This is a genomic window from Psychrobacter sp. DM8 (assembly GCF_051307025.1).
GTDB lineage: Bacteria > Pseudomonadota > Gammaproteobacteria > Pseudomonadales > Moraxellaceae > Psychrobacter.
In genome coordinates this window covers 634,385-865,070 of the sequence record NZ_CP195538.1, presented here as the reverse complement: position 1 = coordinate 865,070, position 230,686 = coordinate 634,385, and the positions used below count along the sequence as shown (strand labels likewise).

The following is a 230,686-nucleotide window of genomic DNA, read 5'->3' as shown; positions in this document are numbered from 1 at the left end:
CGTAATACGCGCTTGCCAATTAGCCTCATTAATCTCACCAATGATGTGCTGACGGATCACCCCTTCGCCATCGACGATAAAGGTTTCGGGTGCACCGGTTAACCCTAAATCTAATGCAAATTGACCTGATAGATCTTGGATAGACATCGAGAATGGATCGCCGCGCTGGTTTAGGTAGCTTAGCGCATTACCGATCTCATCTTTATAGTTGATGCCCACAATATTGACGCCGCGTTCTTCTAACTCCATCAAAAATGGATGCTCAACGATACAAGTAGGGCACCAAGAGCCCCAAACATTGATTAAAAAGGGCTGCTCGGGCAAATTATCATTGGTCATGACCCGCGTCGTATCTGATAATAGCGGTAGCTCAAACGTCGGTACAGGGCGCTCAAGCGCAGTATTAGGCACGATATCTGTCGGCTGACCTAAACGCATATAAAGCATGACGATAAAGCCTGCAAAGACGATAAGCGGAATCAAAAACCATATCTTCATCTGCTTTTTATTCATCGTCTTAGTTTTGGACGCAGGTGCTGTGTTTTTGTCAGGCATATTAAGCCTCCTTATTGATTACAGGAGCGTCGATACGTACAGAAGTATCTGTATTTGCCATCACTTGCGCAGATCTTTTGGTCTTTTTAAGACGATAGCGCTTATCCAGCATACTAATCAGTCCGCCCAATGCCATAATAATCGCACCCAGCCAAATCCATCGGATCAGCGGTTTAACATAGATACGTACTGCCCATTGGTTACTCTCCTCCGAGATAGGCTCGCCCAATGCTACATACAGATCGCGCATAAGATTGGCATCAATAGCAGCCTCAGTCATCGGCATCATACTGATGATGTAAGTACGCTTCTCAGGATACAGGGTAGTGATGTCGCGGCCATCTTTGGTCACTTCAACCTCAGCTTGCATGCCATCAAAGTTGCTACCTTTCACTTCACGGAAGTCTTTTACCGTAAAGTCGTAGCCTTGAACATTGACGCTGTCGTTGGGTCCAAGTGCCACGTCACGCTCGATACTCAAAGTACTAGTGAAAGCGACGCCAATAACAGCGATGATGACACCAATATGAGCCGTTTGTTGCCCCCAATAGCTAAGGCGCAATTGGCGTAGGCCTTTAACAAGGCTCGGTGCGTTCTTGGTTTTATCTTTAAAATCAACCACCATCCACAAGAGCACCCAAAAGCTCACCGCTAGTGTAACGCCGATGTTGAGCATAGCCGACGGACTGGTAAAGTAAGTGACAATCGCCGCCAATACTAGACTGCTAGCGGCTATGACCATACCTACGCCGAGTAGCGGACGCTTGTCCTGCTTCCAGCGGATATTGGAGCCCATACCCATAGCGATTAGCAACAGCCACGTTAACGGCACAAATAGCGCATTAAAGTAAGGAGGGCCCACCGATACCTGACCCAAATTAAAGGCATCAGCGATAATTGGATAGAGCGTACCTAGTAGTACTACCAAAGTCGCAATCAAGATAATGACGTTATTAATAACTAAAAACGACTCGCGTGAGATCAGCTGATACTGACTCTCGACGGTCAAGCGCCAACCACGCACGGCAAACATCAGCAGACCACTGCCGACGATAATGCCCAAGATAATCAAGATGACAAGGCCACGCGTTGGATCAGCGGCAAATGAATGCACAGAGGTAATGACCCCTGAGCGCACAAGGAACGTGCCTAGCAGACTAAGCGCAAAGGCAAAAATCGCTAGCATGATCGTCCACGCTTTGAATACGCCGCGCTTTTCAGTCACTGCAAGCGAGTGAATAAGCGCTAAACCCGCCAGCCACGGTAGTAATGAGGCGTTTTCAACCGGATCCCAAAACCACCAGCCGCCCCAGCCAAGCTCATAATACGCCCACCATGAACCAAGCCCAATACCGATAGTCAAAAAACCCCAAGCGGCAAGCGCCCATGGACGCGACCAACGCGTCCATACCGCGTCCAAACGCCCTTCCCAAAGCGCTGCCATACAAAAGGCAAAGGGTACTACCATACCAACATAGCCCATATACAGCATAGGCGGATGGATAATCAGACCAAAATCCTGCAGCACTGGGTTTAGATCCGCGCCATCGACAGGTATGTTGGGCAGCGTGCGATCAAAGGGTGATGAGGTAAAAATAAGCATTGCCAGCATCATCATCTGCACGCCTGCCAGAATGATGAGCACCCGCGCACGCATGGATAGCGGTAGACCGCGGCTAAAGTAGGAGACCAGCGCACACCACGTCGCCATAATAGTCATCCACAGCAGTAGCGAGCCTTCATGTCCGCCCCACGTCGCTGATAACTTATAATACCAAGGCAGTAACGTATTGGAGTGCTGCGTCACATAGACGAGACTAAAATCATTGTAATAAAAGCCTGCCATCAAAGCGACAAATGAGGTTATCATCGCTCCAAACTGTGCCCACGCTAAGCTCGGTGCTAATCGCTGCCAAGCGACAATATTACGCATGACACCAATAGTTGGTAGTACCACTTGCAAGATAGCCAGCATAAAAGCGACTAGCAAAGCAAAATAACCCAATTCTGTGATTAACATACGTCTCTAACCTTTTTACCCTAAGGGCAATTTACATAATCTAAGAGTGCTAGCAAGTAACGCTCAAAAGGCTTGTTGATAACAACGGTTTGATAGCGATAATCTGATGACAGCACTCTAATGACAACGGCTACTATACTTATCTACATTGAGGGAAAGAACACCAAAACCAAGTGTAGCCAACCCGCTAAGAACCCTGTTAAACCACCCAAGATAATCAGCGTGGTTTCATCCTCCTGAAAGGCAGGACGCAAAAGGTTTTGAAATTCTCGAGGCGATAGCTCGCGAATACGGTCGCGAAACAGACCAAATATTTTACTTGCGCGGCTCTCATTGAGCTCAGGATCACGCAGCGGCACCATAGTAGCGGTAATGGATTTGTCGATAATCGTGTTCTTTAACTGTCCATAGTCGCGGCGACCAAGGCTTACGCGCAGTGTCGTACTGACCACAGGCGATTCCAAAATCTGATATAGGTGCGATTTCATCAGCTCACGCGTTTGCGCCGCGCGCGCGCCGTACATCATCTCGTTCATGATGTTCTCAAGGGTCACCAAATCGTTGACAACAATCTCAGCAAACACCTCTGATACTTCCTCTTGGCGCTTCATAAAGCCGCCTTGCAGACGCAATTGAGCGATATGCGGCAGACACGGTTTGATAAAAGGGAAGCCGCTTGTGCGCTCAAATACCTTGATATAAGAAATAAAACGCGGCTCAACGGGATTAAACACCATCCAAATAGCAATCCAGTTGGTCAAAAAGCCCCATATCGCGGCAAAAAAAGGTACCGTCCAGTGCTGCGGCACCACCAAAAAGATAAACATCTGGATCACGCCAAAAATAAGCCCAATCAAAGCGCTGATATGCCAAATAAAATCGATCTCTTTTTGACCGACTTTGAGAAACATATTCACCATCAAGCGCCGATCGCTCTCCATCTTATTGACGATCATTTGACGCATATCGACCAAGTCTTCGACATGATAAGTCAAATCTGTCACAAGTGACTGCATAATCTCAGGCAGCTCTTTATGCGCTTGTACATAAATACGGCGCTTGAGCGCATAAGGCAAATTACCCCACAGCGCGGGCGAATGCTCAAGCATAATCTCATCAATAAGCGCCTCTAAATGCTTATCGACAGTATCTGTGATAAACACCGCCATTTGCTCAGGCTCCATCGCCCGAAAAAACTCATCAAGCGAACCTAGCTTTGAGAGTGTCTGATCAACGATGACACCAGATATCTTGCCCGCTTTACGCGGTACAATACCTTGCCAGCCAATACCAGGCAGTCCAAAAAATGGAAAGTTAGGAATCCTGATACCCCGAAACTTAATGGGGTAAAATAGCATTTTAAGCGCCATCCACACATGCACCCAAGTGACAAATGCGGTCACAGGCGGAATGGTCAGCATGGCAAAAAACTGAGGATGCTGGACGATCGTCTGCCATAATGAAGTTGCGACCATAACTCTTTATGTCCCTAGCGTAACCATTATTAAAGTAAAATGTTGCTCGCTTTATATCATTAAATGCAAAGCGGCTTATTAGTAGCTTATCAGTAAAAAAGTAAGACAAATAAATCGCCTGATTTTAGCATACTTGCCATTTATTAGCACTGCTAACGCTAGGCTTAGTTGTGACTAGAGGTGACACAATTTGCAGGCCTGGTATGATTGAAATTGACCTACTATGCCCCATAATTCATAAGCAAAAGGCGACTAGGCGCAGCGCTTTGCACCATAAGAGCAGTTGCTCTTTTACTCCTGTCTTCTGCTATAATCCTTTTCGGCTACCTGCTTATCAGCTGATGTGCTAGTGTCACGCTATATTCTTGAATTTGTTACAAATAACGTCGTAAGTTATACCTTTATCTGATTGCTACATACTGATGGTCTATGAATAAAATGATTTCGCCTGATACCGATTACGTCAACCGTATCTTTATGCGGCGTATACTCATACTTGGGTTATTAATATTCTTAGGCTTAAGTGGCTTGCTCTTGCGTTATGGCTACTTGCAAGTCTACGCCCATGATCAGTACACCACGCAGGCTGATAACAATCGCATCAAACTCATATCAGCGCCGCCAAGTCGGGGTTATATTTATGATCGTAACGGTATTTTGCTCGCTGATAACAAACCTGTCTTTACCGCTATGCTAAGCCCTGATGAAGTCGAAAATCCAGAGCGTACGTTGACTTTGCTCGCCCCTATCTTTGGTCTGACTGACACTGACATTACTGATATTTTGGCGCGACTAAGCAAAAACAAAAACGATCCTGTGACGATTAAAATTGATCTCACTGAAGCGCAATTGGCGCAGTTTAGTGAGCGCAAACCCTTCTTTCGCGGTGTGACTATTCAGAGTAAATTGACCCGTACTTATCCTTATGATGAGCTGTTTGCTCATGTGATTGGTTATGTCGGTCGCATCAACGACAAAGAAAGCAAGCGCATCGATAAAGAGCGCTATGCTGGCACGGATTTAATCGGCAAGATAGGCATAGAGGATTATTACGAGGATATTTTACTTGGTCAACCTGGCTATCAGTCGGTTGAGACCGACGCTCATGGCGATATCATACGCCAGCTTGAATCCAAGCCGCCCGTTGCAGGTAACGATATCACTTTGAGCTTAGATTATGGCCTACAAACCATTGCCCAGCAGCAGCTCGATGGCAGGCGCGGCGCTATCGTTGCTATAGACCCAAGTAACGGTGATGTACTCGCTTTTGTGAGTAACCCAAGTTATGACCCTAATCCCTTTATCTCAGGTATCTCGTTTAAAGATTACGGCGCGCTGCGCGAGGATCTCGATCAGCCGCTATATAACCGCGCTCTACAAGGAATGTACCCACCTGCGTCGACGATTAAGCCCTTTGAGGGTTTAGGCGGTATTCATTACGGTCTGCGTGATTGGAATACCACTATCTATGATCCTGGTTATTTTAGCTTACCTGGAGACTCACACCGATTTCGAGATTGGAAGCGCGGCGGTCATGGCACCGTCAATCTCAAAAAATCTATCATGATGTCGGTTGATACTTATTATTATAAGCTGGCCTATGAGATGGGTATTCAGCGCTTACATGATTGGATGGGCCGTTTTGGTTTTGGCAAAGAGACAGGTATCGATTTGCCTCATGAAAAATCTGGCATCATGCCCTCCCCTAAATGGAAGCAAGAGACTTATGGCAAAAACTGGCTGCCTGGTGAAACCATTTCAGTCAGTATTGGTCAAGGGTATTTTTTGGCGACACCGCTACAAGTTGCAAACGCAACTGCTATGACTGCCAGCAAGGGCTATCATATTACTCCACACTTACTAAAGCGTAGTGACGGCGCCGCACCTGTAAAAGTCATCGAAAAGCCAGATGGCAAAATTGACTATAACGGCAAACCCTCTGACTGGCTGCTGATGCACAATGCTATGGAGGAGACGGTTCAAAAAGGTACTGCTCGCGGCATCTATACCGATAAATACCGTATCGCAGGCAAGACAGGTACCGCGCAGGTCAAGTCGATCGCTCAGGGCAAAAGCTACGACAAATCAACGCTCGATAAGCGCCACTGGGATCATGCTTGGTTCACAGGGTTTGCACCTGTTGAGGAGCCCTCTATCGCTTTAGCCGTACTGGTCGAAAACGGCGGCGGCGGTAGTGCCGTAGCTGCGCCTGTTGGCCGTGCACTGTTTGACTATTGGATTATGCAGCGCAAAAAAAATCCTATCTTGCCGCCAAGTCCTGATGAGTTAAAACAGATCAAACAGCAAAAGGCAATAGAAAAAGCGGCACGTGATCTGCTGCGTGAGCAAGAGGCTGAGCTAACCGCACAACTAGAAGCGGCGGCGAGTACAGACTGACGAATAAAATAATTTAAATACCTATGGGTCAAAGGATTATGGCAAAGGCTGCAAAACATAAAAACCGTAAGCAAAAAGTATCGACTCATACCGTATCAGCCAATACTAGGCGCGCCGATCACCAAGCTGTCAGCAACGTGCGTATTATCGGTGGACAATACAAGCGCCGAGGCATTGGCTTTATTGATAGTGAAGGGTTGCGTCCAACGCCAGATCGACTGCGTGAGACACTCTTTAATTGGTTGCTGGCTGATATTCATGACGCCCGCGTGTTAGATAGCTGTGCAGGTAGCGGCGTGCTAGGGTTTGAATCGCTATCTCGCGGCGCAGCGTACTGCACCTTTATCGAAACCAGCCGCGCCCAAAGCCAGATGCTCATCCAAAGCGCAAAGCAGCTTAATATTACTCCTGATAACTATCACGTTATCAATGGTGCAGCTGAACAAGTACTGATGAATATGCCAGACTCGCCGTTTGACGTTGTGTTTATCGATCCGCCTTATGCCGATGATTTGTGGCAGCCCATACTATCTGCCTTACTCACTCAGTCTCTAATCACTAGAGAGACGCTTATTTATCTAGAAGCCGATAAAGACTTGCGCCCTCAGCTTGAGGCATTAGCGATAAATTTGCGTGAAAATTCAGCTCACGTAGATATAAAAGGTTTTGATTGTATAAAACATACTCAAGTTGGACAAGTTGTCGCTGGACTTTATCAGCTGTCGTTGTCATAATCCTCTAATCAAAATTTTAATGCTCAAATCTTTTTTAATAGCTGACATTCAAGCCAAATGTTAGCTTTTGACTGATATGCGCAAAAATAAACCCCAATGCGGCTTGCAAGCTTAAGCGCTACTGCTTATAATGTGCAGTCTGTTTTTTGAGAGCCCCGTTCCCAGCTAAACTCTCAACGAATTCTAAATTTAAGGTTTTATCATGAAAACACTTAGTGCAAAACCAGCTGAAGTGACCCATGACTGGTTTGTTGTCGATGCTGACGGCAAAACCCTTGGTCGCCTAGCTACGCAAATCGCAACTCGTTTACGCGGTAAGCATAAGCCTTCTTTTACCCCGCATGTTGATACTGGTGACTTCATTGTCGTTATCAACGCTGATAAAATCACAGTAACGGGTAAAAAAGCGCAAGATAAGAAATACTATCGTCACAGTGGTTACCCAGGCGGTATCAAAGAAACCAACTTCAATAAGCTGCTTGCACATAAGCCTGAAGATGTTCTACATAAAGCAGTTAAGGGTATGCTTCCTAAGGGTCCTCTTGGCTATGCGATGATCAAAAAGCTAAAGCTATATGCAGGCTCTGAACATCCACATGAAGCCCAGCAACCTAAAGAACTAGACATCTAAGGATAATTTTATGGAACGCAATTACGGAACTGGTCGCCGCAAGACCTCTACCGCTCGTGTCTTTTTAGCTAAAGGTACTGGTAGCATTGTCGTTAACGGCAAGCCACTTGATGAATATTTTAGCCGTGAAACCTCACGCATGGTCGTTCGTCAACCGCTAGAATTACTTGACTCACCTGTCGCTTATGACTTGTTTATTACCGTCAAAGGCGGTGGTATCAGTGGTCAAGCAGGCGCGATTCGTCACGGTATTACTCGTGCCCTAATCGAGCTTGACGAGACTAACAAGCCTGCCCTAAAAGCGGCTGGGTTTGTCACTCGTGACTCACGTCAAGTTGAACGTAAGAAAGTTGGCCTACGTAAAGCACGTAAGCGTCCACAATTCTCGAAGCGTTAATCAAAGCTACGGCCTATTACCTATTGCAATTTAAGACTCGCGATAAATAAGCCTAGATTTGCAAAGCCTTATAAGTGCCAATGTGCTTATAAGGCTTTTTTGTGCTTGTGATGTTATTAAACTTAGATATACAGCTCAAGTATGATTGCATATTTGCTTGCAAAGTCATCCGCCCTACCTCATCATACCTATACCTTTTATAACTGATCTAATTCTATGAAAGCGCCTGAACAATACGATCCAAGTAAGCATAATAAATCAGACCCTAAAGTAGCAAGTGCGCAAACGACAAAGTCGCCAGCACTACCTGAGGGTACACCAAGCATCACTGACACTCAAAAAAAAACGGCACATGCTGACAAAAAGCCTTTTTTATGGCAGTTTTTACACCCGAAATATTGGGCGATTTGGCTACTCATGGCTATGATTTTGCCAATGATATATCTGCCACTACGCTGGCAGTTTTGGCTTGGGCGCAAGCTTGGTATTGGAATTTATAAAGTAGCAGGCTCACGGCGGCGCGATACTATGATCAACCTAAGCTTGGCGTTTCCAGAGAAGCCTGAAGCTGAACGTGAGCTGATGGCCAAGCAAGTCTTTGTTAATCAAGGCATCGGTGTGTTTGAGACTTTGTGCGCTTGGTTTCGTCCTAATGTCTTTACTCGCACTGTGTCCATCTCAGGCTTACAGCACCTAATAAATGCGCAAAACGAGGGTCGTGCCGTTATCTTACTTGGTGCTCATTACACTATGTTGGATCTAGGTGGCAGATTATGTACGCAGTTCTTTGCCGCAGACTGTATGTATCGTCCACAAAACAATCCACTGTTAGATTGGTTCATCTATAACGGTCGTACCAATATCTTTGGCAAGCAGATATCTAGCCGTGATATGCGTAGTCTGGTTAAATCTATCAATCAAGGTCACGTCATCTGGTACTCACCCGATCAAGACTATGGTCTCAAGCAAGGGGTTATGGCGCCATTCTTTGGCGTACCTGCTGCTACGATCACAATGCCGCGACGGCTGGCAAAGCTGGGTAGTAAACAATATCCGCCTGCAGTGATGGCATTACATACTTATCGCCAAACACCAGACAATCTACCACGTGGTAAACGCCCCCATTATCACCTGACCATCACCCCAGAGTTAGAAAACTATCCAAGTCGTGACGAGGTCGCTGATGCCACTCGGGTCAATGAAGTTTTAGAAGGACTGATACGTATCGACCCTACTCAGTGGATGTGGTTTCATCGGCGCTTTAAACACGGGCCTAAAGGCCGTAGTAATATCTACAAGTAAGCCTGATGCTCTATACATAAACAAAGCCATCAAGAATTTTGCTATACTTTGCGCCATTAAATTGAGTCATTTTCAGTGACTCAGCACCTTTTTATAATAACGATTAACGGATTTTTTATGAGTAATCAAACTGACGCGCCTAAACGCATCTTAACAGGCATCAAACCTACAGGTATTCCGCATCTAGGCAATTATGTCGGTGCGATTCGCCCTGCTATCGAGTCTATTCAAAATAGCGATGACGAGGCGTTTTTCTTCTTAGCCGATTATCACGGTATTATCGGCTGTTATGATCCTGCTATCATTCACGAGTCTACCAGAGCTATCGCCGCCACTTGGATCGCCTGCGGTCTTGACCCTGAGCGTGTCACTTTTTATCGTCAGTCGGACGTGCCAGAGATACCTGAGCTGACTTGGATTTTGAATTGCTCCTGCGCTAAGGGTCTGATGAACCGCGCTCATGCGTACAAAGCAGCAGTCGATGTCAATACAGAAAAAGCGGACGTCGACCCTGACCAAGGCGTGACGATGGGACTGTTCGGCTATCCCGTCCTTATGGCAGCAGATATCTTGATGTTTAATGCCACTCACGTACCCGTCGGCCGTGACCAAGTACAGCACATTGAGATGGCGCGTGATATTGCAGGTACCTTTAATCATAAATACAAGCCGCTATTTACCCTACCCTCAGCTGTTGTTGACGAGAATATGCCGCTACTAACAGGACTTGATGGGCGCAAAATGAGCAAAAGCTACAACAATACTATTCCGTTATTTGGCGATGGCAACCCACAAGTGAGCTCAGAGAAGCAAATGCACAAAGCCATTATGAAAATCGTCACCAACTCGCAATTGCCAGAGGAGCCAAAAGACCCTGACGACTCGGCGCTTTTTGAGATTTACAAAGCCTTTGCTACCCCTAGCGAGATCGCTGATATGCGCGCGCAATACGCTTCGGGAATTGGTTGGGGCGACGCTAAACAAGTATTGTTTGACAAAATAAACAGTGAAATTGCGCCTTTTCGTGCGCGTTATGAAGAATTAATGGCTAATCCAAAAGAGTTAGAGGAAATCTTGCAAATGGGCGCGCAAAAGGCCCGTTGTCATAGCCGCAAGCAACTGGACAAAACGCGCCGCGCTATCGGTATCCGTCCGCTAGCTAAGTTAAAGTAACGGGTCAAGCTTAGGTTAATAATTTTTATAGTTAAGCACGGGGTCTGTCATTAAAAACACTGATACTGAGGATAGGACACGCGATGATAGCGAACTACGTATTTATCAGACGCCTATCACACATCTGCCAGATGATCTATATGTGCCGCCACAAGCTTTTGCAATTTGGCTAGAGCAGTTTGCAGGGCCGTTAGACTTTTTGTTGTACTTAGTTAAGAAAAACAATGTCGATTTAACGCAACTGCCCATCTTGCCGATCGCCAAGCAGTATCTGGCTTATATCAGCGAGCTTGATACCAAGCACTTTGAGCTGGCAGGTGACTATCTGCTGATGGCCTCGACCTTGATTGCGATAAAGACGCAGCTGCTACTGCCAAAAGCGCAGACCCCGACCGATGAGCGCGACCCCAAAGCTGAGCTGATTGAGCGCTTAGAGGCCTACGCGCAGATTAAGGAGGCAAGCCGGCGCTTAGATGCGCTCGTTCGCCTTGAACGTGACGTGTTCAACGCCATGGTTAGCCTACCTAATGTTGATGTCATGCGTGCTGAGCTGCCAAGCTACTCGCCCAATCTTTTGATTGAAAGCCTATTTAAAATGCAACTTAAGCCCGATTATCAAATGCATACTATCAAAGTTGATAGTGTCCCTCTCTCTGATCGGATCGCTAGTATCAGCAGACAGCTCAGTACAGGCAAGGCGCAATATTTTTATCAGCTCCTAGATAAAGCGCAAGGCAAAATTGGCGTGGTCGTCAGCTTCGTCGCCGTGCTTGAGTTGATGAAACACCAGTTGGTTGGGGTGATTGCAAGTGATAAGTATGACGATGGTGAGTATTTGCACTTAGAATGGTTGGCGTAGGCTGTGGTTAGTTTTATTAAATTCTCGTAGCAGATATAGCACTATCAAATTATTTTTAATGAAAAGAGCAATCCTTAATGGCAAATAACAATCCTAACCCTGCCGAAAGTAATAGCGAATTTCATAGCCTACAGATAGAAGTATTACTCCACGCTTCAGAAGCCCCACTTAGCGCTCAGGCGATCAAAAAGCACTTGTCTTTATCTGATAAAGTATTGAAGTCAGCTTTAGCACAACTAGAACAGCGATTGGCTACTGGTGCATTAAGACTCAATAAAACCGCGAGCGGCTACCGACTACAAATAGCGGATGAGTATAGCGCGCTTATTCAGCAGGTATTTCCACAGCGTCAAGAGCGCTTGAGTCAGGCGCTACTAGAGACTTTGAGCGTTATCGCCTATAAGCAACCTGTAACCCGTAGCGATATCGAATACGTACGCGGCGTCACCTTATCGAGCAATATACTGCGCCAACTGTTCGATAAAGGCTGGATCAAAGAGGATGGGTTTAAGGAGACTCTAGGGCGTCCGGCGCTATTGCATACTACTTCGCTGTTCTTGGATGCTTTTGGGTTGACATCTTTGGACGAGCTGCCACCAATACCTGATTTGACCAATCTTGGTACAAGCTTGTAACAGTATCTATTAATAATAGGTAGCATTTTTTACTTACAGCTTAGCTAAGCTCTGTCTATTTTGGTAAATACATCATCGATAGCAAGAATGGTCTTTTCAATCTCTTGTGAGGTCAAGGTTGGATGTACCAAAAACATCAAGCTAGTCTCCCCAAGCGCTTTTGCAACAGGCAATCTAATTTCAGGACGCAAATTGTTGTTATCAAAGGCTTTTTCTAGATAAACTTCGGACGCTGAACCAGAAAAGCAAGGGACGCCCCTCTCATTTATTTCCGTGATAATGCGATCTCTTGACCAGCCCAAAGGTATACTCGGTTGTACATAGACGTATAATTTGTAATACGCATTCTGGGACTGCTCAAAACCTAGTGTCTGCTCCAACCTAGGTACAGATAAATAGCCTTTATCCGCCCATTTATCACAAGCGGCTAGTATAGCTTGCGCGTTCTTAGTACGGGCAGCTGTCCAATCATTCATACACTCAAGCTGAATGCGACCGATCACCCCTTGCATCTCAGTCATACGCCAATTGGTACCGAAGCTCTCGTGTAGCCAGCGATAGCCTGGCGCATGCTCAGTCTCATAAACAGCAGCAAAGCTCTTACCATGATCTTTGTAAGCCCACATCTTACGCCATAGCTGCTCATCGTTGGTAGTGACCATACCGCCCTCACCGCCTGTGGTCATAATCTTGTCCTGACAAAAGCTCCATGCCCCTATATGACCGATACTCCCAACGCTACGATTCTTGTAGCGTGCGCCGTGAGCTTGTGCACAGTCTTCTATGACATATAGGTTATGCTGCTCGGCCAGTGCCATGATGCCATCCATATCACAGGGCCAGCCTGCTAGATGCACGCAGACGATGCCCTTAGTTTTATCAGTGATAACTGCGGCGATGCTCTTAGGCGTTATATTGCCAGATGCTTCGTCGACATCAGCAAAGATAGGCGTTGCGCCAGCATTGACTACAGATGAGATACTAGCGATAAAGGTGCGCGGCGTAACGATGACCTCGTCACCTATGCCAATACCTAAAGCTTGTAGTGCCAAATCTAGAGCTAAAGTACCATTGCCCAATGCTATTGCATAATTGCTACCTGTCCAGTCAGCGAACTCTCGCTCAAAATGACGACATTCATTCCCAGTCCAGTAGTTTACTTTGTTAGATAAAAGCACTTGGCTAACGGCATTGGCTTCTTCTTCCGTGAAACTCGGCCATGGTGAAAACTTAGTATTTAGCATATGCACCTCTACAATATATTTAATCGATTAGTATCATCTTATTACCTGTGAACTTGCTCATCGTTGCTTCGCCATCAGCATTGATACCGTCCTTTACGATAACTTTTTTGACAGTTTTGAATAAGATTTCTATATCTAACCAAAAGGACTGATTGTCAACGTACCATATATCAAGTGCAAATTTTTCGTCCCAACTGATAGCATTACGTCCATTAATTTGCGCATATCCCGTGATGCCAGGACGCACGTGATGACGGCGCAATTGCTCATCATTGTATAGGGGCATATACTCCATCAACAGCGGACGTGGCCCTACTAGACTCATATCGCCTTTAATCACATTCCATAGCTCTGGCAATTCATCTAGACTCATATTACGCAGCATGTGACCAAATGACGTTAGGCGCGCCTCATCTGGCAATAGATTGCCTTTAGCATCTATCGCCTCTTTCATAGTACGAAACTTAATCATCTTAAAGGGCTTACCATATAGACCGGGCCGCGTTTGGCGAAAGAGTACTGGCGAACCCAATTGCTGCCTGACTTTATACGCGGTAATTATATATACCGGTGATAAAACAACTAAGGCTGCACTACTAGCGGTGATATCAAAAAGTCGTTTTAACATCTGCATTTACCTCAATTTTATTTTAGCTCAAAGGCTCGTAGAGTTAGACTCCACATGATTGACAACCAACTACTAGCAAACCGCTTTTCTAGCTTGATTGCGTTTCTGTGTCTAGAAACTTTGCATAAATCTTTGTCATGGCATCTAGTGCGTTAGCAATATCAAATACTGCCGCCCTCTTTATCGCAGAGGTTGCTATTTTAGAACGTAGCTCATCATCGCTATATATCTCAAATATAGCATCAGCTAACGCTTGTGAATCATCCTGTGCAAACAAGACACCATTTACGCCATGCTCGATAATCGTACCATGTCCCCTATCGATAGTCGCAATAGGCGGCAATCCACACATCATAGCTTCAACAAGATTAATGCCTAGACCTTCTTGTTTACTCGTAGATACGACAACATCAGAGACTTGATAGTACTTTTCGATATCAGTAACAAACCCGGCAAAGCGTATATGATCGTAAACCCCATGGCTTTTGGCATACCACTCAATCTCACTTAGCAATGCGCCTTTGCCTGCGAGTAATACCGTAAAGCTATCCATTTGCGTGCTTAGACGTTTAATCGCATCTATGAGCAGTCGATGGTTTTTTCTCTCGATAAATTCAGCGGCATATATGATGACAAAATTGTCTTTGTCGATAGTTAACTTATCTCTCAAAGACCTCTTTTGCTCAGACAATAGCGGCTTAAATCGCTCAGAATTTACGCCGATACCAGGTAACACAAAGTATTCGGTATCTGGTGATCCCCTTTTACTGATCAGATCAAAATCCTCTGTATTAATACAGATAATGGCATCCGTAATATAAGATAAAGCCACTTCAACAGGATAGTAGGTCAGCCAAGACCAAGTACTGGCTCCCTTAAAAAAATGAAAGCCATGTGCGGTATACAAAAGCTGTGTGCCCTTTTTTCTAGCGACGATAGCGGACAGTCTTGAGAGCGCACTGGCCATGGGGGTATGACAAGATATCAAGGCATAGTCGTTATCATCGACAATAGCTTTTAGTTGAATCAAGCTTTTGATATGTGACAATGATAAGGGAGATCGCTCAAAACCAATGTGCCATACCTTTGACACGTTACTATCTATAAATTCGCCACGACAAGCCACATGAACCTCAAACCCATTATCATAAAACCACTTTAGATAAGGTCTATGAAAGGCATGAAAATGCTCTGCAACTGATGCAACAAAGAGTATTTTACGCTTAGACATGGTCAATACCTGGTATTTTCGTTGAATAAATACTATCCAATGCCTGATTAAATATCTCCAGCATTGGGTCTGGCACTTTTGTTTGTTTGCTTTTTTTGTTTCTACGTTTGAGAAGATAGTCCAAGGTTCCTGTTGATGCCATAACCTGCACAACTCCTGTTTTTAGCACCGATTTAGCAATATATTTAAGTCTCTTAGATCTTTTATCGATCAAAGGCGCGTGATGCTCTCTTTCTGCTTGATAAGCTCTAATTATTTTTTGGAGTGTTACATTTCCCTCCTCTCGATACAGATACAAAGGTTCTTTGAGGGAAATGGCGCGAAAATCACCCGCTCTAGCAGCCCGTAACCATAGCTCACTATCTTGCCCAACTGGTAGCGACTCATCGTAGCGGTTGCGCTGATACCAGCTTTTACGTGCTATTAGACCTGCATGCAAAAACCCTTGCGACTTATTTAATAGCTTGTTAAAGGTATAGTTGTGTTCATCAGCCCCTCTGTAACCATTAAAAGAGCCATCTTGCCTAATAGAATAAGTACCGCATGATGCAAGATCGTACTTTTCGTTCGTCAACAAGATATCTAATAGCTTTTGCACTCTATCAGGCGTCATCATATCGTCCGCATCCATACGTGCGATAAAGTCATACTGGGCTATCTCAACCAACTCATTGAGACGCGCCGCCAGACGGCGATTTTGACCGTCTGAATACACCTTTACTCTAGGATCACTAATCGATTGAGCTATCGCTAAGGAGCCATCTGTGGAGCCGTCATCGATCAATATGAGCTCCCAGGTTTTGTGAGTTTGAGCAAATACAGAACGTACTGCCTCCAACAAAGTAGACTCAGCATTATAAAAGGGAATACAAATAGTGACGGGCGTAGAATGATTCATCAGAAAATCTCAAAAAAGGGATTAATAATATATGGCGTTAAGTTACTAAATCGAGATGTTGTTAGGATAAAGTAGATAAGAAAAAGCCCTGCGCCGATACCGGTGATATAGATATTATTTATTTTTTTAAAGAGGACAGGCAGTATCAATACTAGGGTCCACGTAAAATAGCTCAATAATCGTTGTGGCCCTGATGGATTTGCGCCAAGCATGGCAATAGGTGTCATAAAAGCCACGCCAATCGCATAAAAAGAGAACAGCGTAATAAACGACTCATCCTTTATTTTGTAGAGCCGTATGATAAATAAAGTGAACAATGATAGCGCTAGATAAAACCCTAAAATGAACAACCCTCCAGCACTGTCAGAGGTCTCGACATACCCTTCATATCTGGCATTAGTCGATGCTATATAAGCAATCAATATGCCGCTGATCGTAAAAGACCCTACAAAGGTTAAGATGATTTTGTATAAAGGCGCTATGTTGAGGTGAACTAAGAAGTAAAAGGGAATCATAAATAGAGCGGTCGTATGGAACAATGCGGCTAACAAACATATCAATAGATAAGGAATAAATCGCTTATCTAACAAAAAGGGCAAGGCAAAAGCGAATATGGCCATCGCCAAACCTTGGCGTAATCCGTTAAAAAAGAAAGGATAAATACCTAATGTGATGAATAAATACACAGAAAACCAGTAATCTACGCTGTATTTTCTAATAATAGTTAGGTAGCAAAATACAACGATAAATGCGGTACTTATAAATAGCCAAAAATAACTGTGAGTCACGCTTAGTAACGCATACTCTAATACTTGATAACCTGGCTCAACAAGTTCTTCAAATTTAAAGTTATAGACGTCAAGCTGCTCTCTAAAGTCTCGAGTATAATTCCAAGAATCTGTACCTACGCGAAAACTACGTATACCTGCAAACAAAGTAAGAGCGATCAGAGGCACCCAAAAAGACTTACGGTTAAGCGCTTTTTGTTCTAGTACGATCCAAAAAGTAACAAAGCTAAGAACCAGTAAGTATGGAATCATATAACCCTCTTTTTTATGGGCTCTAGTCAGAGACTTTTATAAACTTGCGCTAGTTTTTTTGCATTCTCAGACACATCAAAACCATTTGACTTGAGTATTTTTATTTTTTTATCTTTAGAGCACTCTAGCTCTTTGTTATCTAACAGCGCACCTACCCAAGTCCTTGGATCATCAATGGGTAAAAATTCAACCAAACCCAGTCCTAAATCTACCTCAGTCGATACTTGAGTGGATACTAAAGCTTTTAGCCCTACTGTCTGACTCTCAACCAGCACAACTGGAAAGCCTTCATGAAAGGATGGCATGAGCATGTAGTCGGCACTTGCCATAAGTTCAGTGATATCAGTACGTACCCCCAAAAATATAACTTGCTCGGTTAGAGCGCTTCGTTGTACTTGATGTCTTAGCTCATCCTCCAAGTCCCCTTGTCCCACGATGTATAAGGTAAAGTATATATTGCGATCTTTTAGTAGCTCAGCGATTTTTAATGAGAACTCATGGTTTTTGACATCGCTTAAGCGGCCCACTTGAATAAGTTTCAGACCTTTATTATTAAACGTCTCGTCTATATAATTTCGCATGCCATCAGCGATAGCCATCATCTTATTTATATCTACCGCGTTGGGTAGTAACCAGACCTCTTTTGTCGTACCAAATAAGTATTTGGCCGCAAGCTCGCCGCAAGCAATTTTATAAGTAGCTACCTTTCTATTGGTTATCAGCGACCAGCGCTCGTATAGCTTTCCTGTCAACTTAGATCTACCACTGCTAGTATTATGAGAGTGAGAGATAAGATGCGGCACGCCAGCACCTTTTGCCGCCAATAAATGAAAAGCATTACTTAATAGCATGTGAGAGTGTACGATACGGTACTCAGGGTGCTGACGTAAAAACCGCATCAGTACCCGCATACGCGAAGCTGGATTGCTCGCTATTATCGGAATAATCCTGCCGCCCATTGCTAGGATCTCATCATCATAATCGCCGGCGTCAGGAGTAAAGTTTGTAAAATCAAACTGAAACTGACTACGATCTATATGCCGATATAAATTCATCAGCATCGTCTCAGCACCAGCACGATCCATCTTACTTACGATATGTAGCACTCTTTGCATACTCATCACCCCTTTTATCACTAAATATCGAACCCAACCTCTATAAGCTTTATAAGACTTACTTTTGTAGTACTCTGAGTCTCTGTGTGCGACGTAACGCGTGACGCAGCGCTTTTACACTATACAAGTTCATAGGATATGGCATACCCACTATAGTTGAGAGCATCATATGCTTGATATTAGTCGCACTGTTATAGTCATCAGATTGCATCGTCTTCTCTGATTGTTTAACAGCTTCAAGCGCAGTCGCCAAATGCATCAAATCAATACGGGTCAAAACTCTCCAATGACTCTGTCTACACTTATGAGCAAAAACCTTTCTTACCTTATGCGCTTTGTGCTCATCTAACAAATTTTTTACTATCGCGTGAATAGCGAATAGATCCAGCAGCTCTTTGCCCCTTGATTCTGTGATAGAGGTGCCGCGCTGTCTGTATAAGTAAAAATTAACGGGCAAGTGAAATCTCTTAGTCGTAGATAGTCCAAGATGCCAATGAAAGGGCCAGTCCTCGTAATACAAACCTTCTGGAAAACGTAATGACGTAGAACGTATCACACTAGAGCGTATGAACTTGAGCCATGCAAAATGTGGCAGATTATAATATTCGTTATCTTGTTCAACGGCGTTGCAGTCTAGGCGACCACGCGGATATAGCAGCGCTATCTCTGCGACGCCATCATCAAAGGGCATGAAATCATAAGTCACGACTTCCGCTTGTGACCTAAGGGCGCAATCAACACAAGCGGCTACTAAGCGTATATCTACGATGTCATCAGAATCAATGAACATCATGTATTCACCTGTCGCAGACTCGATGCCAGTATTACGAGCCGCAGAGAGCCCTTTGTTTTTGCTATGCTGAACGACTTTTATGCGCTTATCACTGAGATGATGATCGAGCAGTTGTCTAGAGTTATCAGTAGAACCGTCTTCGACTATGATAATTTCTAGGTTTTGATAGGTTTGCTGCCTGATAGAGTTCAGGCAAGCGTCAAGGTAGTTTTCCACGTTATATACAGGAACGATCACACTGACTAGAGGGTTTGGTGCAGTACTCATAGACACCCCAACGCTTTTTTTAAATCATTGTACTTACTAAGATCGACCGGGGACGCATCTAGTGAGCCATGAGGCAAGGACAATAAGCTATCAATAGACTTTGAGATTTGATCTATCTCATTAAGCTCTAAAAAAATAATTCTGGGATGACCTTGTAGCCAGTCAGCCTGCGTTTGTCTTATTTTATGGTTAGAGTTTGGTAGTACTAGACAAGGCGTACCAGAGAGTAGACTTAAAATCATGCCATGCAAACGATCCGTGACAACCAGATTTGCCGCTCGAAATTGATTGAGCTTATCAGTCAACAGCTGAGTACAATGCGCTGCGCTTAATTGTAAGCCACCAGCGTGAGTATCTGTTTTTTCTATATCATGTCCAGTTTTTACTAACGCCTTATCAACGATGCTACATTGCTTAGTTGTTAAAGCCGCTTCTTTATCATCTCGCAGACAACGAAGAATACCCGATGTGTCATAGCACTCAGTTGCGCCAAGCACCTTTGCAGTCGCACTCATCACAATGTCTGGCACTAGGCTAATCTTAACGGTATCTTTGCTACTAAACATCTGATTTAACTTAGCAAAGCTAATAGACTCTCTAGCAAAAAGATGAATATCAGGATGACTGGAATATACTTTTATAATTTTTTTTAATGCTCGTTTTGATTGAGCCGATTTATTCCAATCAAGGGTTTGTGGAAAACATATAATGCGGTTAGTCCTAAAAGTTTTAATCACTAGTTGCCGTAGGGCTTCGATATCAGGGTAAGTACCACCCATGTTGCCGCCACCAATAATAGTGACGATATCATTAGCTTTTATTTGCTTATTAATAGAATCGATTAAAAATCTGGTTTGGCTAATGGGTATGCTAATAACGTCATAATCAGGCAGGACACTTTTTAGATAGTGGCTTTGAGCACAAGAGATAGCGATGTCACCGATGTTGCCATAATCTGCTGCTAAGAAAATAAAACAGCGGCGACCAGATGGCAATGACATTTCTCTTTTGTTTCTATGAACAGCTACACGCTGTTTTAATCTAAGCGGAATAAGCTTTTTTACCGTATTAAAACTCATCTTGAGATGCTCCTATTACTTTTGCTTAGCAGCTTTTTAACCCATTCTCGACGCTTTGAGCCAAAAGGTAATAGCCTCTCTAATCTAGGTAGTGGCTTGCGTTTAAGCACTTGCTCAACGTGCGGCAACCACTGCTGACCTTTACCTGTTTCTATTATCTTATTACGAATGAGTGACCAATCTATATACATAGCTTCACTATGCAATACCATACCGCTAAAAACAGAGGGCTCAATAGGGGTGCTAAAGCATTTAGGATTTTGAGCGCCTACTAGTAATAGGTTCATACGAGTTCTAACACACTTCTCACAGCGGCCGCAGTTGCTATCATGCTTGCCACCTGCCCAGCAAACGCGCAGGTTCTCAAGCCCTATTTGCCACTTTGTAAGTACCTCCAACTTTTGTAAACGATTGAACCCTGCCCCATCATGAATAATTCTAAATGAGCCTGAGCTTAATAATGGATCAGTCATTGGATGCGAGCCCCATGGACTGAGCAGCACATCATAGGAGTCGCCACTGCCAATGAGACCAGTACCTGCATACTTTTTCAGTCCACACAGTACCGAAGCAATGGCAGCAGCATGATAGTCCTCCCAATTGATATCCCATAGCTCTCTAATATTAGTCTTAACCAGCAACAAGGCGATGTTCAAGTCTTTGAGGACAGTACTCGCTATTTTGGCTGCGCTATCGAACCCTTGCTTATCATTAAGAGGTATATCAAACCCCTGTATAAACACACCGGCAAGTAGCTTACGTGTACTGTAGCCTGCCAAACCTTTAGCGTGACGATAGGCCGTAAACTGGGCATCAACGCCACCTGAAAAAGCGCAAACAGCACCTTCAATTACTGCTTCGTTTTCTCGAATTGAATCCGCTTTTATATCAATTAAATGATACTGCTTGGGTAGCCATTTATTCCAAATATGCTTAAGTTCGGTGATATTAGATAACAACTCTAAAGACAGGCTACCATGGACGACAATATCAGCTTGCACTTGCATCGCTGGCAGTAAAGTAGCAAGCAGGTAAGCGTCGCAGTCGTCATCTTTTGGTAGCGGTATACCAACTGGATACAGAAACCATAACTCCTTGTCGATACACTCTTGATTAGCAGACTTCTGCTTTATCAGACAGCAACGCTGAGATCCATTATCTTTGGTCTGAGTAGGCTGAGGGAAAAGCTCAAAACAATATTTCATATAAAACCCCTATAAAGAGATAGCCTTCTAATTCACTTGCGCTTAACGGTTACCAAGTAATTATCATCGAATTCTCAAGTACCCAGTGCTACGTTCTACAGACAGTTTAATATAAATCGTCTTTGGTAAATTAGGACTGATAATTGGTACGTTTTAATATATGCTTGGCTTTAAGCAATTTTATTATTATATTTATATTGATATTAGCAATCTTTGAAAACCTGGTGTAGAAAATATCTTTATTAACTGAATACAATTCTCTAAATCTACGTTGAATATCATCTTTATGCTTATCAAAACCATCAAAGTAAGCAGACAAAACAAAGATATACCTAGATATAGAATTTATTTCTTTTTTAAAATCATCGACTAAATCATATTTTCGAACATATCTACATAACTCAGATAAAAACAACAAGTTATCTTCTAGAACCTTTATTTCTATAGGTTTTCTACTAACTGAGTTTGGCGCTAAAACAAAATTATGTAGCACCTCATCCAATACTACAATTTTTTGTGCATGACAATATAAACTATACACGAATAAAGCGTCTTCGTTATGCTTTAGATTTTTATTAAAAACAACTTTGTTTTCTAAAACAATTTCTCGTCTAAAAAAATTCAACCATGCTGATACTGGGCTTAGATTAGTTTCGTCAAGGAATGACTTAAGATCAGTATATTCTTTATAGATTATAGGCTTTCTATCTAAAGCAACATCAGTTGGTCTAAAACGACGACAATCAAAAAAAACAATATCAGCGTTGGTAGATTTTGCAGCTTTGATTAGAATCTCAAAAGCATCCACATCCAAAAAATCATCGCTATCTAAAAAGTATAACCATTCACCATTAGATAAATAAATACCTAAATTTCTGGTTACACTCACCCCTTGATTATCCTTGTCTATAAATCTAATTCGACTATCTATATCAGCATACTCTTTGCATATCATAGGGGATCTATCTGTACTACCGTCGTTTATTAGAATAATCTCTAGCGCTGCGTAGGTTTGATTGACCACTGAGTCGAGACACTTTTCTAGGTAATCTTCTTTGTTGTAGACTGGTATGACTACACTTATTAAAGGCGTACTCATTACTATATCTCCACTAACGGTTGATATGATGATTTAACTTAAATAATATGTTTTAACTAGATACCCTATGATTTTTATCATTTTTCAACGTACCTATAAATCTTTAAAGTTATCGTCCTAAGCTGCCATTTCGTTAACCATAAACGCCATTTAATATATCTCTTAACTCGTAAACCAAAAACACTGTTCTCAGACGTACTATCTGAGATTTTTTTTGATGCTACCTCTCTTTCTTTTTGTATGCTGCTACTAGCAAAATCTGAAGGATGGTCAACAAAATCAGATAAGAATATTTTGTCAATAATATTCAAATTCACTAAGAACTCCCAATCATCAGCGACTATAAAATTATTTTTTGACAATTCAATAATACTTTTAGCTAAATCTAGGCTGATAAGGTAGCAACAACTACCGTGGATAAAAGGATTGCTCTTAATGGTTTTATAAAATTTTTGACCCCCTATAGTAGTAACATACTTAAAACTTTTAACGATCATCTTCTTGTTAAAATCAGTCTGACCACCAAGTAAGTAAAGTATGTTTGGATTTAACTCAATACCTGAAAAGGTAGTAATAAAGTCCTTGAACCTTTTGTCCAAAATAACATCATCTTCTAAAACGCATGTCCATCTGATATTGCTATCCAGCATATCTTGATAAACTAAAAGATGACTTAAACTACAACCAATTTCACCAGCAGTCGCTGGAAACCCTCTTTCAACAATAGCTGCTGTACTTTTTTCTCTATATAAATCTAATATACTATCTGATAGCTCTTTCCCATATATAGCATTAACAAACCTAAACTTGATATCATATTTATTTAGGGCGTTAGATATAGTTCTTCTTTTTTCCATATCCTTTTTTAATGAAACTATATATATTTTTAACATCTTTTTGTCCAAAGTAGTTATTTATTGCTTATGGTTTTATTCTCAATATCCGTTAGTTTTAAATTAAATAATATAATACTTTTATCGGTATAATTAGTTCTAAGCATGTTCAGCCATTTTCTTAAATTGAGAATTATTCTCTACCAACTCTTGGTAAGTGCCTTGATCTACTACTTTTCCTTTATCAATCAAATAAATAATGTCGCATTTTTGCACGGTTTTTAGACGATGGGCGATCATAATAATGGTCTTTTTACCGCTTAAGTCGTGAATAGCGTCCATGATTACTTTTTCGGTAATACCATCTAAAGCACTGGTTGCTTCGTCAAATACCAGAGTATCTACCTCATAATATAGTGCACGAGCAATACCAATACGTTGACGTTGACCGCCTGAGAGTTGTACGCCGCGCTCGCCTACTGTGGTATGTACACCGTCAGGAAGCTGGGCTACTAGTTCAGTTAAGCTTGCAAGCTTCAACGCTTTATTGACTTTTTTGGGATCGATATCTTCAGCAGGTAAGCCAAAGGCAATGTTTTCGGCGATAGAGCCTTCACTCAAAAAAATACTTTGCGGCACAAAGCCCAAGGTATTCTGCCAAGCACGTTTGTTTTCAGGAATGATGCGAGTGTCATCCATATACAGATGACCGTTTTGCGGCGTTAGTAGCCCAAGCAATAGATCGATTAGAGTGGACTTTCCAGAACCAGAGGATCCTACAATACCGACCACACTATTTGCCGGTATCGTCATAGTAATGCCGTTTATAGCAGGCTGTGTTTTACCAGGATAGTTGAACTTGATGTCGCTCAAGGTGATTTTTTCTTTTAGCTCATTATGTACAGCTATGGGTTTTATTGTCTCAACTTCGCGGTTATGAGACGAGCTTTCTAAATCGTCTTTTACCGCTTCAAATGCTGATATGTTGGCTTTGATGCTCGCGACACTGGCATAGATTTGCTGCAATGCTGGAAGCAACTTAAATGCGGCTAACGCGTAAACGGCTAATATTGGTAATACCGCTCCCAAATTACCTTCGTGTAATTTAATCAGTAGTAGCACTAGGCCTATCATGCTGCCAAAAGCGATAAGCTCCATAAAATAGCGCGGTACTTGACTGATACCCGTGTTAGTTCCTAATGCGCGGGCAAAAATCTCTCCACTATCCTTAAAACGCTTGATAAAGTCGTGGCTACGATTGAGCAGCAGGACATCTTTGATACCGCCAAAGCCTTCATTCATCAATCTAAAACGTTCAGTAGAAACTTCAGATATCTTTGTGCCATTGGACACTAGCTTTTTGCGCACGAGCTTATAGAGTATGAAGTAGGCAAGAGCGAATAGGATCAAACCTAATATTGCTATCACAGGATTGTAGATGACGATACTAATAGAGATAAGGACCGCCAAAACTACTTTGGCATTCATTTGCATCAGCGGTTGTATTATTCCACCCGTTATACGCATGGCTTCTGTAGATATCTGCTTGGTCAGCTGTGCACTGCTACCGCTGGCATGAAACTGCCAATCTTCTTGCATATAGTGCGTATACAGACGATCTGCAATCTCAACCCCTACGCTGGCTCCATAAAGTGCGAGCTTCCAAGTGGTATACATAGATACTAAGGTAGATAAAGTTAAAGCTATCAGTACAAATAAACCGGTATAAAATACAAAATCCATAGGATCAGTTAAGCCAGATAGCTGATATAACTCAGCAAAGATACGGTTTGTTTCGAGTATAGAGATGTCACCGACCAAGGCCATAAAAGGCGCTATGGACGCAATGCCTAATAGTTCAGTAAAAGCCATGATAACCACAAGCACTTGTAGTATATAAAACTGTCTGACTTGTTGAACTGAGAGCAGTCCAAACAGCTGCTTTATCATGCTAAACATAATCATCTCACTATAAAGTTATTCTAAAAATTACCTATGCTAGATTTTCGCCCTGCGTTAGCTACTTGTATGATTCTATCTTCGCTACGTATCAAAATCTGTCAGTAATACAGACTATACGGTAGCTGTGCTTTCTTGATAGCCTTCTACAAAGTGGGTGCATTCTTCTTTAAGCCATGCTATATCATTGATCTGCGCTCTATAAATAAGCTGAGATAGCATGGTTTCGATGTCTTCTAACACAAAGCTATGCTCCATAGCTTGGCGAATGAGAGGATGATGCGTTGTCTCGACATTATCTTCGCCAATGATGAGTTCTTCGTATAACTTCTCACCAGGTCTAAGACCGGTCACCACGATTTCCATATCGCCATTAGGATTGTCTTTGTCTTTGAGCTTACAACCCGTTAGATAGATCATACGTTTGGCAAGATCCATAATCTTGACAGGCGCGCCCATATCTAATACAAAGACCTCACCGCCCGTTGCCATCGCACCTGCTTGAATCACCAAACTCGCGGCTTCTGGGATCGTCATAAAATAGCGAGTGACCTCATTATGAGTCACGGTAATAGGCCCTCCTTTCTCAATTTGCTTAGTGAATAGAGGGATCACAGAGCCTGATGATCCCAGTACATTGCCAAAGCGCACCATACTAAAACAGGTTGCGCTCTCTTTTTGGCTTAGAGCCTGACAAACCAGCTCGGCCAAGCGTTTAGAGGCGCCCATAATATTGGTGGGTCTGACGGCTTTGTCCGTTGAGATCAGCACAAAGGTCTCGACACAAGCTTGCATAGCGGCATAAGCGCAGTGGTAAGTTCCTTTGGCGTTGTTGATAACTCCCTCAAACGGATTGTGCTCAACGATGGGTACATGCTTATAGGCGGCGGCGTGGTATACCGTCTGTATGTGGTAGTTGTTGAATACTTTTAGGAGCTTGTCTTCGTTGGTTGCATTGCCCAGCATAGCGACAATCTCAATGCTTTGATAAGCAGGATTTTCGTTTTGAATACTTTTGAGCTGCTGATGAATGTCATATAGCGCAAACTCAGACAACTCATAGAGCACCAAACATTTTGGCTGATTTTGAATGATCTGCCGGCACAGCTCACTACCGATAGAGCCACCAGCGCCAGTGACCAATACGTTTTTGCCAGTGATATTCTTACCCAGTAGCAGCGTATCAGGCTCTACGGTCTGACGATCCAATACATCCAAAATATCGACAGGACGCATATCACTCACGGTTGCAATACCATCTGCAATCTCATGCAAGCTAGGTAGTTGTTTTATTTTGACTGCGGTCTCTGATATCTCATCGATAACTTGTCGACGCCGTACTCGGCTAACCGATGGCAATGCGACGAAGACTTGTGCGACCTCAAGTCTCTCGATTAAAGCAATCAAATCATTTGCTGCGTATATCTTTTTGCCCAATAGATAAGCGCCTACCAGATGCGGGTCATCATCAATATAGGCGACTACGTGATACTTACAAGAGCGTTTTAAGGCATCGCCAAGCTCTTTGCCCGCTGAACCTGCGCCATATATAATGATGTTCTCGCAGGAGTAATTATCAGAACGCGTTTTTTGCTGTCCGTTTTGAGTATGATTAAGCAAGGTTTGTATACCTAAACGACTACCCCACAACCAGATGAACAATAAGAATAAAAATAAGAAAGGCGTTGAACGCGGAACAATAAACATCCATTCAACATAGTTAATCGCCTGATAAAATATAATAAGCGCTATAAATAGCTTTAGCACCTGATGCATAGCCGCATCACAAAATACTCTGGTAACGCTTCTATAAAATCCAATGGCATATAAGCCGATCACAGCAGGTAGAGCGTAGAGAAAAAGCTCAAAGGGACTAATGTGGTTCGCGATATACCCGTAACGTAAAGACAAAGCAAAAAATACGCAGGCGACTGATATGACTAAGTCAATACTTATCAAGATGAGGCGTTTTATGCTACGCGGTAAAGACAACAGCCACTGCGTCAATCGATAGCGCTCATGGCTTTTTATCTGGTAACTATCACTATATTCTAGTTTCTCAATCATAATATTTACCTGCCCAAATCAGTACTACAAGTTTAATGCTATGAATTCATTGCTATGAGTTACTGCCGTACTCATAGTTATAGTAATAGCTGCGCTTGTCTTTTTTGCTTTGCTGCATATCATTGATGACAATACCATCGACTGTGGTATTTGCCTTCTCCATCTGCTTGATGGCATAAGCCAACTGCTCCTCTAGCGGATCATTGTATTTAGTTACCATCAGCACGGTATCTGCATATTGCGAAATAATAACAGCGTCTGAGGCGGCCAGTACTGGCGGTGAGTCTATGATGATGTAGTCATAATGTCCTATCAGTTGCGCCATTAATTCACTAAACCTATCACTTGCCAGCCAAGATGAAGGATCATGCGCGTTATGTCCTCGCGGGATAAAGTCGATGTTATCTATCGCAGTCACGTGGGTGATACTAGATGCCGAGTCTGCCTCAAAGTTGAAGTACTCACTTAGACCAAAGTTGTGCTCTATAGCAAATACACTATGCAAATTACCCATACGCATATCTGCATCTATCACGAGAATCTTTTTGTTAAGATGAGAGAAGACCTCTGCTAGATTGGCTGTAATAAAGGATTTACCACCGTTGGGACTCTCTCCTGTGATAAGGATAACTCGGCTACGAGTAGTATCTGCACCAACCGCTCGGGCCTTAGTTGTTGCAGGTTGACCGAGCATCAAATAAGTGCGCAGGCTTTTGATAGCTTCATAGCTTAAGCTGCTCTTATCAATATAAGTCAGCAGTCGCCCTGTTGAATGTCTACTATCGATTAGATTTTTGAGCGGTTGTGAGCGCGGTATCATTGCTAGTACGGGCACGCCCATTCTATCTTCTAGTCCATTAGGATCCTTGACGTCACTTCTTATGAGGTGTCTTAGCAGTACGGACATAATACCCAGCAAAGCGCCAAATAAGAGTCCTGCCAGCAAGATAAGCGTCTTGTTAGGAGCAATAGGAATATATGTATCTACAGGCAAATCTACGATACGGGCATATCCTGTTTGTCCCGCTTCGACGATCTTGAGCTGCTCATAATTTTTGAGCATGGTGAGATAAATTTCTCGGTTGATAGCAACGTCTTCTGATAACTTTAAAAACTCTCGTTGAATCTCAGGTAGGCCTGCAACCGTATTGTTAATAACTTGTTTTCTATCATTTAACACTCTGAGCTGATCATTGATTTGAATGACTAGCGGATGCTCATTGGTATAGTAAGTAGTCAGCTCGGCTTTATTTAACTTAAGCTCATTGAGCTGAGTATCAATTTGCGCATTCTCTGTCAATAATAGCTCAGCTTCTCGGCCGACATCGATAGTGCCATATCTTTCACGGAATTTATTAAATACTCCTTCTGAATCTTCAAGCTTTTGTTTGAGCACAGGGATTTGGGTTTCCATAAACCCAACTGTCTTGGTAGTTTCCTCAGTGCTGCGTGCTTCACTGAGCTCGACATACGATATGACGATCTCTCTTAGAATGGAGCTAACCTGTTGTTGATTGGTTCCTGTCATAGACAGCTGGATAATACCGCTCAAATCTCCCTTTTCTACTACCTTTAAACTATTACTTATACTATTGGTCGTAAACTGTATAGATTGCTTAGTAATTGCTATAGGTTGTTGAGTATTAGGGAGATCAAGTACTGTAATCTGGATATCGCCATTTGTGCCCTTAAACTGCTCTGCTACATTGAGCTGACCTGTGAATTCATCAACCGCGTTACTCAATGTGAACCCACTACCTGATCTCATTAAGGTAAAAGGCTGATCCAAATACTCTTCGGCGACCTCAAATTGACCAATTTTAGCGCTTCCATTATTAGTTTGAAGCGAGACATCATTGGTTGTATTTAATTGGGTGTTTATATTGTCGGATAGGATTTTATCGACTGTACTAATAGTAGGATTGCTTAAACGAATTTGTAGATGTAGTAAGCTGACTACGGGATCTAATACCATACGTGACTTTATGAGTTCTGTTTCTGCTTGAGATTTGCTCTCTTCAGTGTCAATCAGATCAGATATATTTTCGCCAAGACCTGAAACCCCCTGCGAATTGTCATCAACTTGTATGAGTGCATCTGCCTGATATATAGGCGTTACATAGCGACTGTATAAAATAGCGGATACTAGTCCTAGTAATACAAAGAACAGTATAATTTTCCACTCGCGCCGTAATATGTCAAACAAACTTAGCAAATCAAGCTCACTGCTATTTTGCTTACCTACAGATCCTAAATTCTTGTTCGAGTCTATTTTCATAAGCCTACCCACCATTTGGACTATGTTTTTTGTTATATCATCAATACTGTGCAATCAATTATCTGCAATACTATTTTTTCTCGAACAAACCATGTACGCGTGAATATATAAATTCACAAAAAAGAATATAATATTACTGAATATACACCTGTATTAGTAACAACGCAACATACCTATATACTCAAGATAGAAAAATACCCCTAATACTATCAATGAATTCATATTAATATTAAATATATCAACGCTTTATGCACTAATACACGTCTATCTATGTTAATGAAATATTTATAATTATATTTGATGAGCTAAATAATTATCGCTAAATTCAGACAAAAAAAAGACCTACTAGATATCTAGTAGGTCTTCTTTAATTTGAGCGTAGATCTAGTAAGTTTTGAGCTCAATCCCTATACCAGCGCCGATATCACTAGACTGAGTATCAGAGTCTACTGCCCATAGTCTTGTAGTAATCTTGGTTAAAGGTTGCAATTGATGCTCCCAAGCGACATCAATACTAGTGAGCTTATCAGTTGTTGGAAAAGCTTGGTTGTCAGCTTCATCTGCTTGATTTACTTTGGCATGTTGCACTTTAGCATTGATAAAATTACGGTTATCAAGCCATAATCTACCGCCTACGGCAACGCTCTCAGCATCGCCGCCAAGGGAATGACCAAGTGGATAGCCCTGCTGATAGTAGCCATCGGTGTAGAGAAAATGATCATACGATACGCCTTTGACCTCGCCACTACTTCGCGTGTCTGCATACTCAGCATAGACCTGATAAGGCAGACCTTGGTAGCTAGACGCATAGTCTGCGCCAGCTAAATACATATTTTTGGCAGGTAAGCCGCCCGCTTCATCTTCACCAACGTATTGTGCGTAGACGCTAGCTGGGACGTTGACTAATGAGGATAGCTGTACCCTGGCATCAAAGCCGCCGAGCTGATTAGCAGGATCATCGTCTGTATTGCCCGCAGTAGCTTCATTATCTCTAGTGCCTAATATAGCATCACCAAAGGAGCTTAAGCTCTCAGGTCGACCCTCGCCTCCCCACATAAAGGTACGAGAAGCACCTAGCTCAAGCCATTTCCAAGGACTAGCTGTTAGGCGGGCACCAAAGAGTTTGGCATCAGGTACCGCATCATAGTCATCGAGCTGACCTGCGAACAGTTGATACTGCCAAGGTCCTACCCAGTCCAAATATCGAGACGTCGGCGCAGTTTGGGTATCACGTTGCATGGTAAAGCCAGTCACCGGAATACTAGCATCACCGCGGATGAGGCTACCATCATGACCTGGACCCCACCAAGCCGGTATCTTACCCGCGATTAGCCACTGATTGGCGTAGTTACCAGCCAAGTATGAGCCCTCAAAGCTGACATCTGAATCATCATCGATGAGCTCATCATTCTTCACAGTAGCTTGAAGGCTGGCTTCCCAGTCTCTTTCAGTCAGCGCCACTCCAACCATCACTTGTTGCCCAGCGAGCTTGTCATCTGCAAAGGTTTGCGGCAGTTGCTGACGATCCATTTGTAGACTGAGCTCTCCAAAGGCTTGAACCACAGACTCACGGTTATTACTCAATCTAGTCTGTATTGACTGGAGTACTTGCTGCTGCGCCTGACTCTGGGCATTGGCTGTACTAATACCGCGGCTGATCTCATTCGCTGTCAGAGGCCACGTACTGGTACTTATTTGAGTGACGCCCTGCGCGTTTAGCCAGTCAATTTCTGCTTTTAATCGCAGATCATTCATATGCAGGTTTTGGGCGTTAGCAAGCGTACTCATCAAGCCTACGCTTAACCCTATACTGACAATACCCAAAGTATTCAGACGACGGCGAAGCAAATGTATGGTCATAATGGTTTACTCTTGGTTTGTAGTGTTGGACGCAGAGTCTTGCTGTAACGTCTTGATTTCATTAATGTTAGCGTGACCCAAATCCAGTAAGGGTAGTATGAATAGTTCTAAAGAAAATCAGCAAATCTAAGGTAAAGGAAATATGCTTAATGTAATAAAAATCGTATTCAATCTTTAATTGAGTCTCTTCAGCACCAGTTGCATAACCTTGATTGACCTGTGCCCAGCCCGATATCCCTGGCTTGACGATATGACGATAATTAAAAAACGGTACTTGCTGTTCAAGCTTGACCGCAAAATCAATAAACTCTGCTCTAGGACCAATCAGGCTCAGCTCGCCTTTGATGACGTTAAGAAACTGAGGCAACTCATCGACTCTCGTTTTGCGAATGAACTTGCCTACTTTGGTGATTCTATCATCATTATCAACTGTCAAAACTTCTTTCGCCTGCTCGCGCATGCTACGAAATTTATAAACCTTTATAGTCTTGCCGCGATAGCCTACTCTTGATTGTACATAAAACACCTTACCGCCATCTTCACGCTTGATAGCTAGTGCTGTCAATACACAAATAATAAGAGTCATCGGTAATAATAGCAAAATTATCAACACATCAAGGCAGTATTTGACCATCATATAATTGCCAGAAGGCAAAAGAGAACCCAGTTCATTCTCGTACAGGTGATTGATCTTGACTCTACCTGTCAAAGACTCACGTATGTTGCGATGATGATATACCGGAATGCCTTCTAGAGTTTTGTTAGCGATGAACTCTTCCCACTCGTCGGTCAAGTCATAGCTATGCAGATCAGTGACAATACCATTGACCTCTTGGTCGAGGTTAGTGCTATCAAGTTTTAGCCATTGTGCTGTTGGTACCTGCTCTGGCATATCTATAGCGCGACCTACAGGGATATAGGCTAGTGTCTGAATCGTATTATGACGATTGATAATATTAACTATAAATAAAAAGCTAAGTAAGCAAAGACTACTTATACAGTAATAAGCAATAGAAAAAGGTAGATAGGTCAGACCAGATACCACTACGATGACAATAAACCAAAAAAAGAACACCGGTAGTATGTATAAGCTAGAATTAATACCTGGAAAACGGCGTATCAGGTTTAGGGTAAATATGGTCGATACAGTGAGCGAAGCACTGATAAAGACACTAAAAGTAGTCTGTTTAGCAATACCAAATATGGAATACTGCCAATCAAAAAACAAATAAGGAATCCAAGTACAGACGACTAAGCCAATAAGGAGCTGGACAGGCAAAAATCGCAAATACGTTAGTATCTTCTTATTGAACATAGTGACAGTCTTAAATATAGAGTAAGGAAAATCGGGCAATTATAGCTTAAAAGACCATACAATTGATAAGTATTTTAAATAAGCTAAATACTACAAAAATAAAAGGCTTATAAATAGTCAATTAGAATCAAGGGTTTGCATAAGTATATACGCTCTTAACGGCTCAGTCCCATCTCATTTGTCATGACCTGATTGACCTTATGAACCTCAAACTTGTCTTCTGTGAGTTTACGAGAGGCCTGTCCCATAGTAGTAATCAGATCAGGGTTAACGATTAGCTTCTCCATAGCTTCAGCCAACTCACCAACTGATTTTACGGGTACTAGATAACCGTTGCTGCCTTCTACTACGGTCTCGCGGCAACCGGGCGCATCAGTAGTGATAATAGGGCGACCCATAGCCATGGCTTCTAAGACCGAGCGCGACGTGCCTTCCCTATAAGAAGGTAATACGTAAATAGAGCTGGCAGCGATAGCAGGTCGTACATCGTCAAGCTTACCCCAATAATTAACAATACCAGTCTCTACCCACTCGTCCAGCTGCGCTTGATCAATGGCTGCTGGGTTCTCATCTATCCAGCCTACCAGATGAAACTCAGCTGCGGGATATTGCTGCTTAATTATTTTGGCAGCCTCGACGTACTCGACGACTCCTTTGTCTTTAAGGAGTCTAGCTATCAATAAGAAGGAAGGTTTAATCTGTCCTGCGTCATCTTGAGGAAACGGCAGTACGCTAAAATCTGCTACGTCTACCCCTGAGCCATTGACAATGACAGCCGGTGTATTTTCACCAAGTAAATTGAGGGTCTTAAATAAATTGAGATCATCAGGGTTTTGAAAAAATACCTTGGTCGATTTGGACAAGGCCTGACGATATAGACCATGAACGAGCTTTTGAAAGCCACTGCGTCTTCCAGACTCTTCAACCTCTTGAAAGGTATACCCAAGACCTGAGAGTAGAATAAAACGCTTAGGCACCTTTGCCATCCACGCCGCTAGGGTGCCATAGATAATCGGCTTGATGGTATAAGACAACATATAATCAGGCTGTATATTGCGTAGTAGTCGATATATCGCTACTAGGGTTTTGGTATCTGATATGGGATTAGTCCCTGTACGCTGCATAGGGACTTGGTGTAGGACATATCCTAAATCTGATAAGGTATCATAATCTTTGGTATGTGACTTTAAATCGGGCGCTATGATATGTACCTCATAACCTAATTTGACTATGGCCTCTAGCAGCTTACCTCGAAAGTTTAGAACGTGAGGTAGGTAGTTTGCACATATCAGAAATTTCATAAGTAGCACACAGTATATTGAGAGATAGATGAGGGGAGTTTATTAAGCAAACAGTCTGATTTAGTCTAAGGTTTTACTCATCGGCTGGGTATAATTTTTTGTTCTTTTATCACTTCTTAATCTTGTGATACTACAATCTGCACAGACAAACAAAACATAAATAACAACGAATGGATAGCGATAGCGTACCGCAGTGCCGTAGTTGGCTACTACTAGACCGTATACTGACATAGCCAAAGCCATAAATAATAACCAAAAGGTAAGCTTATCAGGGAACTTCCGCCATGCTTGGCGAGTAATTAAGAATAATATACCTAATACTGCTAAGTTCTCAACGGACTGTATCAGCTGTAGCGCGCCACTAGCTTCCCATGGTAACGGCTTAGACAAGAAATATAACGCTGAGGTTAGACCTTGGAATACAAAGTCGCTTGCGCCCGTAATTAAAGTAATATCCTCTGCCTTGCCACCATCTTCAACGAACATTGCTACTCTAAAAAAGTTCACTAATGGAATTGCAACAGGTGCAGATAGTAACAGCCCAGCTAAGCCAATAGCGGCAATTACTAATGCTTTAGCCACTCCCATACCTTTTTTGGCAACATTGAATATAAAATATAATAAGACTATCGGACCTAATATAAAAAAGTTTTGAAACTTGATAATGTATAAAGGTGCAATACAGATAATACTTTTAAAAACTTTAGACTCGCGAGCATAGACTATCGTCAAGATCATAAAAAAGAATATTAGTGTTTCTCTTAAGCTCAAGGCCGTGTATAAAGCAGCACTAGGAAACAATAAATAAAACCATATCGATATAGTCGTAAATATTTTTTTTACTTGTAGAATAAAAAACAAAATAATATAAAGAAAAGTGTTGTAAAACCCTAGACTAATAATTGAAACAGGCGTTGGAAATGGAATTAAGGCCAACAGAGCGCTGGCTGTTAAAACGGTATCACTACTTTTAAAAGCTTCAATGACGCCTAATTCTCCACTTCTCAGATCATTCACACCGCGCCAATAACGAAATTGATCTGGCATATAAGTAGCATTGAACAATACGTCATTTAATACAAAAGGCAAGAAACAATGCAAGGCTAATATAACCTGATATTTGTGTAATATTCTAAATTTATACCCCAGTATTAGCACTGTAAGCAGGCATATAAAAAAACTAGGTAAATCAAACAGCCTAGTCCCTAAAAAACCATAGGTATAAATCCAATTCAAGTCTGACATTCACTATCTCTATGGTTTAGATGTTGTTTATTGCGTTTCAAGCCAAGACTGAAACATCAATATACTCCAAAGATTATCCTGATGGTTCCGAGTACCCTTCAAGTGCTCTTCCCACATTTTACGAACAGGTGCTGGGTAAAAGTAACCTTGTTGGCTTAAAATATGTTCATCAAGCAACGATTCGGCCCAATCACGTAACGGACCCCTTAGCCAATCATATAAGGGAATACCAAAGCCCATTTTAGGTCGTTCTATAAGTGCTTGTGGTACATGCCGGAACAGTACTTGTTTGAGCAGCCATTTGCCTTCGCCATTACGAATTTTGTAATCTAAAGGCATACGCCATGCAAGCTCAATGACCTGGCGGTCTAACATAGGGACTCGAGTCTCCAAACTATTGGCCATAGCGGCTCGATCTACTTTGACCAGTATATCGTCAGTCATATAAGTCTGCGCATCCATGGCCATCATATCGTGCTGAAAACTATCTGTCTGTGGCCAAGCATTCTTATCAGTAATAAGGGTCAAAGGCTCTGTTGCACCGATGACAACACTAGCAGGATCTTGCCAATGGCTGGTCAATCTATGATAACACTCATGTTCGTTATCAATATTCAACACGCCAGCCAATTTATGCGCTTTATCCCCTGGAGTGCGTAATTGTAATTTACTAGGTATAACTGGAGCAAGTGTATCAAACAATGCATCCCAACGATTAGGAGATAAGGTGAGTAATCCTTGCGCCATTAATTTACGAATAGGTTTTGGTAATTTACGGTTATTGCTCAAAACTCGCTGTGCCATAAGGTAGCGGTTATAACCTCCGAAGAGCTCGTCTCCACCATCACCACTCAGCGCAACCGTGACTTTTTGCCGTGCTAGTTGACTCACCAAAAAGGTAGGAATTTGCGAGCTATCAGCAAAAGGTTCGCAATATATCGATGACAACTGAGGAATGACTGACTGCGCGTCTTCGGGACGGACATACAATTCAGTATGATCTGTACCTAAATGCTGTGCAACGGCTTTGGCATGCTTAGCCTCATTGTAACCAACATCATCGAAACCTATGGTAAAAGTCTGTACAGGACGTGAGCTCTGTGCCTGCATAAGTGCTACCACAGCACTACTATCTATGCCGCCACTCAAAAAAGCACCAAGAGGGACATCAGATAACATTTGACTATTAATACTTCGCACCAGTGTAGATTCTAATGCATCTACAGCTTGCTCTGGACTACCGGTAAAGGTATTAGATAATCCTGATTCTACTACATCGTTTAAACGCCAATAAGCTTGTGATTTAATATGCTCTGCCTTATCTAAATCTGATAATGGTAGTTGTATCCAATGTCCTGCTTGTAATTTCTCAATACCTTGATAGATACTATAGGGCGCTGGTATACAATTATGCCTTAGTAACAAAGCAATAGAATCACGATCGATATCAGCTTGAAACTTAGGATGGGATTTTAATCCCTTTAGCTCAGAGCTAAAATACAGGCTATCATTCTGCCAGCCCCAATACAGAGGCTTCTCGCCCATTCGATCTCTGGCTAGCGTTAGAACCTGATCTAGACGATCCCATAAGGCTATTGCAAACATACCGATCATAGAATTTAGGGTCTTCTCTATACCCCAATTAGCAAAACAAGCCAATATAGTCTCAGTATCTGAGTGACCGTGCCAATCCACAATTATCCCTTTCTCTCCAAGTTGTTGTCTTAATTCTAAATGATTATATATCTCGCCATTAAATACCAGTACATACTGGCCGCATACAGAATGCATAGGCTGTGCACCAGCCGGTGACAAATCTTGAATAGCCAGACGCCTGTGACCCAGTACTAGACCTAGTCTATCATCTTGCCAACTACCCTCAGCATCTGGACCACGATGATGAAGTGCGGCATTCATCTCCTTTATAGCAGCAGTATCGTAGCTATTAGCTTGTGCACTAAAAAAACCGTTTAATCCGCACATACCTACCTCTGAGTACTACTGAAAAAAGAAGTGTCTAGATCATTAATAGGTGCTGAATATAAGTGCAACCACTTTTGCGTAGCAGCAGCTAAAGAGTAGTGCTCTAACACTCTGTTTCGCGCCTCTTTACCCAACCGAAGACGCTCCTCACTATCAAGTTCTAGCGCTTCTTCTAGAGCATTAGCAAGTTTTAAAGAGTCTCTGGGCGGCACTAAAAACCCTGCGTCCCCTACTACTTCTCTTACACCACCACAGTCAGTTGCAACGACAACTCTCTCGCAAGCCATAGCTTCAGCTACTACTAATCCAAAACCTTCCCAAGCTGAAGGTAGTACAAAAACATCAGCAGCTGACATTAAAGAGGGTATATCCTTCCTGATGCCAAGAAATCGAACTTTATTATTTAGACCCAATTTAATTGTCTGCCTTTGCAAAGCTTGCAAGTGAGGTCCATCTCCCGCTATAGCAAGGGTTATATTTTGATGCTTTTTAGACAGAACTTTTATTGCAGATAATAAATTAGGATAGTCTTTCGGCTCGTTAAGCCTACCAACTGCTACAATTAACTGATCGGTATTAACGACGTCTAATTCATCACGTACTTTAGTTCTGTTCTTATCAGAATAATTAAACTCGATAGTAGAGATACCATTATGTACAGTCAGCATTCTTCCTGGTTGAACTGCGTTTTGTTCTACAAAAGCCTCTACTGCTTCCTCACTGACATTGGTAGAGATGTCAGTAAACTTATCTGTTAGACGATAAGCTGACATTCTAAAACGTCCTTCTTCGTTAGTATTATGCGCACTACTTATCAGTTTAGGTATCGTAGTAGTAGGACGCAGCATGCGACAAAGTATATTAGCATGCACCAAGTGGCTATGTACTACGTCAGGTTTAAAGTCTTTGATGAGCTTACGTAGCTTTATACTACCATTAATCAAACCACGAGCTGAGTCGATGTTTAGGTTTATTAATTTAATAGAGTCTTGCTTAGGAGTAATCAAAGCTTCTCCAGTTAAGTAGGCAATAATGACTTCATGTCCTAGACCAACTAGTTGATCCGCTAAACTAGTGACTACCTTTTCTGCTCCACCAATGCCTAGGCTAGTTATTACCATCAAAATTTTCAATTATTTCGCCTTAATTCTTTTTACAAAACATGGGTAATGATGCGAGTGAAGCCATAATTATGACGATGGCTATATCACTGTCTACCTTCAATGGTAGAAACAAACCTACTCCATGAATATCTACTCTCCAGTAGTTTTTGATTATGAGAAAAAATGGATTGTAGGCCTAGATTGTTTTCAAGGGACTTCTCGATAACTTTTGCTAAAGCAGCACTAGACTGTTCTTCAACAAAATAAACACCTTTACAATTTTTAAGCATAGATTCAATATTTGTATTTACACCAGATTTACGGTTAAATGATATAATTTGTAAACCTGAGACACATGCTTCTAGTATAGTCTGACCAAACGATTCATAGCGTGAAGTCATTAGAAAAGCATCGGCTAGTTTGTAAAATTCCTCAGGACTGCTTGTTGCATCAAATATTTTAACTTTATGTTGAAGATTATTACTAGTAATTATACTCTGATAGTGTTTTAGTTCAGGCCCTGATCCTACTAAGACTAAAAAATATTCGTCAGATAAGATCGCCATAGATTTTATAGCAATATCAAACTGCTTTATCTCGCTAAACCGTCCTAATGCTAATATTGCTTTCTTATCTTTTGGGATGTTATAAATCTCTTTTAACTTTTCCTTTTCTGTTAGTGTCGCCATAGAAAATCTTTCTAAATTAATACCTGGATTAACGATAGACGGCAATACTTTCCCTAAGCTAAAGCCCTTCACCTGATTAAACATACTTTGTGAAAAAACAAAAACATTTTTTGAAGTCATCAAAGCAAACCACTGTAAGAAAAGTTTCGCGTTAACAGCAATAAATTGTTTTGGTGAAACTACAGATTTTGTACCTTTATTAGAATAGTAACTAACTTCAGGAGGTATATAGTTGATGTCTTTTAGACCAGCCAACACACTTGAAATTACTAAAAAGTAACTTCTAGAGATTATCAGTGAATACTCTTCACTTTCCTTTAGATTTTTTATTAAATTTTTGGACTCTAAAATATTTTTAATAAAAGAGAATTTGTCAAAGTGATTATTATAACGATAAACATTAGCACCATTGATTATAGTTGAGTGCTCTAAATGCTTTTTATTTTCGTTGTTCCTATTACTACATAGAATATCAACTTTGTAACCATTATTCATCAGCTCTTTTGCTATTTCAGAGATTGAATTTTCAACCCCACCTATATTAGGTTTATACAAGACATTCATAAGTAGTGCTTTCTTCATTAAAACCTCTCTTTTAAGCATCTATTTTAGTATTCTTTTAGAGATATGCTTGATAGTATATTTAACAAAATCAGCGTAGGTTACAGTTGGGTATTTTTTCTTTAATTTGAAAAAGTTTTTAAAATCTTTCGAGCGGCTATACTGATACAACCTATTAGTTATCATATTTTCAAAATATTTTCTCTTATCAGAATTTTTTACACTTTCTAAATTCAAATGATATACATACGTACTGTCCAAGTTCTTACTTAATCTAGTTCTATTCTCAGCCTCTACTCTGTACGTCGCAGTTATCACGGAGCTTTTAATTATGTCGAAGTTACTAGATAATCTTATCCACAGATCTGTATCTTCGCCTCGATTTAAGGCTGTACTAAAGCAGCCGACTTCCTCAAAACAGCTCTTATGAATAGCAACTATAATCGTACATATTAGCTCTTCTTTTAAAGCTTCATTAAAGTAATTTTTAACTTTAAAAATAGGCTTTGAACGTGGATGTATAAACATTTTTCTATTATCAGAATATTCAAAAGATGTAACATATACTCTTTCATTGGGGAAAGTTTCCATCATTCTTACGATTTCTTCAAGATGGTTTTTTTTCCATAAGTCATCTCCATCAAGAAAAGCGATCCAGTCATTATTTGCCTCTGTAATTCCGCGATTACGAGCAGCAGAAACGCCTTGATTGCTTTGATTGATCAGACGGATTCTAGTATCATTGATCCTGCTAACAGCATCGACACTACTATCCGTTGAACCATCGTTTATTATCAGTACTTCAAAATCTTGGTACGTTTGGTTGAGTACAGAATTTATAGTATCAGTAATACTAAGTCCTTTATTATATAAAGGAATAACTATTGAAAACATGTTAAATTGCAACACCTGTAAAATTAAGTTCGGATTGATCTATCATTTGTTCAATTTTTTTTGGATAATTATAATTATTGAGATTATTCAATATGCTTATAATTTTTTCAGCTTTTTCTACAGGTTCATATTGATTATCAAATAATCTCAAACTTTCATCGTACTCGATATTGTCTAAAAAATCTCCACATTTACGATGGTACTCATTTAAAATAAAGGGAACACTTGAAAAACATGCGAATATGGCAGCATGTAAGCGAGTCGATACTATGAAATCACAAGAAGCCACCTCATTCCAAATTACTCGTGTCTGTCTGTTGTAACTTACAATTTCATAACTTTTGGGAGAAGCTCTATTTATTATTTCATAAGTCAATTGAGTATCTCCAACAATTGAGTGCCCATTGATAATAAAAAACTTAAAGTGTATGTTTTCTTTATCGTCTAAGGATTTCAATAATTCAACAGTCTTATTATTTCTATCGTACTCATTCTGAATCTTGCTACTATTGACTATGCTTTCAAAAGGGCAAAGACTTACACCTATGACTTTTTTGTCATTTGATAATGGTTTTATTTTTTTAACACCATAAATTTTAGGAAGTAGAGCTGCTAAGTCAAAAGCGTTTACTGGATCATAGGGTAGATTTAGACTTGACACATAATCATAAGAGGATTGATCTCTAACAGCTAAAAAATCTATATTTTTTAAATACTCTACTGTAGATTTTTCGTCTTTTGTTGTATTAAACGGACCAATTGAAACTCCGATGCCTCCGATCTTTATATTAGAACCGTTTTTTTTTCGTTTAACGGCAATACTCTTAATACTATTAGAATGTAGCTCTTTACTCATAGTTGAGCCACCAGCTGAAATCAGATAATCAGTCGTAGCGAGAAGCAATCTATCTTGTAAATGATAAGTTTTGGGGAAAGTCACTGGATAACCTTTTATACCTTTACATAATACTGGAAGACCTTTCTTTCTAGATAAGAATATATTTCTAGTCTTATTCCAGTATTTTTCCGCTCCCCAAGATGATACTTCAAGAAAAGCGTCATCACCTGTATTTAATTGACCGTAATAACCTGTAAATAAAATATCAGATTTAAGTAAAAACGTATGCATTTCAGTGAGGCCTTGTTTGTATATAATTTGTATAAATCTTACTAATCTTTTAGATTGCTATTTGAGCTAACACTTTCTAAAATATACAGTATTATTTCATTGACTAGTTTCTAAGTACTCTACAGGTATTTTTCACTTTATATTTTATTTTTACTACATACAATTAAAATATAAACTCCAAATTCTACCTTAATATTTTTCATAGTGGAGAAAATTTAAAAAACCTCTGTCATACTTTATCGAGAATGATTTTTTTCAAAATCGATATCTTTCTTCTTGAGCTAATACTTGAAAGAGGTGCTATTTTTCTAAAAAAGTAGTTTATCTTTGATTTAGATAAAGTAAGACCATTGAGAATCTTTCTCCTGTCTCTATTCACCTCTATCCATTTACTCAGTTTTTTCTGCCTATTTTTTGAAATTAAATCTCTGTCTCTGGCTATATTACAGTCAATAATATACTGTTGCGATATACAGTCAATGTCCATTTTAGCTAATGAAGAAGCTCTAGATAAATTATTATCATGCTTCCTATAGTAGATTTCCACGTCAGAAGATATTGCTGTTTGTCCTAATATAAGTCCTCGTATAATATATGGAGTATCCTCCGTAATACTACTAGGATTTAAATCGCCAAATGTATCATATACTTCTCTTCTAAATGCTCTTGAGGCACCACTAAAAGGTATCTTTTTTCCTGAAATAAAATCATCTAAATCAAACTTTCTTACACCATCATAGTCTACTCTGCTACCAGAACTTACTAATTTACCTTCAGCGTCAATTATATTGTCATTAAACGATAAAAACATGACATCTGGATTTTTAGAAAATATATTAACTGTATTTGAAACTCTACTTTTTAAAGATATATCATCACCAGCTGCTAGAACTATTATATCTCCATTAGACATATTTATTAGTTTATTGAAATGCCTAACTAAACCCAAGTTTTCTTCGTTTCTATTTAATATTATATTTTTTCTTGGTAAATACTTTTTAGTAATCGCGCATATTTTTTCATAGGTATCATCAGGTGAACAATCATCAGATATAATAAACTCAATATTATCGTAGTCTTGTTCTAGCAGCCCATTGATAGCACTCTCTATAAACTTCTCTTGATTGTAAGCTAGTAAGATAAACGTTACTAAGGGATTCATAATTGACTCTTTCTTATTACTATGTAAACTAAATTAGTTTGTATTAAACTACTAGGAACACATAAGTTACTTTTATCAAATAAAATGTATTAGCTGTTTAGTATTTATACATTGAAATCAAAATTATTGACTATACGAATAATTTTCTTTACATCGCTCATAGAGAGTGTTGGTCCAATTGGCAGACTCAAAACTTCTGCGTGAATTTTTTCTGATATAGGATAACTCTGATCATTCCACTCATGGTAGGCTTGCTGTTTATGTGGAGGAATAGGATAATGTATTAAAGTTTGTACTCCATTATTAGCTAAATAATTTTGTAGACTATCCCGCTGCTTGCAACGAACTACAAACACATGCCAGACGTGAGAGCTTTCATTTTCTACAGTTGGTAAAATAATAGCTGAATTATTTATCCCATCAAGATATGCCTCAGCTACCTTACGACGACAGATAACCTCTTCATCCAAGTGTGGCAACTTTATGTTGAGCATAGCTGCTTGAATCTCATCCAAGCGACTATTCACTCCTGAAAATAGATTTTTGTATTTTTCATGCGAGCCATAATTACGCAAAGCACGTAAAGTTTTGGCTAGCTCGTCATCATTAGTAGTAATTGCTCCAGCATCGCCTAAAGCGCCTAAATTTTTACCAGGATAGAAGCTAAAGGCAGATGCATCACCCCAATTACCTGCCATTTTACTATCATAACTTGCGCCATGCGCTTGTGCTGAGTCTTCTAGTACCAGTAGATTATTATCTTTAGCAATTTGCATTATAGCGGGCATATCAGCTAATTGACCATATAGGTGCACAGGCAAGATTGCTCTAGTCTTATCAGTAATAGCGTCTTTAATATTGTTAGGATCTATATTAAAACTATTAATGTTCGGCTCAACCAGTATAGGTTCTAAATTGTTAGCTGTGATGGCTAATATGCTCGCAATATAAGTATTGGAAGGAACGATAACTTCGTCACCTTCCTTTAGCTTGCCCAACTCTTTCCAAGCTCTTAAAGTAAGGATAAGCGCATCAAGACCATTGGCAACGCCTATAGCATACTTTGTACCGCAGTATTTGGCAAAGTTGGTTTCAAACTGGTCGAGTTCAGACCCACAAATGTACCATCCTGAATCTATTACACGAGTGCAAGCTTCTACTAGTTCACTACGATACTGTGCGTTGATAGCTTTAAGATCTAGAAAAGGAATCATATTGTTACCTTACAATGTATGTACTTTTATCTAAATTGTTAGTAGTCAAATCATAAATTTGGAATATTCAATTCGATTTTTGTCATGATTTTGCTTTGGGAAGATATAATAATAGTTAAGATCATCTTCCCCTACTTTTTGAGCTCCCATTCTCTCGTGAAATGCATATACTTTGATATTACCCTTTCTTACATCGTAATGACTTTGCTCAAAACCTAGCTTATAGAATGCTGTTTCATACATCATAAGCGAACTCTCTACAGCAGCGTACTTAGTTTTATCATCGTTTAATATCCAACTTCCCCAACAATATGATTTGGGATTTTCTCTAAAGTCATATAGCCGTGTAGTACCAATTCTCAAGTCATCAGATTTGCGATGGATTATAAAGTAATATTCTTCATTTCTAGCTTCTCGTTGTTTATAATCTAATATCCATTGGCGCTGATCTTCAACGAAAGGGCTAGATTTAGATAAATGAGCGTTAAATTTTTCATTGTCTCTAAGACTACAAATAAACTCAGCATCCTCTACAGTGACTAAACGCATGTAGATAGTTGGACCCTCTAGATCAAACTCCATTTTAAGCTCCTACTATTTTAATAAATTCATCGTAATTACGGATATAATCTTCCTCGTCATAATGCTCGCTAGCTAACACTAAAAGAACGCAGTCTTTACTAAAGTCATGCATTTCGCGCCACACCAAATCATTTATTAAGAGGCCTTTAGTTGGTGAGTCTAACCATACCTCTTCTCTGACCTTACCATCATCAATGATCATACGGCATTTACCAGTGATACAAATTGCCACTTGCTTAAGATTCTTATGAGCATGATAGCCGCGTGCTACATCCTGTTGAGTGGCAAAAATATAATATACACGCTTAATTTCGAAAGGAACTGTTTGATTAGCCTCTAGTGCAACCAATGAACCGCGCTCATCACCTAGCGAAGGAAAGTTTACCCATTCAGCTAAACTCATTATTTTTCTTCCACTAAAGAAATAAGATACTGACCATAAGCATTTTTACTCATGTTTTGACCAGCAACTAATACTTGCTCTCTAGTTAACCAACCATTATTAAAAGCAATCTCTTCTAGACAAGCCACTTTATAACCTTGACGCTTCTCTATAGTCTCTACGAACTGAGCGGCTTCTAGCAAGCTTTCATGAGTACCTGTATCGAGCCATGCAAATCCACGTCCTAATAGCTCAACGCTTAGATCACCACGCTCCATATATATCTGATTTACGGTGGTTATCTCAACCTCACCACGTTCAGAGGGATTAACTTGCTTCGAAATTTGGATAACGTCATTATCATAGAAGTATAAACCTGTCACTGCATAGTGCGATTTGGGGTTAGTAGGTTTTTCTTCTATCGAGATAGCGCGCTTATTGTCATCGAACTCAACTACCCCAAAGCGTTCAGGGTCTTTGACTTGATAACCAAATACAGTAGCACCAGTTTGACGATTTACCGCTTGCTGTAGCAGAGGCGTAAATCCTTGACCATAGAAGATATTATCACCGAGCACCAAACAGACATTACTATCACCGATAAAGTCTTCACCAATGATAAAGGCTTGCGCTAGACCATCAGGGCTGGGTTGAACGGCGTAACTAATATTGATACCTAGCTCACTACCATCACCCAATAGACGTTTGAATCCATCGATATCATCAGGGGTACTGATGATTAGTACTTCGCGGATACCAGCGAGCATCAGTACTGATAATGGATAGTAGATCATAGGCTTATCATAGATAGGCAGCAGCTGTTTTGAGACGCCCTTAGTGATGGGGTATAGACGTGTGCCTGAACCACCCGCTAAGATAATACCTTTAGTATTCATCATAGTCGTTTGCATTATATAGCTGCTCCTAATCTCTCACGTTGATAGCTACCGTCTTGTACACGGCGACACCATTCTAAATTCTCTAAATACCATTCAACCGTTTTGCGAACACCAGTCTCAAAAGTCTCTAATGGTGTCCAGTCTAAATCTCTGGCAATCTTACTAGCATCGATAGCATAACGCAAATCATGACCCGGTCTATCTTTAACAAAAGTAATTAAATTCTCGTAAGGTTGCGCATTGGCTTGAGGTTGCAACTTATCCAATATCTGGCAAATAGTTTTAACCACTTCAATATTTTGCTTTTCGTTATGACCACCGATATTGTAAGTCTCGCCAACTTTGCCCTCTGTCACTACCTTGTATAACGCTCGAGCATGATCCTCGACATAGAGCCAGTCTCGAATTTGATCCCCTTTACCGTAGATAGGTAATGGCTTACCGTCTAACGCGTTAAGAATAACTAGTGGTATGAGTTTTTCAGGGAAGTGATAAGGCCCGTAATTGTTTGAACAATTGGTAATTATAGTTGGAAAGCCGTAAGTACGCTGCCAAGCACGAACGAGATGGTCTGAGCTGGCTTTAGATGCCGAATAAGGAGAGCTTGGCGCATAAGGAGTCGACTCAGTGAACAGATCAGTCGTCTCTTCTAGATCACCATACACTTCGTCAGTTGAGATATGGTGGAACCTAAATTTAGGTTTACTGACCTCATCAAGAGTTTGCCAGTACTGGCGTGCAGCTTCTAGTAGCGTATAGGTGCCTACGATATTAGTAGTAATAAACTCTGCTGGTCCATCAATTGAACGATCAACGTGCGATTCGGCGGCTAAATGCATGACTAAGTTTGGTTGAAAATCTTCAAAAGCTTGCTTTACCGCGTCAGCGTCACAGATGTCGATCTTTCGAAAATCGTACCGTGGACTCTGGTCAATCTCTTTTAGAGACTCTAAGTTGCCTGCATAAGTCAGTTTATCAATATTTAATACTTCGTTATCGGTGTTGCTTATGATATGGCGTATTACGGCAGAGCCAATAAAGCCTGCCCCGCCTGTGATTAGTATTTTCATGATATGCCTTGTAACATATAAACTAAAGCTCAAACAATATACTAAGAATGTTCAGCCATTTTTTTGAACTCAGGATTGTTAATCACTAACTCTTCATAAGTACCAGAATCGATAATATTGCCTTGTTTCATTAAATAGATAATGTCGCATTTTTGGACTGTCTTGAGGCGATGCGCAATCATAATGATAGTCTTTTTACCACTGAACTCATGTATAGCGTCCATGACTATTTTTTCAGTTATACCGTCTAACGCGCTAGTTGCTTCATCAAATACTAGCACTTCGGCTTCATGATAAAGTGCTCGTGCAATTCCAATACGTTGACGTTGACCACCTGACAATTGGATTCCGCGCTCTCCTACTCTAGTCTCCAAACCATCAGGTAACTCGCTTATCAATTCATTCAAATTTGAGAGCTCTATAGCTTTAGTCACTTGTGCAAAGTTAATATTTGTCGCTGGCAAACCAAAAGCAACGTTCTCTGCAATTGTTCCTTCACTTAAGAATATACTTTGCGGCACAAACCCTAGTTTATTTTGCCAATTACGTCTATTTTCAGATGTGACTTTAACACCATCAACATATATTTCTCCATTTTGTGGTGTAAGCAATCCTAATAAAATGTCTATCAGTGTGGATTTTCCAGAGCCAGAGGTGCCTACTAAGCCAATAACACTATTTGCTGGAATAGTCACATTTATTCCATCTACTGCTGCTGTTTCTTTTTGAGGATAGTTAAATCTGATGTTTTCAAGTACAAGCTGTTCTTGAAAATTTATTGGAGCAATTAAATTTCTCGTATCACTCTTTTTAACGCTTTTAGAAGAACGTTTCAGATCATCTTTGATCGCGTCAAAAGCAGCTATACTACCTTTAATTTGAGCTAAGCTTGCATAAATTTGCTGCAAAGCTGGCAGTAATTTAAATGCCGCTAAAGCATAAACTGCTAGAATCGGTAGTACTACACCTAAATTACCTTGATGCATTTTTATTAGAAGTAATACTAATCCAATCATAGAACCAAAAGCTATGAGCTCCATAAAGTAGCGCGGTACACTACTAAGTGCTATGTTTACACCACTAGCTCGAGAAAAAATTTTTCCACTTTCTTGAAAACGATTAGTAAAGTCATAGCTACGATCAAGCAATATTACATCTTTGATACCACCAAAACCTTCATTCATCAACCTAAAGCGCTCTGTCGACACTTGTGAAAGTCTTTGACCATTAATAACCAACGTTTTACGAACAATTTTGTATAGTGATAGGTAAGCTAGAAGAAAGATGACCAGTCCAACAATAGCTACAATAGGATTATAAATTATGATACTTACAGATATTATAAATGATAGGACTACTTTTGCATTCATGCGCATAAGTGGTTGAACTATACCGTTAGTAATTCGCATTGCTTCTGTAGATACTTGCTTGGTCAATTGAGCACTACTACCATTAGCATGAAACTGCCAGTCCTCTTGCATGTAGTAAGTATAAAGGCGATCAGCAATTTCGGTACCTATAGTGGCACCATATAAAGATAGTTTCCAAGTGGTATACATAGAAACTACGGTAGATATAGTTAGAGACACAAGAACCAGTATGCCTGCATAGAATAAAAAATCCATTGGATCTGTTAAACCACTCATTTGATATAATCTAGCAAAAAAGCCAGTGCCTTCTAGTAAGCTAATATCACCAACTAAAGCCATAAATGGCGCTATAGAAGCAATACCTAATAACTCAGTAAAAGCCATGACAACGACTAATACTTGCAGTGTATAAAACTGTTTAACTTGTTTAGGTGAGAGTAGCGAGAAAAGCTGCCTAATGACTTTGAACATATATAATCTACTTGAAAATTAACGTAAAAACTGCACATACCAAGGCATCGCTTTTTCAATACCCTGAATAATATCGAACTGCGGCGCATAGCCTAATGCATTCTGTATTTTACTAATATCAGCCTGACTATGGCGCACATCGCCCTCTCTGAAGTCTCTGTATACAGCCTCTTGGGTATACTCTACGCCATTATTAGCTAAGTTCTCTTTTAGCGCAGCATATAGAGTATTAAGTGTGGTACGACCACCGACTGCGACATTATAGACCTCATTCTTAGCTTTATCATTGGCTGTCGCAGCTAATATATTCGCTTGTACTGCGTTTTCGATAAAGTTGAAGTCGCGGCTGGTATCGCCGTCACCATTAATATAGACCTCATCACCTTGAATAATAGCAGCCGTCCACTTGGGAATAACGGCTGCATAGGCCCCATCTGGCGTTTGACGCTTACCAAAAATATTAAAATAACGCAGACCAATAGTATTAAAGCCATAAGTACGAGCGAACACGTCGGCATATAGCTCATTGACGTATTTAGTCACCGCATAGGGTGATAACGGGTTGCCAATAGCATCCTCCACCTTAGGTAGCGCAGGATGATCACCATAGGTTGAGCTACTAGCAGCATAAGTGAAGCTAGCAACTTCGGCATCACGGGCAGCAACCAGCATATTCAAGAAACCAGAGATATTGGTATCATTCGTCGCGATAGGGTCAGCGATAGAGCGTGGCACCGAGCCCAGTGCAGCTTGATGCAACACATAATCGACATCTTTACAAGCTGCTTGGCAGTCCTCTAAATGGCGGATATCGCCTTCTATAAAGTTAAATTGTGCCCACTGATCGCTACTAACGACAGACTGTACTTCGTCCAAATTGTGCTGAAATCCCGTGGCGAAGTTGTCTAAACCGACGACCCTTTGATTTAACAGTAATAGCGTCTCAAGCAAATTTGAGCCGATAAATCCTGCTACACCAGTGATAAGCCAAGTCTTGGGTTCACTTACTAGTCGTTCTTTAACTGTCTCATACGTAGTCGTTGTCATAGTATTTTCCGTATTGCTTTAAGTATTTATAGACGTATATCAGTTTTATCTTTATTGAAGACGTACTTTAGATCATAGAGGACATGACTGTCTTTGCCAAAGTTTCTGATTTCATCAATACCCATATCGACGAACTCACTATGAGCGACTGCGAGGATGATACCGTCATAATGGTTGGCTGAAGGCGTCTTGACTGGGGTAATATTATATTCGCGCTCAGCCTCGCTGCTGTCTATCCACGGATCATAGACATCCACTTCGATATTGTACTCTTCTAGCTCATGGACGATATCGATCACTTTGGTGTTACGTACATCAGGACAGTTCTCTTTAAAACTTAGTCCTAGTATGAGTACTCTTGCGCCTTCGACCTGAATGCGCTTTTTGATCATAGTCTTGACCAGTTGCGTGACGACGTACTCGCCCATACTATCGTTCAGACGACGACCTGCTAGTATAATCTCAGGATTATAGCCGATAGCTTGCGCCTTATGAGTGAGGTAATAAGGGTCAACACCGATACAGTGACCACCTACTAGACCTGGGCGAAAGGGTAAAAAGTTCCATTTCGTACCTGCGGCAGTCAGTACCGCCTCGGTATCGATATTCATCTTATTAAAGATAACCGCTAGCTCATTGATTAATGCAATATTGACATCTCTTTGGGTGTTTTCAATCACCTTGGCAGCTTCTGCTACTTTGATACTGGGTGCTTTATGTGTACCTGCGGTAATAATTAAGTTATATACCTCATCGACGAAGTCAGCAACTTGTGGCGTCGAGCCTGCGGTTACCTTGAGGATATTGGTCACTCGATGTTCTTTATCACCTGGGTTGATACGCTCTGGACTATAGCCTGCATAAAAGTCCTGATTGAATGTCAGTCCTGATACTTTTTCTAGTACAGGTATACAGACCTCTTCGGTTGCGCCAGGATAGACCGTTGACTCATAGATTACGATATCGTCAGACTTAAGCAAACCACCTATAGCCTCTGATGCTTTGATCAAAGGTGTGAGATCTGGTTGTTTATGGTCATCGATAGGAGTCGGTACCGTCACGATAAAGAAATTGCAATCTCTGAGTTCTTGAATGTCCGAGCTATAGCTTAGATGTGTTGCTTGAGAGAGTTCTTCTTCATTAACCTCTAATGTATGATCTGTCCCTGCCTGTAATGATGCAATACGACTTGCATTGATGTCGAAGCCAATCACCGAATGCTGCTTACCAAATTCAACAGCTAATGGCAAACCAACATAACCAAGACCGATCACTGCTATTTTAATATTATTGGTATCGAACATAACTTTCCTTGAGCTAATTTTATAGAGTATAAATAATAAGACATCAACGCATACTCAGCTAATATGAGTATAGATTGAATTTTGATTTATTTCATGGCGAATGCTTGTTTGCTAAGCGTTAGTTATTATTGCCGTAAGCATAGTTGTAATGATAACTATATTTGCTGGTCAGACCTTGTTTGACATCATTGAGGACGATACCATCGACTTGAACATTGGCTTTATTCATTTGTTTGACGGCGTAGACCAACTGCCCCTCTATAGACTTATCGTATCTAGTGACCATCAGCACTTTATCCGCGTATTGCGATATGATCATGGCGTCTGACGCTGCTAGTACTGGCGGCGAGTCTATAACAATATAGTCATAGTGTGCATTAAGCTCCGTCATTAGTGCGCTGAATTTATCACTAGATAGTAGCGAAGCAGGATTATGGGGCTGCTTACCTCTGGGTATAAAGTCTACATTGTCCAATGTTGTAGGATGGACGATATCCACTAGTGCATGACCGTCTTGCTGGAAGTAATCAGCGAGGCCATTGTCTTGACTCATATTGAATGCTTTGTGCAGCTCGCCCAAGCGCATGTCTGCATCGATGATCAATACCTTTTTATTCAGTTGTGCGAACACCTCAGACAAGTTAGATGAAATAAAGGACTTACCCACCCCAGGACTCTCACCCGTGATCAAGATTACCTTTGCACGCTGACCTGCTCTACCCTCTTTTGGCATACCAAACATTAGGCTCGTTCTTAGACTCTTAATAGCTTCGTAGCTCAAGCTATTGCTATCTGTATGTACTAACAGACGGCTAGGCGACTTACTGCCTTTGTTTAATCGAGTCAGTAACGGTGAGCGCGGAACAGTTGCAACGACTGGTACGCCCGTTCTTGATTCAAGGCGCTCGGGATCTTTGACAACGTTTCGTAGCATATTTTTCAGTATTACAGCCATAATGCCAAGCAATAATCCTGTTAACGCCGCTATAAATATGATTAAAGATTGCTTAGGGGCAATAGCACGATAGGTGTTAATAGGTAGATCAATAATACGTGCAAACCCAACTTGGCCTGCTCTAACTATCTTAAGCTGCTGATAGTTTTTGAGTAGGTTTAAGTAAATCTCCCGATTAATACTGACGTCTTCTGAAAGTTGCAAAAACTCTCTTTGAATCTCAGGCAAGTCCTCTATTCTAGTATTGACGCTCTGCACTCTACTTTGCAGCTCTGCTATTTGATCATCAATCTGAATGACTAGTGGATGCTCTTCAGTGTAGTAAGTAGATAAATCTGCTTTTTTGAGTCTTAACTCGCTCAGTTGACTATCAATTCGAGCATTTTCTGCGAGCAGTATGCTTGCTTCTTGTCCAATATCAATGGTGCTATTCTCTGTACGAAAGGTATTAAATGTCGCTTCAGAATCCTCAAGTTTTTGTTTGAGATCTGGAATTTGAGTTTCCATAAACTTTATGGTTCTAGTGGTTTCTTCTGAACCGCGAGAGCTGTTTTGATCCATATAAGATAGAATAATTTGTCTTAGCACCCGGCTGATCTGATCTTGATTAGGACCTATCATAGACAACTGAAGGATACCTGTGTTAGCTCCAACTTCAGATACTGTTAGAGCGCCGTTTATCCCATCCGTAGTGTTTTGAAGGGACTGCTTGCTAATGTTAATAGGATGATCGCCAACAGGCAAATCACTGACATTTATCTCTATGAAGCCGCGAGTACCGTTGAAACGATGAGAGGTATTTAACTGACCCTTAAAGGTATCGAGCTCATTGGTTAAAGTAAATCCAGTGCCTGATCTAACTAGGGTAAAAGACTTATCAAGATAATCCTCTGAGACATCAAACTGACTGATTTGTGCGGTACCATCACTAGTGGCTAATAGCACACTTTCAGGTAAGTTTTCCTGAGTATAACTTCGATTGGTTCGGATTTTGTCGATTGCACTTACCGTGGGATCACTCAAACGTATAGATAAATTAAGAAAATCAACAACAGGCTTTAACACCATGCGCGATTTTATCAGTTGCGCTTCTGTTTCAGCAGGACTTGCTTCAGGTGGTACCAACTCTGAAATGCTTGAACCAAGCGCTGAGACGCCTCCAGATGTGGCTTCAATCTGTATTAAAGCATCAGACTTAAAGGTTGTCGTCTCATAGCGACTGTACAGAACGCCTATCAGCAAACCTAATAATGCAAAAAACAATATGGTCTTCCAGCCGCGTAGTATAGAAAATACGAGCGCTAGCAGATCTACGTCATTATTAGATTCTGAAGTAGATTTTGATAGGTTTTTTGAGTCTGAAGTCATAACTGTATGTTCATCATTTAAGTTTAATAGTTGTATGCTGATTATCTATCGGCATCACTTAGCTAATTTTATCGGTCCAAGTCTCAAGACCGCTTACGATATCTTGTCTTGCAGTCTCAAATAACGAGATATCATGACGATAAGGGTCAGCAATGTCTTTGTCGTTCCAATGACCTATCTTAAAGGTCTTACCGCGGCAATGCGGCCAGCGCTCCTCTATCCACTTCGTCTGACTGTCTGACATGGTAAAGATAAGATCTGCTTTCATCACTAGATGCTCGTCTATCTGCTTAGCAATATGGTCTGACATATCTATATTGTATGGCGTCATGACTTGCTGCGATTTTGGATCTACAGGATTACCAACGAGCGCTCCAAGACCTGCAGAATCAATATGCTTTTGTGGGAACTGATCTTTTAATAGTGCCTCTGCTATAGGACTACGGCAAATATTGCCCACACAAACCACTAAGATATTATCGAACGCCATATCACTAGACACCTATACTTTTGAAACTTACAAGCTTGAAAAACTTCTAATCGCTGAAGTGGAAGGTAATATTGAGCTAAGCACACGATTCCAACGAGTCAGTCCAGTTGGATCGACATATAAAATATCGTTCGGTTGCATCTCAAAGCGGTTTGCAAGGGCGAAATTAGTTAAATTTCGCATATCTATATAATAAATGTTAGTACGCCCGTATCCTGGGTTGTCCCGAACGACATATATTTTGGCAGCATTGGCCGTAAAGGAATTAAGACCTTGTGATTCTCCCAAAACTTGAGCTAAGCTTAATCCTTGTTCTAATATGGGTACAGGCTCAACTTGACCAAACTCACCTAACACATAGACTTGATTACGGCTTTGGCTATTCACATGGACAGAGTCTCCATCTTGCAAATATATCTGATTACCTGATGCGCCTATTTGACGCAAATCTTGCAAGCCAATGTTGTAGTTGCGACCATTGCGGTTAAGTACAATACTGTTAGAGTCTCCTGTTGGGGTAGCTCCACCCGCCATTGAGATAGCACTATATAGAGATACTGGTGCATCATCAATAGCAAACTCACCAGGCTGTCTGACTTCACCATCGATAAAAAACTTATTGCCGCGGTAATTTACAATTTTAACCTGCGGATCTGGAAACTTAAGGTAACGCTGTAGCTGACCACGTAGATTTTCTGTGAACTGTGGTACGCTTAAACCTGATGCCTTTATACGTCCTATAAGTGGAAACTGTACAAAGCCTTGTTGATCTACAGGATATCCTGAGGCAGCAGGACTAGAACCTGTTGAGGCTATGTCTGGATAACCAGCTACATTGATACTTAAAATATCGCCTGTTGCTATACGATACTGTTTCTTAGTAGAACTGGCTATAAGCTGGTAAATGTCATTATTCGGCTGCGCTACTCTTGGTGCTGGCAGGGTCGCTAAATTAAGGGACTGAATATTAAACTGCAATCCATTGTCAGCAGTAAAACTCCCAACGGGTGGCAAGCTACCTGACTGCAATCCTGAATTAATCGTTGTGCTTGCGCAACCAGATAGCAAACTGATAAATAGCAGACTTGATGCGCCCAGTAGCCTAGAGGATTGAAGCATAGTAAGACCCTTAAAAAACTAAATAAGTGAACAATGGAAAAATCTGTGTTTGTTTATTATGGTTAATCGTCAAAACAAATTGTCGCTGTCAGAAACAAAGCCATAATAACATAAGTGCTTACATATTAAACGAATAACGTTCAATCTTATGTATAATTACACTTGAAAATTACAATTATATTCGTTTTTTATTATATTGTTTTAAATAGATTAATGCTACATTTAAATATTTCATTCCATACCTGTTTTTTAACATGATATTCATTTGATAGTGACTATTTATCAAATTAGTTGCCGATAATACTGCTGCACTATTAGTGTATTTAGCGTAGAATAGCCGCTGATAATTTATCTCTACTACATTGAGAAATGTAGCTCCAACCGACTCAAGGAATTACTATGAAAGATGAAAAATTACAAAAAGCGCTAGCCCGTATGGGACTTGGCTCACGCCGTCAGATGGAAGAAATTATCAAGTCTGGGCGCGTCACAGTCAATAACGGCCCTGCGACCATTGGCGATCGCGTCAGCCCAGGCGATGAGATCCGCGTTGATGGTCGGCAAATCAAATACACCAGCGAGAACGAAAAGCGTCGCCGCGTTATCGCTTACTATAAGCCTGAGGGCGAGATTTGCTCAGCGAACGATCCAGAGGGTCGCCCGACCGTATTTGAGCGTTTGCCTAAACTAACTCATGACCGCTGGGTCATGGTAGGTCGCTTAGATATTAACTCTTCAGGTCTGCTACTATTCACTAATGATGGCGAGATGGCGCATCGCTTGATGCACCCCTCAAGTGAGATCACGCGTGAATATGCGGTGCGGATACTCGGTGTAGTCACCCCAGAAATCGCTCGCAATCTGACCTCGGGCGTGATGTTAGAGGACGGTATGGCGCAGTTTGATGACATCAAAGCGGGCGGCGGGGAAGGCGTCAATAAGTGGTATCATGTGCAACTCAAAGAAGGCCGTAACCGTGAAGTTCGCCGTCTTTTTGAGTCGCAAGGTCTTAAAGTTAGCCGTCTACTGCGGACGCGCTACGGTAGTATCGATCTACCCAAAGAGCTGCGTACAGGTCGTCATATCGAATTGGACAAAAAAGATATCAACACTTTAACTGACTTGGTCAGCTTGCGTCCACGTTACGGCACAGGCCTCCATGGTGCGGCAAAAGACAAGCAAGAGCGTATCAAAAACAAGCCGCTAAAAGCGCGTCGTAGCGATAGTCGTAAAAATAGTGATAATCGTAGTAGTACTAGCCGCAATAGCGAGAAGTCTAAAAGTAGCGCTAGTCCTGCAAGCCATGGAGCGCGCAATACTCGTGATCGCAATGACAAGCGTTAGTGTTTAAGCTAAGTATTTATATCTTATAAGTTCTTGTCTTCTAAAAACCAAAAGCTGCCAGTGATCATTATCATTGGCAGCTTTTTATTTTTTCTTTTAACTACAAACCTTTAAATGTTCTGACTATCGATATAACCCTTCATCACTTTTAAATCTTGCAGATGCTGTCGCTCTACGCTCTCTAATAAGTTATCTAAGCGCGTCTCTATATTATCTAGCACTTGCTGTAATAGATCGTTAGCTTCACTCTGTCTCTCATAACGGTTTGTGTTAGCATGACCGTCTATCGTCATAAGCTGATAGTAACTCGCCAACATTTCAGGCAGTCTTGTTTGTAATAGCTTGTTGACAATAAATTGTGATTCGCTAATCGCAGGTGTTACATTTTGCTTTTGCATCTGCTTTTGATAGTTATCATAGCTGACTACTTTATTATCAATACGTTGTAGCTGGCGCAATTGACTGTTCGGTAGGCAGCTTAAATGCTCTTTGTTCAAATTAAGCTGCTGCCATCTTGTGTCATTGAGCAGTCTTGGCGTTTGCGAGTCATGATAAGTAAGCACACCTGGAGTAATACCCACAGCTTTGTGCAATGCGTGCCAGCCCTTTCTAGCGATATAAACGGTAGCTACTGTACCTGCGACACCTATACCTATTAAAATACTCATATTAGTTTACCTCTTACTCATAACCAACTAGATAGTGGTGTCCTGAGTACTTTTATCGTGCTCCTTGTCTAAACGCGTGGTTTGTAGCACTTGTACATCATTGTCTTGCGTAGGATTATCAAAACGCTGTTGCAAATAGCGATTGGTCACCAGTAGCTTTTGACCGTCTTGGTGATAAGACGCATTGAGTAAATCATCGAATTGGCTATTGATCGTTTCTAGTACCTCAAGTAAGGCCTCTTTACCAGTGACATTGGAGTTTTTTATTTTTGTGGTATCGGCACGCGCACCGTCTAAGTCATGCAAACGGCGATAATCAGCGACCGCTTGCGGAATGTGTCTGTCCATCAAGTTTTGGATCATGATATAGGTTTCATTCACCGTGTCTTTGTCATCTATTTTGCCATCATTATTGGTATCGCCGTAAATCAAAGACAGTTTTTCACCCTTGGTATTAATCTGAGTCAAAGCTATTTTGACATCGTCTGGCAGGCTCTTTTCTGGAATATAACCCAATTGCGGCATAGCCTCGTATTCAAGCATTTTGGGCGCGCTAAGCTTTTTGATACCGCGATAACCCAGATAAATACCCGCTGCTGGTAGTACCCCGTATAGGATAAACATTACAAACATAGCGGTCACTTGGGTCATGGCTTTTTCCTTTTATCGCTTTAATGGTCATTAATTTTGCGTACGACTTTTGACATAACGGTGCGTTGACGCTAGGCGATTGAGCACGGTTTGATGGAGCTCATCTAATAGCTCATCAAGCTCATAATCGATCTCTAAGAATAAATCAGTGAGCATATCCCCTGCCGTCATACTGCCCTGCGCTATGTTGTTCTTGGTGCGGTGCGGACTAAAACGCTGCAATTGCTCATAGTGATATAAGGCCTCTGGAATACTCTCAGTGACCAGCTTATCAATGACAAACTGACGCTCATTGTGCTGCTGCTGTTGCTGCTCGTTTAGCTCTTGGCTCCACTCGCGGTAGCGTTTGAGCTTGCCATTGATACGGTCAAGAATAGCAACTGCCTCAATCGGCATCGCATTTAGAGTGGCTTCGTCGACCACTTCAACCAGTTCAGTCATAATCGGGCAGCGTCCATGTTTGAGATACCATAAGGTATCAGGATCAAAGGGAGGTCGATTAGGCGAGCGCCATTTGGCACGACTTGCCAGATATCTATCAGTGAGCGGCGTTGGTGTGCCGACGTTGCTTACTTGCGCTAGCGCATCACAGATACGCTCAACGCGTTCAGGTTCACGCAGTGGCGACACCAGCGTTTGCGCATCTAGGCTTTGCGAGTGCTCTTGAACTGGCGTCTTACTATCTATGCTAGCGGCCTGCTGGACATTTTTGGCAGCCGTAGTCGGCAAGTCATCTTGCTCTTGTCCAAATGACTGTAGCATTCTTGCCAAACTCAATACCATGACTGGCCCTACTCCTCGCCTGTTATTTTAATACTAACGTTTAACCAAGCTTGCGGCAGTTTTGCTTATTGATTTATAGCTTGCAAGCCGTGACTTGATATCGTATCTTAACAGCTTTTTGCCCTGCTGCCAGTAAGCAAACGTCACCATTTCTCTCTGATTACTTGAGCAAATTACTATGAACGCCCCTGATTATCTCTCTGGTTTTTTGCTTGGCTTATCGCTCATCATTGCCATTGGCTCGCAAAACGCTTTTGTCCTCAAACAAGGGCTCAAACGCGAGCATATCTTTTATATCTGCCTATTCTGCGCGGTGAGTGACGCGCTACTTATCTCAGCTGGCGTGGCGGGTTTTAGCACAGTGACCGCCCGCTTTCCGCAGGTGGTAAGTATTGCCAAGATCGCAGGCGTGCTGTTCTTATTAGGGTACGGTTTGCAGAGTCTATACGCAAGCTTGCGCGTCTCTCATGCTTTGACTGTCGAGGGGCAGGTGGTGACTAGCCTAAAAAAATCCCTGCTACTGTGCTTTGGATTTACTTGGCTCAATCCGCACGTCTACCTAGATACCTTGGTGCTCGTTGGCATGGTTTCAACAGGCGCAAGTAGTAAGCTTACCTTCGCACTCGGCGCCGTCAGTGCCTCTTTTATATTCTTTTTTGCGCTCGGATATGGAGCGAGGCTACTACAACCTTTATTTATCAAACCAAAAGCGTGGAATATACTGGACGCGTTCGTTGGTTTACTTATGTTTTATTTGGCGTGGCATTTATACCAGAGCTAACTAAAATAACGTGCAAAATTAAGACAATAAAAAAACCAAACATACTAAGTATATTTGGTTTCTCAGTCTTTTTAACAAGCTGGTTTTAAGACGCTTTTTTAATCTTTTTAGATTTTACAAATGATAAATTCAAAAAATGCTCTAGTGAATCATCAGTAATATCTAACCATGGCTCTGGTAGCTCTGGCGCTAGCGTACCCGTTAGCGTTGAGCGATACGCTTTTTCTCTAAAGCCCATGATATTAGCAACTTTATCCTTTTGCCACTGCTTTAGGATATCGCCCTGCTTTTCAACCGCAAATTCTGGATAGTCGGTCGAGTTGGTCAAATCACGAATGTAATTGGCTTGAAACTCAATAGAATCATTAACGGTGACGGCTTTGTCATAAGTTGCTAACCACTTTTGCTCGTCGGCTTGTCGCGTCTCAAGATCTGGCAGCTCAATATCACCCACCATTACATCACGGGCGTACCACGCTTGCGCGTCAAACATATTAAAGGTGAAGTACTGATCTTGCATCCCTAAATAGATAAGCTTAGGGTTAGGCTGCCAAAAGATACCCTTGTAAAGGTTGGCAGGATACAAGCAGTTATGCGTTTGCAGACGCAGCTCATCAGGCAAGAATGGGAAGTGGAACAAGTAGCCTGTGCACATGATAATAGCGTCAAAACGCTTACTGGTACCGTCCGCGAAATGCGCGACATCATCTTCAAAATGAGTGACCAGCGGTCGCTCGCTAATACCGTCAGGCCAATCATAACCTAGCGCTTGTGTGCGGTAGCTGATAGTAACTGATTTGGTGCCGTACTTATAGCACTGCGTACCGATGTCTTCGGCAGAGTAGCTACTACCGATAAGTAGAATGTCTTCGTCTTTAAATTCTAATGCATCGCGGAAGTCATGAGCATGCAATACGCGGCCTGGGAATACCTCTAGCCCTTCAAAATAAGGCATGTTCGGCGTTGAGAAATGACCTGTCGCTACCACGACGTAATCGAACTCTCCGACTTCTTGCTCACCTGACTTGTGATTCATCACGGTCACGGTGAACTTTTGCGTGTCATCATCAAAAGTTACCCAACGTACGGGGCACTCAAAACGGATGTATTTATTAATGTCTTGCTTGTCGATACGGCCCATGATGTAGTCTTTGAGGACTTCACGCGGCGGATAAGACGGGATAGGTTCACCAAAGTGCTCTTCAAAGGAATAATCGGCAAACTCTAAGCACTCTTTTGGACCATTTGACCATAGATAGCGATACATACTGCCGTGAACGGGTTCACCGTTTCTATCTAGACCGGTACGCCAGTTGTAGTTCCACATGCCGCCAATGGCATTTTGTTTTTCATAACATACTATCTCAGGTAAGTCTTTGACGCCTGCCAATCGAGCCGCTTCAAACGCGCGCAATTGAGCCAAACCACTAGGACCTGCCCCTAAAATAGCAATTTTTGTCTTACTCAAAACTAACTCCTAATATTAATATTGGAGCGCTATCATAACATATTTCTATCTCTGCCGTTTGAGTCAGACACTTTTGGTAATGAATGTTAAGGCTGTATTGAGACAAGCTTAACTTTATGATTAAAAGTTTATTGATGATATTTATGAAAAATTATTAGCTTAGAGTTTTAGATTAAGTCTGGAAATAGAGTACGTAGACCGCTGACGATAATCTCGATAGAGACAGCTGCTAGTAGCATGCCCATGATTCGGCTCATAATATTCAAACCCGTATCGCCAAGCAAGCGGCTGATACGACCTGCTGCCATAAGCGCAAGATAACAGAACAAGCTGATTAGTAAACCTGCAATCAATACTGCAGACACCTTTAGAATACCAGATACTTGCGAGGAGTAGATGATGACGGTTGAAATACCGCCAGGCCCTATCATCATTGGAATAGCGAGCGGTACAACGGCAGCGGCAGTACTTGGTGCAGCGTGTTTATCGTATTCGATGTCAAAATTCTCTTGATCGGGCTTAACCGGATTGCCGTCGCCATTCATCATATTAAGGGCAATCAAAAACACCAATATCCCGCCTGCCAGCTGAAACGAGCCGATAGAGATGCCAAGAGCTTTGAGTAACAACTCCCCTGCGACGGTAAAAAAGCTAATGGTAATAAAAATAGTCAAGCAAGCGATACGCGCCACTTTACGTCGATTGATCATCGAGTAGCCGCGAGTTAGATCCAAAAATAGGGTCAAAGCACTAAAGGGGTTGATCAAGACCACAAAAGCCAAGATGATTTTGATAATTTCAGTATCCACTGAGCGCTCACTTATCTATCATAAAACTTCAGCAAAAAAATAAGGCCACCGTGCGTATGCAGCGGTGACCCAGTAGGTATTTAGTAGCGCTATTATATCATAAGTACAAGCCGTGATTAAATCATTAACTTAGGCTAGCGCTCATTCATTTAATAAGCTGTAAGTTTTCGATAATTGATAGTTGATATAGTTGAATCCAAATAAATCAGATACCCAAATAAATCAGATACATAGCTATCAAGTCGATCAATGAAAGTTTGTTTTTCTTGCGTGCTGTGCCTACGCCGCTCGGTGCTGCGCAAAACAAAATTTCATCTCGTTGTATCGTTTTTATAGTGAATTACTATAGTAATAGCTAAGCGCTAAAATCAAGTCCGATATCAAGCGCGGTGGTGCTGTGAGTCAAATAGCCCATCGCAATAAAATCAACTCCCGTCTTAGCAACTGCTTGTACACTCTCGGGCGTGATACCGCCTGAGGCTTCTGTCTTGGCGCGGCCTTGACACATACTAACCGCTTGCGTGAGTATCTCAGGTGACATATTGTCAAGTAGCACCAGCTGCGCGCCGGCGTCCAAAGCCTGCTCTAGCTGCTCTATCGTATCAACCTCGACCTCGATAGGTAGCAGGTGACCTGCAAAATCTTGCGCCTGCTTGATAGCGGTTGCGATATCTCCTGCAATAGCGATGTGATTATCTTTGATCAAAATAGCATCATCAAGCCCTAAGCGGTGATTACGCCCGCCGCCGCAGCGTACCGCGTACTTTTGCACGATACGTAATCCTGGAATGGTTTTACGAGTGCAAGTAATCTGGGCGGGATATGCTGCCACGCTATCGACAATGTGGCGAGTAGCGGTGGCAATACCACTCAGATGAGTCATAAAATTCAAAGCAGTGCGCTCAGCGGTCAATAGGTGGCGAGCATTACCGCGTACCGTTGCCAGTACTGTACCTGCTGCTACGCGCGCGCCATCTGTTATCTGCGCTATAAACTCAATATCAGCATCAATCATCGCAAAGGATAACCGCGCCAGATCCATACCGCATATCACCCCAGCTTGCCGCGCTTTAATCTGCAGTTGTGCTTGCTTGTTCGCTGGGATGGTCGCTTGGGAGGTGACATCGCCGCGACGTCCCAAATCTTCACTAAGGGCTGCCTCAACCAAAGGAATAAGTAATACGTCATCTAGTGCAGGCTCTGCTGATATACTCATCTATTTTGCCTTTTAAAAATTTATCGTAAAAGTCTATTTAAAATCAAAATGAGCATAAATATAGCGTAAAGACGCCAGACTGGCAAGATTGATTGCTTAGTTATTTAAAAAAATTGCTAGATGAATGGTTAGTATTCCCTATTTACGCTTAGGTAATTTGCTATCCATAAGCAAGCTTTGCAGTTCGATATCGTGACGAAAACGGTAGAGCTTGGCGGGGCGACCACGGCTAGCACTACTGCTCTCGCCCGTTGGCATCACAAGGTTTTGAGTATCTAGTAAGCGGCGAAAGTTTTGCTTATGTAGCGCCGTGCCAGAGAGCGCTTCGACACTTTTTTGGAGCTCAGATAAGGTAAACACATCAGGTGTGAGACCAAAGATAAGCGGCTGGTACTCTATCTTAGCGCGCAGCCTAGAAATGGCGGTTGCGATCACGCGGCGATGATCGTAATACATTGGCACGCCCATGACTTTTGACCACTCGTTTGGCAGTTTACTATCCAGATAGCTGGCAGGATAAGTCGGCGCTTCAGGAATAAGACCTGCTTCATAAAGCATCTCATAGCGTAGCAGAGCATGCTCTGCGACCCAGTCACTATCGGCATAGTCTTTATTCACGCTCTGCTTATCAATGCTTTTATTATCAACGAGACTAACGCCCACACCCCAACACAACCCTATACGCTGCCGACGACGGGATACGGCAGCAGCATCGCTCGCGGTATCTGCCCAAGCGAGTAGCTCAGGTACGATCAAACGCTCGATAATATCAGGAACACCAGTTAGGTGATTTTCCCATGGAAAGTACTCGTACCAATCTCGCCACTGCGCTTGACTTTGCAGCTGAGCCTGCGTCTCTTGCACCAGTCCAAGGTAGCTGACATAAACCAGTGCGTGCCCGTCAGCGTTACGCCTATTGGTATCTACAAAGGTATATAGCTGTTCGATGTAGCCAAGTGGCTGCTGGGTTTGTTCCTCAACCCACTCACGTACGCCTGCCTGCAGGGAGCGATGTAGCGGCATTAAAGGGCCGTTGGGCAACAGTTTACCTCGATCAACCGTCAAAACACGCGCAATATGATCGGTAATGGCAATCAGTACCGCCACGACTTCGGTAGTACCACTGCCTTCTTGATGCGCATGGGAATAAGACAACGTCATAATATTAAGTGTCACCTATTTTAGTGAAAGATGATAATGCAGAGTTCAATGGACAATAGCGTCTAGTATAGCGAGATTGTCTTAATATCATAGTCAATATGGCAATTTAAAGATAATGGTCAGGATAAATTCTGCTAATTGACAAAAACAACTTGTATTTATGCTCAAAATGAGCATAATTAGAATACATCAACAAATAGCTCTTATTAAAAATCAATATTAGCCAGTAACTCTTATTATTGTCATAACAGAGACCATAACCTATGAAAATCTATCCCTATGACGCGCCTATCTTAAGTTCTGATAATAGCAGTACTATTCAGACTAAGATTGAATATGCCAAAGCAAAACTTCCAGCAGAACTGCCACGTACTGAGCGCTTAGCTGTAGAAAACAATATCAGACAGCTTTTAAAAGAGCACAACGCGGTACTGGTCGCGCATTATTATGTTGATCCTTTTATTCAAGACTTAGCACTAGCGACAGGCGGCTGCGTCGGTGACTCGCTTGAGATGGCACGCTTCGGTCAGGCGCATAGTGCGCAGACGTTAGTCGTTGCAGGGGTACGCTTCATGGGCGAGTCTGCCAAGATTCTCAGCATGGAAAAGACGGTGCTGATGGCGGATCTAGAGGCAGAGTGCTCACTTGATTTGGGCTGCCCTGCTGATGAATTCTCAGCGTTTTGTGATGCTCATCCTGATCGCACCGTCGTCGTCTACGCCAACACCAGTGCAGCGGTCAAGGCGCGAGCGGATTGGGTGGTGACCTCCTCTGTCGGTATCGATATCATCCGCCATCTTCATGATAAAGGTGAAAAGATAATCTGGGGTCCTGATCGCCATCTGGGTAAATACATCGCGCAAGAGACAGGCGCAGACATGCTACTTTGGCAAGGCTCTTGCCTGGTGCATAACGAGTTTAAAGCCACTGAGCTGATGCAATTAAGGGCTGAGCATCCTGAGGCAAAAGTGCTGGTACATCCTGAATCACCTGATAGCGTGGTGGCTCTGGCTGATGTGGTTGGCTCAACTAGTAAATTACTCAAATCCACCTACGAGATGGACGCCGATACCTTTATTGTCGCCACTGACTTAGGTATCTTGCATGAGATGCAAAAACGCTCACCGAATAAGCGCTTTTTGGCTGCACCAACGGCAGGGGAAAGCGCCAGCTGTAAGAGCTGCGCATTTTGCCCATGGATGGCGATGAATGGCTTGCAAGGCATCGAGCGCTGTTTGACGGATCAAAGCGGTGAAGTACTGATGTCACAACAGCTAGCAGTCGCTGCCAAAAAGCCATTACAGCGTATGTTAGATTTCGCTGAATCGCAAAAGCAGCGCGTCACTGCCAGCGGTGATATTGTCAAAGACCGCGCCCTCTTCGCTAACGTGGGAGCCGCTTAATATGAGTGATCTACCAAGCGCTGATAGAAGTATGGCTAATGTTAGACAAACTGATGTCCTCATCATCGGGGCAGGTTTGGCTGGCCTCAGCACGGCTTTGGCTTTGCCAAAATCGCTAAGTGTCACGGTACTGAGTAAAGCGGCGCTTGAAGTCTGCTCGAGTCATTATGCACAGGGCGGCATAGCGGCAAGCTTGGATAAAGAGGATTCTATCACTGATCATGTCAGTGATACTCTTATTGCAGGTGCTGGACTCTGTACAACCGATAACACAACGGATATCTTGGGCGCTGGACAATCGGCTGTGCAATGGTTATGCGAGCAAGGTGTCCCTTTTACTCAAACTTCCAAGCAACATATTCAGTCAAAAAACAAACTTCAAACGACAGATCTACATTTAACCCAAGAAGGCGGTCATGGTCGCCGCCGCGTGGCTCACGCTGATGACGCCACTGGTCGGCATATTATGAAGACCTTGACGCTTAAGGCGCAAAGCGCGACCAATATCACTATCTTACCCTTTCATGAAGCACTAAGCCTGTTAACTCAAGACACTGGGCTTAAATCCTGCTACGGAGCGCAAGTGTTTGACCACATCAGCGCGCGCAAGATTACCTTTTATAGTCGCGCTGTGGTACTCGCTAGTGGCGGCTTGGGGCAACTGTTCAAACGCGCCAGCGCGCCCAATGTCTGCGTCGGTGATGGGGTGATGATGGCATGGCAAGCAGGATGCCGCTTGGCTAACTTGGAATTCATCCAGTTTCATCCGACAGGTCTTGCACTGAGCGATAGTAGCTTTTTGATCTCAGAGGCGCTGCGCGGTGAAGGCGCTCATCTGTATTGTCCGCAGACGGGCAAACGCTTTATGTTAGAGATTGACGCGCGCGCTGAGCTTGCGCCGCGTGATATCGTAGCGCGAGCGATAGCGGAACAAATTAGCAATAATGGTTTGGGCTACGTGCACCTTGATATCAGTCATTTACCAAGTAAATTTATCAAAGGTCACTTTCCGCAGATCTATCAAACTCTGCTGGATCTCGGTATCGATATGACCACTGACCCTATACCCGTCGCACCGACTGCGCACTATAGCTGCGGCGGCGTGGTCACTGATGCGCGCGGCATGACGGATGTACCTGGACTCTACGCCGCAGGCGAAGTCGCTTATACAGGCTTGCATGGCGCTAATCGTCTGGCCAGCAACTCACTATTAGAATGCGTGGTCGTCGGTCGTAATATCGCCACTGACTTACCGCGTTATCTAAACCAAATATCCGCATCTTCTAACAGTTTTGAGCGTACGCTCTGGACGCCGCCTGTCTTGACCGACACGCAAGTCATCACCCTAAAGGTTGCAAACACTGGTATTGACAGCATCGTTGTTCATAGAAATACTAGCGCTAAAGATACTGATATTAATATGATAACCAATGAGCTAAAGACCCTAATGAGTACGCATATGGGCATTACTCGCAGCGCGTCAAAACTGGAACAAGCACTGGTACAAATCGCCAAGTGGCAGCAAATATTAAAGTCTTTGCCAGTAAATCAAAGTGAGGTCAATACAGATAGCGCAATGACAACGTCTGAGCTGGCGCATTTTCAACTCAGCAGACAATTGCAATTAGCCACTTTGATTATAGAGTCCGCTTATCAGCGCTATGAGAGTCGCGGTGGTCATTATCGCAGTGACTATCCGCACCTAGCCCTAAAGGCAAAGACCAGCGTCATTGCAGCGCTTACAAAGACCACTAAATCCCAAAGTAGTGAGTCGACAGCACTATATGACTCAGACAAACAAACATTTGTCTTAGCTGCTAGCTAAGTTCATACAAACCTTGTTATGCTATAAGTCTACAAAAAGATTGCACGCTTAACTTACCCTTGGAATGCGCAGCGTATGGCAACGGATACTTGGTTCGTCATCGGGCTTATGACAGTCGTCAGTTTGGCTTGGGGGTCGCTTGCTGTGCCCAAGCTGCGTACTCGCTTGCCAACTATCTACTTGATTGCACGCTCTTGGTGGTGGATGCTAGCCGCTCTATGCTTATGTTATGTGGTCGCCAAAATCAACACAAATGATCAAGTCTTTAACGCCGAACACCCTTATCAATGGCTATTGGTCGCCTTTTTTATCGCCATTGGTTTACGCGGTAGTTATGAGATTAGCCGTTTGTGGCGCTCTGAAAGTAAAGCGCGGCTTATCACCAAATTGCAAGCGCGCGGATTGCAACCCAATACTTTAGCACTGCCCTTTGCGCAAAAGCATATGCTAACGACAAATAACGCTAATACAGCAAGCCCCGTTAAGCCTTATCTGTATCTTAATGTACTAGATAGCTTTTTTAGTTTTGCCTTTATTACCTTAATTATTAGTCTCATATTTTTACAACAGCTGACTTGGCACCGCGAGCAGTACGGCGTCTTATTATTTGTTTTATTTGCTAGTCAATTCAACGATATTGCTCAGTTTCTATGTAGTAAGCTATTTAAAGACAGGTTCTTTAAACGTGGTCTTGCACCTAGAATTAGCCCAAATAAAAGTATCGAAGGCGCGTTTTTTGGTAGTCTGCTAGCAGCGCTTTTGGCATCACTATTAGGCGTTTGGCTAACGCCTTTTAGCTGGTGGCTGTGTTTGCTTGCCGCTTACGGACTGGCGGTAAGCGGTATCGCAGGAGATCTGCTAGAGTCGGCGTTTAAGCGTCAGCATGGGGTCAAAGATACAGGCACTATGCTGGCAGGCCACGGCGGCGTGCTCGATAGGATAGATAGTTTGCTCATTGGCGTGCCGATATTTACCTTGTTTTATTGGTGGTTTGGCTAACGCGAATGATCAATAGACAACTTCAATGTAAAATCAAGAAGGTTTATCCAGCTGACTTCGTAATAGCCAATTTAGCATAGGTTTAGGCAGCTTATTTAACAGCTTTACAATATAACGCATAGGCCATGGAAATATCGCGAGCGCTACATCATCGTTAATCGCTTGCATGGTATGACTCACCGCCTGATCTAGGCTCATAATAAAGGGCTTATGACTGGCATCACCACCATTTAGATCGCGCAAGGTTTGGGTGTCGATATACCCTGACGCGATGCAATTGACCTGAATATTAAAAGGCATAAGCGCAATGCGATAAGCGCTCGCCGTCGCTATCATCGCCCGCTTGCTCTTGGCGTAGAGACTGGCATAAGGATAATCGAGCGTCCCTGCGATAGAAGCAATACAAATTAGACTTGGCTTGACGCCTTTAGCCTTGTCCAACTGCTGTAGGTTTTGGCATTTGAGTACCTCACTTGCCCTCATAAAAACATGCTCAAACGCTTGCAAATTAATCGCGAGCATCTGCGTGCTCTCTGTTTGGTTTAGAGTATGAACGCGCTCATTGGTATAACTGCCCGCGCTATAAATCAGCCGATCAAAACGATTTTTTAGTAGCTTATCAAGCAGGTGTTGGCGCTCATTAAAATCTGTCAAATCACAAAGATAAGTAGTGATCTGAGGATAAACGCTGTTGATATGAGCAATTTTAGCAAGACTATGTCCAACGACGTTGACCTGCCAGCCAAGCTGTAGATGATGCAAGGCTAGTGCTAAGCCTAAACCGCTGGTGCCGCCTATTACTATAAGATGCTTAGGCGTATTAGAAGGTATGTTTTGCATTTATGCGTATATAATCCACGGTGCGCTGATAGCCATACTGCCACTGGGCGTCCATCTGCTGTATAAAGCCATCATAATCGCTATGAATCAGCTCGACGGTCATTTGCCTAAGGCTAAAGCGTTTTTGTACATTTTGCCCCGCCAGTTGCTGATCATTGTCAGCAAAAGGCAGCCAATGTATCTGCGCCTGATGGTGAGGCTTAGGCATAGATGACGTCTTATAATTGTGCACCTGAGCCAGTCGCTGATTGGGATCAAAGCCAAACACGCGCTTGATTGCAGGCGCGGCAAGATAAGGATCATAGCTGGCTTTGGTTTCTGCAAATACCGTACTGCCTAATTGACAAGCCAGCTCAATAGGCGTCAGATTAATCACCCCGCCCAAACACCAGCCTAGATCGTCTATATGCGTTGGCGGTAGATAGTACATATCTGCCATCGAAGCGCGTACCGCAGAAGTCATATCCCACTCAGTCAGCATCTGCACCGATTGTTGTATACGTCCATTGGCAAAAGAATACGTAGGCGCGTTAAAGTTATGTCTAACGAGATCTTCTTGGTCTAGTAAATGACTATTAAAGCTGGAACGATTTAAACGCTTTGGCGCGAATAACAATTCTTGAAGCTGAAAGTCTGCGGCTAGCATACTAGCAGCATTATCACCAAAATCTGCTGCCGACGTCTGGCGCAAACGACTGGCGATAATGGCAATCTCTGGTGACTTATTTATGCTACTCGTATTGCACTCATAATTAGAGCCAAAAGCAGATAATTCATCTAGCCACTGCCCTTCACTATCAATACGAAACATGGCTAAATATTGTAGCTCGTCTAGTAAGTACTGATAACTGTCTTGGCTTTGAGCGTGCTTATGGCGCGTACTACTAACAGACAAGCGCCAACGCTTGATAGCACTGCTGATATAGCGTAGTTTTTGACGTGTGCTTGCCTCATAAGGGGCAACATGTCTGATCGCACGGATGACCTTGTATAGCTCACGGCTACGCATCAGTTGCTGCAAATCGCTAGGATCAGGAGCAAGCTGCACCAGATAAGCCGACAAGCTGCCGCCGCAAGTACCAATGATGAGATCGGGCCGCAAATCGTGTGCAACGAGCGCGGCATAACTCCCCAAATAATAGCCAAACCGCGACCCGCCTCCTGAAAATAGCTGGACGCGCTCGTAAGGCGAGGCGGTTGTATTATTCATCGCTGTTTAGCATAGGCTTAATAGCGAGTGACACGGTAAAGATGCCAAAGCGGTCAATACGCATAGCGACTTTTTTAAAGCCTGCATCAACAACCAGTTGATCCATCTCGGCCTGCGAGCGGCAGCGCATGACCCAACTACTCCCTCGGTGATTGTTCAAGGTTTTACTAATGAGTTCTTGTTCAGGGTGCCATGGCTGATTGGTATATATCAGGTAGCCGCCAGACTTTAGACTCTCAAAGATACCTGCAAGCGCTGTCGCTGGCAGCGCATTATCAGAGAACAGCTCAAACACTCCTGAAGCAATAGCGATATCGAATATGGCATCATTAGCTTTTAAATGTAAATAACTAGCAGGATCAAAGGCGTCTTTTTGTACCGTGTTGACACGATCAGCCAGCTCTAAGCGCAGCGCTTTGTTTTGTAGCGCTTGAATATTATGCCTCTCATAATCACGCAGTTCGGCTTGTAAATCATCAAACTCAGTCAACAAATCAAAAGCATAAAAACCATGACCACTTGCAATGTCTAATAGTCTGGGCTGATATCCGCTTTTTTGCTCATTAGCCTTTTTGATTTCTGCTAGCGCCTGACGTGCCAGCTCTAAAATATGCATGCGGCGTATACGAATGCCTTGCCAGCCGATGTTATTGAGATAAAACTTATCAATTGCCTGACCGAACTTATTGCGACCACTAGGCTGATTGTAATAGACATGATCGAGCGAATGCCCTGAGTCAAACCCATGCTCAAGCCCTGTGGCGATAGCGTCGCTGACATGACCGAATTTTTGCATCGCAAAACGGGTGATAGCAAAGCTTGGGTTAAACGGCTTAATCGCTAGGCGATCGACTTTATCTTTACTAGCGCTATCTAAGTGCGCCATACGCAAATCAGGTGCTGGCATGGGCGTATCAAAGATGCGCCCTGCAAACTCGATACAGTCGGCAAAGACATCGGCTTTATTGGTCTCATGAAAGATCGCGTGATAACTGTCTGGATATAACTGCCAGTGCTTAATAGGCGTGTTGATAGCCTCATAAAATTGGCGTTCTGCTTGCTTATCAACCACATAATCCTTACCGGCGCAGAGCACAAAGGTCGGAACCGTAATTGCGCCTGCATCATCGAGCAGCCGCTGACCTGTCGCGTGGGTGTCGATCAGTAAGTCAGTTGAGATACTATTTGAGATCAGCGGATCAGCATTATAGGCCTCTTGCGCGTCTTTATCATGAGTGAGTACCTGAGCTTTAACATAACTACTCACGCGTGACATGAGCCCAAGCGTGCGCGCTACCTTGAGCGACGGTATGGCAAAGGGAATATACAAGCGAATCTTTAGCGCAGGCGTGCCTAGTATCATACCGCGAATGTTGGGCGCATAATCATGTACCCAAGCGGCCGCTAATACTGCACCGATACTACTAGCGACTATCAAAGTATCCTCGATGGCGATACCTGTCTGCCGGGTAACGAGTTGCACAAAATCATTCAAATCCCGCTCAAGCTCTGTGACGCTGTCGGCATGGTCTTTGATACCGCCTGAGCGCCCATTACCGCGCGCATCCCAAGCGAATACCTGATAGCCTGCATCCACAAAGCGCACGCCCAGCTCTTTTAGTCGTCCAGAGTGCTCATGACCTCTATGCAACAAAATCACTTGCCGCTTCGGCTGGTCGCTATCTTTTAACTGCTCGATATCCGTAGTGAGCCAATAGCGATAATAAATCGCCGTACCGTCATAAGCGTTGTAGCAGCTCTCACCTTCTATTCTACTTTCGTTTTCTATAGTATTTGGCTGATCTAAATCAGTATTGACTGTGGTCGGTATAGCTGACATATCGCTATGCTCCAAAGAGGTAGAAGAAGATAAATGAGACTGTGAATGAAGGACGGATCGAAGAACAGGCGGATTATGCATAAGGTATAGATTCGCCATAAAGCGCAAACGATTAAGACACGTCTTGAGAAGCAGCGCCTCTATAATTAGTGACACTTGTCCTATCCTTGCTTGTGATAAGGACAGCGACTTAGGGATAGTGCTACCCATAACCGCGCCAAGCGTGCCCAATACAAAGGCGCGATCGCTTTTGCCCAAAGGCCCTTGATTGGCTCGGACAGCAAATACGGTATGACTTATTATCGCCAGTAGCTCTGTGCTGATACTCAAGGCGATAAAACGGCTGATATGATGCTGATTAGAGTAAGCGCTGTCTGCGTATTTTTTATCGATATAAGGGGCAAGGCTTGCCAGCAATGCGGTGTCGGCAACGATATCACCCACTTCATTGAGCACGGAGCCAAGCTGGGATGCCTGCCCATGCTCGCGCGCCATCATCCCATCAATGGCGTTGAGCGCCATACGCACAAACAGCGATGACGGCAATAACAACCATAGTTTAGGATAATGTTGCGCAGGTTTTGCCACTATGACAGCGGTGCCTACACTCATAACAGCAGCGGATACAGTCACTTGATTGGCAGTGTATTGATGTGCAACGAGCGCATTGCTTAGCGGACGCAACTGATCTTGAAAGCGAGTTTTGAGCTGGTAAAGAGACATGAAAAGGCGCGCTAAATACAGTAAGTGCTTTAATGTAACAACAAAAGTGCATCAGGTAAACGATTAAAACAAGCGGTCAAAAATTTTATCAGGTCAGTTGCACTTCATCATTTGTTACTTTAAACAGCCAAATAAGCGCATTTATAGCGGACTATGATACAATCGCCGGTTTCCCAAAAACGCCTTGTAAAATATTGCGAGCCTATTCTATGCAAAGCCTTATTACTCTCGTTCTTGTTCTTATGCCGATGTTCATTGGCTTTGCAATTCCATCAAATCCCAAGATGACTATACTTGCGGACAAAGGCTTATCATACTTAGTGTTTATTATTTTGACTTTGATTGGGATTGAGCTGTCGCAAGTTGAGGGGCTCGGCAGTCAAGTGGGTGAGATTGCGCTCTATGTTACCGTATTATCGATATTGACTATTGGTACGGGACTCATCGGATTGATGGTTTTTGATCGTCTCAAACCTTGGCAGGCCAAACAACCTGTCGCCAAATCCAAAGAGCATCGCGTCAGTATTCGTGGCAGCTTGGCGCAGGTTATCTGTGTGGTCATCGGTATGGTGATTGGCTATTTTTTGCCTGAGAATTATATGCCGCCTGAAAATACTATGACCGTTCTACTGATGATACTCATCTTGCTCGTTGGCATTGGTCTTAAAGGCTCAGGCATTACTTTAAAAGAAGTGCTGCTCAATAAGCGCGGCGTTGAGATGAGTGTCATCTTTACGCTCGCAGTATTGGTAGGCGGGGTGATGTTTGCCATGATGTTTAGTGAGGTATCGTGGACCAAAGGCTTAGCACTGGCCTCAGGCTTCGGTTGGTATTCACTATCGGCTATCGTCATGACCGATGCTTATGGCGCGATTTGGGGCAGCGTGGCGCTATTTAACGATCTCATCCGCGAGTTCTTTGCGCTGATATTTATCCCCGTCTTTATGCGCAAGTATCCATCCGCGGCGGTAGGTCTTGGCGGCGCAACCAGTCTTGATTTCACCTTGCCGATTATTCAGCAATCGGGCGGCCTCAAAGTCGTGCCACTAGCGATTAGTTTTGGCTTTATTATTAATATTGTCTCACCAGTATTGATGGTGTTATTCTCATCTCTAGGGTAGGTATAATGGTGGCAATTAACTACAGTTAGCTTTGTGATGAGTCCTTTCTTCTACATAAAGATAAATCAAGCCAACGGCAGCTCTTTATCCACCTGACAAATTTTATCATGCCATCTAATAAATGCCTGAATCGTCTCATGCTTTCGCTGAGTATTGGCGTCTCGTCCCGAAAAACTCTCGACATAACGACACGCCCTATAGCCTTTAGCAAAGGTATCATAGTCCACAATCCATTTATCTCTTGCCTCAAGCTCTATATAGCGTGACTGGTTTTCATCGCTATCGACATCCTCAGCAGGCATCGACCAAAAATCTGTGGTCGGAATGTTTTTGTCTAAGACCCGCTTGTCGTTGACCTCACTCATACGCCAAGGCTTGGCAGTAAGTCGCGCGCGAAAGCACTGCTGCGCTTGACACAGGCGTACATAGTTAGCGTCAGCGTAAAAGGTGGTAAACCACTCAGTAACGACTTTAGCGCTTGGCGCGATGATATCGTGAGTGGCTATGATACGAAAGCCTGCGGGCGTCTCATACAAGTGAAACGATTCATTAGGATAACTGGCAATGCGTTTTTGAATTAAGCCAGCTATAAAAGGCTGTAGAGAGGCTTTGTCATCCGCATATTTTTGCGCACGTGCTTTGTCTTTTTGGTTGGCTTGTTGCCATAGATAAGCCGTGACGCCTATCATAAATGCTAATAGCCATAACCATGACAGGCCCAAATAAGCGATGACGCTGGCGATCAAAATAAACACAAATACAGAAAACCAAACCTTTATTTTATTCGAAGATACGCTTTGAGTAGTGACCAAAATAGGTATAAAGCCATGACTGTCATAATTATCAGGATAGAGATGATGTAATAAATCATCATTATCAACATCAATGATAGCGATATTATCGACGTTAGCGACTTGCGCGCCGTAGCTGTTGCGGGTGACAATCAGCTGCGTTGATGCAGTTTTTGATTGCGAGAATGAAGGGAAAACCTGCTCAGAGATAACTTGCTCACGGATGGGAATGCCATTTTCTCGGTTATATTCTTCCTTGCGCTCACGGCGTAGGATATCCTCGCCTGCTAGCCAGCGCTTATGCGCCTTAGCCACCCGCGCTTTAGCATGCTCCAAAGCATTGCTTTGACTGATATCCGACCAGCCATAGCGTTTAATAGTGGCTTGCTTAGACAATTGGCTAGCTGTCACTTTCGACTCAAAGCGCTGTTTATGTTGCGCCCAGTATTTTGGAATGAGCATGCGGTTTGCCTTTGGATTTTTATATTAAACTTTCATTCTTAACTAAATAAATTGTACAGTCATTTTTTATAGGCTAATATAGTCAAAAATATGACCGTTACCTCTGCTTTTGCAAGTAGCGGTTCTCCATCACTGCTGAAACGCTAAGTTAATTTCTGAACTAGCTGTTCCATAAACTTTTAGTAATTCTACCAGTCTGTATATAAATTCCCACTTGATCAATAAATGAGTCAAAATCTTTATTCTCTTCAGTAATACGATTGACAGATAACCAATCTATATTATTGCGCTCCCTTGCTGGTATTAATATCTGACTATCAAAAAGTGATTGAGTATTTAATATTAATACGCCTACCCCATGTAAACCTGCAAGCATTTGCAACTCACCTTCTACTGCAGAATCTAACCCTGTCGCAACTAAATACGCATAGTTAGCCCAGCTAGAATTCGAGACCGCTTGAAAAAAGCTTTTACGGACATTACCTTTGTTTAAATCTTTTTTTACTTCAAAAGACCATAGTCGCACAAAAGCATCATTACTATTACGCACACAGTCTCTTACTACACTAGACCAGTTTTTATCTAACGTTTCTAAAGCGACAATATCAGGATGTAGCCAATGATTTCCACCTGCGCCTTGAGTATTTCTTGATTTTCGCTCATCAATTCGTTTGCAGAAAAGACCCGTATCTTCCGCTAAAAATTTAATTAGTAGTGGATAGAGTTCTTGTTCACTTAATATAGGAACATCTGTCCCACTATCGCCAATTGAGGAGTGAACGTTTGGTTTTTCAAAAGTAGTTGAATTTATAGCATCAGGAATAGTGACATCTTCCAACCAGTGATATAGTCTCGGTCTTGGCTTGTCCTTCGTGGCTATATTTTTGCATTGATTCTTAGCCGCTTGAGTTCGCTCACCACCAATTTCAGCAGCTAATTGAGCTATTAACTCATTATGATTTCTATAACGAGGGTTTTTCTGTTTCTCTTTAATTTCGTTTGGATATCGCTCGATAAATAGTTCCGCCATTTCACGGGCAGTGAAAGTACGCTTAGGATTATCTCTAAGCGTTTCTATTATCATTTGAACTCTAGTTGTCATATCAACTCAATTTTAAAATTTACTGACAGTGTTATTATTGATTCGTTTGGTTAGCAATGATTCCTAAACCCCACTCGCCTGCTTCGCAAACAATCTCATAAGCGGCTTAATCTTGCCCACGCGGTACATGCCTTCATTGCGGATTTGTTGGATGGGGCGCAGCTGCGCGGCTGATCCTGCGAATAGCCAGTTTAGCGCCGAAAAGCTATGCATCATCAGGCTGTTATGCGGACGACGTAGGCGCTCATAACGGCGTAGAGTTTGGCTGCTACCCCAAAGCGTGCCACCACTACGGGCAAAGTCATGAGTGAGCTGATCATACAGCGCTTGCACGTCTAACATGCCTAGATTGAGTCCTTGTCCAGCGAGTGGATGCACGCCATGCGCAGCGTCCCCAATCAAGACCAGATTGTCAGCGGCATAGCTTTTGGCTTGCTGAGCCCCTAACGGCCAACTGGCAATGGACTCTATTTTTTCTATTGCCCCAAGCTCGTAGTTACTGGCGGAGGCGAGCTTATCAGCGATAGTACGCGCGTCCTCCTCTAGTAGTGACAGTGCCTGATTGCGCGGCAGCGTCCAGACGACTGATTGCCAATGCTGCGGACGCGCCTTGTCTTCTGCTGTGATATCCGCTAAAGGCAAGAGTGCTAACGTACCCGTAGGCAGCATGGCTTGGCGGGCAGTGGCATTATGCGCTTTAGCCGTTTGAATCGCGCAGCAAATTGCGGTTTGATGATAGTCAAGGGTATCGAGTCCAATAGCAGCCTTTTGACGCACGAACGAGCTGCGACCATCAGCACCGACCACCAGTTGAGCGTCGATAACGGTATCGTCATCTAGAGTGACGCGGTAGCCCAATTCTGCACCAAGCCAATCCATTTGCGTCACCTTTTGCCCTTTGATGACCGTTAGATAATCGCTTATACCATCCTCCAACAGACGCTGCCATAGCGCGTGTTCAATGACTAGCGGCTCCACCATACTACCGAGCATCCCCTTCTCATTCTCTGTATCACTATCATCACCGAATAACAGCTCACCGCGACCGTTTAATTGCCATACCTGCATTTGTGAGTAGTCGGCTTTGCGCGCGGACTTGGCTATCTTTTGCCAAACTCCAACCTCCTCTAGCAGCTTGATACTTGCTAGACTTAGGGCATAGACGCGGGCATCACGGCGCTCGAGCACCGTTTGCCATTCAGCCTCGCTACGGATAGGGCTGGCATCGACCAAAGTAACTGGCAACTTAGCTTGCGCAAGCTTTAGCGCTAGCGTTGCACCAACAACGCCGCCGCCAATGATAAGCGTGTGATTGTGTTTCATAATTATTATCCAGAATATAAGCTGTAAGATATGTGATAAACGGTTATCGAGCTTTAAAAGTAGTGATTAAGACTTTAGCCCCATCGCATAAGTGGCTACTAAAGGCTTGATGTTTGGTAGCTTATCAAAAGCCAGCAAGGCAACATTACGCGCAAGCTTAATCGCTGGATTAGGATGGGTAAAGCCATGTACCACCGCATCACAAAAACGAATCACCCGCTTTTGATCAGTTTGACGTGCTTTTTCATAGCGCTTTAATAATTGCGCGTCGCCAATATCAGCACCCTTTAATACTTGCGCGCTCATCATTTGCGCCAGCACATGCGCGTCTCGCATACAGAGGTTAAAGCCCTGTCCTGCGACAGGATGCAAAGTATGGGCGGCATTACCCATGATAACGCAGCGACCCGCAACTTGTTTGTCAGCAAGTACGCGCGTTAGCGGATACGCGCCGCGGCGACCGGCTTTGATAAAGGTGCCTGCGCGCGTACCAAAGGCCTGTTGCATCGTCGCCAAGAAATGCGCGTCGTCGTCCAGATATTGCGTCTCCTCGCCAGTTGGACAGACCCAGACCACCGAACGTCTATAACCCGTTTGAAACTCCTCATTGCCATCGCCCTCTGGATCAGTCAGTGGCAATACGGCAAGCGGTCCTGCTGGACTAAAGCGCTCAATGGCGATATGTTCGTGAGGCTTATCAGTTTCGACGACACCAACGATAGCCGTTTGGCCATAATCATAAGTCTTAGTGCCGATATCTAACAGCTGACGTACTGTCGAATCGCGTCCATCACAAGCCACCAGTACGCTACCTTGCAACTGCTGCGCGTCCTCATCGCCGTCATAATAGTTAAAGGTGACGCTGACGCTATTAGAGAATTGCTCGACGTTTGTGACATCAGCGTTATCGATAAGCGTAATCAGCGGCGACGCTTTGGCTGCTAGCAAAAGCTTACGCCCAAGCCAAGCGTTTTCCATCACTTGTCCAAAGGATTCAACACGCTCCTCTTCTTTATTAAGCTGCGCGCGCCCAAAGCTGCCCTGCTCGCTAATCTGTACTACATCGATACGGCAAGCATGGCTTTGTAGCTCGTCCCACAACCCTATCTCTTGGTAAATCTGTACGCTGCGCCGCGAAAGAGCGGTGTTGCGACTGTCTAAGTAGTGACTGCGCAGCTCGTCATCATCAGGGCTGATATCAGGATAGCTGTTTTTTTCCAGTAACGTGCTGGTGATACCATGATGCGCAAGCAATAGAGCAAAAGATAAACCCACATGACCGCCGCCTGCTATCAGCACTTGCTGAGAGGTTAAGCTGTCTTTACTTTTAGAATGATCACTGGAACTTTGCTCTGTTATCTCTTCTATATCGTGCATAGTTGGCTATCCTATTTTGACTGGGTAAGTCTGTTTTTGGTATGAATTTCATTTAAAAATTTATTTTAGTAATAAAAGACACGTTTTATAAGTGTCTATATCGAATCGCTAATGTTTAGAGTATAGATTAGTTTAGAGCATAAATTAGTTTAGAGGATAGATTACCACAAGTTGCCCCTTTTACATTCTGCTTGCTTGGCGTCTTTGACGATATCTATACCGTAGACGCATTAGCAAATGCCAGTTGTTGAACCAGAAAGCCATTGCTGACAATAGTAGTTGCAATCGCCATACAAAACAGACGGTTATCACGTGCGGCGCGGCTTGAAATTTATATTCTATGAACCATAATGAGAGTAGAGATTTTAACTATTTTGTCAGCTATTTAACCCTAAAAATAAGGGTCAACCATACAAGGATAATCATTTGACTGATTCCATGAGCCGCCGTATCAAGTTTGAATCGCTTACCCCAGCTCAGCTCAAAACTGTGCTCGGTGAATACAACAATCATATGAAGTATATTCAAGAGCGCCTCGATATCAAGATCAGCCAGCGCCAAGGCGATTTTTGTTTAAGTGGCGATATCACTAATGTTGAGCGCGGCGAACGTATCATCTACAAAATGGTAGACGAAGCACAGAACTCAAAAGACATCACTGCACAAGAGCTGCATCTTATTATTCAAGCCAGCATTTCACGTGATCAAGACATGGAAGACGAGAAGCAAGCCGCCAGAGCCGATGATGACGCTATGGATGAAGACGATAGCGCTGATGAGTTCACGCCAATCAGTCTGCGCACGCGTAAAGGTCGAATCATTCCGCGCGGCGGCAATCAGCAGCGTTATGTCAAAAACATTTTATCCTCTGATGTGTCATTTGGTATTGGTCCTGCGGGTACGGGTAAGACCTATCTAGCAGTTGCTTGTGCAGTCGATATGATTGAGCGTAACGAGATTGAGCGTATCTTGCTTGTGCGTCCTGCGGTAGAGGCTGGCGAAAAGCTTGGGTTTTTGCCTGGCGATCTAACGCAAAAGATCGATCCTTATCTGCGTCCGCTTTATGATGCGTTATATGAAATGCTTGGCTTTGAAAAAGTTGGCAAGATGCTTGAGCGGCAAGTCATTGAAGTCGCGCCGCTTGCCTATATGCGCGGTCGTACTTTGAATAACTCATTTGTAATCTTAGATGAGGCGCAAAACACCACGCCTGAGCAGATGAAGATGTTCTTGACACGTTTAGGTTTTGGCTCACGTGCGGTCATCACGGGCGATATTACCCAAGTTGATTTGCCTCGTGGTAGCAAATCAGGTCTTGCGCAAGCGATGGATATCTTAAGCGGTATCGAAGAGATTCATATCACTAAGTTTGACTCAAAAGACGTAGTACGCCATCAACTCGTGCAAAAGATTGTCGAAGCGTATGACGTATTCGATGATGAACAGTTTGAGCTACAAGAAAAGCGTAAGTTTGAGCGCATCAAAGAGCAAGAGCGCCGTCAGGCTATAACGGATGCAGCAGCTAAGCTATAAGTACTTAGGACATGGTCACTTAAGGCATGAGCACTATAAGTATAATTATCATTTCAAAACCGGACTTAGTGTTCGGTTTTTTTGCATAACTTTTGTATAAGAAGGCTAATGTAATGGACAAAAACGATAGAGATGACATCAGTAGCGCTGATTCACACAGTGTTGATTTAGACAGTGTTGATTTAGACAGTACCGATTTAGACATTAGCGCAGCCGAGAGTATAAATAGCGCTACTATAGAGAGCTTTTATAATCACAAAAATTTAATAGCCGTTATGCTAGCAACGCTTGAGTATATAGATGAGCGCATTGCAAATGGACTCGTGCTGCCCTATTTTGCAGCTATTGATAAGACAGTATGGCAAGATAAAATTAAATCAGTAGAGATCTATATCACAGATGAGCTCGAAGGACGCGCGCTAAATCTGGAGGCGCGAGACAAAGATTATGCGACCAATATTTTGTCGTATCCCAGTGACTTGCCTGCCAGCATTATCCATCTAATGCCGACGCTACCTTTAGGCGAGCTGATTATTTGTCATGAGGTTATCGTACGCGAAGCCGCCGAGCAAAATAAAAGCCTAACGCAGCACATCAGCCATTTGCTAGTACATGGCATCTTGCATTTACTAGGCTTTGATCATGAAATCGGTCAAGCAGAGCAAGACGAGATGGAGCAGTTCGAGATTGAGATATTGGCAGGGTTAGGTATCCCTAACCCGTATTTGGAACAATGATCAAAAGCTTTAATCTTTATTCATCGGAATCTTTTGAGATTGATCCATATTGGTTATCATTTGATCCAGACCTTTAATATGTACGCTACGCTGCGGGAACGGAATGTCGATTTTTTCACTGTCGAACACGGCTTTGAACTGCTCAAGTAGATCGCACTGCATCGACCACCAGTCCGCATTGGTTGTCCATACATTTAGAGTCAGATCAACTGAGTTGTCACCCAAATTAGTCACTCTTACGATAGGCTCAGGATCATCAAAAGCGACGGGGTTTTCTTTAGCCAATTTAAGTATTAAATCCTTGGCTCTTTTGATGTCTGCATCATAACCCACACCGATAGTGATATCGACGCGGCGATTGGGTAGCGCGGTGTAGTTGACGACTGCAGAGGTAGTGATATCGCCATTAGGGATGATGACGTCGTGGTTATTAATCGTAGTCAGGTGGGTATTGACCAAGGTAATCTCAGCGACTGTACCTGTGTAGCTACTGATCTGTACATAATCACCCTTAACAAAAGGCCGAAAAGTAACAATCATAATCCCCGCAGCGAAGTTTGACAGCTGATCTTTGAGTGATAGACCAATAGCGACTGCCGCACCGCCCAAAATAGCGACTACAGAGGTGGTATGGACGCCCACTTCATTAAGCGCAGCCAAAATAACAATAACCAGTAAAATACCGTAAAGCAAACGACTTAAAAAGTTGGCAGCGGTAGTCTCTAAATGACTACGCACCATCATACGATTAACAAAAGTAACTAGTTTTTTGGCAATCCAGCGCCCCACTACGAATATGAGAATTGCAAAGGCAATTTTGATAACTACAGTGAGCGCATTATGTGTCAGTGCGGCAATATCGAAGGTAAATCCTAAAAATTCCATAAAAACTCTTTTAATGATTTAATAGCTTAAATGCTGAATGATTTGATAGCTTATTTAATAGCTCAATAGTCTAATGGCTTAGCAGTACAATATCTTGATAGTTGAATACTTTAGTACACAACTTCGACACTGTCACTATAACGATAAGTACGAATCACCCGTAACTCTGGGATATCACGCATGTCCCTGGTAAATTTGCCAAAGGGCGCCGCCTTGCGCACAGACTGCTTTGCACCTTCATCCAATATCCTCGACCCTGAGCTCTCAAGCAAGCTGATGGCTTTGATTGTGCCATCATTATTGATAATAACCATCAAACGTACGTCACCAGTAATGCTCTGAGCGCGTGCCTGCGCTGGATAATTGAGATTGCCAACACGCTCTACGTACTCGCGAAAGGTATTGATATAATCAGCTGCCGCGCCCTTGGTCGTTGAGTTGCTATCGAGCGTACGGGCTTTTGATTGAGTCGCATATATCTGCTGGCGCTGAGACAACTGTGTCTCTAACGTCGCAATCTGTTTACGGAGCCGCTCCTCTTGCACCATTATATTATCTTGCGCTTGCTTGCTATCGTTGTCAGACTCAATACTCGCCTGGCGCCAGCTGAGCGTTGTGCGCAGGTAGCTCTCTTGATAACGCCGCTCACGGGCTTTACGCGGTAAGTTGATTACGTCCTGAGTTTGACTAATCTGTAGCGCAGACATAGAGCTAATATGAGCGCTCTCTTGCCGAACCCTTTCTATGACTGTACCGCCACCCTTTTGGGAGCCATTAGCGATATAATTGGCCTCTTTATTCGGCGTCATATCATCTGTTAACACTTGAGCGACGTCTTGCATGACGGCGGCAGGATCCTGTCCTACCGAAAAACCAATACCGAAGATAATTAGTGCATGAATGCCAATTGCGATGACAATAGCGACAGGTAGGCTGATATTTTTTTTAGGTGCTTTTGCAAAAAAGTGATCGCGATACAAGTCTTTATTACAGGTCACAAGAGATCTCAGCTTAAACGGCGACAACAATCTGGTCGCTATCATAACATGAGGGCTGATTAAACGGCTACACCCCAAGATGATGATAACTTTGCGCTGTTGTGTTTTTATTACTTTATGAGCTGATTTGCTACAATGTCAGCCTATCGGTTTTGTAGTACCGCTCAATGCTATATACTATTTTTAGCCACCAGCACATGCTATAAAGTATATAGCATCATGACTTTTGGATAAGACATCAGATATTATAATTAAGCACAAGGATAATCCGTTTGAGTAACTTTGATGGTTCAGACAAATTTGATCATTTCTTTGAAAACATGGGTGATCGCTTTAGCGATTCATTCAGTGACGGCTGGAGCAGTGTTACTCAAGCTATCAAAAATTTGTATAACAAAACCACTGATAAGATCGAAGATGAATTGTCGATACCAGTGGCGCAGCAGTATGTTAACGATGCGCTGCAAAAGTTTGTCACTGACAATGTGGGCGCGATATTAGAGATCAGAGTCGAGCTGCATGAGGATTGGTTTCGTCTGTTTTGTACGGTCAACGCCGCAGGGATTTATGCTGAGGTCGCAAGTAACTTTAGCTTAGTGCATGTCCAGCTCGATCGTAACGTTCAGCGTTTTGTCTTTGGTCAGCTCACTTATACTGATGTACTCAATTTACGCTGTGAGTCCTTTATGAAACGTCAAGGCGTCAAACTGGCTATCTGGTTTTATCACAGCGTCCTTAAAAAAGACCCGTTAGGGTTTATCTTGTCTTATATCAATATTGCCCGTGCCAAAGACGAGATTATCTACCTAGATATCAATCGCTGGCTTAAAAAGAACCAAAAAATCATGAGCACCCTACGTAAGGTGCAAGTCAACTATGGCGAGGTCGAAGAAGAACAGCTGGTGCTAAAGACTCAAGTCAACTATCGTGATTTGCTTGGCGGCAGTAGCGGCGAGGATATTATTAATGACGATGATAAAAATAATGATATAGCTGATGACTACTATGGTACAGGCGGTGAACCTGAGCTGATGAAAGGTCCGATTCACCCTGTAGAGGATGCCACTGAACCTAGCAACGTGTAGACAGGGTTATCTCGAAAGAAAAAAAAGACGGATTAGCGATTGGCTAGTCCGTCTTTTTTTGACTTGAGGTTTAGAGCATACATTTTAAACCCCAAATTACCAGTAGTTTTCTACCGCGATATTGCCCTCGCCACGCCGATTCATCACCAGCCCCAAGCTCTTAAGCGTCTCTTTGGTATCCTCAACCATATCAGGATTGCCGCACAGCATAATGTGCGTACTATCAATATCGAGCGCAATGCCTGCCCGCTTCTGCAAAGTGCCGTCCGTGAGCAGTTTAGGTAATCGATCACTTAGTGCACCCTCAACTTCTTCGCGAGTCACAATAGGGATAAAGGTAAGGGTTGCAGGATTATCGACGAGCGCGCCAAAGTCCTCTTGCAAGCGCTCAATCTGCTCAACATAAGCGAGCTCATCAAGGCTGCGGGCACTGTAAGCTAAGACAATGTGCTCGTAATCCTGCCACGTTTGTAAGTCCTGTAACATCGACAAAAACGGCGCAAGTCCTGTTCCTGTCGCCAGCAACCACAGATCTTTTGGATCAGGCTTTTGGTAGCGAGCTAATGTCAAAAACCCAAACGGCGTGGTGTTCAGTAGTAGCTCGTCGCTCACTTGCAAATACTGAAGCTGGGAGGTAAACGCACCATCAGCGATAACGATAGAGAAAAACTCTAACACCTCATCAAAGGGCGATGACACAATGGAGTAAGCACGAAAGATGTCCTCATCAGGCGCAGTCTCTTTGGTTTGGCTATCTGCGTGCTTGTAGTGCTTTAACTGGCTAGGATTGACGCCCAAACGTACAAATTGCCCTGCGGTAAATTTAAAGCTATCAGGACGACTAACGGTAAAGCTAAATAGATTAGGTGTCCAAGTGGTCTTACTTAATACTTCAACCGTTTGAATATTATCACTCATAACTTAGGCCTCTTATAGATTTTGTTTTTTAGATGCTAATAGCACTGATGCACTGCTGACCAATTTAAACAACTTAATTTTAAATAACTTAAGTATAGGTATGGCTCTTAATTGTAGATAATCAATAGCAAAAAAGTGCGCCAAGCTTAACATAAACTTAGCGCACCTTATTTTTTCAATATCATTATCAGTAAGGAGTATGGTTACTCTGTACTGTTTGCTATTTGCGCTTTTACCAAACGCGCGCCAGGCTTGCCCATTCAATCATACTGTTCGGTAGTATCCCGAAAAAGAGAATAGCTAAAGTTACGCCAATGACCATAATACCACCAGTACGCAAGCCCCACTGTCCAGAGACATCGAATTCTACGTAAGCCTTTGGACGCTTAAATAGCGTTAACATCACGCGCAGATAATAGAACAGACCGATTGAGCTACCTAAGATAATCATCGCCGCCAAGAACCAATTGGTACCTTGTACTGCGGCAAGTACTGCGAATAGCTTAGTAATAAAGCCTGCCGTCAGCGGAATACCAGCGAGCGATAACATCATAATCGTCATGACTGCAGTCAACACTGGGCGACGCCAAAACAGCCCCTGATAGTGCACTAACTCGTCCGCCTCCCCTGATAATCTGTAAGGGCTTGACATCAAAGTCACCACACCAAAAGCACCGATAGAGGTAAAGGCATATACCGCCATATACATGCTAGAGATGCTATCAGCGCCCGCGCCGAGGCTCACAATAACGATCAGCACATAACCCATGTGCGCGATAGAAGAATAACCGAGCAGACGCTTAAGGTTCGTCTGACGTACCGCGAGCAAGTTACCGACCAAGATAGATAAAGTCGCCATCACCATCAACAGCATCTGTACAGAGGGCAAAGCCAACAATGAGGTATCAATTAAGAACCGCACCGCTAATGCCATCATCGCCACTTTAGAGACTGACGCCAGATAAGTCGCGATAGGAGCAGGCGCGCCTTCATAGACATCAGGCGTCCACGCATGAAAAGGAGCTGCTGATAATTTAAAGGCGATACCGAACATCATCATGGCAACGCCAAGTATCAATAGGGGCGACTCAAAAGAGCCTGCCAGCATAATACTAATAGACTTAAATCCTAGCGAGCCTACCTGCGCGTATATAAACGCCATACCCATGAGCAAAGTCGCTGAGGCCGCCGCTGATAACACCAGATACTTAAGCCCTGACTCCAGAGATTTCTCACGCAAGAACGTATAAGCGAGCAAGCCATATAGCGGTACTGATAACAGCTCTAAGCTCATAAAGAACGCCGCCAAATGCTGCGCACAGACCATAAGTAGCGCGCCCACAGTCGACAGTAAAATGAGCATGTATAGCTCTTCTTTATTGTCTTTTAAATTGGCAAGATAAGCATAAGATAGCGTACAACAAGCCAGTGCGCAGACCAGAATAATCATCATGTTGAACTGCGCAAAGTTGTCCACGACAAAGAGCTGCTCAGCAGTAGGCAGTAAGGCTCCGCGCTCAATCATGCCCAGCATCTGACCGATTAAGGTAAATAATGCAATGTTTAATCCGACAACGGTAATAGTGCCTGTGATCGTGTGTGAGCGCTTGATCGTAATGGCAATCATTACTAGCAGCACCGTAATCACCACGATAATAATAGGCGCATAAGGCATCAGCCCCATCAAATCATTCATCATAAAATCATTCATGACTTAACGTGCCTCCATTGCATCAAGTGATTGCAACACATCTGCTTGTGACACTTCACTATAAATATAAGCGTTATTGATCCACTGCATAGAGTGGCTTGAGGTATCGAGAATCGGCTGCGGATACAGTCCCAGCCAGACCAGACCCACTGCTAATACCAGCAGCAGTGAAATCTCGCGGCGACCCAAATCCTTTAGCGGACGCTCGGGCAGTCCATGTGAGCGCGTCTCATGTAAGGCAACTTCTTTGGTATTATTAGCGCCAAATAAGGCACGATAAATTAAGATAAGTGAGTACAATCCTGCCAGCACTAAGCTAAACGTCGCGAGTACCACAAACACTGGATACTGAGCAAAAGCACCAAACAAGATCATAAACTCGCCGATGAAGTTGCCCGTACCTGGGATACCCAGTAGCGCGGCACAAAAGAACATCAAGATCGGCGCATAATAGCGGAACTGTCCCCACATACCGCCCATCACGGTCAGATCACGCGTATGCAAACGCTCATAGAGCTGTCCTGCCATAATAAAGAGAGCCGCCGAGCTCAGACCGTGCGCGAGCATCTGAATCATCAGTCCTTGTAAGCTAAGTAGCGTACCTGCGTAAATGGCTAACACAACAAAGCCCATGTGCGAGATACTCGTATAAGCAAGCAAACGCTTCATATCAGTTTGCATAAACGCAAGCCACGCGCCATAAAAGATACCTATCGTACCCAAAGTCATCGCTATTGGCGCAAACTCTTGCGAAGCGGCTGGAAACAGCGGTAAAACAAAACGAATCAAACCGTAAGCGGCTGTTTTAATCAGTACCCCAGCCAAATCCACCGAACCTGCAGTTGGCGCCTGCGCATGCGCATCAGGTAACCAGCCATGAAAAGGCATAATAGGCAGCTTGACCGCAAAGCCAATGAAGAAGCAGAGCATGATCGGATATTCCCAGCCACCAAGGTTAGTACCGAGCAGATCATTGTAATTAAAGCTGACCACACCGCTTTGCGCGTAACTGATAATCACCAGTACCAAGATACCAATGAGCATGATAAGCCCAGAGGCTTGGGTATAGATAAAGAACTTGGTCGCCGCGTATTCTTTGGTTTTTCCGACGACATCATGACCCCAAATAGCGATCAAGAAATAGATTGGAACGAGCATCATCTCCCAAAAGAAGAAGAATAAGAACAGATCAATCGCTAAGAATACCCCGATGACCCCGCCCAAACTCCATAGCAAGTTCAAATGGAAGAACCCAACGCGTCGCTGAATCTCGTTCCATGAGCACGCAACTGCCGCTACTCCTAACAAGCCTGTTAAGGCAATCATCAGTAGCGACATACCATCCATCGCCAGATGAAAACTAATACCGAAGCTCGGTATCCAAGGCACACTAAACTCAGCGACCCAAGGCACTGCCGATTGCGGCGCAATGACCTGCTTGCTCATACCGCTAAAGTCGCCATATTGCCAGAGTACCAATGACAATAAAAACGTCAGTGTCATACCAATCAGAGCAATCCAGCGCGGTAAACGCTTGTTAAAGCGCTCAACCAACCAGCACAGCAGGCCTGCTATAAAGGGTATTGTAATGAGCGCCGGTAGCATCCACGTTTGTTGTAACTCAATCATCTTATACCACCGTTATCATGACCAATACGAGAAGTGCAGCAACGCCCAAGCCAAAGCTTGCGGCATAACCTCGAAGTGACCCTGTTTGTGTCACAGACAACATCTTATTACCTGCTGATGCCAGCATCGGCAATACATTCCACGTTTTATCAACAGGGTCAGCTTTAAACAAGCGGCCGATGAATAAAAAAGGTTTTACAAAAACTATATCGTATAGCGCATCAAAGCCCATACCGTGATAGCACCAGTAATACAGCGCGCCGCCAATACTTGAGCGCTTAAAGCGTGTCAGCATCCGACCTTTATCAACGACGTACAATACTGCGGCTATCACCAGTCCTGCGAGCATAGCGCCCATAGCGATATATTCTGCGGTGTGCTTAGCCTCTACTTGACCTACCACTTCTAATAAGTGTCCTACACTCTCGGGCAATACGCCTTGGAGTGGCGGCATGATCATAGCGCCAACTGCAGTCGATAACACCAGTAGTACCGTAAGTGGCAACCAATACGAGATGCCAGACAGTTTGTGCGCATGGGTCTTCTCTTCACCAAAGAAGATGATCCAAATCATACGGAAGGTATAAATAGCGGTTAAGAAAGCCCCAAACACGCCCATATAAAACAGCACTTGATGACCGGTGGCATAAGCTTCCCAAAGGATCGCTTCTTTAGAATAAAAGCCGACGGTTATCCAAGGAATAGCCGCTAGAGCGCCGCCACCGATGATATAGCACCAAAATACTAATGGAATCTTGCGACGCAAACCGCCCATCTTAAAGATGTCTTGCTCATGATGAACCGCTAATATGACCGCGCCTGATGCCAAAAACAGCAAGGCTTTAAAAAACGCATGGGTCATCAAATGAAAGATAGCCCCTTGCCAAGCGCCAACGCCTAATGCCAAGAACATATAGCCGATTTGACTCATCGTTGAGTAGGCTAATATACGCTTGATATCAGTTTGTACTAGCGCACAGAATCCTGCGACGACCAAGGTTAATGCGCCCACTGCCCCAACCCAATACAATAAAATACCTGGAGTGAGGACAAATAATGGATGCAAACGAGCGATTAAATAGACCCCAGCAGTAACCATCGTCGCGGCGTGAATCAGCGCCGATACTGGTGTCGGACCAGCCATAGCATCAGCGAGCCACGTATGGAGTGGAATCTGCGCAGATTTACCCATCGCGCCGCCCACGATCATCATCGTGGTCAGGATCATTACCGGATCATTAACGCTGAACATCTCAGGCGCGCGAGTGATAATCTCTTGAATATTAAGGGTGCCAAACTCACGGAACAATAAAAACAAACCAAAGGCTAAGAACACATCACCGACGCGGGTGACAGTAAAGGCCTTCATCGCAGCGCGACCATTGGCACGGTGCTCGTAATAAAAGCCGATAAGCAAATACGAGCAGATACCAACGCCTTCCCAGCCTAGATATAGCAGCATTAAATCATCGGCGAGTACTAGCAGTAGCATACTGGCGACAAACAAATTCATATAACTAAAAAAGCGTGCAAAGCCTTTATCGCCTTTCATGTACCAAGCAGCGAACAGGTGAATCAAAAAGCCAATGCCTGTAATGACGCCAGTCATGGTTAAGGCAAGACCATCAAAGCTAAGACCAAAGCTTGGTGCAAAATCACCAACTTGCATCCAAGTCCACAGCGGCACTTCTACTACCGTACCTGCAGGATAACTACCTAAAAAGGTGTAGCTGACAACCAAAGTACAAAGCGCTGATAGCCCCATACTGCCAACACCAACAAAGCTGGCGGCTTGTTCGGTGAGCTTGTCACGCATAAAGGCTAAGATTAAAAAGCCGATGAGCGGAAGTATAAAGGTTAAGGGTAATACACTCATGACATCATCCCCTCATCTCATTGGCGCTATCGACATCGAGATGCCCACGCTTATGATAAAACTGTAATAGTATGGCAAGGCCGATCGAGGCTTCAGCAGCCGCTAAGGTAAGAATAAAGATAAACATAATCTGCCCATCTGGATCGACCCAGCGGCTGCCAGCGACGATAAACGCAAGCGCTGCGGCGTTCATCATAATCTCAAGGCTCATCAGCATAAACAAAAAATTGCGCCGAACCATAACGCCGCATAGACCGATGGCAAATAAAATCCCTGCCAAGATAAGCCCATGACTCATAGGTATAATACCCAGCACGTTTTGTACTTCAAGAGCAGGCGCTGCTAGGCCTGCTACCTCGTGGGCGAACGGCATAGTCGATACGTCCTGGGCTACGCTAACTGCTTGTACCATCAGTCTAACTCCTTGCGCGTAGCGGCTTGCTTACCGACATAATCATACGGGTCGACGTCTTTGTACTCATAAGGCTCGTTTGAATCAAGCGAATTGACGTCGCTATCATTATCGTGAGATAAGTCAGCGCCGCTGTTACGAGCGCTGCGGGTAGCAGTGTTAAGGGTTAAGCGCTTACTAGGATCGCGAATAGTGTCATCGATTACTATCTCATCATCTAGCGTTGGCTTACCTAAATGATAAGCGGCAACCAAAGCCCCAAGTAGCAATAGTGCAGCGACTTCTACGAGCATAATGTATTTGCTAAATAATGCCACACCGACCGCTTTGGCAGGTACGTTGATACCGCCAATAACTGCTGCCTCGTCATGATTGACACCGATGAACGCGTAAAGCACAACGGCGATAATCAGTGTCAACCCTGTCGGAATAGCCCATGTTCTCGCATCCAGCCAGCGCTCTTCTCGCGCCTCACTTGCCATGCCCAAATTGAGCATCATAATCACAAAGACGAATAGAACTAAGATGGCACCGGCATAAACGATAATCTCAAGGGCACCTGCGAACGGCGCGCCTAGTATAAACATGATACCCGCAACTGCCAATAAGGAGACGATCATCGATAATATCGCGTGCACGGGGTTGGCATGGGTCACCACGCGTAAGCTTGCAAAAATAGCCACTGCCGCCAGCGCATAGAACCCTGCTAAGTCAGGATTGTTCAAAATAGTCATCATGGCAGCAAGCTCCTTAGATCGATAGGCGCTGCTTCGTTTTGCGCAGAACCTTTAGGTTTGTCTGCGACCGCCATACCAGTAACGCGGTAATAGTTATAGTCAGGATACTTGCCAGGGCCTGAGATGAGTAGATGCTCTTTTTCATAGACCAAGTCTTGACGATTATACTCGCCAATCTCAAAATCAGGGGTCATCTGAATAGCAGTAGTCGGGCAAGCTTCCTCACACATTCCGCAAAAGATACAGCGCGAAAAGTTAATACGAAAAAACTCAGGATACCAGCGCCCATCATCACGCTCCGCCTTTTGTAAGGAGATACAACCGACAGGGCAAGCGACCGCACATAAGTTACAAGCTACGCAGCGCTCGTCCCCATCTGGATCGCGGGTCAAGATAATACGTCCACGAAAGCGCGGCGGCACAGGTACGGCCTGCTCAGGATAGAGTATAGTATCGCGCGGCCTGAGCGCATGGCTATTGACCATCCACATACTACGAACGATGGTAAACATACCCACGAGCGTCTTTTTTATAGCGGTAATCATTGTCTTATTATCCTTGTTGGCGTGCGCCCTATCTCATTAGCAAAATGACAGCGGCGGTAACCAGCAGATTAATCAAGGTTACAGGTAAGCAAACTTTCCAGCCAAAATTCATCACCTGATCATAACGGGGACGCATGAGCGAACCCCGTGCCAAGATAAACATCGTCATAAAGAATAGCGTCTTTATCATGAACCAAAATGCAGGCGGCACAAAAGGGATATCTAAATTGAAGGGGGCAAGCCAACCGCCAAAGAACAGACAAGTCATCAGGGCTGAGATAAGTACAACGTTGACATACTCTCCAATAAAGAACATACCAAACTTCATGCCAGAGTATTCAACATGATACCCCTCAGCAAGCTCCTGCTCAGCTTCTGGCTGATCAAAGGGATGCCTGTGAGTGACCGCAACACCTGCGACCACAAAGGTCAAAAACCCTAGGAACTGCGGGATGATGTACCAGCCGTCTATTTGTGATTCAACGATTTCACGTAAGTTAAAGGAGCCTGTCAATGCGACCACGCCCATCAAAGACAAGCCTAAAAATACCTCATAACTAATGGTTTGTGCCGCTGAACGCAGACCGCCTAATAGCGAGAATTTGTTCGCTGACGCCCAGCCGCCAAACATCACCGCGTAAACAGCAATACCTGCCATGGCAAAAAAGAATAAAATACCGATATCCCAGTCCGCAACCCCAAGGGTTGGCGAGATAGGAATAATGGCAAAAGACGCCAAAGCGGTAAACATCGCTACCGCCGGTGCTAAGGTAAAGATAAACTTGTCAGTGAAGTTTGGCGTCCAATCTTCTTTAAAGAAGATTTTGAGCATATCTGCAACCAGTTGCAAGGAGCCAAAGGGACCGACGCGATTAGGACCATAACGGTCTTGCCACAATGCAAGCATACGGCGCTCATAGACGATCATCAAAGCGGCGACGATAACCACGACCAAAAATATCACAATCGATTGCACAACCAAAAACAATATAGACCAAGCATCAAAGGTCATCATGTTTGCCAAAAGGGCGGGCACATCAGGGATAATACGAGTCACTTGCATTTTACGCCCCTTGATCGCTAATTGGTGCTACGAGCTCATCATCTAAAGCATCTGTATCATTGACCATGTCATCAGCCATGCTACCTGCGATAGTGACTGGCGCATCAACGCGGCGTACTGAGGCTGGCAATGTCGGATGAATAATGCTGACTTGCCCAACTGGGTAGCCGATACAGCCCTCTGCTAGGTACTGCACTAACTGCACGGGCAGTGTTATCTGCCGATTATCAATCTCTATCGCCAAATAGTCTCCAGCGAGCAGACCCCAAGCCTTGGCATCATCCATACCAACGCGCCAACTGGCAATTGGCAACTGCTTAGCTACAATGGGACTGCGCGAGGCCATCATAGAGCTGGCGTAGATATTATAGATTGGCACTAATTTGGCGCGGCCCTCTTGCATATCAGTTGCCGCGTAAGACGCTGCTTCTGGTGCTACGTACTGACGGCTAGGCAGGCGCTCAAAGCTATCGAACAAGCGCACCCCAGGGTCGCCGCCTTTAAGATGACCGCCAACTTTATCTTGATATTTATTCCAAGCTTGCGGCGAGTTCCAGCCTGCAGCACTGGCAAAAGGAATCATCGCGCCCTTGGTCTGCTTGCCGCTATAGCCTTCCATCGAAAAGGTAAGACCGGTATCTAAGTCTTTGGGCTGCATAGGCTCGTGAACAGATATTGGCGCACGCATCGCGGTACGACCTGAGTAGCGGCGCGGCTGACGGGCGATTTTGAGTCCTGTAATACGGTAATCTGCATCGGGAGCCGCGCCTTTGATACCAGCCAGCTTAGGATGCGTTGCAATCAAAGCGTTAATGACATCATCAAGCTGTGTCCAATCGACCTCTTTGCCCTCGATGCTACTGTGTACCGCGTGCAGCCAGCGCCAACCTTCTTTGATACTGCTCATTGGATGATAGTAGTTGCTGTCGTAGACTTGAAAGAAGCGCTGAGCACGGCCCTCGCTTGACACAAGCGTTCCATCTGCTTCCGCAAAGCTCGCAGCTGGCAGTACAATATCGACGTCTTTATGCCATTCAAGCAGCTGATGATCGAGCGCGATAACCGTTTTATCGCTCAGTAGTTGCGTAAGCTTATTGGCATCAATAGCGTCTGTTAATTGGTTTTCAGCGACAATGACGACATCAAATTCAGTAGCTAATAACTCCTCTACTGAGTGACCGCCTAGCATACACACGCCCATGCTATTGGCATCAGAAACCGTCAGATAAATACCCGCTTGACCGTGATACTGTTTATTGACTTCTTTGAGTTCAAGAGCATCCGCAGGCTCGCGTTCAACGTCGTCTTGGGCATCTTTATTGGTACCCATTTGCGCTTTAGCTGGTTTGGCTTCTAACTCTTTGTCTTCTTCAGGCTGATCATTAGCAGCTTGTGCTTGTGCAGCTTTCACCCTCTTATTGTGCGCCTCAACCTGCTCTTGCTCAGTCGCCTTGATCGCTTGACGTTTTTGCGTAAGCGCTTGAGTAATCTGCGCCGCTGCCTCTATCAAAGCCGTAGATGACAAGCTACTACCTGATATCACTAATGGTCTATCTGCCTGAATCAAATCATAAGCGATCTGTTGAGCCAGCACTTGCATAGGATCAGCACTAGCATCATCGCCATCACTGTTACTTAGCTCAGATTTTTTCAGGTCTGCTATCTCTGACAAGTCATCAGCAAAATTGCTAATCTCATCAGCGACCCTAAAGCCAAGGCGCGTGATGTCTTCAGGCGTCGCAACTACGCTTGATTTACTAATATCATCAAGCTTAGTTTGAGTGACATCGATGATATAAACGGGGCTTAAAGCATCTTGAGCGATGCGTTTGACAGGTTCCGCAAGCCAAGACTGAGTCTTGAGCGCTGCCGCCATTTTCAGGCCTTCGTTCTTTGCTGCTTGACGTACGGATAGCGCCACTCGCGATGAGGTTTGAGTGATATCTTCACCCAAGATGAGCACAGCATCATGGCTTTCGATCTCATTCATACTTGGGTTATGTATACCCTCAGTGCTGAGCACTTCGATACATTTATGCACTAAGTTTTGCTGCTGATGATTAAGACCTGTCGAGAAGTTGTCAAAACCAACCAAGTTTTTGAGGGCAAAGTTAGTCTCAAGACTCGCTCTAGGTGAGCCAATACCGATGACTTTTTTGTCTGTGAGGCGTTTGATAGTCTCATCTAACGCATAATCAATATTGATCTTGACGTGTTTGTCATTGATACGCTCAAGCGCCCCAGTCGGACGATCAGCACGGTTGACATAGCCATAACCAAAACGACCACGGTCACATAAGAAATAACCGTTGACCTCACCATTGTAGCGGTTTTCAATACGGCGCAACTCACCATAACGCTCACCAGGTGAGATATTGCATCCCGCCGAGCAGCCATGACAGATACTAGGCGCGTACTGCATATCCCATTTACGGTTGTAGCGCTCTGAGTGAGTTTGATCGGTAAACACCCCAGTTGGGCAGACTTCTGTTAAATTACCTGAAAATTCACTTTCAAACTGCCCGTCTTTGTCACGACCAAAATAAACCCGATTGTTTGAGCCATATACACCCAAATCCTCGCCACCTGCATAGTCTTTGTAGAATCTAACGCAGCGATAGCAAGCGATGCAGCGGTTCATCTCATGACCGATAAACGGGCCCAAATCTTGGTTATGATGAGTACGTTTGGTAAAGCGATAGCGGCGCGTATTATGACCTGACATATAGGTCATATCTTGCAAGTGACAGTGACCGCCCTCTTCACAAGTAGGGCAATCGTGTGGATGATTGGTCATCAGCAGCTCAACCATCGAGGCCCGAAACGCTTTGGCCTCGTCATCAGTGACTGAGATGTACATGTCATTGTCTGGCGCGACCATACAGGACATTACTAGTCGCCCCTTGCCCGCTTTCATGTCCTCTTCGTTTTGATACTGCTTAACCGCGCACTGACGGCATGAGCCTACTGAGCCAAGCGCAGGATGATAACAAAAATACGGTACATCAATACCTAGAGATAGACAGGCTTGTAGCAAGTTATCGCTGCTATCTACTTCGACAGTGGTGCCGTCAATATGGATGACTGCCATGCCGCTCTCCTTATTTCACTACTGGCTGAGGATTGGCCGCGGCGTCTATGACGTCAGCACCAACCGCCTGCGCGATTTTTTGATCAAACTCAGGACGGAAATATTTGATAGCACTCATTAGTGGCTCCATCGCTCCTGGCGCGTGGGCACAAAAGGTTTTGCCAATCCATAAATCCCGAGTTAATCCTTCTAATTTTTCGACGTCGCCGATTTGCCCTTCGCCGTCGTTAATCGCAGTGAGCAATTTGACGCCCCACGGTAGACCATCACGGCATGGCGTACAAAAGCCGCACGATTCGCGCTGAAAGAAAATCTCTAAGTTACGTAATAAAGGCACCATATCTTGTGCTTCATCTACGACCATAATAAGACCGGTGCCCATACGGCTACCTGCGTCTTGAATACTATCAAAATCAACGACAATATCTAAATGATCAGCGGTCAAAAAGTCTGTGGACGCCCCACCAGGCAACCACGCTTTTAGCGTCTTACCCTCTAACATACCGCCTGCAAAGTCTTCAATAATCTCACGCGCAGTATAACCAAAGGGCAGCTCCCATAAACCAGGATCCTTGACCAAACCTGAGCAGCCAAATAGCTTGGTGCCAGGGGTTTTGCTTTTGCCTTTAATCTCAGACAATGACTGATACCAGTCTACGCCGTGATTTAGAATAGCTGGCATGTTGCACAAGGTCTCAACATTATTGACAACCGTTGGACGACCCCAAGCGCCAGAGATTTGCGGAAATGGCGGTTTGGTACGTGGGTTAGCACGGCGACCCTCTAGGCAATTGATCAACGCCGTCTCTTCACCGCATATATAACGCCCAGCGCCCGTATGTACGTGCAGATTAAAACTAAAATCTGTCCCTAAGATATTATCGCCCATCAAGTTATTGGCGATACACTCATTAATAGCAGTAACCAAACGCTCGGCGGCCAAAATATACTCGCCGCGAATAAAGATATAGCCGTCGGTAGCCCCAATCGCATGAGCAGTAATGAGCATGCCTTCGATGAGCTGAAACGGTAGGCGCTCCATTAACAAGCGATCTTTAAAGGTGCCCGGCTCCATCTCATCAGCGTTACAAATAAGATAGCGCGGCAAGCCATCTGGTGGCGACATAAAAGACCACTTAAGACCAGCATTAAATCCTGCGCCGCCGCGGCCTCTAACATTGGCCGCTTTGATCATATTTTCGACGTCTTTAAACGGCTTATCTAGTGCCTTTTTTAGCCCATCAAAGCCTTGTAGCGATTGATATGTAGCTAAATCAAGTACGGCGTCATGGTGTGCAAGACGCCATGTAAGCGGCATAGTTTCGCTAGTGGCGCTCGCCTTGTCGCCATAGATGGGGATACGTTGCTCATTGAGCTGGCTTGGCGCTTTGCCTTGCCCGCGCTGAGCGATCTGTTCAGATAAGGTCAGTCTCATGCGTATAGCTCCAGTAGTTGCGCGACCTCAGTAGGCTCAATAGGACCATAAGTGTCCTCATCGATGAGCACCGCAGGGCCTTTATCACAATTGCCCAGGCAGCAAATCGGCAACAAGGTAAAACGGCCATCAGGAGTTGTTTGCCCATATTCGATACCCAATTGCAAGCGTAGCTCAGCCGATAGCGCTTCGTACCCTGTCAAGTAACAGGCTACAGAATCACAAATCAAAATCACGTGACGACCGACAGGCTGACGATAAATACGATTAAAAAAAGTAGCGACGCCGTCCATATCAGTCACGGGAATATCTAAAAGATTGGCAATAGCGTTCACTTGAGCGTCATCGACCCAGCCGTTGCGCTTTTGCACGATTTTGAGGGCGTCTAATGAGGCGGCGCGAGCATGCGGGTAATGATGCATAAACTCGTGAATAGCATCAATCTCACTTACGGTCAAAATACTAGCCACATCTACTTTTGGCATTTTGTCAGAAACAATTCTCATAATCTCTTGTCAATCCTTACTTATCTTGCGCTCAATTGTTTAACGATCACAATCTGCCATAACGATATCAATTGAAGCCAAATACATAATAGCGTCAGAAACCAAAGAGCCATTAATCACAGAGGGCATTTGTTGCAAATGGGCAAACGTCGGCGTACGAATACGAGTACGATAGCTCATAGTCGCCTTGTCCGAGGTAATATAATAACTGTTCAAGCCTTTGGTGGCCTCAACTATCGTTGCGCACTCACCCGCTGGCATAACAGGGCCCCAAGAGACAGAGATAAAGTGATTAATCAAGGTTTCGATATCGTTCAAAGTGCGATCTTTAGGCGGTGGTACTGATAGAGGATGATCCGCTTTATAAGGTCCTTGAGGCATGTTATCCATACACTGGCGGATGATACGCAAGGACTGGCGCATCTCTTCGACTTTGATCATACAGCGATCATAAGCATCACCGTTATAACCAATAGGCACTTCAAAATCATAGTTCTCGTAGCCCATGTACGGGCGAGCCTTACGCAAATCAAAGTCTATACCCGTGGCGCGCAGACCTGCTCCTGTCACGCCCCAAGCGAGTGCTTGCTTGGCATTGTATTGAGCGACGCCTTGGGTACGACCTTTGAGTACGCTGTTTTGTAATGCGGCTTTGACATACTCATCCAAGCGCTTAGGCATCCAGTCCAAAAACTCACGAACTAGGCGCTGCCAACCACGCGGTAGATCGGCTGCCGTACCACCAATGCGAAACCACGCTGGATGCATGCGATAGCCGGTTACCGCCTCAATGACGTCATAAGCTTTTTGGCGATCAGTGAACATATAGAATACTGGCGTCATTCCGCCCGCATCTTGAATAAAGGTGCCGACAAAGAGCAAATTATTCGTAATACGGAAAAACTCACTCATCATGACGCGAATGGTCTCAGCGCGCGGCGGAATAGTAATGCCCGCGAGCTTCTCGACCGACATAATGTATGGCAGCTCGTTCATCACCCCGCCAAGGTAATCAATACGGTCAGTGTAAGGAATATAAGAGTGCCAAGTCTGGCGCTCTGCCATCTTCTCAGCGCCGCGGTGGTGATAGCCTATATCAGGGATACAATCGACGACTTCTTCGCCGTCAAGCTGGAGCACCAAACGAAACGCACCATGAGCAGAAGGGTGATTGGGGCCGATGTTCAAGAACATAAAGTCCTCGTCACGTCCCGAGCGCTTCATGCCCCACTCTTCTGGAACAAAACGCAGATTTTCTTGCTCGTATTGTTGTTTAGCGGCATTTAGAAAGTATGGGGTAAATTCTGTCGCGCGCGCATGGTACTCTTTACGTAGCGGATGACCTTCCCAATACTTGGGCAATAAGATACGCGTTAGATGCGGATGCCCGCTAAAGACGATACCGAACATATCCCATACTTCGCGCTCATACCAGTTGGCATTGGGCCAAATATTGGTCGCGCTTGGCACCGTCAGATCGTCTTCATCTAGTGCCACTTTGATACGTACATCACTGTTGCGCTCAAAGGACATCAGATGATAAAACACCGTAAAGTCGCTATCAGGCAGGCCTCGACGATGCTGGCGTAAACGCTCATCCATCGCCGACAGATCAAATAGCGTGACATAGGGTTTGGGTAGCTTACGCAAAAACAGGAGAATATCTAGCAAGTCGGCACGCGCCACCCATACGGTTGGAATCTCATCGACCGTATGCTGCACAACGAACTTACCCGCGTACTTATGGGTCAGCTCTTGAATGACTACCGGTACAGGTTTGATCTTGGGATCTATGTTATCAACTACCGTGACCATGAATGAGGGTTTCCTTCATTACTCATAACTTGTGACAAGCGATATAAGCTAACGACTATAGAAATAGCGGCTCTAAATACTATCTGGGCTACGCAAGTTTTTGACCGCGATGCGATCAGCTTGCTTGCGATCGCGCTCAGGCGTCATTTGCGGCTGATAAACGCCTTGCTCGTTGACATGAATTCCTAGCGGACGGCGCTCTTTAGTAATCGACTCTTGCAGCAGCATCAAGCCTTGAATCAGCGCTTCTGGGCGCGGTGGGCACCCTGGCACATAGACATCAACGGGGATGATTTTGTCCACGCCTTGTACGACCGAATAGATGTCATACATACCGCCTGAATTGGCACATGCGCCCATAGAAATGACCCATTTTGGCTCAAGCATCTGCTCATAAAGGCGCTGAATAACGGGCGCCATTTTGACAAAACAAGTCCCCGCGACGATCATTACATCAGCCTGACGAGGTGATGCGCGAATGACCTCAGCACCAAAGCGTGACAAATCATGAACAGCGGTCAAAGTGGTTGCGTACTCAACGTAACAGCAAGAAGTACCAAAGTTAAAGGGCCAGAGTGAATGCTTGCGACCCCAGTTGGCAGTTGAGTGTACCATGTCCTCTAAGCGGCCCATAAAGACGTTTTTATTGACTTCATCTTCTATAGGATCGTTGACCGTTTGACGGGTTTGGGCAGGATAGATATCGGCGTCAGGATTGGCTTTTGTTAGGGTGTACTTCATAACAGATAACCTTTATTTTAGGGCGTGTATACCATCGCCACTATTTGTGCACATTTTTTTGTTGAGCTGATTCTGCAAAATCTACCGTAGTGACGTTACCTGTGGTATTGATATGATCGATGTTTTGCAGATGACGACGATTGGTCTCGATGTTGTTTGAGACGTTGATCTGACCTGAGGACTGCGCAGGTATCTTACCTGTCGGATCGACCATCAACTCATTTACGCCATCGAATTTGGTAATACTGGCCAAATTAAACCCTGCTGGTGCTGTGGTTAAACGCGCAGTCTTCTTACGTTTATCAGCAGGTGCCCAGTTCATTGCACCTAGACTTAGCTCATAGACCAAGCCTATAAGCAAAATAATAATAAAGACAGCGGCGGCTGCAAAACCCACCCAGCCTGCCTCTACGACTGAGACCGAATAAGCATACAAATACAAAGCTTCTAGATCGAAAATCACAAAAAAGATGGCAACCAAATAAAATTTGGCAGACAAGCGAATACGGGCGTTACCAGATCCGACAACGCCTGCCTCAAACACTTCTTCTTTTTGTGAGCCGCCCGAGCGTCCGCCGAGTAATCGCGGGACGACCAGCATGAATACGACCAAACCAATAGCGGCTAAAATAAAAGCAACTGCTGACCAATCAAAAGCAGACATGATAATCCTTGCTCCTCACCTAATCTGTACAAGTGCGCCTTAATAAAAGCGTCATACAGATAAAAGCACAGATTTGCTGTGCTGGTAATGACCAATTATCAGTATTACTGACAACTCACCTTGCTAAGTTAGTATTTTAGGCAATCACAAAGAGTAAAGCGCCATAAATACAAAGCTTGCGAGCATATCGCTGGTTGTATACAAACATATCAAATCAATGTCTTATTCATTGATTTAATAGCTCATAACACAAGGTCAATAATAGGGTGACAACTGGCATAAAATGTTTACATACTATACGCATATCAAGGCTTAAAAGCCAGTTTTTAGATGTATTAACTGGTCATTTTATATGCTACAAAACGTGTATTTTCGTGCTTTTATTTTGGCATAAAGACTACTGATTATGCTTGTTATAATAGCGTATAAACCCTAATACTAAAGCGTTGTAGCAAAGACAAAAACAGACTACTTGCCCCTAGAGTTAAATAGTAATTTTTAGGTATTTAGCAAACCCGATTTTTAAGATAAAAAAAAGGACAAGTCCGATAATGGCTTGTCCTTTTATATTTGAAGCTTGCTGGTATTTTAAGCCTACTGATTGATAACGTCAACGCCTTTTGGTGGCGTGAATTTAAACTGACTGCTATTAATACTCGGATTGAGCTTGATATTGCTAAACTTGATTGAGGTAGTTTGACCCAAAGTATCGTTAAGCACCATCATGACAGGCTTACCGCCACTAAAGCTCATCGACAAACTCTTAAAGCTGGCATCGCCTGATTTGGGATAAAGCACGTAATAGTTTTTGGTTGCATAAGGCTGAGTGACTTTGAAGTTTTGGGCGATTTTGCTTGGGTCACCTGACAATAGTAGCGCTGGTGTATTGCCCACTTGAGTGTCGACCCCTTGCTTAGTGGCCTGCTCTAAATCTTTATCATAGATCCACATTGAGCTACCGTTGGCGACAATGAGTTGCTCGGAGGGCGACTTGGTTTCCCAGCGAAAGTTATTAGGGCGCTCAACGCTCATCGAGCCTTTAAAAGTGCCGCTACTTGCGCCTTTGGTCGTTTGGGTAAAGTTGGCGCTCATGCTTTTAGTATTAGTAAGCAATTTATTTAAGCGCTTAGCAGCGGTCAAATTGTCAGCAGGTGCTGCGGTAGCAGTTTGCGTCATCGCTATCATGGGCGCAGCGACCCCTAATGAGGTGACCAAAACGCCAGCTAAAACGCCGCCCATCAATTTTTGCTTAAAAGTGCTTTGTTTATTTAAATTATTCATAATTATTCCTCTCTAAAATGCACGATCGCATTAATAAAAAATCAAAGTGTTATTCGATACTTAATGACCTTATGCCTTTTTTCTTGAGTGCTATTAGGCAATGACGACAGTGTGCCAGTTTTTTTATTACGCGCCTAGACATGATTTGCAATCATTACTACGCATGGCATACGCGCTTGTAACGCTCACAGCAACGTCAAATGCCACAAAGATAATACGAGCTGTTTATTATGTGCAGACTCGTTTGTCTGTTTTATACTCTATACATATAAAAAGTCCCTACTACCAATAGGTAATAGGGACTTTGTTGCTTGCTCTGCTATGATCTAAAAAACATGACCTAAGCAACAGTATCTAAAAAAGATCATAGATAGCGTGCAATTATGCGTTTTCAACCATAACGTAGCGACGGTTGAATTTGCCTTTAGTTGCAAACTTAACCACACCGTCGTTCAGTGCAAATAAAGTATGGTCGCGGCCCATGCCAACGCCTTCGCCTGCGTGGAATTCTGTACCACGTTGACGAACGATGATGTTACCAGCGGCGATCGTTTGACCACCAAAGATTTTTACACCAAGCATTTTTGGGTTTGAATCACGACCGTTACGACTTGAGCCGGCAGCTTTTTTATGTGCCATGGATAATTCTCCTTGTTAATGTGACTTACCGCTGATGCGATAACTCTTAAGCATTCTGCGCTATATCATTTAGCTTTTGAGCCAAATTCAAAATTAAGCGTTGATCGCTTTGATTTTTAACAAGGTGTACCATTGGCGGTGACCTTGCTCTTTGTGATAATGCTTACGACGGTTGTGCTTGATGATACGGATTTTTTCGCCGCGACCATGCTCAACCACTTCAACTTCTACGCTTGCGCCGTCTACAACAGGCTGACCGATTTTGACGTCATCGCCATCAACAACCATCAACACGTCTTCAAATTTGATCGTTTCGCCTTTCTCTGCCTTTAATAGTTCAACTTTTAAAAGCTCATCGACGACTACACGGTGCTGTTTGCCACCAGTTTTGATTACTGCGTACATTGTCTGACTCCGTTTAACCCGTGTGCCGTGGCTGATATCATACCAGCGCTTTTATGACGAACACGACAGGGAAAAATTAAAGGCAAGATTTTACTTGTCTTTTGCAGCAAAAGCAAGTCATCTCTCTTGTTCGCTCTGCGCTTTTAAATCAGTATACTCACCACTTAGTAAGTAGTCACTCAGTAAGTAGTTAATCTGATAATCTTATAGCACAGCGCTCGCTATTATAGCCTATCTAATCAACGACTTACAAACAGCATTTTGACCTGATAAGATGATATATTAATTATGTCTGTTAGTAGCAATTTTGCTGACTATTTAAGCACCGTCTTAATAGCTGCACGCAATGAGTACGTCTTTTAATACAGCGATTAGACTTGCCAGCTATGCTATTATAAGCGCATTTGCAACTTCATCATTTTTTGTAGACCGATTATTTGCTCATTTTTAAGTGAGTTTTTATTCCTTTGATATGACGATTGATTATGACTAGTGCCCCTTTATCTACATCAAAAACACCCTCTACCCTAATCTATAGCGAGATTCAAAGCATCGTTGCAAGCGACTTTGAGATCATGGATAAGCAAGTCTTTGGGAGTCTTAATTCAAAAGTACAGCTGGTGATGAGCGTCTCTCAGCATGTGATTAATGCTGGCGGCAAACGTATGCGCCCGCTGATAACGCTGCTTTGCGCGCGGATGCTAAATGATGAGCCCTCAACGCAGGCCATGCATTTAGCGGCGATTACTGAGATGCTGCATACCGCCACTTTGGTTCATGATGATGTGATTGATGAGTCAGGACAGCGCCGCGGCAAACCCACTGCCAATGCCACTTGGGACAATGCCACCGCTGTGCTCGTAGGCGACTACCTAATTGCCCGCGCTTTTAATTTGCTTGTCGGTTTTGGAAGTTTGTCTCTATTACAATTGTTCTCCGATGGCACTTGTGATATCGCTGAAGGGGAGGTGTTGCAGCTTCAGCATCAGCACAATCCTGCGGCAACTGAGACGGATTACCTGAACATTATCGATGGCAAAACCTCACGGCTGTTTATGATGGCAACCCAAGGCGCCGCCATTTTGCAAAAGCAAGAACAGCATATGCAGGCGCTCTCTGATTTTGGTCAGCACTTTGGCAATGCCTTTCAGATCATTGATGATGTGCTTGATTACAGCGGTGATAGCGAGCTTATGGGCAAAAACTTAGGGGACGACTTAAGTGAAGGCAAACCTACCTTACCGACGATTAAAGCGTTGGAGCTCTTAAAGAGTAGTGACTCAAAAGGTTATGAGCAGCTGCGGGTGGCCGTTCAGACGGGCAAAACACCCAATGCTAAGCAGCTTATTGATTTGGTACGTCAGTCAGGAGCGCTTGCCTATTGTACTGCGCGAGCATTAGAAGAAACTAAGCTTGCACAACAAGCTCTTAGCACTCTACCTGACAATCGCTATCGACTTGGACTATATCAATTAACTGAGCTTGCCAGCGCACGACTGTTATAGAGTATTATTTGAATCTATAACAAAAGTTAACAATTTTTTATAGGGAATAATTTTTTATTGCTAGTGCTCGATTGTTAAGCCAGCTTATAGGCTACGCGCTTTGTAAGTAGATAAAATACATAGATCTTAATATAAAGCGCTTTATGACGACTTGACTATAGGGTGTACCCAATAGTTTATAATAGCGAATAATTTTTCACTTATACTTTTTACGCATACTTGTTGTTCATACTTAGTTATTCATATTTAGCTTAAACCCCATTATTAGATAGCTTCTAGACATAAAATGATGAGTACCTCAATGGCATTTATCAGCTTAACGGTTATCTACTTTACTTATATCGTATCTATATCGACGAGGACCTTGATGAAGCACTCTACTCTTGCGCTTGTAATGGCCACTGTACTATCTGGAGCTGTACTGGTTGGCTGTGACAAAAAAGACGAAGACGCCGCAGCGGCGCAGCAACAGATGCCGCCCGCTGTTGTCAATGTTCAAGCCGTCACCTTTGGATCAGTTCCTCAAGTTCAAACCTTTTCTGGTCGTACCGCCGCCTTTGAAACCGCCGATGTGCGTCCACAGGTGAGCGGCGTGATTGAAGAGGTATTGTTCCGTGAAGGCAGTAACGTCAAATCAGGTCAGCCGCTTTATCGGATTAACACCGATAACTACGCGTCATCTATTACTAGTGGTCAGGCCGCTATCGCTCAAGCACAAGCCAATCGTCAGACCGCAATAGCCAATAACGCTAACGCCAAAGCTGAGCTCGCTAGCCGTCAAGCGTCGCTTGCACAGGCCCAAAACGATTTGCAGCGACTGCAAGGCTTGGTCGATATCGATGCGATCTCCAAACAGCAATATGATCAAGCCGTCACGCAGGTTCGTACCGCGCAGGCCGCTTTGGAGAGTGCGCGCGCGGCAGTAGGACAAACGCAAGCTGGTATATCTAGTGCAGAAGCAGGCATTCAAAGCGCGCAGGCCGCCCTAGACGCGAGTACTTTGGATCTTAATCGCACCATTGTCAGAGCACCCATTGCAGGTCGTACGGATCGCTCAAGCGTCACCGCTGGTACTTTGGTTAGTGCAGGTCAGCCCGATCCCTTGGTTACCGTCTCACGTCTTGATCCCATCTATGTCGATATTAGTCAGTCTTCATCCGAGCTACTTAAACTGCGCCAACAAATATCTGAAGGCACAGCCCAAGCTGGTATGAATACGGTTGAGCTAGTGTTAGAGGACGGTTCGGTATATCCAGTACGTGGCAGGCTCGCTTTATCAGAAGCTAAAGTGGATCAATCGACAGGCGCAGTCACGCTGCGGGCTATATTTCCAAATCCAAATAACGTTCTGCTTCCAGGTATGTATGTCTCAGCGCGCTTGACGCAAAGCGTTATCACTAATGCCGCCTTACTGCCACAGAGCGCGGTTATGCGTACGCCTAAGAGTGAAACGCAGGTGTATATCGTCGATCAAAACAACAAAATTCAAGTGCGACCCGTTACGGTCAACGGTACTTTCGATGGTCAATGGGTCATCACTGACGGCTTGCAAGCAGGCGATCAAGTGGTCATTATTGGCGGTGCTAAAGTCAAACCTGAACAAGAAGTCGTTGCCAAACCGCTTGAGAGTGCTAATCCTGCGCCATCGGCAAATACTGCTAGTGGCAGTGCTAATGCCAAAACGCCGCAGCAAGCTGCCAAAACGATGAATGAGCCAGCTGGCGATGACGCTTCTAATGACAATTCAGTTGAAGCTTCTGCTAACTAATTCCATTCAAAGATAGGAAGACTTAGGGATATACTATGTCAGTTTTTTTTATTAATCGCCCTATTTTTGCATGGGTAATGGCCATTTTGGTCATGCTTATCGGGGTCATATCGGTCATCAATCTGCCGATTGAACAGTATCCACGTATTGCGCCGCCGACGATTTCAGTGAGTGCCAGCTACCCTGGCGCAAATGCGCAAACGGTCGAGAACTCTGTCGTTCAGGTCATCGAGCAGCGCATGAAAGGCCTTGACGGTCTGATGTATATCTCATCGTCTAGCTCCTCTAATGGCGGCGCGACCGTTACGCTCACCTTTGAGAACGGTACTGATCCTGATACCGCACAAGTACAAGTACAGAACAAGCTACAATCGGCTATGAGCTCATTGCCTGAATCCGTTCAGCGCCAAGGGGTCAATGTCAACAAGTCCTCCAGTAGCTTTATGATGGTACAGGCCTTTATCTCAGAAGATGGGAATATGGACCGCGCTGATATTGCTGATTATGTCAGCTCAAATGTCGTCGATCAGCTCAGCCGCGTCGAAGGCGTTGGTGAAGTACAGCTATTTGGTTCTACTTATGCCATGCGTATCTGGCTAGACCCTGCGCGCTTACGTAGCTATAACATGGTGCCAAGCGACGTCGTCAATGCGGTTCGCGCGCAAAACGCTCAAGTCTCAGCAGGACAATTAGGCCAAGCGCCCGCCGATACCGACCAGCAGGTTATTAACGCGACGGTTACGGTACAAAGCTATCTACAAACGCCAGAAGAGTTCGCCAATATCCTACTCAAAACAGACGTCTCAGGCGCGCAAGTACGCTTGGGTGATGTGGCAGATGTCGAGATTGGTAGTGAAAACTACGGCGTAGTCTCACAGTACAACGGTCAAGAAGCAGCAGGTCTGGGTATCTCGCTTGCAGGCGGCGCTAATGCCTTGGAGACTCGTGAAGCAGTCGCCGATCGTATGGCGCAGCTTGAATCTAACTTCCCAGCAGGTCTAGCTTCTGTTGTACCTTATGACACCACGCCATTTGTGCGCTTGTCTATCGAACAAGTTGTCATGACGCTGCTTGAAGCGATCGTACTGGTGTTTATCGTCATGTTTATCTTTTTGCAGAACTGGCGCGCGACTATTATTCCAACACTTGCTGTTCCTGTCGTTTTGCTTGGCACCTTTGCCGTCTTGTACGTCGCAGGCTTTAGTATCAATGTCTTGACTATGTTTGCGATGGTACTCTCCATCGGTCTACTGGTCGATGATGCCATCGTCGTTGTTGAGAACGTCGAGCGTATATTAGAAGAAGATCCGCATATCTCAATCAAAGACGCGACCATTCAATCAATGGGTGAGATTAGCAAAATTGTAATCGGTATTGCCCTTATCTTGTCGGCGGTATTTGTACCGATGGCGTTCTTTGGCGGCTCAACAGGCGTCATTTATCGTCAGTTCTCGATCACTTTGATTACTGCTATGGTGCTCTCAGCACTAGTCGCCCTTATCTTCACCCCTGCTCTATGTGTGACTTTGCTCAAACGTAGCAAGAGTCATGAAAAAGGCAATACTGAAGCGCAAAAAGGCTTCTTTGGTTGGTTTAACCGTAGCTTCTTTAAGCTCAGCCGCAAATACGAAGGCTTTGTGGGTAAAAGTATCCGTTTTAAATGGTTATATCTGGTGGGCTACGCGATCATCATCGGTATTATGACAGTGGTGTTCTTGCGTATTCCAGGCTCGTTCTTGCCAGAGGAGGATCAAGGTATTATGTTTACCTTAGTCCAGCTCCCAGCAGGTTCCACGCTCGATGAAACCCAAGATGTGCTAGAGAAAGTGCGTACTTATTACGATACCCAAGAGACGGATAATATCGCGTCAGTGTTTACCATTGCAGGTTTTAGTTTTGCCGGACAAGGACAGAATATGGGTCTGGCGTTCGTGCGACTCTCTGATTGGGAGGCGCGTGATGGCGACGAGAACACTGCGCAGGCCGTTGCGGGTCGAGCGATGGGCTACTTCTTTACTCAATTGAACGAAGCGCAAGTATTCGCTATTGTACCGCCTGCCATCACTGAGCTGGGTAACGCTAGTGGTTTTGATTTAATGATTCAAGATACCGGTAATATCGGGCACGATGGGCTGCTTGAAGCGCGCAATATGCTCCTAGGTATGTCCGCGCAAAACGATCAAGTCGCAGGCGTACGTCCTAATGGACAAGAAGATGCGCCGCAGCTTAAAGTCAATATCAATCAAGAGCAAGCGGCGGCCTATGGCTTATCGCTTGGTAGTATCAATAGCGTAATCTCAACCGCTTGGGGGTCAAGTTACATCAATGACTTTATTGATCGTGGCCGTATCAAGCGTGTGTTTGTCCAAGGTGAGCCTAATAGCCGTACCAACCCTGATGATATCGGTAAGTGGTATGTGCGTAATGAGACAGGTGATATGATCTCATTCGATGCCTTCTCAAGTAGTGAGTGGCAATCAGGCTCGCCGCGCTTAACCCGCTATAACAGTCTACCGTCTATGAACATTCAAGGTAGCGCCGCCCCAGGTCTTAGTACAGGTGAGGCGATGAGCGCGATGGAAAACATGATAAGCGAGTTACCCGAAGGTGTGGGTTACGAGTGGACAGGTATGTCACTAGAGGAACAAAAATCTGGTGCGCAGGCTCCTATGCTTTATGCGCTATCTATTTTGGTCGTCTTTTTATGTTTAGCCGCGCTGTATGAGAGCTGGTCTATTCCCTTCTCAGTGCTGCTAGTTATCCCGCTTGGGGTATTAGGTGCGGTCATCTTTACATGGCTGCGAGACTTTGCCAATGATATCTATTTGCAGGTCGGCCTGCTCACCGTCGTCGGTCTCTCTGCTAAGAACGCCATTTTGATTATTGAGTTTGCCAAAGAGCATCAAGAGGAAGGTTATAGTCTCAAAGAGGCGGTTATGACCGCAGCCCGCCAGCGTCTGCGTCCTATTATTATGACCTCGCTTGCCTTTGGCCTAGGTGTCGTGCCGTTATTTATCGCCAGTGGCCCAGGTTCTGGTAGTCAAAACGCGATCGGTACCAGTGTTGTCGGCGGCGTTCTGACAGCAACCTTTTTGGGTATATTCTTTATTCCTATGTTCTATGTTTGGGTACGTAGTCTGTTCCCGCATAAATATGGCAATAACAAACCGCGTGATCCAGATGATGATGGTCACGATAATGGCCCTAACGACGACTCAACAGATGACACTCAGACTTTAGTCACCTCTGAGAATTATCAGCCTGCAAGCTTTGGAGATAATACACAATGAGTAATCCCTCTATTACTGCCCATACAGTGCCCAAGGCAATCACTACAAAAAAGCGAATGCTCGCGTGCAACCCTGTAAAAAAAGCATTTGTAGGGCGCTCAACCCGCCTTTTGAGTTTGAGCGTATTAACGCTAAGTATGACTGCTTGTAACACCATACCAAAAGTAGATACTACGCCTGTGCTGGCGCAGCCAAATATTCCTATTAATGAGTCTTATAGTAATTTTGATAAAGAGACGGTTAGTACGCCGCAGCAGCCAAGCCTAGCTGGTCAGCGCTGGCAGGACTTTTATAGTGACGAGCGCCTAAAAGCACTTATCGCTTTGGGACTTGAGAACAACAAAGACTTTGAGAGTGCGCGTCTTGCGATTGAGCGCGCGCGCGCGCAGTACCGAATCACCGATATTCGCGATTTGCCTACGATTAACGGTCAGGTCGATTACTCTCGTCAAAGCCAAGCCACGCCTCGAACCAGTCTCCCTGGCGGCGGTAGTGTGGGTGGTCGTCAAACAACAGACAGTTATGGTGTCAACTTAGGTCTTGCCAGCTATGAGTTAGACTTTTGGGGTCGCATTGATAGCTTGAAAGATCAAGCGTTGCAGAGCTTTTTGGCAACGACAGCAGCAAAAGATGCCACCAAGATTAGTCTGATCAGTAATATCGCCCAAAGCTATGCTAATTTGAGCTACAGCCTAGCGCAGTTAAAGCTAGCAGAGGCCACTGTCGAGAGCCGTGAGCGCTCGCTATTTATTGCCAATGAGCGCTTTAAAGCAGGTATCGATCCCAAGCTGCCCTCACTGCAATCCTCAGCGGCGCTTGAGAATGCCCGCCTCGCCGTATTACGCGCTCAAAGCAGCATTTTGACCTCTCGTAACGCGCTACAGTTCTTGCTTGGTGCACCGATACCCGGAGAGCTTATCCCAGCGCCTGCGGTCAGTAATATTACAACTCACGAAGTCTTTAGCGCTGGTCTGCCAAGTGAGCTGCTACGCTTTCGTCCCGATGTCTTGCAAGCAGAATATAACCTTAAGGCTGCTGGCGCTAACATCGATGTCGCGCGCGCCGCATATTTTCCAACGATTAGCCTTGCCAGTAGCGTCGGTCTGCGTAGCGATGGGTTAAGCGATTTGTTTGATAGCGACTCCTTTGGTTGGTCGTTTGGTCCCAACCTTAGTGTGCCTATCTTTGATGGTGGCCTGCTTGATGCTAATTATGAAGTGGCACAAGTGGAGCGTAAGCAGAGTCTTGCTCAGTACGAGAGATCTATTCAAACCGCTTTTCGCGAAGTCTCAGACGTCCTTGCCACCCGAGCAACGCTTGGTGAGCAGTTAGCGGCGCAGTACCGTCTGCAAGATAACTTTGATCAAACGTATGAGATTGCTAATGCACGCTTTAAGGCAGGTATCGCAAACTATCTAGATGTTCTCGATGCTCAGCGCTCTTTGTTTTCGACTCAGCAGGGTATCCTAGATTTAGAATTGCAAAAAATCATCAGCCAAATTGAGCTATACCAAGCGCTTGGCGGCGGTGCTAATCTTGATGTACCAACTACCGCTATCCCTGTGCCGCAATATACTAATCTGACGAGTATCGCAACGTTGGTGACCAATAACGCAGAAGCAAAAGCGGCTGAGGCGATTGAAGCGGCAAGCTCTGCCCGCGTAGTCTCTGTAGCCGAAGCTGTCGCTATCAAGCAGGAACAAGGCTCAGATGATATGACCTTTAAGCCAACGGCTATCGTCGATATTGATGATGACAACGATGCTGACGCGGCGGTAGGTTTACTTATTGATGAAAGCGCCGTTGAAACCGTGCCAGTCACGCAGATAAGTGAGCCATAGTTTATTTAGCGTTAATTTATAGATGTTACAGATAAAACGAGCTCTGCCGCTTTGGCGGGGCTTTTTTATTCTTACAATTTTTTCAAAAATAATAAGGAATACTTATGTCTTATACCTTTAATCGTCAATTTCCTGAGACTCGTCTGCGCCGCTTGCGTTATAACGATAATGTGCGTTCGATGATCCGCGAAGTTGAATTGCACCCTAAGCACTTTATCGCTCCTGTTTTTGTTTTGGAAGGGGACAATCAGCGTCAAGCCATTGCTAGCATGCCTGGCGTTGAACGTTTATCCATCGATTTGACCATTGAATATGCTAGAGCATTGTTAGCCGAGGGCGTCACCACTATCGATATCTTCCCTGTTATCGACAACTCGCTAAAAACGCCTGATGGCAAGGCCGCTTATGACGCCAACGGTCTTACTGCTCGCGCGGTCGCCGCTATCAAAGATGCGGTGCCAGAGATGGTCGTTATGACCGATGTCGCCCTTGATCCTTATACGTCTCATGGTCAAGACGGCTTACTCGATGATAGCGGTTACGTGGTCAACGATGCCACCGTCGAGGTACTCGTCAAGCAAGCACTTGTTCACGCGCGTGCAGGCGCTGATATTATCTCTCCAAGCGATATGATGGACGGTCGTATCAAAGCCATGCGCGATGCGTTTGAGTCCGAAGGTTTTGCTAATACCGCTATCATGGCCTACTCTGCCAAATACGCTTCTGCCTACTATGGCCCATTTCGCGACGCTGTCGGTAGTGCAGGCAATCTAAAGGGCGGACATAAAAAACAGTATCAGATGGACTTTGGTAATCGCGCAGAAGCTTTGCACGAGGTGGCGATGGATATCGCTGAGGGCGCAGATATGGTCATGATTAAACCCGGTCAGCCTTATTTGGATCTGATCCGCGAGGTCAAAAACACCTTTGGCGTACCAACGTTCGCATACCAAGTTTCAGGGGAATACGCGATGCATATGGCGGCGATTCAAAATGGCTGGCTGACTGATGCGGTGATATTAGAGTCGCTCATTGGCTTTCGCCGCGCTGGTGCCGATGGCATCTTGACGTATTTTGCATTAGAGGCGGCTCGCCAACTAAACCATGCTTAGTTTTTTATAACATCTAACCTCTAAAGCGAAAATATAGCGTCAGTTTACGCTTTAAACTGACGCTATATTACTTGTACATCAAGTGCACTGTCCTTTTTTGCATAATATCACCTCACGGTCTTTAGACCAAATCCCAAAAACCCATCCTTTTGCTTTATAATAACCCACCAGATTTTAGGCGATGCTTTGTACGATTAGTCTCGCTTTATCATCAACATAGATAAGCTTTGTGATCATCAGTAGTCAACTATTTTGTTTGATACAAAGCCACGTCTATTCTTTTTGTTTTTGTACTATTTGCCACAAAGGTCACCATATGAGTCAACTCAATCCTAGACAAAAAGAAGCTATGCTCTATGTATCAGGGCCGCTTTTGGTATTGGCAGGCGCAGGCTCAGGTAAGACTTCGGTGATTACGCGCAAGATTGCTTATCTTATCGAAGAATGCAATATGCCAGCTGAGCGTATCACCGCAGTGACCTTTACTAATAAAGCCGCGCGCGAGATGAAAGCGCGGGTCAGTAAATTGCTACCGAGTGAAAAGACGCGCGGATTGACGGTCTCGACGTTCCACCAATTTGGCTTACAGTTTTTACGTTATGAGCTGATTCATACCCCGCTTAAAGGCAACTTCTCTATCATGGACAGTGATGATAGCAAGCGGCTATTGATGGAGCTGATGATGCGCGATAACTTATCAGGCGCTGAGAGTCGTGAGCTGGTTGGCAAAGCGATAAAAATGATATCGGATTGGAAGAATGATCTGGTTGAGCCTGATAAAGCGATGGAAACTTTAGATGATCCAGAGGACATGATTTTTGCAACTCTCTATGCCTTATATGAGCGTAATTTGCGCGCTTATAATGCCGTCGATTTTGATGACTTGATTGTCTTGCCAACCAAGATACTACGCGAAAATCGTGAGCTGCGTGATAAATGGCAAAATCGTATTCGCTACTTACTCGTCGATGAGTATCAAGATACCAATACCGCCCAGTATGAAATGATTAAATACTTAGTTGGGCCGCAAGGGCGCTTTACTGTGGTAGGTGATGATGACCAATCTATCTATGCGTGGCGCGGCGCCAAACCTGAAAATATGGCGCTGCTCAAAGAGGACTTTCCTAAACTCAAGATCGTTATGCTTGAGCAAAATTATCGCTCGACCAGTCGTATTTTGACCTCAGCTAATGCCGTTATTCTTAATAATGAGCATCTGTTCGAAAAAAAACTGTGGTCAGATAAAGGTCAAGGCGAAAAAATTCGTATCATTAATTGCCGTAACGATGATGATGAATCTGAGCGCGTGGCAAAAGAGATCATCACCCATAAACTGCGTTTTGGTAATGAGTGGGAACAGTACGCGGTGCTCTATCGCAGTAACTTTCAGGCGCGTATGCTTGAGGCACAATTGCGCCAATTACAGATACCTTATAAGCTATCGGGTGGTCAGTCGTTCTTTGCGCGTAGTGAGATCAAAGACATTATGGGCTATTTGCGCCTGATTTTAAATCCTGAGGATGATAGTGCATTTTTGCGTATTATCAATACGCCCAAACGCGGTATGGGGCCTGCGACTTTAGAGAAACTTGGTCTATTCTCGCAAGAGCATAGCATCTCACTACTCGCCTCCTGTACCCATGGCGGGCTGTCTCATGTGTTACCAAGTAAAGCTTATGGCACGCTCAAAGAGTTTGGCGACTTTATTGAGCATTATACCCGCGCGCTCGATCAACACCCCGACCCTGTGCCAATTGTGCGTCAAATGATTGATGAGACGGGCTATATTGATTTTGTGCGTAGCGATGCTAAGACCCCGCAGCAAGAAAAAAACCGTATCGATAATATCGATATGCTCTATACCAGTATTCAATCGCTGATTAATCGCGCCGAAGAAGACGAAGACCGTACTATTGATACTATTATTCGCAAGTTAGTACTGCTTGATATGCTAGAGCAGCAGCAAGAAGAAGAAAATACCAATAAAGTCAATCTAATGACCTTGCACGCAGCAAAAGGCCTAGAGTTTGATTTTGTCTACATTATGGGACTCGAGGAAGAGATGCTACCGCACCGCAACTCTATCATGAGTGAGACGGTCGAAGAAGAACGGCGCTTGATGTATGTCGGTATTACCCGCGCGCGCCGTGAGCTGACGTTAACTTTAGCGACTCAGCGCCGTGCAGGCGGACAGATGCGCGTGACCTCAGAATCACGGTTTTTGGATGAGCTACCCGAGGATCATATTGACTGGCCTGCCAAAGCAAAAAAGAAAAAGGCTACCAAAGACCCAGAGGCTGTCGCTGATGAGTATCTGGCCAATATTCGAGCGCTGCTAGGCAATCGCTAAACGTAAATACTAACCCCTTATTTTTCCCCTTTAACCTATTGGATTGATTATGTCTGCTACTACGCCAAATCCTGATCGTCAGACCACGCTACCAGTAGACTATAATCCGTTAGAGTATAGCGCTGAATACAAGCTGTTATACTTGCAAGAATTAGTCGCTGATAAGTCCTATAACGCGATTACTGAGTTTTTGGCTAAGCAGTCTGAGTACGAAATCGCCAACCTGCTCGAGTCATTCCCGAGTCAAACCCGATTGCTCATTTGGGAGCAAATACCAGAGGAGCTAAAGGGCGAAGTGCTCGCGGAGCTAGAGGTCGAGACGCGCCAGCCCTTGATGGAGAATATCTCCTCAAAAGAGATCTCTTTATTCACCCAAGACCTTGACGCGCAAGACATCTCTGAGATCTTAGAGACCGTCACCGACACAGTGCGTACCTCAGTCATGGCGACCTTGGATGAAGACGTACGCGTTCAGGTCAATAAGCTCGACACCTATGAAGACTGGGAAGTAGGTAGCTACATGGATCCAGATATCATTCAGGTGCATGATGATATTAGTTTATCGCAAGTACAAGACTGGCTGCGCGCAGAAGAGGATTTGCTCGATGATCAAAGCCAAGAGCTACTCGTTGTGGATCAAAGCCAGCAGCTCCTTGGACTACTCAGCCTAGTGGATTTGATTAAACACGATCAAAACCTATTGGTCGCAGACTTCATCGATCCTGCAGTTACCATCAACGATCGCTTAGATATTCAGGACGCCGCTGCGATTTTTCGCTCAGAGGATATCCGTTATGCGCCTGTGATCAATGATTTTGGCGAGCTGGTCGGACAATTAAATGGCGAGGACATCATGGAGATTATCCAAGATGATGTCGATAGCACTATGAAGAATCTGGCAGGTGTCAGCCAAGACGAAGAGCTGTTCGCACCTATCTTGACCAGTGCCAAGAGTCGTAGCGTATGGTTAGGTATTAACTTGGGTACTGCGCTTTTAGCCGCAGCGGTCATCGGTCAGTTTGAAGAGGTGCTCGCGCAAGTAGTCGCCCTTGCTATTCTTATGCCCGTTGTAGCGAGTATGGGCGGCATCGCAGGCTCTCAAACGCTTACTGTGGTCATTCGCGGTATGGCGATGGGTCAAATTGGCGGGTCTAATCGTGTTTGGCTACTCAACAAAGAGCTATGGGTAGGTGCGATAAACGGTATCATCTGGGCGATAATTATGGCGTTTATTGCCCAATTGTGGTTTCATGATATCAAGATCAGTAGCGTCATTGGCTGCGCTATTGCCATTAATATGACCGCTGCCAACGTCTCTGGCATTAGTATTCCTTTGATGCTCAAACGCATGAATATCGACCCAGCTTTATCTGCTTCAGTTATCTTAACGACAGTAACTGATATCGTCGGCTTTATGTCGTTTTTGGGCTTGGCCAGCGTGCTAATTCTATAAACGAGTTAATTCTATAAACAAAATAAACAGCGAGTACGTTATGCAAGCGGTACAAGTCAAAGTTCTCAATCCTAAACTTATCAATGATGAGTCATTTGCGCTACCAACACGTGCAACTGACGGCTCAGCGGGTATCGATTTGCGCGCTTGTATAGACGCGCCTTTGACGATCAAAGCAGGTACAACGCATCTAGTCGGTACGGGATTGGCAGTTTATATTGCTGATCCCAATTATGCAGGCATGATATTGCCGCGCTCAGGTCTAGGTCACAAACACGGTATTGTACTAGGCAACCTAGTGGGTCTCATCGATGCCGACTACCAAGGCGAGCTGATGGTCAGTGTATGGAATCGTAGTGATGAGGATTTTATCCTTAATCCCGCCGATCGCATGGCGCAGTATATCGTAGTGCCCGTTGCACGTCCTGAGTTTGAGATTGTCAATGATTTTAATGATATCAGCGTACGCGGCGCAGGCGGTTTTGGTCATTCAGGTCGTCAATAAAACCCAACTATACATGCTGTTTTTTATCAATCATAATAAGGAGACGTAGTAATGATACCCCCCTTTGCTACGCAGCAGTCCTTATTTCGTGCCTACGACATTCGTGGTGATAAGCAGTATTTTACCAGTGATTTTATCACTGCCTTAGCTGATGCTTTTTTTCGGCTTTACAGTCAGTACTGTATCGATAGTAATCATCACTCAAACCACAAATTAAATACGTCTGCCCTATCGTCCCGTGAGCTGAGAGCCAAAAAGACTACCGTGATTATAGGTTTTGATGTGCGCGCTGGTAGCGAGTGTATTGCTGAGGCTCTGACCAAGCGTATACAGCAGCGAGGGCTTCAGGTCATCTACTTAGGGCTTGTTACCACACCGATGATGGCCTTTTGGACAGAGCAGTATGACGGTCATGGCATCATGGTCACCGCCAGCCATTCTCCCAAAGACATTCTCGGCGTCAAATGGTTATGTGGTAACGCCTCCCCTAGCGAAGCAGATATCCAGACGCTTTTTGAAGATTTGTCACACTCTGCTGCTATTCATGACGATACTCGTCTAAATACAACGCCTGCTACCATTAGCCTCCCTACTAATGCAGTAGCAACGCCTTATATTGAAGCTATTCAAGGTGTTTTTTCTGACATTCATACTCAAAAACACCCATCAAAAGCAGTTAAAAAATCTGCTGAGCCAAAGCTTGATATGACTATTGTAATCGACTGTATGCACGGCGCAACCAGTCGCATCGCCGCACCACTTTTTACTACGTTTTGTGCGCGAGTCATTATTATCAATGATACCCCTGATGGCACGTTTCCGATGGGTAATCCTGACCCTACCGAGCCCAATCGCTTAGCACAGCTGCAACAGATGGTCATCGTTAATCAAGCTGATATCGGCCTTGCTTTTGATGGCGATGGTGATCGGCTAATGATTGTCGATGATCGCGGTAAGGTGGTGCTCTCAGATCACCTGCTTTACCTGTTGGCAAGGGTGGCCATTACTGAGCGCTCAAAGGCGAATATCAACCCTGACTTAACTGAGCATCATTTAACTCATAAAAGCTATGCCCCAACACCGCAAGTATTATTCGATGTTAAATGCTCACATCACCTGCCTACTTTATTAGAGGATTTGGGCGCTGCGCCCGTTATCAGTAGAACCGGTAGCGGCTTTATGCGTGAACGGCTACGTTCTGATAATAGTCCTATTATATTTGCAGGGGAGTTATCAGGACATTTTATCTTTAATGATGGCTATTTTACCGCTTATGATGATGCGATGTACGCAGGCCTGCGCTTACTGCATTGGCTTGCATATACCTCAGAGCACAATCATACTTTATCGCCTGCATTTGACGCTTGGGGCGCGCCTGTAAACCGCACTACTCTTTATCGCTTAACAGATATTACCAGCCAGCTTCCAAGTATTGTCATTACCTCGGATCATTATCTACCTATGATAGATAAGGTACCAGAGTGCTCTATCATTAAGCGCTTAGCGACGCACTGTCACTATTTGCAATGCTTAGTGAATACGGTTATTGACGACACTAGCCTTTTAGATAACAACAATAGCAATGATGATAAAGCTCATCAAAACCCTTTATGCACAGCCGCTAGATGTAATAATACCTGCTGTCTGCCGCGCATAACGACTTATCAAGCGCAAGAGTTACTGCCCAAGGGTACTAAGATTACCTGTATCGATGGAGTGCGTTTAGATTTTGCACGCGGTTTTGGTGTACTGCGTCAATCCAATACCAGTCATAGTCTAACGGTGCGGTTTGCAGCGGATAGCAGCGGCGATCTAAAGACCATTCAAGCGCATTTTGTGACACTCTGCGAGTGGATTGATAAAGATTTAGCCAAGCAAATTGCTAGCATTTATCCTGAGTAACCCATTTTAATAAAAGCATCTGTATTTAAGATGCCGATTAGGAGTATATGATGTCTCTAAATTTGAACGATGCCAAAAACACCGCTGAGGTTTTGACTACCGCACTGCCCTACATTCAGCGCTTCGTCGGCAAGCTCATCGTAGTCAAATATGGCGGCAATGCGATGACTGACCCCAAGCTTGAAAGCTCATTTGCGCGCGATATTGTTTTACTCAAAACCGTTGGCATGCATCCTGTCGTCGTCCATGGCGGCGGCCCGCAAGTCGATAATTTGTTAAAAGAGCTAGGTCGTCAATCTGATCGCATCGATGGTATGCGCGTTACGGACAAGAGCACCATGGATATCGTAGAGATGGTGTTGGGCGGTCATGTCAATAAATCTATTGTCAGTCTCATTAATAAGCATGGCGGCAGCGCTATTGGCTTGACGGGCAAGGATGCCAACCTCATCCAAGCCAAAAAGCTGGTCATGAGTAAAGTTGGCGCAGATGGCTCGCAAGTTCCTGTTGATTTGGGCTTTGTCGGTGATGTGGTCAGCGTCAATAAAGACGTCATCAATATGCTCATCTCCTCCAACTTTATCCCCGTTATTGCACCACTTGGGGTCGATTCTGAAGGCAACACTTATAATATTAACGCTGACCTAGTCGCCGGTAAAGTTGCTGAATTTTTGCAAGCGGAAAAGCTTATGCTACTGACCAATATCAAAGGCGTACTTGGCCGCGATGGCGAGGTGGTCACGGGGCTTACGCCCAAAAAGGTCGACGCCCTTATCGATGATGGCACCATCTCAGGCGGTATGATTCCCAAAATTCAGTGTGCGCTTGATGCGGTACGTAGCGGTGTCAAAAGTGCCGTTATCGTCGATGGTCGCGTGCCTCATGCCACCTTACTCGAAATCTTTACCAATGAAGGCGTCGGTACCTTAATCAGTCGTGAAATTGATGCAGCAATGAGCTAAACCCTTCTACTATAAAGATGATAGCCCAAGCTTATAACACTTGGGCTTTTTTGGAAGGTTAATTTTAAATCAATACGCACAAAACTCAACTGAGCTATGGCTGCTATTGCCATATACCTTCATGCGATGATTACCTTTGCGCTCAGTAAAATACGAATTTTCATTGTCATAACGATCGCCACTTAGTCGTCCATTAGGTCCTGTGACATAAGCCACGCTGATCTGATCGTCACCGACATTACGGATGACTAAATTTTGATTGGCCATCAGCCACAAACGAAATTCTTTACCATCTTTGATATTACCAGTGAAGCTGCCGCAATAGCTGTTATCGGCAAAGGTAATCTTAGTCGAGGAATCTGCCGCTTGTGCGTTCATGGTCATCAAAGGGAGCACTGCCAGCATAGGAAGTAAAAGTAGATTTTTCATTATGTCATCCTTGTCAGTTATGATTCTAACTATGGTTTCAGCTATGATATGCAAACAGCCAACTTATATCTGCAAATCTATCATAAAACAGCCTATATGAGTGCTATATTTTATAATCTAAAACTAGGGTTTACTAAACTGCCTATCAAACACCTCTTCATCAAAGCCGCAAAGCAGTACTGATCGACCCTCAAACTGACCCTCTACTATTGGTCTTTTAATCATACTAGTATTTGCCACTAGCAAATCAATCGCGTCATCGATGCTGGCATCTGCAGCCTCTTTTTGCTCATCGGTCAATTTGCGCCATGTCGTGCCGCGTTTATTGAGTACTTTGTCTATCCTTAAAGCATCGACCCAGCGTTGTACGTCTATTTTGTTCACACCTTGCTTTTTATAGTCATGAAAACTGTAATCAACGCTAAGCTCATCGAGTTTAGCAAACGCCTTTTTCATAGTACTACAGGATTTGATACCGTAAATGGTGAGGGTCATAGTTATTCCTAAGGTTTTTATGATCAGTAATTTTATTATCGATTTTTATAAGGGTAAGCGCTTATTTATGATAAGTCTATTATTACGCTGCCCCATCGCATTTTTAGCCGATTTGCGCTATTCTAGCGTATCTAAATTTTTATTAAAATATTCAACTTTGAGCCAATTATGAACAACGCCGTAACCGCAGACCAAACCATTTCTACTGACAACCAAAACGATAACAATCACTATCAGCCGCAGCTTATAGAAGCGGCGCAGCAAGCTAAGTGGGCCACGGACAAACGTTATGAAGTGAGCAATGAACCAAGCGACAAGCCCAGCCGCTACATGCTCTCTATGTTCCCTTATCCTAGTGGCAAGCTACATATGGGACACGTGCGTAACTACACAATCTCTGACGTACTCAGCCGCTATTACCGTCTAAAGGGTTTTGAAGTTATGCAGCCTATGGGCTGGGATGGGTTTGGCTTACCTGCTGAAAACGCTGCAATTGCCAACAAGACCCCACCGGCCGAGTGGACGTTTGCCAATATCGAAAGCATGCGCGCGCAGCTCAAACTACTTGGTTTATCGGTTGATTGGTCACGTGAGTTTGCCACTTGTAGCCCAGAGTATTACCAGTGGGAGCAGTGGTTGTTTTTGCAACTGTACAAAAAGGGGCTTGTGTATAAAAAGCTTGCTACCGTCAACTGGGATCCCGTTGACAATACCGTGCTGGCCAACGAGCAAGTCATAGACGGCAAAGGCTGGCGAAGCGGCGCGCCCGTTGAAAAGCGCGACATTCCGATGTACTACTTCAACATTACCGATTATGCCGATGAGTTACTCGATGATTTGGATCAGCTAGAGGGTCATTGGCCAGCAGAAGTGCTGACTATGCAGCGCAACTGGATTGGTCGTAGTGCCGGTATGGAGGTGCACTTTCCTTATCAGATCGAGGGTCAAGACAACACCTTAGACGTCTTTACCACTCGTCCCGATACCCTCATGGGCGTCACTTATGTTGCGGTTGCTGCCGAGCATCCCTTAGCACAGTACGCTGCTGAAAATGATGAAGTCATTGCCCAGTTTAATGCGCTATGCAAAAAAGGCTCTGTCGCCGAAGCTGATCTAGCCAAAGCCGAAAAAATCGGTATGGATACAGGACTTACGGTAACCCATCCGTTAACGGGCGAGGAAGTGCCTGTTTGGGTCGCCAATTACGTGCTCATGAGTTACGGCTCAGGCGCGGTCATGGCGGTGCCAGCTCACGACGAGCGTGATTATGAATTTGCAGTCAAGTACGATTTGCCGATCAAACAAGTTATCAATACCCCCGAGGGCTATTTTGATGCTTTAAAGGCTGCGGCAAAAGCTGATGGCATCGATGTCAATCTGTCTTATACCGAGCGCAATACTTTAGTCAATTCAGGCGAGTTCGATGGTATGGATTTTGAGCAAGCCTTTGATGCTATGCTCGCCAAACTTGAACCACAAGAGCTTGCTAATAAAAAAATACAGTATCGTTTGCGTGATTGGGGCGTCTCGCGTCAGCGCTATTGGGGCTGCCCTATTCCGATGGTCAATTGCGAGCATTGTGGTACGGTGCCTGTCGAGGAGCAAGATTTGCCAGTGGTACTACCGACCAATGTCGTCCCTGATGGTCGCGGCAACCCACTCAAAAATATTCCTGAGTTTGTCAATACTACTTGCCCTAAATGCGGCAATGCTGCTGAGCGCGAGACCGATACCTTTGATACCTTTGTCGAATCGAGCTGGTACTATGCGCGCTTTGCTAGCCCGAATGATAATCAAAACATGGTCAACAAGTCGGCGGCGAATAAATGGTTGCCTGTCGATCAGTATGTCGGCGGCGTCGAACATGCGGTCATGCATCTGCTCTACGCGCGTTTTTTTCATAAGTTGATGCGCGATGAAAACTTGGTATCAGGCGACGAGCCCTTTGCCAATCTGATGACTCAAGGCATGGTGCTCGCGGGTACCTTTAACCGTGTCAATAGCGACGGCAGTACCACTTATTACTTTGCAGACGATGTCAATATCGACTACAACGAGCGCGGTCAACCGATCAAAGCCACGTTAAAGGCGGACGGCAAGCCTGTGACTATCGGCAAAATAGAAAAAATGTCCAAGTCCAAAAACAACGGCGTCGATCCGCAAACTACTATCGATCAATACGGCGCGGATACGGTACGCTTGTACACACTATTTACCGCTCCTGCCGATCAAACGCTTGAATGGTCAGATGATGCGCTCAAAGGCCCTTATAACTTCGTCAAAAAAGTCTGGCGTATTGCCAGCGACCATATGCAGGCGCTAACACAAGCAGGCTTAGAGCTAAACACGCTTAATACTACGGCATTAAGCGTAGAGGGTTTGAGTAAAGAGGCCAAAAGTCTACGCCGTAAGACGCACGAGACCATTGGCAAAATTGATAATGATTTAGGCGAGCGCTTAGCACTAAATACGCCCGTATCTAGCCTTATGGAGCTCTCCAACGAGCTTGCCAGTTTTAAAGCCAGCAGTGAGCAGGACTTACAAGTACAGCATGAAGCGCTTGTTGATTTGCTGATTATGCTATCGGTCTACGCGCCGCACGTTGGCGAGCACTTGCTTGAGCAACTAGGTCTTGATACTCAGACCCTGAACTATCCTGCTGTCGATGCTAGCGCTCTGGTGCAAGATACGGTCACTATGGTCGTGCAAGTCAATGGTAAAGTACGCGGTAGAATGGACGTGCCACCCAACAGCGATCCTGAGACTCTAAAAGCACAAGCCCGCGAGCTTGAAAGCGTCGCTAAATTCATCACTGGTGATATCAAAAAAGAGATCGTCGTACCCAATAAGCTGGTTAACATTGTAGTAGCCGGCTAACTACTGACTGGCTTAGCAACTTGGTTGGTTAAATAGTAAAGGCTTATAACAGCACACAAGGATATATGTCCATGCGAAAACAAGGCAAAAACAAGCTTGCGTCTGCCCTTCTTGCCAGCTTACCGATGTTTGCTATGCTCGGAGCAGCAGGGGTCTTAACCGGCTGCGGTTTTCAGCTACGCGGTCTTGAGGCGCCGCTGCGTTTTGAGGCGCCCAAAACGGCTATTATTGTTGAAGACAACCGCATCTCATTTCCTCTAAAATTGCCACTTACGCGGCGTTTAGAAGCCTTGGGCGTTAATGTTGTCGATGGGATGACGATCATAGAAAACACCGGCGATATCAATAATGCCTCTGGCGAAATCGCCACCATTGCTGTTAACAATGTGCGTTTTCGCCGTTATGAGCTAGTTGGCGTGTTGACTGAAATTCGTTTAGTGCTATCTGCGGATGTCACTTATCAGACAACGCAAAATGGACAGCCAATAACCTTGTCTAACCCAATTCAAGTAGAGCGCAGCTACCAATATAATGAGGCTTCGGTCAGCACCGATGATCAGCAAGGCAGCCAAATTCGTGACTGGTTATACGACAGCCTAGCGCAGCGTATCACTGATCAGTACGTCGCCATCGGTCTACCTAAAGTCGCACCTACTGCCAATCAAACGGCCTCGCAGGTGATAGAAAACTCTAGAGTCCCTATCGTTGTTACGCCAGAGATAACAACGCCAAACCCTTAAGATTAATAATCTGATTCCCTTATGCAAGAGTCCTTTATACAAGCCTATCCTAAATTATTGCAGCCTGATATTCAGGTTGCAGGGCTATGGCTTGCGCATGGAGATGAGCCGCTGCTTCACCAATGGCTTATTGATGCGCTACGGGTGCAGTGGCGCGCACAAAATTATGCTATCAAACGTATCGAGCTGATATCTGTTAAAACTTGGCAAGAAGTGCTCTCAGAATTAGGTAGCCAGTCGTTGTTTGATGATGCCAGCGCGATTATCGTGACTGGCAATCACAAGCCTGATAAAGCCATCATTAGCGAGCTTGAGCGTTTTGCGACGGACGCACAAACAGGCGCGCATAGTAACAGCCTGCTCTGGCTGACGCCAAAACAAGACAAGCGCGCTCAAAGTAGCAAATGGTTCGCCCCTTTTGCTAAGTATGGTCATATCATCGATTGCAACTTTTATGACGAGCGTGCCCGCCAGCAGTTATTACAAATCCAAGCAAAACAGTTTGGTCTAAAACTATCAAAAGACGCCTGGCAGCTTCTTATGTCACATACCGAACATCACCTGCTAAGCGCCTACCAGACCTTATGGCGACTGTCTTACCTGTTTGCGCCGCAGCTAGCAGAACAAGGTGACGGTATTGCGCTAGATATCGGTGATTTGCAGGCAGCGCTGGTGAGCGACGCGCAGTTTAGTGTGTTTGATTTATCAGATGCGATGCTGGCAGGTCACACCTCTCAAGTGGTCAAAATTATAGCTCAGCTTAGGGCGACTGATGAGCCGACGACCTTGGTACTTTGGGCAATCAGTAAAGACATGCGACATATAATGCAATTGATGGACGGTCAAGACCCTCAGAGCTTAGGTATCTGGCGCAGCAAACAAAGCCTCTACCAGCAAGCTTGCCGCCGTCACTCAAGAGAGACGACCGCAGCTTGGCCTGCGCTCCTTTATCGCTCAGATCAGGCAATCAAAGGTCTGGTTCGTCAGCCTGCTTGGGAGCTCTTATTACAAGCAGCGCTTGAGCTGTCAGGGCAAAGGTTGTTTTCATAGGTTAAATACAAATACCCTTCAACAAACAGATTGCCTTTAATCAGTAAGTAATCTCTTATCCGTAATACCTCCTCTGTTTTTACTTATATGTAGCTCAGTCATTACCTCAATTTAGTCTCTAAACGACTTCTCTCACCTTCTAGGTTTATACCCCCTTAACCTTTCGCAAACTAATTACCGTTTCATTTTGCCAATAGAGCCTTTACTATAGCTATACTCACAAGCTGCACCTGATATCACTGCAATCGGATTAAATCATGGCCAAACTGAACCAGAAAACCGCTATCAAATGGGGCGTTATTGCTCTAGTTGTCGTCGCTCTAGCGGCTATAGCTTATAATTTTTTGAAGCCCACTGAGGAGGCGCCTAATTATTTGACTGCAAGTGCTTATGTTGGCGATATTGAAAACAACGTCATGGCGTCAGGTAAGGTCAAAGCTCTAAATACCGTTGATGTCGGAGCACAGGTTTCAGGTGAAGTCACCCGGCTTTATGTTGAGGTGGGTGATGAAGTACAACAAGGCGATCTCATCGCTCAGATCGATCAAGTGACACAAAATAATAATCTGAGCAATGAGCAGGCAAGCCTTGAACAAAGTGAAGCGGCATTGCAAAGTTCGCAAGCGGAGGCCTTAAGCCGTGAAGCAGGCCTAAAAAGCGCCTACGCTGATCTTGCTAGCCGTCAATCTGAGCTTAAACAGGCCCAGTCTGACTTTGCTCGCTTACAAGGCTTGGTCGCAATCGATGCGATATCCCAGCAAGAGTATGATACCCAAGCCACTCGCGTTGAGACCGCACAAGCCGCCGTCGCCAATGCGCGCGCCGCTATCGACACGGCCAATGCCGCTATTGCAACCACCCAAGCTAACATCAATAGTCAGCGCGCCGCGCTACGCAAGTCACAAACTAACGTCAGTACGGCTGAGGAGGATCTGAGCTACACGACGATTCGCGCGCCTATATCAGGTACAGTGGTCTCGGTCACCACTGAGCAAGGTACTACGGTTAATGCCAATCAAACCGCGCCGACTATCGTCACCCTAGCTGATTTGTCAACCGTGCGTATCAACGCGCAAATCTCTGAGGCTGATGTCATCAACGTCCAAGCGGGTATGCCAGTTTATTTTAATATTATTGGTAATCCTGACCAAAAGTACGACGCTACTCTAAAGGCTATTGAACCTGCGCCAGAGAATATCAGTGACACCAGCTCCACTGATGCTGCTATTTATTATGTCGGCTACATAGAGGTACCAAACACCCAGCGCCGCTTTCGCATTGATATGACCGCACAGGTCTATATCATTGTCAACGAAGCCAAGAATGCATTGCTTATTCCTTCGGCGGCTCTACAACCTGCCAGCGCCAGCAAAAGACCTGCTGATTCCTCTGACAATACTGATATGCGTAGCGATGATGACAAAAATAGAGCGCGTGCGGATGCTAATACTACTGATAACGCCTCAACCAGCGCTGGCATGGTTCGCGTGCTCAAGGACAATGGCGAAGTCGTTGAACAACGCGTTACCGTTGGCATTAACAATCGCGTTAATGCGCAGATTTTGAGTGGACTCAGCGCAGGCGACGAAGTTGTTTTGGGTGAAGAAAAAGCAGAGGGTAGCCAAGGCGGTAGAGGCGGACGTCCCTTTTAGGGCTTGATGCTATCTACTCCTACATCGCATTTTTATATCTGATAAATATAGGTCGTCGTACCCATGGATCCCATCACACCCAGCGCTAATAACACAGCAGATGTGCCCTTGATGCAAGTTAAGGGTCTGATCAAAGAGTTTCGTGCCGGTGAGCAGACAATACGCGTGCTCCATGATATAAACCTGACTATCAATCAAGGCGAGATGGTCGCTATCATCGGGCAATCAGGCTCTGGTAAGTCCACTTTGATGAATATCTTAGGCTGCCTAGATCAAGCAACCGCTGGTGAATACCTGATATATGGTCAGCCCGTTAGTCGCTTGGACGCCGATGAGCTTGCCAAGCTGCGCCGTGAGCATTTTGGTTTTATTTTTCAACGTTATCATCTGTTAGGTGATATTAGTGCACAAGATAACGTCGCTGTGCCCGCTGTTTATGCGGGTATGGATGGGCAAGCTCGTAGCAATCGCGCTGAAAAGCTACTCTCAGATTTGGGATTAGCGGACAAGGTAGGTAATCGTCCCAATCAGCTCTCAGGTGGTCAACAGCAGCGGGTCTCTATTGCACGCGCTCTGATGAACGGTGGTGATATTATCTTGGCTGATGAGCCAACCGGAGCGCTCGATAGTAAGTCAGGCGAGGACGTTATGGCTATCTTGCATGAGCTAAAATCGCAAGGTCATACTATCATCATGGTCACTCATGATCCAGGTCTTGCGCAGCAGGCTGAGCGTGTCATTGAGCTCAAAGACGGCTACGTCATCGAGGACTACCGTACCGAGCACTATCAACAATCAGCCGTCGACAACAGAGTACAGCCAGAATCTATACTCGATACGCATCGTAAAGGTAAACTTGCCAGCTTTATAGATCGCTTGTTAGAGGCATTTAAAATGTCGCTACTTGCCATGCGCGCCCATAAGATGCGTACGCTTTTAACGATGCTTGGTATTATCATAGGTATCGCCTCAGTAGTCTCTGTCGTCGGCCTAGGCAAAGGCTCACAAGAACAGATACTAGCTAATATTAGCTCCTTAGGCACCAATACTATTACCGTAATAGACGGCTATCCTTGGGGAGATCCCAGACGCCAATATAACGATGATAATTTGACCCCACAAGATGCGCAGGCAGTCGCTAATCAACCTTATGTCGTCAGCGTCAGCCCGCAGCTCGATAGCAATATGAGTGTACGCTATCGGAACGTACAAGAAGCGGCGAGCATAAGCGGCGTAGGTCAAGACTATCTCAACGTCAGCGGAGAGACTTTAGCGCAAGGTCAAGGTTTTGATGAGCAGAGCATTTTAAAACGCACGCAAGATATCATCATCGATGACAATGCTAAGCAGACCTTTTTTGCTGATGTTGACAATCCTATCGGTGAAGTTGTGCTCATCGGTAGCGTGCCTGGGCGAGTTATTGGCGTTCTTGAGCCTAACAACAGCGGCTTTGGTGGACAAGTCGAATCGCCTACGCTTTATATGCCTTACACGACGATGATGTCACGCATAGTAGGTAGTCCTAATATCGAGCGTTTTGTCGCTCTAATTGATAATAGCATCTCCTCTTCTGCAGCAGAATCCGCCATTTCTACACTTATGGAAGGTCGTCATGGTACCGATGACTTTCGTATTCGTAACTCAGACTCTATCCGCGAAACCATTGAATCTACGACAACGGCGCTGACTTTACTCATATCATCTATCGCTATTATTTCTTTGGTCGTAGGCGGCATTGGGGTGATGAATATTATGCTAGTCTCTGTCACCGAACGCACCAATGAGATTGGCGTACGTATGGCGGTTGGCGCTCGTCAAAACGATATCATGCAGCAGTTTTTAATCGAAGCCATACTGGTCTGCATCTTAGGCGGTCTACTAGGCATTGGCCTTGCTTTTGCAATTGGCGAGTTGATCAACCGCGTTGGCGGTGACAGCTTTAAAGTTATTTACTCTCCAACCTCAATCATTGCCGCTTTTGTTTGTTCAACGCTAATAGGTATTATCTTTGGCTTCTTGCCTGCCCGTAACGCGGCCAAGCTTGATCCTGTTGAGGCCTTATCTAGAGACTAGCGCGTTAATCGCGATAACTCTGACTTAAGCAAAACTGTTTTAGAACATATAGTGTGCCAACTCAAAAAAGGCAAATACTTACCTAGGATTCACCTTTTTTTGTGGTCATGGGGTTGTATTTGTCCCAATAATATATATAATGTGCTCTCACGTTTAGGGATAGAATATCTCTTAAAGTGAAGCAAGAAATTCGTTTTACAAATAGAGTTTTTAATCAGACATCATAAAGATGTCATTTAGACTGGATTTGTAAACATAGTTTTTAGAATTTTCCCTTTAAGGAAAATTCTCTTGCGATAATTGTAATCTTTAGTTTGGATATTTAGTATTTACGAAAATGTAAATAGAAACTTCTAAAGTTTAGCGTTTTACACAATTTCCCTTTAAGGAAATTGTTCTTGCGAAGCTAAAAAAGCAGTGCTTTTTTTATACGCTTCTCAGGGCCGATAGCTCAGTTGGTAGAGCAGTTGACTTTTAATCAATTGGTCCCGCGTTCGAGTCGCGGTCGGCCCACCATATTTAGTAGCACCTTCATTAAGTGCATTACCCTACTCGGTATTGACTTAATGACTTTAGTTTTAAACCTAGTTTGGATATATAGCTCTTAGAATTTACGATAACGTAAATAGAACTTTTTAAAGTTTAGCGTTTTACACAATTTCCCTCTAAGGAAATTGTTCTTGCGAAGCTAAAAAAGCAGTGCTTTTTTCGTTAGACATCATAAAGATGTCATGTTTTAAGAAAATCCCCTTTAAGGTATTTTCTCTTGCGCGGCTAAAATTGTATACAATTTTTTTACGCCGCTCAGGGCCGATAGCTCAGTTGGTAGAGCAGTTGACTTTTAATCAATTGGTCCCGCGTTCGAGTCGCGGTCGGCCCACCACATTTAGTTTGATATTTGTTTATCGTACTACGTAAAAGCCCAGACATTACTTATAATGTCTGGGCTTTTTTTTGGCTATTTTAACTAGCTAAGGGGTTTTAACTCTTTTACGGGCAAATCTAAACTTTACTATAGCACTACTCAAAACATTTTTTAACGAGGTCTTGCGGGGCTCTTTTGGCGCGCGAGCTATCAGACGATCAAAATCCTTATCGCATATCTTTGCTCTTTTATCATGCGCTAATAAGATAAGCGCTGGTTGCAACGATTTAACTTTATCTAGTGAGCTGCGGTAAGCATCAGGCAAAGTAATCAGATAAGGCGATACAAATTTGTCTCTGATAATCAGTATAAGATCAGCGGTATAAACTTGTTTCGTCTGCGCATGCCACAATGATAAGTCGCGATCCGTATGGCCTGGCGTCTCCAAGACCATCCAATCTGCAAAGTTCGGTATCGGGTCGCCATCTTGAACTTCAATATCAACTTTTAAGTTGGGATTGTACCAAATATTGGCAATTGACTTCCCTTGTCTGTGAGCTACGTAATAGGTCAATCCCAAATCATTTAAGTGCGAGATTCTACCCGATATACCTTGATACCAAGATTTTTCAGATTTTGCACTAACGATTTGACAGCCTGTTTTTTGTTTTAGTAACTCAGCGCCGCCCGCATGATCTGGGTGCATATGCGTGACCATGACTGTCTTAAGGTGCCCGGCGGGACGCTCTAATTTATATGTAATGTATGTCAAAATATGCTCGACATCGCACAGACATCCTGAGTCAAGTAGTAATAACTTGTCAGGATACACCGCCATATAAGTGGTCTGAATATAGCCTTCAATAGCAACGATATCAATTAAACTCATAATAACTCTCAGCCTACTACTAAGCTTTATTTTATTTTTGGTAATTATTAAACAACCGTATAATTAACTTTATAAACCTCTATTTCAAGCTAATCTTATGATTAGCTTAGCGACTATATTTAGTGCTTTAGCATTTAGCATTATAACGTTTAGAGTTGGACAACTCGCGACATTCAGTGAACGCTTGTGACTATTATTTTACAGCGACTATTCAAAGTACTGCCTAGTTGCAAAAAATATAGCGCTAATAATGAACATTCGAACAAAAGCCTGAACTAGTATATAGTCTTGATAGGGTGTGCTGGAGAGTCATTGGATTTAGTTCTTAGAATAAAATCCTGTTATCCTTATAGGGTTTAATAAAGTAATCATCAGTGAGTGGTCTATGAATAGCGTTGCGGAGAATATAAAGTCGCCTACCCAACCTGTGTTAAATACCATCATTAAAGGGTTAGTATTAACACTCTTCACCACAGGACTGCTGGTGTTATCTATACCTGCAAAAGCGGGCGGTGGTGACTACTGCGGCTCTAATTTCTCATTGGACAATCGCATTTATAACGAGTGTCAAATCAATTTTCCCACTCTTGATACTGGCAATGATACCCAAACCAATCTCTATCTATTACTCGCTGATAAAGGCTTGATTAACTTCGACATTCCTAATGGTCTTGACTCAGAATACTACCGTTATTATGACTTTCCATTACATTTGAGCACTTTAAGGCATACAGCGGTCAATGAAGTCGAGAATCCCAAGCAAAGCTTTTTAGAGGACTCTGAAACTAGTCGCTACGCCGAATATTGCAATAGCTTCTATACGGGCGAGGAAGCGCTAGAAAACGCTCTAAAAATCGATCCTAAACTGACATCTAAAGAGCGTTTGCAACTGATAAGGTTTCGCAAGGCTGTTCGTAGTGAATGTGCCGACTCGTTCAACCGTGCTACACCATTAGATGAGGACGCCCCTACCTTTGTATTAAAATGGTCTGATAATGCTCAGCCATACGCCGACTATATCTTAGCCACTCAGCTTTTTTATTTAGGCGAAAAGTCAGACTTTGACAGTGCCGATAATCTCTATAGCGCTTTGACTAATATTAAAACCAATAATAATGCTGGGTTAGCTTGGCTGGTCGATACTGCCAACTATATGCTCATTCGTACGGGTATTAACCGTATTTATCAGCAGGGTATGGCAGACTACTACTATAAAAGCGAAAATGTTGATCCAAAGCTATTTGCGGGCACGCAACAGGCCATCAACTCTTACCTGAGCCGCTTCAAAAACGGGCATCATACTGCTTCCGCTCGGGGCTTACAACGCAGGCTCTATTGGCTAGCCGATGAGCAACAAAAGCTAGTGGATGAGATCGAATGGCAAATGAATCATGCAAACTCGCTACAATTTAATCTTGATAGTCGCGCCTTACCAGCAGAAATCGAACGACGGATATTTTTCCCAAGTTATAATGAGTCAATCGACATCAACACCTTCAACAGCCCCATTCTACTGACCAGTTTTGCCTTGTACCGCTTAAGACCTGCCAGCTCTTCTAACTCCCCTACTCCTTTGACATTAAGACAGCTTGAGCGTTTAAAACCTAAGTTTAAAGATCGCATGGATTTATATCAGTATCTACTGGCGACTTATTATTTTGTACAGCAAAACAACCCAAAGCTTGCCTTACAGTACTTACCAAGCGATGCGCCTACTGTAGCAAGAATTAAAATGTCGTATTCGAAATTTAGCCAATACGTGCTAAAAGCAAAAGCATTGCAGCAAATGGGTAATATTGATGAGGCAAATGCACTATGGGATCGGCTGCACAAGCTACCCAAACAGCCGTTTCAGAATATTGTAACCGAGCTGGCGTTAGCGCTTCGAGCGGATCAAACCAATGATTACAGCAAACTGTTTGGTAATAATGCCAACATGCAATCACAAGTTCTAAAAGTACGAATAATAAAGTATTCTGCTGATCCTGCGCTATTACAGCAAATTGCTAATAGTCATTCGCCAACCGATACTATTGGTGCAGAAGCCCGCTACGCGCTACTGAGCAAATCACTGACCCATGGGCGCTATAAAGACTACTTAACCTATAAGCCCTCCTATCTTCCGAAGAATGCTCAAGAATACTTGGGCTATGATAGTCAAGAGGAGACACTCAAATACTTGCCTGTTTTTAATGAATTTAATTGGCAGGGCAAAAAGATAAGTCCTAGTATCAACTGCCAAGACTTAACCAAAACCGTCACTCGCCTCAGCCAAAACCCAAAGGATAGACTACAAACTCTATGTCTGGCTGAGTTTATGTATGATACTAATGTCACAAGCTATCTCAACGATTATGACCAGTATTATCATACTGCTGATCAAGGCGATATGAGTTATCCTTACTTAGGAGACATACCCAGTCGTTTTAAGGGTAAAAATACAAGCCGATTAGATATGTATCAAGCTATATTTACCAATAATCCAGATGATGAATTATCTGCTTATGCCCTACACCGTGCCATTGGTTGCTTTGCAAGTGCTGGTAATAACCAATGTAGCGATGAGGACGTGGATATGTCAGTCCGTAAAGGGTGGTTTCAACGTTTAAAATCAGACTTTAGCAATACGACTTGGGCACAAAATCAAAAATACTACTGGTAATAACCCGTCTAAAATTAGAACGTGCTAAACATTGAGACGTGTTAAACATTGAGACGCGTTAAGCATTAAGATGTGTTAAGTATTAGGAAATATTGACTTGATAAATAAACAGCTCAAACTCAAAAGGTTCGTCTTAGGGTCTATTTTCTTAATCATTCTGCTCTTTGCGGTTTTTATTTATATTCAGTTTGAAAAATCTCTTGCGACTAGTCAGTCTGATAAGGTTCAACCAACCCATTCAGAGGCTAGTCATCCTAATAGTGTTCATTCTCCAGACACAGATGCTTCTGTTAGTGGTAGTGGTGGCGATAGTGTCATTATCAATCCCAAGGACTACGAGCAATTTTGGATTTGGACGCCGTCCAAAGATGACACTAAACTTAGCCAAGCTCATACCTTATATCTTTTACAAGGTGAAATTCGTTCGCCCAATATTCCGTACTATCGTCCCAACACGCGTGAGAACGCGGCTCATGCGGCACCGGCAACGCTTACCTCTCAAGGTTTAGGCGTGCGCGCTTTAACTGATAAAAAGATTTGGCTGGTCTATCGGGCAACCAGTCAAGAGTGGTCAGATAAGGTTATGCCGCAGCTTATTGAGCGCTTGGACAAATGGCAGCGTGCAGGTAATCAAGTCATGGGTATTCAAATAGACTATGACGCGCCAACCTATCAACTCGATAAATACGCCGAGTTACTCAAAGGTATTCGTCAGCAGTTGCCAGCGCAATATCAATTAAGTGTGACTGGATTGCTTGATTGGTCAAACCAAGCGGATGATCCTCAGTTTATGCAACTTAATGATGCTATTGATGAGCTGGTTATTCAAACCTATCAAGGGACAATGACTTTGCCCGATTACTCTCGATATCTAAAAAAGTTAGAAAACTTACCGTTTGATTTTAAGATTGGTGTTATTGAAGGCGGTCAATGGCAAGGCGCAGAATTTTTGGAAAATAACCCCCACTTTAAAGGTTATGTGGTGTTTTTGCGCTAGAGATTGATGTGGTTTGAGTAGTCTTTTATTGTGAAAAGAGCTAAACCATTTTATAAAAACCAAAAAACCCAGCACTTAGGCTGAGTTTTTTGCTAGTTATCAGTGAGTGATTAAGCTAAATCACGTACCTTTGGCTCACGCTCCCACAGACGAGTTTTGGCATTTTCGATAAAGCCATCAACATCATCAAGCGGGGTTACAAAAGCATCTTTTTCGATCGGCAATTTGCTCAATATGTGTTCTTCAGTTGCAGGGCAATAAGCGATGGCCTTGCAATGCGCATAAGCATCGGTGAACCAGTCTAATGCTGAGCTGTCCTCTGCAAGATTTTTAGCTGGTGGATGCATAATGATACTTACTACCGCATCAAAGAGCACTGATGGACCGCCAGCTAAGCGCTCGTCAGCTTGTACGCGAGTACCATCGTCTAACGTCACTTCTTTGTTCGGTGCGACGATTTTGACCATGCCGCCCTCAGCATTGACAGCGTCTTCAAATTTCTTGATTTCGCTATGACTTGAGCCTTCTGCGACTAAAATACCGACCAAGCGGCCTTTTAATGTCTTAGGCGATAGACCAATAGTCTGTACTGCTTTTGAGGTATCCATATCTATTACTGGCGCAGCAGGATCAGCGGCTTCAGGTAGCTCCATGCCCAGTGCTGTTGCTACGCGGTTTGCCAAATCTTCATCGATATTAAGCAGATGACTTAGCGTGCGAGTACGGACGTGAGCGGTGTCCACCTTACCAAGCTCAAACGCGTAAGCTGAAGCGATGTGAGCTTGTTCTGCAGGGGTCTGGCTACGATAAAACATACGCGGCTGGCTATAGTGATCAGCGAAGCTCTCAGCACGTACGCGACCTTTGACGCCATCATCCAACTTTTCAGCAAACGACTCAAAACCCTTTTCAACACTCTCACGTGGACGCGTTGTATCTAGGCTTTGCGGCTCGTAGAGTACGCGAGTTTTTGGCACCTGCATTTGCATATGGCCATCTTGCTGGTTGTTGGCAAATGGGCATTTTGGCGCGTTGATAGGGATTTGCACAAAGTTTGGTGAGCCCAAACGCTTAAGCTGAGTGTCCAAATAGCTAAACAAGCGACCTTGCAGTAATGGATCATTACTAAAATCAATACCTGGTGGCACATGAGATAAGCAGAAGGCAACTTGCTCAGTTTCAGCAAAGAAGTTATCTACATTACGGTTTAACACCATCTTACCCACTATTTTGACAGGTACCATCTCCTCTGGAATCAGCTTAGTTGAGTCTAGATGATCAAATGGGAACGCGTTAGCCTCTTCTTCTGTAAAGAGCTGAACGCCAAACTCCCACTCTGGATAATCGCTGTTATCAATCGCTTCATACAAGTCACGACGATGATAATCAGGATCTGCGCCAGAGATTTTGACAGCCTCATCCCATGTGGTTGATTGAACGCCGAGTACAGGCTTCCAGTGAAAACGTACAAAGGTGCTCTTGCCATCTTTATCTAGTAGACGATAACTATGAATACCAAAGCCTTCCATCATGCGCAGGCTGCGTGGCAATGCTCTATCACTCATCAGCCAAATCAGGTTGTGCATGGTTTCAGGGCTAAGCGAGACAAAGTCCCAAAACGTATCATGAGCAGAAGCAGCTTGTGGAAAGCCGCGATCAGGCTCAGGCTTAACCGCGTGTATCAAATCTGGGAACTTGATCGCATCTTGAATAAAGAAGATCGGCATATTGTTGCCGACGATATCCCAGTTGCCCTCTTCGGTATAGACTTTTACCGCAAATCCGCGTACATCACGTGGGGTATCTTTTGAGCCTTTATTGCCAGCAACAGTAGAAAAACGCGTGAACAACGGCGTCTGCTTGCCAGTCTCAGTCAAAATTTTAGCCGTCGTATATTCTTCTAATGATTCGGTCAATTCAAAATAACCATGAGCGGCACTACCGCGGGCATGAACCACACGCTCTGGGATACGCTCATGGTCAAAATGATTAATTTTTTCACGAAGGACAAAATCCTCTAGCAGTGTTGGCCCGCGTGCGCCTGCCTTTAGGGAGTTTTGGTTGTCAGCGATAACGACGCCTTGCTGCGTAGTTAAAGCTTTAGTGTCATCTCCTGCGCGTTGGTGCGTCTCGCCACCATTGCCGCGCGTAGGGTTCATATCAACTGCGGGGTCCGTATGATCTATATTGGTTTTCATTGGGCATCCTAGCTTTTTTGGTTGTCGATTATAGGTAAGCTCATAAAAGAGCGACCATTCATAGTACCCAAAAAACCTAGCCGATACATGGTTTACCTTGTTGATATTTAGTTAACTTTTGCATTACTCAAAGATAATTTTTGCCGCGTTTTGTATTAAATCTACATTAATAACTCGTGCTTGTAATGTAGCTATTCTATAGGGTATGCTTTTATGCAAGCCTATAAGATATAGGTCATCTTCTTAGCATGCTCTTCTTTTAATTATTACACCTAATCATCTATAAAAAGAGGCTCTCTATGTCACTCCTGTCAAAGTCATCTACTTGCTCACTTATCGCTGGCGCATCATTAAGTCTGTTTGCTCTAACTGTGAGTCAAAGTGCACTAGCTATCACTGCTACAGACATTACCTATACGGTAGACAATCAAAACTATGAAGGATATTACGCCAAAGCGGATCGACCAAGCGCCCCTTTTATCTTACTTATTCATGATTGGGATGGACTCACAGACTACGAGAAAAAACGTGCCGATATGCTAGCTGCTGAGGGCTATAATGTCCTAGCCGCTGATATGTTCGGTGCTGGTATTCGCCCCACCGAAATGGCGGACAAAAAACGTCTGACTTCTGAGCTGTATGATGATAGAACCAAAATGCGCCGTTTACTTGCCGGCGCACTAACAGTAGGTCAGCAGCAGGGCAATAATGTTCGAAATGGCACCACGATGGGATATTGTTTTGGCGGAAGTGTGGCGTTAGAGCTTGCCCGATCCGGTTTTGAGCAAAAAGCATTTGTGCCCTTTCACGGCGGGCTTGAGCTTCCGACAGGTCAAAATTACAACACCACTCGCGGTGAGATTTTAGTCTTTCATGGCACAGCTGACGAAGCCGTTCCTTTAGAGGACTTTACCGCCCTTGGCAAGACTTTGGAGGCCAGTCAAGTACCGCACGAGATGATTACCTATAGCGGCGCGGTGCATGCTTTTACCGATTTTAATAATCCTGATAGATACAACGCCCGTGCAGATGAGCGCTCATGGAATCGTTATCTAACGTTTTTAGAAGACAGTTATAAATAGATCCATCAGCTTATATAACTTTGTACAAATAGCATAAAGAGTATATAGATACTTTTGTTATTGACACACCCTAGTTCTAGACCTCTTAGCTCTAAACTAGAGCGTGTTGTCTTTAAAACTTAGGAAATACCAACAAGGAGGACGAGATGCTATTACAGAATGATATATTACGCGCGCGTGTCAGATTATTAGGGTCGTTTTTGGGAGAGGCGATAGCTCGTCAATCTGGAGAGGACACATTGAACACTATTGAGACGCTGCGTAAAGGCTTTATTCAACAGCGCCGTGAGCCAAACGCGCAAAGCAAGCAGCATCTTATCGACCTTATTGCCTCCTTGGACAATCCAACCCTCAAAAACGTTATTCGTGCTTTTTCTATCTACTTTTTTTTGGCCAATTTGACAGAAGAGAACCACTCGCGTGAGCAGCGCCGAGTCATGCGCGCTGAGTCCAATCAAAGCTGGGAGGGCTCGTTTCGCCGTACTTTGTTAGAATGCCGCGCGCGCAACATCACCCCTGAGCAAATAAAAGCCCTTATCGATCAGCTAAAATTTATCCCTGTCTTTACCGCTCACCCGACTGAGGCGCGCAGACGCACGACGATGAATATCTTGCAGTCTTTGTATGAGCATAGTGATGCACTAAATCACGTGTCTGAGGAGAGCTTAGCGTTTGAGCAAGCCAAACAAAAAACAGCTGAGATCATCGATCTACTGTGGTCATCAGACGAGGTGCGCACGCGCAAGCCTTTGGTTTATGACGAGATCAATAACGGTCTGCACTATTTTAATGCCAGTTTGTTCACCGCCATCCCCAAAGTGTACCGCAACATAAAGAACGCCCTTGTCGATATCTATCCTGAATTAAGCGACTATCCCCTACCCGCCTTTGTCAATTTTGGCTCTTGGATAGGTGGTGATAGAGACGGCAATCCGTTTGTCACGCACGAGACGACTGAGATGGCAGTCCTTATGCATGCCAATACGGTGCTGCGTCATTATCAGGTATTACTCAAGCAATTACGCCGTGAGCTTATTCATAGCGATACTGTCGTCACTATTGCACCAGACGTTTATGCTCGTATTCAAGACTATAGTGAGCTGGATAAAAAAGTGTTTGGCTATAATCTTAATGACTATAACAACGAGCCGTATCGTAGGCTGCTATCGATTATTCTTGCTAAAGTCAAAGCCACTAATGAGCATATTCAAAGCCTAGGCACAGATACGCAAGCTGCATTTGACGCTTATCTAACGCCACAAGATTTATTAGATGATTTACGCCTGATTCGCCAGAGTGTCAATAAGCATGATAAGGCACATGCCGACGGTGCTCTGCTCGATATGATACGCTTGGTCAAAACCTGCGGATTTCATCTAGCGGCGCTTGATATCCGTCAAGACTCAGGCTATCACGGCGAGGTTATCGCTGACATTTTCGCCAATGCCTCAAACCTACCTGATTATCACCACCTTAACGAATTAGAACGTCAAGAATGGCTAACGCGCTTGCTCAAAAACCCAGGGACACCGCTTATTTATAGTGATCATTTGAGCGAGCAAACCCGTGAACAGCTGGCTTTAATGCAGACAGTAGCTAATCTTCGTAAACTGGTCGGCGATGATACCTTTGGTAGTTATGTCATCTCAATGACCAACAACGCCAGTCAGATTTTAGAAGTGCTACTACTCATGCGTTTTGCAGGGTTATCTGGTATTGATGATAAGGGGCATTTATTTGCAGCACTACCTGTTGCGCCCTTGTTTGAGACGATCGATGATCTTAAAAATATCGATAAAATATTACCTACTGTCTTAGACAATCCACTGTATCGCCAGCTCCTTGAGCAAACCGATAATACTCAAGAGATTATGCTGGGCTATTCTGACTCTTCAAAAGATGGCGGCATAATAACCTCAGCTTGGCAGTTATACAGCGCCCAGCAGACCATCACGCGTATCGCTAATGAATACGGAATCCATACGCGTCTATTTCATGGTCGCGGCGGTTCAATTAGCCGTGGTGGTGGCTCAACTCATCAAGCTATTGCCGCTCAACCTACAGGCACTCTAGATGGTCAAATCAAATTCACTGAACAAGGTGAAGTACTATATGCCAAGTACGCTAATCCAGACACTGCCGTTTTCCAGCTGACTATGGGTATCACAGGCGCACTCAAAGCCAGTTCTTCTAAGTTTTTAGAACAGCCTCAGCACTTAGAGCGTTATGAGGATTTATTCGCGCGTCTGGCCGATGCTGGTGAAACCCAATATCGGGCACTCACTGATCACACCGAAGGATTCTACTCATTTTATTCGCAGGCGACCCCTGTACAAGAGATATCCCTGCTCAATATCGGCTCGCGTCCTGCGCATCGTAAAAAAGGCTTACCGAGCAAGTCAACGATTCGCGCCATACCTTGGGTATTTGGCTGGTCGCTGGCGCGTTTTACCCTACCTGCGTGGTACGGCGTTGGTAGCGCTTTGAATAGCGTTAAACAAGACGAGGAGCTGATGAAGGAGATGAACGCCAACTGGCCTTTCTTTACTGTCTTTATAAGTAACATAGAGATGGCATTTACCAAGTCTGAGATGGACATTGCGCGCGCCTACAGCTTACTCTGCGATGATGAGAGTCTGCGCGAGCATATTATGAATGATGTAGTCAAAGAGCATGAGCTAACTCACTCTGGTCTTAACTCACTGCTCAACCAGCAGTCTTTATTATCCAACCAACAAGAGCTATCGGCATCGCTAGAATGGCGTAATGCCTACTTAGATCCGATTAACTACATCCAAATTGAGCTGCTCAAACGCTTACGGCAAAAGGGTGATGCTGATGACGACAAGGATAAGCTCGCTGTAGAAGATCCCCTGATTCGTAGTATAAATGCTCTCGCAGCAGGGTTACGTAACACAGGATAGCAGTGGCATCTCTACCTTATGTCTGCACTCTTTTTTGAAACACCAATATTTGGTTGTTTGCAGGCATATCGTATTGCGTTGATAACTGTAAATCATGCTTCTTTGCTAGAGTGAGGACGTCCTCTTTGTCACGGATACCACTAGCGGCATCACGTTGTTTTAATGATAAATCAAAACGTTGATTACTCTCGCTTGTGTACCTGCCATCTTCATTAAACGGGCCATAGACGATGAGCTTGCCATTCATAGGTAATGCACTACCTACTAATTCAATCAAGGTCTGAACCAAAGACCAGCTGATAATATGAAACGTGTTGGCAGTAAACACAGCATCGTAAGAGTCTCTGACATTATCAGTCAGTGGAATGGAATCACAAGTTAAATCAAATGCCAATGGCGCTCTTAAATTGGTCGTAGGATAAGCATCATGCCAAGCTTTTATATAAGAGTGGTTGCTCACAACATCACTAGTCTGCCAAATCAAATGAGGCAAGTTTGGTGCAAAATATACACTATGCTGACCCGTTCCTGAGCCTATCTCTAACACCCGCGTATAACCTTGCAGCTCTACTTGCAAAACCTTTAAGATAACGTCTTTGTTATTTTCGCAAGCTTGAGAAAACGGTAATGGAGAAGTCATAGCTTTTTGGTCCAAATTACTTAGTTTGATCTTAGTGCTCTAAATTCTGTTTATATCTTCGTTAGCTATTTAACTAATAAATACCTGCTTCTACCCCAGCAGCTAAAGTCATAGCAAGTTCTTTTACTTGCTCAGTAAACTCCTCTTGCCACTCCCCTTTTAAAATGAGCGTATCTTGAATTTGATTCCAGCGCAGACCCGTGATGATCGTCTTCATAGCCAGTTTAGTCCCTGTACCATCATACCCTGCTCGGATATACAGTGCGAGAGGTAGGCCTTGCTTGTGCTCCAAAACCGGATAATAACAGCGATCAAAAAAATCTTTGGTCAATCCTGCCATGTAAGATAAATTCTCTGTCGTGCCTAATAGCAAAGCATCTGCTGCCATTATATCTTCAGGCTGCGTATCTTGCGGAGACTTGAGTACCACATTGATATCAATATCGGGATGGTTGGCGCCATCAAAAGCTGCTTGTGCTAGTTTTTTGGTATTCTTTGAGGGCGAATGAGCAACTATGAGTAATGTTTTGGTCGTCATATCAACCACCATCTGCATAGCTAAAGGTTACGTTTTGAACCACATCTGGGTGGAGGCTACGAGCCACAGGACAAGTTAATGCTGTGTTGTAGAACACTTTTTGTGTTTTATCATCTAGCTTCTGTAAAAAATGCATAGCGACGTGTATCTCACTAACTCGTCTTGGATCAGATTCCATGATCTTAGTCACATCGCTTGTAGTGCCCGTAATATCAATACCCAGATCAGCAGCTTTAATACCGATAATAGTTAGCATACAACTGGCTAAGCTAGTCGCTAACAAATCCGTTGGCGAAAACGCCTCGCCTTTACCCTGGTTATCCGTTGGCGCATCTGTGATAATTTCGTTGCTAGATTGCAGATGCACTGCGCTCGTACGAAGTGAGCCTTGGTAATTAACTTTTGACGTACTCATATTGTTCTTCCTCATTTATATAGATTCTTATTCATTTAAAATTTTTAGTTGTAAACTTTTTTAATTATTATCAGCTGATGGTTTATCCTATGACAATTGTGCATTACAATTGCTTATTTAGTATGTCATACAATTGACCGAATGCCTAAAGGACTTCAAATCATGAATATTCATGACTTATCTGAGTATCAGCTTTACAAGCTAAAATCTATAGATCCCGCACTTAGCTCTGATTGGTATGAATCCGTTGAAAAAATATTGCCCAAATTGCACAAGAAAAGTCAGTACAGTATCTATAAGAATATACTAAAGCCTCGCGGTATAACGATTAGTGCAGACAAAAAATTAGTCTATAAGCGTCCTGAAACTCTGTCTTTTACGATTGGTAGTATCAAAACTAATAATAAAGATCTGATTTCCATTGCCTCTCATATGCTCAAAGTCGTAAGCTCTGACATTAAAGCTTATAACGCGATAGCTTTGGCTGATAAAGTTGAAGCACTACTTGGCTACTTAGATAATTTAGAGGTTCATGATTCTCTACTAGATCAAAAAAGTCGTCATAGAATACGAATAGCATTTTTATACGAGTTAGCAAACTGGATTGACACTATAGAGTTAACCATACATTCAGGTCTACGTCAGCTAAATGATGATATCGTGAAGTCCTATTTTAAAGAAGTCTTTATCAAGCAGCAGATTCAAGGTAGAGACTTTAGAAGTTGGGATTCCTCTGATTTAGAATTTCAAGAACTTACACATTTTCCAGCGTTTATCAAAAAAGAAGGCTTAGATAGAAAGTTCTTTATCGTTGAAGGACAGCGTTACTGGTTTTTGATTGGTATTGCAGATCAGATCGATAAAAACCCGTACTCTTTTAGACGTTTTTTACATGAGGATAGTAGCGGCGGCGGTCACCATCAGTTTGTCTATCTTACTCATATTGTACTAGACAAAAAGCGTATGAAGGATTCTAAATATCTCACGCATTCTTCTTACTGTATGTCCAGATTATATACACTCGATAGAGGAGTGTCTGATACTATCTTAAAATTTGTGAATGAAATTAAACGCTTATACAGCTGCTATTTAAAACCTTTACTTAAAGAGCCGCTCGAACAAGATGGTAGTCAACCTGAAGTTATAATCAAAGAACGTCTTATCAAGTATGAAAAACAGTTATCTCTGCTAATACTACAAAAACTACCTAATGTCATCAAACTGACAGAAAACGATATTAATGATCGAAACTATCTGTTTTATCATTTAGATCAATTAGCAAAACAGATGAGTGATAATATTCAAGATTTTAGACTGCAACCTTTAGTGATGTATTCTGATAGTGGTGAGGTCATGGTTATAAAGCTTATCGCTATGCGCAAACTATTAGATAAATTACGTTTGGTACTAAATGCTGAGCAGCAAAGAGTAGAGGAACATGCCGATCATATTAAAGTACCCTTAACAACAGTTAAAGAAAAGTTAGAAGAGACTGAAATCTCTTTAAGCGAGCTACAGTCTTATAAAGATAATATAGCGAATTATAATGAAGTTAAAGAGAAAGGTAGTTTTTGGCAAAAATTGAAAGCAGGCAAGACGCCTAATTATTCACTAGAAGACATCATAGAGACAGAACAATCGGTAAATGAAGATCTATTTATCTTCATTGTCAGAATGGCAAAAAGTCAAAACAAAGGAATGGTATACCCTGAGTTCGAGTGTAATGAAATTATCAATGAAAAATATAGACATTACGCATTAGCAGATGGTGAATTAGGAATCAGTCGACTGCCTAGAGTATTGAGACTGAGCGAAAACAGAAGTCGTTTTAATGCTGATTCTATTAAAGAGGCAGTATATCAAGACATATTTGAGTCTAACCAAGAATGGAAATCCCAAGTTTAAGAATGTTATATAAGAGTTGATATGATTAGAGCTGTACGTAACAGCTCTTTTTAAACATAAAACAAAGAAAAGCCCAATCCTGAATAAACAGGATTGGGCTAGTCTAGGAATAGAGAGCTGACGATGACCTGAGAACCGTTAAAAAATTGCATGTCAATTTTAGGTTCGCAAGAGCCAATCCTTTAAATAGGATTGGCTGCGTAGGTCACATGGTAATGACTAAATGAAAGATAAAAAAAGAGCCATCCGATTAAGGATGACTCTTCTTAGAATAGAGAGCTGACGATGACCTACTCTCACATGGCCGGAGCCACACTACCATTGGCGCAACGATGTTTCACTTCTGAGTTCGGGAAGGGATCAGGTGGTGCCATCGTGCTATTGTCGTCAGCAAAGGGGGTTAGATATGAGTCTGTTGGTTTTACTTAATGACTTAAGTATCACTATCCTAACTGAATCAAGGATAAAGGTGATATCGATATAATGCTTACCATTCTATGAATAACCATTGTGCGTTTTATCTGTCAAGGGACCTTCAAGTCATTGAAGGTGCGTGACAGACGCATAATTGTCACTCAATAGATAATTACAAACCACTTGGGTGTTGTATGGTCAAGCCAAACGAGCAATTAGTACAGGTTAGCTACACACATCGCTGTGCTTCCACACCCTGCCTATCAACGTCCTAGTCTTGAACGGCTCTTTAGGGAAATCTTATCTTGAGGTGGGCTTCCCGCTTAGATGCTTTCAGCGGTTATCCCATCCGAACGTAGCTACCGGGCAATGCCATTGGCATGACAACCCGAACACCAGTGGTTCGTCCACTCTGGTCCTCTCGTACTAGGAGCAGCTCCTCTCAAATTTCCAACGCCCACGGTAGATAGGGACCGAACTGTCTCACGACGTTCTAAACCCAGCTCGCGTACCTCTTTAAATGGCGAACAGCCATACCCTTAGGACCTGCTTCAGCCCTAGGATGAGATGAGCCGACATCGAGGTGCCAAACACCGCCGTCGATATGAACTCTTGGGCGGTATCAGCCTGTTATCCCCAGAGTACCTTTTATCCGTTGAGCGATGGCCCTTCCATACAGAACCACCGGATCACTAAGACCTACTTTCGTACCTGCTCGACTTGTGGGTCTCGCAGTTAAGCGCGCTTTTGCCTTTATACTCTACGACCGATTTCCGACCGGTCTGAGCGCACCTTCGTACTCCTCCGTTACTCTTTAGGAGGAGACCGCCCCAGTCAAACTACCCACCATACATTGTCCTCGGTACTGTTATACCTGAGTTAGAACCCCAACATGACCAGGGTGGTATTTCAAGATTGGCTCCACCAAGACTAGCGTCTCGGCTTCAAAGCCTCCCACCTATCCTGCACAAGTCAGGTCAAAGTTCAATGTAAAGCTGTAGTAAAGGTTCACGGGGTCTTTCCGTCTAGCCGCGGGTACACAGCATCTTCACTGCGATTTCGATTTCACTGAGTCTCTGCTGGAGACAGCGCTGCCATCATTATGTCATTCGTGCAGGTCGGAACTTACCCGACAAGGAATTTCGCTACCTTAGGACCGTTATAGTTACGGCCGCCGTTTACTGGGGCTTCGATCAAGAGCTTCGCTTACGCTAACCCCATCAATTAACCTTCCAGCACCGGGCAGACATCACACCCTATACGTCCACTTTCGTGTTTGCAGAGTGCTGTGTTTTTAATAAACAGTTGCAGCAGCCTGGTATCTGCGACTGCCAACAGCTCAAGGAGCTTGTCCTATCACCATCAGCAGCGTACCTTCTCCCGAAGTTACGGTACCATTTTGCCTAGTTCCTTCAGCAGAGTTCTCTCAAGCGCCTTGGTATTCTCTACCTGATCACCTGTGTCGGTTTAGGGTACGATTCGTTTATAACTATTGCTTAGAAGCTTTTCCTGGAAGCATGGTATTTGCCACTTCGTCCTACAAGTAGGACTTGCTATCAGATCTCGACCATATTGCAGCCCGGATTTACCTAAGCCACAAGCCTACATCCTTTCACCTGGACAACCAACGCCAGGCTGACATAACCTTCTCCGTCCCTCCATCGCATTATAAACAAGTATCGGAATATTAACCGATTTCCCATCGACTACGCCTTTCGGCCTCGCCTTAGGGGTCGACTCACCCAGCCCCGATTAACGTTGGACTGGAACCCTTGATCTTCCGGCGTGGATGCTTTTCACACCCATTATCGTTACTCACGTCAGCATTCGCTCTTGTGATACCTCCAGCACACTTTACAATGCACCTTCACAGGCTTACACAACGCTCCCCTACCACTTGAAAACAAATTCAAATCCGCAGCTTCGGCTCCTAGTTTGAGCCCCGTTACATCTTCCGCGCGGGCCGACTCGACTAGTGAGCTATTACGCTTTCTTTAAAGGATGGCTGCTTCTAAGCCAACCTCCTAGCTGTCTATGCCTTCCCACCTCGTTTCCCACTTAACTAGGAATTTGGGGCCTTAGCTGGCGGTCTGGGTTGTTTCCCTCTCCACAATGGACGTTAGCACCCACTGTGTGTCTCCCGGATATCACTCATCGGTATTCGGAGTTTGCATCGGTTTGGTAAGTCGGTATGACCCCCTAGCCGAAACAGTGCTCTACCCCCAATGGTGTTCGTCCGAGGCGCTACCTAAATAGCTTTCGGGGAGAACCAGCTATCACCGAGTTTGATTAGCCTTTCACCCCTATCCACAAGTCATCCCCTGGCTTTTCAACGACAGTGGGTTCGGTCCTCCGGTGCCTGTTACGGCACTTTCAACCTGCTCATGGATAGATCACTCGGTTTCGGGTCTATACCCTGCAACTATGACGCCCTATTAAGACTCGGTTTCCCTACGGCTCCCCTAACGGTTAACCTTGCTACAGAATATAAGTCGCTGACCCATTATACAAAAGGTACGCGGTCACCCTAATAAATTAAGGCTCCCACTGCTTGTACGCACACGGTTTCAGGTTCTATTTCACTCCCCTCACAGGGGTTCTTTTCGCCTTTCCCTCACGGTACTGGTTCACTATCGGTCAGTCAGGAGTATTTAGCCTTGGAGGATGGTCCCCCCATCTTCAAACAGGATTTCTCGTGCCCCGCTCTACTTAATATGTCAATACTAGAATTTAAAATACAGGACTATCACCTACTACGGTCAGCTTTCCCACGCTGTTCTTCTATTCTAATATCAATCGGCTTCTCCCCGTTCGCTCGCCGCTACTTGGGGAATCTCATTTGATGTCTATTCCTAAGGGTACTGAGATGTTTCACTTCCCCTCGTTCGCTTCCTAATAAATTAGGATACCTAGCTTATGCTAGGTGGGTTTCCCCATTCAGAAATCTCCGGATCACAGGATATTGCCGCCTCCCCGAAGCTTATCGCAGGCTGTCACGTCTTTCATCGCCTCTGACTGCCAAGGCATCCACCATGTGCGCTTAATTACTTGACCATACAACCCCAAAGGGTCTATTTACTTGCTAAGTTTATCTCTATTAGTAGTAAAAGTAGCCTCGAAGTAATTCGAGGTATTTTACTACTGAACAGATCTGGTACTTAACAGGTTGGTTTCGCAATTATAACGATATCACCTATGTTTACGCTTGATTCAGTTCTCTTTACTTTTTTAATAACTCACCCCTGGGATAACAACTGATGTCGTTAAGAGGTGAGTTATTAAGGTTAAGAAGTGCGCGTGAACACGCTCTTCCTAACCCAGACTCATATCTATGTTTTTAAATAGTTCTTACTCTCTCGTCGAGTAGTAAGTTCTGTATAAAACAGAAAGAAATAATCAGTACTTATTTGTTATAAGTCGAATCATTCGTTTCTATTTATGCTTATGTATATATTCTATTCAATCGGGCTTGTTTATTAATGGTGGAGCCAAACGGAGTCGAACCGTTGACCTCCTGCGTGCAAGGCAGGCGCTCTACCAACTGAGCTATGGCCCCTGAGCGAGGATACAATCAAAGCACCGCTTTGATCCGAGCGCAAGAGTAAATCCCTTAAAGGGGATTTGCTGATAGCCCTAACCCTTCTTAAACCTTAAAGCCTTTTACTTCGCTAGGCTCGCAAGAGAAAATTGCTTAAAGGCAATTTTCTATAAGTCTTGCTTACGTCTGAGCGTTTCTAACTGTTTTAAGCACTGTACCTAAATAATGGTAGGCCTGGGCAGACTTGAACTGCCGACCCCCGCGTTATCAACACGGTGCTCTAACCAGCTGAGCTACAGGCCTGAGCGAGGAAATCGTCAAAGCACTGCTTTGACCCGAGCGCAAGGAAATTTCTTTAAATAGAAATTTCAATTAACTCAGCTTCCAAGTTAAGCATTAAAGACTATCGCTTTTTTAGCTTCGCAAGAGTAAATCCTTTAAATAGGATTTTCAAATAGCTTGGCTATATCGCAATGCCTATTCGCCTAAGGCTTATAAACAAACTAAACTAAAGAACAACTTGTTGTGAATTCTTACTAAGACGAATGCCGTCTATAAGGAGGTGATCCAGCCGCAGGTTCCCCTACGGCTACCTTGTTACGACTTCACCCCAGTCATCAACCACACCGTGGTGAGCGCCATCCTTGCGGTTAGGCTACCCACTTCTGGTGCAATCAACTCCCATGGTGTGACGGGCGGTGTGTACAAGGCCCGGGAACGTATTCACCGCGGCATTCTGATCCGCGATTACTAGCGATTCCTACTTCATGGAGTCGAGTTGCAGACTCCAATCCGGACTACGATAGGCTTTTTGAGATTCGCATCACATCGCTGTGTAGCTGCCCTCTGTACCTACCATTGTAGCACGTGTGTAGCCCTGGTCGTAAGGGCCATGATGACTTGACGTCGTCCCCGCCTTCCTCCAGTTTGTCACTGGCAGTATCCTTAGAGTTCCCGGCTTAACCCGCTGGTAACTAAGGACAAGGGTTGCGCTCGTTGCGGGACTTAACCCAACATCTCACGACACGAGCTGACGACAGCCATGCAGCACCTGTATTCTAATTCCCGAAGGCACTCCCGCATCTCTGCAGGATTCTAGATATGTCAAGACCAGGTAAGGTTCTTCGCGTTGCATCGAATTAAACCACATGCTCCACCGCTTGTGCGGGCCCCCGTCAATTCATTTGAGTTTTAACCTTGCGGCCGTACTCCCCAGGCGGTCTACTTATTGCGTTAGCTGCGTCACTAAGTCCTCAAGGAACCCAACGACTAGTAGACATCGTTTACGGCGTGGACTACCAGGGTATCTAATCCTGTTTGCTACCCACGCTTTCGAACCTCAGTGTCAATATGATGCCAGAAGGCTGCCTTCGCCATCGGTATTCCTCCAGATCTCTACGCATTTCACCGCTACACCTGGAATTCTACCTTCCTCTCACCTATTCTAGCCTAACAGTATCAGATGCAGTTCCCAGGTTAAGCCCGGGGATTTCACATCTGACTTATCAAGCCACCTACGCTCGCTTTACGCCCAGTAATTCCGATTAACGCTTGCACCCTCTGTATTACCGCGGCTGCTGGCACAGAGTTAGCCGGTGCTTATTCTGCAGCTAATGTCATCGTCAATGGGTATTAACCATTGAGTCTTCTTCACTGCTTAAAGTGCTTTACAACCAAAAGGCCTTCTTCACACACGCGGCATGGCTGGATCAGGGTTGCCCCCATTGTCCAATATTCCCCACTGCTGCCTCCCGTAGGAGTCCGGACCGTGTCTCAGTTCCGGTGTGGCTGATCATCCTCTCAGACCAGCTACAGATCGTCGCCATGGTAGGCCTTTACCCCACCATCTAGCTAATCCGACTTAGGCTCATCTAATAGCGAGAGCATCAAGATGCCCCCTTTCTCCCGTAGGTCGTATGCGGTATTAATACGAGTTTCCCCGTGCTATCCCCCACTACTAGGTAGATTCCTAAGTGTTACTCACCCGTCCGCCGCTCGTCATCTTCTAGCAAGCTAGAAATGTTACCGCTCGACTTGCATGTGTTAAGCCTGCCGCCAGCGTTCAATCTGAGCCATGATCAAACTCTTCAGTTTAATCTAACTATGAAGTCTTTCACTATAAAATAGTAAGACGACTTCTAATCTTTGGCTCATCTAATCTGGCAAAATCGCTTTAAATTATGTTCGTAATGAATTAACTTTGAGTTTTTCTGCTGATTAAATGATAATTTTTATAGTTAATAATCTTCCCGAAAAGAGAAGATAGTCAACTTTATTTTTAGCATTCTTGTCTCAGCAAAAATCCACACAAGTTGTTCTTTAGTTTCGCTTTTAAATAGTGTTCCACTGCTGTCGTCCAGTCAGTGATTTAATCTAATATCTTGTTTGCTAAATTCGCTTCAAACCCTTAGGGTCTTTGCTATCTAGCGAGCCGACTATCTTATCATAGTAGATTAGTTTGTCAACTCTTTTTATAATTTGTTTCGCTAAGTTAAGGTTCTGATTTCGCTAATATTATCAGCTAGTCTCTTCCCCTATCTCTTATCGAGGTGCGTATTATAGACGCTTTAATTAGTAAGTCAAGAAGTATTTTTATTTAGTTTGAAATTTCATTTTTAATTACTAAAGTAGTTAGTTTGAAATTTCTCGCTATTGGCTGGTTGGTTAGAATGATAAGTCATTCTTCAATCCGCCTTCCCTTTCGACTGGGTGGCATTATACGCATGTTTAAAGTTGGGTCAAGGGGTTTGTGAAAAGAATTTAATATTCATGTTTTACCTTATCACTTTTTACTCCATTAAAAGCTAATGCAAGCTTACTATCTTCTGATGGTAAGCTTGCTTATTCTACTTATTAATTTAAAGGTTATTTAGTCAAAGGTATAACTGACGCCGACATTACCACCATTTTGACTGCCACTGCCTCCAAAGGCGCTGCTAATGGAGAACTGTCCATCTGATGTAGTATAGCCTATACCTACTGCGTAACCAGACTCTCCTTCCCATGTGCCGCCACCAAGACCAACACTTACTTTGCCTGGGACATTAGGATAGCGTAGAGCGCCAAAGGCGAGAGCACCAGCAACGGCTGAATGAGTTTCTCCTTCGAGATCATCTATTCTTCTATCTGTATAACCAAAGGCTTCAGCACGATTTTGATTGAGCTGAGAGACGTTAACTGCATCGTTCGGATTGATACCTGCTGCAACGTTGGTGATACGGCGCTGGTTATTTGCGTTACCTACTGAGACGGTATTATCCGCACTAGTCTGTGAGTTAGCACCAAGTGCTACCGAATTGCTATTAGTCACACTACTATTAGAGCCGATAGCCACTGCATTATTTGCCTGCACGTTGACCGACTCACCAATAGCAACAGAGTTTGAGGCGTCCGTTGTATCAGTAAAGGTTGGGGTGCCATTATTGTTAGCTGTTGCTCCTGTAGCACCGACGGTAGCGTTGCTACCTAAGACTACTGAATTACTGGTCGTATCACCAATGATATTGTCATTACCGACGGCATAATTAGCACTGCCACCTACGATATTGGGATCGCCAAACGCTCCTGATCGGTCGCCTGAGACAATGTTGCCTTTGCCGACGCTAGTAGATTGATCACCCGTGACTATGCTATCTGTTCCTACGGCGATACTGTTAGTACCTGCAGATTTGGTATTAACACCAATAGCAATCGCACCATCAGCTGTCGCACCGTTACCATTATAATTACCTGCATCTTCGCTATCACTAGAACCGTTGACACTAAAGAAACGAGCTTGGCTGTCTTCGATTTGCTCTACTAGTTCAGCTCTAGCTTCTTCACTGATGCCAGATTCGCCTTTATCACCCTTATCGCCCTTAACACCTTGGGCACCCATCGCACCGTCTTGACCATCAATGCCATCAGTCCCATCAGCACCGTCTTGACCTGCTACGCCTTGCAAACCTTGCTCGCCTTGAGCACCAGTTTCGCCTTGAATGCCTTGTTCACCCTGAATACCCTGAGCACCCATTGCGCCGTCTTGACCATCAACGCCATTAGTACCATTTAAGCCATCAGCGCCGTCGATACCGTCTTGACCTGCTACGCCTTGCTCACCTTGTAGACCCTGCTCTCCTTGCTCTCCTTGCAGACCGCGTTCACCTTGAATACCTTGCTCACCCTGAATGCCTTGCAAGCCTCGTTCACCCTGATCACCCTGATCACCCTGATCACCCTGATCACCCTGATCACCCTTGGCACCTTGAGCACCCGTTGCACCGTCAGCACCATCTTGACCTGCTATACCCTGCAAACCTCTCTCGCCCTGCTCACCCTGAATGCCTTGTTCGCCTTGAGCACCAGTCTCCCCCTGAATACCTTGAGCACCAGTTTCGCCTTGTATGCCTTGTTCACCCTGAATACCTTGAGCACCAGTCTCACCTTGGATACCACGCTCACCTTGAAGACCTTGAGCGCCCATAGCGCCCATTACACCATCCTGACCGTCCGCACCGTCTTGACCTGCTATGCCTTGCAAACCTCTCTCGCCTTGTTCACCTTGAATACCCTGTTCGCCTTGAGCACCAGTTTCACCTTGGATACCTTGCTCTCCTTGCAGGCCGCGTTCGCCCTGATCACCCGTTGCACCGTCAGCACCGTCTTGACCTGCTACGCCCTGCAAACCTCTCTCACCTTGTTCACCTTGTTCACCCTGAATGCCCTGTTCACCTTGAACACCCATTGCACCATTAGCGCCATCTTGACCTGCTACACCTTGGATACCTTGGATTCCTTGTTCGCCTTGTTCACCCTGAATGCCTTGTTCACCCTGTGGGCCTGGTGTAAGTTCAATGTTATTAATTTGTCCTTGCAAGTCAGTCAGTCTTCCATCAACGGCTGTGAATGCTGAACCTACGTCGTTATAATTAGTATTATTAATACGATAGGTCGGTGCTTGGAAAGTGCCGTTCATGTTGAACGCGGCATTACCACCAAAGGCAGAGGCTAGGTTCTGTGCTTGAGAGAAGCTGTTCGTCTCTACTCTTTGTAGCTGCGCCACATTGACCGCATCGGTATCTGCTGTCCCTGCGGCGACGCCTGTGATTTGACGAGTTTGCCAATTAGCGCTATCAGCGTCGCTAGTGTCACCGACACTGACTGCGGCTAAAGTCGATTGCCATGTGGCATCGGTTCTAGTGTCCGCACCAAGACCCTGTACACCTGCATCGACTGTGGTGACGCTTTGACTACCTAGAGCAATACTATTATCAATATCGGCCGTCGATCCTGTACCCACAGATAAGCTGTCACGACCACTGGCCACTGATGAGTTACCAATAGCTGTCGCTCGGATACCACTCGCGGTTGCACCTATGCCTAAGTCTTCATAGTCTGCTGCTGCGAACTCAAATATGGGATCATTATTAGTGTCTAATTTGAAGCGTCGACCTTCGTCATCAACTTCTATATCTGTTGTAGCTGCTGCAAACTCTGCTTGAACTATCGCGCCATCGATAGCTACTAGGCCATCTTCTCTACCACTACCAACTGCTGTCGCACCCGTAGCTGAGGCAACACTGCTACTGCCCATTACGCTACTAAATATACCTGAGGCTTCGTTAAAACTACCTATTGCTGAGCTAAAATCTCCAGCTTCATTTTCAAAACCAACCGCCGAGCTATTAGTACCTGAGGCTATGTTAGAACGACCCATCGCTGAGCTAAAGTCACCTGAGGCTGTGTTAAAACCACCCAACGCTGAGCTGGCAAAACCTAATGCTCTGTTAGAACTACCCAACGCTGAGCTGGAACCTCCTGAGGCTTCGTTAGAACGACCCAACGCTGAGCTGGAACCTCCTGAGGCGTCGTTGCGATAACCCAACGCTGAGCTAAAGCCACCTGAAGCTTCGTTGCTATAACCTACGGCGGAGCTGAAACCTCCTGAGGCTGTGTTACTACTACCTATCGCTGAGCTATCAAGAGCTGAAGCGGTGTTGTTAAGACCTATCGCTAAGCTATTAACACCTGAAGAAGTACTCCTATTACCTACTGATGAGCTATTAACACCTGTAGCAGTATTCCTATTACCTACTGCTACAGAATTAATACTTGGAGAATTATTATCATTGCCTACTGCTACAACTTCAATACCTACAGAAGTGTTATTATTATTACCTACTACTACAGCACCAATACCTCTAGAAGTATTATTTAAGCCGCAAGCGACGTTCCTTATTCCACTAGCAGTACTACCTCCTCCATCACCATTTACGTCGACACACACAAATGCCTGAGCACTTATCGTTGTCAGACCTAGTGTCAGACCCAATGCACCGCTTATCGCCATCGCTATCGCACGGTGTCGTAGTGTTGCACCTGTCGTACTAGCTGGTACGGTACCCGTTGTAGATTTGCTAGATTTGCCACCCGATTTGGTGATTTCACTCACTGCCACATAGCAGCCTGTTGAACGATTGAAGATAACGCGGTAGACGTGGTTTAGCATAATTGAGTCCTGATATCCTTATTCGATTAAATAACTAATTTGCAAATATTTTTTTGATAATATTTACATATTTATTCACAACGCTACGAAAGCAAATAAGGCAGACATTGTTTATAGAAATCTTTTAGTTACATGAGATTACTTAAAGTAATAATTCGGTTATAGTATAGATAAATTATGTACCGTTTGTAATAGTATAAATGTACTAGTCAGACCAAAGAGTAGATAAATCAATACTGACAAAACAAATGCTTAGACAAATCACTATTATCTATTTGTTAGATTTCGATACTTTAATAGAGGCTATTGTCTGTAAAACGGTATCTCAATAGCCTAAAAAACAAATCAATTCTGAATATACCGGTATCTTGACTTTACAAAAGGGATCTTAATGCCAAAAGATAGTTTGGAAAAAAATATTCTATTGGTTGATGACCACGCTCTATTTCGCGCAGGTCTACGTCTAATACTTGCCAGTAAGATAAAAGCCGCTATACATGAGATTGAAAAGATTAGTGACGCTAAGACGCTTGAAATCGACATTGATGTCATATTGTTGGATGTTCATCTGCCAGGTCTAAACGGTATCGATGGAATGAGTGTATTGCAGCAGCAATGGTCAGATGCACGTATTATGCTACTGTCCGCTGCTAGCAATCATGAGAATATCAATCAAGCACTCGATCAAGGGGCGAGCTGCTTTTTGAATAAAAATACAGATCCCGCTCTTATATGCAAAACAGTTCAGTCTTTGCTTGATAATCGACCGATTACCAACGCTCAGTATGCTTTAAACACAAACTCTGAGATAGTGACCCAAGCCAAACCTATACTGAGCACTAGAATGCTAGAAGTCCTAGCACTTATGGCGGAAGGTCATAGCAATAAATATATTGCAGAAAAACTAGTACTAAGCGAGAACACCATTCGCAATCATGCTGCCGCATTGATGGAACATTTTGGCGTTAACAATCGCACCAAAATGATTCTTGCCGCTCAGCAAGCCGGGTATTTGAGTCAGTAGGATAGTATGAGCTGTTTTATTAGTCACCTTCACATTATATTTATAAAGTATGACAATAGACTATGTTTAAAGATGACATTCAGGCGTTACCTGATACTATTCCTGATGGCTACGATTCTAAGCTGATACTTGCAGAGCAGATTAGACTGGTAATGAGACATTTACCATTAGCATTGTTAGGGACTGTTTTTACAGCGTTGTGCTTTTTTGCGACGATGTTTATTACGTATGATCTTAATACCAATCAAAAAATATTGAATATAGTTTGGTTAATTTATCAGGTAATTATATTGGGTATGCTGTTGTTTACTATACAACTTATACTTAAAAAGACTGACAGTCTTAGTATCTTATTTTTGAAAAGAGTATTTAGGTCTTTTGCTATTTTGTTTTCGTTCGCTATGGCTTTTGGAGTTTTTGCTTTTGTAAGCATGCTTTATCGTGTGCCTTTAATGGAGCTAAATGCCGCCAAAGCAATGATCCTGATTTGGATCGTTTTTCATATTGTTATCATTAGTGTCTGCTGGCTGAACTGGCAAAAGGTAAAAATATTAGCCTATGATGCTCAAATCAGCTTAGATAAGCCATTGTCAGATAACCGCATTCAGCAGGTATCTTCGACCTCGTCCGTCCCTATCAGCCATATAAACCACTTGTCTCACTATGCTGCTTATAACGTGCTATTTATGTGTACACTTGCAGTTGCCTGTTTATGGGCACTGGCTATAGGCAAAGCATTTATGACTAATGTGCAAAATGCAACGCAAGTTATTGTACTTCTGGGATTGCATTTTGGACTGCTCAGCGGCGGTATTTCAAGTTTAGCAATGTTCTGGCGGGTCTATATTGCATACGCTGTGCCTAGTGTTTTTATGTGGACATTTTTGCTATTTTATTTAGATGAAACAGGCTTTGCTATCTTAGCTATCGCTGTTATTGGTCTGCTCTTATTTAATATTTTCTTTGCCAAACATACCTCGCTCAATACCTTAAAAGCTATTTTAATCTACCTAGAAAACCAAAGCTTAGTCACTCAGCTTCAGACAAAAACTCAGCAATTAGAAAAAGCAAATCTAGCTAAAACGCAATTTTTGGCGGCAGCCAGTCATGACTTGCGCCAACCTGTTCATGCGCTAAGCTTATTTATCGAAGCACTTACTGATACTGATCTTGATAGTCATCAAGTGCAAATAGTGGACTACGCCAAATCTGCTAGTCAATCGAGTCGGGAGATGCTCAATACTATATTGGACTACGCGCATGTAGAATCAGGACAAATGAGCCCGCATTTTGTACCCACTGATATTGATAGTATCATTCGGCATCTGGTTGATGAGTTTGGCCTGCAAGCTAAAAGCAAAGGACTATCGCTACGATACAAGTCTACTGGTATTTGGGTAATGACAGATCCGACTATGATTGGACTTATCTTAAGAAACTTTATCAGTAATGCGATACGCTACACAGCTAAGGGCGGCGTAGTGATTGGCGTACGCAAAATGCCTATAGAGAATCAATCTATTTTGTTGGAATACTGCCGCATTAGCGTGTGGGATACAGGAAGCGGCATGACGATAGATGAAACCGAACAGATATTTGAATCGTTCTATCAAATCGAGCGCAATAAAACAACGGATCAAGGTTTGGGTCTGGGCTTGGCTATCGTCAAAGGAATGGCGCAGCTCTTGAAGGCTGATCTGAACGTTAAGTCAACCGTCAAAATAGGCTCGCAGTTTTCAGTAGTACTCCCGACTTGCTCACCAAATAATAGTGACGCTTTGAATTTTAGCAAAACGATAAACTATCTAAAGAACAAAGTTATCTTAGTCATTGATGATGATGATGCGGTGCTAAAGTCAATGCAATTACTCCTCGGATCTTGGGGCTGTCAGCCTGTTGCCGTACAGACGCTTGAGGAGGCAGTAACTGCTTTTAATAAGTGTCATCCTGACATGGTCATCACCGATTTTCGCTTAGCTAATGGCATAACTGGTGAGGATATTATCTTTGCGATTAGACAAAGTAGTAACTCTGCTCATTTGACGCCGTTTGTCATTTTGACTGCCGATACGACGCCGCAGCTATTTACAGCTACTAAAGCGATAAACCCTTTAGTCCTACATAAACCAATAGATCCAAAGAATCTGCGCCAGCAGCTCCAACAAGTATTAGCTGCGCTCTAAACCAAAAAACCGCCTACTATCGTTAAATAGTAAGCGGCTTTATTTTAATTGTTTCTAAGTTTTACATTTTTGCTTTTATCGTTGTTACAATACCTGATAAAGCATAGATGATACCGATCGCTAAGATACCGACAGGAATATCGTAAATCGCGATACTAAGTATCAAGACCCCAATAATAAGTACTACAAAGGGTACTTTCTTCTTATCAAATTCTTTAAAGCTGTAGTATTTAACGTTGCTGACCATTAAAAGACCACAGATGACCACCCAAGCTGCGAACAAGAACATCACAGCTGTGTCGTACTGTCCGACCCACTCGTTATGATCGACTGCAACCATAACGGCTGCTGTGACCAATATAGCGGCCAGTGGGCTGGCTAGTCCCACAAAGTATTTTTTATCGACCGTGCCAACTTGCACGTTAAAGCGCGCAAGCCGAAATGCGCCGCAAGCGGTAAAGACAAACGCGCAGCCCAAACCGATACGTCCTAATGGCTCTAAGGCAAAACTAAAGATCAAAATCGCAGGAGCTACGCCAAAGGCGAGCATATCCGCCAGTGAGTCGTATTGCTCACCAAACGGGCTTTGGGCATTAAGCATACGTGCTACGCGTCCATCAGCGCCATCTAATATCGCTGATAAAAAGATCGCTAATGACGCTTTGTAGAACTCGCCTTGCGTACTTGCCAAAATCGAATAAAACCCTGATAGCAGTGATAGCGTGGTAATCAGATTGGGCGCAAGATAGACACCGCGGCTAACGACAGGCTTGCCCTCTGCCACCTCGGTTTCTATCACTTCAAAAGTGAGACCGTCGTAGTCGTCATTGTCCGCTAAGCGAATATTGAACTCATGCTCATCGGCATAGGGCGGCTGAGTCGCTGCGCTATCACTGATGCTATCTAAGTGGGTGTTCAATGGTGTCTCAGTGCGCTTGGCATCTGTATTTATCTTGCTATCCATACTCATCAGTTTATCCTTATTCGCCAACCAGCCAGCGCACGTTGGTAGCGCTATCAGGCGTCATGTTAGGGGCATCAGCCACTTTGAGTGCCGGCTGCAAGAATCGCAATATCTCGCGCGCTTGGTTGTCAAACTGCCAAGGCGGATTGATAATAAGCATACCCGTACCGTTGAGACCAACCGCGACATCGTTAGGATAGATGTTGAGCTCACAGATCAGCTGACGTCTGATATCAGTGCGTTTTAGCTTTTTGTAAAATAGCTCAACCGCTTCGATGTTTTTGATCGGGAACCATAGCGCATAGGTACCTTGAGGCCATTTATTATAAGAGGCGACAAGCAAGTCAATCAGACGGGTAAAGTCCTTGTGCTCTTGCTCATAAGGAGGATCTAAGAATATTAGACCACGGCGCTCAGCAGGTGGAATGACCGCGCGGATACCTTCAAACGCATCACGGTGATGAATACCAATGGGCAACTTATGCAGTTGATAATTAAGCGCGTCATACTCGCTCGCTTTGGCTTCAAAGGCTTCGCCGCGTACGCCGCCGTCAGGGTTCTTTTCGACATGGTGCGCAATCCACCATGGTGAGCCGGGATAGACTTTGCTATCGTAGGTAAAGCGTGCTTGCTTGATACCTTCTATATAGTCTTTAATAGCGGCTGGGGCTTTTTCCATATCGATATCGGCATTTCTAAGCAGCGCTTGTATACCGCCTTTGGCCTCGCCTGTCTTGCGCGCCTCTTCGCTTGCGAGCGAATACAGTCCGCGCCCGCCATAAGCATCTAGCACATAAAACGGCTTGTTCTTTTGGCTGAGCTGATTGAGGAGTTGTACGAGCAATATGTGTTTGACCACATCAGCAAAGTTACCGGCGTGGTAGGCATGTTTATAGTTCATAGTCTCAAAAGTTTAAATAAGAAAAATTGCATCTATGGTAGCATAGACAGCATAAAAGATAACGAGGTTTCGGTAACTCGCCATTGAATAAGAAAGGTGAAAAAGTCGTTTGACTATGCTTATTATAAGGATAAAAGATGACAACGATTCATAGTAATACTGAGATGATGAATTCTGATTTGGATAAATTGACTGTTAATAAGCCAATAGAATCTGATAATACCTTGCTACTTGTCCAAGATATTGCCACTCTGCAAGCCGCTGACTTTGTTGTCAATTGGGAACAAAGGCTTACCGATATGCAGCTAAATAAGCTTAGTTTTGAAGGTTTTATCATTATCGATAATGTCTTTAGTGACAAAGCTCTACTCGCTTTGCAGGCAGAGAGCGGTTTCGTTGATTATCGAGAGGCTCATCTTACAGCTGGCGTGCGTTTAAGTCATATACGCGGGGATAAAATCCGCTGGATTAATAACCACTTTTTAGCAGGATCCTATTATTTACAAAGCATTGATAAGCTCGCTGATGTTTTAAACCGTGCGCTATTTACAGGGATTCGCCACAGCGAGGCGCATTATGCCTGCTACCCTGTTGGCTTTGGCTATCAGTGGCATAGCGACAATCCTGCGGGGCGTGATGAGCGGGTGCTATCAGCGGTGTTTTATCTTAATGACAATTGGGAGGCAGGTGACGGCGGCGCAGTAGAGCTCGTTGATAATCACGGTATCTCTCATACCATTATGCCCGTTGCCAATCGCTTGATTATCTTTGCTAGCGACTTACAACATCAAGTACAAATTGCACATCGTCAGCGCTATTCTATCGCCACTTGGATGCGCCGCGATAGTTTGGTACCTTTCGCTTAACTTATCGCTTAACTTAGAAGTTTTTACACTTACTTATTATCAAAAAGGCTCGTTCATGTCCAACAATAAAGATACTTTAGCGCAAACCCACCAACAAGCCACCTTAGATTTGAGCATTGAGATGCTTGAGCGTCCCTCTGTCACGCCAGATGATGACGGCTGCCAAGATATCCTAGAAGAGCGATTGGAACGGGCAGGTTTTGACTGTGAGTTTATGTATTATGGTGACAGAGATCAAACGGGCGAGCAGGCGCAAGTCAAAAACCTCTGGGCGCGGCGCGGCAGCACTGACCCTGTAATTTGCTTCGCCGGTCACACTGATGTCGTGCCCACTGGCGATGTCAATAATTGGACATACCCTCCTTTTTCTCCTACTATTGCTGATGGCTATCTGTGGGCCCGCGGTGCTGCGGACATGAAAACAGGCATTGCCGCTTTTACCGTAGCCGCTGAGCGTTTTTCGGCTAATCATCCTGAGCACAAAGGCTCTATTGCTTTTTTGATTACCTCAGATGAAGAAGGCCCGTCTATCAATGGTACGGTCAAAGTGATTGAGACCCTGGAAGCGCGGCAAGAAAAAATTACCTACTGCCTCGTTGGTGAGCCTTCAAGTACCGATACGTTAGGTGATATTATCAAAAACGGTCGCCGTGGCTCCTTAGGTGCCCAGCTAACGGTCACAGGCAAACAAGGTCACGTCGCCTACCCGCATTTGGCCAGTAATCCGATACATGCAGCAATGGCTGCTTTGGCGGAATTAACCGCGGCTGAGTGGGATAAGGGTAACGATTACTTCCCTGCGACTTCCTTGCAAATCTCCAATATTAACAGCGGTACAGGCGCAACCAACGTCATTCCTGAAACGCTTAATGCGGTCTTTAACTTTCGCTTTTCCACAGAGACTACGGAAGAAGAACTCAAAGAAAAAACTCACGCTATTTTTGATAAACACTTCAACAATAGTAAAGCCAATTATGATATTCATTGGAAATTATCGGGTCAGCCTTTTTTGACTCCAGAAGGCAAATTGGTATCCGCTTGCCAAAACGCGATCAAATCGGTAACAGGTACAGAGACGACATTATCTACTTCAGGCGGGACATCCGACGGACGCTTTATCGCGCCGACTGGTGCACAAGTGGTTGAGCTGGGGGTGCGCAACGCAACGATTCATCAAGTCGATGAAAAGGTTGAGGTTGATGATTTGGGACGACTGGCGCAGATATATGAGGGGATTTTGGAAAATTTATTATTGGATGAATAGCTTTATTCAATTGGTGGGTTACGCTTGAGCTAACCCACCCTACGCCACTAAAGCCTTTTACTACTCAACCACCTTAACCCAAGCACTCTCATGCCGAGTAAAGCCAATCTTTGGATAATATTCAGTCGCTTGCGGCGCAGATAATAAAATAACTTTGCAGCTTGGTGGTAATTGCTGCTCAATATGTTCAATCATTGTCTTGCCAATACCTAGATTTTGATAGGCTTCATCGACAGCGATATCTGATAAATAACAACAGTAGCTAAAATCGGTGACGCAGCGTGCTACACCTATAAGCTTTTTGCTGCTATTAGTATCATTCACACCTTCTTCGTGAACCTCATCAGTCCAAGCTGTCACTAACAGATTGGCATTATCCAGCATTCCTTTTATAACATAAGGATTATCTATAGGACGGCGCTCGCCTAGACTACAACGCTTTAATACCTCTATAAATTGAAAAGGCGTAATTGGCGTATTGATTTGATAACTTACCTGCGGCGTTGGCATAGATGTTCTCTCTACTTCTCGTTGCTCGTTTCTCGTTGATCGTTGTATTAATGGCTCACTCAATCCCAATATACAGATCCAACTGCCCATACTCTAGATTGCCACCGATATAATGCTCAAAATCGACATTGTAAGTACGAGTATGCTCGCAATCAGGATTATGAAAATACTCCCACGCCTTCTCCCAAGCGTTCATCACTGTATTCGGCATTCTCCCTTCTTCGGTGAATACTAGATACTTGCCTTCAGGGATAGTCACCGTAATGACATCGCTACCATGAGCGGCACTTAAAATATTCTCAGGGCTAAGAACGTTGCTGTCTTTACTATTATTTTCATTGCTATCCTCTCCCTCTACAGGCTCGCTCTCTACCTTCCAACTAGCGACCACATCGAACGCGCCAACTAAATCCTCGCTCTCATAATTGTGATAAACCCCGTAGATATCTTCGTTATCACTAAGGTGACTGACATGGTTTTGGTAAAACTTTTGCCATAATCGACCTAACTTTGCGCTGTCATGGCTAATCTCAGCGTTATTGGTAGTACGGACACTGATACCTTTACAAACTATCGCTGTTGATAGCTCTTTGACCTGTGATGTCATAATGTTGCCTTGGTTTTATACTTATAGCGTTATATTTATAGAGTAAAACTGAGAGAGTTAAAATAGAAAAATTAATCGGCTTCATCGATCCAATTCATCTGAATCGCTTCTAGGATGCCCTCGTTTGACTTTTGTGGATCATCATCAAAGCCCTCTAATTCTGTCACCCAGCGGTGCAAATCAGTAAAACGAATGTACTGCGGATCCGTCTCGGGGAACTTCTCGTATAGCTCTATGGCGATATCTAAGCTGTCTGTCCATTTTAATTTTTGCGGGGTCATGGTGATTCCTTTATTTACGATAAAAACGATAGACTCATCCTAACAAACTTCGGCAGATGATTATAGATGCATTTATTAGAGCATGATTGAATCATACACTTGGTACTTGCATGGATTTGACAGCGACTTGATGGCTATTCCAAGTCGTGATCACATCAGTCATCTGCTCGCCTGTCATATCCAATAGCCCTGGCGTCTGCTGACCTTGTTTATTTACAAATACGAATTTGGTCATCCCTACCGCCATTAACTGATCTTTTACAAAGAAGTGATGCTCAAAATAAACATACTTTTTATCCCAGCCTGCCACCGCGCTTCTTAGAGTCATTTTGTCCAAGAATTTGATTTGCTTGAGATAAATAATCTCCTGCATAGCGACAATCCACTCAGGAGTTTTGATGCCTTTTTGATGGCAGCAGCTCCTTAGCCACTTGGTAACATTAAGCTCAATAAACGATAAAAAGCGATAATTTGGCAGATGATCCCGAAACCCTAAATCGTGCGGTAATACTCGGTAGTGCCGTATAACTGGTGCTCTTAGCACCTCTTGACTGAGAGTCTCGCTAACCGATTGTTTTTTGAGTGCTTGTTTGAGCAGACTGGTCATAATAAAAAAACGGAGCAACATGTTCATAAATCATTCTCTTTTATATTAGGGCGTGTCTAAATGCCGCCTACTTTAACGCAAAAAAAGCCACCTGAGTGACTTTCTTTGATGTGTGCTATTTTTTATAAATTAATGACCGCCGCCATTGATACTACGCACCATCTCTTCAACCATTTTTTTGGCATCACCAAAGATCATCATGGTTTTGTCCATATAGAAGAGACTGTTATCAAGGCCTGCATAACCAGTACTCATAGAGCGCTTAATGACCATAACCGTCTGTGCTTTGGTCACTTCCAAGATCGGCATACCAAAGATAGGTGACGTGGGATCGTCTTTTGCAGACGGGTTCACGACATCGTTGGCCCCGATAACGAGCACCACATCAGTACTGGCAAAGTCTGAGTTGATCTCATCCATCTCCATAATGTCGTCATAAGGCACGTCAGCTTCTGCCAAAAGGACATTCATGTGACCAGGCATACGACCTGCGACCGGATGAATGGCAAAGCGTACATTGACGCCTTCTTCTTTTAGTAACTCATAGAGCTCTTTGACTGCGTTTTGTGCACGGCCCTGTGCCATACCATAACCTGGTACGATAATCACGTCGCTAGCATTAGACATAAGGAAACCTGCGTCCTCAGCTGAGCCTGACTTATAGTTCTTAGGTGCGCCGTCGTCATCGCCACTAGCAACCGCTGTCGTACCCATACCACCAAACAAGACGTTGAGTAGTGAGCGGTTCATAGCCTTACACATGATGTAAGACAAAATGGCACCAGATGAGCCGACGAGCGAGCCTGCGATAATCAACATAGAGTTGCCAAGGGTAAAACCAATACCTGCTGCCGCCCAACCTGAGAATGAGTTAAGTAGTGAAACCACCACTGGCATATCACCGCCGCCAATAGGTGCAATCCACATCCAACCAAAGACAATAGCAAGTACCGTCATCGCATAAAAAGCAGGTAGTGAATCGGTCATGAAGTAGACCGCGCCAAACCCTATCATAGCGAGAAACAAGAGCGCTTGAACGGGTTTTACCCAGCCGCCTGTAACCGTCTTCGCCCAGCTCTTAGCTGCCAGTTTACCAAAGGCAAAGAACGACGCTGAAAAGGTAATCGCCCCGATAAAGCAGCCGATAAACAGCTCCAAGCGAGTAATCGTACTGTAGGCTTCTTCGGTATGCAGTACCGTCGCTAGTGCAATAGCAACTGCGGCAAGACCTACGAACGAGTGCATTAACGCAACCGTCTCTGGCATTTGCGTCATAGCAACGGTTCTAGCTTTCCATAGACCGACTACTGCGCCTAATACCATAGCGCCAACGATCATCCAAAGGATTGGACCTTCGGCTAAAAAGAAAGTGGTAACCACAGCAATTGCCATCGCCGCCATACCCATACGATTACCACGAATCGCCGTCTTTGGGCTAGATAGGCCGCGCAAGGTTAAAACAAATAAGATAGCACCGATAAGATAAAACCAATCCGCATTAGCCGCGATCATAGCTGAGATATTATTCATACGTTGTCTCCGCTCTCAGTAGTATCTGTTACGACCACTTTTTTAGGTTTGGGTTTAAACATGGCAAGCATACGCTCAGTCACGGCAAAACCACCAAAGATATTGACGCTGGCTAAAAATACCGCAAAAGCGCCTAATATACTGGTCGCGGTAAATACCGAACCGTCAATGACTACAGTCTGTAGCATGGCACCGACGATAACGATACTCGATAGCGCATTGGTCACTGCCATAAGCGGCGTATGTAGCGCAGGGGTGACGCCCCAAACCACGTAGTAGCCGACGAAAATAGCGAGTACAAATACGGTAAAAATCGCTACAAATGGGGTGCTAGCCATTGCCGCACCTGCTGGCGCTGCGGCTAAAATAGTGGCAATCATCTTATCCTCCTAAAATTTATTCGTAACTGACAACATTAAAATACATGAGTTTTAGCGACGAGCGAGACGAACTTGGCCGTCGTGAGTAACGGCTAAAGCGCCCTGAATCTCATCTTCCATATCTAAATGTAGTGTCAGTGCTTGAGATGAGGCATCATCTGTAGCTGGTTCTTGAATTAACGTGGTTATAAAGTTGACTAAGTTATTGGCGTATAAGTCTGATGACTGGGCTGCTAGCTGTGATGGAATATTAGCCGCTCCCACGATACGTACACCATTATCAGTAGTAATGGTTTGGTCAGGAACGCTGCCCTCAACATTACCACCTGTACCCGCTGCCATATCAATAAGCACTGAGCCTGCTTTCATTTTGTCAAGCGTAGCCTTATGCACTAAACGCGGTGCATTACGGCCAGGAATTTGCGCAGTAGTAATGACGATATCAGCGCCGCTTAGCGCTTTGTCAACGACTGCTGCTTGGTCGGTCATGTATTGCTCTGATGGCGTCCACGCATAACCCCCTGTTGACTTGGCTTTTTGCGCTTCTTCATCGCTCATCGGTACATCCAGCCACTTACCGCCTAATGACTCAACTTGCTCGCGAGCACTTGGACGCAAGTCACTGGCTTCGACGACCGCGCCTAAACGCTTGGCCGTAGCAATCGCTTGCAAACCTGCCACGCCAACGCCCAAGATAACGACTTTGGCAGGCTTGACCGTGCCTGCTGATGTCATAAACATCGGGAATGGACGCGAGTATTCGTTCGCTGCCATCAATACCGCCTTGTAGCCCGCTAAGTTGGCTTGCGAGGACAACACATCCATATTCTGCGCGCGCGATAACGTTCGCGGCAACAGCTCCATGGCATAAACCGTTGCGCCTTTTGCCGCATAAGTGTCGAGCTGAGTATTGCGATAAGGGTCGAGCATACCGACGACGATTTGACCAGTCGTCAGGCTGTCCACCATCTGGGCTGGCAAGTCATTGACTGTGGTAATAATACGCGCATCACTAATGACGTCGCTACCATTTGCTGCGATTGTGGCACCAGCGGTTTGGTAGCTCTCGTCAGAATAATAAGACGCGATACCAGCACCGGACTGAATAATCACCTCAAACCCAAGCTTACGCAGTTTTTTGACTGCATCTGGGGTTATTGCTACGCGGCTCTCATGCGAGGCATCTGCACTAATCACACCGATTTTCATACCGTCTCCTTACATCCCAATACATAACCAACCTATGCGCTTTGACTTAATTAACCAAACGCATGGTGCAAAAAATCTTTGATCAACACTCATAAAAAAATTAAGCGCTCATCAAAGACTATCATTCTGACAACTATCAATTAAATAAATGATAATGTGGCTGTCATCAGCTCGCTTTATTATAAAGACATCATTGTCTACTTATCATTGTTTAATGATGACTCATAAGTAAATAAAAAGTTAGCTAAAAGACCCTCTATCATAACTTTTATTATTGCGTCACTCTCAAAGCCAATATACACGGCTTTTGACGACAATATATAACAGTTTTGAACATGAACAAAGCACTCATGCTAAAATGTGCTATAGCATATCTAAGACTTATCTGAGTTCTCACAACCTTGCTTTCTAATAATTATTACTTAAAGGGAATCACTATGTATTTTGTTCTCTCTCCTGCCAAATCTTTAAATGAGACTGATGCCGTTCCTGTGAACATTGGCAACTACTACAGCCAGCCTGAGCTCATTGCGCACTCGCAGACCTTAATGAAATCGCTTAAGACTAAGGAGCCAATGGACTTGCAGGAGCTTATGAGCATCTCTGATGATCTAGCGCAGCTAAATGCTAAGCGCAATCAAGAGTGGCAATGGGATACGGACAAGCCCTTTAATAATGACAATGCCAAACCCGCCGGCTACCTATTCGACGGTGACGTCTATACCGGACTTGATATGTACGGCATGGATAAAGATACGGCTATCTATGTTAATAAGCATTTAGGAATTTTGTCAGGATTATATGGCATTATCAAACCCTTAGACTTGATCCAACCGTATAGACTTGAGATGGGCACCAAACTCAAAAATAAGCGCGGTGATAACCTTTATGAGTTTTGGGGCGAGCAGATTACCGATACCATCAATAAGCAAATGGCAGATAGTGATGACAAAGTCTTGATTAATCTAGCCTCTAACGAATATTTTAAAGCAGTGAAGAAAAAAGCTTTGGACGCACAGATTATTACGCCACGTTTTGAAGATGAGAAAAATGGTCAATATAAAGTAATCAGCTTTTATGCCAAAAAGGCCCGTGGTCTAATGGTGAAATACGCGGCGGATCATAAACTGACCAAAGCTGAGCAGCTTAAAGATTTTGATTTGGCAGGTTATTATTATGTCGATGAATTGTCTGATGACAACACTTGGACGTTTAGGCGCGATGAGGCGGATCAGTAACTAATATTTATAAGTTTTGTTCAGAACTAGCTGGATTGTAAGTTTTTTCTTTCAACTTATCGATTTAGTAGCAAAACTCGTCTAATCATTGCTACTTGCTGGAGTAGAAATTCAGCCTTCAGCTTAGGATAACTAGCAACAATAATTATATTCTATAGAGCCTTTACTAATTAGTTGCCCGCAAATAAATAAAGTTTTATATGTTTGGAGTCAAATGAAATGAGGTCCAAGTACGCCTTAGGATGCATCATTCCTGATGACCAAGCACTTAAATCGTCATGCGATAGCTCTAAATTTAAAGTTTTAGATGATTTAGTATATTTATATTGCTTGCGAATAGAGCCTGCAGTTCTGAAATATATCTCAATTGTATTGATTGTCATGTCATGGACAGTTATCTCAGGTATATTTAGCGTTAATATACAACTTATTTCTGAAAAACGTAACTCTTCGTCAGAATAACCTTGCCGAGCAATATAAAAATTATAGCTTTTAATATTCAGGTAACTAGTAGCGGATGCATCGCTATCAAACTTTCGAATTGCAGTAGATTCGTTCATAAAAGCTCACCTATTAATGAGTGATAGTATTAAAAAACAGTTAAGAAATTAGTAGCCGTATAATTAATATACCTCACATAAAAGCCAAAAGTAAAACTTTAGTTCACTATTTATTTAAATTCAAGTTTTATATTACCAAGTTTTAGCTTCTACGCATAAAAAACCCCAATAAGCCAAAGCCTATCGGGGTTTTGTTTTGACAAAGACTATAAGATGAAAACTATAGTCTTAAGCATTACAGGTTAAGGGCATAAATTACATCATGCTACCCATTCCACCCATACCGCCCATTCCACCAGCGCCGCCGCCCATAGCAGCCATGCCGTCATCACCTTGTGGTAAGTCAGTAATCATGACTTCGGTCGTGAGCATGAGACCAGCAACCGATGCTGCATTCTCTAGTGCTGAGCGCGCAACTTTTGCAGGATCAAGGATACCCATCTCTAGCATATCACCGTACTCGCCAGACGCCGCATTGTAACCGTAGTTGCCGCTACCTTGCTTGACCGCATTAACAACAACTGAGGCTTCTTCGCCTGAGTTAGTAACGATTTGACGTAGCGGTGCTTCCATCGCACGGCGCAGAATCTTGATACCTGCGTCTTGATCGTCATTGTCGCCTTTGAGCTCAGATAGTGCGTTCAAAGCGCGAACAAGTGCTACGCCGCCGCCTGGGACAACGCCTTCTTCGACCGCAGCACGAGTGGCATGCAAAGCATCATCAACGCGATCTTTTTTCTCTTTCATTTCAGTTTCAGTCGCCGCGCCAACTTTGATAACGGCAACGCCGCCGGCAAGTTTTGCCATACGCTCTTGTAGCTTTTCTTTATCGTAGTCAGAGGTAGATTCTTCCACTTGACGTTTGATAGACTCGACGCGATTTTCGATGTCAGCTTTTTGACCCGCGCCATCAACGATAACGGTGTTTTCTTTACCAACAGTGACCTTTTTGGCGGTACCCAACTGCTCAAGAGTTGCCGTCTCTAGGCTTAGACCAATCTCTTCAGAGATCACTGTAGCGCCGGTCAAGGTTGCGATATCTTCTAGCATGGCTTTACGACGATCACCAAAACCTGGTGCTTTTACGGCACACGTTTTTAGGCCGCCACGCATGTTATTCACAACTAAGGTTGCCAGTGCTTCGTTTTCAACGTCTTCTGCGATGATAAGTAGTGGCTTGCTTTGCTGCATCACTTGCTCAAGTAGTGGCACGATCTCACGGATGTTGCCGATTTTTTTGTCAACGAGCAAGATATATGGGTTTTCAAACTCAGCCGTTAGGCTGTCTTGCTTATTAGCAAAGTACGGGCTGATATAGCCGCGATCAAACTGCATACCTTCGACGACTTCTAGCGTATCTTCAAAGCTTGAGCCTTCCTCAACCGTGATGACGCCTTGCTTACCGACTTTTTCCATCGCTTGAGCGATAAGCTCACCGATTTTGGTGTCTGAGTTGGCTGAGATTGAACCAACTTGCGCGATAGCTTTTGAATCGTCAGCTGGGGTAGATAGCTCATGAATTTGCTCAACGGCGGCGCGTACGGCTTTGTCGATGCCGCGTTTAAGATCCATAGGGTTCATGCCAGCGGCCACTGATTTCATGCCTTCTTGCAAGATAGACTGAGCCAATACTGTGGCCGTAGTCGTACCGTCACCTGCGACATCATTAGTGCGGCTAGCGACTTCACGAACCAGTTGCGCGCCCATGTTTTCAAACTTATTCTCAAGCTCGATCTCTTTAGCCACTGAAACACCATCTTTGGTGATGGTCGGTGCGCCAAAAGATTTGTCGATGACCACATTACGGCCTTTAGGGCCTAGCGTAACTCGTACTGCATTTGCAAGGACGTTTACGCCATCCATCATTTGTTTACGGGCATCTATGCCAAACTTTACGTCTTTTGCCATGTTCATTTACTCCAATAATTAATAATTTTTTATGTGAATATTAAAGATTAAGCTTCAATGATGCCTAATACATCAGACTCTTTCATAATAAGTAGCTCTTCACCGTCAACTTTAACCGTTTGACCAGCGTACTGACCGAACAAGACTTTGTCGCCTGTTTTGACGTCTAGCGCGCGGGTGTCACCATTGTCACGGATCTGACCATTACCTGTTGCGAGCACCTCACCTTGTGACGGCTTTTCTTGCGCTGAACCGGGCAGTAAGATACCACCAGCCGTTTTTGTTTCTTCTTCTATACGGCGGACAACGATACGGTCATGTAAAGGGCGAATATTCATCACTATGTCTCCAAAATTTGGTTACGTTAAATGGGTTTGATTCAAGGGTCTCAGCAGCCTTATCGGTCAAACACATACCCTTACCTATATAAAAGTAGTGTTATAAAAGATAAGCTGTGAGCTTGATTCAAAAAATGGGGGCATGACAAGGTGGGTTCAAGTGTAAACTCAAAAATATTTACAAGGCGTTTGTTGCTGCAAATGATCCTCAAACATAAGCGTGCAAGCTTACTCACATGACGTTACTGAGTACTGATGACAAGCGTTTTACGGTAACATCGACTACACCTGCTCAACCTATTACTCAGCAGCCACCCTTGAAAATGTAACAAGATATGACCATTATAGTATTTATGATTAACAGTCCTAGTGGACAAGAGCTTTTGTCACTCACAAGAGTACGTAAACAATAGCTATAAAATAACTAAAATATCTGACAAACTTATTAAGGATACATTCATGACATCATTTACCATCCCTAACAAGCGCAGTAAGAATAAACTGGCAACCCTGTTTACAACAGGTGTCAGTATCGCTGCTATTGGAGCTATCAGTATGACCGCCCCTACCCTTGCTAACGCAAAAAGCATACAGCCCTCAAGCGCAAACTACAGCTTTACCGTAGAAGATAAATATAAAGGAGTGGCTACTCGTACTTTGAGCAAATCAGGCAATGCATGGAACTACAATGTCAAAGCTCGAGTCGCAGGCGTGGCGAGCGCCGCGCAAAGCAGCACCTTTGTAATCAATGGCAACAATGTTAGCCCAAGCAAAGCCAGCACCACGTACAAATTGCTCGGCATTGGGCGTACGCATAATCTTAGCTTTGATTCAGCGGGCAAAAAGGTGACAAGCAGCTATAGAGGCAAGACCACAACGTCTAATATGGCTCAGCAAGCCTTTGATGACTTGAGCTTAGAGGTACAAATTCGTCAAGACTTATTGAACGGCAAATTCTCTGGTAATTATTACATGGCCAAAAAAGACAAAGTCGAGAAAACACCTTTTAAAAAGTCAGGTAATACCAAAATTACGGTACCAGCAGGTACCTTTGACACTGTACGTGTTGACCGTGTCCATGACGACAATGACCGCTCAACCAGCTTTTGGTTGGCACCCAGTTTAGACTACTTACCAGTGAAAGTAAGTCAAATCAACGATGGCAAAAAGATGGATCTGGAATTAACCAAAGTAAACTAAACCCCTTTGCCCCTGATCTTCGTAATAGTTAGTAATAAACAGTCCAGACAAAAGCGGCGCTCTATAGTTAGAGCGCCGCTTTTTTGTGTTGAGACTTTAATAGCTAACAACTAACGCGCGCGGGGCTGTTTGACGACATTGTTCATAGAAGGCAGACGCTTTAACAATAAAAACAGCCAAGTATTAATCAAAAACAATAACACAAAATCGATTAAGTAAACCATAATCTCAGCCCAACTGCTTCCGTAGATACGTGTAAATAATACGACGCCGCTTGCCCCCAAATACACCAAGGTGAGCATACTACCAATTAATAGCATATAGGGCGAGCGTCCCTTCAATATAAAGGGCGTGATGATAAATGCAGGAATCAGCCAAAGCCCATACCAAGCGATACCGCCAATAATATCAGGACTGGCTGGATTAAAAACACTAATTAGAACCGGCAAGACCAGCAGACGATAAGCGAGCCAAAGCAGCCAAGTCACAAGCAGACGCTGACGCATAGGCGCGATAGGCTTGCCCGTCGCTGCAGGCGCGGGTGCTGATGTTACGCTTGATGAGTCAGGAGAGTTTGACATAGGGCTTTTGGCTTTCCTATTGGGTCACATAAAGGAGGATCATACAAAATGAGCGACATAACACTATAAGCGCATGTTTAGCGACATAAGCGCATATTTAGCGACCAAAGTCCGCTTGCGCAAGTGCTTTGGCGCTTATCGCAAGCCTGCGACCCAAAGCCACTGCCAATTCGCGCTCATCATCAGTGACAGGCTGATCATGCGCGCTGCCGCTAACATGACTGGCACCATAAGGCGTGCCGCCGCGACTAGTGCGCCCAAGCGCAGGCTCAGCATAAGGCAGACCGACTATCATCATACCATGGTGCATAAGCGGCAACATCATCGTAAGCAGTGTCGTCTCTTGTCCGCCATGCATCGAGCCTGTAGCAGTGAATACAGAGGCGGGCTTGTTCTGTAGATTGCCTGCTAGCCAAAGCGTCACAGTACTGTCCCAAAAATATTTCATGGGCGCAGCCATGTTGCCAAAGTGAGTAGGACTACCAAGTGCCAGACCGGTGCAGCCCTTTAAGTCGTCCATCGTGCAATATAGATCGCCCTCATCTGGAATCGCAGGTTTGCTCACTGTTGTCTCAGCAGCTACTGTTGGGACTGTACGGATACGCGCTGTCATACCCGCGTCTTCGATGCCCTGAGCAATCGAGTAAGCCAGCGTTTTGGTTGTGCCGTGAGTAGAATAATACAGCACCAAAACATAGGGAGCAGTTTGACTCATGAGCTAAATGTCCTATAAAAATCATACCAATAATTGTTGTTTACATTATGCCCGACTCTTGAGCGCACATGCAAACAAACTACTTTTATAAAGCAAAGCCTGTCTGTTGTCCCTTAAACGCTACCGCTCAGCATTTTGACACAAATTAGGGGCACATATGGTAAGCGTATTTTTGTTACACTTATCTATCTTTATTGTTTGCTGATGGGTCTCTATGGAAAATTTGGTAAAAAAACTGCCCTTTTTGCAGCAGCGCTGGTTTCAGTTCTTAAAGTTTTTGACGCGACATTTTTTTGAAGATGACTGCCAGCAAAAAGCGGCCTCTTTAACCTATACCACAATGCTATCTATCGTGCCGATACTGACCGTCCTTTTGATGATCTTATCCTCAGTGCCGGCACTTGCTTCTGTCCGCGCGCAGATCTATGAGGTGATCTATAGCAACCTTTTGCCGCAATCAAGCTTGCAGGTGAGTGAATATATCAATGACTTCGCTGAAAAATCGACCAATTTGACTGCTATTGGTATCGTCATCTTATTTTTGACGACTATCATGACTCTAACCACTATCGAGCGCGCTTTTAATCAGATATGGCGCGTGACTGATCGCGCAGGCGGCATCAAAAGTATGCTGCGCTACTGGACAATCGTAACCATGGGCCCTATCGTATTGGGCACCGCTTTTATTGCTTCGAGCACCGTACAGAGCCTGAGCTTTTTGAATCGTCAAATTGCAGGTTACGGTATCGATTGGTCATTTTGGGTACAGATGGTATCGATTGGTATCACTGTCGCAGGCTTTGTGGGTATGTACTGGTTTATTCCAAAGGCACGCGTCCCGTTCAAAAACGCTGCTATTGCTGGTATTATCGTGGCTATCGTTTTCGAGCTCCTCAAGCACATCTTTGGCACGGTGATGACCAACTTTACCAGTTATGAGGCCATTTATGGCGCTTTTGCTGCCCTGCCGATATTTTTGTTATGGATTTATCTGTCTTGGAACCTAATTTTGTTAGGAGTTGAGATTAGCTATACCTTAACGATTTTTGAGACCAAAGAGGTCTATCCTCGCCATCCACTGCTGAGTCTATTGGACATGCTCAATGTGGTATATAGCCATTATCTAAAAGGCGAGGCGGTCAGTGAGCAGGAGCTGCGCGATGTCCTAGGCCGCAAGGAGCTGCCCAAATGGTATACCTATATTAACTATCTTAAAGATAGCAATCTGATTACCACAACTGAGCACGATGAATACGTCCTCAAAAGAGATTTGAGCAAAATGAGCCTCTGGGACTTTTATCGTACCCTACCTTACCCATTGCCGATCAAAGATGAGTTAGATGAGATGAATCCTAACGATCAGCAGCCTTGGTTAAGCTTGCTTATCAACCGCTTTGAGACGACAGAACGCTGCGCCAAAGAGGAGCTGGATTTACCTTTAAATGCTATATTTGCCCATAGCGAACCGCGCCGCAAATCAATGACTCCTCCAAGTAGGCCTAGCGAAAATCGTCGCAACTCAAAAAGTGAGCATGCAGGTTTTGAACCCGCCGCTTTTGACAAAGACAGTAGCGTAGTTTTGGACAACGAGCACAATGAAGTTGTGATTCCAAAAGATAGTGCTATAGACCAAAACTCAGCAAAAAAGAGTAGGATAAGCAATACTGCCAGCTTTATCAAAAGCAGTCGCACAAGAGGCGATAAAATAAGAGTAGAGGATAAAAGTATTATCACTGAAGCGGACAATCCGCAGCGCTAAATAAGTTAAGTTTATTACTAACACAAAGCTATTTTATATATTTTGGAGCCTACGCTAGTGCGCGATGAGAAAAAAACGTTACTTGAAACAACCAAAGAATCCAGTATTAATGGCTTTCATAAATTTGCTCAGTTGTGGTCGCTACAAACGCTTGCTGATTTGCCTGATCGCATCAGAAACTTATGGCAGCAGTTAATTGGCTCATACTGGTTTATTCCAACGACTTGTGTACTAGCTGGCATACTATTAGCGCCCTTGTTTCTTACTATTGATGAGTATTTTGATCGTGAGGCAGTCAAAGAGATAGCCTTTGCTTTTACTGGTGATGCGGATGCCGCGCGTTCTATCATGACCGCTATCGCAGGCGCCGTGTTAGGCGTCGCTGGTACCACGTTCTCGATTACTATTGCTGTATTATCGATGGCGTCGTCGCAATTTGGGCCGCGACTTTTGCGTAATTTTTTGACAGATACGCCCAATCAGTTTGTACTTGGTGCCTTTATCGGCACTTTTAGTTACAGCCTATTAGTGCTCAAATCTATTCATAAATTTGATGTCGGTCTTGGTGTGCCGCAATTGTCAGTCACCTTTGCTATCGTCATGGCTATCATTTGTGCGCTGCTATTAGTATATTTTGTACAACATATGGTGCATGCCATTCAAGCCTCTCACGTCATTCAAGATGCTAGTAACGATGCGCTCGAAAACATCAATTACTGGTATAGCGATCATTGTGATATACAGCATCATCAAGATATCTTACAAGAAGATATAAAGCGGTTTCATACTTGGCCTGCCACCCCTATTTACGCGCCCGTTTCAGGATATTTGCAGCAAATTTACTTTGACTCTTTGATTACCTTGACTCAAGATTACGGCGGCGTTGTACAACTGCATGCCAATCTTGGCGACTTTGTCACTGACAAAAACGTCATCGGCTACTTTTATCAGTGTCCACCAGGGCACCCTAGTGATCAGCAAAAGACTAAAACCTCTAATTTAGCGATTTTGCCGCGCCATCCTGATGGGATGTTTTGGCAACGCTTCGCCGCTTGTGTTCGCATTGAGCCGCGCGCGGTACATTCAAACGATATTGCTTATAGTTTGGGACAAGTGACTGAGATTGCTGTGCGTGCCCTCTCGCCTGGTATCAATGATCCCAAGACGGCAGTGAACTGTGTTCAGTCGTTGACAATATGTTTGAGCGTGATGATGCGTCGCCAGCCGCCAAGCCCGTATCATTTTTATGTGCCGCCTCACGACAACGATGAGTCAAAAATTACGGTTAATGAGCCGCGGGTAGCTACGCTGGCTGTCATCACCCAAACCCCTAGAATCGCTGACTTTATCGATACCTCTTTGGGTGAGATACGCCGTTATGCGGTCGCTGACTTAATGGTATTAAAAGCTTTGTGTCAGGCGATGACGGATCTTAACTATGCTCGGGTCAATAGTGCCCAGCAGCAGACGCTCTTGCATGAGATTACCTTGATTGAGCGCGCAGGTATTGAGAACTTGACCTACAGCGAGCTGGTAAACGATTTAGCCGCTATGTGCCAGCAGGCCAAGCAATTCGTCCATAATGAGGACGCACAGCATCAGCACTTTAGATACCTTAGCAAATTTGCAACGCATATCAATAAAGCTTTAGAGGTTCAATCTAGCTAAGCTGCTAACATTTTGGTTTGCAGTTATTATTTTTTATTACTTTGAGATTCTTTATGGCATCCACATCTACTCTGACCCTTCTAGAAGTCAGCGCCATTTTTTTGTCGATTACCGCTGTACTCTCTTATATCAATCATAGATTTATCGGTCTGCCGACAACTATTGGCGTTATGGTGATCTCAATTTTGCTCTCTATGATAGCGATATTTTTGGGATTTTTAGGTTTTGATCAGCTTATTGATTATGAAGTAAGTTTACTTGAGCAGCTTGATTTTACCGAAGTTCTGCTTGATGGCATGCTGTCTATGTTGCTGTTTGCAGCAGCGTTGCATGTCAATATTGGCGACTTAAAACGTTATAAGCTACCTATTGGCATTTTGGCAGGCGCAGGTACAGTGATATCTGCGGTACTGATCGCCATCGCCCTATATTACATGCTGCCCCTGTTCGGCTTTGGCTTACCACTTATTTGGTGCCTGTTATTTGGCGCGCTGATATCGCCTACTGATCCTATTGCGGTAATGGGCATCTTGTCCTCAGCTGGCGCGCCAAAGAGCCTAGAGACCGTTATCGCTGGCGAGTCGTTGTTTAACGACGGCTTAGGCGTGGTTATCTTTGTCCTGCTTCTAGGTATTTTAACGAGCGGTGATATTCCTACTGCTAACTATGTCGCCCATACCTTAGCCATTGAGGCAGGCGGCGGTATCGTCTTTGGATTGGTGCTTGGTGCTATTTTGTACTATATGATAAAGAGCATCGATAGCTATCAAGATGAGGTGTTACTAACTTTGGCAGGCGTGATCGGCGGGTATGCGCTCGCCAGTCATTGGCATCTGTCAGGACCGTTAGCTATGGTGATGATGGGGTTGATGGTCGGCAATCGTGGTCGCGCCTTAGCTATGAGTGACAAGACTCGCCATTATGTTGATCTATTTTGGGAGCTTATTGATGAGATTTTGAACGCGATTTTGTTTGTCTTAATCGGTTTAGAAGTGGTTATGATCGCTTACTCAGGTAATTTATTTATCGCTGCTATCTCAACTATCATCATTGCCCTGCTTGCTCGGTTCATCGTTGTCGGTATGACTACCAAAACCTTTAACCGTCAGCTTGATTTGCCCTCAGGCGCTTGGAAGGTACTGACATGGGGCGGGCTGCGCGGCGGTATTTCAGTCGCTTTAGTACTGCAACTGCCAACAGGGCCTGAGCGTGATATTTTGCTGGCGCTAACTTACGCGGTAGTGATATTTTCCATTTTGGTACAAGGTTTGAGCGTTGGTCGAGTCGCCAGATCGATAAGTCCAAAGCAACCGAGTTAAAGTGCACGGCTGCTGACTAATGGCTTGCTATTAAGACTTTAAAATTAAAAAAGCAGGATAACGCTATCGCTTTAAAGATAGTCTTATCCTGCTTTTTAAGCAAAACCTTTATGGTGTTAACACTATTCTTATAGCAGACCTTTTTGTCTCATGCTGCGATAGACCACGATGACGATAATGACATTAAGTATTAAAATACTTAGCTTAAACCAATCAAAGGGACTGATAACTAAGTAATAAATCTCGACAGGAATAAATATTCCGTAGCCAATGACACTAAACCAGTAGGCCCACGTTTTGTCTTGCCACAAGCCATAAGCTTCAATAAACCGTAGACTGACATAAAAAACGATAAACAGTAAAAAAAGCGTCCAGTTTTGACTCGCTTGCTGAGCAATTTGTATAGTGCTCTCAACTTGCGGCGCTAATAATGTACCAAAATAACGCCGCCATGAGTCATTAGCGCTTGCAAGCCAATGCTCAAGATCGTTATGCCATAACACTAGTGCTGCTGCGCCTAATAGCGCGCCTACGCCTTTGACAATCTCATAGATAGCGACAGCTTTAATCGATTCACTAGAATGATGGCTGTCCTCTGATATAACTGTATGATCCGCTTGGGGTGAATCTGGCGTATTAGCCAAAGAAAGTCTCCACAACGCGCCCTTGCAACTGCTGATTAAAAAACGGTGTATTTTTGCCATTAGAATACATAGTCTGCGCGGTGACTTGCCACTCAAGGTCAGGATCGACGAGTACAGCCCCGCCTATGCTCTCGTATTGGGCTTCGATACCTGCAATCTTGGCAGGATTAAGACATATCTTGTCTACCAGCTGCGCCAAACTGAGCACCTCATCGCGTACCAACTGACAGGCTAGAGCCATAAAGGTATCAAAATTTGAGATACCAGGTGTGCTCTCTGCGAATGGCGCTTTTTTGGCGGTAGCATTGAGCGGTTCGTGATGACTACAGATAGCGTCGATAGTGCCGTCTTTGAGCCCACGCAGTAATGCTTGTTGATCGGTATTACTGCGTAGCGGTGGTAATACATAGGCCTGCGCATTAAATCCTTCTAAATTATCATCGGTCAGGTACAACTGATGCATCGCCACATCACAGGTGACTGGCAGGCCTTTATCCTTTGCCCAGCGCATGAGCTCAACTGATGATTTACATGATAGCTGACTAAAATGCGCGGCAATACCCGTCTCCTCTACCATCAGCAGCTGCGTTGATAATGCTACGGTTTCTGCAATCCATGGAATACCTTGCAAACCATGATAAGAAGCAATATAGCCTTCATGCGCCACGCCTTCACCTGACAGACTAGGTTCATCAGGATAAAAGAATACTTTCATACCAAAGGTCGCCGCATACTCAAGTGTGCGCAGTAACACTAAATCATTCTTAAAAGGCCTGCGCGCGTTGGAGACTGCGATACAATTGCCCTTTTTTAGGCCAGCGATGTTAGAGGGATGTGTGCCCTCAAGCCCTGCGGTCAAAGCACCCAAGATATGTAAATAAATACCGCCGTCATCAAGCGCGCGCTCACGTAAGCCCTTGAGCAGCGAGCCGTTTTCTAAAATAGGATGGGTATCAGGAGGGGTGACCACATGCAAAAATCCATTGGCGCGCGCGGCCTGCCCTTCAGATATTAGCGTACCATGCTGCTGCTGACCTGGCTCTCGCAGGCGCGCACATAGATCAACGAGCGGCGGTAGCAGCCACATCTCATTGTCTATATTTTTATCGCTTAGATGATCATTTACAGTGCTTGGCAGCGTAGACGATAATGACTGCGGTAGCAGATTACGTATTAAGTTATTGGTGTTTGTGGACATGAGCATAAATACCGTATTAATAAAAGTTAAAAAGTGAGGCGACAACGCTAAATGGCATTACATAATAGGTTATGCCCCAGACGCTTGATGAGCGCGCTGCCCCTCCATCGCCATTGCTAAAACAGCCATACGAATCGCTACGCCGTTACTCACCTGCTCTAGGATTACTGATTGCGGGCCATCTGCCACGCTTGAGGCGATCTCAACGCCGCGGTTCATCGGTCCTGGATGCATAATTAGGGCATCTGGTTTTGCTCGTGCGACGCGTGCAGGTGTTATTCCATAGTGTTTGTAATACTCGTTCGATGACGATAATAGCGGCGAGTCGATACGCTCGTTTTGGATACGCAGGCCCATGATGACATCGCAGTCACTCACGCACTGATCGATATCTTCATAGACTTTGACGCCAAAGCGCTCAATGCCCTTGGGTAAAAGCGTACGCGGCGCGATAACGCGGATATCTTTGACCCCTAACGTCTGTAGAGCGCTGATGTCTGAGCGCGCCACTCGCGAGTGCTTTATATCACCGATGATAGCGACAGATAACTCCTCAAATGGTCGCGGAGCATTGCGATGAATGGTCAGCATGTCGAGCATTCCTTGAGTGGGGTGCGCATGCCAGCCATCACCGCCATTGATGATGGCAATGTTAGGCGTAACCTCTGTGGCCATAAAGTGCGCAGCGCCCGATGCTGAATGACGCACAACAAAGATATCAGCAGTCATTGCCTGCAAGTTCCACAAAGTGTCACGTAAGCTCTCACCTTTTTTGGTACTAGAGCGCGCGATATCGATGTTAAGGACGTTGGCACCTAGGCGCTTTTCAGCGACCTCAAAAGTGGTACGCGTACGGGTCGATGGCTCAAAGAACAAGTTCATCACGGTACAGCCTTCAAGCTCAGGTCTATTAATTAATAAGCCCTTATCATCAAAAAAGGTCTCCGCTTTGGCTATAATGGCCTGCAGCTGCGCCTTATTTAATCCTTCTACACCCAAAAAGTGACGGATACTGCCATCAGCATTAAGCTGCGGTCGACTGAGCGACGTGTTTAGCCTTTGATGAATGGTACTTGGATCAAACTTGACATAGTCAGAGGGTGAGATTTTATTGGTAGCATGGCTATCGGTAGCATTTGGCATAATGACGAGTCTTTGTGGTTGTTTTAATAAGTATGGCTAGATGGAACATATTGAGCACTATTTCAATCAATGACGAACCTTTATTCGTAGGCAAAGCGGTAGATACAGCGACATTTTAGCGCTTATTTGCTACACTTTGTCTCAAACTTATCTATAAAAATAGACACTTTACATTTAATAAATCTAGTGTAGCTGATTTTATAGCCAGTACAAAGGGACATGACCCGCTTATTATTATTTTTTGAGTCAGTTCAAACGCTGTACAATGAGCTATTTGTATTGATTATCTATTAAATGAAAACCTATGTTATCGCTTTTTTTATTCTATTAGGACACCCTATGACCACCCTAGCCCAATATTTAGACAAGCACTCAAACCAAACTGCGATAAACGACGTGATTACCACGCTAGCGGACGTTGGCATCACCATATCAGAGTTACTTAGAAAAGGTGCGCTTGCTGATATTATGGGCGAAGCTGGCAATCAAAACGTGCAGGGCGAAGAACAAAAAAAGCTCGATGTCTTGGCCAATGATTTACTCTTAGATGCGCTTAGCCAAAACCCTCACTGCGCAGGTGTTGCCTCAGAGGAATTGGATGATGCAACACCTGCCAACGTTGATGGCAGCTTGCTGGTGTTATTTGATCCGTTGGATGGCTCCTCAAACATCGATATCAATATGGCAGTTGGTACGATATTCTCTATTCTCCCTTACTTACGCCCAGGTCATCTCAGTGAAAACAGCGACTTTTTGCAGGCAGGTCATCAGCAGCTAGCAGCAGGTTATCTGCTATATGGTACCTCAACGGTCATGGCTTTGACCATCGACGATAAAGTGGTCATGTTCAGCCTAGATCCAGATACCAACGATTATGTCTTAATAGAAGACAATGTCCAGATTGATGCAGATACCAGTGAGTATGCTATCAACGGCTCAAACTATCGTTACTGGCAAGCGCCTATGCAGCAGTACATTGACGAGCTTATCGCAGGCAAGACTGGGGTGCGAGGACGCGATTTTAATACGCGCTGGGTAGCAGCTATGGTCGGTGATGTGCACCGCATCTTGTGCCGCGGCGGCCTATTTACTTATCCTCTTGATACCAAGGACGCCAAAAAAGCGGGCAAACTACGCTTAATGTACGAAGCCAACCCTATGAGCTTACTGATTGAGCGCGCAGGCGGCGCGGCGACTGATGCTACGACTAGAATACTGGACATCGAGCCTAATGATATTCATCAACGTGTGCCTGTAGTATTAGGTAGTAAAAATGAAGTGGACTATGTTAAGACTCTTCATTTGCAACATAGTCAGTCTTAGATAAATGACGCAAAACCTTAACGCTACTTTTTTCTAATTCTGAGCCGTTTACTATGAGCGCAAATCCTACTGAGCTAATTACCTCTGATAAGAACCAAACGGTAAAACTGATCAAAGCACTACTTACGCAAGCTCGCCGGCGCAAAAAAATAGGCCAAACGGTACTTGAAGGCGCACATTTGATTGATGCAGCCCTGCGTAGTGACTACCCTGTACTACAGATACTATTATCTGAGTCAGCACACACGCATAGTGAAGTGCGGCAGCTGCTTGCGCGGCTGCCCAGTTATGTTGGCATCTCAACGCTGCCAGATACGCTGTATCGCAGCATAAGCAGTTTAGGTACTGGTATTGATATCATGGCTATAATTGCTATACCTAAGCATAATTTGCCTGTCATTAACGATGATTGCTTGATTTTAAACGACGTACAAGATAGTGGCAACGTCGGTACGTTACTACGCACGGCAGCAGCTGTTGGTATCACAAAGGTGCTCTGTACTGAGGGCAGCGCGCAAGTGTGGTCGCCCAAGACTTTGCGGGCAGGAATGGGCGCGCAGTTCGCTTTAACAGTCTATGAAGGGCTAGCGGTCACAGATGTTTTGCAGCAAGTCAAAGTACCCCTACTAGCGACCAGCTCGCATACGGATACTTTGATTTATCAGCATGATTTAAGCGCGCCTATAGCTTGGGTTATGGGACACGAAGGTCAAGGCGTCTGCGATGAGCTCATGCAATGCGCCACCCCTATTGCCTTGCCGCAGCCTAACGGGCAGGAGAGTCTCAATGTCGCTATTGCAGGCGCGCTATGTCTGTACGAGACCCTGCGTCAACGTCAATATAGCTGATATAAAATAATAGCAATGCAGCTATAAAACTTAGCCTCAAAACGCAAAAATCCCGCTATATATAGCGGGATTTTTATTTATCTAAGTACAATACCTAATAAACCTTAGATTTTACTGGTTAGCTCAGGTAAAGCGTCAAATAAATCGGCTTCTAAGAAATAGTCAGCAACGCTAGCGATTGGCGACTCAGGATCGTTATTGATAGCTACGATAACTTTAGAGTCTTTCATACCCGCTAAATGCTGAATGGCACCAGAGATACCAGCAGCGATGTATAATTGCGGAGCAACGATCTTACCTGTTTGACCGACCTGCATATCGTTAGAGACGTAACCAGCATCAACAGCAGCGCGCGAGGCACCAATAGCAGCGCCTAGTTTATCAGCTAAAGGTTCGATATATTTAGTGAAGTTCTCGCCATTAGCTAGAGCACGACCACCAGATACAACGATACCCGCTGAAGCCAATTCAGGACGATCAGATTTTGCAACTTCTTCACTTACAAAGCTTGATTTGCCTGCATCTTGAACGTTGTCAATAGTTTCAACGGTCGCTGAACCGCCTTCGGTAGCGACAGGATCAAATGAGGTTGGACGTATAGTCACAATCACTTTGTCTTCTGAGGTTTTGACTGTTGCCGTTGCGTTACCTGCGTAAATAGGACGCTCAAAAGTTTGCGCGTCGATAACAGCAGATATCTCCGATAGCATGCTAACGTCAAGCAAAGCGGCTACGCGAGGCATAAAGTTCTTACCTGTAGTCGTTGCAGGAGCGACGATATGGCTATAGTCACCTGCAATATCAGCAACTAGCAGGGCAATATTAGCCGCTAATTGATACTCATAAGCGCCGTTGTCTGCTAGCAATACTTTGCTTACGCCTTCAGCCTTTGCAGCTTCGTCTGCAGCGCCCTGCGCGCCAGAACCTGCTACCAACACATGAACCTCATCGCCCATTAATTTAGCAGCAGCAATAGTGTTGAAAGTTGCCTTTTTTAGACTGGCATTGTCATGTTCTGCATATACTAAAATAGCCATTGTCTTTATCCTTTATTAATTCTTGTCGTCTATACTATGATCAGGTCTTGCTTTGCTCTGCTTGTTACTTATGTCATCAAACATAGCTATAGGTAAGCATAGCTACAAGCCCTACAAAATCTGCGCTGATGACTTAGATAACTTTAGCTTCGTTTTTAAGCTTATCAACCAATTCGTCCACTGATTTGACAGTGATACCTGCTTTACGAGCGGCAGGCGGTACGACCTTTGTGATTTGCTGCTTGGAGGCCATATCAACACCAAAATCTGCTGGCGTCTTCTCATCAAGTGGCTTTTTCTTTGCTTTCATGATGTTTGGCAATTTAGCATAGCGTGGCTCGTTTAGACGCAAATCAGCTGTAATCACCGCAGGTAGCGTTAGCGCAACAGTCTGCAAACCGCCATCAACTTCACGAGTGACGTTTACTTTATCGCCTTCAACGTTAACTTCTGATGCAAAAGTACCCTGACCAATACCCATCAATGCCGCTAGCATTTGACCCGTTTGGTTATTGTCATCATCAATGGCTTGCTTACCTAATAAGATGATGTCTGTTGACTCAGACTCAGCAATGCTTTTTAGAATTTTGGCAACTTGCAAAGGATATGGCTTGTCGTCTGTTTGTACCAGTACGCCGCGATCAGCACCTAGTGCCAAGGCTGCACGAATCTGCTCTTGCGACTCTTTTGGGCCGATAGAGGCGACGATGATCTCATCGATCACGCCCGCTTCTTTTAGACGTACCGCTTCTTCTACTGCAATCTCATCGAATGGGTTAATAGACATTTTGGTGTTAGATAAATCAACGCCAGAGTTGTCAGCTTTTACACGAACCTTTACGTTATAATCAATGACACGCTTGACCGCTACTAATGCTTTCATACGTTCCTCGTTTATTAATGTTATGAATAAAATATTTTGGTTAAAAAAACCAAGAGTTAGTGTTTACCTAAGCGTTATTATAAAGCTTTCACGCGCAATATCAAAAACGATGAGTCACAATAAATATCAAACCTATCGCTCATGCCTATTGATTTTAAGTATATGGATTAATCCACTAATTACTTGTCAATCCTGTACCTAAACACACGTATTTAAGAACAGTCCGTATCTTGCGTGAGCACAGGCGCAAAATCAAGATAGCGCTGTGAATAAAGCGTCATAAATTTTTGAGAAGCTCAAAACGCAAAGCCTAAAACTGAGTAAACAATACCGCCAGCTCACTACCCTTTATAGCACTTTGGGTCGTGCATTTTCTTAACATTTTGTTATCGATTAGTCATATCTTTATGACTAGTAGTGTTGTTTATACTATTCATCAATATCTCTTTGTCGCGGACATCATCAAAAAGCGACCAATCCGGCTTAGCGTCATTGTTTTTGATAACGCTCATATCAGCAGTGGTTTCCATGATGACTGCAAACACCTCAGAAGGCGATTTAACACCGTTTTGACGCAGTACCTGCTTAACATCATTAGTGCTTAGTTTTGCTTCTTTTAAGTTGTCCCAAAGATACTCACCGTTTGCCATCAAAATTATGGGCTGATTATCGAGCAGATCTTTGACAGGTTTAATTTTGCGGCGCACGATAGAGACAATGGACTGCAAGAGAAACAACATACCAACGGCAAATATGCCTTGCATCAGTGAAGTCGATTTGGATACCACTGTGGATGCTAATATACTACCAATACCTATGGTCATCGCCAGATCATAGCTTGAGAGCTTAGAGAAACTACGTAGCCCTGCGATGCGAGTAAATAATATTAGGCAAAAGTAAAACACCACAACCGATATTGTAATACCGATGACTTGTTGCTCGTTAATCATTATCCAAGACTGCCATTCCATAACTGACTCCTAACTCTACTATTTTAATGGTACGTCAATAAATTAAATCTAGAACTGATAAATTTTAGTCATAAAAAAAGCAACCTATCTAAGTATAGGTTGCTTTTTTATACAGTCTAAACAATATTTTTATTGTTATAAAACAATATAATCTCGGTTTAAGATTATAGGGCTTCGATTTGCTCAGCTTGTGGACCTTTTTGGCCTTGACCTAGAACGAAAGAAACTTTTTGGCCTTCGGCTAGTGTTTTAAAGCCACCACCTTGAATAGCGCTGTAATGAGCGAATACATCTTGACCGCCATTGTCTTGAGCGATAAAACCAAAACCTTTAGCTTCATTAAACCACTTTACGGTGCCTTCAACTTTTTCTGACATAATTTTTCCTAACTCTTTAACGGTTGGTGAGACTAATGCCTTCACCGATTAATTGAAAAATACTTATAGCTTCTAAGCTCATCATCGAAATGAATCCACTTACCTATTAAAATACAACACAAATGTGTTTAAAGTCTTATAAGTATGATTTAAGTATAGCAGCTTTTATAAGCCTAGGTAAGTTTAATACAGTAATTTTGTAAATGGCATTTTTGACGCTATATCATTGAATAGTTTGATATTTTTAATTAATAATTGATAATTGATTTTGACTTATCATTTTACTAATTAGCAATAGGTAACCAAGGCGCTGCCAATACTAAAAGACATAAGGAGAAAAATATCAAAGCAAACGACTGACTGTAAGCAATGTACTTAACTGGTATCACTAACTCCTTTGCAGAATCAGGAATGCCTTTGCGTCTGAGCAGGCGGGTGCCATACACCCAGCCAAATACGGTATATATGCCATAAGCAGCTGGTACGGTTACTGCAAGCGGTGTCAACTCGATAACGTAGAGCATCATGACTGAGATAAAAAACCAAGCCGTATCTAGTAATGAGCTAAATTTAAACAATGGCGATTGGGGTAGCTTGCCGTCGGTGGTCTTGAGCATCTCCCCTTCTATCCAGATCAAAACAGCTACTACCGCGCTTAGGGCGACGTATATAAATTGCGGCGTTAGCCAGTCAGGGTTGGGTATTAGCACAGCTACCGCCTATGATTAATAATGTTTATAATAAAAGTTAAATTGCTTGCACCGTTATACTTAAAGTGTTGCACTCGTAAACTGTGAGCAAGTCTTATAATGTTTGTCTATATAGGGCGGCTAGTCGTCATTTTCAACCGATGGTAAGTCAATTTCTATTCGCCGCTGTTTTTTAGACTTTACAAATACGCGTTGGCGACAAAATTGTTAAGATAATAAAGCTATTAAAGTGATCAATTGATTAAAACGGTTAAGGTGCTAAACAAAAAAAACCCACGTTATCTGTTGATAACATGGGTCTTAAAAACTTAGATCAGTAACGCTTAGTTTTTGTCTTTATCGATGATTTTATTACCACCGATCCAAGGCATCATGCCGCGAAGTTTTGCGCCAGTGACTTCGATCTGATGCTCAGCGTTGTTACGACGACGCGCCGTCATAGAAGGATAGTTCGTTGCGCCCTCTGAGATGAACATCTTGGCGTACTCGCCTGATTGAATGCGTTTAAGCGCATTACGCATTGCTTCTCGTGATTGCTCGTTGATGACCTCTGTACCCGTAACGTATTCGCCGTATTCAGCGTTGTTACTGATTGAGTAGTTCATATCAGCGATACCGCCTTCATACATCAAGTCAACGATAAGCTTAAGCTCGTGCAAACACTCAAAGTAAGCCATTTCTGGTGCGTAGCCTGCTTCTGTCAAAGTCTCAAAACCCATTTTGACCAGCTCTACTGCGCCGCCGCAAAGGACTGCTTGCTCACCGAATAAATCAGTTTCAGTCTCATCTTTAAACGTCGTCTCGATGATACCTGAGCGTCCACCGCCAACGCCTGCTGCATAAGAGAGCGCTAATTGCTTGGCATCGCCTGAGGCGTCTTGATAGATTGCGATAAGATCTGGGATACCGCCGCCTTTGACGAACTCGTTACGTACCGTATGGCCTGGTGCTTTTGGCGCTACCATGATGACGTTTAGATCGCTACGCGGTACCACTTGGTTGTAATGAATCGCAAAACCATGAGCAAAAGCCAATGTCGAACCCTCTTTGATGTTTGGCTCAATCTCATTGTTGTATAGCTCTTTTTGGAACTCATCTGGCGTCAGGATCATCACGACGTCAGCGGCTTTTACGGCGTCTGCCACATCAGCGACTTTTAGACCCGCGTTTTCTGCTTTTTTACGAGAACCCGAATCAGCGCGCAGGCCGACAGTGACATCTACGCCAGAGTCTTGTAAGTTTAAAGCATGGGCATGACCTTGTGAGCCATAACCGATGATGGCGACTTTTTTGCCTTGAATAATCGATAGATCGCAATCTTTATCGTAAAAAACGTTCATAAATAGAGTCCTTTTCCTCAAGCATGGCTTGCCATGGATAATAAAGGCTTATAGTAAAGCTACTTAGTTACTATAAGCGTGATGTTAGTTTTAAATTAGTATAATGACAGACAAGTATTAAACGCTTAGCGTTTTTTCGCCGCGAGCAATACCGATAACACCCGAGCGTACCACTTCTAGCACGCGTTCACGTCCAATAGTATCGATAAAACCGTCAAGTTTGGCCGTATCACCTACGATTTGAATCGTGTACAGGTTAGCGTTCACATCGACAATCTGAGCGCGGAATATATCAGCGCTACGTTTGATCTCTTCGCGAACATTGCCCGTCGCACGTACCTTTATCAGCATAAGCTCACGCTCAACGTGAACGGTATCTGATAGATTAAGCACTTTAACCACTTCGATCAATTTATGCAATTGTTTGGTGATTTGCTCAACTCGCTCAGGAGAGGTAATGGTCGTCAGCGTCAAACGCGAGATGCTGGGGTCGTCAGTTGGGGCAACGTTTAGGGTTTCGATATTGTAGCCGCGCTGGGAGAACAAGCCGACCAAGCGCGACAACGAACCCGCTTCGTTTTCCATTAATACCGAAATCAGATGTGGTTGTTGCATTAAGTACGCTCCCCTTTTGTTAGCCACATATCACGCATAGTCTGTCCTGCAATTTGCATCGGATACACATGCTCATTACGATCGACATAGACGTCGATAAATACCAGTCTATCTTTCATTGCCATCGCTTCTTCTATTTGCGCCTCCATCGTTTCAGGATCAGTGATCTTGATGCCGACGTGACCATAGCTCTCAGCAAGCTTGACAAAATCTGGTAGCGAGTCCATATAAGACTGGGCATGGCGACCTTCATAAAGCATATCTTGCCACTGCTTCACCATACCTAACTGCGCATTATTAATGTTCAAGATTTTGACAGGCAGATTATACTGTAAGCAAGTTGATAGCTCCTGAATATTCATCTGGATAGAGCCCTCGCCTGTGATACAGACGACGTCACGATCAGGATTGGCAAGCTTGGCCGCCATTGCATATGGCAAGCCCACACCCATAGTACCGAGGCCACCAGAGTTCAACCACTGACCTGGCTCAAGATACGTATAATAAAGCGCGGCAAACATCTGATGCTGACCGACATCACTTGTAATGATAGCGTTACTGTTAGTCACTTTATCTAGTGCTTGTACAACGCTCTGCGGCTTGATACCGTTTTCTGTGCTGGTGTCATAGCGCAAACCATGGCGCTTGCGCCACTCATTAATCTGCGACCACCAGTCTAGTAGAGCATGTTGATCAAGCTGCTTGTCATCACCGATACTATCGAGCATATCTGTTAGTACCGACTTAACGTCGCCTACAATTGGGATATGAGCAAAGATGGTCTTTGAGATAGACGCCGGATCTATATCGATATGGATAATGGTGGCGTTAGGACAGAACTTTTTGACATTGTTGGTGACGCGATCATCAAAACGCGCACCGACTGCCAAAATAACGTCTGCATGATGCATGCTCGTATTGGCCTCGTAAGTACCATGCATACCTAACATACCCAAAAATTGACGGTCCGAACCTGGGAACGTACCCAAACCCATCAAGGTATTAGTCACAGGTAAGTTCAAACGATGCGCAAGCTCAGTCAGCTCCGCGTGTGCTTTGCTCCAGATAACGCCGCCACCTGCATAAACTACAGGACGTTTTGCCGCAAGCAAAGTCTCAACCGCTTTTTTGATCTGCCCGCTATGACCCTTGATTGACGGCTGATACGAGCGCATAAAGACGTCTTTTGGATATTCATAAGCATACTTTTCGCTCGGCGCGGTCATATCTTTTGGTACGTCTATGACGACAGGACCTGGGCGGCCTGTCTGCGCGATATAAAATGCTTTTTTGACGATCATAGGGATTTCGCTGGCATGACGCACCTGAAAGCTATGCTTGACGATAGGGCGTGATACCCCAATCATGTCGGTCTCTTGAAAGGCATCTTCGCCGATCAGGCTACTTGGCACCTGACCTGAGATCACAACCATAGGTACTGAGTCCATAAACGCAGTAGCGATAGCCGTTACTGTGTTGGTGGCTCCTGGGCCTGAAGTTGCAAGTACGACGCCAGTATTACCAGTCACTCGAGAGTAAGCATCGGCCATATGACCTGCTGCTTGCTCATGACGCACAAGGATGTGCTCAATGGTTTCTTGTTGAAATAGGGCATCATAAATATGAAGAACCGCACCGCCTGGATAGCCAAAAATGTACTTGACCCCTTCATCGGTCAAAGACTGCACCAAAATCTCAGCCCCAGAGAGCATTACAGGCTCTTGGCCTTCAGCAATGCGTTGCTGCTTTTCTTCAAAGTTCTTGGCGGCATTAGCCGTTTGCGTGTGCCCGGTCATATTCGGACTTTGCGTGGTTTGCGTCACTGTCATCACCTTTTGTTCGGCGCAGACTTACTACTTAATCATAAAAACAACCACGCCTAAATGCGGCCATTCGTACTCAAAAATAATGAGTCTTTGTCTATATAAAGAATAGATATTTGCTATGTCAAAACATCATAACTAAAAAAACTGTCATTAAGACAATGATGTTTGAGCACAGTAAATTTTAGGATCAGTGTTGAAGCAGCGGATTATCGGTATACAGTGACAAGATGCTAGGCATCTATAAAAGAGGCTTATTATTTATGTTGCGCATAGTAGTGACAACTGCACTGATAAAAACAGGATCAGCAGTTATGCTAATACTACAATACAAAACACTTTTATCAGCAGGCATTACTGTGACAGTACGCTGTATTGTACTTGCCATCCATGCAAACATCGCGTTTGATGTTTATAAATAATAAGTTTATCTTAGTCATTGTAGACAGATAAGTCCGGAGACGATGTATATAACAAACATATCATCATCACAAAGAAGAAAAAACCACATAAGTTACCGATAAGTAACTTGTGGTCTTTGTCCTCAAGTGCCACGGCAATAAAGTAAAAGCCGCTCACTGACCAATCAACTGCTAATATTTTCAATGGTTCAAGCGCTATTGTCAAGAAAAACTTCTAACACTTGCGTCTAACTATTGGTTATTATAGCAAGGATATCTGTATCGACGGTCTGTTGGCATAAAACACTGTCATAACCTACTCATTAATATAGATATAAACGCTTCAAACTACATCTCTTCAAACTATATAAAGGATCGTTGCTATGGCAAATGTGCCTACCACTATTGCGACTAAGCTATTTGTAATACTCGCTATGCTCTGTGCTTTGCTGCTATCTACGAGCATGACTCACGCTGTGCAAGTTTATAAGTCGATTGGCGCCTATGGTGAAGTCAAGTACAGTCAGCACGCGCCGCAAAATGGCAAAAATATTGAAGTTATCGAATTTCGTAGTGATGGTCGACAAAATAATGCCGGTCAAATGGCAGGCAAAACCAATAGCGAGCAAAACAATAGTGCCCCAGATGCAGAGCAGCAGCGCGTGGCGCAGCTAGAGGCGCGTATAGAGGAGCAAGAAGCTCAAGCGAATGCTCAGCGCTGTCAGTCACTGCGTAATAACCTGACCAATCTAAACGTTGGTGGTCGCATCTATGAGATGGATACTAATGGCGAGCGTCGCTACTTGGATGGGCGCGAAATTGAACTTAAACGTGAACGCGTGCAACAAGCTATTAGTCAGTATTGTACGGGCGCTACGGTATAATGTAACTGATAGACATTGCTAGGTAGATTATACTCTTGGATTTTAACGAGTCAAAGTGTGTATTACATGACGAATGGCTGCTGGCATATCTTGAGCCTGTAGCCCTCGCTCACCAATTAGCAGTGCATCATTAGAGAATAATTCATTCACGAGTACATCACCTGCACTACCATGAATAAGTACAGCTTGGCGCAGATGCTGTAAGAGTTTTGACAAATCTTGCTGTGCTAACAAGCCTGCTGCGACTCCTGATAAGACATCTCCCATACCTGCTGAGGCCATACCTGCGTTGCCAGTTGTACAGACATAGATCTGCTCATCCTCTAACACCATAGACCCGGCTCCCTTGAGCACCCAATCACCGCCATAAATACTCGCAGCTTGTTTAATCGCAGCTAGTCTATCGCTCTCTACCTCTTTTACGTCTTTGTCCAATAACCGCGCCATCTCACCACTATGCGGCGTTAGGCAAACCTTGTGAGCCGTACTATAACGGCGCAGCTGCGCGATTAGCTCATGGTTATCAGCTTGTAGCGATGCTAGATGGTACAGACCATCAGCATCAATCACTATTGGAATATCTTGCGACATTGTGGTTTGTAAATAATATATGAATAAATCTTCTGCTTTTTTATCTCGGCCTAGTCCCATACCTATGGCTAGAACGCTGGCATCTTTAATTAACGATTCAGCGCTATTCTTATCATGTAAATCAAGCGTCATCGCATCAGGCAACGAGGTTAATAGCGCACCATGAAAAGCGCTATGACAAGCAACGGTTATCTTGCCTGCGCCTGTTGCCATAGTGCTAGCGGCAGATAGTATCGCGGCCCCGCCCATACCCTGTGAGCCATCAATACGGTTACCGCCAACGATTAACACATGACCATAGCTGCCCTTATAGCTGTTTTGACGGCGCTTAGAGACCTTATATGGTCGGGTAAGCATAAGAGCGGCGGGCTCAATGTCTGCATAAGGAATAAGCGGTATATCAAACACTGTTCCGCTGTGATCCATACCATCTTTGATATGTAGGCCAAGCTTACGGGCGATCAAGCACAATGTCACGTCTGCCTCGATCGCACACCTGTCAAAGACTTGCCCAGTTGAGGCGATTAGTCCACTTGGGATATCAATAGCTATGCTTAAAGCATGATAGTGTCTTGAGTAGTGATTAAAGGCTTGAATAGCTCGTTTGTAGACACCTGCAGGCGCGCGATCTAAACCTATGCCAAACAGAGCATCGATATATACATCGGCCTCTGCCCTATAGTGCTTTGGGTGACTGATGACTTTAAAGCCATTATTTTTAGAGCCACTATCTTCAAAACGCACTGTTTCGATATCACTGTCCATAGTGATCTGGCGCGCTTTTATTGCGTCAGTCATGGATACTATGGTGTTACTATCAACAGCTAAATTATCCATATCCAAACCAACCGTAATGACTCGTACTTGCCAGTCTGCTTGTTTTAGATAGTGCGCGACAAGCCAGCCATCGCCGCCGTTATTGCCTTTGCCAACCCAAATAATAACGCTGGGCTGATGATTCTCCTCATGACAGACTGTCTTGCTAGCCGCATCAGTACTACGATATTTTTGCTCATAAAGCGTTCTGATATGCTGCGTTACTTGCCAAGCAGCTTGTTGCATTAGGGCGAAGCTGTCATACCCTTGGGCAAACCAAGCCTTTTCCATAGCATAAATTTGCTCACTACTGTAAAGAGCGACTGGCATTGTGTTTTTGGATAACGAACTTAGTAAGGCTGACATGACTGACTCTCTGCGTTAATTATATTTTTTAGACTTGCGCTTAGGACTTATAAGCTTATCATATAAGTATCTTAGCCAACATCTAGCCCATTTATGACTCATAATATTCAGTCCACTCAAAAATCAGCGATAAGCCATAGTAAATTACCATCAAACGCCGTCGAGATTGATAACGTTAATAGCATCGATAACGTCAACAACATAGACACGTTTACGTCCGCTGCTGAGGTTAAAGAATGGATCAAAGCACAAGCAAAGTCTCTCGGTTTTGCTGATTGTGGTTTTTTGTCTGTACACCACCCTTTGTTTGCCGAGCAAATAGAGCAGCTACAACGCTGGCTGGATAAAGGCTATGAGGGTCAGCTCAATTTTATGCACAACAATCATGAGCTGCGCGCGCATCCTGAGCAGTTAGTAGCAGGGGCTAAAACTATTATCAGCGTGCGTATGGATTACCTCACTCAAGTACCGACGCCGCGTACTATCATTGACAACCAATACCCCAATCAAGGCATTATTGCCCGCTATGCGCGCGGGCGCGATTACCATAAGACCATGCGCTCTCGCCTCAAACAATTAGCGCTACAGATTGAGACGATGCTCCCTGAGTGGCAACATTTAGATATTGGCAATACATCAAATTTTATCTTTCGTCCCTTTAGCGACTCAGCACCGATATTTGAGCGCCCTATCGCCGATGCAGCAGGTCTTGGCTGGACAGGTAAGCACACCTTACTACTCAATAAGCAAGCAGGCTCTTTTTTTGTGTTGGGCGAGCTGTTTATCAGTCTAAAGCTACCAGATGACAAGCCCGTAGAGGCTCACTGCGGCAGTTGCCGTGCTTGTATAGATATCTGTCCCACTCAAGCTATCGTCGCGCCTTATGAGCTTAATGCGGCAGCCTGCATCTCTTATTTAACCATTGAGCACAAGGGATCTATAGACATCAAGTATAGACGCGCTATAGGCAACCGCGTCTTTGGCTGTGATGATTGTCAGCTGATCTGCCCTTGGAACCGCTACGCTAAAGTCACAGACGTCGAGGACTTTGCCCCTCGTCATCATTTAGATAACAGCAGCTTGCTCGATCTTTGGCGATGGACGGAAGACGACTTTTTGAATAATACTCAAGGCAGTCCGCTTAGACGTACAGGCTACGTCAACTTTTTACGCAATATCGCTATCGGTTTAGGTAATGCAATTGCTAGTAATAAGGTAATAGTCGAGCTTGAAGCAAAGTTGAGCGTTCACGATGAGATGCTGGACGAGCATATTAATTGGGCAATAAAGGAGCAGCAAGGTAGACTGACAGAGTGTTAGTCAAGTACAAAAAACGCCCCTCATATAAGGAGCGTCATGACAAATATATAGCATTTGCGATTAGAAAATTCTGATAACTTTATGGCTTAGGAATACGTAATACTTGACCTGGATAAATCTTATCTGGATCAGAAAGCATAGGTTTGTTAGCCTCAAATATCTTCATATAGTCGCTTGATGAACCGTAAACGTTTTGGGCAATTTTAGACAAGCTATCACCAGACTCTACGGTATACATAGTAGATTCAGGCGCGTCTTCTTCGATGTTGATATTATCGATCACTTTTGCGACGTTCTGTACGTTACCAATAGCGATAATAGCTTTTTCGCGATCAGCTTGAGTTTTGGCATCACCACTGATCTCAGCGGTATCTGTTGAGCCATTGTATTTGACTTTTAGATTACTGATATTGAGGTTTTGCTGCTGAATGCGGCGTAACAATAAGCTTGCTACAGATTGAGCCGATGGCTCACTCGATTTGACTTGCGTATTAGCATCAGCTTTGGTTTCAGTCTTAGCATCATGCTTGTCATCATCACGGTTAAAAATTTTGTCACCTATATCCTTTGCGAAACTGAACATTCCCATATTATTGCTCCTTCACTATTGTTATTAACGTTTTTTGTTTGCGCTATCGAGTATAGCAAAACACATCGCTTTGCCAAGTAAAGGTATGTTGAATAATGTTAGTCTCGCGTAGAGACGCTATATTCGAGCATAAGTATTTAAGTACAAGTATTCAAGCACAAAAGTTTAGGTACAAAAAAACCGCTTACCTAGATAGATAAGCGGTCAATCAACTAATAATGACGGTTTGTCAGTTATAGCTGAGCTTGTACATAATCAATTGCTTTTTGTACAGTAGTCAATTCTGCTGAATCTTCATCTGGAATAGTGATACCAAAATCACTCTCAAACGACATAACCAACTCAACCAAATCTAACGAATCAGCACCTAAGTCTTCCATGAAGGCTGCATCGTTATTCACGTCTTCAACGTTCATACCTAGCTGTTCAGCTACTGCAGATTTTACTCTTAATTCAACATCATTACTCATATAGATCTCTCCCTTTTTGTCTATCATTTTTTAAGATTGATAAAGCGTTATTTTATATACTATCCAATAAAACCTCATTATCATACAAGGTTTTGACATAAAAGTATGCGTTATTATAACACCATTTATTAGAGTTTACACTCGTTCACACAGTATTTTATTATCAGTGTGTAACGATGCTACATATACATACCACCATTGACTGGAATGACCGCACCTGTAATATAACTGGCCTCGTCACTAGCTAAAAACGAGACTGCAGCAGCGATGTCTTCTGGTTGACCTAAGCGGCTAATAGGTACGGCATCTAGCATAGAATTAAGCAGACGCTCATCAAGCTCATCCGTCATATCTGTTTCAATCAAACCTGGTGCGACGCAATTGATAGTCACTTGGCGTGAGCCAATTTCACGGGCTAATGTGCGGCTAAAGCCTTCAAGACCTGCTTTGGTCGCTGCATAATTGGACTGACCTGCATTGCCCATCTTGGCAACAACGGAGCTGATATTAATAATACGGCCGCGGCGAGCTTTCATCATGCCGCGAATCGCGCGTTTGCTCATACGGTACACCGAAGATAGATTAGTATCGATGACGTCATCCCAGTCTTCATCTTTCATACGCATGAGTAGACCGTCTTTGGTGATACCCGCATTATTTACCAGTACTTGTACGGCCCCATAGACGCTCTCAATCTCTTCAAAGAGCTTATTGATTTGTTCGGTATCACGCACGTCCAGCACGCGTCCAATACCGCCTGTATCGTGTAGATATTCATCAATAAGCTCAGCGCCTTTTTCAGTAGTCGCTGTGCCAATGACAAAATGCCCTTCTTTAGCAAAACGTTTGGCAACAGCTTTGCCAATACCGCGACTTGCGCCCGTTACTAGGGTAATTGTACGGCTCATGATAGCACCTCCATTAACTTATCCAAACGAGCAAGCTTGTCAGTAGGATAGCTTGTAATAGGCTCTGCTTGGCGCTTGGCTAGATTACTCAAAACATTACCGCTACCGCATTCGATCAATATACCGATTTGTTTGTCTGCCATCTCTTGCATCGTTTTGGACCAAAGGACAGGTTCACTCAATTGTTCTGTCAATGCCTGCTTGATACCTAGTGCGCTACTCTCAACGCGGGCATGACGATTTTGAATAACTGGAATAGCGGCCTGCTCAAATTCGATATTATCCAACGCCTCAGCGAGCGCTCGACTAGCAGGCTGCATAAGTGCACAGTGCGAAGGCACGCTAACCTTTAGAGGTATGGCTTTTTTGCCTGTATTTTGGACTTTATCTATGACAGCGTTTACGCCAATAGCATTACCAGATACCACGACTTGACCTGGGCTGTTAAAGTTAGCCGCACCGACGATAGCGCCATCAACGTGCTCGGTCGCCTGCTCGCACAAGGTTTCAACTCGTGCATCCTCAAGACCTAGCACGGCTGCCATAGCCGTATCGATACCGACTACCGCCTCTTGCATAAACTGCCCACGCTTATGTACTAACTTGACAGCATCAGCAAAACTAATCACGCCAGCTGCACATAGCGCACTATACTCTCCAAGTGAATGTCCAGCTAAGTAACACGGCGTCTTGGTTAACTTATCTTGTAAAATACGCCAAATTGCGATGCTAGCCGTTAAAAGTGCCGGCTGGGTGTACTGAGTCTGGTTGAGTCGCTCTTCGTCTTGGCATATTGCCCACAAGTCTTCGCCAAGTACCGCACTTGCTTCGGCAAAAGTATCTTTGATCTGAGGGTAATGCTCGGCAAGCTCTGAGGTCATAGCGACCGTTTGCGAGCCTTGTCCTGGAAAAATAACAGCGATACGCGTAGGCGGCGTTTTTGTTGAATCGGGTGCTACTGCCATAACCCATATTCCTTATATTGTTGAATAATTCCCTAAAAGCGAGCGCTTATTTATGTTCTATTATTATTAATTTATCAGTAAATGGTAGGTACTAGCTATCGTCTATGTATTTGTAATCATCGTAATAGGTTATCTAGTCTTTGCAACTAAGAAGTCTATACAACAAAATTCTACTGATATAGTAAGCCTAAATGACTCAGACTGTCAAAGGTTAGAAAATTAACCTTTACTAATGCAATAACAGAAAGCTGCAATAACAAAAAGCCAAGTTATCTGCATGCCTAATATATGACAGCGAATAACTTGGCTCTTGCTACAAAAATACTTAAGCGCTCATAATCCTTTGACGAATAATACCTATACTTATCAAATCACGGATAAACATATCTATTAGTCTTAGGACTACTTCATTTAAGCATCTTGACTGACTTTGAACAACTGACGACCACGATAAAAACCGTCTTTGGTCATGTGATGACGACGATGCTTTTCACCAGTAGTAGCATCTACGCTTAATTCAGCCACTTCCATACGGTGGTGTGAACGGCGCATGTCACGACGCGAACGGCTTTTACGACTTTTTTGAACAGCCATGATGTAGCTCCTATACTTAAGGGAATAAACTTAAAATTCAGTTTTAACCGATACAGGTTTAGGTGTATTGATAACCACTCAAACCTTATGCATCGTTAAATTAACGAGTTTGCCAATTGCTTTAAAGCTCTGACTAAATCCAAACCAAACGAGCGGTTTGTCTCATTGACGCTTTAAGCAAGCGGCACGTTGCCAGAATGCGATAAACCGGACATTATACGCATGTTTGACGTATTAATAAAGCCTTGGTTTTGTAGTTCGTTTTAGGACATTTTGCACTAGGGCGCGTTGCTTCTACAACTTATTATTCGATTATAACTTACCCTTTAGTGAGGCAAGCGCAGCGAATGGGTTTTCGTTTTCTTCTTCTGGAATATCACCAACTTGCGAGGTCGCCATTTCACAATCCTCATGCTTTGGCGATAAAGGGGCTTTGAGTAATATCTCATCTTCAATCAGTTTTTTTAGAGGCAGTAAGCGCTCAGGTGACTGCTCTGTTACGATCTCATCTAGCAATAAGTAATCTTGTTCTTCATCGATCAGACTCTCTTGACTATCATCATCTAACAAAGCAATGTCATAATCGTCTGATAAGTCAATAGCAACCGGCTGTAGGCAGCGCTGACAAGTCAGCCAGACCTCTCCTGCCAAAGTAAAAGCCAAATGTAATACATTGCTACGTCGATATAACTTGGCATCTAGCTGTAACTGTGGCTGCTCGTGCTCTGTTGTGAGTACGTCTTTGAGACGAGCAAAAGTATGCGGTGCCAACAGGCCTGACCATTCAAAACCAGTGTCTTCCCACTTATTTAATGAGATATTATCAGGTAAAATGCTTGATGGTGCCTTTTGAGTATCGCTGTTAGACGCTGTGGCTGAAGTGCTCGACATACGCGGCCTCTCAATATAAATGGTGTATAATATTGCCTGCCATACTAACGCAAAGCCCTATATGACGCTAGCGCTAGTATGTTACGATTTTTACTACTTTTTATAGGCACTTTCGCCTTAAACCTATACCTAAACCAGCCGTTGTCTTATGACTTATAACATGACTATTCATGATTTTTCATCTTTATTAACTGCTACTGACGCTCTGTCTTTAATGAATGAACTCAAGTCTTATATACAGTCATATGATTCTCCATCAATCCTCACTGATATTCATTCATTATGTGATAAAGGTTTGATGATCTATGAGTGGTCAGAGGCCAAAGAAGAAAAAAGCGTTAATGCTTTGATTGATTTGTTTAATACCTTATTTGCCAGTCAAAACGTAATATTGATGCACAGTGATAGCGAACCTGAGTATTTTGCCGCAACTTATGATAAACCAGCTCGCATAGCCTTTGCTCATGGGTTTTTTGCCAGCGCTTTGCATGAAATCAGTCACTGGTGCATTGCAGGACAAGCACGTAGGCTTCTTGATGATTTTGGCTATTGGTACGCAGCAGATGGGCGCAATCAAGATGAACAACTGGCCTTTGAGCGCGTGGAGATCAAGCCGCAAGCTTTAGAGTGTTTATTTAGTCTTGCCTGTCACAGACCGTTTCGAGTGTCGCAGGATAATATCTTTGCAACCTTTGATACGAGTAGCAGCACGTTTGCAGCTGACGTCTATAAGCAAGCTTTAAACTATAAAAAAAACCCAGAGTTACTGCCGCGCGATGCCAAAATATTGTTGTTAGCGTTGTTGCATATTCAGCTTAACAGCCAAGCAGCCTAGAAGCTAAAACATCATCTTTATATCGCCCGAAACTGACTTCTAATCAGAGCTTAGCTAAATTTGAACCAATAGAGTATCTATGGTGTTTTACGCTTGTATACGCTTGTTTACGGCAGGCTCCTACAACTCTTATCACTCTAAGGGTTATACTTCAACAACTATAAATCTAAAAGCCTAGCTCTAATAAAGGCAAAAAACCAAAATAGGAGTCCGTATGCAAACTTTATATATCCATCCAGAAAATCCGCAGCCTCGCCTCATAGAGCAAGCAGCCGATATGCTACGCGGTGATAAGCTGATTATCTACCCCACTGATACCAGTTACGCCTTTGGTTGTCGCCTTGGTGCCAAAGACGCTCTAGAGAAGCTCAAACTCATACGTGAGCTTGATGATAAGCATCAGTTTACGTTGCTATGTCGTGATTTAAGTGAGATCGCTAATTACGCCACCGTTGACAATCAACAATTTAAACAACTAAAGGCCTGTACTCCAGCGCCTATTACCTTTATCTTGAACGCTACCAAAGATGTCCCTAAAAAACTGTCTCATCCAAAGAAAAAAACTATAGGTATACGAGTACCTGGTAACCCTATTGCTCAAGCGCTGTTAGAAGCAATGGATGAACCTATATTGACCAGCTCATTAGTGCTACCCAATCGCGATGACATACTCGATGATCCTTTCGAGATTGAGGAGCTATTAGGTCATGTGATAGATGGTCTGATCAACGCAGGTATCAAGACTACTAAGCTGACTACGATCGTAGACATGACTAATAATCAGCCTGAAATTATCAGACAAGGTGCGGCGGACGTTAGTGCTCTAATGATATAGACAGCACATTAAGCACAAAAAAAAGCTCCAACGAATGGGAGCTTTTTTTATTATAAATGATAGCTAATTTTAGTCACGATCAACTAATTCTACATAAGCCATTGGCGCGTTATCACCATCACGGTGACCACATTTTACAATGCGAAGATAGCCACCTGGACGCGTCTGATAACGTGGACCTAGCGTACCAAATAGTTTACCGACCATAGCTTTGCTACGCATACGGCTAAATGCCAAGCGGCGATTAGCAACGCTGTCTTCTTTAGCCAATGTGATTAGTGGCTCAGCGACGCGGCGTAACTCTTTTGCTTTTGGCAACGTCGTTTTAATCAACTCGTGCTCAAATAATGAGTTGGTCATATTTTGGAACATGGCTTTACGATGACTGCCGGTACGACCCAGCTTGACTCCACTCTTACGATGGCGCATAGTCAAATATCCTTAAAGTTTAGCGGCTACGATAAGAAAAGCGATCATCAACACGTAAGTCAGCAGGTGGCCAATTGTCTAGGCGCATACCGAGCTCTAAATCTTTAGACGCTAGTACGTCCTTGATTTCAGTTAATGATTTCTTACCAAGATTTGGGGTTTTTAATAATTCAGTCTCTGAACGCTGTACCAAATCGCCGATATAGTAAATGTTTTCAGCTTTTAAGCAGTTGGCTGAGCGAACCGTTAGTTCAAGATCATCCACAGGGCGAAGTAGCACTGGGTCGACCTCTTCTTTTTCTTTCACAGGCTCAGGCGCTTCTTCAGCTTCTAGATCAACAAAGATAGAAATCTGTTGTTGTAAAATAGTGGCAGCTTTACGAATTGCTTCTTCTGGATCTATAGTGCCATTAGTTTCAAGCTCAATGATGAGACGATCAAGATCGGTACGCTGCTCGACGCGAGCGTTCTCAACTTGATAAGCAACACGAAGCACTGGGCTAAAGCTTGCATCAAGCTTTAGACGGCCAATTGCTTTGGTGTCGCCATCTTCACGGCGCTGATTTGCTGGCTCATATCCACGACCCATCACTACGCGCAAACGCATCTTAAGATGACCGCGCTCGCTCAATGTGCCTAATACCAATTCTGGATTGATAATGTCTACATTGTGCGGTAGTGCGATGTCTGCAGCAGTAATAGTGCCTGGACCTTGCTTGTCCAAGGTCAAAAATACTTCATTTTGGTCATGAAGGGTAATTGCTAGGCCTTTTAAGTTCAAAAGCAAATCAAGTACGTCCTCTTGCAAGCCTTCAAGCGTAGAGTATTCATGGTCAACACCATCAATCTCAGCTTCAATAACCGCAGCACCAGGTAATGAAGATAACAAGATACGACGAAGAGCATTACCTAAGGTATGCCCAAAGCCGCGTTCTAACGGTTCGAGCGTGACTTTCGCAATCGTTTCGTTAACCGTGTCCACGTTAATGGCATTTGGTGTTAGAAACTCAGTTGCATTTAGCATCATAATGTCACCTCGATAGATTAAACAGGTTTAAATGACATAACATATCCACTGACCAAATCAGTAGATATGCTAAGGTATCACTTATTTTGAGTATAGCTCAACGATCAAGCTTTCGTTGATTTCAGCAGGAAGATCAATGCGATCAGGCGCTTGTTTAAACGTGCCTTGTAATTTGCTGTGATCAACATCTAGCCATTCTGGAATACCGCGCTGCGTGGCAAGCTCAATAGCGTTCTTGATACGTAGCTGTTCGCGAGATTTTTCTTGAATAGCGATAACGTCACCATCTTGCAACTGGATTGATGGAATGTTCACACGAACAAACTCATCACGACCTGCTTTTTTAAGCATGACAGTGCGGTGACTGACCAACTGACGCGCTTCTGCACGAGTTGAGCCAAAGCCCATACGGTATACGACGTTATCGATACGGCTCTCAAGCATAGCTAGCAAGTTCTCACCTGTAGCGCCGCGTTTGCGAGCAGCTTCTTTATAGTAGTTTGCGAACTGACGCTCAAGCACACCATAAATACGCTTAACTTTCTGCTTTTCACGCAGCTGTAAAGCGTATTCTGAAGTCTTGTTACGGCTAACGCCATGTTGACCTGGTGGACGACCAGCTTTTTTGGTCTTGACGTCATAAGGTTTAACACCAGATTTAAGACCTAGGTCAGTGCCTTCACGACGTGATAACTTTAGTTTTGGTCCAATATAACGGGCCATGTTTATGTCTCCTATAAGCTTTTATGATAAAAAGCTTCGTCTTTAGTATTAGACGCGGCGCTTTTTCGGCGCACGGCAACCATTGTGTGGAATTGGGGTCACATCAGAGATGCTGTTCACTTTATAACCCAATGCACCTAGTGCTCTTACCGCAGACTCACGACCCGGTCCTGGTCCTTTGACCAAAACGTCGATATTCTTAACACCGTATTCCTGAGCCGCTTTACCAGCGACTTCAGCTGCAACCTGAGCTGCAAATGGTGTAGATTTACGTGAACCACGGAAGCCTTGTCCACCTGAGGTGGCCCAAGCCAGTGCATTACCTTGACGATCGGTAATCGTTACAATGGTGTTATTAAAAGACGCATGGATGTGGGCAATGCCCTCCGATACTGAACGACGAGCCACTTTTTTGCGACTACGAGTGTCTTTAGCCATCTTTTAGCTTCCTAAGTTAATTATCTTTTGAGAGGGCGTGTCGGACCCTTACGAGTACGAGCGTTATTCTTGGTGTTTTGACCTCTTACTGGTAAGTTACGGCGATGGCGAATGCCACGGTAACAACCAAGATCAACCAAGCGCTTGATATTCATTGACACTTCACGACGAAGGTCACCTTCAGTCATGTATTCTGCAATTTGTGCACGGATAGCATCTAACTGTGTATCATCTAACTGACTGACTTTAGTAGTAGGGGCAATGCCAACTGCTTCTAAGATTTTCTGAGCAGTGGTACGACCTACACCAAAGATGTAAGTTAGTGAAATAACAGCATGCTTATTATCCGGAATGTTGACACCGGCAATACGAGCCATTTATTTCTCCATCAAAGAAAAACAGATATCGTTTGTTTAAACGATATGTTGTTTTCCAAAATTATTGCTGTTAACACCTAAATATCTGCATGCTTTAAAACTCGTATAATCTTTCAATTAATACGCGTCATAAAATGAAACAAATAAAAAGGTATGAACTACGGCAAGTGGCGGATGATATCGCATCCGCCGCGTTTTTTCAAGTGTTAATTGATTTAACAATAAATCTTCGTTAGTCAATTAACCTTGACGTTGCTTGTGGCGTGGTTCAGCAGTACAAATAATATGTACACGACCTTTACGGCGAACTACTTTACAGCTACCACAAATCTTTTTTACTGATGCTTGAACTTTCATCGCATGCTCCTTGAAATATCACACCGCTCAGTTTATGGCTGAGTGGGCGACTGAATTAACGTCTGATCGTGGTATTGATGCGTCATCAAATGCGCTTGAATCTGCGAGATGAAATCCATTACCACTACTACCATAATCAATAGTGATGTACCACCAAGATTAAATGGCACACCAAAACCTGACTGGATGACCATAGGCATCAAACAAATAACCGTCATATACATCGCGCCGATGAAAGTTAATCGATTTAATACGTGATCAAGATAACGCTGAGTTTGTTGTCCGGGACGAATACCTGGGATATACGCACCGCTTCGTTTAAGGTTTTCAGCGACTTCACGAGGACTAAAAACTAATGCAGTATAAAAATAACAAAAGAAAATAATCATCGCACCAAACAGTACTAAATATAACGGCTGTCCAGGAGACAACACTAGTGCCATATTTTGTAGTATCTTTTGCACAAAGGTAGGATCGGTTGAATGACCTACCCATTGACCCAAACTTGCTGGAAACAGTAACAAGGAGCTGGCAAAAATAGCAGGGATAACCCCTGCCATGTTTATTTTCAATGGCAAGTGTGATTGCTGCTGAGCGTATATTTTGCGGCCTTGCTGCTGCTTTTGTGCATAGTTAACAGGAACACGGCGCTGAGCACGTTCAATATAAACGATACCCGCGGTTACCGCGATGCCTAATATAACAAAGATAAAGAGTACAATCAGATTCATCTGACCCTGATTGACCTGTTCAATAGATTGTGAAATCATGCCAGGGGTACCTGCGACAATGCTTGCAAAAATAAGCATTGAGATACCATTACCCACGCCGCGCTCTGTGATCTGCTCACCAAGCCACATCAAGAACATAGCGCCCGCTACCAATGAGGTCACCGCCGGTATATAAAAGGTAAGACCGCTAGATAACGTCAAGTTCTGACTGATCAATCCTGCACACATTCCAAGCGACTGCACTAAAGCTAAAGCAAGGGTGCCTTGACGGGTATACTTGTTTAGCTTGCGACGTCCAGCCTCACCGTCTTTTTTGAGCGCTTCAAGCGACGGAACGACTGCTGACATCATCTGTACAATAATAGAGGCAGAGATATAAGGCATAATGCCGAGCGCCATAATAGACATACGCTCTAAAGCACCACCTGAGAACATATTGAACATGCTCAAAATGGTGTTTTCATTACGCGAAAATAAATCAGCTAAATTGACAGGGTTGATACCAGGAACAGGAATATGTGACCCTAAACGATAAACAATCAACGCACCGATCAAAAATAGTAAGCGCGTCCAGAGCTCATCATACTTGCGTATAAAGGCGAAAGGATTAAGCGGTATACCAGTCGATGACATTGATTGCTTTGACACGTTACTACTCCTCGATACTACCACCAGCAGCTTCGATTGCCTGCTTAGCGCCTTTAGTCACTTTGATACCTTTAAATGTAAAAGCTTTAGTGACTTCGCCTGATAGCATAACGCGAGCACGCTTCATATCACGACGGACAAGGTTAGCCGCTTTAAGCGTCTCTAAGCTGACTACATCACCGTCAATTTTGTTGAGCTCAGACAGACGGACTTCAGCCGTAGTCATTGCCATTTTACTAGTAAAGCCAAATTTTGGTAGACGACGGTACAAAGGCATTTGACCACCCTCAAATCCTGAGCGTATGCTAGAACCTGAACGTGATTTTTGACCTTTCACACCGCGACCGCCTGTTTTACCAAGACCTGAACCGATACCGCGACCACGACGTTGGGCAGTTTTCTTTGCGCCAACACCTGGTGATAATTCGTTTAATCTAAGACCCATTACGCTTCCTCCACTTTTACCATGTAGTTAACGCGATTGACCATGCCACGAGTTGATGGGGTATCTTCAACTTCTACAGTATGGTTAATACGGCGTAAACCCAATCCTTTCAAGCTAGCTTTGTGGCTCTTGAGGCGATGGGCACCTGATTTTACTTGAGTGACTTTCATTGTTTTCATCAATATTCACCTAGTCCTATCTACTAAAGGTTAGCCCAAAATTTCGTCTACAGATTTACCACGTTTTGCTGCCATCTTTTCTGGAGTTGACATATCACGTAAACCGTTAAATGTTGCGCGAACAACGTTAGCAGTATTGGTAGAGCCATAACACTTAGTCAAAACGTCTTTGACACCAGCAACTTCTAATACAGCACGCATTGCGCCACCAGCGATAACGCCAGTACCTTCAGATGCAGGTTGCATATAGACTTTACTTGCGCCATGACGGGCTTTGATCGGATGATACAAAGTGGCTTCGTTAAGCTCCACTGTGATCATATTACGCTTCGCCGCTTCTAGAGCTTTTTGAATAGCCGCTGGGACTTCACGTGCTTTACCACGTCCAAAACCAACGCGACCATTACCATCACCCACAACGGTTAAAGCTGTGAATGAAAAAATACGACCACCTTTGACCACTTTTGCAACGCGATCAACGGTGACTAGACGCTCTACTAAACCGTCTGAAGGTTCATTTTTGTCATTATTTCTAGCCATGATTAAAACTCCAATCCGTTTTCGCGAGCAGCTTCAGCTAAAGCTTTTACTCGACCATGATATTTAAAACCGCTACGATCAAAGGCAACTTTGGTAATACCAGCTGCTTTTGCACGTTCTGCGATCATTTGGCCTACAGATGTCGCAGCATCAGTGTTGCCAGTTGCACCTGAACGCAGACTGCTATCTAGTGTAGATGCCTGAGCGATCACTTCACCACCACTTGGAGAGATAATCTGGGCATACATATGCTTTGGCGTGCGAGTGACGGTTAGACGATGAACGCCCAAAAATCTGATATGCGCACGGGTTTTCTTAGCTCGACGCAGACGAGCTGCTTTTTTATCAAACATTTCAACTCACCTTATTTTTTCTTGGCTTCTTTGCGAATCACGTGCTCGTCACTATAACGAATACCTTTACCTTTATAAGGCTCTGGTGGACGGAAGGCGCGGATATTTGCCGCGGCTTGACCAAGCTGCTGCTTATTGTTTGATTTTAAAACAATTTCAGTTTGCGTTGGGGTTTCGGCCGACACACTCTCTGGCAACGTATACTCTACTGGATGTGAATAACCGACGTTCAAGGTTACTTTATCACTAGTAGCTTGAGCACGATAACCAACACCGATGAGTTGAAGACGTTTTTCAAAGCCTTCGGTTACGCCGATAACATGGTTGTTAAGTAAGGCGCGTACGGTGCCAGTATGCATCATGGCTTCTTTTGAATCGACTGTAGGTGAGAGAATGATAGCATCATCTTCCTGTTTCAGCTCGACCAATTCATGCAGGTGTAAAGACAAAGTACCGTTCTTGCCTTTCACTTCGACCTGCCGATCGTTCAAAGTAACACTAACGCCGTTTGGCAAGGTTACTGGGGCTTTAGCCACACGAGACATAGGAATATTCCTTAAAAAATTAACTTCTTCTGTTAGCCAATTATCATCAATAAAAATAGGAGAAGATAATAGCGAAAAAACTAACAGGCTAAAAAGCGTGCTAGTTTATCATAATTAAGCTTGCCTAGCACCTATCAATTGCTATTAACTAAAAAAGCATTATTGCATCTGATGGTGCTTTGTTTATTGCTGTCCTCAATAGAATAGCAATAAACAATAAGGCCTAAGTGGTATCTTGGTTGCTTGGTAACTTAATATTTGATAACCAAATATTAAGCAACAAAAGCAACGATTTCGCCACCGATACCAGCAGCGCGTGCAGCACGATCACTCATGATGCCTTGACTGGTTGATACGATAGCAACACCCATACCTTGCTTAACAGTTGGGATGTTATCTTTACCGCGATGCTGGCGCAGACCAGGACGGCTAAAGCGTTGAATAGTTTCGATGACAGGTTTGCCTTCGAAGTATTTTAATTCAATAGACAACGTCGCTTTATTGTTATCTTCTTGAGTAACAGTTGCGTTTGCCACATAACCTTCGCTAACCAATAGATCAGCGATTGATTTGCGTAGCTTTGAGCTTGGCATCGCAACCGATACTTTGTTCGCCATTTGCGCGTTACGAATACGGGTTAGCATATCAGCAACAGTATCTTGCATACTCATGTCTTACTCCTTACCAGCTTGCTTTACGAACACCAGGTACATCACCTTGCATGACACGCTCACGCAACATGTTGCGAGATAAGCCAAACTTACGGTAGTAACCATGAGGGCGACCAGTGATAGCACAGCGATTACGCAGACGTACTGGAGATGCGTTACGTGGTAGAGACTGAAGCTCTAACATAGCATCCATACGCTCTTCGTCACTTGCGTTGACATCACTGATAGTCTCTTTTAGCTTAATACGCTTCTCAGCATATTTAGCAACCATTTTTTCGCGCTTTAATTCGCGATTAATCATGCTCTTCTTTGCCATAACGTCTTTACCTTATTTGAATGGGAAGCCGAATGCTTTGAGTAACGCACGACCTTCTTCATCATTACCTGCAGAGGTGGTGATCGTTACATCCATACCGCGAATACGATCAATTTTATCATATTCGATTTCTGGGAATACGATCTGCTCTTTAATACCTAAAGAGTAGTTACCACGTCCGTCAAAGGCTTTAGGTGAAAAACCGCGAAAGTCACGAATACGAGGAATCGCAATAGCAATGAGACGATCTAAAAATTCGTACATTTGCTCACCGCGAAGCGTTACTTTACAGCCAATCGGCCATTCTTCACGAATCTTAAAGCCAGCAACTGACTTACGAGCTTTAGTAACAACAGGCTTTTGACCAGCAATTGCGATCATGTCAGCTACCGCACCTTCAAGCAATTTCTTGTCTTGAGACGCACCGCCCACACCCATATTAAGTGTGATCTTAGTGATTTTAGGCACTTGCATCACGTTAGCTAAATCAAGTTCTTCTTTGATCTGTTGCTTTAGTTCTTGGTTATATAAAGTCTTTAATCTTGCCATTACCATTACACCCTTAGTGTCTTACGCAGTCGCCACAACTTCACCATTTGAACGATAAACGCGTTGTTTGACGCCTTCATCATTCGTCTGATAAGTAATACGGTCTGCTTTTTGGGTTTGCGCATTTAAAATCGCGACGTTTGAGATATGCAAAAAAGCTTCTTGCTTAACAATGCCACCCTCAACGCCAGTTGCCTGATTTGGCTTCTGATGTTTAGTGACGATGTTGATGCCTTCAACTTTAATACGATCGTTTTTTACAGCTTGAACAGTACCTTGTTTGCCTTTATCTTTACCAGCAATAACAATAACTGTGTCGCCTTTTCGTAATTTAGCCATGGGTTACCTCACAATACTTCTGGTGCTAGGGATACAATTTTCATAAACTGATCACCACGTAGTTCACGAGTTACCGGTCCAAAAATACGAGTTGCAATCGGTGCTTTGTTTTGGTTGAGCAATACCGCAGCATTGTCATCAAAACGAATAACCGAACCATCAGGGCGACGAACGCCTTTTTTGGTACGTACAACTACTGCATTCATCACGTCGCCTTTTTTGACACGACCGCGAGGAATAGCTTCTTTAACCGTAATCTTGATAATATCGCCGACAGATGCGTAACGACGATGAGAACCACCCAGTACTTTAATGCACTGAACTCGTCTTGCACCGCTATTGTCTGCAACTTCCAGCATAGATTCAACCTGAATCATAGCGTTACTCCACAGGTATGAGCAATAAAAACCAGTTGCTGCCGCTAGCACAGAATGAGTAGACGGCATTTTGGTATAAATAGCGCCTTACTCATAAGTGAGCGATTACGGCAAGCGCAATCAGCATCCTTAAAAAGGCGGGTATTTTAACAGCTTCTGGTATTCAATGCAATTTACTTAGATTTTTTCTACTTTTTCAACCACATCAACTAAAGTCCAAGACTTAGTTTTTGAGATTGGACGTGTCTCTTTGATACGGACAAGATCGCCTTGTTGGCAAACGTTGTCTTCATCATGGGCTTTGATTTTAGTAGAACGACGAAGCTGTTTGCCATACAAAGGATGACGAACCAGACGCTCAATCAAAACTGTGATGGACTTGTCCATCTTGTCGCTGACAACTCGTCCTGTCAATACGCTAGCGTTGGTGGCTGTTTGATTGTTTTCGCTCATGAGTCGCCTCGTTGTTTCTCGTTGATCAAAGTCTGAATCTGGGCAATCGTACGACGATTGCCTCTGACTTCATGGGTATTCCCCAACTGACCTGTTGCTTTAGCCATACGAATACGGAAAGCATCAAGTTGCTTTTCATCAAGTAACCCGGTCAGCTCTTCTAATGATTTATCACGTAATTCACTGATCTTCATTACATTATCGTCCGCTTAACAATGGTAGTTTTAAAGGGCAGTTTGGCTGCTGCAAGCGTTAGAGCATCGCGAGCAAGCTCTTCTGAAACCCCTTCGATTTCATATAGCACTTTACCAGGTTTGATCTCACATACCCAATATTCAACTGGACCTTTACCTTTACCCATACGTACTTCTAATGGCTTGTTGGTAATAGGTTTGTCTGGGAATACGCGAATCCAAATCTTACCACCACGTTTGATTTTACGAGTAATGGTACGACGTGCTGCTTCGATTTGACGAGCTGTCATACGACCACGCGTCAAAGATTTTAGACCAATTTGTCCGAATGCAACGGTGCTTCCACGATGAGCGAGCCCTGTGTTACGACCTTTATGCATTTTGCGAAACTTGGTACGTTTTGGCTGTAACATAGTTTAACCTCTGTCTGAGTTTCGACGGTTTCCACCACGGCCACGGCGTTTTGGCGCACGAGGCTCTTCTTTGACCGGATTATAAACACTGTTCATACCGTCAAGGATTTCTCCGCGGAAGATCCAAACTTTCACACCGATGGTGCCGTAAGTTGTTTCTGCACGTACTGACGCATAGTCAATATCAGCGCGTAGTGTATGTAATGGCACGCGGCCTTCACGGTACCATTCAGTACGAGCAATCTCAGCACCGCCAAGACGGCCTGACAACTCAACTTTGATACCTTTAGCACCAGAGCGCATGCTGTTCTGTACGGCGCGCTTCATAGCACGGCGGAACATAACACGACGCTCAAGCTGGCTACCAATACCATCAGCAACGAGACGAGCATCTAGATCAGGTGATGTGATCTCTTCAATGTTGACCTGAGCAGGTACGCCCATAATTTTGGTCAATTCTTTTTGAAGTCTTTCGATATCTTCGCCTTTCTTACCGATAACAATACCAGGACGCGCAGTGGCGATGGTAATTTTAGCAGCGCCAGTAGGACGCTCGATCATGATGTTACTGATCATAGCGCTATCTAGCTTTTTGCGTAGATACTCACGAACTTGAATGTCGTTGATGAGGTATTCTGAGTACTGTTTAGGATCAGCATACCAGTTTGCGTTATGCTTTTTGACAACACCAAGACGAATTCCGATTGGATGTACTTTTTGACCCATAACTTATTCTCCTACCTTTATAGTGATGTGACAGGTACGCTTGCTGATACGATCAGCGCGACCTTTTGCACGTGGTAGGATACGTTTTAGCGTAATGCCTTCATCAACGTAGATAGTAGCGACTTTTAGGTCGTCAATATCTAGGCCATGATTATGCTCGGCATTGGCGATGGCTGAGTTAAGACATTTCTTAACAAACACAGCGCCTTTTTTATTGCTATACGTTAGGATATCCAGAGCACGCTCAATGGGCTTGCCACGAACTTCATCAGCAACGAGTCTAACTTTTTGTGCCGAGATGGCGGCACCGCGTAATTTTGCAGTTACTTCCATGGTAAGCACCTTATCTCTTAGCTTTTCTGTCAATGCCATGACCACGATACGTACGAGTCGGGGCAAATTCACCTAGTTTATGACCAACCATCTGTTCGCTGATAATGACAGGTACGTGAGTACGGCCATTATGAACAGATAAAGTTAGGCCAACCATTTGTGGCAAAATCATCGAGCGGCGCGACCAAGTCTTAATAGGTTTGCGTGAGTTGGCATCAATTGCAGCTTCAACTTTGGCAAACAGGTGCGCGTCTATGAATGGACCTTTTTTCAATGAACGAGGCATGAAATTCTTCCTTTATTTCTTCTTGGCGCGACGGCGGATGATCATATTGTCAGTACGCTTATTGCTACGCGTTTTAAGTCCTTTAGACTTCTGACCCCAAGGGCTGGTTGGATGGCGACCTTTGTTACGACCTTCACCACCACCATGCGGGTGATCAACTGGGTTCATCGCGACACCACGAACTGATGGGCGAATACCGCGCCAACGTGATGCACCGGCTTTACCAAGTGATTTTAGGTTATTCTCAGTGTTAGAGACTTCACCGATAACGGCACGGCAGTTGACGTGTACACGGCGAGTTTCACCTGAACGCATACGCAAAATAGCGTAAATACCGTCACGACCCAATAACTGTACGCTTGTACCCGCAGAGCGAGCCATCTGTGCGCCTTTACCGATTTTAAGCTCGATATTATGGATCACAGTACCTAAAGGTATGTTTTTGAGCGGTAAACAGTTGCCTGGACGAATAGGTGAGTTTTCACCTGACATCACAGTATCACCAACCGCTTGTTTTTTGGCAGCGATGATATAACGGCGTTCGCCATCAGCGTACTTAAGAAGTGCAATATGAGCGGTACGGTTAGGATCGTATTCAATACGCTCGACCGTAGCTGGGATATTGTCTTTAGTACGTTTGAAGTCAATAATACGATAATGCTGCTTGTGACCACCGCCAATATGGCGAGTAGTAATACGGCCATTATTGTTACGACCACCTGACTTACTTTTTGATTCTAGGAGCGGTGCATACGGACGACCTTTATAAAGGTGTGGATGCACTACTTTTTCAACAAAACGACGGCCGGGTGATGTTGGCTTTGCTTTTACGATAGGCATGAGTGTAATCCTTATTCGTTGTTCGCTGTTTCACTAGTAGAATCAGTTGCGCTTGCAACCTCTTCACCAGCATCAGCCATTTGTACATCTTGACCAGCTTTTAAGGTAACATAGGCTTTTTTGTAGTCATTACGACGGCCGATGCTTTTACCAAAACGCTTCGTCTTACCTTTAACGTTCAAAGTGTTTACTTTGGTGACTTCAACACCTTCAAACATGAGCTCAACTGCTTTTTTGACTTCTAGCTTAGTAGCATTAGAATCAATTTTGAATACTTGTACACCAAGTGAGTCGCCAAGCATTTGAGATTTTTCTGAGAAGACAGGTCCTCTTAGGATCTGATAAAGTCTTGCGTTATTCATGCTAGTGCTTCCTCAAATTGTTTCGCAGCTTCAACTGACATGATCACTTTATCAAAGGCGATCAAGCTCACTGGATCCACTTCACTTGTACCTAGTACATTGACATGTGGAATATTGCGGGCGGCTAGGTATAAATTTTCGTCAATGTTTGTCGTGACGATTAGGGCACGAGGTGCGCCTAAATCATTTAACTTAGCGATCAGCTCTTTGGTCTTAGGTGCAGAAACACTAATCTCTTCAACTAAAATTAGACGCTCTTGACGTACTAATTCAGCAAGAATGCACTGCATAGCACCGCGATACATTTTGCGGTTAACTTTTTGTGACCAGTCTTGTGGTTTTGCGGCAAATGCGCGACCACCAGAACGCCAGATTGGGCTACGAATAGAGCCTGCACGAGCGCGACCAGTACCTTTTTGGCGCCATGGCTTGATGCCACCGCCAGAAACTTCGGCACGGGTTTTTTGTGCACGTGTACCTTGGCGTCCGCCCGCTAAATAAGCGGTGACGACTTGATGCACTAATGCTTCATTGAATTCACGACCAAACGCTGTGTCAGAAAGTTCAACTGCCGCACCTGTAACTGTTTTTAAATCCACGTTAATCCCCTTGCTTAGGCTTTGATTGACGGACGCACGATGACATCGCCACCGGTAGCACCAGGGATTGCACCCTTAATGACCAGCAATCCTTTTTCGGCATCAACCGAGACCACTTCTAAGCCTTGAACCGTAACACGTTTGTTACCCATCTGGCCTGCCATTTTCTTACCTTTAAATACTTTACCTGGTGACTGGTTTTGACCAGTTGAACCATGGGCACGGTGAGAAACTGAGTTACCATGAGTAGCATCTTGCATGCTAAAGTTGTGACGCTTAACTGGACCCTGAAAGCCTTTACCTTTGCTTTGTCCTGTGACATCGACCATCTGACCTACTTCGAACAAGTCAGCTAAGATCTCACCACCGATTTCGCGACCCTCAAGGTCACCCTCGGTAGCACGAAATTCCCAAACACCACGGCCCGCTTTTACGCCAGCTTTGGCAAAATGTCCTTTTTGAGCTGCAGTTACGCGGCTGTCACGACGAGTGCCTGTGGTGATTTGGATGGCTTGATAGCCATCTGTATCTTCATTTTTTACTTGAGTAATGCGGTTTGCATCGACCTCAATCACGGTTACAGGGGTAGACGCACCTGCTTCAGTGAAGACACGGGTCATGCCGCATTTTTTACCGACTAAACCGATCGCCATTTTAAACCTCTTTATATCTTATTAATGGGTTGGGTGTGTGTTAGCCCAAAGCAATTTGAACGTCAACACCCGCCGCTAAATCTAACTTCATCAGCGCATCCACAGTTTTGTCAGTTGGCTGAACAATATCAACCATACGCTTGTGAGTACGAATCTCGTACTGATCACGCGCGTCTTTGTTGACGTGTGGTGAGGTTAGAACGTCGAAGCGCTCAATGCGAGTCGGCAACGGTACAGGACCACAAACTTGCGCACCGGTGCGCTTTGCAGTATCGACAATCTCTTGCGCCGACTGATCAATCAGGCGATGGTCAAAAGATTTGAGTCTGATACGGATTCTCTGGTTAGCCATGCCAGCAAGCTCCTAATATATGTTTTCGTCATTCTTGCAAAACAAGGTGATGACCAAAAGCCGTTTAATTAAATATTCACTCAAGATAGTTATCTGTTCTTTATCAAAACAAGCAACAACCAAAAGTAAAATAGTTTAAAGCCCAACCGAATCTCCTATTAATATGGAAATCAGTAAAGGCATATGAAATAGTGCTAGAAACGATGCTCTAGCTGTCATAGCGCCAGCAACTTGCTAAGCGGCGCTCTTGTAATTCAGTGGTGTGTATTATACATAGTATATAAGTCATTGCAAGGACAATATAGGCAATGGCCCCTGCTTTTACTTAAAATATAAGATAAAACGCGTCTATTTACCAGTGGTGAGTCGTCATAAAGATAACTTTTGACGCTTATATCTTTGAGACTTATAACGCAAGCAACAACTGCTTTGTTAGTCAAGTACAATGTCATATTGCTCTTGATTATACAAGTTCTCGACCTCAAAAGTAATGACTCGCCCAAGGAGATACTCAAGCTCGGCAACTGTGTCAGCCTCTGAGGTTAATAGCAGATCTATGACTGCTGCATGAGCGACTACGGTGAACTTCTTTGGGGAATTATAAGTGCGAGCGCAGCGCATAATCTCGCGGAAAATCTCAAAGCATACCGTCTCTGCGGTTTTGATAAAGCCGCGTCCTTGACAGGTCGAACAAGGCTCGCACAATTGCTGCCCTAGCGACTCACGGGTACGCTTACGGGTCATCTCAACTAAGCCAAGCTCACTGACTTGGGTGATATTGGTCTTGGCATAATCTTGTGCCAGCTTGGACTGTAAGCTCTCAAGTACGTCGTCTTTATGCTCTTGCTCGAGCATATCGATAAAATCAAGAATGATAATCCCGCCCAAGTTACGCAGACGCAGCTGGCGGGCGATAGCATGAGTGGCCTCTAAATTGGTTTTGTAAACCGTATCCTCTAAGGAGCGACCACCAACAAATGAGCCGGTGTTGACATCAATGGTCGTCATAGCTTCGGTCTGATCAATAATCAGATAACCGCCTGACTTGAGATCAACACGGCGTTTTAGGGCATCACGCAGGTCATCCTCGACGCGGTGCACATCAAACAGCGCCTGCTCTGCGGTATAGTGAACAATACGATCATAAATAAAAGGCACAAAAGATTTGGCAAAGTGGCGTACTTGCTCATATATCTGACTATTATCAATAATGACTTTTTCGGTATCGGTATGCACTAAATCGCGGATAGCGCGTATCGGTAATGATAGCTCTTGATAAATCAGCTCTGAGCTTTGATGAGCGGTGGACTCTTTGTGACGTGCGCAAATAGTACGCCACAATTGTACCAAGTAGTAGATATCTTCCTCTAGCTTATCGACAGGTACGCGCTCGGCAGCAGTACGCGCAATGAGTCCACCTCTTAGATTGACCGTTTGCATAAGGCTTGTCAGCTCAGTCTTTAAACGCGTGCGTTCCTCCTCCCCATCGATACGCTGTGATATACCGATATGATCGCTTGATGGCAGGTACACTAGGTAACGCGAAGGCAAAGAGATATTAGTCGTTAATCGAGCACCTTTACTGCCGAGCTGATCCTTGGTTACTTGCACAAGAATACGCTGAGATTCATGTAATCGGTGCTGAATAAGCACTTTGGCGGAGACAGGCGTGATATCTGTGCTGCGCGCGCTCACCACTGGTGGCGACATGGCGAGACTCTCTGCTGCTATAGCTGTTTTACTTTTGGTAGTATCTGTTAGCGCTTCACTATCGTCAGTGGTCGTTGTATTGTCAGCGGTGTCTTTGATGGTTTCGCTTGCAGGTTTTTTTGTGCTCGTTGACGGCAAACGTTGCATATCGTTGACGTGCAAAAAGGCGGTGCGCGACTGACCAATATCAATAAAAGCCGCTTGCATTCCTGGTAGTACGCGTACAACGGTACCTAGATATATATTACCAACGAGACCTAGCTTATGATGACGCTCAATATAGATCTCACCCAGTATTCCACTATCTAAAACTGCTACGCGCGATTCCATAGGACTGATATTGATTAGCAGCTCTTCTGACATAACCTCTGTTCTCTTTATTTAATAACGAAATAGGCTCTAGTGTAGCAAATGGGGCTGAGCCTTGCCCATAACCCTGCGTATCATTATGTGCACTTCAATCCATAGCTATCAATTCAACTTTTTTATATCATCAATTAATGCAAGCGTTTGTGCAAGCGGTAAGCCGACGACATTGGTATAGCTGCCATTGATACGAGTGACCCAAGCAGCTGCTAATCCTTGAATACCATAAGCCCCAGCTTTGTCAGCAGGCTCGCCGGTGTTCCAGTATGCGCTCATCATATCTTGAGTTAATGGAACAAATGTCACTTGAGTACGCTCCATAATTTGGTGCAGGCTTACTAGCTTTATATCCAATTGAGTAGTGTCTATCTCGCTGCCCTGACCCTTATTTTTGGTTAATAAAACGTGGGTTGCCTGTACGCAAGTCCAAACTTCATGAGTATTGTCAGACATCTGCTGCCACATACTACAAGCGTGCGCATAATCGCTTGGTTTGACCAGTACCGTCTGACCATCAGGCAATACGCCAATGGTATCGGCAGTTAGAATAATAAACGCTTTATTATCGCCTGCATTGTTCCTCTCAACACTAAGCTGCGCTATCGCCGCTTGCGCTTTGATGGCGACCATACGCTCGATGTACGCGGTTGGCGACTCATTGTCTTTGGGCGTTTCATCAACATCTACCGCCATAACGCTAAACTCTAGTGAGACACTCGCTAATAGTTCACGGCGACGCGGCGATCCTGAAGCCAAAATGATATCCATCACTGCTCTCTTTATTTTTGAAGTTTAAAAGCTTGAGACGTCTTAACGTACAAATTTGCGTAATATCAGTAATACTAATGGCCAGCTGACGATACTCATCAGTAAAGAGAACGCAGATTGAGCGACAAACACGCCTTGGGTAAACATCTGAAGTAGCCATAAGTTGAGCTGAAATATTATAAGCGCCGCTGATGCTAACAACCAAGCGCTGCTCGTTCTAAGCTCTTTGATATAGATGCTACTTATCTTAGTAAAAAAGGCGACAACAACCGCTGCGAATGCTTGCTGACCTAAGCGCGTATCCATAAGCAAATCGGCTATAATACCAATAAGAAAAGCGGTAAAAACCCCTACGTAACGCGGCTGAAAGAGCAACCAAAATATGAGCACCATGATCATGACCATAGGACGCAAGGTTGCCATGCTTGAATTAAGGGGATAGACCACAAGTGAGGAGGCGACAACGAAGCTTGAAACGATTGCTAGTAGCAAAAGAGAGGTGGGTTGTTCAGAATCTGGATACGCCATGAGCTTACCTACATCAGTTGTATAGCAATCATTGGTTAGTGATGGCCAAAACCGCTATAAATCAGAGCAGAAGTTTATATGCTTGTTCGATACCGATTTAATTGGTGGTTGGCTGCAAAGTCTCATTAGTCGCCGCCATATTGTCTGTAGACCCTATTTCAATATTTGGCTCAGTATTTAGCGTAGCGTCCGTCTGCGGTAGTGAAAAGCGCTGAGTATCTGTCATTTTATCTTGCAAAATGAGTACATAAGCATTGTCAACGAAGTTGGCAGCGGGCGTCACCTCGATACTTCTAAAGTTATCCGCTTGCGTATCTTTTATTAAAGCAATGCGCCCGACGCGATACCCTGCTGGAATACGTCCGCCTAAACCAGATGAGATCAGCTCATCGCCCACGCGGACATCTGAGGTTTTGAACACATAATTGAGATGTAGTGCAGTCGGTATACCCTTGCCTGTGACAATAGCGCGCTGGCCAGTACGCTTGATGATGACCGCAACAGACTGCTGCTCATCGGTAATCAATAACAAGCGGCTGGTATTGGGGTAGACGTTGATGATTTGACCCAAAATACCGTCTTCGTCAATGACCGTTTGGCCCACTTGTACGCTATCTTGCTTGCCTTTATTAAGCACAACAATCTGCTTAAGCAAGTTGGTATCAGTACCAATGACCTGAGCCAGATTGAGGTCAAACTGCTCAGGCTTGGTCGTTGACAAGATACCTTGCAAGCGCGCGTTTTGCGCTAAGATATAATCTTGCTGCTGTAATTTGGCTTGTGCATGCAGTAGTTGTGATTTGAGCTGTACGTTTTCGCGGCGCAACACTTCTTTTGACTCAGTGCGACCTGACACCCAGTGCACCGCATAGCTTGGTAGTATAGATAACTCGTAAATAGGTTGCATCGCTGCATGACTGATATTACGCACAGGATTGAACCATTCTGGATTTTTGCTATCAAACCACATCAATATCAAAGCGACGATCAGTGCAATTGCAGTGATACGCAGTGACAAAGGCTGGCGAGCAAAAATACTTGGGGTCATAAGGATCTAATATCAGGTATTTAGAGCAGGGTTGATGGCATTAAAGGCAGCACAGCAGGCTACCTTTAATAAATGCTTAGTGATAGATTTAAAAAAAGCTAAAAACGTTTATACAAAAATCATATTTAGGCTTTTGTTATTGATAAATTCAAGAGCAATACCACCACCGCGGCTCACACACGTTAAAGGATCTTCGGCTACGGTCACTGGTAGACCCGTCTCTCTAGAGATAAGCTTGTCCAAATCACGTAACAGAGCGCCGCCGCCCGTCAGTACGATACCGCGCTCAGCGATGTCTGATGACAGCTCTGGCGGCGTTTGCTCAAGCGCTGCTTTTACAGCGCTGACGATACCGCTTAATGGATCGCTTAGGGCTTTTTGCACTTCTTCTGAATTGACAGTAAAGGTCTTGGGCACGCCTTCTGCCATGCTACGTCCGCGCACTTCTACTTCTAATTGGCTGTCTTCGTTGAGTGCTGAACCCACCTCTGTTTTGATACGCTCAGCAGTCGTCTCACCAATAACGCAGCCATGGGTACGGCGCACATGGGTAATAATAGCCTCATCAAACATATCACCACCGATGCGAATCGATTCGGCATACACGCAGCCTGATAGCGCGATAACTGCAATCTCTGTCGTGCCGCCACCGATATCAACGACCATAGAGCCGCTTGCTTCGTGAACGGGCATGCCAGCACCAATTGCCGCCGCCATCGGCTCCTCAAGCAGTAGTACTTTGCTTGCGCCTGCTGATGAAACTGCTTCGCGAATAGCTTTACGCTCAACCAAAGTAGATTTGCAAGGCACACAAACGACAACGTTAGGCTGCGCCATAAAACGCTTGGCCTTTACCTTTGCAATAAAGTGCTTAAGCATCTTTTGCGTGACTTCAAAATCAGCAATCACGCCATCTTTTAGCGGGCGAATAGCGGTGATATTGGCAGGCGTACGACCTAGCATTTGCTTGGCGTCAAGACCTACAGCTGCTACAGTAGGATTTTGTGTACGATTGCTACGCAAGGCGACGACGGTTGGCTCATCGAGCACAACGCCTTTGCCAGGAATAAAAATTAAAGTGTTCGCAGTACCGAGATCGATTGCGATATTATTTGATAAAAATCCAAACAGGTTCATGACTAATATATCCAGCGTCTTACGGTGAGGCGAATGAGAGGCTAAGTCGTTCTTATTGGTATTGGTCAAAGGGTTTAATGCCTTTTAACCCTTTAATTTTCTTGATGAGTCTCAAGAGTTATCGACCCAATAAGTCGAACCTAAACAACAAAGATTAAATTGGGCTAAATTATACCGATTTGGCTTAAAAAAAACAGCGCTATTTGCATCTACCTAGTAATAACATCTTGCTAAATACTAGTATCTGAACAAGATACGAGTAAATAGTAGATAAAGCACTATCATTAATCACCCAACTTTGACTGCTCATTATCATACCTTGAATGCTGGCGCATATAAACCCTTGATATTAAATCAATCTTTTAGCCTCTAAACTCCTATTAACGCAATACTCAGCTTAGGCGGCCTGACCCCTTATAAAGCTAGGCCTGTAAACCTAGGACTGTAAAGTTGGGATAGATGCTTTATAATAAACGCATATTACACCTATACCTTTATGCCTAATCCTTTGTGCCTAAGTTTATGACGCGTTTAAGGGTAGTCATTTTTGCCAGCTTTTATATCCTGTTCTTAAATCGGAGATTTTATGTCACAACAAACGCCCGAAGCTGACCTTAATAACAGCAATGTTAGCCGTCAAGAGATTATAGAAGTGGCTCGCCTAGCGCGCTTGGGTATCGATGAGGATACCGCAAGCAGTTATGCCAGTGAAATCAGTAAGGTTATGACCCTGATGCAGACGCTTGAGAGCGTTGATACTGCTGATATCAAACCGTTATCGAACATTCATGAAGTCTATCAAGACTTTCGAGCTGACATAGCCAAGCATGATATCGATCGCGCGCGTAACCAATCTGTCGCGCCAGCTGTCGAAAACGGTCTATATCTTGTGCCGCAAGTTATTGAATAAGCGGCTACTTTTTGATTTTTATCATCAACATCTACTCTCTTTAACGGACGACGACTTATGTCTGAACTTCATCTTTTAAGTACCCAGCAACTAATCACAGGTTTACAAGACAAGCAATTTAGTAGCGCAGAACTAACTGAGCACTATATCAAACGTGTACAAGCGCTAGATAACAAGGTCAATAGCTTTATCACTACGACCTCCCAGACCGCACTTGCCCAAGCAAAAGCCGCTGACGAGCTACGCGCGCAAGGAGATAAGCGAGTGCTGCTAGGCATGCCAATGGCACACAAAGATATCTTTTGTACCCAAGGCGTACTCACCACTTGCGGCTCAAAAATGCTGCATAATTTTGTCTCGCCTTATGATGCCACAATCGTCTCCAATATTGATCAGGCCGGCATGATTAGCCTGGGTAAGCTCAATATGGATGAGTTTGCAATGGGCTCAGATAATAGCAGCTCATACTACGGCAGCGTACAAAACCCTTGGAATTTAGAGCGCGTGCCAGGCGGCTCCTCTGGTGGTAGCGCCGCTGCCGTCGCCGCAGGCTTCGTCCCTGTCGCCACCGGTAGCGATACAGGTGGCTCTATTCGCCAGCCTGCCTCGTTTTGCGGACTCACCGGTATCAAACCGACTTATGGCCGCGTCTCACGCTTTGGGATGATTGCCTACGCGTCAAGTTTAGATCAAGCAGGTAGCATGGGACGTAGCGCTATGGACTGCGCATACTTGCTTCAACCTATGGTCAGCTATGACGAGCGTGATGCCACCTCAGTCAAACACGATATCCCAGACTATGTACAAGACCTCAATGAGGCTCAGGCCAAAGCAGGTGACAAACCGTTTGCCGATTTGCGTATCGGCGTGGCAAAAGAGTACTTTGGTAAAGGGCTTGATAAAGAAGTCGAGCAAACCGTCAAAGCCGCTTTGCAAAAGTACGAAGAGCTAGGTGCAACGATCGTAGAGGTCAATATCACCGATCCTGATATCACTCTTGCCACTTATTATATGCTTGCCCCTGCCGAGGCCTCCTCTAACCTATCGCGTTTCGATGGCGTGCGCTTTGGTTATCGCTGTGAGAATCCCAAAGATTTGACTGATCTCTATACGCGCTCTCGCTCTGAGGGTTTTGGTCCTGAGGTGCAGCGCCGTATCTTGACGGGGACTTATGCGCTATCGGCAGGCTATTTCGATGCTTATTATACTAAGGCGCAAAAGATTCGCCGTCTTATTATCAAAGACTTTGATGAGGCCTTTGCCAATTGTGATGTGATTGCCAGTCCCACCTCCCCGACTGCTGCTTATAAGCTCAGTGATAACCTCGACCCTGCGACGATGTATTTGGGCGATGTCTATACTATCGGGGTCAATCTGGCAGGCCTGCCCGCACTGAGCCAGCCTGTTGGTCTTACCTCTGAAGGTCTGCCTGTAGGTTTACAATTAATTGGGCAATATTGGCAAGAGAGTAAGCTGCTTGCCACCGCGCATCTGTTCCAGCAGCATACGGATCATCATTTGCAACACTCACTCATTGCCAAAGAGGGCGTATAATACGTTTATCTAGAGCTAACTCACTGACCGTATTAGCATATACGGTTTTGCATAAGCATAAATTAACGCTAATAAGGATATAAGATGACGGTTATCGAGATGTTAAAACAAGAGATCGGCTTAGATGAAAATCAGGCGCAAGCTCTAAAAGACGAGCTAAAAGCGCTAGAGGCGTTTTTTGATAAAAACTTTGAAGATAGTACATCTTTTTTTGAAGCCTTTTATGCTAAGTTTGAGGACGTCATTGCTCCGTATGGTTTTGAAAAAGGCGATGCTAAACAAGCCGAGTCTTTGATAGATAGTCTATATAGACAAGGTAAGTTTAAGATTTTGGTGACTTATATTATCCCCGCCTATTATCAAAGTGGCGGAGATAGTGACATCTTTAAAGACACTTACGAGCAGATGTTGAATCATCATTGATGCTCTAAAGTATGTGCTGCGCGCTAACCTATGTTAATGGCATTACTAGAGCTTGAGCATAAACAGCTTGATTGGTTTTAGAGAATATCGAACCTTGCGATAACAGGTTCGTTTAGCCTTGATTGCAGCGGATATCCTGCTTGGATAAGCACATTGTGAGGGCTTGGTTTTGCTATGGCTACGCGGAGCAAGAGACATGGCAAACGCTAGCCCTCGCTTTGCTTAGATGAGCAGATAGTAGCGAAAAGCGAGATGAGCTGCAAATATTGATAACAACTAACGAATAACACTTTATAGCTTAATAATTATTTATTTTAATTTTTTGATAGGATTTTACAATGGAAATGACAGAGTTTGCGCCTCGTAAAGAGCTGCTCGTCGATGGCTATGAAGTGGTCATCGGCATTGAGATTCATTGCCAGCTTAATACCGAAAGTAAGATATTCTCCAACGCGCCAACCGACTTTGGTCATGAGCCAAACTCGCAAGCGAGCATTGTCGATTTGGGGCTACCAGGTGTCTTACCTGTACTAAATAGAGGCGTATTGGATCGTGCGTTGAAATTTGGTATCGGCGTCAACGCAGAATTGGGTCTGTTCAATACCTTTGATCGTAAAAACTACTTTTATCCCGACTTGCCTAAAGGCTATCAAATCACTCAAATGGCGCACCCTATCGTCGGCAAGGGCTATATCGATGTGATCGTCAATGAAGGCGACAAAAACGAATACCCCAAACGCATGGGTATCACACGCGCGCATTTAGAAGAGGACGCGGGTAAGTCAGTGCATGATGCTGTCGATGGTATGACGGGCGTCGATCTTAATCGTGCGGGTACGCCGCTTATTGAGATTGTCTCTGAGCCTGACATGCGCTCAGCATCTGAGGCACTCGCCTACATCAAGGCCATTCATCAACTGGTCACGTGGCTGGGTATCTCGGATGCGGTGATGGCAGAAGGCTCGTTTCGCTGCGATTGCAACGTGTCGGTACGCCAGCCTGGCGGCGAGCTTGGCACACGTACTGAGCTGAAAAACCTTAATTCATTTCGATTCATTGAGCGCGCTATCAATCGTGAGATTGAGCGTCAAATCGATATTATCGAGGATGGCGGTACAGTGGTGCAGGCGACGATGCTCTATGATCCTGATCTTGATGAGACGCGTATCATGCGTACCAAAGAGAATGCTGATGACTATCGCTACTTCCCCGATCCTGATCTGACTCCTGTACGTCTCGATCAGCATACTATCGATAAGATAAAAGAAGAAATGCCTGAGCTACCTGTAGCACGTCGAACGCGGTTTGAGAATGAGCTTGAATTATCAGAATACGACGCGCGTATCTTGACGGGTAGCCGCGAGCTTGCCGATTACTTCGAAGACGTCGTTACCGAAGTTGGTACACTCAATACTAAAATGGCGGCAAACTGGGTCATGGGTGATCTGCTCGGTGCACTCAATAAAGATGATCAATACATCACAGGCTCCCCTATCAGCGCCAAGCAACTGGCGGTACTGCTGGCTCGTATCAATGATGACACGCTATCGGGCAAAATGGCAAAACAAGTCTTTAGCGCGCTATACGCCCACGAAGGCGGCAGTAGCGACGATGCGGCTGATAAGATCATCGAAGAAAAAGGTCTTAAGCAAGAGACGGATACAGGTGCTATCAAGGCTATGGTCGAAGAGGTCATCGCTAACAATGAAGCGATGGTCGATGAGTATCGCGGCGGTAAACAAAAAGCCTTTAATGGTCTGGTTGGGCAAGTGATGAAAGCCAGCCGTGGTAGCGCCAATCCGCAACAGGTCAATCAGATCCTAAAAGAGCTGCTGGCCTAAAATGTCTGCTATGCGTCAAATGTGATGGCTGTATTTGGACAAAATAAATAGCCCTTGCAATAAAAGTAAATTTGCGTAAAATAGCAGTCATTCGGGGCGTAGCGCAGTCTGGTAGCGCACTACACTGGGGGTGTAGTGGTCGCAGGTTCAAATCCTGCCGTTCCGACCAAACACAATATTAGGGCAGACCGTCATTGACCGTCTGCCCTTTTTCTATGGGCGTTTCAAACGTTATGCCCTACATAACAAGCCATCATAAAGCATGGTAATCCATGTCAAAGTGCGGTATATTTTACGGTATATTTTATACCGTCATGGAAATATACCGTCATGTCCCTAACTGATAGCCAAATCAAACGCCTTAAGCCGTCCGATACTTGCACACCTAGCCGACCTGACAAATATAGTGACGGTAATAACCTACGCCTATGGGTTCGTAGTACGGGCAGTAAGGTATGGGTATGTGACTATAAGTACGCTGATAAGCGCCAAAGCCTAACCATTGGTAAATATCCAGCAATGAGCCTTGCCGATGCTCGCCAGCGCAACCAACAGATAAAAGACCTGATAAAGCAAGGCATCAACCCTAAGCACGATAAGAAACGCTTGCAAGCCGACACTGACGGTACAAAGACGTTTGATGCCATAGCAGAACGCTGGCATGACGACCGCAAAGCCCATATTGCCCCTAAGACCTATAGCCGTGATTATTCACAGTACCAGCGCGATATTAAGCCTTTCATTGGTCACATGAACATAGAGGACATAACCGCGCCTGATGTTTTAGCCATTGGTAAAGCTATCGAAACGAGGGGCGCACCCGATATGGCAAGGCGTGCAATGCGTCAAACAGGGCAGATATTCAAGCAAGCCATACGTGAGGGCTTAGTAACTCATAACCCAGCCAACGACCTAACCATAGCCTTAAAACCGCATAAGGTTAAGCATCATAGCCGTGTGACTAGCCAGCAGTTACCTAAACTACTTCAAGACATTGATGCCTATGGTGGTGATTTACTGGTGAAGCTAGGCTTTTGGTTCTTGTGCTATACGTTCGTGCGGACGCAAGAATTGCGCTTTATGGAATGGAGCGAGATAGACTATCAAGCCAAAATATGGCGCATACCAGCCGACAAGATGAAAATGGATAGACCGCACCTAGTACCGCTTGCCCCTCAAGTAATGGCAATTTTAGAGCAGATTAAACAGCTAGGACTTTCGGACAAGTATGTGTTCTTTAATACCACAACCCGTAAGCCATATAGTGAAAACGCATTTATCACTGCCCTATGGCGCATGGGCTATAAAGGGCGTATGACAGGGCACGGCTTCCGTGGACTTGCCAGCACCACATTGCATGAACTGGAGTTTATGCACGAAGCTATAGAGCTGCAACTGGCACATGAGAAAGAGAACAAAGTAAGCAAAGCATACAACGGGGCGCAGCACTTAAAATATAGAACAGACATGATGCACCAGTGGGCAAACTTCATTGATGATGCCTACGCTGGCAAGATTGATAACGTCATTCACGGTAACTTCAAACAACAAGCACAGAAGCATGGGTAACGCCATGTGACAACGACCATGCAAGGCTAGGGGTTGCTCCCGAACGACAGCTATTCACACCCTTATGCTGTCACTGCCTTGCACCTACTTTGATTTAAGGGTGTAAGGGTGTGATATATGGCATTAACACATAAATATAATTGTGAGGATTCAAGCTATATAAACGTTCGTTTTTTTCTTTACTTTATAGCTTATAAGCAACGTTGTTCAATAGTTGAAGTAGTAGAGTGGTTACTGACCGAAAAATTTGAGAACACTATTAACCCTTATGAAATAGATGAAGAAACTGGGGTTTATAAAACGTCAGATGACTTATGTGAAGTTAATGATAATATCCTTAAAAGAATTCTTGAGTGCGGTTTAGTTGGTTTTATAGTTGATATTGAAAGCGAAGAAAGGAAATGCATTACAAAGCTTCATTACAAGATTGATGCTTTAAATAGAAACAGTATTTTGAAAAAAATCAGTTTGAACTTCTATCAAGCAAAAGACTTTTCTTATACGCTTAATCATGACGATATTGTAACGTCAACAACTAAAGACGAAACTGATACCACTGATAAGCTCATTAATGACTATAAAGAGCTTATTAAAGAATGTGGGTTAGTTATTGATAAACTGAAAGGTACGATTGAAAAACAAGAAAAGGAAATATCCGAAGTCATAGCAAAGCAGGGCTATTTAGACCCTAGTAATAAGTATTTTTCTATAGAGATGAAGTTATGCCACGATACTTGGAATCATTGCTATAACAATGGAAAGGTATCACTACAAGCCAATTCAAAAAAAGTAGAGGACTACTTGAGTACTTACCCTGATTTTAAAGTTAATAGCAATGCAATAGACCGAGTAACAACTATTGTAAACCCCAAGAAAAAATTGATTGCTGGCAAGTAGATTCTTTAGTAATAACTGCAATTCATACATAAGGGGGCGAACTATTTTTCATTCACCCCCTTACGACCCCCTACCCACTTACTCATAAGATGAACCGTACAAGACAAGCCATTACATAGTGTAGTGGCACGTAGTACGGAGTCATTGACATGACACAGCACACCACCACAGATAATCCCGTTATCGCTTTCACTGATGACACATCAAACAGCATTGAGCAAATAGCCGAAAGCCTACACATCAAATATTTACCACCGCAAGGCATGAGCCGTGCCAGCCAGCTAATACCATTCTTACCGTTTGGTAGCAGTACCTTATGGGCATGGTCACGCGATGGACGCTTCCCAGCACCAATCAAGCTATCCCCTACTATGACGGCATGGCGCAATGCTGATGTTATCGAGTGGCTGGAAAGTCACACCTCAATTACTAGCGAGGAGGTGTAAGCCATGACTACTACAGCAACCGCACCCGTTACCAATGAGCAAGCACCCAAGACCCACATAGAGATAATCAGAACGCACCTAATGACAGGCGCAACTATCACTATATGGGACTCTATCCGCCTTTATAGAATTACAAGTCTAGCCCCTCGCATATATGACTTACGAGCGGAAGGACTGCTCATTCAAAGTGAAATGGTCAAGCATAACAATAAGTGGTTTGCAGTCTATTGGCTCGATGAACATACCTTACTTGACAGTGAGTTATCTAATATCGAGGTGACCCCATGAGCATAACCGAACCATTGGAAGTATTAGAGCCACGCCTAGTGGCAGTGGACACTTACACGCTATGCCATGTGGACGACTACATACAAGACGTATCGAACGATTGTGAAAGCCTTGCTTATGCCTTGAACCTGATAGAAACCAGCGACCCAGCAAGCAAAGGCGTGATTGTGGCGGTACGTTCTGCGCTACTGGCACACAGTGAACATGCCAGCAAAATGAGTGCGGACATCATGGGCAAGCTAATCACACAAGACGAGGTATCAATCAATGAGTAATCAAATATCAGTATCAGCCGACCAGTTAGAAAGTATCAATGAGCAGATAGTGCTACTCGATATTGATACCAGTCATCTAGCAATGGCATTGCAA

Annotated in this window: 206 protein-coding genes, 5 tRNA genes and 3 rRNA genes (2 of these 214 cut by a window edge); 65 read left to right on the top strand and 149 right to left on the bottom strand. The window is 44.1% G+C overall.

The annotated features are described in order from the left end of the window. From ACR64J_RS03820 to ACR64J_RS03810, 3 genes are all read right to left on the bottom strand, one after another. Positions 1–555: the 5' portion of a DsbE family thiol:disulfide interchange protein gene (locus ACR64J_RS03820; RefSeq protein ID WP_317199893.1), read on the bottom strand. The gene continues 81 nt to the left of window position 1, outside the view; only the first 555 of its 636 coding nucleotides appear in the window; it begins with the start codon at positions 553–555; its stop codon lies beyond the left edge, outside the window. Between the two features lies 1 nt (position 556). Beyond that, positions 557–2,575, bottom strand: coding sequence for a heme lyase CcmF/NrfE family subunit (locus ACR64J_RS03815; RefSeq protein ID WP_435950505.1), 2,019 nt, complete (start codon positions 2,573–2,575; stop codon positions 557–559). Positions 2,576–2,718: 143 nt separating this feature from the next. Further along, a complete protein-coding gene (locus tag ACR64J_RS03810) occupies positions 2,719–4,050 on the bottom strand; it encodes a DUF445 domain-containing protein (RefSeq protein ID WP_435950503.1) in 1,332 nt (443 codons plus the stop codon). 429 nt (positions 4,051–4,479) lie between these two features. On the opposite strand from ACR64J_RS03810, the gene mrdA reads away from it, so the two are divergent. The 8 genes from mrdA (at position 4,480) to scpB (ending at position 12,178) form a co-directional block, all read left to right on the top strand. After that, on the top strand, positions 4,480–6,447 hold the full coding sequence (gene mrdA, locus ACR64J_RS03805; protein ID WP_435950501.1) for a penicillin-binding protein 2: 1,968 nt from the start codon (positions 4,480–4,482) through the stop codon (positions 6,445–6,447). A gap of 38 nt (positions 6,448–6,485) precedes the next feature. Beyond that, the gene (gene rsmD, locus ACR64J_RS03800) at positions 6,486–7,181 is read left to right on the top strand and encodes a 16S rRNA (guanine(966)-N(2))-methyltransferase RsmD (RefSeq protein WP_435950500.1); all 696 of its coding nucleotides are present in this window, start codon (positions 6,486–6,488) and stop codon (positions 7,179–7,181) included. A 202-nt stretch (positions 7,182–7,383) separates the two neighbouring features. Next, a complete protein-coding gene (rplM, locus tag ACR64J_RS03795) occupies positions 7,384–7,812 on the top strand; it encodes a 50S ribosomal protein L13 (protein WP_317199888.1) in 429 nt (142 codons plus the stop codon). Between the two features lie 10 nt (positions 7,813–7,822). Beyond that, positions 7,823–8,209, top strand: coding sequence for a 30S ribosomal protein S9 (gene rpsI / locus ACR64J_RS03790; protein WP_317199887.1), 387 nt, complete (start codon positions 7,823–7,825; stop codon positions 8,207–8,209). A 216-nt stretch (positions 8,210–8,425) separates the two neighbouring features. Beyond that, positions 8,426–9,511 carry an LpxL/LpxP family acyltransferase gene (locus ACR64J_RS03785; RefSeq protein WP_435950498.1) on the top strand — a complete coding sequence of 362 codons (1,086 nt, stop codon included), beginning with the start codon at positions 8,426–8,428 and terminating at the stop codon, positions 9,509–9,511. A gap of 117 nt (positions 9,512–9,628) precedes the next feature. Continuing rightward, entirely contained in the window at positions 9,629–10,684 is a 1,056-nt protein-coding gene (trpS, locus tag ACR64J_RS03780) for a tryptophan--tRNA ligase (RefSeq protein ID WP_317199885.1), read from the top strand. A 49-nt stretch (positions 10,685–10,733) separates the two neighbouring features. Continuing rightward, the gene (locus ACR64J_RS03775; RefSeq protein ID WP_435951019.1) at positions 10,734–11,543 is read left to right on the top strand and encodes a segregation and condensation protein A; all 810 of its coding nucleotides are present in this window, start codon (positions 10,734–10,736) and stop codon (positions 11,541–11,543) included. 77 nt (positions 11,544–11,620) lie between these two features. Beyond that, positions 11,621–12,178: an SMC-Scp complex subunit ScpB gene (gene scpB / locus ACR64J_RS03770; protein ID WP_435950496.1), complete on the top strand. Its 558-nt coding sequence runs from the start codon at positions 11,621–11,623 to the stop codon at positions 12,176–12,178. Between the two features lie 44 nt (positions 12,179–12,222). Here the strand turns inward: scpB and ACR64J_RS03765 are convergent, their stop codons facing one another. From ACR64J_RS03765 to ACR64J_RS03595, 35 genes are all read right to left on the bottom strand, one after another. Continuing rightward, the gene (locus tag ACR64J_RS03765; RefSeq protein WP_435950494.1) at positions 12,223–13,422 is read right to left on the bottom strand and encodes a DegT/DnrJ/EryC1/StrS family aminotransferase; all 1,200 of its coding nucleotides are present in this window, start codon (positions 13,420–13,422) and stop codon (positions 12,223–12,225) included. Between the two features lie 19 nt (positions 13,423–13,441). After that, positions 13,442–14,050: a sugar transferase gene (locus ACR64J_RS03760; RefSeq protein WP_435950493.1), complete on the bottom strand. Its 609-nt coding sequence runs from the start codon at positions 14,048–14,050 to the stop codon at positions 13,442–13,444. A gap of 88 nt (positions 14,051–14,138) precedes the next feature. Next, positions 14,139–15,281 carry a glycosyltransferase family 4 protein gene (locus ACR64J_RS03755; RefSeq protein ID WP_435950492.1) on the bottom strand — a complete coding sequence of 381 codons (1,143 nt, stop codon included), beginning with the start codon at positions 15,279–15,281 and terminating at the stop codon, positions 14,139–14,141. Then, on the bottom strand, positions 15,274–16,179 hold the full coding sequence (locus ACR64J_RS03750; RefSeq protein ID WP_317199880.1) for a glycosyltransferase family 2 protein: 906 nt from the start codon (positions 16,177–16,179) through the stop codon (positions 15,274–15,276). Before ACR64J_RS03750 ends, ACR64J_RS03755 begins: the two co-directional genes overlap by 8 nt. Further along, positions 16,179–17,219 carry an EpsG family protein gene (locus ACR64J_RS03745; RefSeq protein WP_435950491.1) on the bottom strand — a complete coding sequence of 347 codons (1,041 nt, stop codon included), beginning with the start codon at positions 17,217–17,219 and terminating at the stop codon, positions 16,179–16,181. Before ACR64J_RS03745 ends, ACR64J_RS03750 begins: the two co-directional genes overlap by 1 nt. Positions 17,220–17,245: 26 nt before the next feature. After that, positions 17,246–18,334, bottom strand: a complete 1,089-nt coding sequence (locus ACR64J_RS03740; protein WP_435950490.1) for a glycosyltransferase — start codon at positions 18,332–18,334, stop codon at positions 17,246–17,248. A gap of 58 nt (positions 18,335–18,392) precedes the next feature. Continuing rightward, entirely contained in the window at positions 18,393–19,394 is a 1,002-nt protein-coding gene (locus tag ACR64J_RS03735; protein WP_435950488.1) for a glycosyltransferase family 2 protein, read from the bottom strand. After that, positions 19,391–20,395 carry a polysaccharide pyruvyl transferase family protein gene (locus tag ACR64J_RS03730; protein ID WP_435950486.1) on the bottom strand — a complete coding sequence of 335 codons (1,005 nt, stop codon included), beginning with the start codon at positions 20,393–20,395 and terminating at the stop codon, positions 19,391–19,393. Before ACR64J_RS03730 ends, ACR64J_RS03735 begins: the two co-directional genes overlap by 4 nt. 74 nt (positions 20,396–20,469) lie before the next feature. Next, positions 20,470–21,678 carry a hypothetical protein gene (locus ACR64J_RS03725; RefSeq protein WP_435950485.1) on the bottom strand — a complete coding sequence of 403 codons (1,209 nt, stop codon included), beginning with the start codon at positions 21,676–21,678 and terminating at the stop codon, positions 20,470–20,472. Positions 21,679–21,808: 130 nt separating this feature from the next. Beyond that, positions 21,809–22,777, bottom strand: a complete 969-nt coding sequence (locus ACR64J_RS03720) for a glycosyltransferase family 2 protein (protein WP_435950483.1) — start codon at positions 22,775–22,777, stop codon at positions 21,809–21,811. A gap of 77 nt (positions 22,778–22,854) precedes the next feature. Next, positions 22,855–23,670 carry a glycosyltransferase family 25 protein gene (locus ACR64J_RS03715; RefSeq protein WP_435950482.1) on the bottom strand — a complete coding sequence of 272 codons (816 nt, stop codon included), beginning with the start codon at positions 23,668–23,670 and terminating at the stop codon, positions 22,855–22,857. A 99-nt stretch (positions 23,671–23,769) separates the two neighbouring features. Further along, on the bottom strand, positions 23,770–25,569 hold the full coding sequence (locus ACR64J_RS03710) for an ABC transporter ATP-binding protein (RefSeq protein WP_435950480.1): 1,800 nt from the start codon (positions 25,567–25,569) through the stop codon (positions 23,770–23,772). Positions 25,570–25,683: 114 nt separating this feature from the next. Next, on the bottom strand, positions 25,684–27,636 hold the full coding sequence (locus ACR64J_RS03705; protein WP_435950479.1) for a polysaccharide biosynthesis protein: 1,953 nt from the start codon (positions 27,634–27,636) through the stop codon (positions 25,684–25,686). A 52-nt stretch (positions 27,637–27,688) separates the two neighbouring features. Then, positions 27,689–29,914, bottom strand: coding sequence for a polysaccharide biosynthesis tyrosine autokinase (locus ACR64J_RS03700; protein ID WP_435950477.1), 2,226 nt, complete (start codon positions 29,912–29,914; stop codon positions 27,689–27,691). A gap of 384 nt (positions 29,915–30,298) precedes the next feature. Continuing rightward, complete coding sequence (locus ACR64J_RS03695; protein WP_435950476.1) at positions 30,299–31,774, bottom strand: capsule assembly Wzi family protein; 1,476 nt, start codon at positions 31,772–31,774, stop codon at positions 30,299–30,301. A 67-nt stretch (positions 31,775–31,841) separates the two neighbouring features. After that, positions 31,842–33,089 (bottom strand): sugar transferase, encoded by a 1,248-nt coding sequence (locus tag ACR64J_RS03690; protein ID WP_435950475.1) that lies wholly within the window; start codon positions 33,087–33,089, stop codon positions 31,842–31,844. Between the two features lie 155 nt (positions 33,090–33,244). After that, positions 33,245–34,390 carry a glycosyltransferase family 4 protein gene (locus ACR64J_RS03685; protein ID WP_435950474.1) on the bottom strand — a complete coding sequence of 382 codons (1,146 nt, stop codon included), beginning with the start codon at positions 34,388–34,390 and terminating at the stop codon, positions 33,245–33,247. Between the two features lie 60 nt (positions 34,391–34,450). Beyond that, a complete protein-coding gene (locus tag ACR64J_RS03680) occupies positions 34,451–35,635 on the bottom strand; it encodes a hypothetical protein (protein WP_435950473.1) in 1,185 nt (394 codons plus the stop codon). Positions 35,636–35,662: 27 nt separating this feature from the next. Next, on the bottom strand, positions 35,663–37,618 hold the full coding sequence (gene asnB / locus ACR64J_RS03675; protein ID WP_435950472.1) for an asparagine synthase (glutamine-hydrolyzing): 1,956 nt from the start codon (positions 37,616–37,618) through the stop codon (positions 35,663–35,665). Positions 37,619–37,620: 2 nt separating this feature from the next. Then, a complete protein-coding gene (locus ACR64J_RS03670) occupies positions 37,621–38,751 on the bottom strand; it encodes a glycosyltransferase (RefSeq protein WP_435950471.1) in 1,131 nt (376 codons plus the stop codon). Positions 38,752–38,825: 74 nt separating this feature from the next. Further along, positions 38,826–39,992, bottom strand: coding sequence for a glycosyltransferase (locus ACR64J_RS03665; RefSeq protein WP_435950469.1), 1,167 nt, complete (start codon positions 39,990–39,992; stop codon positions 38,826–38,828). A gap of 21 nt (positions 39,993–40,013) precedes the next feature. Next, positions 40,014–40,865 (bottom strand): glycosyltransferase family 2 protein, encoded by an 852-nt coding sequence (locus ACR64J_RS03660; protein WP_435950468.1) that lies wholly within the window; start codon positions 40,863–40,865, stop codon positions 40,014–40,016. Between the two features lies 1 nt (position 40,866). Further along, positions 40,867–41,994: a polysaccharide pyruvyl transferase family protein gene (locus tag ACR64J_RS03655; protein WP_435950467.1), complete on the bottom strand. Its 1,128-nt coding sequence runs from the start codon at positions 41,992–41,994 to the stop codon at positions 40,867–40,869. 229 nt (positions 41,995–42,223) lie between these two features. Further along, a complete protein-coding gene (locus tag ACR64J_RS03650; RefSeq protein WP_435950466.1) occupies positions 42,224–43,156 on the bottom strand; it encodes a glycosyltransferase in 933 nt (310 codons plus the stop codon). A 104-nt stretch (positions 43,157–43,260) separates the two neighbouring features. After that, entirely contained in the window at positions 43,261–44,370 is a 1,110-nt protein-coding gene (locus ACR64J_RS03645; RefSeq protein ID WP_435950465.1) for a DegT/DnrJ/EryC1/StrS family aminotransferase, read from the bottom strand. A gap of 45 nt (positions 44,371–44,415) precedes the next feature. Continuing rightward, complete coding sequence (locus tag ACR64J_RS03640; RefSeq protein ID WP_435950464.1) at positions 44,416–44,952, bottom strand: GNAT family N-acetyltransferase; 537 nt, start codon at positions 44,950–44,952, stop codon at positions 44,416–44,418. A gap of 1 nt (position 44,953) precedes the next feature. Continuing rightward, the gene (locus ACR64J_RS03635) at positions 44,954–45,355 is read right to left on the bottom strand and encodes a sugar 3,4-ketoisomerase (RefSeq protein WP_435950463.1); all 402 of its coding nucleotides are present in this window, start codon (positions 45,353–45,355) and stop codon (positions 44,954–44,956) included. Further along, entirely contained in the window at positions 45,355–46,230 is an 876-nt protein-coding gene (rfbA, locus tag ACR64J_RS03630) for a glucose-1-phosphate thymidylyltransferase RfbA (RefSeq protein WP_435951018.1), read from the bottom strand. The genes ACR64J_RS03635 and rfbA overlap by 1 nt, the downstream gene beginning before the upstream one ends. Positions 46,231–46,244: 14 nt before the next feature. Then, complete coding sequence (rfbB, locus tag ACR64J_RS03625; protein ID WP_435950462.1) at positions 46,245–47,303, bottom strand: dTDP-glucose 4,6-dehydratase; 1,059 nt, start codon at positions 47,301–47,303, stop codon at positions 46,245–46,247. A gap of 41 nt (positions 47,304–47,344) precedes the next feature. Beyond that, the gene (locus tag ACR64J_RS03620; protein WP_435950461.1) at positions 47,345–49,144 is read right to left on the bottom strand and encodes an ABC transporter ATP-binding protein; all 1,800 of its coding nucleotides are present in this window, start codon (positions 49,142–49,144) and stop codon (positions 47,345–47,347) included. A gap of 18 nt (positions 49,145–49,162) precedes the next feature. Continuing rightward, positions 49,163–50,191 carry an NAD-dependent epimerase/dehydratase family protein gene (locus ACR64J_RS03615; RefSeq protein WP_435950460.1) on the bottom strand — a complete coding sequence of 343 codons (1,029 nt, stop codon included), beginning with the start codon at positions 50,189–50,191 and terminating at the stop codon, positions 49,163–49,165. A 26-nt stretch (positions 50,192–50,217) separates the two neighbouring features. Then, complete coding sequence (gene tviB / locus ACR64J_RS03610) at positions 50,218–51,495, bottom strand: Vi polysaccharide biosynthesis UDP-N-acetylglucosamine C-6 dehydrogenase TviB (RefSeq protein ID WP_435950459.1); 1,278 nt, start codon at positions 51,493–51,495, stop codon at positions 50,218–50,220. A gap of 118 nt (positions 51,496–51,613) precedes the next feature. Further along, positions 51,614–53,818, bottom strand: coding sequence for a polysaccharide biosynthesis tyrosine autokinase (locus ACR64J_RS03605; protein WP_435950458.1), 2,205 nt, complete (start codon positions 53,816–53,818; stop codon positions 51,614–51,616). A 58-nt stretch (positions 53,819–53,876) separates the two neighbouring features. Next, positions 53,877–54,308, bottom strand: coding sequence for a low molecular weight protein-tyrosine-phosphatase (locus ACR64J_RS03600; protein WP_435950457.1), 432 nt, complete (start codon positions 54,306–54,308; stop codon positions 53,877–53,879). Positions 54,309–54,335: 27 nt separating this feature from the next. Further along, positions 54,336–55,427: a polysaccharide biosynthesis/export family protein gene (locus ACR64J_RS03595; protein WP_435950456.1), complete on the bottom strand. Its 1,092-nt coding sequence runs from the start codon at positions 55,425–55,427 to the stop codon at positions 54,336–54,338. A gap of 399 nt (positions 55,428–55,826) precedes the next feature. Here ACR64J_RS03595 and rluB point away from each other — a divergent pair, with 399 nt between their 5' ends. Further along, entirely contained in the window at positions 55,827–56,771 is a 945-nt protein-coding gene (rluB, locus tag ACR64J_RS03590) for a 23S rRNA pseudouridine(2605) synthase RluB (RefSeq protein WP_435950455.1), read from the top strand. 110 nt (positions 56,772–56,881) lie between these two features. On the opposite strand, the gene ACR64J_RS03585 is transcribed toward rluB, so the two are convergent. From ACR64J_RS03585 to ACR64J_RS03575, 3 genes are read right to left on the bottom strand one after another with little or no spacing between them, the layout of a single operon-like run. Then, entirely contained in the window at positions 56,882–57,439 is a 558-nt protein-coding gene (locus tag ACR64J_RS03585) for a hypothetical protein (RefSeq protein WP_435950454.1), read from the bottom strand. Positions 57,440–57,466: 27 nt separating this feature from the next. Next, entirely contained in the window at positions 57,467–58,090 is a 624-nt protein-coding gene (locus ACR64J_RS03580; protein ID WP_435950453.1) for a hypothetical protein, read from the bottom strand. Positions 58,091–58,120: 30 nt separating this feature from the next. Continuing rightward, positions 58,121–58,852, bottom strand: coding sequence for a hypothetical protein (locus tag ACR64J_RS03575; protein WP_435950452.1), 732 nt, complete (start codon positions 58,850–58,852; stop codon positions 58,121–58,123). Positions 58,853–59,051: 199 nt separating this feature from the next. Here ACR64J_RS03575 and ACR64J_RS03570 point away from each other — a divergent pair, with 199 nt between their 5' ends. Next, positions 59,052–59,654 (top strand): LysE/ArgO family amino acid transporter, encoded by a 603-nt coding sequence (locus tag ACR64J_RS03570; protein ID WP_435950451.1) that lies wholly within the window; start codon positions 59,052–59,054, stop codon positions 59,652–59,654. A gap of 85 nt (positions 59,655–59,739) precedes the next feature. On the opposite strand, the gene ACR64J_RS03565 is transcribed toward ACR64J_RS03570, so the two are convergent. The 4 genes from ACR64J_RS03565 to ACR64J_RS03550 form a co-directional block, all read right to left on the bottom strand. Continuing rightward, complete coding sequence (locus ACR64J_RS03565) at positions 59,740–61,122, bottom strand: NAD(P)-binding domain-containing protein (protein WP_435950450.1); 1,383 nt, start codon at positions 61,120–61,122, stop codon at positions 59,740–59,742. Between the two features lie 167 nt (positions 61,123–61,289). After that, positions 61,290–61,931 carry a MarC family protein gene (locus ACR64J_RS03560; protein ID WP_317200258.1) on the bottom strand — a complete coding sequence of 214 codons (642 nt, stop codon included), beginning with the start codon at positions 61,929–61,931 and terminating at the stop codon, positions 61,290–61,292. 355 nt (positions 61,932–62,286) lie between these two features. Beyond that, a complete protein-coding gene (nadC, locus tag ACR64J_RS03555) occupies positions 62,287–63,147 on the bottom strand; it encodes a carboxylating nicotinate-nucleotide diphosphorylase (protein WP_435950449.1) in 861 nt (286 codons plus the stop codon). Between the two features lie 138 nt (positions 63,148–63,285). Beyond that, positions 63,286–64,308, bottom strand: a complete 1,023-nt coding sequence (locus tag ACR64J_RS03550; protein WP_435950448.1) for an NUDIX hydrolase — start codon at positions 64,306–64,308, stop codon at positions 63,286–63,288. A 263-nt stretch (positions 64,309–64,571) separates the two neighbouring features. Between ACR64J_RS03550 and nadA the strand changes: the two genes are divergently transcribed. From nadA to ACR64J_RS03535, 3 genes are all read left to right on the top strand, one after another. Further along, positions 64,572–65,711 carry a quinolinate synthase NadA gene (nadA, locus tag ACR64J_RS03545; protein WP_435950447.1) on the top strand — a complete coding sequence of 380 codons (1,140 nt, stop codon included), beginning with the start codon at positions 64,572–64,574 and terminating at the stop codon, positions 65,709–65,711. A 1-nt stretch (position 65,712) separates the two neighbouring features. After that, positions 65,713–67,536 (top strand): L-aspartate oxidase, encoded by a 1,824-nt coding sequence (nadB, locus tag ACR64J_RS03540; RefSeq protein WP_435950446.1) that lies wholly within the window; start codon positions 65,713–65,715, stop codon positions 67,534–67,536. 75 nt (positions 67,537–67,611) lie between these two features. Next, positions 67,612–68,535, top strand: coding sequence for a phosphatidate cytidylyltransferase (locus ACR64J_RS03535; protein WP_435950445.1), 924 nt, complete (start codon positions 67,612–67,614; stop codon positions 68,533–68,535). A 33-nt stretch (positions 68,536–68,568) separates the two neighbouring features. Here the strand turns inward: ACR64J_RS03535 and ACR64J_RS03530 are convergent, their stop codons facing one another. Genes ACR64J_RS03530 through ACR64J_RS03520 form a run of 3 tightly spaced genes read right to left on the bottom strand, consistent with a single transcriptional unit; the run spans position 68,569 to position 73,148 of the window. After that, a complete protein-coding gene (locus ACR64J_RS03530; RefSeq protein ID WP_435950444.1) occupies positions 68,569–69,375 on the bottom strand; it encodes an SDR family NAD(P)-dependent oxidoreductase in 807 nt (268 codons plus the stop codon). Continuing rightward, positions 69,356–70,585 (bottom strand): patatin-like phospholipase family protein, encoded by a 1,230-nt coding sequence (locus ACR64J_RS03525; RefSeq protein ID WP_435950443.1) that lies wholly within the window; start codon positions 70,583–70,585, stop codon positions 69,356–69,358. Before ACR64J_RS03525 ends, ACR64J_RS03530 begins: the two co-directional genes overlap by 20 nt. Then, positions 70,578–73,148: an alpha/beta fold hydrolase gene (locus ACR64J_RS03520; protein WP_435950442.1), complete on the bottom strand. Its 2,571-nt coding sequence runs from the start codon at positions 73,146–73,148 to the stop codon at positions 70,578–70,580. Before ACR64J_RS03520 ends, ACR64J_RS03525 begins: the two co-directional genes overlap by 8 nt. Before the next feature lie 209 nt (positions 73,149–73,357). Between ACR64J_RS03520 and ACR64J_RS03515 the strand changes: the two genes are divergently transcribed. Next, entirely contained in the window at positions 73,358–74,269 is a 912-nt protein-coding gene (locus ACR64J_RS03515; RefSeq protein ID WP_435950441.1) for a lysine exporter LysO family protein, read from the top strand. Positions 74,270–74,334: 65 nt separating this feature from the next. Here the strand turns inward: ACR64J_RS03515 and ACR64J_RS03510 are convergent, their stop codons facing one another. From ACR64J_RS03510 to ACR64J_RS03495, 4 genes are all read right to left on the bottom strand, one after another. Continuing rightward, positions 74,335–75,522: a hypothetical protein gene (locus tag ACR64J_RS03510; RefSeq protein WP_435950440.1), complete on the bottom strand. Its 1,188-nt coding sequence runs from the start codon at positions 75,520–75,522 to the stop codon at positions 74,335–74,337. A 160-nt stretch (positions 75,523–75,682) separates the two neighbouring features. After that, complete coding sequence (locus tag ACR64J_RS03505) at positions 75,683–76,624, bottom strand: COG2958 family protein (protein ID WP_435950439.1); 942 nt, start codon at positions 76,622–76,624, stop codon at positions 75,683–75,685. Between the two features lie 63 nt (positions 76,625–76,687). Continuing rightward, positions 76,688–77,947, bottom strand: coding sequence for an FAD-dependent monooxygenase (locus ACR64J_RS03500; RefSeq protein WP_435950438.1), 1,260 nt, complete (start codon positions 77,945–77,947; stop codon positions 76,688–76,690). A 66-nt stretch (positions 77,948–78,013) separates the two neighbouring features. Continuing rightward, positions 78,014–79,324: a UbiH/UbiF/VisC/COQ6 family ubiquinone biosynthesis hydroxylase gene (locus tag ACR64J_RS03495; protein ID WP_435950437.1), complete on the bottom strand. Its 1,311-nt coding sequence runs from the start codon at positions 79,322–79,324 to the stop codon at positions 78,014–78,016. Between the two features lie 438 nt (positions 79,325–79,762). Here ACR64J_RS03495 and ACR64J_RS03490 point away from each other — a divergent pair, with 438 nt between their 5' ends. After that, entirely contained in the window at positions 79,763–80,857 is a 1,095-nt protein-coding gene (locus ACR64J_RS03490) for a PhoH family protein (RefSeq protein WP_435951017.1), read from the top strand. A gap of 113 nt (positions 80,858–80,970) precedes the next feature. Beyond that, positions 80,971–81,594 (top strand): rRNA maturation RNase YbeY, encoded by a 624-nt coding sequence (gene ybeY / locus ACR64J_RS03485; RefSeq protein ID WP_435950436.1) that lies wholly within the window; start codon positions 80,971–80,973, stop codon positions 81,592–81,594. Between the two features lie 9 nt (positions 81,595–81,603). On the opposite strand, the gene ACR64J_RS03480 is transcribed toward ybeY, so the two are convergent. Further along, positions 81,604–82,479, bottom strand: a complete 876-nt coding sequence (locus ACR64J_RS03480) for a mechanosensitive ion channel family protein (RefSeq protein WP_317200273.1) — start codon at positions 82,477–82,479, stop codon at positions 81,604–81,606. Positions 82,480–82,589: 110 nt separating this feature from the next. After that, positions 82,590–83,477: an energy transducer TonB gene (locus tag ACR64J_RS03475; RefSeq protein WP_435950435.1), complete on the bottom strand. Its 888-nt coding sequence runs from the start codon at positions 83,475–83,477 to the stop codon at positions 82,590–82,592. A 272-nt stretch (positions 83,478–83,749) separates the two neighbouring features. Between ACR64J_RS03475 and ACR64J_RS03470 the strand changes: the two genes are divergently transcribed. Further along, a complete protein-coding gene (locus ACR64J_RS03470) occupies positions 83,750–84,562 on the top strand; it encodes a hypothetical protein (protein ID WP_435950434.1) in 813 nt (270 codons plus the stop codon). A 96-nt stretch (positions 84,563–84,658) separates the two neighbouring features. Here the strand turns inward: ACR64J_RS03470 and ACR64J_RS03465 are convergent, their stop codons facing one another. The 17 genes from ACR64J_RS03465 to rplU all read right to left on the bottom strand — a co-directional run bounded on the left by ACR64J_RS03465 (position 84,659) and on the right by rplU (position 104,030). After that, positions 84,659–85,480 carry a ferredoxin--NADP reductase gene (locus ACR64J_RS03465; protein ID WP_435950433.1) on the bottom strand — a complete coding sequence of 274 codons (822 nt, stop codon included), beginning with the start codon at positions 85,478–85,480 and terminating at the stop codon, positions 84,659–84,661. Between the two features lie 232 nt (positions 85,481–85,712). Next, positions 85,713–87,191 carry an NADH-quinone oxidoreductase subunit N gene (locus ACR64J_RS03460; RefSeq protein ID WP_317200276.1) on the bottom strand — a complete coding sequence of 493 codons (1,479 nt, stop codon included), beginning with the start codon at positions 87,189–87,191 and terminating at the stop codon, positions 85,713–85,715. A gap of 3 nt (positions 87,192–87,194) precedes the next feature. After that, a complete protein-coding gene (nuoM, locus tag ACR64J_RS03455; RefSeq protein WP_435950432.1) occupies positions 87,195–88,820 on the bottom strand; it encodes an NADH-quinone oxidoreductase subunit M in 1,626 nt (541 codons plus the stop codon). 1 nt (position 88,821) lies between these two features. Beyond that, positions 88,822–90,696: an NADH-quinone oxidoreductase subunit L gene (gene nuoL / locus ACR64J_RS03450; protein WP_435950431.1), complete on the bottom strand. Its 1,875-nt coding sequence runs from the start codon at positions 90,694–90,696 to the stop codon at positions 88,822–88,824. Between the two features lie 4 nt (positions 90,697–90,700). After that, positions 90,701–91,009 (bottom strand): NADH-quinone oxidoreductase subunit NuoK, encoded by a 309-nt coding sequence (gene nuoK / locus ACR64J_RS03445; protein ID WP_317200318.1) that lies wholly within the window; start codon positions 91,007–91,009, stop codon positions 90,701–90,703. A 98-nt stretch (positions 91,010–91,107) separates the two neighbouring features. Continuing rightward, entirely contained in the window at positions 91,108–91,845 is a 738-nt protein-coding gene (gene nuoJ / locus ACR64J_RS03440; RefSeq protein ID WP_435950430.1) for an NADH-quinone oxidoreductase subunit J, read from the bottom strand. Further along, the gene (nuoI, locus tag ACR64J_RS03435; protein WP_435951016.1) at positions 91,842–92,378 is read right to left on the bottom strand and encodes an NADH-quinone oxidoreductase subunit NuoI; all 537 of its coding nucleotides are present in this window, start codon (positions 92,376–92,378) and stop codon (positions 91,842–91,844) included. The genes nuoJ and nuoI overlap by 4 nt, the downstream gene beginning before the upstream one ends. A gap of 40 nt (positions 92,379–92,418) precedes the next feature. After that, positions 92,419–93,405 (bottom strand): NADH-quinone oxidoreductase subunit NuoH, encoded by a 987-nt coding sequence (gene nuoH / locus ACR64J_RS03430; RefSeq protein ID WP_317200319.1) that lies wholly within the window; start codon positions 93,403–93,405, stop codon positions 92,419–92,421. A 49-nt stretch (positions 93,406–93,454) separates the two neighbouring features. Continuing rightward, positions 93,455–96,544 (bottom strand): NADH-quinone oxidoreductase subunit NuoG, encoded by a 3,090-nt coding sequence (nuoG, locus tag ACR64J_RS03425; protein WP_435950429.1) that lies wholly within the window; start codon positions 96,542–96,544, stop codon positions 93,455–93,457. Between the two features lie 10 nt (positions 96,545–96,554). Next, positions 96,555–97,979 (bottom strand): NADH-quinone oxidoreductase subunit NuoF, encoded by a 1,425-nt coding sequence (nuoF, locus tag ACR64J_RS03420; protein ID WP_435950428.1) that lies wholly within the window; start codon positions 97,977–97,979, stop codon positions 96,555–96,557. Further along, entirely contained in the window at positions 97,976–98,485 is a 510-nt protein-coding gene (gene nuoE / locus ACR64J_RS03415) for an NADH-quinone oxidoreductase subunit NuoE (protein ID WP_435950427.1), read from the bottom strand. Before nuoE ends, nuoF begins: the two co-directional genes overlap by 4 nt. A gap of 39 nt (positions 98,486–98,524) precedes the next feature. Continuing rightward, entirely contained in the window at positions 98,525–100,300 is a 1,776-nt protein-coding gene (gene nuoC, locus ACR64J_RS03410; protein WP_317200284.1) for an NADH-quinone oxidoreductase subunit C/D, read from the bottom strand. Positions 100,301–100,372: 72 nt separating this feature from the next. Further along, entirely contained in the window at positions 100,373–101,041 is a 669-nt protein-coding gene (locus tag ACR64J_RS03405) for a NuoB/complex I 20 kDa subunit family protein (protein WP_435950426.1), read from the bottom strand. Positions 101,042–101,081: 40 nt separating this feature from the next. Further along, on the bottom strand, positions 101,082–101,705 hold the full coding sequence (gene ndhC, locus ACR64J_RS03400) for an NADH-quinone oxidoreductase subunit A (RefSeq protein ID WP_435950425.1): 624 nt from the start codon (positions 101,703–101,705) through the stop codon (positions 101,082–101,084). A gap of 594 nt (positions 101,706–102,299) precedes the next feature. After that, on the bottom strand, positions 102,300–102,986 hold the full coding sequence (gene lolA, locus ACR64J_RS03395; protein WP_435950424.1) for an outer membrane lipoprotein chaperone LolA: 687 nt from the start codon (positions 102,984–102,986) through the stop codon (positions 102,300–102,302). Positions 102,987–103,367: 381 nt separating this feature from the next. Next, positions 103,368–103,625, bottom strand: coding sequence for a 50S ribosomal protein L27 (gene rpmA / locus ACR64J_RS03390; RefSeq protein WP_435950423.1), 258 nt, complete (start codon positions 103,623–103,625; stop codon positions 103,368–103,370). Positions 103,626–103,718: 93 nt separating this feature from the next. Beyond that, positions 103,719–104,030: a 50S ribosomal protein L21 gene (rplU, locus tag ACR64J_RS03385; protein WP_058025937.1), complete on the bottom strand. Its 312-nt coding sequence runs from the start codon at positions 104,028–104,030 to the stop codon at positions 103,719–103,721. A gap of 485 nt (positions 104,031–104,515) precedes the next feature. On the opposite strand from rplU, the gene ACR64J_RS03380 reads away from it, so the two are divergent. The 10 genes from ACR64J_RS03380 (at position 104,516) to argB (ending at position 120,718) form a co-directional block, all read left to right on the top strand. Beyond that, the gene (locus ACR64J_RS03380; RefSeq protein ID WP_435950422.1) at positions 104,516–105,535 is read left to right on the top strand and encodes a polyprenyl synthetase family protein; all 1,020 of its coding nucleotides are present in this window, start codon (positions 104,516–104,518) and stop codon (positions 105,533–105,535) included. A gap of 367 nt (positions 105,536–105,902) precedes the next feature. Next, positions 105,903–107,303 (top strand): efflux RND transporter periplasmic adaptor subunit, encoded by a 1,401-nt coding sequence (locus tag ACR64J_RS03375; RefSeq protein WP_435950421.1) that lies wholly within the window; start codon positions 105,903–105,905, stop codon positions 107,301–107,303. Positions 107,304–107,338: 35 nt separating this feature from the next. After that, positions 107,339–110,593 carry an efflux RND transporter permease subunit gene (locus tag ACR64J_RS03370; RefSeq protein ID WP_435950420.1) on the top strand — a complete coding sequence of 1,085 codons (3,255 nt, stop codon included), beginning with the start codon at positions 107,339–107,341 and terminating at the stop codon, positions 110,591–110,593. Further along, entirely contained in the window at positions 110,590–112,434 is a 1,845-nt protein-coding gene (locus ACR64J_RS03365; protein ID WP_435950419.1) for an efflux transporter outer membrane subunit, read from the top strand. The genes ACR64J_RS03370 and ACR64J_RS03365 overlap by 4 nt, the downstream gene beginning before the upstream one ends. A gap of 104 nt (positions 112,435–112,538) precedes the next feature. Continuing rightward, positions 112,539–113,546 carry a porphobilinogen synthase gene (gene hemB, locus ACR64J_RS03360; RefSeq protein ID WP_435950418.1) on the top strand — a complete coding sequence of 336 codons (1,008 nt, stop codon included), beginning with the start codon at positions 112,539–112,541 and terminating at the stop codon, positions 113,544–113,546. A gap of 316 nt (positions 113,547–113,862) precedes the next feature. Beyond that, positions 113,863–115,896 (top strand): UvrD-helicase domain-containing protein, encoded by a 2,034-nt coding sequence (locus ACR64J_RS03355; protein WP_317200294.1) that lies wholly within the window; start codon positions 113,863–113,865, stop codon positions 115,894–115,896. Positions 115,897–115,945: 49 nt separating this feature from the next. Then, positions 115,946–117,349 (top strand): magnesium transporter, encoded by a 1,404-nt coding sequence (gene mgtE, locus ACR64J_RS03350; protein WP_317200295.1) that lies wholly within the window; start codon positions 115,946–115,948, stop codon positions 117,347–117,349. Positions 117,350–117,389: 40 nt separating this feature from the next. Then, complete coding sequence (gene dut, locus ACR64J_RS03345; RefSeq protein WP_435950417.1) at positions 117,390–117,854, top strand: dUTP diphosphatase; 465 nt, start codon at positions 117,390–117,392, stop codon at positions 117,852–117,854. A gap of 51 nt (positions 117,855–117,905) precedes the next feature. Next, entirely contained in the window at positions 117,906–119,756 is a 1,851-nt protein-coding gene (locus tag ACR64J_RS03340) for a phosphomannomutase (RefSeq protein WP_435950416.1), read from the top strand. Positions 119,757–119,806: 50 nt separating this feature from the next. Then, complete coding sequence (gene argB, locus ACR64J_RS03335; protein ID WP_317200298.1) at positions 119,807–120,718, top strand: acetylglutamate kinase; 912 nt, start codon at positions 119,807–119,809, stop codon at positions 120,716–120,718. A 69-nt stretch (positions 120,719–120,787) separates the two neighbouring features. Here the strand turns inward: argB and ACR64J_RS03330 are convergent, their stop codons facing one another. Then, positions 120,788–121,147 (bottom strand): hypothetical protein, encoded by a 360-nt coding sequence (locus tag ACR64J_RS03330; RefSeq protein WP_435950415.1) that lies wholly within the window; start codon positions 121,145–121,147, stop codon positions 120,788–120,790. 123 nt (positions 121,148–121,270) lie between these two features. Next, positions 121,271–121,642: a Spx/MgsR family RNA polymerase-binding regulatory protein gene (locus ACR64J_RS03325; protein ID WP_435950414.1), complete on the bottom strand. Its 372-nt coding sequence runs from the start codon at positions 121,640–121,642 to the stop codon at positions 121,271–121,273. A gap of 168 nt (positions 121,643–121,810) precedes the next feature. On the opposite strand from ACR64J_RS03325, the gene leuS reads away from it, so the two are divergent. The 7 genes from leuS (at position 121,811) to ACR64J_RS03290 (ending at position 130,917) form a co-directional block, all read left to right on the top strand. Beyond that, on the top strand, positions 121,811–124,519 hold the full coding sequence (gene leuS, locus ACR64J_RS03320; protein WP_435950413.1) for a leucine--tRNA ligase: 2,709 nt from the start codon (positions 121,811–121,813) through the stop codon (positions 124,517–124,519). A gap of 65 nt (positions 124,520–124,584) precedes the next feature. Further along, on the top strand, positions 124,585–125,259 hold the full coding sequence (locus tag ACR64J_RS03315; RefSeq protein WP_435950412.1) for a hypothetical protein: 675 nt from the start codon (positions 124,585–124,587) through the stop codon (positions 125,257–125,259). Positions 125,260–125,280: 21 nt separating this feature from the next. Next, complete coding sequence (holA, locus tag ACR64J_RS03310; RefSeq protein ID WP_435950411.1) at positions 125,281–126,309, top strand: DNA polymerase III subunit delta; 1,029 nt, start codon at positions 125,281–125,283, stop codon at positions 126,307–126,309. 257 nt (positions 126,310–126,566) lie between these two features. Further along, positions 126,567–127,961 carry an efflux RND transporter periplasmic adaptor subunit gene (locus ACR64J_RS03305; RefSeq protein WP_435950410.1) on the top strand — a complete coding sequence of 465 codons (1,395 nt, stop codon included), beginning with the start codon at positions 126,567–126,569 and terminating at the stop codon, positions 127,959–127,961. 63 nt (positions 127,962–128,024) lie between these two features. Continuing rightward, entirely contained in the window at positions 128,025–130,034 is a 2,010-nt protein-coding gene (locus ACR64J_RS03300) for a MacB family efflux pump subunit (RefSeq protein WP_435950409.1), read from the top strand. Between the two features lie 440 nt (positions 130,035–130,474). Then, positions 130,475–130,550 (top strand) — tRNA-Lys (locus tag ACR64J_RS03295). Between the two features lie 291 nt (positions 130,551–130,841). Then, a tRNA-Lys gene (locus ACR64J_RS03290) sits at positions 130,842–130,917 on the top strand. Positions 130,918–131,005: 88 nt separating this feature from the next. Here ACR64J_RS03290 and ACR64J_RS03285 read toward each other — a convergent pair. Then, positions 131,006–131,788 carry an MBL fold metallo-hydrolase gene (locus ACR64J_RS03285; RefSeq protein ID WP_435950408.1) on the bottom strand — a complete coding sequence of 261 codons (783 nt, stop codon included), beginning with the start codon at positions 131,786–131,788 and terminating at the stop codon, positions 131,006–131,008. Between the two features lie 385 nt (positions 131,789–132,173). On the opposite strand from ACR64J_RS03285, the gene ACR64J_RS03280 reads away from it, so the two are divergent. After that, on the top strand, positions 132,174–134,450 hold the full coding sequence (locus ACR64J_RS03280) for a hypothetical protein (RefSeq protein ID WP_435950407.1): 2,277 nt from the start codon (positions 132,174–132,176) through the stop codon (positions 134,448–134,450). 97 nt (positions 134,451–134,547) lie between these two features. Further along, positions 134,548–135,447 carry a DUF3142 domain-containing protein gene (locus ACR64J_RS03275; RefSeq protein WP_435950406.1) on the top strand — a complete coding sequence of 300 codons (900 nt, stop codon included), beginning with the start codon at positions 134,548–134,550 and terminating at the stop codon, positions 135,445–135,447. A gap of 110 nt (positions 135,448–135,557) precedes the next feature. On the opposite strand, the gene ACR64J_RS03270 is transcribed toward ACR64J_RS03275, so the two are convergent. Beyond that, complete coding sequence (locus ACR64J_RS03270) at positions 135,558–137,645, bottom strand: catalase (RefSeq protein WP_435950405.1); 2,088 nt, start codon at positions 137,643–137,645, stop codon at positions 135,558–135,560. Between the two features lie 299 nt (positions 137,646–137,944). Here ACR64J_RS03270 and ACR64J_RS03265 point away from each other — a divergent pair, with 299 nt between their 5' ends. Both ACR64J_RS03265 and ppc read left to right on the top strand, forming a co-directional pair. Beyond that, entirely contained in the window at positions 137,945–138,727 is a 783-nt protein-coding gene (locus tag ACR64J_RS03265) for a dienelactone hydrolase family protein (RefSeq protein ID WP_435950404.1), read from the top strand. A gap of 146 nt (positions 138,728–138,873) precedes the next feature. Continuing rightward, a complete protein-coding gene (gene ppc, locus ACR64J_RS03260; RefSeq protein WP_435950403.1) occupies positions 138,874–141,651 on the top strand; it encodes a phosphoenolpyruvate carboxylase in 2,778 nt (925 codons plus the stop codon). A gap of 16 nt (positions 141,652–141,667) precedes the next feature. Here ppc and ACR64J_RS03255 read toward each other — a convergent pair whose 3' ends face one another. From ACR64J_RS03255 to ACR64J_RS03245, 3 genes are all read right to left on the bottom strand, one after another. Next, complete coding sequence (locus ACR64J_RS03255) at positions 141,668–142,291, bottom strand: DUF938 domain-containing protein (protein WP_435950402.1); 624 nt, start codon at positions 142,289–142,291, stop codon at positions 141,668–141,670. A gap of 73 nt (positions 142,292–142,364) precedes the next feature. Beyond that, positions 142,365–142,829, bottom strand: coding sequence for a flavodoxin family protein (locus ACR64J_RS03250; RefSeq protein ID WP_435950401.1), 465 nt, complete (start codon positions 142,827–142,829; stop codon positions 142,365–142,367). A gap of 1 nt (position 142,830) precedes the next feature. Then, positions 142,831–143,244 (bottom strand): OsmC family protein, encoded by a 414-nt coding sequence (locus tag ACR64J_RS03245; protein ID WP_435950400.1) that lies wholly within the window; start codon positions 143,242–143,244, stop codon positions 142,831–142,833. Positions 143,245–143,406: 162 nt separating this feature from the next. Here ACR64J_RS03245 and ACR64J_RS03240 point away from each other — a divergent pair, with 162 nt between their 5' ends. Then, positions 143,407–145,149 (top strand): hypothetical protein, encoded by a 1,743-nt coding sequence (locus tag ACR64J_RS03240; RefSeq protein WP_435950399.1) that lies wholly within the window; start codon positions 143,407–143,409, stop codon positions 145,147–145,149. 277 nt (positions 145,150–145,426) lie between these two features. On the opposite strand, the gene rrf is transcribed toward ACR64J_RS03240, so the two are convergent. The 6 genes from rrf to ACR64J_RS03210 all read right to left on the bottom strand — a co-directional run bounded on the left by rrf (position 145,427) and on the right by ACR64J_RS03210 (position 155,588). After that, positions 145,427–145,541, bottom strand: a 5S ribosomal RNA gene (gene rrf, locus ACR64J_RS03235). Positions 145,542–145,757: 216 nt separating this feature from the next. Beyond that, a 23S ribosomal RNA gene (locus ACR64J_RS03230) occupies positions 145,758–148,617 on the bottom strand. A 426-nt stretch (positions 148,618–149,043) separates the two neighbouring features. Further along, positions 149,044–149,119, bottom strand: a tRNA-Ala gene (locus ACR64J_RS03225). A gap of 208 nt (positions 149,120–149,327) precedes the next feature. Further along, positions 149,328–149,404, bottom strand: a tRNA-Ile gene (locus ACR64J_RS03220). A gap of 252 nt (positions 149,405–149,656) precedes the next feature. Beyond that, positions 149,657–151,195, bottom strand: a 16S ribosomal RNA gene (locus ACR64J_RS03215). The 16S, 23S and 5S rRNA genes sit together here with 2 tRNA genes alongside, the layout of an rRNA operon. A 775-nt stretch (positions 151,196–151,970) precedes the next feature. Next, positions 151,971–155,588 carry an ESPR-type extended signal peptide-containing protein gene (locus ACR64J_RS03210; RefSeq protein WP_435950398.1) on the bottom strand — a complete coding sequence of 1,206 codons (3,618 nt, stop codon included), beginning with the start codon at positions 155,586–155,588 and terminating at the stop codon, positions 151,971–151,973. A 391-nt stretch (positions 155,589–155,979) separates the two neighbouring features. Here ACR64J_RS03210 and ACR64J_RS03205 point away from each other — a divergent pair, with 391 nt between their 5' ends. Both ACR64J_RS03205 and ACR64J_RS03200 read left to right on the top strand, forming a co-directional pair. After that, positions 155,980–156,612: a response regulator transcription factor gene (locus ACR64J_RS03205; RefSeq protein ID WP_435950397.1), complete on the top strand. Its 633-nt coding sequence runs from the start codon at positions 155,980–155,982 to the stop codon at positions 156,610–156,612. 740 nt (positions 156,613–157,352) lie between these two features. After that, positions 157,353–158,795, top strand: coding sequence for an ATP-binding protein (locus ACR64J_RS03200; protein WP_435950396.1), 1,443 nt, complete (start codon positions 157,353–157,355; stop codon positions 158,793–158,795). 61 nt (positions 158,796–158,856) lie between these two features. Here the strand turns inward: ACR64J_RS03200 and pssA are convergent, their stop codons facing one another. Continuing rightward, positions 158,857–159,765 carry a CDP-diacylglycerol--serine O-phosphatidyltransferase gene (pssA, locus tag ACR64J_RS03195; RefSeq protein ID WP_435950395.1) on the bottom strand — a complete coding sequence of 303 codons (909 nt, stop codon included), beginning with the start codon at positions 159,763–159,765 and terminating at the stop codon, positions 158,857–158,859. 10 nt (positions 159,766–159,775) lie between these two features. Continuing rightward, positions 159,776–160,660, bottom strand: coding sequence for a 23S rRNA (adenine(2030)-N(6))-methyltransferase RlmJ (locus ACR64J_RS03190; RefSeq protein WP_435950394.1), 885 nt, complete (start codon positions 160,658–160,660; stop codon positions 159,776–159,778). A gap of 137 nt (positions 160,661–160,797) precedes the next feature. Here ACR64J_RS03190 and ACR64J_RS03185 point away from each other — a divergent pair, with 137 nt between their 5' ends. Continuing rightward, positions 160,798–161,526 (top strand): 2OG-Fe(II) oxygenase, encoded by a 729-nt coding sequence (locus tag ACR64J_RS03185; RefSeq protein WP_435950393.1) that lies wholly within the window; start codon positions 160,798–160,800, stop codon positions 161,524–161,526. 55 nt (positions 161,527–161,581) lie between these two features. After that, positions 161,582–162,790: a succinyl-diaminopimelate desuccinylase gene (gene dapE / locus ACR64J_RS03180; RefSeq protein ID WP_435950392.1), complete on the top strand. Its 1,209-nt coding sequence runs from the start codon at positions 161,582–161,584 to the stop codon at positions 162,788–162,790. Between the two features lie 60 nt (positions 162,791–162,850). Here the strand turns inward: dapE and ACR64J_RS03175 are convergent, their stop codons facing one another. The 7 genes from ACR64J_RS03175 to ACR64J_RS03145 all read right to left on the bottom strand — a co-directional run bounded on the left by ACR64J_RS03175 (position 162,851) and on the right by ACR64J_RS03145 (position 167,914). Then, a complete protein-coding gene (locus tag ACR64J_RS03175; RefSeq protein ID WP_435950391.1) occupies positions 162,851–163,300 on the bottom strand; it encodes a GNAT family N-acetyltransferase in 450 nt (149 codons plus the stop codon). 55 nt (positions 163,301–163,355) lie between these two features. Continuing rightward, the gene (locus ACR64J_RS03170; RefSeq protein WP_435950390.1) at positions 163,356–163,907 is read right to left on the bottom strand and encodes a GyrI-like domain-containing protein; all 552 of its coding nucleotides are present in this window, start codon (positions 163,905–163,907) and stop codon (positions 163,356–163,358) included. Between the two features lie 71 nt (positions 163,908–163,978). Next, on the bottom strand, positions 163,979–164,188 hold the full coding sequence (gene iscX / locus ACR64J_RS03165) for a Fe-S cluster assembly protein IscX (RefSeq protein WP_021812734.1): 210 nt from the start codon (positions 164,186–164,188) through the stop codon (positions 163,979–163,981). A gap of 91 nt (positions 164,189–164,279) precedes the next feature. Beyond that, entirely contained in the window at positions 164,280–164,822 is a 543-nt protein-coding gene (locus ACR64J_RS03160) for an acyl-CoA thioesterase (RefSeq protein ID WP_435950389.1), read from the bottom strand. 102 nt (positions 164,823–164,924) lie between these two features. Beyond that, positions 164,925–166,307: an NAD(P)(+) transhydrogenase (Re/Si-specific) subunit beta gene (locus ACR64J_RS03155; RefSeq protein WP_435951015.1), complete on the bottom strand. Its 1,383-nt coding sequence runs from the start codon at positions 166,305–166,307 to the stop codon at positions 164,925–164,927. A 14-nt stretch (positions 166,308–166,321) separates the two neighbouring features. Beyond that, positions 166,322–166,663 carry a proton-translocating transhydrogenase family protein gene (locus ACR64J_RS03150; RefSeq protein WP_317200666.1) on the bottom strand — a complete coding sequence of 114 codons (342 nt, stop codon included), beginning with the start codon at positions 166,661–166,663 and terminating at the stop codon, positions 166,322–166,324. Positions 166,664–166,756: 93 nt separating this feature from the next. Next, complete coding sequence (locus tag ACR64J_RS03145; protein ID WP_435950388.1) at positions 166,757–167,914, bottom strand: Re/Si-specific NAD(P)(+) transhydrogenase subunit alpha; 1,158 nt, start codon at positions 167,912–167,914, stop codon at positions 166,757–166,759. A 437-nt stretch (positions 167,915–168,351) separates the two neighbouring features. Between ACR64J_RS03145 and yaaA the strand changes: the two genes are divergently transcribed. Further along, positions 168,352–169,152, top strand: coding sequence for a peroxide stress protein YaaA (gene yaaA / locus ACR64J_RS03140; protein ID WP_435950387.1), 801 nt, complete (start codon positions 168,352–168,354; stop codon positions 169,150–169,152). A gap of 170 nt (positions 169,153–169,322) precedes the next feature. On the opposite strand, the gene ACR64J_RS03135 is transcribed toward yaaA, so the two are convergent. From ACR64J_RS03135 to ACR64J_RS03125, 3 genes are all read right to left on the bottom strand, one after another. Beyond that, positions 169,323–169,712, bottom strand: coding sequence for a hypothetical protein (locus ACR64J_RS03135; RefSeq protein WP_435950386.1), 390 nt, complete (start codon positions 169,710–169,712; stop codon positions 169,323–169,325). A gap of 255 nt (positions 169,713–169,967) precedes the next feature. Then, positions 169,968–171,620, bottom strand: coding sequence for a chaperonin GroEL (gene groL / locus ACR64J_RS03130; RefSeq protein WP_435950385.1), 1,653 nt, complete (start codon positions 171,618–171,620; stop codon positions 169,968–169,970). Positions 171,621–171,667: 47 nt separating this feature from the next. After that, entirely contained in the window at positions 171,668–171,961 is a 294-nt protein-coding gene (locus ACR64J_RS03125; RefSeq protein ID WP_435950384.1) for a co-chaperone GroES, read from the bottom strand. A gap of 456 nt (positions 171,962–172,417) precedes the next feature. On the opposite strand from ACR64J_RS03125, the gene ACR64J_RS03120 reads away from it, so the two are divergent. After that, positions 172,418–173,158: a DUF3108 domain-containing protein gene (locus tag ACR64J_RS03120; RefSeq protein ID WP_317200646.1), complete on the top strand. Its 741-nt coding sequence runs from the start codon at positions 172,418–172,420 to the stop codon at positions 173,156–173,158. Positions 173,159–173,268: 110 nt separating this feature from the next. Here the strand turns inward: ACR64J_RS03120 and ACR64J_RS03115 are convergent, their stop codons facing one another. Continuing rightward, a complete protein-coding gene (locus ACR64J_RS03115; protein WP_435950383.1) occupies positions 173,269–173,739 on the bottom strand; it encodes a hypothetical protein in 471 nt (156 codons plus the stop codon). A 97-nt stretch (positions 173,740–173,836) separates the two neighbouring features. After that, positions 173,837–174,454 carry an NAD(P)H:quinone oxidoreductase gene (gene wrbA / locus ACR64J_RS03110; RefSeq protein WP_435950382.1) on the bottom strand — a complete coding sequence of 206 codons (618 nt, stop codon included), beginning with the start codon at positions 174,452–174,454 and terminating at the stop codon, positions 173,837–173,839. Between the two features lie 214 nt (positions 174,455–174,668). Here wrbA and ACR64J_RS03105 point away from each other — a divergent pair, with 214 nt between their 5' ends. From ACR64J_RS03105 to ACR64J_RS03095, 3 genes are read left to right on the top strand one after another with little or no spacing between them, the layout of a single operon-like run. Then, the gene (locus tag ACR64J_RS03105; RefSeq protein WP_435950381.1) at positions 174,669–176,213 is read left to right on the top strand and encodes a YihY family inner membrane protein; all 1,545 of its coding nucleotides are present in this window, start codon (positions 174,669–174,671) and stop codon (positions 176,211–176,213) included. A 57-nt stretch (positions 176,214–176,270) separates the two neighbouring features. Then, on the top strand, positions 176,271–177,881 hold the full coding sequence (locus tag ACR64J_RS03100; RefSeq protein WP_435950380.1) for a DUF2254 domain-containing protein: 1,611 nt from the start codon (positions 176,271–176,273) through the stop codon (positions 177,879–177,881). Between the two features lie 53 nt (positions 177,882–177,934). Continuing rightward, positions 177,935–179,200 (top strand): cation:proton antiporter, encoded by a 1,266-nt coding sequence (locus ACR64J_RS03095; RefSeq protein ID WP_435950379.1) that lies wholly within the window; start codon positions 177,935–177,937, stop codon positions 179,198–179,200. A 128-nt stretch (positions 179,201–179,328) separates the two neighbouring features. Here the strand turns inward: ACR64J_RS03095 and ACR64J_RS03090 are convergent, their stop codons facing one another. The 3 genes from ACR64J_RS03090 to ACR64J_RS03080 form a co-directional block, all read right to left on the bottom strand. Beyond that, positions 179,329–179,844 (bottom strand): DUF2127 domain-containing protein, encoded by a 516-nt coding sequence (locus tag ACR64J_RS03090; RefSeq protein WP_435950378.1) that lies wholly within the window; start codon positions 179,842–179,844, stop codon positions 179,329–179,331. After that, positions 179,837–181,042 carry a dihydroorotase gene (locus ACR64J_RS03085; RefSeq protein WP_435950377.1) on the bottom strand — a complete coding sequence of 402 codons (1,206 nt, stop codon included), beginning with the start codon at positions 181,040–181,042 and terminating at the stop codon, positions 179,837–179,839. The genes ACR64J_RS03090 and ACR64J_RS03085 overlap by 8 nt, the downstream gene beginning before the upstream one ends. Before the next feature lie 69 nt (positions 181,043–181,111). Next, positions 181,112–182,185, bottom strand: coding sequence for an aspartate carbamoyltransferase catalytic subunit (locus ACR64J_RS03080; RefSeq protein WP_317200639.1), 1,074 nt, complete (start codon positions 182,183–182,185; stop codon positions 181,112–181,114). 339 nt (positions 182,186–182,524) lie between these two features. On the opposite strand from ACR64J_RS03080, the gene ACR64J_RS03075 reads away from it, so the two are divergent. Both ACR64J_RS03075 and ACR64J_RS03070 read left to right on the top strand, forming a co-directional pair. Next, a complete protein-coding gene (locus ACR64J_RS03075; RefSeq protein WP_435950376.1) occupies positions 182,525–183,508 on the top strand; it encodes a class 1 fructose-bisphosphatase in 984 nt (327 codons plus the stop codon). A 53-nt stretch (positions 183,509–183,561) separates the two neighbouring features. Further along, on the top strand, positions 183,562–184,356 hold the full coding sequence (locus ACR64J_RS03070; protein ID WP_435950375.1) for a TrmH family RNA methyltransferase: 795 nt from the start codon (positions 183,562–183,564) through the stop codon (positions 184,354–184,356). 104 nt (positions 184,357–184,460) lie between these two features. On the opposite strand, the gene ACR64J_RS03065 is transcribed toward ACR64J_RS03070, so the two are convergent. From ACR64J_RS03065 to ACR64J_RS03030, 8 genes are all read right to left on the bottom strand, one after another. Beyond that, a complete protein-coding gene (locus tag ACR64J_RS03065; RefSeq protein ID WP_435950374.1) occupies positions 184,461–185,393 on the bottom strand; it encodes an electron transfer flavoprotein subunit alpha/FixB family protein in 933 nt (310 codons plus the stop codon). Between the two features lie 133 nt (positions 185,394–185,526). Continuing rightward, on the bottom strand, positions 185,527–186,276 hold the full coding sequence (locus ACR64J_RS03060) for an electron transfer flavoprotein subunit beta/FixA family protein (protein ID WP_317200635.1): 750 nt from the start codon (positions 186,274–186,276) through the stop codon (positions 185,527–185,529). A 386-nt stretch (positions 186,277–186,662) separates the two neighbouring features. After that, positions 186,663–187,247 (bottom strand): DUF421 domain-containing protein, encoded by a 585-nt coding sequence (locus ACR64J_RS03055; RefSeq protein WP_435950373.1) that lies wholly within the window; start codon positions 187,245–187,247, stop codon positions 186,663–186,665. A gap of 164 nt (positions 187,248–187,411) precedes the next feature. Beyond that, entirely contained in the window at positions 187,412–187,624 is a 213-nt protein-coding gene (locus ACR64J_RS03050; RefSeq protein ID WP_317200633.1) for a cold-shock protein, read from the bottom strand. 284 nt (positions 187,625–187,908) lie between these two features. Beyond that, entirely contained in the window at positions 187,909–188,334 is a 426-nt protein-coding gene (locus tag ACR64J_RS03045) for a hypothetical protein (protein ID WP_317200632.1), read from the bottom strand. A 323-nt stretch (positions 188,335–188,657) separates the two neighbouring features. After that, positions 188,658–189,674 carry a ketol-acid reductoisomerase gene (ilvC, locus tag ACR64J_RS03040; protein WP_317200631.1) on the bottom strand — a complete coding sequence of 339 codons (1,017 nt, stop codon included), beginning with the start codon at positions 189,672–189,674 and terminating at the stop codon, positions 188,658–188,660. Between the two features lie 117 nt (positions 189,675–189,791). Beyond that, complete coding sequence (gene ilvN, locus ACR64J_RS03035) at positions 189,792–190,289, bottom strand: acetolactate synthase small subunit (protein ID WP_317200630.1); 498 nt, start codon at positions 190,287–190,289, stop codon at positions 189,792–189,794. Beyond that, positions 190,289–192,001 carry an acetolactate synthase 3 large subunit gene (locus ACR64J_RS03030; protein ID WP_435951014.1) on the bottom strand — a complete coding sequence of 571 codons (1,713 nt, stop codon included), beginning with the start codon at positions 191,999–192,001 and terminating at the stop codon, positions 190,289–190,291. The genes ilvN and ACR64J_RS03030 overlap by 1 nt, the downstream gene beginning before the upstream one ends. 895 nt (positions 192,002–192,896) lie before the next feature. Between ACR64J_RS03030 and ACR64J_RS03025 the strand changes: the two genes are divergently transcribed. Beyond that, on the top strand, positions 192,897–193,397 hold the full coding sequence (locus ACR64J_RS03025; RefSeq protein ID WP_317200629.1) for a DUF4124 domain-containing protein: 501 nt from the start codon (positions 192,897–192,899) through the stop codon (positions 193,395–193,397). Between the two features lie 42 nt (positions 193,398–193,439). Here the strand turns inward: ACR64J_RS03025 and ACR64J_RS03020 are convergent, their stop codons facing one another. After that, entirely contained in the window at positions 193,440–195,170 is a 1,731-nt protein-coding gene (locus tag ACR64J_RS03020; RefSeq protein ID WP_435950372.1) for an NAD(P)H-hydrate dehydratase, read from the bottom strand. Between the two features lie 93 nt (positions 195,171–195,263). Here ACR64J_RS03020 and queG point away from each other — a divergent pair, with 93 nt between their 5' ends. Then, entirely contained in the window at positions 195,264–196,490 is a 1,227-nt protein-coding gene (queG, locus tag ACR64J_RS03015; RefSeq protein WP_435950371.1) for a tRNA epoxyqueuosine(34) reductase QueG, read from the top strand. Positions 196,491–196,569: 79 nt separating this feature from the next. Here queG and lysM read toward each other — a convergent pair whose 3' ends face one another. The 6 genes from lysM to ACR64J_RS02985 form a co-directional block, all read right to left on the bottom strand. Then, positions 196,570–197,079 (bottom strand): peptidoglycan-binding protein LysM, encoded by a 510-nt coding sequence (gene lysM, locus ACR64J_RS03010; protein ID WP_317200626.1) that lies wholly within the window; start codon positions 197,077–197,079, stop codon positions 196,570–196,572. 233 nt (positions 197,080–197,312) lie between these two features. Next, the gene (gene acpP, locus ACR64J_RS03005; RefSeq protein ID WP_317200625.1) at positions 197,313–197,549 is read right to left on the bottom strand and encodes an acyl carrier protein; all 237 of its coding nucleotides are present in this window, start codon (positions 197,547–197,549) and stop codon (positions 197,313–197,315) included. A gap of 179 nt (positions 197,550–197,728) precedes the next feature. Then, positions 197,729–198,457, bottom strand: coding sequence for a 3-oxoacyl-ACP reductase FabG (fabG, locus tag ACR64J_RS03000; protein ID WP_317200624.1), 729 nt, complete (start codon positions 198,455–198,457; stop codon positions 197,729–197,731). Then, on the bottom strand, positions 198,454–199,422 hold the full coding sequence (fabD, locus tag ACR64J_RS02995) for an ACP S-malonyltransferase (RefSeq protein WP_317200623.1): 969 nt from the start codon (positions 199,420–199,422) through the stop codon (positions 198,454–198,456). The genes fabG and fabD overlap by 4 nt, the downstream gene beginning before the upstream one ends. 411 nt (positions 199,423–199,833) lie before the next feature. Beyond that, positions 199,834–200,016, bottom strand: a complete 183-nt coding sequence (gene rpmF, locus ACR64J_RS02990; RefSeq protein ID WP_010196743.1) for a 50S ribosomal protein L32 — start codon at positions 200,014–200,016, stop codon at positions 199,834–199,836. A gap of 312 nt (positions 200,017–200,328) precedes the next feature. After that, positions 200,329–200,907, bottom strand: coding sequence for a YceD family protein (locus tag ACR64J_RS02985; RefSeq protein ID WP_317200622.1), 579 nt, complete (start codon positions 200,905–200,907; stop codon positions 200,329–200,331). Positions 200,908–201,121: 214 nt separating this feature from the next. On the opposite strand from ACR64J_RS02985, the gene ACR64J_RS02980 reads away from it, so the two are divergent. Both ACR64J_RS02980 and ACR64J_RS02975 read left to right on the top strand, forming a co-directional pair. After that, positions 201,122–201,742, top strand: a complete 621-nt coding sequence (locus tag ACR64J_RS02980) for an elongation factor P hydroxylase (RefSeq protein WP_435951013.1) — start codon at positions 201,122–201,124, stop codon at positions 201,740–201,742. 214 nt (positions 201,743–201,956) lie between these two features. Further along, the gene (locus ACR64J_RS02975) at positions 201,957–202,577 is read left to right on the top strand and encodes an L-threonylcarbamoyladenylate synthase (protein ID WP_317200620.1); all 621 of its coding nucleotides are present in this window, start codon (positions 201,957–201,959) and stop codon (positions 202,575–202,577) included. 69 nt (positions 202,578–202,646) lie between these two features. Here ACR64J_RS02975 and rplQ read toward each other — a convergent pair whose 3' ends face one another. The 33 genes from rplQ to ACR64J_RS02810 all read right to left on the bottom strand — a co-directional run bounded on the left by rplQ (position 202,647) and on the right by ACR64J_RS02810 (position 222,398). Continuing rightward, positions 202,647–203,006: a 50S ribosomal protein L17 gene (rplQ, locus tag ACR64J_RS02970; protein WP_075102287.1), complete on the bottom strand. Its 360-nt coding sequence runs from the start codon at positions 203,004–203,006 to the stop codon at positions 202,647–202,649. Between the two features lie 19 nt (positions 203,007–203,025). Continuing rightward, entirely contained in the window at positions 203,026–204,033 is a 1,008-nt protein-coding gene (locus tag ACR64J_RS02965) for a DNA-directed RNA polymerase subunit alpha (protein WP_062533658.1), read from the bottom strand. Positions 204,034–204,114: 81 nt separating this feature from the next. Then, positions 204,115–204,756, bottom strand: coding sequence for a 30S ribosomal protein S4 (rpsD, locus tag ACR64J_RS02960; RefSeq protein ID WP_317200619.1), 642 nt, complete (start codon positions 204,754–204,756; stop codon positions 204,115–204,117). Positions 204,757–204,804: 48 nt separating this feature from the next. Then, positions 204,805–205,194, bottom strand: coding sequence for a 30S ribosomal protein S11 (rpsK, locus tag ACR64J_RS02955; protein WP_010196728.1), 390 nt, complete (start codon positions 205,192–205,194; stop codon positions 204,805–204,807). A gap of 20 nt (positions 205,195–205,214) precedes the next feature. Continuing rightward, positions 205,215–205,571 (bottom strand): 30S ribosomal protein S13, encoded by a 357-nt coding sequence (gene rpsM, locus ACR64J_RS02950; protein ID WP_317200618.1) that lies wholly within the window; start codon positions 205,569–205,571, stop codon positions 205,215–205,217. 240 nt (positions 205,572–205,811) lie between these two features. Next, positions 205,812–205,928: a 50S ribosomal protein L36 gene (gene rpmJ / locus ACR64J_RS02945; RefSeq protein ID WP_010196721.1), complete on the bottom strand. Its 117-nt coding sequence runs from the start codon at positions 205,926–205,928 to the stop codon at positions 205,812–205,814. A 32-nt stretch (positions 205,929–205,960) separates the two neighbouring features. Then, positions 205,961–207,292: a preprotein translocase subunit SecY gene (gene secY, locus ACR64J_RS02940; RefSeq protein ID WP_317200663.1), complete on the bottom strand. Its 1,332-nt coding sequence runs from the start codon at positions 207,290–207,292 to the stop codon at positions 205,961–205,963. A 19-nt stretch (positions 207,293–207,311) separates the two neighbouring features. Continuing rightward, entirely contained in the window at positions 207,312–207,752 is a 441-nt protein-coding gene (gene rplO / locus ACR64J_RS02935; RefSeq protein ID WP_317200617.1) for a 50S ribosomal protein L15, read from the bottom strand. Further along, positions 207,752–207,931: a 50S ribosomal protein L30 gene (gene rpmD, locus ACR64J_RS02930; protein WP_201623017.1), complete on the bottom strand. Its 180-nt coding sequence runs from the start codon at positions 207,929–207,931 to the stop codon at positions 207,752–207,754. The genes rplO and rpmD overlap by 1 nt, the downstream gene beginning before the upstream one ends. A 30-nt stretch (positions 207,932–207,961) precedes the next feature. Then, the gene (rpsE, locus tag ACR64J_RS02925) at positions 207,962–208,471 is read right to left on the bottom strand and encodes a 30S ribosomal protein S5 (RefSeq protein WP_317200615.1); all 510 of its coding nucleotides are present in this window, start codon (positions 208,469–208,471) and stop codon (positions 207,962–207,964) included. A 2-nt stretch (positions 208,472–208,473) separates the two neighbouring features. Then, positions 208,474–208,824: a 50S ribosomal protein L18 gene (rplR, locus tag ACR64J_RS02920; RefSeq protein ID WP_317200614.1), complete on the bottom strand. Its 351-nt coding sequence runs from the start codon at positions 208,822–208,824 to the stop codon at positions 208,474–208,476. An 11-nt stretch (positions 208,825–208,835) separates the two neighbouring features. Further along, positions 208,836–209,369: a 50S ribosomal protein L6 gene (gene rplF, locus ACR64J_RS02915; protein WP_317200613.1), complete on the bottom strand. Its 534-nt coding sequence runs from the start codon at positions 209,367–209,369 to the stop codon at positions 208,836–208,838. Between the two features lie 272 nt (positions 209,370–209,641). Next, positions 209,642–210,040: a 30S ribosomal protein S8 gene (gene rpsH, locus ACR64J_RS02910; protein WP_317200612.1), complete on the bottom strand. Its 399-nt coding sequence runs from the start codon at positions 210,038–210,040 to the stop codon at positions 209,642–209,644. A 10-nt stretch (positions 210,041–210,050) separates the two neighbouring features. Next, positions 210,051–210,356 carry a 30S ribosomal protein S14 gene (rpsN, locus tag ACR64J_RS02905; protein ID WP_317200611.1) on the bottom strand — a complete coding sequence of 102 codons (306 nt, stop codon included), beginning with the start codon at positions 210,354–210,356 and terminating at the stop codon, positions 210,051–210,053. Positions 210,357–210,368: 12 nt separating this feature from the next. Continuing rightward, positions 210,369–210,905 (bottom strand): 50S ribosomal protein L5, encoded by a 537-nt coding sequence (rplE, locus tag ACR64J_RS02900; RefSeq protein ID WP_317200610.1) that lies wholly within the window; start codon positions 210,903–210,905, stop codon positions 210,369–210,371. A 21-nt stretch (positions 210,906–210,926) separates the two neighbouring features. After that, positions 210,927–211,244 (bottom strand): 50S ribosomal protein L24, encoded by a 318-nt coding sequence (gene rplX, locus ACR64J_RS02895; protein WP_317200609.1) that lies wholly within the window; start codon positions 211,242–211,244, stop codon positions 210,927–210,929. A gap of 8 nt (positions 211,245–211,252) precedes the next feature. Next, complete coding sequence (gene rplN / locus ACR64J_RS02890; RefSeq protein WP_317200662.1) at positions 211,253–211,621, bottom strand: 50S ribosomal protein L14; 369 nt, start codon at positions 211,619–211,621, stop codon at positions 211,253–211,255. 177 nt (positions 211,622–211,798) lie between these two features. Continuing rightward, positions 211,799–212,074 carry a 30S ribosomal protein S17 gene (rpsQ, locus tag ACR64J_RS02885; protein ID WP_317200608.1) on the bottom strand — a complete coding sequence of 92 codons (276 nt, stop codon included), beginning with the start codon at positions 212,072–212,074 and terminating at the stop codon, positions 211,799–211,801. Then, positions 212,071–212,268 carry a 50S ribosomal protein L29 gene (rpmC, locus tag ACR64J_RS02880; RefSeq protein WP_317200607.1) on the bottom strand — a complete coding sequence of 66 codons (198 nt, stop codon included), beginning with the start codon at positions 212,266–212,268 and terminating at the stop codon, positions 212,071–212,073. Before rpmC ends, rpsQ begins: the two co-directional genes overlap by 4 nt. Beyond that, positions 212,268–212,681, bottom strand: coding sequence for a 50S ribosomal protein L16 (gene rplP / locus ACR64J_RS02875; RefSeq protein WP_025644399.1), 414 nt, complete (start codon positions 212,679–212,681; stop codon positions 212,268–212,270). The genes rpmC and rplP overlap by 1 nt, the downstream gene beginning before the upstream one ends. A gap of 3 nt (positions 212,682–212,684) precedes the next feature. Next, the gene (gene rpsC / locus ACR64J_RS02870) at positions 212,685–213,407 is read right to left on the bottom strand and encodes a 30S ribosomal protein S3 (protein ID WP_435950370.1); all 723 of its coding nucleotides are present in this window, start codon (positions 213,405–213,407) and stop codon (positions 212,685–212,687) included. 3 nt (positions 213,408–213,410) lie between these two features. Beyond that, entirely contained in the window at positions 213,411–213,740 is a 330-nt protein-coding gene (gene rplV / locus ACR64J_RS02865) for a 50S ribosomal protein L22 (protein ID WP_025644408.1), read from the bottom strand. A gap of 10 nt (positions 213,741–213,750) precedes the next feature. After that, complete coding sequence (gene rpsS / locus ACR64J_RS02860; protein ID WP_317200605.1) at positions 213,751–214,026, bottom strand: 30S ribosomal protein S19; 276 nt, start codon at positions 214,024–214,026, stop codon at positions 213,751–213,753. Between the two features lie 12 nt (positions 214,027–214,038). After that, a complete protein-coding gene (gene rplB / locus ACR64J_RS02855; RefSeq protein ID WP_317200604.1) occupies positions 214,039–214,866 on the bottom strand; it encodes a 50S ribosomal protein L2 in 828 nt (275 codons plus the stop codon). Positions 214,867–214,877: 11 nt separating this feature from the next. Further along, on the bottom strand, positions 214,878–215,228 hold the full coding sequence (rplW, locus tag ACR64J_RS02850) for a 50S ribosomal protein L23 (RefSeq protein WP_317200603.1): 351 nt from the start codon (positions 215,226–215,228) through the stop codon (positions 214,878–214,880). Next, entirely contained in the window at positions 215,225–215,827 is a 603-nt protein-coding gene (gene rplD, locus ACR64J_RS02845; protein ID WP_435950369.1) for a 50S ribosomal protein L4, read from the bottom strand. The genes rplW and rplD overlap by 4 nt, the downstream gene beginning before the upstream one ends. A gap of 14 nt (positions 215,828–215,841) precedes the next feature. Further along, the gene (gene rplC / locus ACR64J_RS02840; protein WP_317200601.1) at positions 215,842–216,480 is read right to left on the bottom strand and encodes a 50S ribosomal protein L3; all 639 of its coding nucleotides are present in this window, start codon (positions 216,478–216,480) and stop codon (positions 215,842–215,844) included. Positions 216,481–216,520: 40 nt separating this feature from the next. Then, complete coding sequence (gene rpsJ, locus ACR64J_RS02835; protein WP_025644420.1) at positions 216,521–216,832, bottom strand: 30S ribosomal protein S10; 312 nt, start codon at positions 216,830–216,832, stop codon at positions 216,521–216,523. 432 nt (positions 216,833–217,264) lie between these two features. Beyond that, positions 217,265–218,905, bottom strand: coding sequence for an Rne/Rng family ribonuclease (locus ACR64J_RS02830; RefSeq protein WP_435950368.1), 1,641 nt, complete (start codon positions 218,903–218,905; stop codon positions 217,265–217,267). 108 nt (positions 218,906–219,013) lie between these two features. After that, complete coding sequence (locus ACR64J_RS02825) at positions 219,014–219,676, bottom strand: Maf family protein (RefSeq protein WP_435950367.1); 663 nt, start codon at positions 219,674–219,676, stop codon at positions 219,014–219,016. 42 nt (positions 219,677–219,718) lie between these two features. After that, complete coding sequence (gene mreD / locus ACR64J_RS02820) at positions 219,719–220,204, bottom strand: rod shape-determining protein MreD (RefSeq protein ID WP_317200598.1); 486 nt, start codon at positions 220,202–220,204, stop codon at positions 219,719–219,721. 97 nt (positions 220,205–220,301) lie between these two features. Next, complete coding sequence (gene mreC, locus ACR64J_RS02815; RefSeq protein ID WP_435950366.1) at positions 220,302–221,252, bottom strand: rod shape-determining protein MreC; 951 nt, start codon at positions 221,250–221,252, stop codon at positions 220,302–220,304. A gap of 108 nt (positions 221,253–221,360) precedes the next feature. After that, positions 221,361–222,398 carry a rod shape-determining protein gene (locus ACR64J_RS02810; protein ID WP_317200661.1) on the bottom strand — a complete coding sequence of 346 codons (1,038 nt, stop codon included), beginning with the start codon at positions 222,396–222,398 and terminating at the stop codon, positions 221,361–221,363. A 577-nt stretch (positions 222,399–222,975) separates the two neighbouring features. Between ACR64J_RS02810 and gatC the strand changes: the two genes are divergently transcribed. The 11 genes from gatC to ACR64J_RS02755 form a co-directional block, all read left to right on the top strand. After that, the gene (gene gatC, locus ACR64J_RS02805; RefSeq protein ID WP_435950365.1) at positions 222,976–223,299 is read left to right on the top strand and encodes an Asp-tRNA(Asn)/Glu-tRNA(Gln) amidotransferase subunit GatC; all 324 of its coding nucleotides are present in this window, start codon (positions 222,976–222,978) and stop codon (positions 223,297–223,299) included. Between the two features lie 57 nt (positions 223,300–223,356). Beyond that, complete coding sequence (gatA, locus tag ACR64J_RS02800) at positions 223,357–224,853, top strand: Asp-tRNA(Asn)/Glu-tRNA(Gln) amidotransferase subunit GatA (protein WP_435950364.1); 1,497 nt, start codon at positions 223,357–223,359, stop codon at positions 224,851–224,853. An 84-nt stretch (positions 224,854–224,937) separates the two neighbouring features. Beyond that, positions 224,938–225,276 (top strand): hypothetical protein, encoded by a 339-nt coding sequence (locus ACR64J_RS02795; RefSeq protein ID WP_435950363.1) that lies wholly within the window; start codon positions 224,938–224,940, stop codon positions 225,274–225,276. A gap of 344 nt (positions 225,277–225,620) precedes the next feature. Further along, a complete protein-coding gene (gene gatB / locus ACR64J_RS02790) occupies positions 225,621–227,117 on the top strand; it encodes an Asp-tRNA(Asn)/Glu-tRNA(Gln) amidotransferase subunit GatB (RefSeq protein WP_435951012.1) in 1,497 nt (498 codons plus the stop codon). Positions 227,118–227,209: 92 nt separating this feature from the next. Continuing rightward, a tRNA-Pro gene (locus ACR64J_RS02785) sits at positions 227,210–227,286 on the top strand. 161 nt (positions 227,287–227,447) lie between these two features. Continuing rightward, the gene (locus ACR64J_RS02780) at positions 227,448–228,686 is read left to right on the top strand and encodes a tyrosine-type recombinase/integrase (protein ID WP_435950362.1); all 1,239 of its coding nucleotides are present in this window, start codon (positions 227,448–227,450) and stop codon (positions 228,684–228,686) included. Positions 228,687–228,803: 117 nt separating this feature from the next. Next, complete coding sequence (locus tag ACR64J_RS02775; protein ID WP_435950361.1) at positions 228,804–229,583, top strand: hypothetical protein; 780 nt, start codon at positions 228,804–228,806, stop codon at positions 229,581–229,583. A 149-nt stretch (positions 229,584–229,732) separates the two neighbouring features. After that, positions 229,733–230,029: a helix-turn-helix transcriptional regulator gene (locus ACR64J_RS02770; protein ID WP_435950360.1), complete on the top strand. Its 297-nt coding sequence runs from the start codon at positions 229,733–229,735 to the stop codon at positions 230,027–230,029. A gap of 3 nt (positions 230,030–230,032) precedes the next feature. After that, a complete protein-coding gene (locus ACR64J_RS02765; RefSeq protein WP_201530702.1) occupies positions 230,033–230,317 on the top strand; it encodes a helix-turn-helix domain-containing protein in 285 nt (94 codons plus the stop codon). After that, positions 230,314–230,592 (top strand): hypothetical protein, encoded by a 279-nt coding sequence (locus tag ACR64J_RS02760; protein ID WP_435950359.1) that lies wholly within the window; start codon positions 230,314–230,316, stop codon positions 230,590–230,592. The genes ACR64J_RS02765 and ACR64J_RS02760 overlap by 4 nt, the downstream gene beginning before the upstream one ends. After that, positions 230,585–230,686, top strand: the start of a protein-coding gene (locus ACR64J_RS02755; protein WP_435950358.1) for a hypothetical protein. 150 nt of this gene lie beyond the right edge of the window; only the first 102 of its 252 coding nucleotides appear in the window; the start codon lies at positions 230,585–230,587; its stop codon lies off the right edge, out of view. The genes ACR64J_RS02760 and ACR64J_RS02755 overlap by 8 nt, the downstream gene beginning before the upstream one ends.

Bases quoted from the DNA above. Each gene is read 5' to 3' on its own strand.
- ACR64J_RS03525 (WP_435950443.1), bottom strand. From the start codon at position 70,585: ATGAATAATACAACCGCCTCGCCTTACGAGCGCGTCCAGCTATTTTCA.
- lolA (WP_435950424.1), bottom strand. From the start codon at position 102,986: ATGAATAATTTAAATAAACAAAGCACTTTTAAGCAAAAATTGATGGGC.
- ACR64J_RS02780 (WP_435950362.1), top strand. From the start codon at position 227,448: ATGTCCCTAACTGATAGCCAAATCAAACGCCTTAAGCCGTCCGATACT.
- ACR64J_RS03055 (WP_435950373.1), bottom strand. From the start codon at position 187,247: ATGGAATGGCAGTCTTGGATAATGATTAACGAGCAACAAGTCATCGGT.
- ACR64J_RS03640 (WP_435950464.1), bottom strand. From the start codon at position 44,952: ATGGAGTTTGATCTAGAGGGTCCAACTATCTACATGCGTTTAGTCACT.
- rplV (WP_025644408.1), bottom strand. From the start codon at position 213,740: ATGGAAGTAACTGCAAAATTACGCGGTGCCGCCATCTCGGCACAAAAA.
- nuoC (WP_317200284.1), bottom strand. From the start codon at position 100,300: ATGGTCACGGTAGTTGATAACATAGATCCCAAGATCAAACCTGTACCG.
- ACR64J_RS03705 (WP_435950479.1), bottom strand. From the start codon at position 27,636: ATGATTGAGAAACTAGAATATAGTGATAGTTACCAGATAAAAAGCCAT.
- ACR64J_RS03580 (WP_435950453.1), bottom strand. From the start codon at position 58,090: ATGACCCAAGTGACCGCTATGTTTGTAATGTTTATCCTATACGGGGTA.
- pssA (WP_435950395.1), bottom strand. From the start codon at position 159,765: ATGAGTATGGATAGCAAGATAAATACAGATGCCAAGCGCACTGAGACA.
- ACR64J_RS03255 (WP_435950402.1), bottom strand. From the start codon at position 142,291: ATGACTTCTCCATTACCGTTTTCTCAAGCTTGCGAAAATAACAAAGAC.
- ACR64J_RS03150 (WP_317200666.1), bottom strand. From the start codon at position 166,663: ATGGCTAGCACCCCATTTGTAGCGATTTTTACCGTATTTGTACTCGCT.
- leuS (WP_435950413.1), top strand. From the start codon at position 121,811: ATGAACAACGCCGTAACCGCAGACCAAACCATTTCTACTGACAACCAA.
- nadC (WP_435950449.1), bottom strand. From the start codon at position 63,147: ATGAGTATATCAGCAGAGCCTGCACTAGATGACGTATTACTTATTCCT.
- ACR64J_RS03175 (WP_435950391.1), bottom strand. From the start codon at position 163,300: ATGCCAACGCCGCAGGTAAGTTATCAAATCAATACGCCAATTACGCCT.
- rplW (WP_317200603.1), bottom strand. From the start codon at position 215,228: ATGAATAACGCAAGACTTTATCAGATCCTAAGAGGACCTGTCTTCTCA.
- ACR64J_RS03595 (WP_435950456.1), bottom strand. From the start codon at position 55,427: ATGCTTCAATCCTCTAGGCTACTGGGCGCATCAAGTCTGCTATTTATC.
- rpsE (WP_317200615.1), bottom strand. From the start codon at position 208,471: ATGGCTAGAAATAATGACAAAAATGAACCTTCAGACGGTTTAGTAGAG.
- rpsQ (WP_317200608.1), bottom strand. From the start codon at position 212,074: ATGAGCGAAAACAATCAAACAGCCACCAACGCTAGCGTATTGACAGGA.
- wrbA (WP_435950382.1), bottom strand. From the start codon at position 174,454: ATGAGTCAAACTGCTCCCTATGTTTTGGTGCTGTATTATTCTACTCAC.
- ACR64J_RS03080 (WP_317200639.1), bottom strand. From the start codon at position 182,185: ATGCCAAATGCTACCGATAGCCATGCTACCAATAAAATCTCACCCTCT.
- rpmC (WP_317200607.1), bottom strand. From the start codon at position 212,268: ATGAAGATCAGTGAATTACGTGATAAATCATTAGAAGAGCTGACCGGG.
- ACR64J_RS03730 (WP_435950486.1), bottom strand. From the start codon at position 20,395: ATGTCATTGCCATCTGGTCGCCGCTGTTTTATTTTCTTAGCAGCAGAT.
- ACR64J_RS03325 (WP_435950414.1), bottom strand. From the start codon at position 121,642: ATGACCCTCACCATTTACGGTATCAAATCCTGTAGTACTATGAAAAAG.
- rpmA (WP_435950423.1), bottom strand. From the start codon at position 103,625: ATGGCACATAAAAAAGCTGCCGGCTCAAGTCGTAACGGTCGTGATTCA.
- ACR64J_RS03510 (WP_435950440.1), bottom strand. From the start codon at position 75,522: ATGCTCATTCCAAAATACTGGGCGCAACATAAACAGCGCTTTGAGTCG.
- ACR64J_RS03285 (WP_435950408.1), bottom strand. From the start codon at position 131,788: ATGAGTTTAATTGATATCGTTGCTATTGAAGGCTATATTCAGACCACT.
- holA (WP_435950411.1), top strand. From the start codon at position 125,281: ATGCAAGAGTCCTTTATACAAGCCTATCCTAAATTATTGCAGCCTGAT.
- rplB (WP_317200604.1), bottom strand. From the start codon at position 214,866: ATGCCTATCGTAAAAGCAAAGCCAACATCACCCGGCCGTCGTTTTGTT.
- ACR64J_RS03645 (WP_435950465.1), bottom strand. From the start codon at position 44,370: ATGATTCCTTTTCTAGATCTTAAAGCTATCAACGCACAGTATCGTAGT.
- ACR64J_RS03720 (WP_435950483.1), bottom strand. From the start codon at position 22,777: ATGAGTACGCCTTTAATAAGTGTAGTCATACCAGTCTACAACAAAGAA.
- ACR64J_RS03530 (WP_435950444.1), bottom strand. From the start codon at position 69,375: ATGCAAAACATACCTTCTAATACGCCTAAGCATCTTATAGTAATAGGC.
- ACR64J_RS03700 (WP_435950477.1), bottom strand. From the start codon at position 29,914: ATGAAAATAGACTCGAACAAGAATTTAGGATCTGTAGGTAAGCAAAAT.
- rplC (WP_317200601.1), bottom strand. From the start codon at position 216,480: ATGGCGATCGGTTTAGTCGGTAAAAAATGCGGCATGACCCGTGTCTTC.
- ACR64J_RS03145 (WP_435950388.1), bottom strand. From the start codon at position 167,914: ATGAAAATCGGTGTGATTAGTGCAGATGCCTCGCATGAGAGCCGCGTA.
- rfbA (WP_435951018.1), bottom strand. From the start codon at position 46,230: ATGAATACTAAAGGTATTATCTTAGCGGGTGGTTCAGGCACACGTCTA.
- rfbB (WP_435950462.1), bottom strand. From the start codon at position 47,303: ATGAAAATACTAATCACAGGCGGGGCAGGCTTTATTGGCTCTGCCGTA.
- nadA (WP_435950447.1), top strand. From the start codon at position 64,572: ATGAAAATCTATCCCTATGACGCGCCTATCTTAAGTTCTGATAATAGC.
- ACR64J_RS03265 (WP_435950404.1), top strand. From the start codon at position 137,945: ATGTCACTCCTGTCAAAGTCATCTACTTGCTCACTTATCGCTGGCGCA.
- mreC (WP_435950366.1), bottom strand. From the start codon at position 221,252: ATGACCCCAAGTATTTTTGCTCGCCAGCCTTTGTCACTGCGTATCACT.
- rpsN (WP_317200611.1), bottom strand. From the start codon at position 210,356: ATGGCAAAGAAGAGCATGATTAATCGCGAATTAAAGCGCGAAAAAATG.
- ACR64J_RS03615 (WP_435950460.1), bottom strand. From the start codon at position 50,191: ATGACAACGACTACGTATGAGACAGTTAAAGAACGACTAGTAAGTGAA.
- ACR64J_RS03785 (WP_435950498.1), top strand. From the start codon at position 8,426: ATGAAAGCGCCTGAACAATACGATCCAAGTAAGCATAATAAATCAGAC.
- ACR64J_RS03650 (WP_435950466.1), bottom strand. From the start codon at position 43,156: ATGAATCCCTTAGTAACGTTTATCTTACTAGCTTACAATCAAGAGAAG.
- acpP (WP_317200625.1), bottom strand. From the start codon at position 197,549: ATGAGTAATGATGTTGAATTAAGAGTAAAATCTGCAGTAGCTGAACAG.
- queG (WP_435950371.1), top strand. From the start codon at position 195,264: ATGACTCATAATATTCAGTCCACTCAAAAATCAGCGATAAGCCATAGT.
- ACR64J_RS03025 (WP_317200629.1), top strand. From the start codon at position 192,897: ATGGCAAATGTGCCTACCACTATTGCGACTAAGCTATTTGTAATACTC.
- ACR64J_RS03050 (WP_317200633.1), bottom strand. From the start codon at position 187,624: ATGTCAGAAAAAGTTGAAGGCACCGTAAAGTGGTTTAATGAAGCTAAA.
- dapE (WP_435950392.1), top strand. From the start codon at position 161,582: ATGTCCAACAATAAAGATACTTTAGCGCAAACCCACCAACAAGCCACC.
- ACR64J_RS03495 (WP_435950437.1), bottom strand. From the start codon at position 79,324: ATGCACGATATAGAAGAGATAACAGAGCAAAGTTCCAGTGATCATTCT.
- ACR64J_RS03300 (WP_435950409.1), top strand. From the start codon at position 128,025: ATGGATCCCATCACACCCAGCGCTAATAACACAGCAGATGTGCCCTTG.
- mrdA (WP_435950501.1), top strand. From the start codon at position 4,480: ATGAATAAAATGATTTCGCCTGATACCGATTACGTCAACCGTATCTTT.
- ACR64J_RS03480 (WP_317200273.1), bottom strand. From the start codon at position 82,479: ATGGAATTTTTAGGATTTACCTTCGATATTGCCGCACTGACACATAAT.
- ACR64J_RS03695 (WP_435950476.1), bottom strand. From the start codon at position 31,774: ATGACCATACATTTGCTTCGCCGTCGTCTGAATACTTTGGGTATTGTC.
- ACR64J_RS03030 (WP_435951014.1), bottom strand. From the start codon at position 192,001: ATGCTCTCTGGGGCTGAGATTTTGGTGCAGTCTTTGACCGATGAAGGG.
- rpmD (WP_201623017.1), bottom strand. From the start codon at position 207,931: ATGAAAACAATGAAAGTCACTCAAGTAAAATCAGGTGCCCATCGCCTC.
- ACR64J_RS03515 (WP_435950441.1), top strand. From the start codon at position 73,358: ATGCAAAGCCTTATTACTCTCGTTCTTGTTCTTATGCCGATGTTCATT.
- rpmF (WP_010196743.1), bottom strand. From the start codon at position 200,016: ATGGCTGTTCAAAAAAGTCGTAAAAGCCGTTCGCGTCGTGACATGCGC.
- ACR64J_RS02980 (WP_435951013.1), top strand. From the start codon at position 201,122: ATGAATGAACTCAAGTCTTATATACAGTCATATGATTCTCCATCAATC.
- secY (WP_317200663.1), bottom strand. From the start codon at position 207,292: ATGTCATCGACTGGTATACCGCTTAATCCTTTCGCCTTTATACGCAAG.
- nuoJ (WP_435950430.1), bottom strand. From the start codon at position 91,845: ATGATGACTATTTTGAACAATCCTGACTTAGCAGGGTTCTATGCGCTG.
- ACR64J_RS03020 (WP_435950372.1), bottom strand. From the start codon at position 195,170: ATGTCAGCCTTACTAAGTTCGTTATCCAAAAACACAATGCCAGTCGCT.
- nuoE (WP_435950427.1), bottom strand. From the start codon at position 98,485: ATGAGAATTGTTTCTGACAAAATGCCAAAAGTAGATGTGGCTAGTATT.
- trpS (WP_317199885.1), top strand. From the start codon at position 9,629: ATGAGTAATCAAACTGACGCGCCTAAACGCATCTTAACAGGCATCAAA.
- ACR64J_RS03710 (WP_435950480.1), bottom strand. From the start codon at position 25,569: ATGTTTAGCATGATAAAGCAGCTGTTTGGACTGCTCTCAGTTCAACAA.
- ACR64J_RS03185 (WP_435950393.1), top strand. From the start codon at position 160,798: ATGACAACGATTCATAGTAATACTGAGATGATGAATTCTGATTTGGAT.
- ACR64J_RS03170 (WP_435950390.1), bottom strand. From the start codon at position 163,907: ATGACATCACAGGTCAAAGAGCTATCAACAGCGATAGTTTGTAAAGGT.
- ACR64J_RS02985 (WP_317200622.1), bottom strand. From the start codon at position 200,907: ATGTCGAGCACTTCAGCCACAGCGTCTAACAGCGATACTCAAAAGGCA.
- rplX (WP_317200609.1), bottom strand. From the start codon at position 211,244: ATGGCTAAATTACGAAAAGGCGACACAGTTATTGTTATTGCTGGTAAA.
- ACR64J_RS03765 (WP_435950494.1), bottom strand. From the start codon at position 13,422: ATGCTAAATACTAAGTTTTCACCATGGCCGAGTTTCACGGAAGAAGAA.
- nuoH (WP_317200319.1), bottom strand. From the start codon at position 93,405: ATGATGACCTTTGATGCTTGGTCTATATTGTTTTTGGTTGTGCAATCG.
- ACR64J_RS03715 (WP_435950482.1), bottom strand. From the start codon at position 23,670: ATGTTAAAAATATATATAGTTTCATTAAAAAAGGATATGGAAAAAAGA.
- ACR64J_RS03665 (WP_435950469.1), bottom strand. From the start codon at position 39,992: ATGAAGAAAGCACTACTTATGAATGTCTTGTATAAACCTAATATAGGT.
- rpsK (WP_010196728.1), bottom strand. From the start codon at position 205,194: ATGGCTAAAGACACTCGTAGTCGCAAAAAAGTGGCTCGTCGTTCAGTA.
- ACR64J_RS03240 (WP_435950399.1), top strand. From the start codon at position 143,407: ATGAATATTCATGACTTATCTGAGTATCAGCTTTACAAGCTAAAATCT.
- rplU (WP_058025937.1), bottom strand. From the start codon at position 104,030: ATGTACGCAGTAATCAAAACTGGTGGCAAACAGCACCGTGTAGTCGTC.
- scpB (WP_435950496.1), top strand. From the start codon at position 11,621: ATGGCAAATAACAATCCTAACCCTGCCGAAAGTAATAGCGAATTTCAT.
- ACR64J_RS03465 (WP_435950433.1), bottom strand. From the start codon at position 85,480: ATGAGTGATAATATTCAAACGGTTGAAGTATTAAGTAAGACCACTTGG.
- rplF (WP_317200613.1), bottom strand. From the start codon at position 209,369: ATGTCTCGTGTGGCTAAAGCCCCAGTAACCTTGCCAAACGGCGTTAGT.
- ACR64J_RS03725 (WP_435950485.1), bottom strand. From the start codon at position 21,678: ATGAAATATTGTTTTGAGCTTTTCCCTCAGCCTACTCAGACCAAAGAT.
- ACR64J_RS03060 (WP_317200635.1), bottom strand. From the start codon at position 186,276: ATGAAAGCATTAGTAGCGGTCAAGCGTGTCATTGATTATAACGTAAAG.
- ACR64J_RS03500 (WP_435950438.1), bottom strand. From the start codon at position 77,947: ATGAAACACAATCACACGCTTATCATTGGCGGCGGCGTTGTTGGTGCA.
- nuoL (WP_435950431.1), bottom strand. From the start codon at position 90,696: ATGAGTGTATTACCCTTAACCTTTATACTTCCGCTCATCGGCTTTTTA.
- nadB (WP_435950446.1), top strand. From the start codon at position 65,713: ATGAGTGATCTACCAAGCGCTGATAGAAGTATGGCTAATGTTAGACAA.
- ACR64J_RS02775 (WP_435950361.1), top strand. From the start codon at position 228,804: ATGGCATTAACACATAAATATAATTGTGAGGATTCAAGCTATATAAAC.
- ACR64J_RS03305 (WP_435950410.1), top strand. From the start codon at position 126,567: ATGGCCAAACTGAACCAGAAAACCGCTATCAAATGGGGCGTTATTGCT.
- ilvN (WP_317200630.1), bottom strand. From the start codon at position 190,289: ATGCAACAACCACATCTGATTTCGGTATTAATGGAAAACGAAGCGGGT.
- rplQ (WP_075102287.1), bottom strand. From the start codon at position 203,006: ATGCGCCATCGTAAGAGTGGAGTCAAGCTGGGTCGTACCGGCAGTCAT.
- ACR64J_RS03755 (WP_435950492.1), bottom strand. From the start codon at position 15,281: ATGTCTAAGCGTAAAATACTCTTTGTTGCATCAGTTGCAGAGCATTTT.
- ACR64J_RS03635 (WP_435950463.1), bottom strand. From the start codon at position 45,355: ATGAGTTTAGCTGAATGGGTAAACTTTCCTTCGCTAGGTGATGAGCGC.
- rpmJ (WP_010196721.1), bottom strand. From the start codon at position 205,928: ATGAAAGTTCAAGCATCAGTAAAAAAGATTTGTGGTAGCTGTAAAGTA.
- ACR64J_RS03505 (WP_435950439.1), bottom strand. From the start codon at position 76,624: ATGACAACTAGAGTTCAAATGATAATAGAAACGCTTAGAGATAATCCT.
- ACR64J_RS03210 (WP_435950398.1), bottom strand. From the start codon at position 155,588: ATGCTAAACCACGTCTACCGCGTTATCTTCAATCGTTCAACAGGCTGC.
- ACR64J_RS03070 (WP_435950375.1), top strand. From the start codon at position 183,562: ATGAGCGCAAATCCTACTGAGCTAATTACCTCTGATAAGAACCAAACG.
- fabD (WP_317200623.1), bottom strand. From the start codon at position 199,422: ATGGCAGTAGCACCCGATTCAACAAAAACGCCGCCTACGCGTATCGCT.
- ACR64J_RS03120 (WP_317200646.1), top strand. From the start codon at position 172,418: ATGACATCATTTACCATCCCTAACAAGCGCAGTAAGAATAAACTGGCA.
- rpsD (WP_317200619.1), bottom strand. From the start codon at position 204,756: ATGGCCCGTTATATTGGACCAAAACTAAAGTTATCACGTCGTGAAGGC.
- ACR64J_RS03405 (WP_435950426.1), bottom strand. From the start codon at position 101,041: ATGAAGTACACCCTAACAAAAGCCAATCCTGACGCCGATATCTATCCT.
- ACR64J_RS03760 (WP_435950493.1), bottom strand. From the start codon at position 14,050: ATGTTAAAACGACTTTTTGATATCACCGCTAGTAGTGCAGCCTTAGTT.
- ACR64J_RS03205 (WP_435950397.1), top strand. From the start codon at position 155,980: ATGCCAAAAGATAGTTTGGAAAAAAATATTCTATTGGTTGATGACCAC.
- ACR64J_RS03340 (WP_435950416.1), top strand. From the start codon at position 117,906: ATGATACCCCCCTTTGCTACGCAGCAGTCCTTATTTCGTGCCTACGAC.
- ACR64J_RS03575 (WP_435950452.1), bottom strand. From the start codon at position 58,852: ATGCTACAGTCATTTGGACAAGAGCAAGATGACTTGCCGACTACGGCT.
- ACR64J_RS03815 (WP_435950505.1), bottom strand. From the start codon at position 2,575: ATGTTAATCACAGAATTGGGTTATTTTGCTTTGCTAGTCGCTTTTATG.
- yaaA (WP_435950387.1), top strand. From the start codon at position 168,352: ATGTATTTTGTTCTCTCTCCTGCCAAATCTTTAAATGAGACTGATGCC.
- ACR64J_RS03085 (WP_435950377.1), bottom strand. From the start codon at position 181,042: ATGTCCACAAACACCAATAACTTAATACGTAATCTGCTACCGCAGTCA.
- ACR64J_RS03585 (WP_435950454.1), bottom strand. From the start codon at position 57,439: ATGAGTATTTTAATAGGTATAGGTGTCGCAGGTACAGTAGCTACCGTT.
- ACR64J_RS03380 (WP_435950422.1), top strand. From the start codon at position 104,516: ATGACTAGTGCCCCTTTATCTACATCAAAAACACCCTCTACCCTAATC.
- ACR64J_RS03190 (WP_435950394.1), bottom strand. From the start codon at position 160,660: ATGAACTATAAACATGCCTACCACGCCGGTAACTTTGCTGATGTGGTC.
- ilvC (WP_317200631.1), bottom strand. From the start codon at position 189,674: ATGAACGTTTTTTACGATAAAGATTGCGATCTATCGATTATTCAAGGC.
- nuoG (WP_435950429.1), bottom strand. From the start codon at position 96,544: ATGGCAGTCATCCATATTGACGGCACCACTGTCGAAGTAGATAGCAGC.
- ACR64J_RS03250 (WP_435950401.1), bottom strand. From the start codon at position 142,829: ATGACGACCAAAACATTACTCATAGTTGCTCATTCGCCCTCAAAGAAT.
- ACR64J_RS02825 (WP_435950367.1), bottom strand. From the start codon at position 219,676: ATGGATATCATTTTGGCTTCAGGATCGCCGCGTCGCCGTGAACTATTA.
- ACR64J_RS03370 (WP_435950420.1), top strand. From the start codon at position 107,339: ATGTCAGTTTTTTTTATTAATCGCCCTATTTTTGCATGGGTAATGGCC.
- argB (WP_317200298.1), top strand. From the start codon at position 119,807: ATGTCTCTAAATTTGAACGATGCCAAAAACACCGCTGAGGTTTTGACT.
- ACR64J_RS03520 (WP_435950442.1), bottom strand. From the start codon at position 73,148: ATGTCTCTTTACCAGCTCAAAACTCGCTTTCAAGATCAGTTGCGTCCG.
- ACR64J_RS03690 (WP_435950475.1), bottom strand. From the start codon at position 33,089: ATGTTCAATAAGAAGATACTAACGTATTTGCGATTTTTGCCTGTCCAG.
- ACR64J_RS02965 (WP_062533658.1), bottom strand. From the start codon at position 204,033: ATGATGCTAAATGCAACTGAGTTTCTAACACCAAATGCCATTAACGTG.
- rpsJ (WP_025644420.1), bottom strand. From the start codon at position 216,832: ATGGCTAACCAGAGAATCCGTATCAGACTCAAATCTTTTGACCATCGC.
- groL (WP_435950385.1), bottom strand. From the start codon at position 171,620: ATGGCAAAAGACGTAAAGTTTGGCATAGATGCCCGTAAACAAATGATG.
- rplP (WP_025644399.1), bottom strand. From the start codon at position 212,681: ATGTTACAGCCAAAACGTACCAAGTTTCGCAAAATGCATAAAGGTCGT.
- ACR64J_RS03160 (WP_435950389.1), bottom strand. From the start codon at position 164,822: ATGAACATGTTGCTCCGTTTTTTTATTATGACCAGTCTGCTCAAACAA.
- ACR64J_RS03535 (WP_435950445.1), top strand. From the start codon at position 67,612: ATGGCAACGGATACTTGGTTCGTCATCGGGCTTATGACAGTCGTCAGT.
- ACR64J_RS03655 (WP_435950467.1), bottom strand. From the start codon at position 41,994: ATGCATACGTTTTTACTTAAATCTGATATTTTATTTACAGGTTATTAC.
- ACR64J_RS03075 (WP_435950376.1), top strand. From the start codon at position 182,525: ATGACCACCCTAGCCCAATATTTAGACAAGCACTCAAACCAAACTGCG.
- ppc (WP_435950403.1), top strand. From the start codon at position 138,874: ATGCTATTACAGAATGATATATTACGCGCGCGTGTCAGATTATTAGGG.
- ndhC (WP_435950425.1), bottom strand. From the start codon at position 101,705: ATGTCTGCTTTTGATTGGTCAGCAGTTGCTTTTATTTTAGCCGCTATT.
- nuoM (WP_435950432.1), bottom strand. From the start codon at position 88,820: ATGATTGAGTTACAACAAACGTGGATGCTACCGGCGCTCATTACAATA.
- ACR64J_RS03605 (WP_435950458.1), bottom strand. From the start codon at position 53,818: ATGACTTCAGACTCAAAAAACCTATCAAAATCTACTTCAGAATCTAAT.
- ACR64J_RS03135 (WP_435950386.1), bottom strand. From the start codon at position 169,712: ATGAACGAATCTACTGCAATTCGAAAGTTTGATAGCGATGCATCCGCT.
- ACR64J_RS03550 (WP_435950448.1), bottom strand. From the start codon at position 64,308: ATGACGTTGTCTTATTCCCATGCGCATCAAGAAGGCAGTGGTACTACC.
- ybeY (WP_435950436.1), top strand. From the start codon at position 80,971: ATGGACAAAAACGATAGAGATGACATCAGTAGCGCTGATTCACACAGT.
- ACR64J_RS03245 (WP_435950400.1), bottom strand. From the start codon at position 143,244: ATGAGTACGTCAAAAGTTAATTACCAAGGCTCACTTCGTACGAGCGCA.
- ACR64J_RS03600 (WP_435950457.1), bottom strand. From the start codon at position 54,308: ATGGCGTTCGATAATATCTTAGTGGTTTGTGTGGGCAATATTTGCCGT.
- ACR64J_RS03735 (WP_435950488.1), bottom strand. From the start codon at position 19,394: ATGAGTACTGCACCAAACCCTCTAGTCAGTGTGATCGTTCCTGTATAT.
- ACR64J_RS02765 (WP_201530702.1), top strand. From the start codon at position 230,033: ATGACTACTACAGCAACCGCACCCGTTACCAATGAGCAAGCACCCAAG.
- rpsM (WP_317200618.1), bottom strand. From the start codon at position 205,571: ATGGCTCGTATTGCCGGTGTCAACATTCCGGATAATAAGCATGCTGTT.
- rplN (WP_317200662.1), bottom strand. From the start codon at position 211,621: ATGATTCAGGTTGAATCTATGCTGGAAGTTGCAGACAATAGCGGTGCA.
- rpsS (WP_317200605.1), bottom strand. From the start codon at position 214,026: ATGCCTCGTTCATTGAAAAAAGGTCCATTCATAGACGCGCACCTGTTT.
- rplE (WP_317200610.1), bottom strand. From the start codon at position 210,905: ATGGCAAGATTAAAGACTTTATATAACCAAGAACTAAAGCAACAGATC.
- ACR64J_RS03570 (WP_435950451.1), top strand. From the start codon at position 59,052: ATGAACGCCCCTGATTATCTCTCTGGTTTTTTGCTTGGCTTATCGCTC.
- ACR64J_RS02760 (WP_435950359.1), top strand. From the start codon at position 230,314: ATGAGCATAACCGAACCATTGGAAGTATTAGAGCCACGCCTAGTGGCA.
- ACR64J_RS02770 (WP_435950360.1), top strand. From the start codon at position 229,733: ATGACACAGCACACCACCACAGATAATCCCGTTATCGCTTTCACTGAT.
- ACR64J_RS03685 (WP_435950474.1), bottom strand. From the start codon at position 34,390: ATGAAATTTCTGATATGTGCAAACTACCTACCTCACGTTCTAAACTTT.
- ACR64J_RS03810 (WP_435950503.1), bottom strand. From the start codon at position 4,050: ATGGTCGCAACTTCATTATGGCAGACGATCGTCCAGCATCCTCAGTTT.
- ACR64J_RS03270 (WP_435950405.1), bottom strand. From the start codon at position 137,645: ATGAAAACCAATATAGATCATACGGACCCCGCAGTTGATATGAACCCT.
- rpsC (WP_435950370.1), bottom strand. From the start codon at position 213,407: ATGGGTCAAAAAGTACATCCAATCGGAATTCGTCTTGGTGTTGTCAAA.
- ACR64J_RS03740 (WP_435950490.1), bottom strand. From the start codon at position 18,334: ATGCAAAGAGTGCTACATATCGTAAGTAAGATGGATCGTGCTGGTGCT.
- ACR64J_RS03115 (WP_435950383.1), bottom strand. From the start codon at position 173,739: ATGTCAAACTCTCCTGACTCATCAAGCGTAACATCAGCACCCGCGCCT.
- ACR64J_RS03095 (WP_435950379.1), top strand. From the start codon at position 177,935: ATGGCATCCACATCTACTCTGACCCTTCTAGAAGTCAGCGCCATTTTT.
- rpsH (WP_317200612.1), bottom strand. From the start codon at position 210,040: ATGAGTATGCAAGATACTGTTGCTGATATGCTAACCCGTATTCGTAAC.
- rplO (WP_317200617.1), bottom strand. From the start codon at position 207,752: ATGGGTCTTAGATTAAACGAATTATCACCAGGTGTTGGCGCAAAGAAA.
- ACR64J_RS03745 (WP_435950491.1), bottom strand. From the start codon at position 17,219: ATGATTCCATACTTACTGGTTCTTAGCTTTGTTACTTTTTGGATCGTA.
- ACR64J_RS03200 (WP_435950396.1), top strand. From the start codon at position 157,353: ATGACTAATGTGCAAAATGCAACGCAAGTTATTGTACTTCTGGGATTG.
- rluB (WP_435950455.1), top strand. From the start codon at position 55,827: ATGAAAGATGAAAAATTACAAAAAGCGCTAGCCCGTATGGGACTTGGC.
- ACR64J_RS03330 (WP_435950415.1), bottom strand. From the start codon at position 121,147: ATGAAAAATCTACTTTTACTTCCTATGCTGGCAGTGCTCCCTTTGATG.
- ACR64J_RS03315 (WP_435950412.1), top strand. From the start codon at position 124,585: ATGTCCATGCGAAAACAAGGCAAAAACAAGCTTGCGTCTGCCCTTCTT.
- ACR64J_RS03620 (WP_435950461.1), bottom strand. From the start codon at position 49,144: ATGTTCAAAGTCATTAGGCAGCTTTTCTCGCTACTCTCACCTAAACAA.
- dut (WP_435950417.1), top strand. From the start codon at position 117,390: ATGCAAGCGGTACAAGTCAAAGTTCTCAATCCTAAACTTATCAATGAT.
- rplR (WP_317200614.1), bottom strand. From the start codon at position 208,824: ATGTTTGATAAAAAAGCAGCTCGTCTGCGTCGAGCTAAGAAAACCCGT.
- ACR64J_RS03460 (WP_317200276.1), bottom strand. From the start codon at position 87,191: ATGAATGATTTTATGATGAATGATTTGATGGGGCTGATGCCTTATGCG.
- fabG (WP_317200624.1), bottom strand. From the start codon at position 198,457: ATGAGCCGTACAATTACCCTAGTAACGGGCGCAAGTCGCGGTATTGGC.
- iscX (WP_021812734.1), bottom strand. From the start codon at position 164,188: ATGACCCCGCAAAAATTAAAATGGACAGACAGCTTAGATATCGCCATA.
- ACR64J_RS03660 (WP_435950468.1), bottom strand. From the start codon at position 40,865: ATGTTTTCAATAGTTATTCCTTTATATAATAAAGGACTTAGTATTACT.
- rpsI (WP_317199887.1), top strand. From the start codon at position 7,823: ATGGAACGCAATTACGGAACTGGTCGCCGCAAGACCTCTACCGCTCGT.
- ACR64J_RS03155 (WP_435951015.1), bottom strand. From the start codon at position 166,307: ATGATCGCGGCTAATGCGGATTGGTTTTATCTTATCGGTGCTATCTTA.
- ACR64J_RS03750 (WP_317199880.1), bottom strand. From the start codon at position 16,179: ATGAATCATTCTACGCCCGTCACTATTTGTATTCCCTTTTATAATGCT.
- ACR64J_RS03375 (WP_435950421.1), top strand. From the start codon at position 105,903: ATGAAGCACTCTACTCTTGCGCTTGTAATGGCCACTGTACTATCTGGA.
- ACR64J_RS03065 (WP_435950374.1), bottom strand. From the start codon at position 185,393: ATGGCTATTTTAGTATATGCAGAACATGACAATGCCAGTCTAAAAAAG.
- ACR64J_RS02795 (WP_435950363.1), top strand. From the start codon at position 224,938: ATGACGGTTATCGAGATGTTAAAACAAGAGATCGGCTTAGATGAAAAT.
- ACR64J_RS02830 (WP_435950368.1), bottom strand. From the start codon at position 218,905: ATGTCAGAAGAGCTGCTAATCAATATCAGTCCTATGGAATCGCGCGTA.
- ACR64J_RS03105 (WP_435950381.1), top strand. From the start codon at position 174,669: ATGGAAAATTTGGTAAAAAAACTGCCCTTTTTGCAGCAGCGCTGGTTT.
- ACR64J_RS03680 (WP_435950473.1), bottom strand. From the start codon at position 35,635: ATGTCAGACTTGAATTGGATTTATACCTATGGTTTTTTAGGGACTAGG.
- gatA (WP_435950364.1), top strand. From the start codon at position 223,357: ATGTCTGAACTTCATCTTTTAAGTACCCAGCAACTAATCACAGGTTTA.
- rsmD (WP_435950500.1), top strand. From the start codon at position 6,486: ATGGCAAAGGCTGCAAAACATAAAAACCGTAAGCAAAAAGTATCGACT.
- gatC (WP_435950365.1), top strand. From the start codon at position 222,976: ATGTCACAACAAACGCCCGAAGCTGACCTTAATAACAGCAATGTTAGC.
- ACR64J_RS03355 (WP_317200294.1), top strand. From the start codon at position 113,863: ATGAGTCAACTCAATCCTAGACAAAAAGAAGCTATGCTCTATGTATCA.
- ACR64J_RS02975 (WP_317200620.1), top strand. From the start codon at position 201,957: ATGCAAACTTTATATATCCATCCAGAAAATCCGCAGCCTCGCCTCATA.
- ACR64J_RS03280 (WP_435950407.1), top strand. From the start codon at position 132,174: ATGAATAGCGTTGCGGAGAATATAAAGTCGCCTACCCAACCTGTGTTA.
- tviB (WP_435950459.1), bottom strand. From the start codon at position 51,495: ATGTTCGATACCAATAATATTAAAATAGCAGTGATCGGTCTTGGTTAT.
- hemB (WP_435950418.1), top strand. From the start codon at position 112,539: ATGTCTTATACCTTTAATCGTCAATTTCCTGAGACTCGTCTGCGCCGC.
- ACR64J_RS03365 (WP_435950419.1), top strand. From the start codon at position 110,590: ATGAGTAATCCCTCTATTACTGCCCATACAGTGCCCAAGGCAATCACT.
- rplM (WP_317199888.1), top strand. From the start codon at position 7,384: ATGAAAACACTTAGTGCAAAACCAGCTGAAGTGACCCATGACTGGTTT.
- mreD (WP_317200598.1), bottom strand. From the start codon at position 220,204: ATGGCGTATCCAGATTCTGAACAACCCACCTCTCTTTTGCTACTAGCA.
- nuoF (WP_435950428.1), bottom strand. From the start codon at position 97,979: ATGAGACTGACCTTATCTGAACAGATCGCTCAGCGCGGGCAAGGCAAA.
- mgtE (WP_317200295.1), top strand. From the start codon at position 115,946: ATGTCTGCTACTACGCCAAATCCTGATCGTCAGACCACGCTACCAGTA.
- lysM (WP_317200626.1), bottom strand. From the start codon at position 197,079: ATGGGAATGTTCAGTTTCGCAAAGGATATAGGTGACAAAATTTTTAAC.
- ACR64J_RS03490 (WP_435951017.1), top strand. From the start codon at position 79,763: ATGAGCCGCCGTATCAAGTTTGAATCGCTTACCCCAGCTCAGCTCAAA.
- asnB (WP_435950472.1), bottom strand. From the start codon at position 37,618: ATGTGCGGATTAAACGGTTTTTTTAGTGCACAAGCTAATAGCTACGAT.
- gatB (WP_435951012.1), top strand. From the start codon at position 225,621: ATGACAGAGTTTGCGCCTCGTAAAGAGCTGCTCGTCGATGGCTATGAA.